Origin of the sequence: Parasphingorhabdus sp. (assembly GCF_039982395.1) — a bacterium.
Taxonomy (GTDB): domain Bacteria; phylum Pseudomonadota; class Alphaproteobacteria; order Sphingomonadales; family Sphingomonadaceae; genus Parasphingorhabdus.
On the sequence record NZ_JBDWYO010000006.1, the window covers coordinates 115,344 to 343,675 of the forward strand.

A 228,332-nucleotide genomic window follows, 5' to 3' on the forward strand; every position below is an offset into this window, starting at 1 on the left:
GGTTCCTTGATCAATTGCAGCGCCTGCTACCGCACCAAGGCCGCCGCCGATCAATGATCCGCCAAGCCGGCTTCCGCGACCAGCAATACGATTGCCGGCCAAAGCACCAATGGCGCCGCCTATGACCGCTCCGCCAATACCACTGCTTTTTTTGCAGCGTTCAAGATAGGCCATATCTTCCGAACGTTGATCACGATATCCACGGTCGCCGGCATGTTGGGTAGGTTGGCTTCCCCAATGTGGGCTCACATTGCCATCGCCGATGAAGGTCCCGGAATATTCACCTTGATAGACCTGGCCATCTGCATTCTGATAGGTGCCCTGCCATTCGCCCTGATAGCTGCCATCTTCTTGATAGGAACCTTGCCAGTCGCCCTGATAGGTCGGCCGGCCATCATTATAGGCAGTCGGAGTTGCGATGACGCGATCGTCTCCAGCAAAAACGCCTGGATCATAAGTGGCCTGTCCCGCACGATAGCCATCGTTATATCCCTGATTGTAACGATCCCAATCTACATTGTAGCGTGTGTCTTGCACAACGCCACGACGATCGGTCAGAACCGCATCATCATAATAGCGTGACCAGCCATAGCCATAGCTTGGCTGGCTGAGGCCGTAGTGACCGAAGTTGCTGATGAAAAAGCTCGGCTGAATAAATGTCTGCGGTAGACGGTAGCCCCGATATGGTCTGTTATAGCCTTGGCCATAGCCTCTTCGGCCTTGACGAACAAAGCTACCAGCCTGGCGATTGCCACGCATGTTCTTCATGTGCCGGCTGCCGCGCATGTTTTTCATCTGGCGATTGCCGCCCATGTTCTTCATGTGCCGGTTGCCACGCATGTTTTTCATCTGGCGCGCGCCACCCATATTCTTCATGTGGCGCATGTTGCCCATATTCTTCATCTGACGGGCATTCCCCATCCGCGACATCGCCTTGGCACCTGCTGCTGGGTTCGCCAGCGCTGTGGAAGACGCAAAGCTGAGGTCAACGGACTGTTCCGCTGAGTCACCCACGGTCGAGTCGATTGCTGCAAACGCCGATCCTGGCGTCATCGTTAAAACACCGGCAAGGCCAGCAAGTAAAAGGGTCTTCATAGTTAACAACTCCCTATTTTCAGACATGCAGCCAGCATGCCCGACCGAAATGTAATTAATGAACAATTAACATTTATCGGGGCCTTTGACCATTACAGGCTTGTAAAATAGAGTAGATTTGCAACCTTGTCTCGAAATGGGGCATTCTGGTTACCAACGGCTTAACCAAGGTTGTTCGCAATTGCCTCCACAAGGGCGATCATTCCAGCCTCATCCGCGGAGCCAAAGCGCTCGGGCAATGGGCTATCCAGATCGAGTACGCCGAGTAGCACAGAGCCTTTGAAAACCGGTATAACCAGTTCGCTGCGGCTTTCTGCATCGCACGCGATATGGCCGGGAAAGGCATGAACATCGGCGACACGCTGCACTTTGCCAGTGGCCGCTGCTGTTCCGCACACTCCGGATCCAATAGCTATTCTAATGCAGGCTGTTTTGCCTTGGAAGGGGCCGAGTACCAGTTCATCGTCGATCACGCGATAGAAGCCGGCCCAGTTAAGCTCTGGCACATATTGCCAGATAAGCGCCGCGATATTTGCCATATTCGCGATCGGATCTGGTTCGCCATCGACCAGGGCCGCAGCACCAGATGTCAGCTCTGCATAGAATTCTGTGATCGGTTGATCTTGATCAATCGCAATGTCGAACATGGTTTTGTCTTTCGGGCTAATCTTCTGACTTAGAGTTGTGGGCCGGATCATATTTTTCAAACCAGCCCATGATGTTGTCCACTTTGGCAATCAGTTGGCTAGGCCTTCTGGCGATGAGATGAGATGCTCCAGGTACGCGCACCAAAACTGTGTCGACGTTCTGGACCTTGAGCGCGGTATAATATTGTTCGGCTTCCCAGGAAGGCGTGCGCCAGTCTGCTTCACCGACCATCACCATTGTCGGGGTTTTGACATTATTGACGATCGAAAGGGGAGAGCGACGCCAATATTCTTCTGGCTGCTCCCAGGGTTGAGCGCGGAACCAGTGGCGACTAACCAGTCGGCCGATATCGCCAGACAAGGCCATGCTTGTCCAGTTGACGACCGGTTTGATGCTGGCGGCAGCTGCAAAGCGGTTCGTTTTCCCTACTGCCCAAGCGGTTAAGACGCCACCGCCGGAGCCGCCGGTAATGAAGAGTCGATCTTTGCTGACATAGTTTTTGGCGAGCAATGCATCGACGACGCTCATCAGATCATCATGATCCTTGCCGGGATAATCCAGATCAATGAGTTGCGCAAAGGCTTCGCCATAGCCCGTCGATCCCCTTGGATTGGCATATACAGTCACATAGCCTTCTGCCGCGTAGCGTTGAATTTCGGCACCAAAATACGGACCGTACATTGCATGCGGTCCCCCGTGAATTTCCAATAGCATGGGAAAAGATCCGTCGGGTTTGAAGTTCGGGGGCAGGGCTATCCAAGCCTCAATCTCTTTGCCATCATGCCTGGAGGCCACTTTTATCTCTTCAATGGACGCCAAATCGAGATGACCGAGTGCATCCTCGTTCAATTGGGTTAGCTGGCGGCTATTTCTGCCGCCGCGAGTCACTGCGACTTCCGCTGGCCGGTCTGTACTTCCTTTTGTGTAGGCCATGACAGGAGTGCTGCCACCGGCCTTGCGGGCAACCGAAAAACTGCCGGCTGCATAGGGACGGCCCAAGGCTGTGCCGCCAATGTCATTGACCAAAGTGCGGACATTGCCTGATAGATCGATGGAAACGAGCGTAAGAATTCCGTCGACTTCGGTCTGCCCAACCAGAGCTTTGCTATCGGGGCGCCATTTGATGGTGTCGATGGAGCGATCAAAATTGGCGGTGAGATTTCTTACAGCGCTGCCGTCCGGTGCCATGATATAGACATTCGTCTTTTGATAGGCTTTCAGCTTATCATCATAGCCCCGATAGGCGATGCGGGAACCATCGGGTGCCACAATGGGGGCAAAGTCCGGACCATCACGCTGAGTCAAAGCTGTTGCAGACTGGTTGGACAAATCGATGCGGTATATTTCGCTTTCTATTGGATCGAGCGCCGCATCCTCGGCTTCATTGCCTGTTGCCACCAGCGAACCGTTCCCGAACCATTGCGGTGTATCAAAGCCATTTTTGCCACGGGTTACCTGGCGCGGCGTGCCGCCGTCTGTGCTCAATGTGAATATCTGGCTCTTGCCTTTTGGCAGATAGCCGACACCGTCAAAACGGAAGACCAGATCATCGATGACCCGAACCGGCTTTGCCCATTCTGCTCCCGCCGGTCTCTTTGGCGGTTTCGCAAATGTTGCGCGTTCGTCTGGTACAAGCATCGAGAAGGCGACAGACTTGCCATCTGGAGACCAGGTCGGCGCGCTGGGAGCATGTTCAAGTTGCGCCAATGAAAAGCTCTCCCCGCTGTCCTGATATCGCAAGCGAAGTTCCGGCATCCCGTTAGTGGAAGTCAGATAGATCAAGCGATCGCCATTGGGGGACCAGCGCACAGACGAGCTGGAGCCTTGTCCGCTGACCAGCGGACGTTGGCTGCCACTGCGTGTATCAATGGTCCAAAGATCGCTGACAACTTTGTCGGCACGCTTGTCCATGGACTTGCGAGCATAGACAATCGTGGACCCATCCGGAGAGATTTGCGGGTCGTCGGCATATTCCAGATCGAATATGCGTTCAGCGGTGAAGCGATTGCTATCCACATCTTCACTGGCAATAGCGGTGGTGGCAAAGCAGGGCAGGCAACAAAATGCGAGCAAGTGGCGCGTGTTCATCAATTTCCCCTTAAGTGGCTCCGTTGCTTATGAGGAAATTGAAGGCTTTGCCAACAGCTAACAAGGCGCCTGTTTGCTGACCCAATTGTTGATTTTGCCAAAAAGACTAGTCGAGGCTTGGCTTCCCGCGCATCTTCTTCACGGAAGACTTCTTCTTCTTCGTATCCACTCTCCGGGCTTTTGCGGCTCTGCTGGGACGTGTCTTGATCCGGTGTGCTTCTCGCCGATGGGCCTGTTCCACCATCTCCGTCACCCGTCTGCGTGCTTCGGCCCGATTGGATTCGCGGGTGCGATATTCCCGTACCGTGAGGATCAACTCGCCGCCACTTGTCATCTTGCGGCCTGCAAGCGCCTTCAATTTGCGGAATGCGTATGGCTCAAGTTTCAAGGCATAGACATTGACCCGCATCTGGACAGCTGTGGCGACCTTATTAACATTCTGGCCACCAGGGCCGCTGGCAGCAAGAAATGTTTCGGTGATCGCGCTTTCGGGTATATCAACCATATGACGTTGATAGCGCGATGCGCCATCGGGCAACAGGACTTGTTAACGATGGTTGCCAAATCCGTAAAAAGTGACCCTACTTGATGCCGATTTACCACGAAATGACATGGATATTGTTCGAAACTTCTCCGTTTCATGCCTGAAGCGCGAAAAAGTTAATTTTTTTTTCGGAGAGTCTGGGAGTCCTGAAACGACTCATTCCTGCGGGTTACAGAGTCATTTGACTCCTCACGACTCGTGCTGAATCCTGCCTTAGGGAAAAATTAACCTTTTACGTTCATTCATCTTATGGTTAATAAATGATCCACCGGGTCGGAACAGTTACCGAACCGGGGGGAGTAATTGAGAAAAAGGGGCTGCCTGATGCGCGTGCTGCTGATTGAAGATGAACCAACGACCGCAAAAGCAATTGAGCTGATGCTGACTACCGAAGGTTTTAATGTTTATACCACCGATCTGGGCGAAGAGGGCCTCGATCTAGGCAAGCTTTATGATTATGACATCATATGTCTCGATCTTAACCTGCCCGATATGCACGGCTACGATGTGCTGAAGAAACTGCGTGTCGCGAAAGTACAGACACCCGTTCTCATTCTATCCGGTATCAGCGAAATGGACAGCAAAGTCCGTTCCTTTGGCTTCGGTGCTGATGACTATGTGACCAAGCCGTTCCACCGTGACGAGCTGGTTGCCCGTATTCATGCGGTCGTGCGCCGATCGAAAGGCCACTCGCAAAGCGTTATCCGGACCGGCAAATTGGCGGTTAATCTGGATGCCAAGACGGTTGAAGTCGATGGCAATCGCGTACATTTGACTGGCAAGGAATATGCCATGCTCGAGCTGCTCTCCCTCAGAAAGGGAACGACGCTCACCAAGGAAATGTTCCTCAACCACCTCTATGGCGGCATGGACGAACCAGAACTCAAAATTATCGATGTTTTCATCTGCAAGCTGCGCAAAAAGCTGGCTTTGGCTTGCGGCGGCGAAAATTATATCGAAACCGTATGGGGTCGTGGTTATGTTCTTCGGGATATGGAAGAAGAAACAGCGCCAACGGCACAGGTTGCTTAAACCGATATAGTTTCACTACCCAAAACGGTCTGCACATCAGGCCAATATATGGCGGGGCCGTTTGGCTCCGCCATATTTTTATGCGCTCGTGTCGAGATACCGGCGTTCGGCACCCTCTAGAACCAGAGCGGTCAACTTTTCGGAATAATAGGCGCCGGTGTCGATGCCGATGCGGTTCCCGGCTTCAACGACGTCCTCATTGATAGTATGGCCATAGACGATGACCTTTTCGTGCGGCTCATCCTCGGCAAGGAAGTCTTCCCTGATCCAGCGGAGGTCTTTCGGGCGTTGCTCGGTGAGCTTAACACCAGGACGGACTCCGGCGTGCACAAACGCATAGTCGCCAATGACGATCTGATCTTCAAATCCGGCTATGAAATCGATGTGACTCTGCGGAAAAATTTCTGGAATACGCTGGGCTAGCTGCACCATGTCGAGTTCCATATATTCTTTCATCGTGATTTCATAACTCAATATGGTCTCGCGACCGCCAATCCGGTTGAAAAACCGTACGGCTTTCTCATCGCCTGTGGCCGCCGAAAGATAGACTTCCTCGTGATTGCCCATCAGGAATCGGATATCTCCAAGCTTGGCTTTGATCTGCATCGCCGTGTCGATAACACCACAGCTATCCGGCCCTCGATCGACAAGATCTCCCAGAAATATGATTTCGCTCTCGGCATCGCCACGCTCGCCATCATCTTTGATGATCTTGTCGAGCAATTGCTGCAAAAGGTCATTGCGGCCATGGACGTCGCCAATCGCGTAGACGCGCCGCCCTTCGGGGATGGTGGCGCTATCAATGGGTCGAGAGATCTCTTTTTTTCGAAAAAGGCGTTTCAGCATGATGCTAACAAGATTGTCCTGAGAAAACGGGTTTCAAGGCTATGAACTGCTCTTAATTTTGATGCGACAATAAGGCAAATTCTGCCGCTTGGTTATTACAGTTTTTCAGCTTTCCACGGCGAAGCTGAGTCCGGCTTTGCTTTCCAGGCGTTTGACCAGCTTTTCGCCCATCAAAGCACCCGGCGTCCAGACACCGCCGCCATGGTCATTGCCATCCCGAGCGATGCACAGCGCCGCTTCGGCTATCATCTTGGACGTTGAGCCATATCCCGGATCCTTGTCTCCTTTGACACAGAGACTGGCGGTGTCGCCATCGGCTGTCTCTCCGAGAAAGATCACATCATAATGGCCATTGTCACGTTGCTCTTTTGTTGGGCCTTCGCCGGGCTTGGGCGCGTCGTCACCACCAAAGGGATTGGCTTTTGCAACCATTTCAGCAGCTTGTTTGCCGATGTCGCCAGGACTTGTGACAAGCATTTCATCATATTTAAAATCTTCACCAAAGGGGAAGTCGAGAAGGAAATTCGTCCGATGCACATTTTTGGTGTTGATCGGTGCCATGATGAACGGTGCGGTCCAACTGTCTATCGTCTTGTCATATTTCGGGATCACCATATTCGGTTGATCCGGTCCGACGAAGCCGGGCGTGAGGCCAAAACTGCTGGCCAGAATTTTGACCAGACCCGGGTTCTTGGCAATTGCCTTCATCGTTTCCGTCAAACTGGCTGCGGTGCCGCCAGAGAACGTGCCTTCCATGGCACGAACGCGTCCTTTGACGCGAGCCGCTGGTTTGCCAAAGCGCTTGTGCATATCCTTTTGCAGCATAAGCACGCCGAGATCGAAGGGAATAGAGTCAAATCCGCAGGAAAAGCAAATCTGCGCACCCGATTTTTCTGCTGCTTCCTGATGTTCATCGATCATTGCGCGCATCCATCCAGGCTCGCCGCATAGATCTACATAATGGGTGCCGTTTTTGACGCAGGCAGCGACGACTTCATCACCGTATAGTTGATAGGGGCCCACTGTGGTCAAAAGGACTGTCGTCCGGCTCGCCATCATATCTATCGACGCGACATCGTCGGAATCGGCTACCACCAACGGGGTATCCTTCGGCGCGCCAACAAGATCGCGGACTTCTTCCAGCTTCTCTAGACTGCGGCCCGCCATCGCCCATTTCGGTGCATCGTCGGATACACCATATTGCTGTGCCATATATTCGGCCACCAGACGGCCTGTATAGCCGGTTGCACCATAGATAATGACATCAAATTCGCGTGTATTGGACATTGTGGGGGCTCCTACGGATCATTTAATCGTTGGGTTAACTTGCCCCATCTATGGCCTAGAGCTTTGCTAGAGTCACACCTTTTTGACGCATATATTTGCCCGAACGATCGGCATAGCTGGTCTCGCAAGGTTCGTTGCCTTTCAGGAACAGAAACTGACAAGCGCCTTCATTGGCATAGATTTTTGCGGGCAGGGGGCTGGTGTTGGAAAATTCGAGAGTCACATGGCCTTCCCATTCGGGTTCCAGCGGCGTTACATTCACGATGATTCCGCACCGGGCATAGGTAGACTTTCCGAGGCATATCACCAGAACGTCGCGCGGTATCCGGAAATATTCGACAGTCCGGGCGAGGGCGAAGCTGTTCGGTGGAATGATGCAGCAGTCGGTCTTGCGGTCAACAAAGCTGTTCTCGGCAAAGTTTTTCGGATCGACAACGGCATTGTCGACATTTGTAAAAATTTTAAACTCGTCTGACACACGCGCGTCATAGCCATAAGAAGACAAGCCATAGCTGATACAGTCTTCGCGTTTCTGGGCTTCAACAAAAGGTTCGATCATTCCGGAATGTTTCGCTTCGTTGCGAATCCAGCGGTCGGATAAAATGCTCATATCGTGTTCCTGTTGATGGTCATGGTCGCACTACGTTCCAGTTTATCGGGCCGTCAACCCCGCTGATCCGACGCATATCGGAGGCGCGCCACATCACCCAAGGTTTGGTGGCATAGTCGGGCGGAAAGAAATTTGCTTCGAGCCAGAATGTCCGGTCGATGCCGCTGCTTATATTATACAATTCCTCGAAGTCCCGAGAGACAGCAATGATGGCGGGCTTTTCGCTATGGGCTTCTATCTGGTTGAGAAAAGTATTGAGTTCGCTGAGCACCAGTGCGCGACCTGGGCGGTCACCACAGCCATTGTCAAAGGCAAGACGGACGGCGGGTGGCAGCATATTCGCGCCGCGGGGAACGGTGGTGACAAATATTGTCGCTTGATCGGCTGCCAGGCGGCAGAGCGAATAATTGTGAAGCGCACCATAGCGAATACCGGATTCCCGGGCACCCTTGATATTGGTCGCGAAATTCGCGTCACGCTTCTCGGCACCGTCTGTGGCTTGAATATAAGCGAAATCGACCCCTGTCGCGCCGGCAACATGCCAAATGACGTCGCCGTGGCTTTCGTCGACGGAGATTCCCTGTACCGGATATTGGTCGCGTGATGGCGCCCAGCCGACCGCAATATTGCGGAGGATGAAGGCGATAATCAGCAATACGACGGCAATCGTCGCAAGGCTTATCATTGTTTTTCTTATGTCTCGAATGGCCACCCTGTTTCCCTGATACGCAGCGGAAGAATCACTTAGTTCTTGATATGCAAAACGCAGATCAATGTGAAGAGACGCCGCGCGGTCTTGAAGTCAACATCGATTTTTCCATCCAACCGTTCGACCAGCAGTTCCGCACCTTGATCGTGCACCCCGCGCCGGGCCATGTCTATGGTTTCAATTTCAGCAGCGCTGGCTTTGCGAATGGCCTGATAATAGCTATCGCAAATGGCGAAATAGTCTCGTATTGGCCGTCGAAAGCGGCCGAGCGCCAAGATCAGCGTTTCCAGCGGATCGCCATTTTCTCTGCCAATGGAGATTACCAGCCGGCCTTCCTGCACGCTAAGCTCGAGCTGATAGGGACCGGCATATCCATCCTCATGCTGTTTCAGCGGCTTGAAATAATTTTCTTCGATCAGATCAAAAATAGCAATCCGTCGTTCTTGTTCGATATCGGCGTTGCGCCACAAAATCGTGGCTTCGTCGAGTTCGACGGATATGATGCGCGTATCGGACATAGCGCCCTGTTGCCGCAGCGCTGGTCTCAGGACAAGGGTTTTTGCAGTGCAGCATGGCGGCAAGGTTTTTTTCCACAGGACTGTCCCCAAGACTTTACGTGAATTTGCCTGCGGCCTCTTGCCCTGAATCGATTCTGCGTCGATGAAGAGCCATGGTCGAATTGATGCGTTTCCAGAATGAAGAGAGTGATGAACAGCGCCTGCCGCGCAATGTTGAGGCAGAGGCGACGTTTCTCGGCGCGCTGCTCATCGACAATCGGGTTGCGGAAGATGTTCAGATACGACTGCGTCCGGAACATTTCTACGAACCGCTGCATGGCCGGATATACGAACAGGCCTTGAAACTGCTCGACAAGAATATGGTGGTCACTCCGGTGACCATGAAGCCCTATTTCGAGTCAGACGAGGCGATGAAGGCTCTGGGCGGGCCTTCCTATCTTGCGAAACTGACCGGCGACGGCGCGGGTTTGATTGGTGCGCGGGATTTTGCCGATCAAATTTATGACCTGGCGCTGCTGCGCGAATTGGTGAGCGTAGGCCGTACTTTGGTCGAGAGCGCGCTCGACACTAGCGAAACGGTCGATCCTAAAGAGCAGATTGAGGAAGCGGAAACAGCCTTATACCGGGTTTCGGAAGGCGAAGCGCAAGAAGGCGGCGTACGGTCGTTCCTGCAAGCATCGACCGAAGCCCTGACGAACGTCGAGCGGGCGTTTAACAGCGGCGGCAAAGTATCTGGCACCACCACCGGTCTAACAGATGTGAACGCCAAAATGGGCGGTTTGCACAAAAGCGATTTGCTCATTCTTGCCGGGCGCCCGGGCATGGGTAAGACATCGCTTGCCACCAATATCGCGTTTAATGCGGCGAACCGCTATCTTCGCGATATGGAAGACGGGATTGCGCCGGAAGATTCTCTCGGGGCCAAAACTGCATTCTTCAGCTTGGAGATGTCAGCGGATCAGCTCGCCACGAGGATTTTATCCGAACAAGCTGAAATCAGTTCAGAGAAATTGCGCATGGGTGCGATCAGTCGGGACGATATGCATCGGCTTGCGCTGGCTTCGCGAGATTTGCAGGATCTGCCGCTGTTTATCGACGATACGCCGGCGTTGACGATCGCGGCGCTGCGGACACGGGCACGGCGTTTGCAAAGACGTCAGGGCATCGGATTGATCGTGGTCGATTATCTTCAGCTGCTGCAGGGGTCTGGCCGGGCGAGTGACAATCGGGTCAATGAGATTTCAGAAATTAGCCGGGGCTTGAAGACGTTGGCGAAAGAACTGCAAGTGCCTGTGATGGCGCTGTCGCAGTTGAGTCGTGCGGTTGAAAGCCGGGATGACAAGCGCCCGCAGCTTTCCGATCTGCGTGAATCCGGTTCGATTGAGCAGGACGCGGATATCGTGATGTTCATTTTCCGCGACGAATATTATCACCTCGCTATCAAGCCCGATGAGCCTGACGGCAATTCGACGCCAGAACAGATTGCCAAATATTCCGCCTGGGAAACCGATCACCAAAGCAAGGTCAACAAAGCGACGGTCATTGTTGCCAAAAACCGCCAAGGTTCGACCGGCAATATCAATCTAAGCTTCATCAGCGAGTTCACGAAATTTGGTGATCTGGCTTATGGTGATGCGCCAGAGGAATATTAGGCCGCGGTTTATCCTGAAATAGCGGTGATTATAGCGGAAGCATTGATCTGCTAGAAAATAGGATCATTCGCACCATTGTCATCAGCATCCGGTACCGGCGTCATATCTTCGTGAATGCCGCATTCGGACTTGTCCCAACCCCGCCAGCGTCCCGCACGAGGGTCTTCACCCGGCAGTACTTTTGACGTGCAAGGCGCGCAGCCAACGGAAAGATAGCCTTCCGCTTCCAGCGGATGGCGTGGCAAATCATGTTCTTCGAAATAGGCTTCCAGATCGTCCTTGATCCAGTCACCCAATGGATTGATTTTCAGGCGTCCGTCATCAATTTCGAAGCGCGGAATATTATTGCGGGTCACTGACTGGAAGGCTTTGCGCCCTGAAATCCAGCTATTGAGTCCAGACTTGGCGCGCGCCAAAGGTTCCACCTTGCGAATTTCGCAACAGCCGTCTGGATCATAAGACCAGCGCAAACCATTTTCGTCCTTTTCAGCCAGAACCGTCAAATCGGGCTCGACGACGTTGCTGTTCTTGAGGCCTAGAGACTGGATCAATATGTCTCGATATTCCAATGTTTCCGGAAACATTTTGAGCGTGTCGACAAAGGTCACGGGAATGGTCGGATCGACTGCTGCGATCAGATGGAGCAGTACCGCGCTCTCGGTTCCGAAAGACGAGACCACTGCAACTTCGCCCAATTGCCGTTCGTCAAACAGGGCCGTGAGCATGTCGGTGGTGCCGACACCTTCAAAGCGTTTGTTAAGGGCATCGGCATCAGCCTGGGTGAAGTCCGGGCGAACATCGATGGTGTCGATTTTGCGCGCTGGATCACCCATGACGGAGTCCCCAAATGGCTGTCCGCCGGTCCGAAGTGCCTTGATAGATATGTTCGTAGCGGTCGAGAGCCTCTTTCATCAGATCTTCGTTGATCGGAGAATCGGGCGCAAAGGCGTCAAAGCCGCAGCGGCGCATATAAGAGAGCTGATCCAGCAGAACATCGCCGCTGGCGCGCAATTCGCCGGCATATCCTGCTTCGCGCAATATTTGCGCAGCCGAATAGCCGCGTCCGTCACCAAATGCCGGGAAGTCGACCTCGATCAATGACAGGCGATCCAGAAAGGGCAGCAATTGCCGGGCATCTTCGCCCGCTTCGATGCGGACGGCGGTGGCGTTAGACTGATCCAGGAACGATTCGAGCGAAACAGCCGGTTCTTCGTGGACTTCGTCATCACGTAGACGGATAGCATCAACCATAAATAGCCTCCTTGAACCGCTCCATGCCGACACGGCGGTAGGTGTCGATGAAGCGTTCACCATCCTCCCGCTGTTCGAGATAGAGATCGGTTACGGTTTCAATCGCGTCGATCACCCCGTCTTCGGAAAAACCGGGGCCTGTAATCTTGGCGAGACTGGTGTCTTCTGCGCCGGAGCCACCGAGCAAAAGCTGATAGTTTTCTGTACCCTTCCGATCGACACCCAAAATACCGATATGTCCGGCGTGGTGGTGACCGCAGGCATTGATGCAGCCCGAGATTTTGAGTTTCAGTTCGCCCAATTCCCTTTGTCGTCCGAGATCAGCAAAGCGATCGCTGATTTTCTGGGCGAGAGGGATGGAGCGGGCGTTAGCAAGGCTGCAATAATCCAGGCCAGGGCAGGCGATGCTATCCGAAATGAGATCGAGATTGGCGGGCGCAAGGCCGGCGTCATCCAGTTTCTGCCACAGGGCATATAGGTCGCTTTTCTTGACATGGGGAAGCACAATATTCTGGCTGTGAGTCACCCGCAACTCGTCAAAACTATATTGCTCTGCCAGATCGGCCATGAGGTCTATCTGTGCCGATGACGCATCGCCGGGGATACCGCCTTGCGGTTTCAGGCTTATGGTCGCAATCACATAGCCGGGCTGTTTGTGCCGGTCGGTGTTCTGATCAACCCAGAGCGCGAAATCGGGATCGGTGAGATCAATGTCGAGCGTCGCATCTTTGTCAAAGGCCGGGTCGGTGAAATATTGGCTAATCCGTTCCAATTCTTCGACCGGAGGGTTGAGCCCCAGTTGCTTCATATGGGCAAATTCTTCTTCGACTTGGCGGGTATATTCTTCTTTGCCAAGTTCGTGAACGAGGATTTTTATCCGCGCCTTATATTTGTTATCGCGCCGCCCGTAGCGATTATAAACGCGCAGGCAGGCTTCGGCATAGCTGATCAGTTCATCGGCAGGTACAAAGTCCCGAATTTCCGGGGCAATCATCGGTGTCCGGCCCATGCCGCCACCGACGAAGAATTTGGCTCCCAGTTCGCCTGCCTCATTGTGCACCAATTGGATGCCGATGTCGTGGAGCCGCATGGCGGCCCGGTCTGTATCACTGGCAATGACCGCAAATTTAAATTTCCGCGGGAGATAGGAAAATTCCGGGTGAAAGCTCGACCATTGTCGCAAGATTTCTGCCCAGGGCCGCGGGTCGGCAATTTCATCTGCCGTGGCGCCGGCAAACTGATCGGACGAAATGTTGCGGATGCAATTGCCGCTGGTCTGGATGGCATGCATTTCTACCGACGCGAGATCGGCGAGAATGTCAGGAGCATCTTCCAGCTTGATCCAGTTATACTGGAGATTCTGGCGCGTTGTAAAATGTCCGTAATCCCGGTCATATTTGCGCGCGATATGGCCCAGCATCCGCATCTGTTTGCTGCTGAGCGTGCCATAAGGGATCGCCACACGAAGCATATAGGCGTGGAGTTGCAGATAGAGACCATTCATCAATCGCAGCGGCTTAAACTGGTCTTCGGTCAAATCTCCGGCGAGACGGCGCTTTACCTGGTCGCGGAATTCTTCAACCCGCGTGTCGACCATTTTCTGGTCATATTGGTCATATTGATACATGTTAAATCACCCATTCGCCGGCATCTGGATCAGCCGGTTTTAATGTCAGGTCAGGACGTACGGTCGGTCCGAGCGCGCGCACCCGATCCTTGATATGGCCCGGACGCGGACCATCTGCCGTTTGTTCGCCCGCAATAATATAGGCAGCGTTGACCCGGCGGGCGGCTTCTTCCCGCTGCAGGATGGCCTCGCCCTGATCTCCGACATCTGCGGCATCTTTTACGAGGCGCGTCCAGTCGAGGCCGGTCCACCAGATAACGTCACCGGTCTTGAGGTCATTTCCGGTCAAAATATTCATGCGATCACTCCCGTCATTTGGGCAAATTCTCGAAACTTGTCTTCGGCATCGCCATATCGAGCGACGTCTCCGACGACGAGCAAGGCTGGGCTTTTGATGTTTTCGCGCTGCACAAGGTCGCCGAGATCGGTCAGCAAGGTTCTCAGCGCGCGAAAATTGTTGCGCGTCCCGTTTTCCAAAACAGCGACCGGCAGGTCTGGAGCAACCCCGTCGGCGATCAATTTCTCAACAATGGCTTCGGCATTGGCAACACCCATATAGATGACCAGCGTTCGGCCTTTTCCTGCCAGCCCAGCCCAATTTTGATCGGACAGTCCTTTGCATTGGCCAGCAACGAACGAAACCGCACTCGATGCATCGCGGTGGGTGAGGGGCATCCTTGCCTGGGCAGCGCATCCCAGTGCGGCGCTTATACCGGGGACAATTTCGACATCGATGTCGGCGGCGATGCAATCATCTGCTTCTTCGCCGCCCCGGCCGAAAATGAAGGGGTCGCCGCCCTTTAGGCGCACAACCAAATGACCTTTGCCGGCTTCTTCTATCAAGATATTGTTGATCTGGCCTTGCGGAACACTGTGCAAGGAGCGCTGCTTTGCGACCGAGAGGCGGCGTGCCGATGGCGACGCCAAATCCAGTATCTCGCGGCTGACCAATCCATCGTGGACAATGACATCGGCCCGCGCAAGCAGCTTGGCGGCCTTTATGGTAAGGAGATCGGGGTCCCCTGGGCCGGCACCCACTAGATAGACTTTTCCTGCCTTTTTTGGCCTGTTTAATTGCTTTTCCATGCAATCGATATGCGCGCATCGATCGCTATGTTCAAAACAGAAGTTTTTGGGGTCGCCTAAGCTAAGCTATTTTGCCGGGTCAGCTTCGGACTGGTCTGCTGCGTCTTCGTCTTTGAGCCCGATACCAATTGACGCTCTGATATTCTCAGACTCCAGTGAAACAACCGGATAGGCACAATAATCGGCAGCATAATAAGCGCTGGGCCGATGGTTGCCGGACAACCCGATTCCACCGAAAGGCGCCTCGGAAGAAGCGCCAACCGTCATTTTGTTCCAGTTCACAATACCAGCGCGGCTGTTCGACCAATATTGTTCATAATGTTGAGCGGTCCCGCCAAGAAGAGCAGAGGACAAGCCATAGCGTGTGTTATTGGCTTCCGTGATAGCTTCTTCGAAGTCGTGAACTTGAATGACCTGGAGGATCGGCCCAAATAATTCGATATCAGGGCGTTCCTTGAGGTCGGTTACATCAATGATTCCGGGGGTGAGGAAGGGGCGTCCTTCTATCGGCCGCGCCATATGTTTGATGGGCTTTCCGCCGTGGCTCATCAAGGCCAGGAAACTCTCGGTCAGGCCATCGGCCGTTTCATTGTCGATCACCGGGCCCATGAACGGAGCAGGCTTGGCAAAGGGGTCGTCAATGATCAAGCGGTCGGATATTCGTTTCACTTCCTGGATGAGGCGATCATAAAGCGTATCTTTGACGATCAGGCGACTTGCGGCCGAGCAACGCTGTCCGGCGCTCAAAAATGCAGACTGCACGATGAGAACGGCGGCGCTGTGGATGTCGTCTGTATCCCAAGCAATGATGGGATTGTTGCCACCCATTTCCAAGGCTAATATTTTGTCCGGGCGGGATGCAAACTGGCGATTAAGGGCAATGCCGGTGCGCGCAGAACCCGTAAACAAAACGCCATCCAGTCCATCATTTGCAGTCAATTGCTTGCCGGTTTCCGGGCCTCCATGTAAAATGTTGACCACGCCAGTGGGCAAGCCGGCCTTGCCAAATGCGTCAATCAAATATTGGCCGACGGCAGGTGTTTTCTCCGAAGGTTTGAACACAATGGTGTTGCCGGCAATCAAGGCTGGAATGATGTGCCCGTTGGGCAGGTGGGCGGGGAAATTATAAGGGCCGAGCACGGCAAGAACACCATGCGGTTTGTGGCGTAAGGCGGCGCGCATGTTGGCTGCGCTTGGCAGTTGTCGTTGGGGCGTCCGATCGGCAAAGGCATTGACCGAAATGTCGATCTTCTTGATGACGGATTCTACCTCTGTACGGGACTCCCACAAAGGCTTTCCGGTCTCGCGGGCAATTAGTTCGGACAGTTCATCGGTGCCGGCACGGATGCGGTTCGCATAGCGGCGCACAGCCTCAATGCGTTTCACCAAGGCCAAAGCCGCCCAACCCGGCCATGCTTCGCGTGCGCTGGCAACTGCAGCGTCGGCGTCTCCGCTAGTTCCTGTCCATAGGATGGCCCCTGTGGCGGGTTCTGTTGAAATCAGGTCGGTCAAACTAGCCTCTGTCTTCTGTCGCTATACTCATGCAACAATGCCATATGGCACAACTGTCATACTTGGTCATGGCCCTTATAGAAGTGCAAATTATATCGCCAATGGTTTAAAGAGGCGAAACCTTCTATCCATTGCGTAAAGCCGCCCCCATCCCACGAATATCATTGATTTTATTTGATAATCTCTCCCAATCATCATTATTTGCGATGGCGGACCAAATCGCTTCGACTTCCTCGATATGCATCGAACAAGGGCTTGGCCCTGTCCAATAATCACTGAGTGGAACCCGCGAAGCTGTGCGCTGGCCTATTAAATCCCTGAACGTGGAAAATTCTGATGAATTGTCTTCTGGATTGACGAAGTTTCCGGATTTTCCCCAGTCAAAGAAAAATTGATCAATTTGGGTCTTTTTTTCGGCCAGTCCTTTTTCCGCAGCGACTATTAAATTGCGGTCTTCTTCAAATCCCTCGGACTTGACGCCTAGCCGCCAGCAGAAATGTTCGGTGAATGCAGTTCCATAGGCCTTGGGAAAGGCCTCCAGCGTCTCAACCAACGGATCGCTCTCCGCTACAAGGCGCAGGGCGCTAGCCAATTGGGCGAGATTCCAGTGCAGCGCTTCTGGCTGTCTGCCGAAACAATATAGGCCCTCGTGATCGAAATAGGCTGCGGTAAAGCCGGGCTCCCAATAAGGCGTGAAGCGCCAAGGCCCATAATCGAAGCTTTCTCCGGTGATGTTGATATTGTCGGTGTTGAGCACGCCATGAACAAATCCGGCGGTCATATAAGCGCCCGCCAATTTGGCGACTTCCCGGGCTATTTTTGCGAATAATTCTGTTGCCGGATAATCGCTTTGAACGCCGCCATAATAATGTTCCAGACAATAGATGACTAGCTTGTGCATCAGCTCTTCATTTTTTTCATAGGCAATGCGTTGGAAGGTGCCGAAGCGGATGTGGCTGTGACTTAACCTGGTCATGACTGCAGACCGCGTGGGCGACGGTTCGTCGCCGCGTTCCAGTTCTTCTCCTGTTTCAACCACGGAGAATGTTTTGGACGTGTTGACGCCGAGCGCTTCGAGCATCTCTGTGGCAAGGATTTCGCGGACTGCGCCCTTCAGGGTCAGCTTTCCATCACCGGACCGGCTCCATGGCGTTGTGCCAGAACCTTTCGTCCCAAGATCCATCAGCCGCTTTTCATGATCCCGCAATTGCGCAAACAGAAAGCCGCGACCATCTCCGATTTCGGGATTATAGTTTCGGAACTGATGGCCATGATAGCGCAATGCCAGCGGCTGAGAAAGATTGTCCGCTAAAGGTTCGAATTGTCCGAAATGGGATAGCCAGTCTTCTTCGTTCAGCCTGTCCAGCCCCACGCTTTTGTCCCACCGATCGTTTCGAAACCTCAGAATGTGATCCGGAAAACTTGCGGGCAGCGCCGGATCGCCAATCTTTTCTCCCAATTGGGTGATCCGGACGTCAGGCTTATAATTGGATCCGGCGGGCTCGGCTTGCGGTTTATATGGCATTTTTGGACTGTGGCGGCTAATCGGTTTCTCAGCAAGTGGGAAGACGGGGACAATTGCAGCATGAGCGAAGAAAAAGCCTATCAGGACCTTTACTGGGAATCCGATGATGGATTGAAATTATACGCCAGAGACTATCCATCGGATAGCGACAAGACGCCTGTGATTTGCGTCCCTGGGTTGACCCGTAATGCCCGTGATTTTGAACATCTGGGTGCGATCCTTCAAGGTGGTCGGCGAATCATCATGCTGGATTTGCGCGGCCGCGGCATGAGTGAATATGCCAAGGACAGCAGCAGTTATAATCCCAAACAATATGTCTCCGATATCATCAAGTTGATGGATGAGCTGACTCTTCCGAAAGCGGTCTTTTTCGGGACGTCGCTGGGCGGCGTCATCACGATGATCATGTCCAAGATGCATCCCGGACGCATCGCCGGTGCGCTGTTAAACGATATCGGACCGGAACTGGATCAAAAAGGCCTCGACCGGATTGCCGCTCACGTAGGCCAAGGGCGTAGCTTTGACACTTGGGCCCACGCCGGCCGTGATATGATTGAAAACAGTGGAGATATTTTCCCGGATTTCACGCTGAAAGAGTGGATTGGATTCGCGAAGAAAATCTACCGCATGAACAGTTCTGGCCGGATCAAACTGGACTATGATATGAAAATATCGGAGCCTTTTGACAGCAAGGGCGGCGGCAGCGGGGCTATGTGGAATGCGTTAGAGTCCATGAAAGTCACACCCACTTTGATTTTGCGAGGCGAGCTATCCGATCTTTTTAGCGATCAAGTTGCTCAACGCATGCTGGAAATTTTGGATCAGGGCGAGTTGATTACGGTTCCGCGCGTCGGCCACGCTCCAACGCTCGAAGAGCCAGCCTCGCTTGACGCGATCAACCAATTGCTTCACCGCATTGACTGAATATTTATCCAACAGCCGAACATGAAAATCGCATGAAGCCAGCAAAGATATTGCACCTCCACAGCACGTTCAATCTGGGCGGCAAGGAGGCGCGCGCCGTAAGGTTGATGAACCATTTCGGTTCCGCCGCCGAACATGTCATTCTGTCAGCGCAGCCCGATGCGCTGTCGGCCCGTGATGCTATTGATCCCAAAATAAAAGTCGCATTTCCGAAAGATGCACCGCCGCTAGCGGGGAAGCCTGCGCTGAAACGATATCGCGAGTTTATAACCTATTTCAGGCAATTTGATCTGATCCTATCCTATAATTGGGGCTCGATGGATGGCGTGATGGCCCGAACCCTTTTCTCCCGAGCTGGCGGGTTGCCGCCATTAATCCATCATGAGGACGGATTTAACGAGGATGAGCAGCTAAAGCTCAACTGGAAAAGAAACTGGTTCCGTAAATTTGCGCTGGGCGCGTCGCATGCACTGGTGGTGCCATCCGAGCAATTGGCGGGTATCGCGAAGAACGTCTGGAAGCAGCCGGAACAGAAGACCCACCGGATTCCCAACGGCATCGATATCAAGCGTTTCGCAAAGAAGCCGCAGCGGGGCGCTATGCCCGGCTTTACGCGGCATGAGGGCGAGGTCGTCGTCGGAACCGTCGCTGGTTTGCGCGCGATCAAAAACCTTCCGCGTTTGGTGCGGGCTTGCGCTGCAGCGGGCGATAATGTCCGCTTGGTCATCGTTGGCGAAGGCCCCGAGCGTGAGGCCATATTGGCCGAGGCTCAGCGCTCTGGGCTGGGTGACCGCTTGCTGATGCCTGGCTTCATGGCTGATCCGGCCCGCTATATAGGTCTGTTTGATGTTTTCGCATTGTCGTCCGATAGCGAGCAATTCCCGATTTCTTTGATTGAAGCTATGGCGGCGGGACTGCCGGTTGCAGCGACCGATGTCGGGGATATTAAGTCCATGGTCTCGCAAGCCAATCAGGGGTTTATCAAATCGCTGGATGATGAAGTCAAATTTGTCGAAGCCATCACAACCTTGAGCCAGCACCAGCAGTTGCGTGAAGATCTGGGGATGCAAAACCTGCAGAAAGCGCAAGCGGAATATAACGAAAGCAAAATGCTGGCACGCTATGGTTTGTTATATGGTCATGCCATGGGACGGGCCGACTTTGGTTCGGTCAAATAGTGAATTTTATGATAGAGTTTTTACGAGCATTTTAGTCTGCCGCCGTCTATATCGGCCTTAGGGGAAAAGAGGAGAATTCATTGTTCAAGGGGTTAAAACCCATCCAGTATAATGGCCAGGAAGTATGGCCATTGATCGAGGGTGGAAAAGGCGTCGCAGCTACCAATCATGCCAGTTCAGGAGCTTGGGCTGCTGCTGGCGGCATTGGTACGGTATCCGCAGTCAATGCAGACAGCTATGACGCGGATGGCAATGTCATCCCGCAGATATATCACGGACGGAAACGCGAAGAGCGGCATCAGGAATTGATCCAATATGCGATTGATGGTGCGGTCGAGCAAGTCACCCGCGCTTATGAGATTTCCAACGGCAAGGGCGCGATCAATATCAACGTCCTTTGGGAAATGGGCGGCGCGCAGCAGGTGCTGGAAGGGGTTTTGGAAAAAACCAAAGGCATGGTTGCCGGTGTCACTTGCGGTGCTGGCATGCCCTATAAATTGTCCGAAATCGCGCAGCAATATGGCGTAAACTATCTCCCGATTATCAGCTCCGCTCGTGCTTTCCGGGCACTGTGGAAGCGGGCCTATAAAAAGGTTCCCGATTTGATGGCTGCGGTGGTCTATGAAGATCCGTGGTTGGCTGGTGGTCACAACGGCTTGTCCAATGCAGAAGACCCTAGAAAACCGGAGGATCCCTATCCCCGAGTCAAGGCGCTGCGCGACACGATGCGCGGGGAAGGCATTGCCGACAGCGTGCCGATCATCATGGCTGGCGGTGTCTGGCATTTGCGCGACTGGGACAATTGGATCGAGAATGAAGAACTGGGGCAGATTGCCTTCCAACTCGGCACGAGGCCCTTGCTGACCAAAGAAAGCCCGATTCCGGAAAGCTGGAAGAGCGAATTGACCAAGATCAAGGAAGGCGACATTCTTCTCCACAAATTCTCGCCCACTGGTTTCTACAGTTCCGCGGTCCGCAACGAATTTCTTCGCAGTCTGGAAGCGCGATCCGAGCGCCAAATTCCCTACGCAACGGAAGAGGGTGGTGAACATACGCACCAACTGGATGTTGGCGTTAAAGGCAAGAATTTCTGGGTAAGCAAAGCTGATCTTTTACGGGCACGCGAATGGGTTGGCTTGGGCCACACCATGGCGTTGAAGACACCCGACAGCACTGTGATATTCGCTGCGCCGGAAGAATCGAAAATGATCCGCAAGGATCAGGCGGACTGCATGGGGTGTCTGTCTCATTGTGGATTTTCTGCATGGAAAGATCATGACAGTTTCAGCACCGGGCGGCTTGCCGATCCGCGCAGTTTTTGTATTCAGAAGAGCCTGCAGGAAATCGTCCACGGGGCTCCGGTCGAAGAGCATCTGATGTTCGCTGGCCATGGTGCTTATAACTTCGGAACCGATCCATTTTATTCCAACGGGTTTGTGCCGACTGTGAAGCAGCTCATGGACCGGATATTGACGGGGGATTGAGTTGGATATCCGGCTAGATGATCTGAGTGGCGAGCAGGTTCAGGCCTTGCTGGCAGCGCATCTGGCCGGAATGCAGGAAAATTCGCCTGCCGACAGTGTATACGCTCTGGATCTAAGCGGATTGCAAACGCCCGACATGTCTGTCTGGACCGCTTGGGATGGTGAACAGCTGATGGGCGTCGGTGCTTTAAAGCAGCTCTCGCCGACGGCGGGAGAAATCAAGTCAATGCGCACCGATTCAAGGCACCTGCGCAAGAATGTCGGCTTGTCAATTCTCGATCACATAATTGCGGAAGCCAAATCGCGGGCTTATCTCCGGTTGAGTTTGGAAACTGGTTCGGGTGAAGAATTTGAGCCGGCGTTGAATATGTATCGCAAACGCGGGTTCGTGAATGGTGACGCGTTTGGCGACTATCTCGCCAGCGACTTCAATCAGTTCATGCATTTGGAATTATAACGGGGGCAGAGATGTTGGAACGAATATGCTGGCTGGTTCTGGCTTTGGCTATTCACCTTCCTCCTTTTGCAGCCTTTTTCGCCCCATCCTTGATCACGAAACTATACGGCGTGGCAACGGACGACGTCGGATTCTCCTTGTTCCATCACCGGGCCATCTTGTTCGGCATTGTCATGATTTCTTGTCTTTGGGCCGCTTATGATCCCAATGTCCGGAAGCTTGCTGTCGTGGTCACGGCGCTGTCGATGGTCAGTTTCCTGGCGATCTATTTCGGCTACGGCCAGCCGCAATCGCTCAAGACAATAGCCTTGGTCGATGGCGCTGGTTTGCCGTTTCTAGCCTTTGTAAGCTGGAAAGCCTTTGCGACTTAATCGAGATCCCACGCCCGTTCGCCATGGTTGGAAATATCCAGACCATCGCGCTCGTCATCTTCGCTGACCCGCATGGGCAGGATGAAGCTTATGCCGAAGCCGAGAATTGCGGTGGCTATCGCTGACCATATGGCCACTGCGCCGACACCGATAAGCTGTGCCACAAACTGGCTGCCAAAAGCCATGCCTTCGGAATAACCGGTTCCGCCAAAGCCTTCGGATATGAACAGGGCCAACAGCAAGCTGCCTAGAATGCCGCCAACACCGTGAACCGCGAAGACATCGAGGCTATCGTCAATTTTGAAGCCGTTCTTGACCAGGGCCACCGCATAGAAACAGACGACAGCAGCCGCCAAGCCGATTAGGATGGAAGCGCCTGGGCCTACAAAGCCTGCCGCAGGAGTGATCGTGGCCAGTCCGGCAATCGCACCGGTTGCGACACCGATGGCAGTCGGCTTGCCGACTTTGAATTTCTCGATGAGAATCCAGACCAGTGCGGCGGTCGAGGCCGCGATATGTGTATTGACGATGGCAGAAGAGGCATCGTCAGTTGCCGTCAACGCGGAGCCGCCGTTAAAACCGAACCAACCGACCCAAAGCATGGCTGCACCGACGACCGTCAGGGCAGGGCTATGCGGAAGCATGAGCGTTTTCGGCCAGCCCATGCGCTTGCCGAGCATGATTGCGACGACCAGTGCGGATACACCAGCGGTCGTGTGCACCACGATGCCGCCGGCAAAATCGAGGACACCCAGATTGCTGAGCCAGCCTCCACCCCAGACCCAATGGGTAACAGGGGCATAGACCACCAGCAGCCAAAGTGCGGAGAAAGCAACGACCCAGCCAAAGCGTGCACGTTCCACCCAGGCACCGATCATCAGGGCAGGGGTGATTACAGCAAAGGTCATTTGGAACATCGCAAATGTTGATTCCGGAATGCTAGTGCCTTCCCGAACGTTGCCGAGATTGTTGAACATCCAGTTGATGCCATTGCCTAAAAACCCGTTGGTTACCTCGCCAAAGGCCAATGTATAGCCAACGACAACCCAAAGAACCGAACAAATGGCAGCAACCGCCATGCACTGGATGAGTACGGACAGGAAGTTTTTGGAACGAACCAGACCGCCGTAAAATAACGCCAGGCCTGGCAAGGTCATCAGTAGCACCAAAGCAGTGGAACTTAATATCCAAGCGGTGTCGCCACTATTTGCAACATCGGCTGCAGTGGCTGGATCAATAGTCTCCTGCGCGTTGAGCGGTGATGTCGCCCAGCTTGCGGCAAGCAGCAAGCCCATTGATTTGATTGGATACTTCATATTGTTCCCCGAACTTGTATTTATGTTGCGCTCGCTTGGCTTGGCGAATCACATTTTTCGATTTTCTAGTCGAGACGACGCAGGGACTCAACGGAAAGCTTAAACCCAACCGTCGAGCACTTGATCGGGCGGGCGATGGCCGTCCGCCCATACGCGAATATTGGTAATGACGCGCTCGCCCGATGCTTCGCGGCCTTCGAAGGTTGCGCTGCCCATATGGGGTAGCAATACGGTGTTTCGAAGCGCGTGAAAACGCGGGTCGATATCCGGTTCATTCTGATAGACATCAAAGCCGGCGCCACCTATTTTTTCATTTTCTAGGGCTGTCAGCAAAGCGTCTTCATCCACCAGATCGCCGCGCGCGGTATTGATCAGATAGGATGATGCTTTCATCTTGCCGATACGTTCCGCGTTGATCATCTCGTGTGTTTGTTCGGTATGGGGGCAATGTAGCGAAATGATGTCGCATTCACTGATTAGTTCATCAAGATCGCTAACAAAGCTAGCCCGCAGAGATTCTTCTACTGCGGGCGGAAGCTGACGGCGGTTGTGATAGAAGATCGACATGCCAAAACCGGACGCACGACGAGCCACAGCCTGACCAATGCGGCCCATGCCTATTATCCCGAGCTTCTTGCCACCGATACAATGGCCCAGCATGCCTGAAGGCTTCCAGCCTTCCCATTGACCGGATCGCATCAATTTCTCGCCTTCGGACAAACGACGCGGCACCGACAGGATTAGCGCCATGGTCATATCTGCCGTGTCTTCTGTGAAGACGCCGGGCGTATTGGTGACCATTATTTTTTTCGCCCGCGCCGCGGCAAGATCTATATGATCAACACCTGCACCAAAGCTCGCGATAAGACGGAGCCTGTCGGGTGCATTCTCGATCATTTCAGCATCGATATGGTCGGTGACTGTGGGTACGAGGACATCGCAGTCGGCCATTGCCGCAATGAGGTCTTCGCGGCTAAACGGAGTGTCTGCGTGATTGGGAACCGCATCAAAAAGCTCGCTCATGCGATCCTGATTGGCGTCCGACAATTCGCGGGTAATGATGACACGGGGATTAGCGGGGCGGGGTGAGTCTGGCATAAGCAAATCGCTATGCCCGAATTTTGGTTCAGGTCAAGCAGGCGGCTCTTGAAGCGGGACCCAATTCTGGGCTATGCTAGCGGCAATCGGGGAAGAAGTAACCAATCACTATGCGTATTTTTCTATCCATATTTATTGGGATGTCGGCTCTGGTCCTGTCATCGCCAGCCGTGGCACAGCAAGAACCGCCTTATTGGGCATCTATTGACGAACCTGAGGCGCGCATGCGTACGGGTCCCAGCACTGAATATCCTACGATGTGGCTTTACAAACGGGAAAAGCTGCCGGTAAAAATCTTGGCCCGCTACAAGTCATGGCGCAAGATTGAGGATCATGAAGGAACGCAAGGCTGGATGCACGCCCGTCTGCTCAGCGCCGGCAGAACAGGACTTGTGCTGGCGACCAGCGGAAAACCGGTCGCCATGCGCGCCATGCCTGATGAGAATGCCAAAATTGTGTGGCTCGCGGAGCCGGGTGTTGTTGGCAGCCTGTCACAATGTGAAAGGACTTGGTGCTTGTTTGATGTCACCGGGCGACAGGGCTATGTTAGCATCACCGATATCTGGGGCGATGAACCTTTGAAATAGTTTAGCCGGTCCGCTGATCAATCGGTCAGTTCCAGAGCAACTGCTGTGGCTTCGCCACCGCCGATACACAAAGCCGCGACACCTTTTTTCAAGCCGCGCTTTTTCAATGCTGCGATCAAAGTCACCATGATCCGGGCACCGCTGGCGCCGATGGGGTGGCCAAGAGCAGTCGCTCCACCATTCACGTTCAGCTTGTCGCGGCTGATGCCAATGTCCTGCATAGCGAACATCGCAACACAGGCGAAGGCCTCGTTCACTTCCCAGAGATCGACGTCGGCGACAGACCAGCCGGCCTTTTCCAAGACCTTTTGGATGGCACTAACTGGTGCCGTCGTGAATTTTGCTGGTGCATGGGCATGGGCGGCATGCGCAACAATCCGAGCAACAGGCGTCAGGCCTTTTTCTTCCGCAACGCTTGCGCGGGAGAGAATCATTGCCGCTGCTCCATCCGAAATAGACGACGCATTAGCAGCCGTAATCGTTCCGTCTTTTGCAAAAGCGGCGCGAAGTTGCGGTATCTTGTCCGGATTGCCTTTGAGCGGCTGCTCATCCTTGTCGACTGTGACGCTGCCTTTGCGGGATTTGACTTCGACGGCGACTACTTCGTCATCAAAAGCATCACCTTCGACTGCCGCTTTTGCACGGGAAAGCGATTCGATCGCGTACTCGTCCTGTGCTTCTCGGGTCAGCTGATATTCGCCGACGGTTTCTTCTGCAAAACTACCCATGGCTTTGCCCGGATCATATGCGTCTTCGAGGCCATCGAGGAACATATGATCTTTTGCTTCGGCATGGCCAAGGCGTGCGCCGCTTCGCATCTTGGGCAGCAAGTAAGGGGCATTGGTCATGCTTTCCATGCCGCCGGTTACGATGATGTCGATCGATCCCGCTGCGAGGGCTTCTGCACCCATGATGGCGGCTTGCATGCCGGATCCGCACATTTTGTTCACCGTGGTTGCTTCCACCGACTGCGGCAGGCCAGCAAAAATTGCAGCTTGGCGGGCAGGGGCCTGGCCTTGTCCCGCGGACAGCACATTGCCCATATAGATGCGTTCCACATCGGCGCCGGCAACGCCAGCCCGTTCGACGGCGGCCTTGACCGCAACAGCACCCAGATCAGGTGCGCTGACTGCTCCGAGTACACCTTGCATGCCACCCATGGGCGTGCGGGCATAAGAAAGAATGACGATCGGATCGGGATTGGACATGGATTGGCCTTTCTGGGTTGGTTGCGATGCTCTCGGCAATCGCGAATCTTGCAAAGGACATAGGCGTGGCCATTTGCTTTTTCAATTGCGGCATTGAATGCCAGATCGGACCGTGCCAATTCGTTCCGGCAATTTTCTCTGGAGTTCCTGTTGCCAGATTTTCTCATACCAACTGCCGGCGTTTTTCTAGGACTGATCATAGGTAGCTTTCTGGCGACTCTGATTCTCAGGTGGCCAGAAGGTCGCTCGGTTGTTTCCGGTCGGTCCTCCTGCGATGATTGCGGGCTTCAACTTCGTATATGGGAGTTGATCCCGGTTGTGAGCTATGTCCTTCAAAGCGGGAAGTGCCGCCAATGCGGTAAGGCGATTGCCCATGATCACATTGCCATCGAACTGGCTGCCGCGTTGATTGGCGGATTGGCTCTCTTCGCTGCGCCGGATCTGAACGGCCTTGCTGGCGCATTTTTCGGTTGGCTGTTGTTGACGCTAGCCGCGCTGGATGTGCGACATCAGTGGCTTCCCGACCGGCTGAATGCGATTCTGGCCATGTCCGGATTGACCGCCTGTTTCGTGATCGCTGTGCCAACGCTAACCGATCGTTTGATTGGAGGATTCGCTGGCTTTGCGTCGCTAGCGCTCGTGGCTGCCGCTTATAGAAGGGTAAGAGGTCGTGAAGGCTTAGGCGGAGGTGACCCCAAGATGCTGGGTGCGATTGGCTGCTGGCTCGGTTGGCAAGCATTGCCGCTCGTTATCCTTGGCGCCAGCCTGGTTGGAATATTAGTGGCGATATCCTGGCGGTTGCGGGGGAAGGCCGTCGCTTCCGACAATATGCTGCCGTTTGGAAGTTTGATGGCGATAACCGCTTTTCCCCTTTGGCTTTATCAGACGGCGAGCAATGGCTTGCTTTATTGATTTGCGGCGACTTGCAATATCATTGGAAAAAGCCGTTGCCAGCGCAAAGGCTAGTCGCTAACAGAGCCTCGATTTCGCTGATTGTCGATTGACGCAGCCTAAGTGCCCCTGTGGTGGAATTGGTAGACGCGCTGCACTCAAAATGCAGTTCCGCAAGGAGTGCCCGTTCGAGTCGGGCCAGGGGCACCATCACCTGAACTAGGATCAATTGTGACTTAGTTGCAACGATATCAGGCTTTCCACAAAAATTGCTCAAAATTTGCGGTGCTCGGGGCATATACACTGGACTATTTTGTCCACTTGCATCAGTGGCCAGCCATTAATTAGCCAATCTGTTAAAACTTATTTCACGCTCACGACAAATTCGGGGCGCAGGAGAAACAAATGAAAATCGCTAAGTTTTTGGCCGCAACTGCACTTGGTGGCGTCGTTGCCGCTGCACCAGCCTATGCACAGGATGCTCAGGGCGAAGAAACATTTGATGACAATGTCATCATCGTTACTGCTACCAAGCGTGCGCAAACTCTTCAAGAAACCGCCGTGTCGGTTTCTGTTACCACCGGAGCCACGCTCGAGACCGCACAAATTCGCGACGTGCTCGACTTGCAGACGGTTACGCCGTCCTTGCGTGTTAGCCAGTTGCAGACATCTTCGGCATCGACCTTCATCATTCGTGGCTTTGGCAACGGCGACAACAACTTCGGCATTGAGCCATCTGTGGGCGTGTTCATTGACGGCGTTTTCCGTTCGCGTTCAGCTGCTGCGCTCTCCGATCTTCCTAATGTTGAGCGTATCGAGGTGCTGAACGGCCCGCAATCGACGCTCTTCGGCAAGAACGCTTCCGCTGGCGTTATTTCGGTCATCACGCGCGAACCACAGTTCGACTTTGGTGGTTCTGTTGAAGCCGTATACGGAAACTTCAACAATGTCGTTCTGAAGGGCGATATTACTGGCCCGCTGTCAGAGAGTATCGCATTTTCGATCGACGGTAGCTACAACAGCCGTGACGGTTACTCCAATATTGTCAATTTGAACGAAGAGCAGAACAACCGGAATCGTTGGGCTGCCCGTGGTCAACTTTTGTTCGAACCGACAGCGGATCTTAAAATTCGTGCGATTGCTGATTATTCGCGGATCAACGAGATTTGCTGTCAGGTCACGACCGTTGTCGCTGGACCAACAGCCGGAGCGATTCAGCTGCTTGGTGGTCAATTCTCGACCGATCGTTTCAGCTATGATGCGTTTCTCAACCAGGTTCCGATTAACAAAGTCGACAATTACGGCGGCTCTGTTCAGGTCGATTATGAAGCAGGTGCACTTTCCTTTACCTCGATTTCATCGTACCGCGAGCTGAAGAACCTGTTCGTTTCGGACATCGATTACAGCAGTCTTGATGTTGCGAACGAAACCCGCAACCAGCGCGTAAAAACGCTAACCCAGGAATTCCGGATTGCCTCTGACTTTGATGGTCCGATCAACTTCCTGCTCGGTGGCTATTATTTCGACGAAAGCATCTCGCAGATCAGTCAAATCGAAAACGGCACGCAAATTCGTGACTTTTTCGAAATATTGGCTGGCGGAAATCCGGCTGATGTAATCGCCGGCAACCCGAGCGTTTTCAACGGCGTTGAAGCGGGCCTTGGCCTTCCTCAGGAATCCATTTTCCTCACGCCGCTGCTCACAGCCGAGCAGTTTTCGATGGACAATACGTCCTATTCGATCTTCGGCACGGTTGATTTCGAGCCGATTGAAGGCCTCGTCTTCACTGGCGGGTTCAACTATACCGACGACAAGAAGGACTTCGCACTCGCCCAACAAAGCTTCGATCCATTGGGTCAGGTCAACTTGGTTGATGCATTCATCGTTGGCGCAAGCGGCGGCACTGTAACCTCGCGGGCTCAATTCCAGGCACTTCCGGCGGCCAATCAGCAAGCTCTGCTTGCTGCTGCAACCTCTGCCGCGAACCCGCTGCTTGGCTTGGCAGCGTTTCAATTCCAGCCGTCCTTCCTGACCATCCCGAATGCGGTTGAAGATGGCCGGACTCGCGATGACAAGTTCACCTATCTGTTGCGCGCAGCCTATGCGATCTCAGATGAGGTCAATGTCTATGGTAGCTATGCAACGGGCTTCAAAGCGAGCTCGGTCAACCTGTCGCGTGATAGCCGTCCTTCGAGTGCCGATTTTGTTGCAGGACCGGGTGGCTCAACGTTCGCTGCTCCGGCATCGCCAATCCTTGATGCCGGTCTAGCGCTTCCAAACCTGAGGAGCGGTTCGCGCTTCGCAGGACCCGAGAATGCCACCGTTTATGAAGTTGGTATCAAAGGTCAGTGGGAAGGCTTCGGCTTCAACCTCGCATTGTTCGACCAAACCATCAAAGGCTTCCAAAGCCTCGCCTTCACCGGCACCGGCTTTGCCTTGCAGAATGCTGGTCAGCAATCGGTCAAAGGTTTCGAATTTGATAGCACCATTAGCCCGACTGAAGGCTTGGTCTTCACATTTGCAATGACCTATCTTGATCCGTTGTTTGATGACTTCCCGGGCAGCGTTCTGGGTGATTTGACTGGCGTAAAACCAGCCGGCATCCCCAGTTTGGCTATTTCAACATCTGCAACCTATTCGCATGAATTTGGCGGCAGCGGGAATATGTTGATCACGCGTATCGATTACAGCCATGAAAGCAACACGCCGATCAACAACGGCTTGCCAACGTTTAATGCTGGATTGGGCAACACCCAGATTTTTGATCGCGAGGTCAATCTGGTCAACGGTTCCATGACGCTGAAACTGGACAATGGTCTGCAAATTGGCGGTTATGTTCGTAACCTGTTCAACGACCAATTCATTACCACTGTGTTTGATGGCGTGGCGCAAGCTGGAACGGTTTCCGGTTATCCAAGCGCTCCGCGCACATATGGTGCAGTGGTTCGCTTCAAGTTCTAATCGGAGCAAATCTTCGCGAAAAAGAGGCCCTACCGGGAAACCGGCAGGGCCTTTTTTGTGCCCAACTTCCGCACAAAACCTGCCGAATGATGCAAAAACAGAATGTCGATATGCAGAAATTGCAATTAGAGTCTGGACTTAACTGCGTGATTAGTTGACTATCCGTCCTGTGGAGAGATGAGCAAAAGCGTCACTATCCACAATTTGAGTTGGGATTTGGGAGAGAGAAATGCGTAAATCGCTACTGTTAGCCGCTACAGCTATATCGACAATGTCTGCACCTGCCTTGGCGCAGGAACAAGAAGATGGTGCGATTGATGACAATGTCATCATTGTTACCGCGCAGAGACAGGCGCAAAGCCTTCAGGAGGTGCCGGTCGCCGTTTCGGCCTTCGATAGCAAGGCATTGGAAGCCCAGCAGATCGAGAATGCTAGTGATTTGCAGCTAACGCTGCCCAATGTCTCGTTCACGAAGAGTAACTTTACAGCATCCAGTTTTACCATCCGTGGTATTGGCGATCTTTGCGTAGGGGTTTCCTGCGATTCTGCGACCGCCATCCATTTGAACGATTCACCACTTTTCGGAACCCGTCTGTTCGAAACAGAATATTTCGATCTGGAACGTGTCGAAGTCCTTCGTGGTCCACAAGGGACTTTGTTCGGACGGAATGCTACATCCGGTGTGGTCAATGTGGTTACGGCCAAGCCTCAGCTAGGAGAGCTGGGAGCATCACTTGAGGGTGAGTATGGCAACTTTAATTCCTATAAAGTCAAAGGGATGGTCAACGTTCCGGTTGGCGACACGCTGGGTTTTCGCGTTGCCGGCTTCTATTTGAAGCGCGATGGCTATACCGAGAATCTTTTCGACAACAGCCGCATCGATGGTCGTGACATGTATGCGGTGCGCGGTTCGATCAAGTGGGAGCCGACACCAGACACAACAATCGACCTGATGGCCTATTACTTCCGCGAAAATGACGACCGTGCGCGTATTCAGAAACAATTGTGTCAACGGGATCCTACAGGCGTTCTGGGTTGTCTGAACAGCCGCCGCGATTTCGACAAGGTCAATACCAATGCAACCTTTACCGGCACGTTGGGATCATCTGAGTTTTTCGCGATTAACGGCCTTCCCGGTGCACTTGGTCTGAACAGCCTCTATGGTCCCGATGGCCACGCGGGATTTGTTGAGCCGAATGATGTCCGGCAGGTCCGCACCGACTTTACGCCGGAATATTTCACCGATGAGCTGCAGTTGCAGGGCCATTTGGAACATAATTTCGGTCCGATCCAGGTTGGCTTGACCGGAACCTATCAGGAAACCAGTGTCGATTCCCGGCAGGATTATAATACATCGGTTCTCAGTCGGACCGACATTGATTCCGCATTGGGAACCTTAGGATTTCTCTCACAACCAGGCTTCCCGCTTGCTGCGTTCGCTCCGGTTCTGGGAGCGGTCACTTCGGGAACGCAACTTTGTACATCGGAAACAGACCCAACGGGTCTCGGCAGCTACGGCGGCAACAGAATCTGTGCAGATACACCGATTTCACTCGATCGTTCCAATCAGGATCAAGAATCTTGGTCGGCTGAAGCGATTATTTCGAGCGACCTGGATGGTCCGTTCAACTTTCTGCTCGGCGGTATCTATGCCGAGAGCAAAGTTACAGAAAACAGCTATTATGTGAACACTTTTGCGATCGACTATATCGCGGGTATTCTCGGCGGTGGCGCTGGCTATTTGGGAACGCCATTTTTCCGGAACAACACGCAATTCTTCAAATTGAAATCCTATGGCCTTTTCGGCGAAGCCTATTTTGATATAACAGATACGCTGAAAATCACCGGTGGTCTCCGTTACAATAATGACAAGAAAACAGTCACGGCTCGCTCCACGTTGGCCAGCTTCCTTGTGCCCTTCGGACAAACGGGCAATGCCTTCGATTCCCCATTTGTCGGTGGGTTTGATGCCGATCCGGGAACAGCCGGGAACCAGTTGGTGCAAACGCGCAGTGTTGCCTTTGATGAGATCACCGGCCGTTTTGTGATCGATTGGCAAATGACGGATGATAATCTGCTCTATGCGTCCTATTCGAGAGGCTATAAATCCGGTGGCATTAACCCACCACTGCAACCGATTTTCCAGGTGTCCGAATCTTTCGGCCCAGAGCAAATCGATGCGTTTGAGATTGGCTCGAAAAACTCCTTTGCAGGAGGCGCGCTCGTTCTTAACGCGACGGCTTTCTACTATAAATATAAGGGGCTGCAGCTTAGCCGCATCATTGCACGGACATCGGTCAACGATACGATTGATGCCGATATCTATGGTGTTGAACTCGAAGCAGTCGTCCGGCCTGACCCTGACTGGATGATCAACCTGGGATTCAGCTATCTGAAAACAAAGGTTGTTGGAGATCAGCTGTTTAGTAACCCACGCGATCCGGGTGGTGGACGGGCTGATTCAGTCATCATCAAAGACATCACAAATGGTTCCAATTGTGCTGTTGTTCCAGGAACTGCTGGCAATGGAGCGGGGGCGAACGCCTTTGTTGCAGCCATAAACGGGGGGCTTGGATTGCAGGCACCGGGGGCATTTCCAACGGATGGCGGCATCGCCTCAACCGGTGCATTCGGGATTTGTGCCGTTCTTACCGGTCAAGCCGCAGCCATCGGAGCCGGCTTTGATCCCGCAGGCATAACCGTCTTGAGCCCCGGTGTTCAAGTCAATCTGCGCGGCAATGCGTTGCCCCAAGCACCGGTCGCGAAGGTTTCAGCTGGTGTGCAATATACCCATAACTTTGACAGCGGTTGGACGCTCGTACCGCGGGTTGACATCGCTTATACCGGCGACCAATTCGGCAGCGTTTTCAATGGAAATGTGAATAAAATCAATGGTTTTGCGCAAGCCAATGCGTCTCTGCAATTGAACGGCAATGATGATAAGTGGTTTGTTCGTGCCTTCATTCAGAATATTTTTGACAGCAACTCGACGACCGGTCTCTATTTGACGGATGCTTCATCGGGTCTGTTCACAAATATATTCACGCTGGATCCCCGGCGTTATGGCATTGGCGCTGGCATCAAATTCTAGACGCTTAAACCGAGTATAATAAAGCCCTGCCGATAAAACGGTGGGGCTTTTTTTCGTCGAGTCAATTCTGCGTGGATATCCAGACCTTGGAGACTCTCGGCAGGCTAGAGCCCGTTAGATTTTTATAATTGGTGAGAAGCTGCCTGATCACCGGACCACGTTTCGAGAGACTTGAAATTGCGGTAGCCGGTAACGCGCAGCAAGCCTTTAGATTGATTAGTTCAGCGCTTGCACTAAACCGACAAGATGTTGATTCTGACATATTTAGAGATGATGTGGCGATTTTCGCGATCCCGGTCGCTATTTTTCGCGTCCCTTCTGTTCCTTTCCAGTATTACTCAGGGAATCGGGATTATCCTCCTGGTTCCGCTTCTGGGCGCGCTGCAGCAGTCCCAAGCCGAAGCTACTGGAATCGTGGAGGTCATCGTTAAAGGCCTGTCATTTGTCGGCATCCCCATCACGCTTGTCGGGCTTTTGAGTGCATTTCTGGCCCTCAATATAGTGCGGGCTTTGATCTCGTATAGCCAAACTATCGTTTCCGAACGCTTCCGACTGGAATTGCTGGACGACCTTCGCACAAGAAGTTTTGATGCGATACTCGAAGCGCGCTGGGAATGGCTGACCGCGCAGAAAAAATCAGACATGTCCAATTTGTTGGTAAATGAGATAAATCGTCTGGGATCTGCTCTGCTGTTTTCCGTTCGCTTCATTATTTCCGCGTTCTCGATCACGGCCTATATCCTCGTCGCTTTCAGCCTCTCCTTTCCGCTGACTTTGGCTGCGCTTGCTTTGGGAGCAGGGCTTTTCTTTGCCATGCGGCGGCAGCATTCCCTTGCCCATGATCAGGGAAAACGGCTGAGTGTAGCAAACCGCAAGGTTCAACAGACGGTTGAGGAAGGCCTGGCTGGGATCAAGCTGATCAAAATCCTGAGAAGTGAAGGGCGTCAAAGCCAGTTGATGATAAAAATTCGTAGTGCGTTGCGACATCGCACATTGCAGTTCGCCCAATTGAACGCGGCAATGACCTTTATTTTTCAAATTTTGGTTAGCCTGTTCATGGTGATGCTTCTCTATATCGGGGTTACATCTTTCGATCTCTCCTTGCCTACACTGCTCATTTTGGTTTTGATATTTTCTCGGCTCTCGCCGCAGATCCGTGAGATGCAAAGCCAAATCAACAATATTCTCCATTCCGACGCAGTTTTGGAAAACTATCATAATTTGATGCGGGCTGCCGGTGGCGAGCGGGAAGAGACGTTATCGCAGAATCTCGGTGACAAAATTAGTTTCAACAAATCGCTTAAATTGTCTGGTGTTTCGTTCAGCTATAAAACCCGCGGGCAGCCGTCGCTTAGTGATATGACAATCGAGATTCCGAGCCGAAAAACCACGGCAATCATGGGAACATCGGGCTCGGGAAAATCAACCTTGGCCGACCTGATCATGGGGTTGTTGACCCCGGATACGGGCACGATTGAAATTGACGGTATTTTGCTCGACGAAACAAACCGGCTGAATTGGCGGAAGTCAGTCGCCTATATGCCGCAGGATGTTTTTTTGTTTCACGACACAATCCGCAGCAATCTGCTTTGGGCCGATGGGAATGCTACGGATGATGAGCTGAAGAGTGCATTGAAATTTGCGTCTGCGGACTTTGTTTTCGACCTGCCCGAAGGGCTGGAAACCATCGTCGGAGATGCCGGCCAGCGCCTGTCTGGAGGTGAAAAGCAACGCATCGCCTTGGCAAGGGCAATGCTTCAGCGGCCTGACCTCATCATATTGGACGAAGCTACCAGTGCGCTTGATCTTGAGAATGAAGCTCGCATTCGCGATACGCTAGACAAGCTGCACGACAACATCACCGTTGTTGTGATTGGTCACCGGCTACCAACGCTGGAACATTCGGACCAGTTGATCATCTTGGAAAAAGGTCAAGTCAAGGCCGCCGGAAAATGGACGGATGTCATGAAATCCAGCTAATAGAAATCGGACAAAGGCGACGTCCATCTGGAGGGCAAAATCGATCGGTGGGAGCGCTTCTACAACTTTCATCGACCGCATGGTGCTTCGAGAGCCGGTAAAACTGGCTTCCGACCAAGCTAGCCTTTGGTGTTGGCGAATCTGTGGAGACCGCAAATGCAGAAGACTGGGTGGTGCCGAATATCCGACTCGAACGGATGACCTACCGCTTACAAGGCGGTTGCTCTACCAGCTGAGCTAATTCGGCATACACTGGATTTGCTGGGCGCTATTAGCGTCAAACCACGCCAAAGGTCCAGCCCTCTTTTTCGGCAATTGATTTGCTCATCGCTGGCGGGTTCCAGAGCGCAGGATTGCGGGCTGCCTGCTTCATCCACGCAGCCGTGATAAGTGCATCTGTGCTATGGTCATCATAATGTACCAATTTTGTCGGCATGGATGCGTTAAGCTGCTCAAGGGCCCTTTTGAGGGCCTTTCGATCCCGCACCTTGCTTCGTCCTTTGGGTTGCCCGGCAGCCAGCGCAGCTATGGTCGTGTATATCTCAACAATGACGGGGCCATGATCGGGAACGGGGTCAAAAGGCCAGACCGGAATCGCGCCCTGAAGATGATGCAACATCCGCATGCCTGTAAGGCTAGATTTTCCAACCTGTGCGGCGCCCACAAGATTGAAGCAACTGGCGCTATTGGCTTGTCCGGTGGCGCGTTGATAGCGCTCAACCTCCCGCAAACGTCCTATGCCGCCAGTGAAGAGATCACCGACATGGTCCCGACTATGACGAAAATGCCGACTCGCTTCATCATGACTTAGCAAGCTGTGGACGGTCAGATGGGGATCGTTACTGCATATCGTGTCCACCTCGCCCCAAAGTGCCTTCGCGTGGTTCGGGCTTCGGCTCCATCCCGGGAAATAGGAATTTTGGTCGAGATAGGGGAAGGACATGGACAGATCAAAACCGATCAACATGTCCTTTTCTTTCTGAGCCAGGTCCAAAAGCCAGGCCACAATATCAGCCCGTGACCAGTGTGGACTTGGAGACAAGAGGGCAGGAGGGCCATCAAGACCTATGATGGCAGTGGCAATACCTTGTGGACGCTCGGTCTTGGCACCGGACCAGTCGACACAGGTAAATTGGGAAAAGCTTCGCACCGGTCTGCTCTAGCGGATCCGCTGGGCAAAAGAAAAGGGCAGGCCCATCGGACCCGCCCTTATTCTATCAATTTGGCCAGAGCCTATTTTTTGGCAGCTGGTTTGGCAGCTGGCTTACGCGCAGCGGGTGCCTTTGGCTTTGAAACGTTGCTGGTCATGTTTTCCAGAACCTTTCCAGCCACATTGCGTCCACCCCAACCAAAGGCGAGGGCTGCTGCTGCAGCTCCACCAATGACCAATGCGGTAAACGCTGTTTGGACGATTTCTTCGCCAACACCCATGAACTGAAGGCCCATGAAGGCAAACAATAGCAAAGCTGCATAACGCACCAGTGTTGCGGCAAGCGCATTGTCACCCATGAGTTTCGCCAGCAGGTTCGCAATGAAGAAGCCAATCACGATCACGACACCACCAAAGATTACGCGTCCACCAAGGTCGAGCACATTATCCAAAATAGAAGTCAGTTCCGGGAAGTTCAGCAATTGCGTTGCTGCGATTGCAGCGAACAACATGATTGCAACCATCACCACTTTGGAAATGATTGAAGATGCAGTGCTACCTTCTGGCAAAATGTCCATTGCATCAATCGAACGATCAACGCCGAGACCCGGGAGCAGTTCCCCGACCAAGCCGCCAACCCAACGGGCGATGAGATAAGCAATGCCGAGGATCAAAGCCGCACCGATAATCAACGGAATGGCGCTCAAAATGGTTTCAAGCAAGGTGACAGCAGGATCGCTGATGGCCGAGATCTGCAAAGCTTGCAGTGCCGCGATGGCAACCGGAACGATGATCAGAACATATACGACCGTGCCGATTGTGCTGCTAATCGTAGAGTTTCCGGTGACTTGCTCTGCACCCGCCTTGTTGGCCCATTTGTCCAAGTTAATGGTCTGCATAGCAGTGGTGACAAGATCACGGACAATCTTGGCAACGATAGAACCAACGAAGAAGATGATCCCGGCGCCAACAATGTTCGGAATGAAGCCCATGACATTATCAAGCAAGGCTTGAAGTGGCGCGGTAACCGCATCCAGTTCGAAAACCGTAAGGATAGCGATCCAACCGAAGAGCCAGACCAGCAAGCTGACAATGCGACTAAGCGATCCACCAACAGAATCTCCGCCACCATTGTCTCTTTGCAAGAAAGCAATGCTGTCGACCAGTTTGGCAAAAGCCCATTTTACGGCTTTGGCAACCATCCAAGTAACAACCCAGATCAATATTGCAGAGACGATTTTCATCCCCCAGTCGCTCGCGATATCCATATCGAGCGCGTAATTTCCGATCCTTAAATCATCCATTTTCATGTTCCCCTTTGTTAGTTTTTCGCAATGACCCATCGCGATTCTTTCAAACGTTAACACTTTCGCGGGGTAAGTTACAGGGCAGAGGCCTTGATTAGACGTCTCAGAATGTAACGAAATGCAAAATCATGACTATGGTGCGATATTTATGACGGCGCGCCCGATCACTTCGCGGTTTTCCAGCGTTTTCAGCGCTGCCGTCACATCCTCCAAGTTGAACCTGTGAGAGATGTGAGGGCGCAGGGCCCCCAGGTCGGCAAGCTTCGACAAAGCAATGTTCTGACGCTTTGCCATGTCTGGATCTCTCCGGGGGCTCTCACCCGCTCGCACGCCTATGATTTCATATGTTTTGATCAGAATATGATTGGCGGGAAAAGATGGAACTGTACCGCTCGCAAAGCCGATGATGAGATATCGTCCGCCGAAGGCGATTGATCGTGTGGCTGCAATGGCCAGGTCGCCGCCCACTGGGTCGTAAACGACATCCGCGCCTTTTCCTTCTGTCAGCTCTTTGACCCGCTTTGCCAAGTCCGGGTCCTTTGGGTCCAATGCAAAGTCAGCGCCGGCATTTAGAATAAGGTTTCTTTTCTCCGGGGTTGAACCAGTACCGATAACCACGGCGCCCTCAAGCTTTGCCAATTTGACTGCAGCCATGCCAACACCGCCACTAGCGCCGAGTATGAAGACAGTCTCTGAAGCTTTAACGCGTCCGCGCTCGATCAACCCATTCCATGCCGTTGCCGCTGCCGTGCGCCAACAGGAGCCATCTTCATAGGAAAGCGCAGCGGGGAGCAGTGAGCATTGCTCCGCCACAGTGACGAGTTGCTCGGCGAAGGTGCCGCCTTTGGATCCCGCCATAACGCGATCTCCGACAGCGACATGGGTGACGTCGGCAGCAACTTCCAATATGTCGCCCGCAGCATCCATACCCGGGACAAAAGGCGGATCGGGCCGAAACTGATATTTACCGTATGTCATCAGCAAATCGGGAAAATTCAGGCCTGCCGATTTAATGCCGACACGAACTTGCCCGGGTTTCAGGGGAGGGGCCTCTCGCTGTTTGATTGCTATGGAGTCCGGTCCGGTCAATGCTGTACAAACGGCCGCACGATAAGCGGTCATGATCGATTTGCTTCTACAATCGCATCGACAAAAGCCTCCAGATCAAAACGGTCCTCTCTTGTATCATAACCGCGGCGGACAACTGCTAAGTCCAGCGAAGGAATGATCACGAGATATTGTCCGCGATTGCCGATGGCCGCGAACGTATCCTTCGGAATGGATTCTGACTTGTTCATCAACCAGAATGTTGCGCCATATCCCAATGCGCGTCCTTCAGGCTGTGGTCCTGAAGCTGTGCTGACGAAATCTCTCCAGTTTTCAGGAAGCAAGCGTTCGCCGTTCCACATGCCGTTGTTGAGATATAGAATACCCATGCGGCCCAAATCCCGTGCTGTCGTCCAGACCTGACTGGAAAGAATATAATTATCATCCCAGTCTGTCTCGGCGTAAGTCCGCGTCATTCCTAGCTTCTGGAAAAAGGAGAAAGGATCAAAGTCATGCTTTTCTGGCATGTAGTTTCCGAGCTTATCTTTCCGATCGAGATGTTCCGCTCGGGCCGCATGTATGGCAAGCAACGTATCGTTATTGGCATAGCGAAAACGTGTTCCCGGTTTGAAAAGCAACGGCCAACCTGTTGCGCGCTCGGTGACGAGTGCGCCCCCCATATAGAGAGCATCGGTCCGATTGCCGGCTGTGTCGCTGACCAGTCCGCTGCTCATTCGCATCAAATCATTTATTGTCATGGCGACCCGGGGTTCTCCAAATCGTTCCCATTCCGGGATCATGACGGGGGCGTGGACGTCGACCATTTTTTGTTGGACGGAATGGCCTATCAAGGTGCCAGCCATGGATTTTGCAACGGACCATGTCCGTTGCGCGGTATGCAGGTTGAGACCCTTCTGATATTGCTCGGTGAGTATTTTACCATTTTTGATGATCAGAACAGCGCTGGTCTTTCCGCCAAAAGCTTTGGGAGCAAAGGCGCGGTTGGCAACAGATTTAAAGGCTGGATGTTCATTTGCCGCCGCATTCTGGTCCCCCATCGGCCACGGGCGATTGTCTTGAAAAACACGCTCTTTGATCGGTGCGCCGATCTTTATACCGCCAAAGCCGATTGGCATGGAAGTGCAGCCGCTCTTGCGGTTCCAAATAGCAATGCGGGGGGGAGCGTCTTCGGCAAAGCGGACGCGAACTTGTCGTTCACTTTCGTCGATTTCTTCAACAAGAGTAGGCACAATGTCCGCGATCCGGTCATAGATTCCCGTCAGTTCGTCGGCTTTGATGGCGGCGAGCGATTTGTTGCCATTCCACAGGCCGGAACAGATGAACTGGGCTTTATAACCAGCCGCCAACGCTCGGTCATAGCGGCTAGGCTCTGTGCTTTGGGCCGCTGCGCCAGAAGAAACTAATGCGCTGACAATAGCAATATTAACCCATTTTTTCAGCACGCAATTTCTCCCAATAGTCCAGTCTCTCTCGGATTTTATGTTCAAAACCTCGATCCACGGGTTGATAATATTGTTCGGCTAGCATTTCGTCCGGCCAATAATTATCGCCGGAGAAACCGTCGTCCGTACCGTGATCATAGCTATAGTCTTTTCCATAGCCGATGTCCTTCATCAACTTGGTCGGAGCATTGAGAATATTTTGCGGTGGCATTAGCGAACCGGTAATTTTAGCTGATTTCCATGCCGCTTTCTGGGCCTTATAGGCGGCGTTGGACTTGGGGGCCGTGGCGCAATAGAGACACGCCTGCACGATCGCCAGTTCGCCTTCCGGGCTTCCTAGAAACTCATAGGCTTGCTTCGCAGCAAGGGCTTGTACGAGGGCCTGTGGATCGGCCATTCCGATATCTTCGCTGGCAAAACGAACGATCCGGCGCAGCAGGAAAAGCGGCTGTTCGCCAGCAACCAACATTCTCGCCAGATAGTAGAGGGAGGCCTGTGGATCAGATCCCCGCATTGCTTTGTGCAGTGCCGAGATCAGATTATAGTGGCCCTCCCGGTCTTTGTCATAAACCGCCATCCGGCGATGGAGAATTTTCGCGAGTTGTGATGGATCGAGCGGGTCCGCTATGTTGAGGGAAAGCAGTGTCTCCGCCTGATTGAGCAGAAACCGTCCATCACCGTCGGCGCTGGCGACCAAGGCTTCTCTGGACTCGGCGGTTAGTGGCAAGGATATTCCTTCGAGCTTTTCCGCTTTTTCCAGCAGTTCGCCAAGCGCCATTGTATCTAGCCGGTTGAGGATGAGAACCTGGGCTCTGCTGAGCAGGGCGGCGTTAAGTTCGAATGATGGGTTCTCGGTCGTGGCGCCGACCAGAACCACTGTGCCCTTCTCGACATAAGGCAGAAAGCTGTCTTGCTGGGAACGGTTAAACCGGTGAATCTCGTCGACAAAGAGCAGGGTTGCCTTACCGGACTGAAACCGCATGTCAGCTTCGGCAAAAACTTTTTTCAGTTCTGCTACGCCTGAAAAAACAGCTGAAATGGCTTTATAGTGGAGGTCTGTCTGGTCGGCCAACAGCCGTGCAAGACTGGTTTTTCCGGTGCCCGGAGGCCCCCATAGGACGATCGAGGAAAGCCTTCCTGCCGCGACCATACGACCTATTGTACCATTTTCACCAACCAGGTGATCCTGCCCGATGACGTCGCTTAATCGGCGGGGCCGGAGCCGGTCGGCCAAAGGCGAATTTGGAGAATTGTCCGAATGTCCATCATGCTGATCTTTTTCGTCAAACAGACCTTGCATGTCTAGCGCACGGTGTTTTGCTTGATGGGGCTATGGCCAGCCTGCCGTTGGCGGACCAGTCGCATATAAGTCTGGGCAACCACATCATTGATCTGATCCCAGCTGAATTCTTCAGCACGCTTTTCACCAGCCAAGCCGTGGGCGTTTCGGATGTCGAGATTTTCGCAATAGAGCTGCAACGCATCGGCAAAGGCACGAATGGCGCCAGGCGTGATCAATTTTCCGGAGTCATTGTCTTTCACCAGGCTTTGACTACCAGTGGCTTTTGCGGCGACGACCGGTAATCCGCAGGCCATTGCTTCAAGTGTTACATTGCCAAAGGTCTCGGTAACGGATGGATTGAACAACATATCCATGCTGGCAACCGCCCGACCAAGATCGCTACCTTGCTGAAAGCCGGCGAAAATGGCACCAGGAATTCTCTCTTCAAACCATTGCTGGGCAGGGCCTTCGCCTATGATGAGCACTTTATGAGCGACCTTGCGCCGTTTCAGTTCGTCTATAGCGTCTGAAAAAACATCGAGACCCTTTTCCATCACCAAGCGTCCCAGGAAACCGATCACCGGAACATCATCTTCAATGCCAAAGGATTGGCGCCACTCCAAATCACGGCGGTTGGAATTGAAGGTTTCCCGGTCTACACCGCGTGACCAAATCCCAACATCATAGTTCATCCGCTGATCGCGCAGCACCTGGGCCATCGATTCAGAAGGCGCAACCAAAGCGTCGCACCGTCGATATAAGCGACGCAATATTGCCTCTATAACCGGTTCCAAAAATGCCAGATTATAGTAGCGCGGATAGGTCTCGAACCGCGTGTGTACAGAAGCCAGAATGGGAATGTCTTGGCGCCGCGCCCAAGATACCATTTTATGTCCAACCCGGTCGGGACTGGATATCTGCATGATGTTCGGTTTGAACTCGGCCAGGTCATTTCGCACATCGCTCGAAATCCGGGTGGGGAAACGATACTCTCCGCGTCCCGGGAATGCGACGGACGGCACGCTGATAAGATCTCCAGTCGGTTCAAACGCCGGTGTATCGGTTGTGGGTGAGTAGACCCGAACAGCTGCGCCCTGACGCAGCAAATAGTCCACCAGACGATTTAGGGCCTGGTTGGCACCATCGCGGACAAAGTTATAATTGCCGCTGTAAAGGGCAATGCGAAGGTCGCTGATTTCCATTCGGGCCTTGAAGCATAATCAAGACGGAATTGCCAATATGAACTTGGTCGGCTAGCTGTCGACAATGATCCAAACCCAGTTGAAACAGCTCCTTATTGGTACGCCCAAACCCTTTGGAGATGATGGTGAATTGAGCGCAATTGCCAAGAATGGAAGCAATGGTTCCGTGATGCTGCGTTTTGAAGGTCTGGACGGTAATAAAGTTGCGGACCCGGTGCACCATGGGGGACGCGATAAGGCTGTTCACCTCTATCCGATTGAACATTATGCTTATTGGAAAAAAAGATATCCCGATGTTGATATTCTTGATCAACCGGGGGCATTCGGAGAAAATTTCAGTTGTACGGGACTGACCGAGGCGCGCTTATGTCTAGGCGATATTTTCCGGGTGGGAGAAGCGCTCGTGGAATGCAGCCACGCGCGTCAACCTTGTTGGAAGCTCAATCACCGGTTCGGAAAAACGGATGTTCTGAAAACCGTGGTGCAAACTGGCAAGTCAGGGAGCTATTTCCGTGTTTTGGAGGAAGGCTTGATAAAGGCAGGAGATGATCTGATCCAAGTGGATCGGCCCTTGCCTGATTGGCCGCTTGATCGGGTCTTTGATTTGATCATTGGTGGAAAGCACAAGGGCAGGGCGGCGGACCTCAATGCTCTGTCGCAGAACCCCGTTCTGGCTCAAAATTGGCGGGATCGGGCAAAGAAACTGGCTGGAAACTAGTCTTCCGAATTGTGGGCTCGGGCAGGTGGATGCAAGCGCAACTTGGTCACGCGGCGATCATCGGCATCCGTAATCTCTAAAATCCAGCCGCTCGGATGCTCCAGTTTTTCGCCGACCGTTGGAATATGTCCGGCGAGTACAAAGCACAATCCGCCGATCGTATCGACATCTTCATCAATTTTCTCGAGCGCCGGATCAATGGCATCGCCAACATCATCCAGTTCAGCCCGCGCATCTGCTTCCCAAATGCCATCGTCCAGCTTGACCAGCATCGGCACCGGTTCATCATCATGTTCGTCTTCAATTTCGCCGGTAATTTCTTCGACAATATCCTCAATCGTAACGAGGCCTTCAGTGCCATTATACTCGTCGAAGATAATGGCCAAATGGGTGCGAGTAGCGCGCATTTCCGCCAGCAGATCCAATACGCCCATAGATTCCGGAACGAAGCGGGGTTGCCGCAAAAATGGGGTGATGTCGTCAGGGAACTTACCGCCTTTGGCGACGATCGCAAAAATATCTTTGATATGTATCATGCCAATAATGTCGTCGAGATTTTCCCGATAGACCGGGATACGGCTGTGGCCATGCTCGGAGAAAATATCCACGAAATCGCTGAACGGAGCACTTGCTTCGATGGCGATCATATCGGCGCGGGGTACGGCAATGTCATCGACTCGATGCTCACTGAAGTGAAGCATGTTGCGCAACATTTCCAATTCTAGAGAGGAAAGATCCGGATTGCCTTTTGGATCGGTCTCGGCGTCGTTTTCGTGATCATCGATGACTTCTTCGATCTGCGCGCGCAGGCTATTGTCGTCTGAATTGCCGAAAAGCAGAGCCTTCAGGCTCCGCCATATTCGCCCGGGCTCGTCATCTTCCTTGGATTGGCCGTTGTTACGGACCGTGCCATTATCATCTTCTGCGTCGTTCATTCTATTTTTTGTTCACTCACTCTGCGTTGTTTCTGCGTAGGGGTTGGCAATCCCCAATGTTGCCAATGCGTTTGTCTCGCATTGTTCCATATGCGCGGCTTCGGCATTATTCTCATGATCATATCCTAGCAAATGCAAGGTCCCGTGCACAATCAAATGTGAGACGTGATCGGAAAAAGGAATGGTCTTCTGGCTCGCTTCGTCATGGCATGTTTCAAAAGCCAGGATAATGTCGCCCAGCAAAGCTTCTCCATCATCTGTATTTGCCAATGTTTCAAGCAAATCTGCCTGTACTTGAGGAAAGGATAAAACGTTGGTTGGCTTGTCCTTGCCGCGATAGGCCTTGTTCAAAGAGTGGACTTCGGCATTGTCGGAAAGCTTCACACTAAGTTCGAGGGAAAAACTTCCGGACAACAGACCAGCATGGGGCGAGGCATTGAATGCGGCCGATGCAGAGCGTGCAGCCAAGTCTGTCCAATCTTCTTGATTTTCCCATTCGGGAGACGCGGTCAGCTCAGTCTGCAGCATCTTTGCCTTCATAGGCTTCAACGATTTTTCCGACCAAAGGATGGCGAACAACATCGCTGGCGCCAAATTTTACGACGCTTACCTTCTCTATGTCCTGCAATTTCGAGACCGCATCAGCGAGGCCGGACGTGGCTTCCCTGGGAAGATCGACCTGTTTCGGGTCTCCGCAAATCACCATTCTGCTGTTCATACCAAAGCGGGTGAGAAACATTTTCATCTGTGCGGCAGTGGTGTTCTGCGCTTCATCGAGGATGACAAAGGCGTCGGATAGCGTCCGCCCGCGCATGAACGCGATGGGGGCGATCTCGATTTCGCCGCTCTCAATGCGCCGTTCCACCTGCTCTGCGGGAAGCGTGTCGTAAAGCGCATCATAAAGAGGGCGCAAAAATGGATCGACTTTTTCCTTCAGATCACCAGGCAAGAAGCCGATTTTTTCGCCGGCTTCAACCGCGGGGCGCGACAATATCAAGCGATCGACAGAGCCGCTTACGAGTTGGGATACAGCCTGTGCCACGGCTACATAGGTTTTCCCGGTGCCTGCTGGTCCCAGCGCGAAAATCATATCGTCGCGGGCGAGAGCTTCCATATAATGGGCCTGCCGGACCGAACGCGGAAAAATAGTTTTTTTGCGCGTTCGGATCATCACCTTAGGCGCATCGGCGACATCGCTTTTTTGATTGCCATCATCTGGTCGGGATTGTTTCGCGACCTTGGCAATACGTGGGTCCACAGCCATGGCAATAATAGCTTCGACCGCTCCAGTATCGATTTCCTGGCCTTGTTCTAGCCGGTTGTATATGCCCGTCAGCACCGCGCTGGCCTGAGATACAGCTTCTTCATGTCCCTCGATTTTCAATTTCGTTCCGCGCGCGGCGATATAAACACCGAGCCGGCTTTCGATCGTGACAATATTTCGATCATATTCACCGAAAAGACTGGCTAGAATTTGGGGGTCTTCGAATTCCAGGTCGAGTTTGGTCAGATTTTCGGTCGTGCCTGTCTTTGTTTTTTGAACCATCAGGCTGCCATTCTTTCCTTGACCTGACCGGTTATGCTGTTGGGCCCGGCTTTGGTAATTTCGACTTCAACCATATCGCCAATTTTTAGATCAGGCGAAATGATATGGGCCGATTGTAGCCATGGCGTCTTGCCGATCAACTGGCCATCAAGCTTACCCTCGCGTTCCAATAGAATATTGGTGGTGCGACCGATGGTGTCTTGATTGAATGCATATTGTTGTTCGTTGAGCAAAGCCTGCAATCTCTGCAACCGTTCGTCCATAACTTCGGGTGCGATCTGCTCGTCCATTCCCGCAGCTGGCGTGCCCGGACGGGGGGAATATTTGAAGGAAAAGGCCATCGCATAATTGGCATCTCTGACAATTTGTAATGTTTCTTCAAAATCCTGATCGGTTTCCCCGGGGAAGCCAACGATGAAATCGCCCGAAAGAGCCACGTCCGGCCGCAATTTGCGCATCTTCTCCAGGATCGTGAGATAGCTTTGTGCGCTATGTGATCGGTTCATTGCTTTGAGAATGCGATCGCTGCCGGATTGCACGGGCAAATGGAGAAAAGGCATAAGCTTTTCAACATCGCCATGTGCTGCAATCAACCCATCGGTCATGTCATTGGGGTGGCTGGTCATGTAGCGGATGCGTTTCAGACCCGAAATCTTGTCCAGCGCTCGGATCAAGCCATCAAGTCCTTGATGCTGTCCTTTCTCGTCATCACCGGTCCATGCGTTGACATTTTGACCGAGCAGCGTGATTTCGCGCGCGCCGCCATCGACAAGAGCCTTGGCTTCATCAACAAGGTCAGACCATGGGCGAGATATTTCTGCGCCGCGCGTGTAGGGCACGACACAATAGGTGCAAAATTTGTCGCAGCCTTCTTGAACCGTCAGAAAAGCGGTTGGGCGCGCCTGTTTCCCGCGGGACGGCAGGACGTCAAACTTCGAAATGGCCGGCATGTCCGTATCGAGTGCTTTTTTGCCAGATTTTGCGGTCTCCATCAGTTCGGGCAGTCGGTGATAGGCCTGTGGTCCCACCACAATATCAACGCTCGGTGCCCGGCGAGAAATTTCTTTGCCTTCAGCCTGGGCAATACAACCGGCGACCGCAATCATAGGGCTTGAGCCGTCTTTTCTGCGCAGGCGGCCAATATCGGAATAGACTTTATCGACAGCCTTCTCCCGAATATGACAGGTGTTCAGCACGACAAGATCGGCTTCGGCGCCATTTCGGGCGGCGCTCATGCCTTGATCGACAAGCAATTCAGACATGCGCTCGCCATCATAGACGTTCATCTGGCAGCCAAAGGATTTGATATGGAATTTTTTGGGATCGACTTTTGTCATAGCGCGCGCCTATACAATGGGTTTTCCTCCCAGGGAAGCTGAAAGCGGTTCGGCGATCAGTCGTCTGGCTTCGGCGGCAATATCTTTTCGGCAGGAATAATGGTCGGGATCAAAAGGCTCGAGAAAATGAACCTCGACCAGAAAACTGCCGGGACGAGTCAGCAGGCGCCAAGCATTGGATTTTGCAGTTTCTTCGCCGGTCCATCCAATTTCATATGCATTTTTCCCGTAGTTCAGAAATATCGGTTGTACCAAAATACCCGGTGGGGGAGGCTCCAACACTTTCAGCAGCGGCGCTTTGAACGGCAAAAGCGTAGATCCGTCAGTCGTGGTGCCTTCTGGAAAAATGGTAATCGCCCAAGTTTCCTCCAAGGCATCTCTCAACTGGTTGATTTGCTGCGCAATGCCCATGCGGTCGGATCGTGACACAAAGACCGTATCGTTAAGCCGGCAGAGCCAGCCAATGATTGGCCAGTTCCCTATTTCTTCCTTGGACACAAATGCCGTTCCACTATGGCCACCCAGAATCGCGATATCGACCCAAGACAGATGATTGGAAATGAAGAAAACATCCCGCTTTATGGGGGTGCCGATGATCTTGACCCGAGCGCCGCAGGCAAAAGCCGCGATCTTGAGGAATGTTCGGGGCCACGGGTTGGACAAACCCAGAATCCGCCAAATATAGTAAAATGGTATGCACGCAACCAGCGCTGTGATCAGCAAAGAAATGCGCAGTGCGAATCTCAAATAACCGATTGGAGTGGCCCCGTTCCAAAGCCGATAAGCCATAGGCTGAGTATCACAAGGCCGCGCATCCGGATCGGGGTTGGGCACGTTAGACTTTTCTGGCGAGAGATACGCCATAAAGCTCCATGCGGTGGTCTACCAGCCGATAGCCCAGCTTTTCTGCAATTTGCTTTTGCAGGGCTTCAAGCTCGGGATCAACAAACTCTATAACTTTTCCGGTTTCGACATCGATCAAATGATCGTGATGCGCTTCAGGAACAGCTTCATATCGTGCTCGACCATCGCCAAAATCGTGACGGTCCAATATTCCAGCTTCTTCAAACAATCTAACCGTGCGGTAAACCGTTGCAATAGATATGCGCGGGTCAACAGCAGAAGACCGTTCATGAAGCGTTTCAACGTCCGGATGATCTTCGGCATCTGAAATTACGCGCGCGATCACTCGACGCTGGTCGGTGATGCGCAGTCCCTTTTCGGCGCATAAGGCTTCAAGATCAATTTTTTGTGGCATAAACCCTTTCCGTCACGCTGGAGCAGACTCTATGCCGAGAGCCGGGTATTGGAAAGAGAAAATTGCGGCCGTGTGACCGCAATTTCCCAAATTCCACATATCAAGTGCCTGTGCTATTTCCTTTTGCCTCTTTTCTTGCCCAGGCCGATGGCCTTGGCAAGCTGACGCCGCTTTTCTGCATAATTGGGCGCGACCATAGGATAGTCGTTGGGCAGGCCCCATTTTGCGCGATAATCTTCCGGCGTCATACCATAGTGAGTCATGAGGTGGCGTTTTAGCATTTTGAGCTTTTTTCCATCCTCTAGACAGACCACATAATCTGGCTTGATTGATGCTTTGATGGGAACGGCGGGATCAGGGCGGGCCTGTTCGGCGGCCTTTCCAGAAAGGCTCGCAAGAGCGCCATGTACACCACTGATAATCAGCGGCAAATCAGATACTGCAACGCTATTGTTGCTAACATGTGCTGCAACTATGTCTGAAGTGAGCGTGATCAACGTCTCATTCAGAGCAATTTCTTCCTCTGTCATATGTTTTACCTTTGTGCGACCATTGTTATGGTATTGCTATTTTTAGCGCTCCGCTAATTACACGAACCAACGCTGGCCGCAACCGTCAAGCTGAGGCTGTTTTTGGTAAAATATCTTCAAGTTAAGATGGTTTTGTAAGTAATGGCATCGAACTTTTCCAAATTCGCACCTGTATAATAGGCTTTTCGTACCCCTATCTGGTGAAATCCGAATTGGGTATAGAGCTTTTCAGCCGGATTATTCGCTCTCATTTCGAGAAAAACAGCAGCAACATCAGCTGCTCTGGCATCTTTCAACATATGTTCTAGCAACAAATACCCAATGCCCCGCCCCTGGAATGTTGAAGAAACGGCGATCATCAAGAGTTCCTCCTCATCCGCGGCCTGTCGGCTGATCACAAATCCGCAAACCGTGTTTGCCTGCAAGGCTATCAAAAGCTTGGCGCTGGGCATACAAAGCATGGATCTGCATTGATGGTGGTTCCATGCTTCCCCGTAAGTTTCGGGAAAGGCGTCTTTCATTACCCGCATCACATCTTTTAAGTCAGCGAGGTCTCCCGACCGTATGTCAATCGGACCGAGCCCAAGACCATCCCAAGGGTTTTGACGACTGGCCATGAATCAACCGGCTTTCGCTGGTTGGGCGTCTGGCTTGCGCCCATAGATTGGTTTGGTTTCCAATTGCTTCATATCATCGCTCAGTAACGAGATATCGGCTGCGTTTGGTAATAATGGTAGGTGGGCAGCGGCATCAACCATGGCTGCCAATGCTGTTGCTGCCGAACCTGCGATAAAATCGGCCTCGACCTGCTTCGCCGCTTGTTCCGGCGTTAGCGTCGCCATGGGATGGAGGGGTTTGCCGCTGGCATCAAAATTCTGGAGAAAATACTCGCCATGACCCGCCAGCATTGCAACGCAGACAGGGCGTTCTGACTCGTAATATTTGCCTGCTTGTGCCGCTACCAAAGCTAGGCAAGAAAAGCCGTGAATTTCTGCATCCCAGGCCAGAGCCAGGGCTTTTGCTGCGGAGATACCAATGCGCACGCCCGTAAAACTACCGGGACCGCAATTTACCAGGATCTTTTTGGCTTTGCCACAATCGGGAAGTCCTGCAATCGCGGGAATCAGTTTTTCCGCGTGTCCACGTCCGATTTCGGCATAGTTGGACGCGATCAGGACACCGTCTTCAAATAGGGCAACCGAACATGCGACTGTGGCCGTATCAATTGCAAGAAGGCGTTCGGCCATCAGCCGTCAAATCAAGCTGTTGAATTTATCAAATTCCGGGCGAGGGCTGCGTTCAAAAATTGTCGCCGGATCGCCATAGCCCAATGTTGAAATGAAGTTGGATTTGATATTGGGTTGATCGCCAAAAAATGCTTGATCGACCGCATCATTGTCAAAACCCGACATAGGGCCGGTATCAAGGCCAAGCGCGCGGGCGGCCAAGATAAAATATCCGCCCTGAAGAGAACTGTTGCGGAGCGCATGGACCTTGCGCGCTTCCGGATCCCCCGCAAACCAGCTTTTTGCGTCGGCGTGAGGGAAGAGCTCCGGAAGATGTTCATGGAATTCCTGATCGGATCCAATGATGACAGCGACCGGCGCCTGGCGGATCTTGTCTTGATTGGCCTCTGCCGTCAGCGCAGCAAGCTTATCCCGGGATTGCTGGCTGTGGCACCAGATGAGTCGGGCGGGCAGCATATTGGCGCTGGTTGGCCCCATTTTCAGCAGGTTCCAGATGGCATGAAGCTGTTCCACGGATACGGGCTTGTCTTGATAGCCGTTATAGGTGCGTGCTTCGACAAAAAGCTGGTCTAGTGCCGCTTGACCCAGGGGAGAATTCATTGATCTGCCTTTATTTGCTTGAGCCTAAGCAGCCCGGACTTCAGTGACCTCTGGAACATAATGTTTCAGCAGCGATTCAATGCCATGTTTCAACGTTGCCGTTGAGGAGGGACATCCTGCACAGGCGCCCTGCATCTTTAGGAATACGATGCCTTCGTTGAAGCCGCGATAGATGATATCGCCACCATCATTGGCAACAGCCGGGCGCACTCTGGTCTCTATCAATTCTTTGATTTGTGAAACGATATCGGCATCTTCCGGGTTGTCATGCACCTCTTCTTCGGGCGGTACGACAATTTCACCGGCGCTGCCGGGTTTGAAAAGGGGCAATCCAGCAGAGAAATGATCGAGCAAAATACTCAGGATCTGGGGTTTCTGGTCTCCCCAGTCGGCGCCCGGGCCGCAGGTTACCGAGATAAAATCAGAACCGAAGAAAACACCGGTGACATCACCGAGCGTGAACAAGGCTTCTGCTAGCGGTGATATTTCTGCATCTTCCGGCGACGCAAAATCGCGGGTGCCGTCGGCCATCACCGTCTGCCCCAACAAAAATTTGAGAGTGGAAGGGTTTGGTGTTTTTTCTGTTTCAATGAGCATGGTTGTTATCTGGCGATTATATGCGGAGCGATCAAGGGCTAAACATACCTCATCAACAATGGGAACAAAGAATGTCGGGAATATTCACTGGCCAGTAAGATTGGGCCTGCTTATATCTCCGACATGAAATTATCATTTTCCCGTTTGTTTCCCCGTTTGGCTCTCTTGCTGCCAGCTTGTCTGTTAGCGATTCCCGGCACGGCCATGGCAGAAGATGCTCAAAGCGATGATCCTTTGCCCTGGCTTTATAAAAACAGCGATGTTCCGGTCGACAAGAGTTGGACATTTGGCGAACTGGACAATGGCATGCGCTATGCAGTCAAACGCAACGGAGTGCCGCCTGGACAGGTGTCGATCCGATTGCGACTGGATGTGGGCTCGCTAATGGAAACCGAGGAAGAGCAAGGCTTCGCTCATTTTATGGAACATCTGACCTTTCGAGGGTCTACCCATGTACCCGATGGAGAAGCGAAGCGGGTCTGGCAGAGATTGGGCGCGACCTTCGGAAGCGACAGCAATGCCGAAACGACACCGACGCAGACGGTATATAAATTGGATCTTCCCAATGCCAGCCGGAGCAGCCTCGACGAGAGTATGAAAATATTGTCCGGCATGGTGAGCTCTCCTGGCTTGAGCACCAAAGCTGTGAATGCGGAACGTCCGGTCGTGCTTGCTGAGTTGCGAGAGCGTGCAGGTCCGCAATCCAAAGTGCAAAATGCGACGCGAGAATTGTTTTTTGCGGGGCAGAGATTGGCCAACCGGGCCCCGATTGGAACGCCAGAAACGTTGAGCGCTGCCACGCCAAAGATGCTGCAATTGTTTCATCAACGCTGGTACCGTCCCGAGCAGGCCGTGATAGTTGTTGCAGGCGATGGTGATCCGGCATTGTTTGAAGAGCTGCTTAAAAAGCATTTCGCTCAATGGCAGGGCAAGGGCGAAGCCGGCAAAATTCCCGACTTTGGCGCACCGGAAGATACCGCTGATATCAGTCGGGTGGTTATCGAGCCAACATTGCCGCAATTCGTTTCTATGGTCATTGCAAGGCCTTGGGAGCAGGTCGAAGATACGATTGCTTATAATCAACAAATATTGATCGACCTTCTGGCGTTACAATTGATCAATCGCCGACTGGAAGCCCGGGCGCGGGCCGGTGGTAGCTATTTGCAGGCCAGCGTAGGGCAGGATGATGTCAGCCGTTCGATAGATGGAACCTTCGTCAGTATTATACCGCTTGGCGACGACTGGGAGGCAGCGCTCAAAGATGTGCGCGGGGTCATCGCAGATGCGACGACTTTAGCGCCGTCTGAAGTCGACATTGCCCGAGAAATTGCCGAATTTGATGCAGCTCTCGCGATTGGTGTCGAAAGCTATCAAACCGAAGCTGCGCGAAAACAGGCTGATGACATTGTTCATGCCGTGGATATCCGTGAGACCGTCGCAACACCTCAGGTAGCGCTCGATGTTTTTCGCGCGATGCGAGGTCTCTACACACCGGAAAGGCTGCTTCAATCCACGCAGAAACAATTTACAGGTGTCTCTACCCGAGCCTTGCTGACCTCTCCGAATGTTATTGCGGATGGGAAAAGCAGACTGGCTAAGGCTCTGCGTAAACAGGTTGTCGCGGCAAATGATGTGCGTGTTGTGCAATCGGATATCGGTTTTGATGCTTTGAAAAAAATTGGTTCGAAAGGAGCCATTAAATCATCCAAGACCATCGAGCGCTTCGACATAGAGCAGCTAGAGCTTGAAAATGGCGTTCGGGTCTTGTTGTTCCCCAACAAAGCAGAGCGTAACAAGATCATGGTCAATGCGCGTTTCGGTTCGGGCTATAGCGGATTGTCACCGACGCGCGAGTCTCTGGCATGGTCCGGTGCTCTCGCCTTAATGGCTAGCGGTGTCGACGATCTCGGACAGGATGATCTCGATAAGATCACGACGGGCAGGCGGATCGGCTTGGGGTTCGGGATCGATAATGATGCTTTCGAAATTACGGCCGACACAAGACCGTCGGATCTTGAAGATCAATTGCATTTGATTGCGGCAAAGCTGGCATTTCCTCGCTGGGATTCGGCTCCCGTGGTCCGCAGCAAGGCCGCTTCCTTAATCAGCTATGATAGTTTTTCGGCATCACCGCAGGCGGTTTTGGAACGAGACCTGGAATGGCTGGTTCGTGGGAAGGACCCAAGATGGAAAACCCCGGACAAGGAAGATTTTGAACAGCTGACGGCGAAGAATTTCAAGAGGTTCTGGAAACCTATTCTCAAAAGTGGGCCGGTTGAACTGATGCTGTTCGGTGACTTTGACCGCGATGAGGCTGTTGAATCCATACTGAAAACTTTTGGTGCATTGAAACAACGCAAAGCGCTGAGCATCCAGCCCGGCGCAACGTCGCCGAATTTCCCAAAACCGCAGGCTGGTCCGGAAGTCCTGGTTCACAAAGGAGATGGTGAACGGGCAGCAGCCATGGTTGCTTGGCCTACTGGTGGCGGGCTTGCCAAAGTTCAAGAAAGTCGACGGTTGGAAGTCCTCGTGTCCATTTTCAACGACCGTCTATTTGAAATCCTCCGCTCCCAGCAGGGCGCAAGCTATAGCCCGCAGGTGGTCAACAGTTGGCCAGTGGAGTTCAATTCTGGTGGTTATATTGGCGCACAAAGCCAGTTAACACCGGACAATATTGACCGGTTTTATAATGTTGTGGAATTGATTGCGAAGGATCTGCGGGACAATCCCGTAAGCGCTGATGAATTGCAGCGGGTGGTTGAGCCCTTGCGCCAGTTGATCTCCCGGGCGAGCAGCGGCAACAGTTTCTGGATGAGCCAAATGGAAGGGGCAAGCTACAATCCGCAGAAGTTTATTGCGCTACGAAGCCTGCTTAGTGACTATACGGTTATCACTCCCGAAGAGGTGCAGGCGCTTGCCGTCAAATATCTCGATGATAGTAAGAAATGGAAGCTGGTGGTCTTGCCGGAATCCAAAAAACTGGCCGCCAATGATAATCAGGCGACGCCCGAAGCCAAGGCAGTTGCTGCATCTAACTAGATAGATTTGGCCAGAGCTAAAATCTGTTCGTTGGTTGGCCGCTTTTTATAGTCTCCCGACACGGATTTGGCGACAACCTTGCCGTCTTTGTCGATCAGGAACACTGAAGCATATGGCACACCAGCGGCGCGGCCTTCGGTATATTGCGGATCGCGGAGATCAAAGGCGTCAATAACCGACGATGGTTGGTCGGACAGCATCTGATATTTTAGCATCTGGTTCTTGGCAAAACGATCCTGCTGTTCCGGGCTATCATAGCTCAGGCCATAGAGATTATAACCAAGACCCTTCAAATCATCGACGATGGCATTGATGGATTTCAATTGGGTCTGACAATAGGGGCACCATTCCACCGAACGAGTAAATACTATCAGGGCAGGGCCATCTTCGAGGATTTGACCGAGCGTTGTTTCGCCAGATTTGGTCAGCAATTTGGCCGTCAAGGGAACCCTCGCTCCTACGGCGAGGCCTTCGTCTATGCTTTCGATTTCTGTGATCGGCGCGACGACCATCTCGGGCGCGCTCTCGGCCGCTTCTGCAACTTCGGATTCTGCCTCAGGCGGTGTCTCGGAACAGGCTGTCAGTGCGATTGCGGCAACGGACGTCAAAAATAGGGATGTTCTGCTCATGAAAGGCTCCATTTAACTGGTTCTGCAGCAGTTCGTGGCCAAACGGCATTCCGTTACAGATCCGAAAAAATTCCACTATGAATCATCGATATTCCGATACTAACATTACAAAACATATTTGGACAGGTCGGTATCTTTTGCAACTTCCGACAGTTGTTGCTCTACATAAGCTTCATCAACGGTAATATTTTCCCCGGCACGATCCTCGGCCTCGAAACTTATGTCTTCAAGCAGTTTTTCCATAACTGTCTGCAATCGACGGGCGCCGATATTCTCGACAGTCTCGTTTACACTGGCAGCAATTTCAGCAAGCTTCTTGATCGCACCTGCTGTAATATCGATCGTGACCTCTTCAGTGCCGAGAAGCGCGACATATTGAACCGGCAAATTTGCTTTGGTTTCCGTCAAAATCCGGACGAAGTCTGCTTCGGTCAAAGCCCGAAGCTCTACTCGGATGGGCAGGCGTCCTTGCAGTTCAGGTAGCATGTCGCTGGGCTTCGATATCGAAAAGGCACCCGATGCAATGAACAGGATATGGTCTGTTTTCATCGGGCCATATTTTGTCGCAACAGTCGTTCCCTCGATCAACGGCAAAAGATCGCGCTGTACGCCTTCGCGGCTGACCGATCCGCCTCGCACATCGCTTACCGCGATTTTGTCGATTTCATCCAGGAAAACAATGCCGTTGGACTCTGCATCGGTGATGGCTGAACGTGAAATGTCATCATCATCCAGACGCTTGTCCGATTCTTCTTCGACGAGCTTGTCCCACGCATCGGCTACGCGCATTTTCCTGCGTTTCAATTGGTTCTGGTTAAAGGCTTTCCCCATCATGTCCGACAAATTGATCATACCCATCTGACCATTCATCCCGGGCACATCCATTGGCATATTGGGCGTGTCTTCGACTTCGATTTCGATTTCGGTGTCATTCATATGATCGTCGACAACCCGCTGGCGAAAGCTCTCCCGGGTGGCTTCACTGGCATTTTCGCCACATAACACATCAAGCAACCGTTTCATGGCAGCTTCAGCTGCTGCGTCATGCACAGCCAACCTCCGGCGCTCACGCTCCAAGCGGACCGCCTCCTCTGCGAGATCACGAGCGATTTGTTCAACGTCGCGGCCGACATATCCAACCTCGGTGAATTTGGTCGCTTCCACTTTGATAAATGGCGCATCTGCAAGCTTGGCCAGGCGTCTGGAAATCTCGGTTTTGCCACACCCGGTGGGGCCAATCATGAGAATATTCTTGGGCGTAACTTCTTCGCGAAGTTCCGCGGGCAATCTCTGTCTGCGCCAGCGGTTTCTTAGGGCGACGGCGACAGCCCGTTTCGCATCTTGCTGACCGATAATATGTTCGTCCAACGCCTTTACAATAGCTTTTGGGGTCAGGTTCGCCTGCATGTTTTTTTCTCTTCATTCATCATTGAGGGGGGTAGGACTGGGATCAAGTTTCGCTGTCGAGTGTTTCAATGGTAACTTGATCATTTGTATAGACGCAGATTTCTGCCGCGATTTCCATTGCCTTTCTCGCCAATTTTTGGGCATTTTTCTCATAGTCCATCAAGGCCCGAGCGGCGGAGAGAGCGAAGTTCCCTCCCGATCCGATCGCAGCAATGCCTTCGTTAGGTTCCAATACATCACCGTTTCCGGTCAGGATCAAAGTGATGTCCTTGTCGGCAACAATCATCAGGGCTTCCAGATTGCGGAGATATTTGTCGGTGCGCCAATCTTTCGCCAATTCGACCGCGGCGCGCATGAGCTGCCCATTGTGGCGCTCCAATTTGGCTTCAAGCCGCTCGAACAAGGTGAACGCGTCGGCAGTTGCGCCGGCAAAGCCGCCTATCACCGAGCCATCATGCAATTGTCTTACTTTTCGGGCGTTCCGTTTCATCACGGTTTGTCCCATCGAAACTTGACCATCGCCGATAACGACGACTTTACCATTTTTGCGCACTGAAAGGATTGTCGTGCCATGCCATTGTGGCAGGCCATGTTGTTGATTTTCTGTCATGAAAAGAGATATGGGTAATCCAGCCCAAATGTGCAACCAAAGGCTTTAAGGCTTAGGCGCCGGTACCGCCATTCTGTCGATATATTTTGGGGTTAGACCTTCGAGCATGCAAAAAAAATGGCGACCAAAAGGCCGCCATTTTTAAAACTTGTTATCTGAATAAATTCAGGGAGATGTTGGCGTGTCGTCGCTGCCGTCGGCTGCGATGATGATGCCAGCAATCACTGCAGCTGCAGCGAGAATAGCAATAATAATGCCAGATCCGCCTTCAAGATCGCTTTCGCTCTCAACAGCGGCACCTGTACGCTCAACCGAAGAAACAGGCTGAACAGCCTGTGCCAAAACGGGTGCGCTTACAAGCGATGCGGCTGCTACTGCAGCCATTCCAATTTTACCGAAACGCATAATTTGCTCCTTCAGGGTTTCGCATTTCACTCAATACGCAATAGGCATTGGCATAACAGCCTTCTGAAATCAACCATGATGTTGTTTAGGATGGTGTTTTTCGGATTTAGTTGCAAAGATCACACAGGTTGAAGCCGCCTAAGAAAGCGAGCACCTCTCATCGCTGACCTCTCACTGACCTCCAACTTCTTAAGATTTGAAGGCATGCCGATCATGAAATTGAGAGATATGGGGGGCTGTACCAATTCAAGACGTTAACTATGGCCCCGAATTTCGCTCTGGAGATCATGGGTAACACAATGTTAACTGTCGGACATGACAAGACATAGATTAAGATCGTTGGCATTGCGGGACGAGGGTATAAGACATCCTTTTCGCCAAAGCCTGCCAATTGGGATCGGAAAGATCGCCAGCGCGCCCAAAGCAACACAGGTTGATGCTGTCTCGAATAGGAAATGGCTCAGCGATGATGCGAACTTGTTCCTGCTGAGCTTTCTAGCATTTTTTACGGCTTTCTATCTCTTCATCTTCTGATGTGTTCTCGAACCGTCTTCAATCGCTAGCGCGGTGAAGTTGTAAGCCAAGCCAGGCGGCGACGAGGCACATAGCGGCAACCAGCAGCAGTTGTTCTGTAGTGGAAACACCCATCATGCTGAGGCCCAGGGCGGCAAGCGCGCCCAACACCATGCAACCGGAATTGACCACATTGTTCGCTGCAATCGTGCGGGCCGTCTGACTGATATCAACGGTTGTGGTCAAAAATGCATATAAAGGCACCACGAACATTCCGCCGAAAATCGAGACGCCACCGAGCGTTCCGAGCAATAGCCATGCGCCATCATGAACTATGAAGGTTTTGAATGTATAGAGTTGGCCATCTGGCAGGCCCTCCCACGCGCGTGCGACAAAATAGAGAACGAGCACAAAGACACCCATGAGGATGACGCTTATAGGGGCAAATTTTGCAGAAACCTGACTTTTCAGCAATCGATTGACCAAGACTGATCCTAGAGCAATCCCGATAGAAAATACGCCGAGGAACAAGCTCGCAACTTGTGGTGTTGCCGTCAGTACGTTTTCGACCAAGGGAGGAAATTGGATGATCAAGACGGATCCGATCGTCCAGAAGAAGCTGATTGCTATGATCGCCAGATATAGTTTTCGAACGTGCAGGGTCGCTGAAACAAGGTGGATCGAAGAGCGCACAAAATTAAAGTCGATCTTCTCGACTTCCTTCTGTGCCGGTGCCGGAGGCATGAACTGGGCGGCTATGCGGCCAATTAGCGCGACAAGAAAAACGGTGATGACCGCAATCTCAACACCATTGCCGTCGCGGTCGATGATGATGCCACCGAGAATCGTGCCTGCCAGAATCGCTATATAGGTTCCGGCTTCCACCAACCCGGTGCCGCCGAGGACTTCATCTTTTTCGAGGTGCTGCGGCAGTACTGCATATTTGATCGGACCAAAAAAAGTAGATTGCAACCCCAGCAGAAACAACGCGGTTAGCATGATCGGGATGGACTGCAGCCAAAGTCCGATTCCACCGATGATGGCAATGAAAATTTCGAGCGTTTTTACGAATCGCGTGATCCGTGTCTTGTCATAATTGTCGGCCAACTGGCCAGCCAGAGACGAGAATAGAAAAAACGGCAAAATGAAGAGGCCGGAGGCGAGGGCGTTGAATGCAAAATCCTCGGATTCGCTATCGTAGATGCCGTAAGTCACCAGGATGACCATCGAGAATTTGAACAGATTGTCGTTAAATGCCCCCAGAAGTTGGGTAAGAAACAGTGGCAAAAACTTTTTTGTCCGCAGCAAATGTGCAGTATTTTGCATCAAATAAAAATCTCTTTTTGCTGGAAATGTTGGTGTCCTTTCATCCTTAACCGATATCGCCATCGCGTCAAACCGAATGACGGGAGGGCAAGACATGATTTCACATGCTAGTTGGCTGAATCGATTTTCATTTTCGAAGAATCTGTTTATGCGAAGGCTGCAATGTTGAATTTTCCAAATATATTGACGCTCTCGCGGATATTCGCCGTGCCCATATTGGTGTTTCTGCTGTGGCCGAATTTTGACCTGCTGGCTTCGCAGCCGTTGCCGATCGATTATTTGCTGGCCTTCGGTCTCTATTGTTTGATGGCCATCACAGATTATTTTGACGGATATCTGGCGCGATCGCAGGGCACCGTCTCAAAGCTAGGTATTTTCCTGGACCCTATTGCTGACAAAATCATGGTCGCGGCGGTGGTGCTGATGCTGATATACACACGGGACATCAACGGATGGCATGTTATTGCTGCCATTGTCATCTTGCTGCGTGAGATAACAGTGTCCGGGTTGCGGGAGTTTCTTGCCGGCCTGCAGGTGAGTGTTCCGGTTTCCCAACTGGCGAAATGGAAGACCGGGTTCCAAATGATTTCACTCGGAGCTTTGATTTTGGCTGGTGGACTACCGCAGTTTCCGATTGTCCAAGTGATAGGCTTGTGGACCCTGTGGGCGGCCGCGATACTGACGCTCATCACGGGATGGGACTATCTGCGTGTTGGCTTGAAGCATATGGATTGATGGATCGCTCGATTAACATAATCTATTTTGCATGGGTCCGAGAGCGGCTTGGAATCGATCAAGAAGCCATTCGTCTGGATGATGGGGTGAAAACCATCGAGGATTTACTGGCATTGCTGACCCAACGCGGCGCGGTTTATGCCGAGATTTTGGCAGATGCCGAAAAACTGCGCTTTGCGCTGGATCAGGATTATGCTGTTCTTGAGACACCAATCGGGTCGGCGCATGAAATCGCGATATTTCCGCCGGTGACCGGCGGATGATCAGGATAGAAGTCGCCTCTGATGATTTTGATTTGGGCAGAGAGACAAGCGGTGTTGCAGCCCAGGGCGGCGGTGCGATTGCGAGTTTTGTTGGCCAGGTCCGTGATGATGGTAATCTAGAAACGCTCGAACTGGAACATTATCCAGCGATGACCAGCAAGGCTCTTCAGGAAATTGCAGAAACGGCGTTGGTCCAATGGTCGCTCCATGCGATCACCATCTATCATCGCGTTGGCAAGCTATCGGTTGGCGAAAATATTGTTTTGGTGGTGACCGGATCAGATCATCGCGAGGCCGCCATGGAATCTTGTGCCTTCATCATGGACAAACTCAAGACTGTGGCGCCCTTCTGGAAGAAGGAAACCCGGGTTGATGGCGCCGAAACGTGGATCGAAGAACGTACGTCGGATCTGCAATCATCGGAAAAATGGGATATTAAGCGAAAAGCCTAATCATGAGCTTTTGAAGCCCAGTTTTGAGCGCCTTTCATAATTTCCGCGAGCAATCTAAATTCGCTCCCTCGCGGACTGTTCTTGCGCCACACAAGAGCGATATCCCGAGTAGCACGATCCGATTTTAGCGGCCTTGCAATGATATTGGTGTGATTCAATATTCCGCTGTCTATCGCCATTTTGGGGAGCAGGGTCAGGCCTAGGCCATTGTCCACCATCTGCACCAGCGTGTGCAGCGACGTGCCCATCATCCGGGCGGATGCCCTCAATTCTGGGCGGTTGCATGCGGCAAGCGCATGGTCTTTGAGGCAATGTCCGTCTTCCAAAAGCAACAGGCGGGTTTCGTCGATGGTCGCGGGATCAACCTGTGGCGGAGGATCTCGGGGATCGTCTTTCGGAAAGGCCACGAAAATCTCGTCGCTAAACAAGATTTCGGATTCAACATCCCCACAAGGAAATGGTTGTGCCAGCAAGACGCAATCTGCGTGACCATGGTGCAAAGAATCGCAGGCCGCCTGGCTGGTCTCTTCTTTCAGATAGAGTTTGAGTTCCGGCCGCTCTTTTCGCAATTGTGGAAGCAAGCGTGGCAATAGAAAGGGCGCGATTGTCGGAATCACGCTCATCCTGACATCGCCAGACAAGGGCTTTCCTGCTGATCGGGCCATTTCGGAAAGCTCTTCAGCCTCACGGAGTATCCGATGGGACTTTTCCACCATTTGATTGCCCAACTCTGTGAATCGAACAACACGGCGTGTGCGCTCCACAAGAACGATATCGAGCAGCGCTTCCAGTTCCTTGATTCCGGCCGATAGTGTGGATTGAGTTACAAAGCAGGATTCTGCAGCTTTGCCGAAATGGCCGTGCTCTTTCAGCGCTACGAGATATTGCAATTGCTTGAGCGTGGGCAGGTAGGTCGACATTATCGAAGCTTTCGATCAACTGAATAACATTGATCTAATATAGTGATGAAGGGTGGTTTGAAAAGCATCATCATCTTTAGGTTTCAAGAAAAGACTGGAAATACTCGACCGCCGCGCCTATTTTACAACCTATCGCAACTTCCGGAGGGATAATATGTTTCGGCAATTGGGCGCTTATCTGGATTCTATAAAAGCGCGGGACCCTGCGCCGCGATCACGCTGGGAAGTCCTGCTCTATCCAGGCGTCTTGGCCATTGGGATGCATCGACTTGCCCACTGGATGTTTAAGGGCGAACTTTATTTCTTTGCCCGTTTGATCAACCATATTGCGCGTTTTTTCACGGCCATCGATATTCACCCGGGTGCCAAAATCGGTGAACATCTCTTTATAGATCATGGCTTTACCGTGATTGGAGAGACTGCTGAAATTGGTGACAATGTAACAATTTATCAATGCGTTACGCTTGGCGGGACCAACCCGACCAATGGTGTGGGCGGCAAGCGGCATCCTACCATTGAAAATGATGTTATTCTCGGGTCTGGGGCCCAGGTGCTCGGTCCGGTTACGGTCGGCCAACGCGCACGTGTTGGTGCCAATGCAGTGGTCACACAAAATGTACCCGAGGGCGCCACTATGGTCGGGGTGCGCGCCCGACCTACATTGGTCGAGGCAACGGAATATCAAAAAGATTTTGTTCCCTATGGAACGCCTTGCAGTGAGATTTTTGACCCTTCAACGCAGAAGCTGGAAATTTTGCAATGTGAGATGGAGCAATTGCAAAAACGCCTAGCGTCCTTTGCCGAAGAACGCAGCAATGGTGATAAAAAGATTAAGACAAAGGGACGCGATCGCGCTTGATGCGGTTTACAGAATCCAACGTCACGGCTTTTCCGCAACGAGGAACTCCTTCTCAGATTGGGTTTGAACGCAAGGAATTGGACCGCATTCTCAATCTATATGGCCGCATGGTCGCCGCTGGCCATTGGAAAGACTATGCGATGGACATGCGCCGTGATGTCGCAATATTCGCCGCATATAGGCGGGCTTCCGAAAGGCCCCAGATAAGGATTGAGAAGCGTCCGGCGGACCGCAATCGCCAAGGCATGTGGTCATTGCATGGCGAGCAGGGGCAAGTGTTAAAACGTGGTCATGATCTTGCAGGCGTTCTGGCGCCGGTCGAGCGAAAGCTTGTCAAACTGGTCGCGGAGTAAGCCTGAACTTCAGCCATTTACGTGAAAAGCGATAGACTTATCTCTCTACAGCGTCGGTATCCAAAGCATAGCCAGCGGATCGGACCGTGCGGATAATGTCAGGTCGATCATTCGCATTAAGTGCCTTTCTGAGTCGTCTGATATGTACATCCACCGTGCGCAATTCGATGTCGCTGTCCTGGCCCCAGACACTGTCGAGTAGTCTCTCACGCGAAAATACCCAATTGGGGTGTTCCAGGAAATGGCGGAGCAATCGAAATTCGGTTGGACCGAGTGGTATTGTATCTCCGGCGCGTTTGACCTTGTGGCCAACGGTGTCCATTTCCAGATCGCCAAAGCTAAGCTTTTCGCCGGCAAGTGCGGGCCGGACCCGGCGCAGAACGGCTTTCACGCGAGCGATCAATTCACGCGGACTGAAAGGTTTGGTGATATAGTCATCCGCCCCGGTTTCGAGACCCCGGATTTTGTCTTCCTCTTCACCGCGCGCCGTCAGCATTATGATAGGAATATTGGCTGTTTCCGAAGATCTACGAAGCCTGCGACAAACTTCGATGCCAGACAAGGTTTCCAGCATCCAGTCGAGCAGAATTACATCCGGACGATGCTCCTGGACAAGCAATAAAGCTTCCTCGCCATCGGAAGTGTGGATGACATCATATTCTTCTTTTTTGAAATTCCAGGACAACAGCTCAGCGAGGGCTGCATCATCCTCGACCAAAAGTAATTTGGCATTTGCCATCAGTCAGCCCCATCACTCAAAGCGTCGTCGAGCGGAGTCGTCGGATTTTCTCCGCGAGTTCGTTCCGGCATGGGCTCGCCTGTGGCTGCAAAATAAACCATTTCGGCTACATTGGTTGCATGGTCGCCAATGCGCTCCAGATTTTTCGCAATGAACAGCAAATGGGCCGCTTCCCCGATATCCTTGGGGTTTTCTATCATATGGGTGATGACGGCTCGGAAGATGCTATTGTAAAAGTCATCGACGATCTGATCACGTCGGTTTACTTCCATGGCCAATTCCGCATCTCGCCGAGCAAAGGCATCGAGCGAGTCCCGGACCAGTTCGCTGGCTATTTTCGACATGGACGGCAAAAGCGATATGGGGGTCAGCCTGTGTGTCTTGGTAATCAGTGGAACCCGTTTTGCGATGTTCTTCGCATAGTCACCAATACGCTCGACCACCCCGGATATTTTGAATGTCGCAATCAATTCACGAAGATCATCGGCCATCGGAGCGCGCAGGGCGATAGTTTGAAAGGTCAGTTCGTCGATCCGCTTTTCCAGCTCGTCGATAAGCTTGTCTTCTCTTACGACTTCGGCCGCCAGTTCGAGATCGCTGTTTTCCAACGCACGCATCGCCTTGGCGATCGCCTGTTCGCTGCGGCCACCAATCTCTGCGACCATGCCTCGCAGTTCATTGATGTCAGAATCGAAGGCTTTGACGGTATGCTCTGTACCACTATTGACCATTGATTGTTCCTAAACTTCTATCTGTCACCCGTAGCGACCGGTAATATAGTCGCGTGTCTTCTCTTCCCGGGGATTGGTGAAAATATCTGTTGTTTCGCCATATTCCACCAGAGTGCCGAGGTGGAAAAATGCCGTTTTCTGGGAAACCCGTGCGGCCTGTTGCATATTGTGCGTCACAATGACGATCGCATATTTTCCGCGCAATTCATGGATGAGCTCTTCGATCTTGGCGGTTGCGATCGGATCCAAAGCGGAGCAGGGCTCGTCCATCAGGATCACTTCAGGGTCAACCGCAATGGCCCGTGCAATGCACAAACGCTGCTGTTGTCCGCCAGACAATGCCGTTCCGCTATCCTGCAAACGATCTTTCACTTCACCCCAGAGACCTGCGCGGTGAAGCGAGGATTCCACGATATGATCAAGTTCTTCCTTGCCGGTCGCGAGGCCATGGATACGGGGGCCATAAGCGATATTGTCGTAAATTGATTTGGGGAAGGGGTTTGGTTTTTGAAACACCATGCCTACCCTTGCGCGCAATTGCACAACGTCCATTTGCGGTGCGTAAATATCGTCGCCTTCAAGGGTTATGTCACCTGTAACTCGCGCGATCGGAATGGTGTCGTTCATGCGGTTCATGCAGCGCAAAAAGGTCGATTTCCCGCAACCGGATGGTCCGATAAACGCCGTCACGCTATCCATGTTTACATCAATTGAAACGTCATTAATGGCTTGTTTGTCGCCATAGAATACGTCGACGTTGCGTGCCGTCATTTTTGGCGGGCCAGTTTCCTCAGCAATGTCTTTCGTAACCGAATCTGTCATATTTGCGCTTTCAATCGATTCTTGCATGTTCTGATCGTCGTTCATTGGGATATCTACCAGCGGGTTTCAAAGCGATTGCGCAGGTAGATGGCCAGTGCGTTCATGGTCAGGAGGAAAAGCAACAGCACGATGATGGCCGCTGATGTTTTCTCAACAAATCCACGATCGACTTCGTCCGACCACAGGAAAATCTGGACCGGCAACACGGTCGCCGGGTCGGTAATACTGCTGGGTGGCGTGGCAATGAAAGCCCGCATGCCGATCATAAGCAAGGGTGCCGTTTCGCCGAGCGCCCGGGCCATGCCGATAATCGTGCCGGTCAGAATGCCGGGCAGAGCCAAGGGCAGGACGTGATGGAATACCACTTGCAGCGGGCTTGCGCCGATTCCCAGAGCGGCTTCGCGAATAGATGGTGGAACCGACTTGACCGCATTGCGCCCGGAAATGACAATGACCGGCATGGTCATCAAGGCCAGTGTCAGGCCACCCACTAGCGCGCCTGATCTGGGCATGCCGAAAAAGTTCAGGAACACCGCTAGGCCAAGCAGACCAAAGATGATCGATGGCACCGCGGCAAGATTGTTGATCGATACTTCGATCAAGTCCGTTAGTCGGTTCTTTGGCGCATATTCTTCAAGATATAGCGCGGCGAGGACACCAACGGGAAAAGCCAGCAACAAGGTCACTATCATGGTTATGAGGGAACCTTTGAAAGCCCCCCAAATACCCACTTGCATGGGATCGGTGGCATCCGAATTGCCCAGAAAATTCCAGTTAAACCCAGTTGAAAGCTGATCACCCAGTTCGGCAACTTTCTTTTCAGATTCGGGATTGCCTTCCCCCTTATAGGCAACGTCCAAATCGGAAACGACCGGCAAATACACGGTGGTTTTTTGCCCGACAATTTCTGGGTTGCTCAGGATCTCGGCGTTGACCGCCGTCCAGCCGCCAGGCGAGAATAGGTCTGTACCCTTCTGGCCATACTGGATTTCAATGCTGCTATCGACGATATCGCGCAATCCCATGACCTGTAAATTGGCGTTGGCGTTGGGACCTTCAAACTGACTCGGAGATGCACCACCGGTGGCTGCTGGAAAATCGATTTCTACGGGCAGTTCGGTTTGCGTAAAACCAAGGAACCCGTTGCCCACCATGACCACCAGCAGAAACGCCAGAAAGCTAACGGACAGCATGATAGCGGCCATGCCCATAGCTTTGAATCGCCGTTCTGCAGCATAGCGGCCCGCGATACGCTTCTGCATTTCGGCGCCTTGCCAATCGGTCGGGCGGCGCTTTGTGTCGGCTAAACTATTCATAAGCTTCCCGGTATTTCTTGACTACGCGCAAGGCGATGAGGTTGAGCAGCAAGGTGACAATGAACAGGACGAGACCCAAGGCAAAGGCCGCTAGGGTTTTGGGACTGTCAAATTCCTGGTCACCCGTCAGCAACTGCACGATCTGAGTGGTGACGGTCGTGACGCTGGAGAACGGATTAGCGGTCATGTTCGCGGCGAGACCGGCGGCCATAACAACGATCATCGTTTCGCCAATCGCTCGGCTAACCGCCAACAACACGCCGCCAACGACGCCGGGAAGGGCTGCTGGAATAAGAACCTTCTTGATGGTTTCGCTGTTTGTCGCACCCATTGCCAAGGAACCGTCACGCATCGCGCTGGGAACGGCCGCAATGCTGTCATCAGCCATCGAAGACACGAACGGAATGATCATGATGCCCATAACGACACCCGCTGCGAGAGCCGATTCAGAAGACGCGCTAGAAATACCAATGGAAACGGCGAAATCACGCAGCGTAGGTGCCACTGTCAATGCCGCGAAATAACCATAGACCACGGTGGGTACGCCGGCGAGGACCTCCAATATGGGCTTCATCCAGGTGCGGAATTTTGCCGGAGCATATTGAGTCAGATAGATAGCGCTCATTAACCCGAGCGGAATTGCGACGATCATGGCAATGATTGCCCCGATGAATACCGTACCCCAGAAAAGCGGGATGGCGCCAAATCCGGTTTCGCCTCGAGGGCCAGCAACTGCTTTCGGGTTCCACTCTGTGCCGAACAGAAAGTCGATCGGCGATACCATGGAAAAGAAGCGGGCCGATTCAAAAACCAGCGACAGAAAAATGCCGACCGTGGTGATGATGGCAATTAGCGATGCGAGCAATAGAACCAGCATTGTCACGCGCTCTATCTTTGTTCGGGCTCTGAGATCCGGTTTAATCTGCAACCAAGCAAAGACGCCGCAGGCAAACACCATGAGAAGGGCCGCGACGGCTCCGATCATCTGAAAATAGGAGATGGCATCGCGATAGGGTTCAACCATAGATTGGGACAACGGGTTAAATGCGTTGACCTGATTGCCATAAGCAATTGCGCGCGCTTCGGATAGAATTGCCGCTCTGGCAAAGCCACCTTGTGGCAATTGCGCCGCGGCGGGACTGGTGAGCGCGGCATCGGTGATCAAGGTGGGACTCGCCATGGTCCAGACAACCATGAAAATGGCCGCCGGCAAAATAGCCCAAAGAGCAACATACCAGCCATGATAGTTGGGCAAGGAATGCAGAGCAGACCGGGAGCTTTTGCTATTGGTCTGCAAGGATGCCGCTTTCAGGCGTCCAAAAAACCATGCGACAAGGCCCAAGCCTAGGACGAGGAATAGAAGCGTTGCACTGGTCACAATATTGGGTTCGATCCCTGCACTAAATTCATCAAAGAAGACTACGCTGCGAAGCGTCTACTTAAGTTCGCCAATCGCGAGGGGTGTCATGTCGCGAACCACTGTGGTCATTTTCTCGCGAATATCATCAGGCGATGCAATCAGGCCGGCTTTGACCAGATAGCCGTCAGGCGTTCCTGCGTTGATGAATTCCATCAAATATTCCTGCAGGCCCGGGATCACGCCGACATGCTGCTTTTTCACGTAAATGTAGAGCGGGCGGGCTCCTGGATATTCACCGGATGCAATGGCGTCATAGGTCGGAGCAACGCCAGAAACTGCGATGCCGCGAACGCTGTCCAGATTTTCTTCCAAAAAGCTATATCCGAAGATGCCGACGCTATTGGGATTGGCTTTGAGTTTCTGGACAATCAGATTGTCATTCTCTCCGGCATCAATATAGCCGCCATCGGCTCTTACTTCATGACAAACAGCGTCAAATTCCGCTTTATCACTATCCTTGAGCGCCTTTGTTGCTGGATCCGTGATGCAGCCGACTTCCATGATCAGCTCCGTCAACGCATCACGCGTGCCTGATGTCGATGGTGGTCCATAAACACTAATCGCGAGATCGGGCAGGGATGGGTCGATGTCTGACCATTTTTCGGTGGTATTTTTTGTACCGAAAGGGCGTTCCGCGATTGCTTTGTAAATCTGGGCCGGCGTCAGGGAGAAGGAGGCGCCATTATTTGCCTGGGCAATGGCGATACCATCGATCCCAATTTGCACTTCAACTACGTCGGTGACGCCGTTGCTTTGGCACAATTCCAATTCGGTCAATTTGATTCGACGCGAGGCATTTGCGATGTCCGGTGTGTCCGCGCCAACGCCAGCGCAGAAGAGGTTCATGCCTCCGCCTGTTCCGGTAGATTCCAATATTGGGGATGAGTTGGCGCCGTTGACGCTGAATTGCTCAGAAACTGCTTTGGCAAAAGGGAATACGGTCGATGATCCGACAATCCGAATTTCGCTTCTGGTGCCGCCCTGGCCGCCGGAAGCCTGATCCTGACAGGCAGATACAGTGAGAGAAGCGATCGCTAGGACAGCAAGTTTTCTTAACATGAAAATATCCCCAATTTGTATGTGCTCGATTTGCGGCGGAAAACGCCAAATCCAAACTCAAACCTGATGAACCGGCCTTTAGTCTGACTGAATGTCTTGATCATTACAGATATGTTACGGTTTTGTGACAACGTGCTGTGACCTTGTTTGGTCCACAGGACAATTCACGCTGATTCCGTCTCCTCGCTTTGACGGTCCTGCGAAACGTCAGCGACGGGAAGAAGAACGGACATGGTAGATCCGACTCCGACTTCGCTTGTGATTTCCATTCGTCCGCCGTGCCGTTCCGAAATATGTTTGACGATAGCAAGCCCCAGTCCAGTGCCTCCAATCGACTTGCTGCGTCCTTTATCGACTCGATAAAATCGTTCCGTCAGGCGAGGGATATGTTCAGGAGCAATGCCTTCTCCCTGATCGCTTATAGCCAGCGAGACCATGGTTCCTGACATATTGGGCGTTAGATTAATCGTTACCGGTGTGCCATTTTTTCCATATTTGAAAGCGTTGCTGAGCAAATTGTTTACGACCTGCGACAGTTGGGCACGATCGCCTTGTACCGAGGGAATGTCGGCAGGAACGTTGACCAGAATGTCCTCCTCCTTTTTGCCGCGGCTATTGATGTAAAAATTGCGCGCCTCTGCTACGAGATCGCCAAGATCAATCTTGTCGGATGGCAGCTCGAATTTCTCGGCTTCGATTCGAGAAAGGGACATCAAGTCTTCGATCAGGCGCTGCATCCGATCTGCTTCGTCAAACATGATTTTCAGAAAACGAGATCGTGTTTCATCATCCTTGCCTGCATCTGGATTCTCGAGCGTTTCCAGAAAGCCCTTTATCGCTGCAAGTGGTGTGCGCAATTCATGGCTGGCGTTGGCGACAAAATCTGTCCGCATTCTCTCAGCGGCATAATGGCTGCTGCGATCCGAAAGCTGGACCAGTTTCAATCCATCTTGCAGAGCATGTATCCGCAGTTCCCATCTTTGTGCGGTGCTGCCAACACCGACCAAGAGAATCGGTTCCCCCGTGTGCCGGGCATTTGGATTGGCTAGCCGATCTGCGGCGGCGGGATGGCGAATGGCAATTCGCACGTCCTCTCCAACAATATGATCGCCGAGGATGGTGCCGGCTGCTGGATTTGCTGCAGCAACTTTTGCATTGCGAATCAAAATGATAGGGTCAGTTATCGGGTCGATAATATCTTGATATGCCTCCCAGCGCCCTTGATATAAAATCTGCTTGCGCTGCCGTTCCAAGGCGCCAGAATCTGGTGTTGCCGGTGCAGGTGGGTTTTGCAAAACCAAGAAAAGGGCCGTCGTTCCCGCCACCGCCATCATAAGAAATTGTTGTCCGGATTGAGGCAGCAAGCTCGCCAAAAAGGCGCCACCCAGAACGAGCATCAAAGCAACAAGCAATCGTAGGGGAGAAACTGACGTCACTGGATCGACTCTATGGTTTTCATATTGGTCATTTAGGCGGTGCAGAGATAGCTCGGCAATGGGAATATTTTGTGACGTCAAAACGGGAAGCGAATTGCATAGAGTATTTTAACAATTTCCTTGTCTATGTCCCGTTTATAGACTGTGGGAGCGAGGACAGACTGTTTACTCGCTTTTCGCCAGAATTTTGCTTAAGGACAGATATCTGAAGCAAGGATTGTCAGGGACAGAAAATCGATGAAAGATAAGCTTCCATCTGAAAACGCAGCCAATGCCGACCAGAACAACGGGATTGTAACCCGCCGTCGCGCCTTGATGATGGGCGCGGTGACCGCTTCCGCTGTTGTAAGTATCAAGCCTGCTTTGGCCCAGACCGCAGGGTCTGTTCTCAACTGTGAGATTCCGGTTCCTGGAAATCATGCTGGCGGAGGGTTTATCGCGCCTGATGGTTCGGTGGTTTCAGCTGACACGCCGGGTGCATTCCCGGCTGCAGGTCGCAATTTTACCGGTGAAGAAGTGCGGCGTGCGATGAATGGCCGGACGCTGCCGGGCACATCTTACGACCAGTCCCAAGCCTATGTAAATTACATCCGTAGGCTGCAATCCGGTCAGAGCGGCTTCACCTGCTATGCTTCTCTGCAAATGCCCCGCTAAAATTCCGGACGAATTTTAACATTTGCCTGCTATCAGACTGGTTTGTCATACCAGAATCGCAGGTAATCCATCATGACCCCAAAATATCGGGCTGCGGCTAAAGATGATCTGATCTGGCACGGGCTGGACAGCATGATGCTGTTGTTTCATCGGCCGTCCGGGATAACGCATATGCTGGCTGATCCTGCGCCGGCGATCCTGGAGGCTATGGAGGACGCCGTCCTTACGGCTCCTGAAATTGCGGACAAGATGCATTCAATGTTCGATATCGAGTCGGATGCTGACTCGGAAAATATCATTCTTGCCCGTTTGGAAGAACTGTCCGCCTTGGGGCTAGTGTCCAGAGTATCGGGCGCATGAGCGGAATGCATCAAATATCCCTGAAAGTCGGGCCTGCAGCTTTCCGTATTGCGTCGTCATGGCGACAGCCATTGGATCAATTGACCAGACTCTACCAAGCCTATCCGACCGCAAATATTGAAAATGCAGATTTTACGGTGCGGTTGGAGCCGGAGAAGCCCTGGCGTAAATTGATCCGCCCGTCGGTTCATATCGGTGGTGATTTCTGGCTTCCTGATGCGGCGCCTTTGCCTCTGGCACAGAGCCTACTGGCTGCCGAAATGGGTATGAACCTCCAGATGGCGTTGGGCTGGCGCCGGCATTTGCTGCTCCATGCCAGCAGCGTAGAAAAGGATGGCAAAGCGCTTTTGATGACCGGTCTTTCCGGTTCAGGCAAATCGACCTTGTCAGCGATGCTGGCAGAGAGAGGATGGCGATTCATGGGGGATGAATTTGCTTTGCTTTGCCTGGAGAGCGGGAATATTACGCCTTTTCCACGTTTGATAAGCCTGAAAAACGAAGCCATCAAAGCAATGCAGGACGTAGTGCCCGCTGATCGTTTCGGGCCAGAAATGAGGGATACGCCCAAGGGAGACATCCGTCACCTTGTGCCCCCGCAGAACGCGATTTCGGGGATGGACGACCCCGCCAAGCCCGCCTTATTGCTATTTCCCCGGTTCGGCTATGCGCCGGAATTGCGCGATATGGGCCAGGCGGAAATCTTCGTGCGACTGACTCAGGCTTCGACCAATTATGTCGCATTGGGCGAGGCCGGTTTTCGGGCGCTGACCAAATTTGTCGATCAGGTTCCGACCCAGGCGATGGATTATCAGTCTACGGATCAAGCGGAAGAGTTGATCGAAAGCCTCTGGAGCAAATTGCTATGATGCGGGATGCTCTTGTCTTGATCCACGCCTTGCGGGAACCGGAAAGTGTTGCGTCTTTTGACGGAGAGCAATGGACACAATTGATCAGCATCGCGCGCGCAGAATCGCTCATCGGTTCGCTTGCCCATCGGTTAAAGGATGTCCGCGTCCCGGATCGGGTCCGCGCGGTGTTGCAAGATGCGATAGAGGCGCATGATCTTGCGCGGCAACAGGCCTTGTGGGAAGCGGACTGTGCCGACAGGGCTTTGGCTGACTATCCGGGCAAAGTCGTCCTGATGAAGGGCACCGCCTATGTCGCTGACAATCTCTCCGCTGGAGTAGGCCGGAGCATCGGCGACCTCGATATCATGGTCGAACGGTCCGATTTGCCCTTTGTCGAAGCCGCGCTGCTTGATGCAGGCTGGGAGTGGGTCAAGCCTGATCCCTATGACGATCAATATTATCGCGATCATATGCATGAATTGCCGCCGCTAATTCACCGAGAGCGTGATCGTATGATCGATGTCCATCACACGACATTGCCTTTAACTGCTGGGCCTGAGCCGGACGCCAATGCAATGCTGGAGAGTGCGGTTCGATTGAATGACGGGCTTTATGTCATGGCGCCTGCCGACATGCTGCTCCATTCGATTGCGCATTTGTTTGCGGACGGTGATCTGGCTGGCGGTTTGCGGAACCTTTGGGATATCAACCTATTGATTAAGGAGTTTTCGGATGCGGATGAAGGCTTTTGGCTAGAGGTCGATCGCCGCGCGAAACTCCATGGGCTAGAAGCCGCATTGGGCAGGGCGACGCGGCTTGCGGCTCGAATATATCGAACATCAATTCCCGATAGCCGGGCAGAGAATCCAAAATTCTCTGACTCTCTCTATATGCGACGGCTTCTCGCGCGTGACGGATATGGCAGGGAAACACGAAAATTTACGCGGTTTGCCTTTTACGTGCGCTCGCACTGGTTGCGTATGCCGCCGATGATGTTGGCTCGGCATCTTTGGACCAAGTGGCGCAAAGGCGGGAACCCAGCAAAATGAGCCCGCTAAAATTCAGACAATCGGGCTGGCTTAACCATGATTTGCATGGCATGAGCCGCTGCAAATGGCCATTTAGAGCCGCCAATATTCCAATTTCTCCGGAGTGACTCAATGACAACTCGCCCTCTTGCCGCCATCATTCTAGCCGCCGGACAAGGCACGAGAATGAAATCGGAAAAGCACAAGGTGTTACACCCGATTGCGGGCAAGCCAATGCTGCACCATTTGCTCGATACCGTGGATTCCATCGGTGTAGAGCGCACGGTCATTGTCGTCGGCGCGCGACGTGAACAAATCGAAGCAAGTGTCGCGGACCGTGATGTCGCTATCGCCGTCCAAGAAGACCAGCTGGGCACCGGCCACGCAGTCGCCCAGGCACATGATGCACTCAAAGGCTTCGCTGGCGACGTGCTGATCCTCTATGGTGATGTGCCGATGGTCAGCGCCCATACGATGCAAGAGATGATCTTTCGTCTGAACAACGGCTCGGAACCGCGCGCTGTTGTGCTGGGTTTTCGTCCTGACAATGCCGGAGCCTATGGCCGGATCATTGCCGATGATCGGGGCGAGATCGAGAAAATGGTCGAGTTTAAGGACGCCAATGAAGCGGAGCGCGCCGTAAATCTTTGCAACAGCGGTCTGATGGCAGCCCGCTCAACCGACTTGTTCATATTGCTCGACCAGATCAGCAACGACAATGCCGCGGGCGAATATTATCTCCCGGATATCGTTATGTTGCCAGGTCAGAAAAGCGCGGTGATTGAAGTGGATGATCCCGCCGAAGTGGCTGGCGTGAACAGCCGTGCGGAACTCGCTGCAGTCGAAGGTGAATGGCAGGCGCGCCGTCGCGACCAAGCAATGGCCGACGGCGTCAGTTTGATCGCTCCGGATACGGTCTGGTTCTCGCATGATACGAAAGTCGCCGCTGATGTCGTCATCGAGCCGAATGTGATTTTTGGACCCGGCGTGTCCATCGCTTCCGGCGCGAACATATATGGCCATAGCCATATTGAGGGCGCGACTATTGGTCCCAAAACGAATGTCGGCCCCTTTGCGCGACTGCGTCCCGGTGCGATAATGGAAGAAAGTTCCAAGGTCGGCAATTTTGTCGAGATGAAGAAAGCCACTTTGGGCAAGGGCGCAAAGGCCAATCATTTGACCTATCTCGGTGATGCGGAAGTCGGAGAGGGTGCCAATATCGGGGCAGGGACCATCACCTGTAATTATGACGGCTATTTCAAATATAAGACAGTGATTGGCAAGGGCGCATTTATCGGATCAAACAGTGCCTTGGTGGCGCCGGTGAATATCGGCGATGGCGCGATAGTTGGGGCAGGGGCTACTCTGACGAAAGATGTTGCCGCCGGTGATTTGGCCCTTGTCCGGGCCGAGCAGACTGCCAAAAATGGTTGGGCTCAGCGGTTTAACGAAGTGAGCGCAAAGAAGAAAGCCGGGAAATAGAGGTTATTTTCACCGGATTGGGAGGTAAAATTATTTAGCGCCTGCTGAGACCGAGTCTCATTTGGAATTGGCTTCCAGCTTTTCTGACTGCCGAGCGCGTCTTGTTTCCGTTTTTGCTGGAGAACGGAGCAAAAAATTCAAGATTGACACTTGATATCATAAAGTGATATCAACTCCTTAATGACCCGAATTCTTGCAGACTTGCCCGAAGAGGATATCAAGTGGCTCGACGCACTCGCTGCCGAGCAGGGCAAGTCGCGAGCCCAGCTTTTGCGCGATGCAGTGGCGGCCTTTCGTCCGAAAGCCGGGGCGGACTGGATCGCAAATGGCGCCGGTTACTGGCAAGGGCGCGATGACATTTCCGACGGCGTTGCATTTCAGAGGGATATTCGTGCCGACCGGAATGGGGCAAGTTGACCGGCAATGTCTGACCCTTTCTTTGATACCAATATTCTCGTCGACTGGCTGAAAAACCGGCCACAGGCGATTGCGGAACTGTCTCGTTACAATCGGCACAGGATCAGCCGCATCGTCTGGACTGAGCTAATGTCTGGAGAAGCGATTGAAACCCGAAGCAAAATGGTGCAATTATTATCGCCGTTTCAAATGGTTGAGCTGGATGAACGAATCGCTGCGGCTGCGGCCAATATCCGCTATCGCAGCAACATGAAGCTTCTTGATGCTTATGTCCTTGCCACGGCGCAGGTAAATGGCGCTATTTTTATTACACGAAATACAAAGGATTTTCCGGCAGAGATGCCGGGTATCCGGATTCCTTATAGCCTTTAGAAGAAAGCCCGAAACAGCATGTGCGGAATTATTGGAATTGTTGGCAAAGAAGCGGTCTCGGATCGTCTCGTTGATGGCCTGAAACGAATGGAGTATCGCGGCTATGATAGCGCGGGTGTCTGCACGGTGCTGGACGGGCAGTTGATCCGCCGCAGGGCAGAGGGAAAGCTTGCCAATCTCGTGTCTGTGCTGAAAAATGATGATGCCGCTGGCAATATTGGTATCGCGCACACGCGTTGGGCGACCCACGGGGCGCCGACCACGAGTAACGCCCATCCCCATGCTACCGGTGAAGTGGCGCTGGTTCACAATGGCATTATCGAGAATTTTAAACCCCTTAGGGAAGAGTTAAGCGCTCGAGGGCGCTCGTTTGAGAGCGAGACCGATACCGAAGTTGTCGCACATCTTGTGAGCGAGCAGGTTGAGCAAGGCAAATCACCGGAAGAAGCAGTGCAGGCTGTGCTTCCTGCGTTGCGCGGGGCGTTCGCATTGGCCATTGCCTTTCGATCGCACCCGGATATGCTGATCGGTGCACGGCTTGGATCGCCTTTGGTGGTCGGCTATGGTGACGGTGAGACGTTCCTCGGCTCTGACGCTTTGGCGCTCGCACCCTTGACCCAGAAGATTGCCTATCTGGAAGAAGGGGATTGGGTTGTCATCACGCGAGAAGGCGCGGCAATTTTTGATGAGAGCAATAATCCTGTCGAGCGGGAAGTTACAACGTCCGGTGTTTCTGCCGCGGCGATTGAAAAAGGCAATTATCGCCATTTCATGCAGAAGGAAATTTTCGAACAACCGACCGTCGTCGCACAAACGCTGCAAAGCTATATCCGTCCATTGGAACAGCAAGTGGCGCTACCGCAGATGGATTTCGACCTGCGCGATATCAAGCGGATCACTATCGTGGCTTGCGGGACGAGCTATTATGCCGGGATGGTCGCCAAATATTGGTTTGAAACCTTCGCACGTGTGCCGGTAGATTTGGATTTTGCATCTGAATTTCGCTATCGTGATCCGGTGCTGGAACCAGGCGGCTTGGCGCTGTTTATCTCGCAATCCGGCGAGACGGCTGACACGCTGGCTGCCTTGCGTCACAGCAAAGATAACGGCCAGAAAATTGCCGTGGTCGTTAATGTTCCGACCAGCAGCATGGCTCGAGAAGCCGACTTGCTTCTGCCCACCCATGCTGGTCCCGAGATAGGCGTGGCTTCCACCAAGGCCTTCTCTTGTCAGCTCGCTGTTCTGGCCGCACTTGCTGCGCATTTGGCGGTGGTGAAGGGGAAAATGACACGAGATGAAGAGCGCGAGGTTGTCGAGCATCTTACCGAAGCGCCCGCAGCCTTGAACTCCGCTTTGGCCCATGATGACGATATAGCCGCTATGGCGCATCTTATCGCTCCGGCCCGTGACGTTCTGTATCTTGGACGTGGCCCGGATTACCCGCTCGCCCTTGAAGGTGCTCTCAAGCTAAAAGAAATTAGCTATATTCATGCTGAAGGCTATGCCTCGGGTGAAATGAAACACGGTCCCATCGCTTTGATAGATGAGGCCGTCCCCGTCATCGTGCTGGCGCCATCCGGTCCGTTGTTTGAAAAAACAGTGTCCAATATGCAAGAGGTCATGGCTCGCGGCGGAAAGGTCGTGTTGATCTCTGATGCAGAGGGTATTGCGGAAGCCGGAGACGGCTGCATGGCGACAATCGAGATGCCGAAAGTCCATCCTTTGATCGCACCGCTTGTCTACGCTGTGCCGGTTCAGTTGCTCTCATATCATGTGGCAGTCGCCAAAGGGACAGATGTCGATCAACCGCGCAATCTCGCGAAGTCGGTGACGGTAGAATAGACAATGCAGCAATTTCTCTCGCATGTTTGTCGACATTGGCGATGCTGAAAATATCGGGTTCTTGCCACTGCGGTGCTGTGCGTTTCCAAGCAGATGTGGAGGCATCTCCAGAGATGCTCGACTGCAACTGCTCAATATGCTCGCGGTCTGGCTATCTGCATCTGTTCGTGAGGCATGAAAATTTCACCCTTTTGGAAGGCGAAGCCGATCTTACGAGCTATAAGTTCGGTAGCGGAGAAGCGGATCATCTTTTTTGCCGGCATTGCGGTGTCAAAAGCTTCTATCAGCCGCGCTCTCACCCCGAGAGTTGGAGTATCAATTATAAATGTCTGGATGAAGGGCATGAGTTGAAGCCTTCGATCCGCAAGTTCGATGGTCAAAATTGGGAAGCATCGAAGCGCGCGTTGTAAGGCTCTGATTTAGGAATTCACTACGATTGACCCTCTTCCTGAAGAGGCATATAAGACGTTCGGAACTTTGGAGGCGGCCAGTCGGGTCGCCTTTTCTATTTTGTTTGTGATTATTTTTGGAAGGAAAGTAAGATGACGATTACCCCACTTATGCCCGTATATCCTCGGTGTGGTTTTCGTCCTGTCCGAGGCGAAGGCGCTTGGCTTATTTCTGAAGATGGCAGTCGTGCGCTTGATTTTGCTAGCGGTATCGCGGTGAATCTTCTGGGCCATGGCCATCCGCATCTTACCAAAGCGATCCAGGATCAGGCCGCGACCCTGATGCATGTGTCCAATCTCTATGGCAGCCCGCAAGGAGAGAAATTTGCACAACGCATGGTCGATACTACGTTCGCTGATACTATATTCTATACCAATAGCGGCGCTGAAGCGGTCGAATGCGCGATCAAGACGGCACGGGCCTATCACCAATCGGCAGGCAGTGACCGGTTCGAGATAATCACGTTCAAAAATGCCTTTCATGGCCGGACAATGGCGACCATCTCCGCATCCAATCAGGAAAAAATGCATCATGGCTTCTCGCCGTTGCTGGCTGGATTCAAATATGTAGAATTTGATGACCTGGAAGCAGCAGAAGCGGCTATTACAGATAAAACCGCAGCCTTTCTTGTCGAACCCATTCAAGGAGAAGGTGGCGTGCGTCCGGCATCGGAAGCCTTTATGCGGGGGCTTCGTGACCTTGCCGACAAGTACGGTTTCTTGCTGGCATTGGACGAAGTGCAGTGCGGCGTTGCGCGCACTGGCGCTCTATATGCGCATGAATTATACGGTATTACCCCAGATATTCTGGCAACGGCCAAAGGAATTGGCGGCGGTTTCCCGTTAGGCGCATGTTTGGCCACAGAAGATGCGGCGCGCGGCATGGTGGTCGGCACCCATGGCTCCACCTATGGTGGCAATCCCTTGGCAATGGCCGCTGGAAACGCGGTTTGGGATGTGGTCGCCAATGATGAATTTCTTGAAAATGTAAGGTTGACCGGCGACAAGCTACGCGCAGCGATTGAGCAATTTATCGGCAATTATCCCAATCTGTTTAAAGGGGTGCGGGGCAAGGGTTTGATGCTCGGCATCATGATGACCCAGGAATCCCGGTCTTTTGTCGCACACCTTCGTGACAACCATGGGCTGCTAACCGTTGCAGCAGGGGACAATACATTGAGAATTCTGCCACCTCTTATTATCGATGACAGCCATATTGCGACCTTCATTGAGAAACTATCTGCCGGTGCAGCCGATTATGCGGCAGCAGCGTCATGAACCGGAATTTTCTGAATCTAGCCGATGCCGGTGGAAACGCCATTGCAGCCATGATTGCGGAGGCAATTGATCGCAAAGCTGCGCGGGAAAGCTGGCCGAAAGGCAGGCCGGATGCCGACAAGCCGCTGGCAGATCATGTCCTGGCGATGATTTTTGAAAAGAGCAGTACGCGGACTCGCGTATCATTTGACATCGCCATTCGCCAACTTGGCGGGACCAGTATCGTGATGGATAGCGGATCCATGCAATTGGGGCGCGGTGAGACGGTAGCGGACACTGCCAAGGTCCTGTCCCGTATGTGTGACGCCATCATGATCCGGACGGACGATCATGCGAAGATCGAGGAATTGGCGGCCAATGCCACCGTGCCGGTGATCAACGGACTGACCGATCTGTCTCATCCCTGCCAGATTGTCGCTGACCTGCTGACGCTGGTTGAGCATGGCAAAGCCTTGCCCGGACTTGAAGTCGCTTGGCTGGGCGATGGCAATAATGTTCTCAACAGTATCGTTGAAGCGGCAGGCCTGATGAAGTTCAATGTCCGTATCGGTTGTCCTGAAGGCTATGATCCTGATCCCCGGTTCATTGAGGCAGCACAAGCTAGTGGCGCCAATATTACGATCCACCGGGACGAAAATAGCGCGGTAGCCGGAGCAGATGTAGTCGTGACTGATACCTGGGTGTCGATGGGTCAAGATCATGCAGACGATAAGCTTGCGGCGATGATGCCCTATCAGGTCAATGACGTGATGATGGAGCAGGCCAAGCCGGATGCGCTGTTCCTCCACTGCCTTCCTGCTCACCGGGGAGAGGAAGTCATGCCTTCGGTCATAGATGGCCCGCAGTCAGTTGTTTGGGACGAAGCGGAAAACCGTATCCACGCGCAAAAATCCGTTCTGCGCTGGTGCTTTGGCCAAATTTGATGATCGAGATTGAAGCAACGGACAGTATATTGTCATTCGCGATACCGGCTAAAAATTGTCGTGGGCGTGTCGTTCGACTTAGTTCGACGATCGACGGTATATTATCAGCACATGATTACCCGCCGGTCATTCGAGACATTTTGGCAGAAGCTGTTTGTTTGACCGCGATGCTAGGCGCGCTGTTGAAAGATGAGCAATCTCAATTGACCCTGCAGGCGCAAACCGAAGCGGGCGTCATCAATCTTCTGGCCTGTGATTATAAAGACGGTGCTTTGCGCGGTTATGTCGACTTTGACAGGGAGCGCTTTGCACAACAGCCGATCGATCCCAGCCTGATGGCCTTGTTTGGAAAGGGTTATCTTGCGATCACCTTCGACCAGCCCGGACCGGGAGGACGAAATCAGGGTATCGTTCCGCTTGAAGGTGCGAGCCTAGCCGAAGCGGTGCAGAATTATTTTTTCCAATCGGAACAAATCCCCACGCTCATTCGTGTTGCCATGCAAGAAACCAATGGTGACGTCACCGTTGGCGGACTTCTGGTGCAGCATCTTCCTGAAGGGGAAGAAGATCGCGAACGCCTTCATGTACAAATGGATCATCCCGAATGGGGGCATGTCCATATCATGGGCAACAGCATCCAGCCGGAAGAGCTGACCAATGTGGCTCTTACTCTGGAAGATATTCTCTGGCGCCTTTTTAGCGAGAGCGATGAAGTGAGGCTTTTGAGCGGTAAACCGTGCGTTAAGGGATGCCGCTGTAATGAAGACCATATCAGAGACGTGATAGCTCGTTTCCCGAAAGAAGATAAGGAGGATATGGTTGATGAAGAGGGGAATATCGCAATTGACTGCGCCTTTTGTAGCAGGATCTTCACCATTACGGGCGCCAGCTTGAACAATTGATCGTCACCGGAATTGTGGCATTTCTACAGAATTGTCCAAATCTTCCTATCGATTGCCGTATTTTGTGACAATATTCGCCGCAATTGAGCGCTAGTTTGGTAAAAATCGGGTCCGCAAACACAAGTTTAGAGAAAGGGAGTCTATCGATGCATCGCTTGAAACTGATCAAAATCATCAGCGCGACCGCCGTCGTTCTCTCGGGATTTGCGATTGCCGCGCCTGCTCAAACCCCTGGAATGGCGGTGCTTGACGGTCTTTCGCAGGGCGAATGGACCCTGACGGGACGTGGATCGAGCGATACTGGTCAAAAACTATGCTTGGGCAATCCTGAGCTGCTATTGCAGGTTCAACACGGCAATGCAGCCTGCACCCGCTACGTGATTGAAAATAGCCCAAAGAAACTTCGCGTCCGCTACAAGTGCGGAAATGCAGGCTATGGTGTGACTGAAATCAAACGTGAATCCAGCAGCTTGGTGCAAATTCACTCCCAAGGTTTCGTCGACAATTCGCCATTCTCTTTTAGCGTTGAAGGCCGTCGCACCGGCAGTTGTTAAGCGCAAACTACGCGCAAAACTTGCACCACGCAGTCAAGGTCTTTAGCGGGGCGCATCATGACTTCCGAATCAAAAACAGCAATCATATTATTGTCCGGCGGACTGGACTCGATGGTGTCGGCCGCGCTTGCTGCTGAGCAAGGCTATCGACTCATTGCTCTCACCATTGACTATAATCAGCGCCACAAAATAGAGCTGCAATCGGCGCAGCAAATTGGATCCAATCTGGCGGTGACGGAGCATATCACGTTGCCGCTGGATCTGGGCCGTTTTGGTGGATCGGCGCTTACTGCCAATATTGATGTTCCGAAGACAGGTGTGACCGACGATATTCCGGTGACATATGTCCCCGCACGCAATTTGATCTTTCTATCGCTAACCCTGGGGTTGGCAGAGGCGAGGGATGCTCGGGATATTTTTATCGGGGTCAATGCCTTGGACTATTCCGGTTATCCTGACTGTCGTCCGGAATTTATCGAAGGGTTTGAGAGATTGGCTGATCTCGCGACCAAGGCCGGCGATCAGGGTAGCGGGTTTCAAATTCACGCGCCGCTTCAACATATGACCAAGGCGGATATCGCGAAGGAAGCCTTGCGATTGAACGTCGATCCGGCATGGAGTTGGTCTTGCTATGATCCAGCGCCTGGCGATTTGCATTGTGGACTGTGCGATAGCTGCCGCTTGCGCCAGAAAGGCTTTGAAGACGCCGGAATATCCGATCCGACGCGATACGCGGCTTTATGAGCTACGCAGTCAAAGAATTGTTCCTCACCCTGCAGGGAGAGGGCGTCCAGGCGGGGCGACGGGCAGTTTTTGTGCGTTTCACAGGATGTAATCTTTGGTCCGGACTAGAAAAGGATCGTGCCGAAGCAATTTGCCAGTTTTGCGATACAGACTTTATCGGGATGGACGGAGAAGGGGGCGGGCGCTTTAACAGCGCAGAAGCCCTCGTCGAGGCAATTGCCGATCGCTGGGGCAGTGAAAAGGATTCTCGGTTTGTGGTTCTGACCGGTGGCGAACCGATGCTGCAAGTGGATTCGCACCTGATCGATGCCCTGCATGCAGAAGGCTTCTTCATCGCCATTGAATCGAACGGAACTTTGGCAGTACCGCGGACGATTGACTGGATTTGTATCAGCCCCAAGGCGCAAAGCGAAACCGTCCAACGCACCGGCGATGAACTGAAACTGGTCTGGCCTCAAGATGGCAGCGACTGGCAGGATATGGAAAGCTGGGGCTTCCCGAATCTCCTGCTACAGCCAAAGGATGCAATTGAGGATAGCGGAGCGAGCAAGGACCATCTTGAACAGGCAATTGCGTTTGTGCAGGCCCATCCAAAATGGCGTCTGTCCTTACAGAATCACAAGATTCTCGGCCTCGCTTAACGGATTATTCTTCGGATTCTTCCGCGGTATCTGCCGCATCTTCGCCGGATTCTGTTTCTTCCGAACTTGCTGCGTCCAATTCCTCAATCGCATCCACATCGACCATTTCGTCGCTGATCGTGCCATCAATGACATCAATATCATCCATCTCGGTTTCGGTGACTTCGGCGGCCTCAGGCGCTTCTTTCTCGGAACAGGCGGAGATTGCCAATGCGACCGCTGCGAGTGCGGCAATTTTTGTAAATTTGATCATGATCTTATCCTATAAGTTTTTATGGATGGATGTTTCCAGCATAGGCCTGCTTCAGGCCTGATCAATTGCTTTCAGAAAGCCGCCGACCGTTTTTTGCAACGCTTCGTCAAACTCCCGAAGCTTTATCGCGATACCCAGTTGGGCAAGGCTGGTCACAGGATATTCACTGATTCCGCATGGCACGATGCCGCCGAAGTGACTGAGGTCGGGATCAACATTGACCGAAAAGCCGTGCATCGTCACCCATTTGCGGATTCGAATGCCGATTGCGCCTATCTTGGCCTCTTGTCCATCTGGTGTATCGCACCAGATTCCCACCCGGCCTTCGACGGCCCGCGCAGAGACGCCAAACTCGGCGAGAGCGGCGATTACCCAGTCTTCCAATGCGTGAACAAACCCACGAACATCGGAATTGCGCTTCTTGAGGTTTAAAACAACATAGCCGACACGCTGGCCCGGCCCGTGGTACGTATGTCTGCCGCCGCGACCCGTTTCAAAAACCGGAAATTCCTGACTGAGCAATTCTGTCGGATCCGAACTTGTGCCGGCTGTATAAAGCGGAGGATGTTCAATAAGCCAGATAAGCTCTTGGGAATCACCCGCTTGAACCGCAGCGTTGCGTTGTTCCATTTCGGCAAGAGCGTCTGGATATAGAATCTGGTCAGTCGAAACCCGCCATTCAATATCATCAAGATCATTCATAAAATTTTCGTGCACTTTTGATGGCCGGGTGGCAAGGGCGGGAATGAGAGAAATCTATCCGAGGGCAAAAATATGAAGCTGGACTATATGCAATGCTGGACTGGCGCGATGGCTCTTCTTGGCGCGCATAAAGAAGCAATCCTTGCGATTGCAGGCGTATTTCTATTTCTGCCAACATTATTATTCGCTCAATTTGTCGCCCAACCCGTGTTAAACGGGGACGAAGACTTGAATGGACTAATCGCCATTTATTCCGACTATTTCAACGAAAATGCCTTGTCGATCATGGCATCGAATCTTGTGCTCAGTTTCGGCGGACTCGCGATCTATTTCGCTATTGCTCCCTCGCGCAATAACACCGTCGCCGAAGACTTGCTGGCGGCTTTGAAAATTTTCATAATCTATCTGATAGCAAATTTGCTCACCGGCCTCATCACATTGCCCGGGTTCTTTCTGTTCATCCTGCCCGGCTTTTATCTTACCTGCCGGTTGATATTGGTGCCTGCAGTGATTTCCGATGAAGGCGAACGCAACCCTATCGAATTGCTCAAACGAAGCTGGGCGTTGACCGAGAATAATGGTTTCTCGATCATGTTTTTCATTTTGATCATCGCCGTTGTCGGAACGATCACCATTGGTGCGTTGCAAGCTATTACCGGCGTCGTAACAGGCCTTGTTTCTGGAGGCGCAGGCTTGCCGCTTGCTGAAAATCTTGTCGCTGCGCTGACAGGAACGGCGTTCCAGCTTGTGCTTAGCGTTGCGATAGTTTCAATCTATATCCAATTGACGGGCAAGACAGCCATCAAAGACGACGTTTTTACCTGAAGATAGGGACATGTGGTGCGGCTGTTCTCGGCAAATGGCCGGATAGCCGTGGATCGGCCATGCTGTCGAACTGCTGCGCAAATATTTTGAACCCGGAATATTGATAGAAGGGCAGGGCACGGGGAGAATCCTGGGTACATGTGTGGAGCCAGACCCTTCCAATATTGTCTCGCCAGGCTTGGTCTAACGCCTGTTGCATCAGCCAGCGGCCGTGGCCTTTCCCATTATAGTCGGGCACCAGACCAAAAAATGCGATCTCACATTGACCAGCCTGCCGGAAATCCAATTCGATAAATCCAACAGGCTTCCCGTCATCCTGGATGATTGAAATTTCGATCGCCGGATCGTGCAGGATTTTTTGGAGTTCTATCTGGTCCATCAAAAGCCTTGAGGTCCAGAGCCATGGCTCTCCGACCTTGCGAAACAGATCGATATATTCGTCCGTGGTTGGATCATGCCAACGCGCCAAATTGAGGCTAGAATCAGTTGCTACGAGAGCGGGTTTCTCGAGTATCTCCAAATGGCTGATGATCGTCGCGACATGGCCCTTGGGAACGTCTTGAATTGCCATTGCTTAGTTTTTTACGTCCATTTGGCTACGGGTGGAAGACTCATCAAAATGGCGTCCACATTGCCACCGGTCTTCAGCCCAAAGGTGGTGCCCCGGTCATAGACCAGATTGAATTCTGCATAGCGGCCACGCCATTCCAAAAGCTGCTGTTTGTCTTCTGCGTCCCATTTCATATCCATGCGTTTGCGCACCAGCTTGGGGAATATGTCCAGAAAGGCTTTGCCTACGTCCTGGGTAAAGGCAAAATGGCGATCAAAGTCGGCATCTTTTTCAAATTCGATATGATCGTAGAATATCCCGCCAACGCCGCGATGTACGTTGCGATGGGGAATGTAAAAATAATCATCTGCCCATTTCTTAAAGCGGGGATAATATTCCGGATTGTGGGCCGCGCAGGCCGACCGGAGTCGTGCGTGGAATTCTTCGGTGTCTTCGCCGTAAACGATTGCCGGGTTCAGGTCCGCACCGCCGCCGAACCAGCGTTTCGTGGTGCAAAGGAAGCGGGTGTTCATGTGAACGGCAGGGACGTGGGGGTTTGTCATATGGGCAACCAGACTGATCCCGGTCGCGAAGAATCGGGGATCTTCGCCAGCACCGTTGATCTGACTGGCAAATTCCTCGCTAAACGTGCCATCGACGGTCGAGATGCTCACACCGACTTTTTCAAAAATCTTGCCGTTCATTTTGCCTTGCGTCCCGCCACCGCCCGGACTCCCGTCAGGGTTTTTGCGGTCCCAGGGGATATATTCAAACTTGGCATCGCTGCCAGCTTCTGATTCTATCTTCTCGAATTCGGCGCATATCTGGTCACGCAATTGCTTGAACCAAGTCTGGGCGGCGAGCTGTTGATGGTCCAATTGTGTCGTCATTCTGGATATTGTCCTGTTTGCCTGAGAGCCTCACCCAGAGCCATGCCAGTGGAAACGGCAAGGTTCAAGCTGCGCATACCGGGTTTCATGGGGATTGTGATTCGACCATCAGATTGCTCATGTACAGTTAGGGGAACCCCTGATCCCTCGGATCCAAACAACAAAATATCGTCTTTCCGATATGCGAATCCGTAATGCGGTGCATCTGCCTTGCTGGAAAGCAGGATAATCCTAGCGTTGCGGGAATCGACTGTTTTCCGGAATGTCTCCCAGTCTGCGTGGCGGGTATAATCAACATGCTCGAAATAATCCATTCCGGCACGTTTTAAACTGCGATCACTAAACGGAAATCCACAAGGTTCAATAATATCAACTGCGACGTTCAAGCAGGCGCAAGTCCTTAATATTGTTCCTAAATTCCCCGCGATCTCGGGTTGATACAAAGCTATCCTCATCAGGAGATCACCTTGAGCGGGAAGTGAATGTTTGGTCAATCTAAAATTCCCTGTTGGCAAACCCTATCCTTCGCGGCTATCAGGCGCGCAATTCACTGCCTGTTCAACCTGTTGCTAAAACAGGGTCGAACGTTCGGGCGGTCAGGGGTATAACCATTCTATAGGGCTTGTTTGCATGGCAACGGTTGAAACAGCTGAAACGGCAGTCGCAGAAGAAGACGGCGTTCGTCGTCGGGACTTTATCAATATCGCAGCAGTGAGCTTCGCTGGTGCCGGAGCGGTGGCAACCGTCTTCCCGCTGGTTAATCAGATGAATCCGAGCGCAGACGTTCTTGCTCTCGCGTCGATTGAAGTCGATATATCGGCAATTGAAGTGGGCCAGTCCATCAAGACAAGCTGGCGCAAGCAACCTATCTTCATTCGTAATTTGACCGCTGCAGAAATTGCTGATGCAAATGCAGTGAATTTGGGCGACCTTCGGGATCCCCAGTCTCTGGCAGACCGGACAACGGCGGGCAAAGAAAACTGGTTGATCACTCTTGGCGTTTGTACGCACCTCGGCTGCGTGCCGTTGGGGGCCGCTCAGGGCGAAGTCAAAGGCGAATATGGCGGCTATTTCTGCCCGTGCCATGGTTCGCACTATGATACTGCAGCGCGCATAAGAAAAGGTCCGGCACCGACCAATTTAGAAGTGCCAGAGCATGAATTCCTATCAGACACCGTCGTGAAAATCGGCTAAAGGACAGATAAAAATGAGCTTTCCTTGGGCAAATGAATATAAACCAGCGACCGAATTCGGTCAGTGGATGGATGATAGACTTCCGGTTCCACGGATGATCTACAATAGCCTCGGTGCTGGATATCCAACGCCGCGCAATTTGAACTATATGTGGAACTTCGGTTCGCTTGCGGGCGTCTTTCTGGTTGTCCAGATTGTAACCGGTATCATCTTGGCGATGCATTATGCAGCCAATGCCGGGATCGCCTTTGATTCCGTCGAACATATCATGCGCGATGTGAACAGCGGCTGGATGATTCGCTATGCCCATGCAAATGGTGCAAGTTTCTTCTTCGTTGCAATCTATCTCCATATTGGCCGCGGCCTCTTCTATGGCTCTTATAAAGCGCCTCGGGAAATGATCTGGTTGCTTGGCGTGGTTATCTATTTGCTCGCAATGGCGACCGCTTTCATGGGCTATGTGCTTCCTTGGGGACAGATGAGTTTCTGGGGCGCCAAGGTGATTACCGGCCTGTTTGAAGCCATTCCACTCGTGGGCAAGCCTATCCAGGAATTGCTGCTTGGCGGCTTTGCGCCTGACAACGCAGCTCTGAACCGTTTCTTCTCGCTTCACTATCTGCTGCCGTTTGTGATTGCAGGCGTGATCATCATGCATATTTGGGCTCTCCACATACCGGGTTCAAACAACCCCACCGGCGTAGATGTGAAGGGGCCTCAGGATACTGTGCCCTTCCACCCATATTATACAGCAAAAGATGGTTGGACGCTCGGTGTGGCTTTGATTTTCTTCACCGCCATGATGTTCTTCCTGCCCAACGCTTTGGGTCATGCGGACAATTATATTCCCGCGAACCCGCTTTCCACTCCGGCCCATATTGTTCCGGAATGGTATTTCTGGCCTTGGTATGCAATTTTGCGGGCCTTTACTTTTGACTTCCTCTTCATTCCGGCGAAATTGTTGGGCGTGCTGGCGATGTTCTCTGCCATTCTGGTCTGGTTCTTCCTGCCTTGGCTGGACAAATCCCCGGTCCGTTCCGGTAAGTTCCGTCCGAAGTTCAAAATCTTCTTCGGCATTCTGATCGTTGATATTTTGATTTTGGGATATTGCGGTGGCGCACCGGCTGAAGAGCCTTTCGTGATGATCAGCCAATTGGCATCTGCCTATTATTTCGCATATTTCCTGATCATCCTGCCGCTTTTGTCGCGGTTGGAAAAACCTGAGCCATTGCCGAACAGTATTACGGAATCGGTAACCGGCAAACCACTCAACACTGCCAGCTAAGAATTAGGGACCTGTCGTAATGGTTAGAATTATCGGAATCTTGATTGGCCTGTTCTTTTCAGGTTGGCTGTTGGTCTCCTTTGGCTTGGGCTTGAAGGAATATGTCACGAACCCGCCGGTGAAACCGGTTGAATATGCGTTTCACGAAGAAGCAAAGGATGTTTCCTTTTCGACTGACGGACCGCTCGGGAAATTTGATCGCCAGCAACTGCAACGCGGCTTCCAGGTCTATAAAGAAGTCTGTGCTGCCTGCCATTCTCTCCGTCTGGTCGCTTTCCGGAATCTCGAAGATCTCGGTTATAACGAAGATGAAGTGAAAGCGATTGCTGCCAACTGGGCAATTGAGACGCCAGACATTGACCCGGCAACCGGCGAAATGTCCACACGTCCATCGCTTGCGGCTGATAAATTCCCTAAACCATTTGCGAATGATGTGGCTGCTGGTGCAGCGAACAACAACGCAATCCCGCCAGACCTGTCCTTGATTACGAAGGCACGTGGCGGTGGCGCACCGTATATCTACTCATTGCTTACGGGTTATCAGGATCCGCCAGCAGATCTCCCGGACGCTAGCAAGCCGGGACCGGGACTTCATTATAACCCGTATTTTGCGAACCTGAATCTTGCGATGGCGCCGCCAATTACAATGGACGATCAGGTCAGCTATTCTGATGGCACCAAAGCAAGCGTTGATCAGATGGCGAAAGATGTCTCGGCATTTTTGATCTGGACCGCAGAACCGAAGCTAGAAGAGCGGCATCAAGCCGGTTGGGCAGTTCTCGCATTCTTGCTCATTGCGACCATTCTGGCTTATTTGTCTTATCGGACGATCTGGGCGGATGTGAAAGCCGAGAAGAAAAAGAAAACAGCTGACGCTTAACGGCAAGCGCAACTGATATTTAGAAAAGCCCGCTTTATGCGGGCTTTTTTGTGGCTAGTTGTTGAGAACCGTTGCGATAGCTTCTTTCCACCCCGCCAATCTCTGGGCTCTGGTGTAGCGGTCTATATCGGGCCTATGCACGTCCAGTCCCGAAATCATAACCGACGCCTCTTCGAGCGAGCGGTATATCCCGCACCCAACCGCTGCGAGCATGGCGGCTCCAAGGGCTGTGGTCTCGAAAAAACCAGGACGCTCTACCGAGATATTCAGAATGTCGGCCAGATCTTGTACCATCCAGTCATTGGCAACCATGCCGCCATCGATCCTAAGCCGGTTCCAATCAACGCCATCGGCTGAAAATGCCGTTTTCAGATCGTGGCATTGATAGGCCATAGACTCCAGCGCAGCCCTCGCAATATGCGCCTTTTTCGAGGAGAAGCTGAGGCCGGAGATAGTGGCTGTGGCATCGGCTCGCCAATAAGGGGCGCCAATGCCAGAGAGCGCAGGGACAAGATAAACACCGCCGCTATCGTCTACCGAGCGCGCGAGTTCTTCGCTTTCTCCCGCGAATTTAAGGAGGCCTAGATCGTCGCGAAGCCACTGCATAAGGCTACCAGCCACGAAAACGGAGCCCTCGAGCGCATAGGTTCGCTTGCCATCATGTTGATAGAGGACGGTGGACAGCAGGCGGTTTTCCGAACGGGGCGGCGTATCCCCGCTGTTGGTTAGAATGAACGCGCCAGTGCCAAAAGTCGCTTTCGTCTGACCGACCTCAAGACAACCCTGACCGATGGTTGCGGCCTGCTGGTCACCCGCGGAGCCGCAAATCGGTATAGGCGATCCAAATATTGCCGCTGCAGTGGATCCAAGATCGCCGGCACAATCTACAATTTCCGGAAGCGCCGTTTTCGGAATATCGAAGAGCGCAAGCAGTTCATCGTCCCAATCCTGCCCGTCTAGCGCCATCAGCATCGTTCTGCTGGCGTTGCTGGCATCGGTGACATGTTGGCCACCTGTCAAACGGTAGATCAAATAGGATTCGATCGTTCCGAAAGCCAGATTGTCTCCCGCGCCTGGCACGTCTGGCCAATTCTTCAACATCCAGCCTATTTTGCTGCCTGAAAAATAAGGGTCGAGCAGCAGGCCCGTCTTGGCCTGTATCATGGGCTCCAGCCCTTGTGCTTTCAATCTATCACATTCGGCCGCGGTGCGGCGATCTTGCCAGACAATCGCTCGCCCCAGCGGTTCCCCAGTTCGTTTGTCCCAGGCAACCACGGTCTCGCGTTGATTGGTAATGGCAATAGCCGCAATCTTGTCCGCACCACCGGCTTGCTCAACCATTTTTTGGCAGCAAAGGAGGGTTTTATCCCATATTTCCTTTGCGTCATGTTCAACAAGGCCAGGTTCGGGATAATATTGTCGCAAGGCTTCTTGTTGCGAACCGTGCAACTTGCCATCGACGCCAAAGAGCATCGCCCGGGTCGATGTTGTTCCTTCGTCGATGACCAATATCTGTTGTGCCGTCATCTTCCGCTCCTTGTTTCGATCTCACGCTATAAGCTAGCTTAAAAAAGGCAAGTTAAGATCGACAATATTGCGATGCAACATTGCACGAATCTCAGGATTCTCTATGACTGCCGCGATGTATGATCTTGCCATCATTGGCGGCGGTATAAATGGCGTCGGAATTGCGCGCGATGCAGCGGGCAGGGGACTGAAGGTCCTGTTGGTTGAACGCGATGATCTTGCCTCGCACACGTCATCGGCGAGCACCAAACTGGTGCACGGTGGATTGCGCTATCTAGAGCATTATGAGTTTAATCTTGTTCGCAAGGCTTTGAAAGAACGGGAAGTTCTGCTCCGCGCAGCCCCGCATATCATTTGGCCGATGCGTTTCGTTTTGCCGGTCGACGAAGGGATGCGTCCCGCCTGGTTGCTCAGATTGGGCTTGTTTCTATACGATAATCTTGGCGGACGTGATATTTTACCGCGTACGAAGAATGTCAATCTTCACAAGGACCAACGCGGCGATTCTCTTCAAAAACGTCTCAAAAAGGGTTTTGCCTACTCAGATTGTTGGGTGGAGGACGCGCGGCTCGTGGCACTTACCGCCAGAGATGCAGCAAATCGAGGCGCTGATATCTGGACTCGCGCAGAATGTGTGGGGCTAGACCGAGGCCCGGATCACTGGAATCTACAGATTGAGCATCATGGTAAGATAAAGGCAGAACAAGCCAAGATATTGGTGAACGCTGCAGGTCCATGGGTTGATCCGGTAACTGCAATGTATGATCAGAGCAGCAATGCCGCGAAACTGCGGTTGGTGAAAGGCAGTCACATTGTTGTGAAACGCAAGTTTGAAGGCGATCACAGCTATATTTTCCAAAATCGTGATGGCCGTATAATTTTTGCCATTCCTTATGAAGGCGATCACACGCTTATCGGTACGACCGATCAACCCTGGAGCTATGATGAGGGCCCCGCGAAGATTAGCGACAGCGAAATTGACTATCTTTGTGAAGCGGCCAGTGAATATTTTGAAGAGTCGGTGAATCGCGACGACATTGAATGGACCTATTCCGGCGTCCGTCCACTTTTCGATGACCACAGCCGAACAGCAGCCACGGTAACAAGAGACTTTGTGTTTGATTTTGATGATGAGAACGGTGCGCCAGTGCTGTCCATCTTCGGAGGAAAGATCACGACCTATCGAGTTCTAGCTTTGCAGGCGATCCGAACTCTATCAGACGCACTTGATATCGACGGCGTAGACTGGACCAAAGAAGCAAGCTTACCGGGTGGTGATTTTCCTGCGGACGGATTTGATGCTCTGGTGGATCAATATGCCAAGCGATGGGATTTTCTCGATAAATTTGTAGTTCAAAGACTCGTCCGCGCTTACGGAACTGATACCGCTGCAATGCTAGATAACGTTCGAAAAACGGCAGATTTGGGCCAAAAATTTGGTGCTGGATTATATGAAATAGAGTTGCGTTGGCTTGTCGATCATGAATTTGCTTCCACCGCAGAAGACACGCTCTGGCGGCGATCGAAACTTGGCTTGCACATGACCGAAGCAGAGCAACAAGCCGTCGCGCGTTGGTTTGAAGGACAGGTTCCACACGCAAAGAGCAATCTCAAGCATTCCTGATTGACGGGCCGCCAAAGCGGTGGCAATAGCGGCCCATCCGGTTGATCCGGGCATGCGGGTGTAGCTCAATGGTAGAGCAGAAGCCTTCCAAGCTTACGACGAGGGTTCGATTCCCTTCACCCGCTCCAATAATCGGCCATTGTGGCACACGCATTCCCCACATTATCGATTCCAGGTGAAGTTGATCCCATCATATTGTGGTGATGCCTCGAATGATCACAGCAGCAATCTACTGCAAGAACTAACAACAACCTTCTTGTTCTACACAGGCTTGTTTTGCGATGAAGAAGCGCTGTTTCGGATATTCTCTGAATATTCCCATGTTTTCGTGCCGTAATAAACGCTCGTTCAATCTGAATGGGGCGGTCAGAAGTGGCTTTTAACAAGAAGATTACATTTAGCTCATGTCGGACATGGCGCTTTGGCCTCTAAATTGGTCGGTAGCCAGACTTTACTGCTTGAATATCATATCGACAGGACAATTTCTGCCGCTGCGGATCGCATTTTGCCCCTGAATTCAGGGATTTTCGGGAGGGTTTCGGATTAGGAGCTGCCTTTTGGAGAAGAAAAGACATATCTTGTTATTGCGCCGGTTCAGGGCATCATATGGACAAAGATCACCATAGTATTTGTGCCGCTCGCATCGGAATTGCGATTGTTTGACGGGTTATTCCAGAATGGCTCCTGACTATGTTGAGGGAAAGATAAGCTTATTGTTTCGCGCCAAAGTTGCAGCGGTATGAACAGCGTCTGCAACTTGATACAATTTGCGACAATTTTATCCCGTTCTGACAAAGTTCAGCGACAAGTAGCCACTAGAACAACATTCATGGCGGACACAGAATGCCGCTCCCCCTGAACTAGAATATGAGGAATATGAAAATGAAAAAGACAATTTTGATCTCGAGTGCGGCCACAATGTTAATGGTTGGCGGCATCGCAATTGCCGCTCCCGGTGACCGTGGCATGCGGGCCGATACCGACGGCGATGGCGCTGTCAGCCGGACCGAATTGAGCCAGTCCCTTGAAGCCCGTTTTACCAAAATGGATGTGAACAAGGATGGCATGCTTTCGAAGGAAGATCGCGAAGCCCGTCGCACAGCACGGTTTGCCAAAGCCGACACAAATGGCGATGGCGAACTTTCTCAAGCAGAAATGACTGCGGCCCGGGCAGCCCGAAAAGCCGCGCGCTTTGCAAGGGCTGATGTCGATGGCAATGGGACGCTGAGCCAGGAAGAAGCGCAATCCATGCGCGGAAAACGCGGCAAGAAGGGCAAAGGCATGCGCGGCAATCGCGGTGGCCGAGGCATGGGAATGATGCGCGGCGCTGACACCAATGGTGATAAGAAAATCAGCAAGGCCGAGTTCACCGCAGCTGCTCTAGTCCGCTTTGACAAAGCCGACACCAACAATGACGGCAAGCTTACCAAAGATGAGCGGCGCGCTGCCCGTCAGGCCAAAAAAGGCCAACGGAACAAAAGAGGCGGTTAATCCCTGAACCACTCTTTTCGCGAACGGATCGTCAGCCATCTCCCTCTCCCCTAAATTGGCTGGCGGTCCGTTCCATTTTGTTCATCTTGTGATAAGGCGATTCAATGGCGCACAAAACACATATATTGCTAGTCGATGATGAAGCGACATTACGAGAGCCTTTGGCGGAATATTTGATCAAACAGGGCTATAAAGTACAGCAAGCCAGCGATGCCAGTATCGCTCGATCTTTGCTCAATGCCTATGATTTTGATATCATATTACTCGACATTATGATGCCGGGAGAAGACGGCCTCAGCCTTTGCCGCTTTGTCACCGACAAGACCGATATTCCCGTGATTTTTATAAGCGCAAAAACAGAAGAGACGGAGCGGATTATCGGCCTGGAACTGGGTGCTGACGACTATATGACCAAGCCGTTTAGCCCACGGGAACTGGTTGCCCGCATCAAGGTTATATTGCGCCGCGCGGAGAAGAGCGGAGCCAAGCAAGCTGGCACCTCAGCCGGTGGCGTCTATCTGTTTTCCAACTGGACCCTGAAATGTGACAAACGCAGTCTGATTGATGCAGAAGGCGTGAATGTGTCGCTGTCTTCAGGCGAATATCAAATGTTGCTGGCCCTTGTTTCGCGTGCCGGGCAAGTGCTGAACCGCGATCAATTGCTCGACATTACCCAAGGCCGGGAGGCGCATGCCTTTGACCGGGCCGTTGACAACCAAATCAGTCGACTGCGACGCAAAATTGAAGCTGATCCCAAAAACCCGGAGATTATTAAGACGGTATGGGGCGGCGGATATGTGCTGGCCGGGGGCGTGCAGTCATTGTGAAGAAACTGTGGCCCAATAGTCTGGTTGGACAGCTTTTGCTCGTGGTCGCGGCTATGCTTTTGCTGGCGCAGGCTATTAACAGCTTCCTGCTATTTCGTGGTGCACAAAACCAGAATTTGATCGAGGCATCCACCGTTGCGGTCTCGCGTATCGCATATGGTCTAGAACGCCAAGCCCAGGATCGTCCAGCATTTCGGGAGGGCTCGATGCGGGCCCGTCGATGGGGCCGACTGAAATATAGCGGGCATAGTGTGGTGACGGATGACATGGATCGCCTGCCCGAGCTTGAAATGAGGGCAGGCCAGGCTTTCTCCAATATGGGTGCGGGATTTTCAGATATTCGTGCAGCCTATCTGACCGAATTGATGCCCGATATGACGGGTTATCTGGTGGGAAGCAATCGCGGGACACGGCGAAATGGCCCTATTAACAGATCTTTGGGTGGGCGACCTTCACCCCGAGAAACGCGCGGTTTCATAGTTATATCGGCGCAGCAAGCAGATGGTCAATGGGTCAGCCTCGCGTCTGCTGTCCAGGGGCGCACTCCTCTGTTGGTCCGATCATTGCTGTTACAGACGATAACCATCTATCTTTTGATGTTGATCCCGTTGATTCTTCTTGGTCGCTATATCTCCCGGCCGCTCAAATCGCTGACCGCTAAAGCCAATACTTTCCAGCCTGGGGAAACCGAGGCACTCGCGGAGCAGGGGCCTCCGGACACCAGGGAATTGATCCGGGCGTTTAACGATATGAGCGGGCGCGTGACCAATATGATCGGTGAAAAAGATGTCATGTTAGGCGCCATTGGCCATGATTTGCGGACCCCGTTGGCGGCTTTGCGAGTGCGTGTTGAATCCGTTGAAGATGATTTTGAGCGGGAACGTATGATCGCCGGTATCGAAGATATTGATCATATGCTGGATGACATATTGTCGCTGGCGCGGGTCGGCCGTTCGAAGGAACAATCCGATACTGTTGACGTGCGCTCTTTGATCGAGACGATCGTCGACGAGTTTACCGATCTGGGCCACGATGTTCGCTATCAACGTGGTGAAAAACAAACCGCTTCTATCCGGGAAACACTGGTTCGCCGAGCGTTGCGCAACCTGGTTGGCAACGCAATTCTCTATGGGAAATCTGCAGACATCGCTTTGCAAAAATCCGGAGACAGATTGTTGATATCTGTCGACGACGACGGGCCCGGGATACCGAATGACGAAATGGAGACGATGTTCGAACCGTTTTTGCGCGGAGAATCATCACGCAATCGCGCCACTGGCGGATCCGGATTGGGCTTGACGCTTGCGCGCGCCATTGCCCGTGATCACGGCGGAGACATCATCTTGAAAAATAGAGAGAGCGGCGGTTTGCGGGCAATATTGAGCTTGCCGATTGATTGAGCGGAGCGTGGCGTTCGAACATTCTTAGACCGACCTTACTGCTCGCCTACAACCTCCGCTGGAGCGCCAAGTCCATCAGCAGCAAGCTCGGCGTCAATATCCTCTTCCAGCACTAGATAGGCTTCCTCGGCCGCTTCTTCGAGCGTTTGAGCTTCCTCCTCTATCTGTTTTTCCAACGCGGCAATGGCGGCGTCGCCCTGTTCGTCGATCGGGGTTTCGGAGCAGGCCGTCGCTATCAGAACCACCGGCAGTATGCATTTGCGCATGATCATTGCTTTGCCGGCATAGTGAAGTCGGCATCGCTATTGGCGATGATCGATAGCACTGTTGTCCAAGCAGCAACATTCTGTCGCAACTGCTTGGGATCGATCTTGTCGAGTGTATCGTCCGGCGTGTGGTGAAGATCGAAATAACGGGAGCCATCTTGCTGAAGGTCAATGATGGCAAGATTGTTGCTCGCGATAATATCACGAATATCCGCTCCGCCGGTTGCGGTCGGCCCATTGATGCTAATCCCTAGGGGCAACAACGCTTGCGAAATTTCGGTGCGAACGGCTTTGGCGCCTTCCGGGAGATTATATTCAACCCGCCAGATATGGTCCGCGCCGAAGTCGGATTCCATTGCTATCGCATGATTTTGGCCTTTGTTTTGCTCGGCATATGCCTTGCCGCCCCAAAGACCGACCTCTTCTGCGCCAGCCCATAAAACCCGTATCGTCCGCAGCGGTTTGCCATGATCCATGATATTTTTTGCCGCCGCCGCGACAATTCCGCAGCCTGCTGCATCATCAAAGGCACCGGTTGCGAGATCCCAGCTATCGAGATGGCAGGCAACCAGTATCATGCCCTTTGACGGGTCTTTGCCTGTGACTTCGGCTATCACATTGCCGGATTCCTGCTGACCAATATTTTGCGGGGTCATCATCACTTTCATCCGGATCGGCGTGCCGGTCTTTTTTGCCAGTTTGACCATGCGCTCCAGATTGTCAGCATCGGGTACGGACAGGGCGCCTGCCGGAATCGGGGTCACGCCGTCGCGGAAACCGGTATTCCCCGTGTGCGGGTTCCGGTGGTTGTCCGTGCCGATGGATTTGATCACATAAGCAGCCGCGCCTTTTTCAGCGGCGATATTTGGTCCAATAAAGCGAACCGGGCCGTAGGTGCCGTAGCTGGAGCCATCCTGAGTGGGGTGCATGTCATGCGTTACGAAGGCAATCTTCCCCGACAGGCTGCCGTTTGGAGCAGCCTGCATAGCGGCGAGAGAGTCAAAATAGACCACTTCCGCCTCGATTCCCGATGTTCCGGTGCTGGCGCTATTGCCCAGCGCGGTGATGTGCATTTTCTGGGGGTAAGGCGATACGACTTCCGCCGTTTCTGCGCCACGCACCCAGGTTGGCATCATGAACGGTTCGTTGCGGACATTTTGAAAGCCAAGGGATTTGAGTTTCTTGATCGACCAGCTGCGCGCCCTTGCTTCGGCCTCGGTGCCCGCTTGCCGCGGCCCGACCTCGGTCGTTAGCCCTTCTACGATATCATAAGCGACATCATCTTGCAGAGCCTTGGCCTGCAGGCTCATCGTCCTGTGATTGTCGGCCAGAGCGGCGGTGGACAGAAATAGCGCGGAAGCGCCAGTGAGCAGGGTGGATATGTTTCTCATGATATGCTGCCTAACCCGCCGCATCCGCTTTGCCAATGCTCTCTTGCGAGTCAGTCACCATTTCGCTAGGCGGATCGCAAATCTTACTACATTCGAAGCAAGGAAATCCGCCAGATGGCCGTTCAATATAGCTATGTCATGAAAGGTCTGACCAAGACCTTCCCCGGAGCGCCGAAGCCGGTTCTCGATAATATTCATTTGCAGTTTCTTCCAGGCACGAAAATCGCCATCATTGGTAAGAACGGTGCCGGTAAATCGACGTTGATGAAAATCATGGCCGGGCAGGATGATGAATATCAGGGAGAGGCTTGGGCAGGCGAGGGGATCCGTGTTGGCTATCTGGCGCAGGAACCACAGCTCGACGAAACCAAGACGGTCAAGGAAAATGTCATGGACGGCGTTCGCGAAGTCGCTGACCTTGTCGCCCGCTTCAACGAAATCTCGACGATCATGGGCGATCCGCCGGAAGATGTGGATTTTGACGCGTTGATGGAAGAAATGGGCACGCTGCAGGAAAAGATAGATTCTGTTGATGGCTGGACGCTCGACAACCAACTTGAAATTGCCATGGAAGCGTTGCGTTGCCCTCCCGGTGACAGCCCGGTAACCGATCTTTCCGGTGGTGAGAAACGCCGTGTGGCACTCTGCCGCCTGTTGCTCGACAAGCCGGAAATCCTGATGCTCGATGAGCCTACCAACCATCTTGATGCTGAAAGCGTCGCGTGGCTGGAGCAGCATTTGATTGAATATGCCGGCAATGTCATTCTGGTGACCCATGACCGCTACTTCCTCGACAATGTCGTGAACTGGGTCTTGGAAATCGACCGCGGCAGGGGCATCCCGTTCGAAGGCAATTATTCCAACTGGCTCGAAGCGAAATCCAAGCGGATGGCGCAGGAAGAGCGGGAAGACAAAAGCCGTCAGAAAGCCATCGACAACGAGTTGCAATGGATGCGGCAGAGCCCCAAGGCGCGGCAAACCAAATCCAAAGCGCGTATCAAATCCTTTGATGATCTGGTGGCGGCGCAAGAAACGCGACAGATGGGCAAGGCCCAAATTTTGATCCAAACCCCGGAACGCCTGGGTTCCAAGGTGATCGAGGCGCGCGGTCTCACCAAGGCTTATGGCGATAAATTGCTGTTTGAAGATTTGGAATTTTCACTGCCGCCGGGCGGCATTGTCGGCATTATCGGAGCCAATGGCGCGGGTAAGACAACCTTGTTCCGGATCATCACCGGACAGGAAACACCGGATAGCGGAACGCTGGAACTCGGCGATACTGTGCAGCTGGGCTATGTGGACCAAAGCCGTGACTCACTGGACCCTGCAAAAAACATCTGGGAAGAAATTTCCGATGGTCATGATTTTTTCACCTTTGGCAAGAATGAAGTCCAGACCCGGGCCTATGTTGGTGCGTTTAACTTCAAGGGCGTCGATCAGCAGAAGAAAGTCGGTCAACTATCCGGCGGTGAACGTAACCGCGTCCATCTCGCGAAAATGTTGAAAGAAGGCGGCAACGTGCTGCTGCTCGATGAACCGACCAACGATCTCGACGTCGAAACCCTCCGCGCTCTGGAAGATGCCTTGGAAACCTTCGCCGGTTGCGCCGTGGTTATCTCGCATGACCGCTTCTTCCTCGATCGGCTAGCGACCCATATTCTGGCGTTTGAAGGTGACAGCCATGTTGAGTGGTTTGAAGGAAACTTTGAAGCCTATGAAGAAGACAAGCGGCGTCGTTTGGGCGATGCAGCGGATCGACCTACGCGGGTGGCTTATAAGAAATTGACGCGTTGATGTGAGACCCTTCTCCCGGAAGGGAGAAGGAATTCACAATAGTATCTCTGAATAATGTAGGTCAGTATCAAGCCGTGACTGTTGGCTTCTCAGTCACCAAACTCACCGCGACAATAGCGATTAACGCCGCCACAAACCCGGGAATAATCTCGTAAACCCCGGGCCCGCCCATAAATGCGCTGTTCCAGCCCAACGATATCCAGCCAATCACCACCGCGGCGCCGGTCACCAATCCGGCAACAGCGCCAGCGCTGGTCATTCGCTTCCAGGTAAGCGACAGTAATATCAACGGCCCGAACGCCGAGCCAAAGCCGGCCCATGCATTGCTTACCAGTCCCAGCACCTTGCTGTCGGGGTCGCGGGCGATATAGATGGCGGCCAAGGCCACCAGTGCGACGAATAGCCGTCCGATATTGACCGCTTCCTTTTCGCTGGCCTGTTTCCGCAGGAACAGGCGATAGAAGTCCTCGGTTAGCGAGCTTGAGGCCACGAGCAGTTGCGAGCTGATCGTGCTCATGATCGCAGCCAGCAAGGCGGCGAGCAGAAATCCGGTAATCAGTGGATGGAACAAGGTGTTGGCCAGCAGGATGAAGATGGTCTCCGGATCTTCTAAGGTCAGCCCATTCATTTCCACATAGGCCCGTCCCGTGATGCCGACCCCGACGGCGCCAAGCAATGCGACGCCCATCCAGCTCATCCCGATATTGCGGGCGGTCGGCACTTCCTCGACAGAACGGATGGCCATGAACCGGACAATGATATGCGGTTGCCCGAAATAGCCTAATCCCCAGGTGATGGCGGAGAGGAAGCCGACAAAAGTCAATCCGGCGGTCAGGCTCAGAAAATCGGGGCTTATTGTCTGCAATTCAGATGAGACCGCGCTTATGCCGCCTCCGCTGGTCAGCACCACGACCGGCATAAGGACCAAAGCCACAACCATTATACAACCTTGGACAAAATCGGTCAGGCTTACGGCAAGAAAACCACCGACCATCGTATAGGCCAGAACGACAATAGCGGTTAGCCAGATGCCCAGCATATAGTCACTCAGGCCCGCCAACAGGGGGATATCTGCAAAAATTCCGGCGAAGCTGGTCTCGAACAATTTACCACCGCCGACCAGTCCCGCCGCGGTATAGACGGAGAAGAACAAGACGATGATGATCGCCGAAGCAATGCGCAACGCCAGTGCCTTGTCTGGAAAACGGTTGGCCAGAAACTCGGGAATGGTGAGGGCATTGCCCAGTTTTTCCGTCTGTTCGCGTAACCGCGGCGCGACAACGATCCAATTGATCAGCGCCCCAACGAAAAGCCCGATCCCGATCCAAATCTTGACCAGGCCAGCAGCATATAATGCTCCCGGAAGCCCGAGCAAAAGCCAACCCGACATGTCGGATGCACCAGCGGATAATGCTGCAACCGCCGGGCTAAGCCGCCGTCCGCCGAGTAAATAAGCTTCGCTACTATCAGTGGATTTGCGCCACGCATAAAAGCCTATGGCCAGCATACCGATGAAATAAAGGGCGAGGGTGATCAAGGTTCCGCTTTGCATAGGGCCTGCATAGCGATTTTGATCGGGGAGTCACCTTATCGCTTGAATTGGGGAGGCCAACTACCGCAATCGCTTGACGAACAATTGCCCATTATCATCCCGCTTGGTTTGGAAGCTAGGAACGGCATCAAACATTTCCGACAGTCTGGTGAAGCCATAATTGCGGACATCAAAGCTGGACCGATTGCCGGCAATCTTGCCGACTTCACTCAAACTTGCATAGCCTTCCCCATCGCGCTTTGTGGCAAGATAGGCGTCGACCAAGAGGTTGATCAGCTCCTCATCGACCTTGCCTCCGCTTTCGTTAGAGCTGGTCGTGGTGTCGGATTTGGATGATGTCTTGGCGTCGATCTTCCCGCTTGGGACGTGGTTGCGTTTGTCGGCCTTGATCAGCGCATCGACATCGATAAACCGGCTGCAGGCCTGTTTGAACGCTTCGGGGGTCTTTGCGCTACCAAAGCCGTAAACCGGCAGGCCTTCCTGTCGTATTCGCATTGCCAACGGCATGAAGTCACTGTCGCTGCTCATGATCCCGAAACCGGTCACATTGCCGCGAAACAATAGGTCCATGGCGTCGATGGTCATCTTCATGTCCGTGGCATTCTTGCCTTTGGTCATGTCAAATTGCTGCTGCGGCTCGATGCCATATTTGTGGAGAATTTCGACCCAGCCCTTCAGAGACTGTTTGCGCCAATTGCCATAAGCGCGTCTTATATTGACCGTCCCCAGTTCGGCGAGCGCGGTTAGCACCGGATCGATGCCATTGTGACTTGCATTGTCGGAGTCAATCAGAAGAGCGATATTGTCTTGATGGTTTCTCATGCAACATTGATGGACCTCCCGAGGATAGCCTTCAAGGGAAAAACTGCTGTCCTACACGGATCGTCTTGGCATAATATAGTCGCAGCTCTTTGAAATGTCCGATCCTAAAACGTGCGGTCGCGTGCCGCGCGCTGAGTGAATAATGTCAAAAAAGCGAGGCGGGAATCTTTTCTTAGACACTGTAAACTTTGTAAAGTTCGTCTTCCGTGCTGGCTTCGCGACGCTAGCCTTTAGTCCACGACTCCAAATTGATCGCTTTGTTCATCCAGAACATGCAATTTCCCTTCGGAAATGGCGAACCAGGCCCCGATCAGGCGAATGGACCCATTTGCTTCTTTTTCCTGAATGCAGGGGAAGGTCCGCAAATTGGCGAGGCTGGTTCTGACGCCTTCATGTTCCATGGCAAGTTGTGCCGGACCGCTGCCCAGATCAGCATGGTCATGGGCAACTTTGACCCGCGCGTCATCGAGCAAGGTAATCCAGTCGGCGATAAATCCGCCTTGCCCATGCGGCATATCTTTCATCTGTTCGGAAAGCGCCGCAGCGCAGCCACCGCAACTGCCATGACCCATTACTACCACTTCTTCGACCTTGAGAAATTGCACGGCAAATTCGAGCGCGGCGGACACGCCATGTTGACCAGGCGTGGTTTCAAAAGGCGGCACGAGCGCCGCAACATTGCGGACAATGAATGTTTCGCCGGGGTTGGTATCGAATATTTGGGTCGGGTCGACGCGGCTGTCGCTGCAGGCAATGATCATTACCTTCGGGCTTTGCCCTTCTTTCAGTTCGTTCCAACGTTCCCGCTGGACTTGCCAATGATCGGAACGGAAGCGGCGATAGCCATCAAGCAGGTCGGTAAATTTTGTCATGAATATGCTATTATCACCGACTAAAGGGGTGGCAAGACTGGTTTTCTTTCCCTATTTGATAGAAATGAACGAAATCACCAAAATCAGCCCGCAGGAACCCAGTCCCAAGCGTTTGCGCAAGCCGGACTGGATCCGAGTCAAAGCACCGATGGGCGCTGAATTTGAAAAAACCCGGGCTTTGATGCGGGAGCATAAGCTCAATACGGTCTGCGAAGAAGCTGCCTGTCCGAATATTGGCGAATGCTGGACCAAAAAACATGCGACCGTCATGATCCTGGGCGATGTGTGCACCCGGGCTTGCGCCTTTTGTAACGTCAAGACAGGCATGCCGATGCCCCTGGATGCGCTAGAACCCCAGCACACAGCGGATGCGGCTGCCAAGCTCGGGTTGGAACATATTGTGGTCACCTCGGTTGACCGCGATGATCTTGCCGATGGCGGAGCGAGCCAGTTTGTGAAGGTGATCGAGGCTTTGCGCCGGACGACACCGAAAACGACTATTGAAATATTGACGCCGGACTTCCGCAACAAAGCCGAGGCAGCAGTCGAAGCGATTGTCGCTGCTCGGCCCGATGTCTATAATCATAATCTGGAGACGGTGCCGCGGCTCTATCCAACAATCCGGCCTGGCGCGCGCTATTATGCCTCGTTGCGTCTGCTTGAACAGGTCAAGCGACTCGATCCTTCCATCTTCACCAAGTCGGGCATCATGCTGGGGCTGAGCGAAGAGCGTTTGGAGGTCCATCAGGTAATGGACGACATGCGCAGCGCCGGCGTCGATTTCCTGACGATGGGGCAATATCTTCAGCCCACGACCAAACATGTGAAAGTTAGCGAATTTGTTAAGCCACAGGCTTTTGATGCCTATGCTTCGGTCGCACGCGCCAAAGGCTTCTTGCTGGTCGCTTCTAGCCCGCTCACCCGATCGAGCTATCATGCTGGCGATGATTTTGCCAAGATGCGGCAGGCGCGAGAAGAAAAGCTTGCACGTTCTGGTGCACTGAATGCCCGCGCATAGGGAAACCCGCGACTTGCCGTATAGTGCGGCTCAAATGTACGCTCTGGTGGCCGATGTGGGGCGTTATCCCGAATTTCTGCCCTGGGTGGTGGGCACACGGATACGGTCTGACAGTGATACAGAAATGCTGGCGGATGTTCTGGTGGGCTTCAAAGGGCTTCGTGAGCAATTTTCCTCGCGTGTCATAAAGTCCCACAATCAGTCGATCGATGTCGACTATCTGGACGGGCCGCTGAAACAGCTGCACAATGAATGGCGATTTCGGTCCCGTGATGGCGGTGGCTGTCACGTTGATTTTTACGTCGAATTCACGTTCAAAAACCGCATGTTTGAAAAACTGGCCGGTCAGATGTTCGCGAAAGCGTTAAACAAAATGACCAGTGCTTTTGTAGACCGGGCCGGTACGATCTACGGTGACAGCTACTCGCTATCTTCCGGCAGCAACAGCTCTAGCGCGACCAGTACCGCCTGAAACCGGATATCCGCACGGCTTTTGTCATCGCCAAAATTTTTCCGGTCGGCAACGACATCGTCGACAGCTTTGCCTTTCTCGGCCTTGGCGAAAACAACGGTGCCTACCGGTTTCTTCTCGGTACCGCCGCCTGGACCGGCGACTCCGGTAATGGCCACAGCCACATCACAGCCCGATTTCTCCAAGGCGCCTTGTGCCATTTCCCAAGCCACCGCGATCGAAACCGCGCCGAATGTTTCCAGCAGATCTCTGCTAACGCCAAGCATGTTCTGCTTGGCGTTGTTGGAATAAGTGTTGAATCCGCAGTCAAAAACATCGCTGCTACCCACGACTTCCGTGAGAGCTGCGGCTACCAAGCCTCCGGTGCAACTCTCTGCAACCGAGACTCTTCGGCCCAAGGCGCGGTTTTCTTCAACGACCTTGGTAGCCAGCGCGATGATCGCAGGAGGTAGGAGGTTTTCCATAGAGCCGCGCCGTTAGACCATCATACCGGTGCTTTGCAAATGGGAATATCCTGCTTCTTATCATTCTTGGTTGCAGATTGGACGATGGTGATCGCCAGACTGGCAAGATTTGCAGAGGGCATAGGCTCTAAATCACTGTATATTTTGTCGATTATTCCGCAATCCTTGGGTTTGATCTCCTCTCCAATAAGCTGTCCGAACATTGCATCGGCGATGGGGCGAAGCAGAGAGTCATCCATATCTGCTGGAATCTTGTCTCCAGCGATCACGGCTACGGCACCCTTTGCCAAGGGCCATGCACTTTCCGATGCAGCCACATATTTGGCTAGCTGTTCCGAGTTTTTTGCTAGTAAAGGGGCAGTGGCGGGTAGGGTTCCGGTACATTTGCTGCGACTGGCCTTTACCGCTGCGGGCAGTATGTAGGTAACCAGTGCTTCGGCTTGCGCTACGCTCAGGCACTGTTTGACTTCGGTGGCTTGCACTGTCGCTGCATGTGCCAAGCCGAAAATTGCCAAGCCAACTGTCATCTTCTTGTTCATCAACTTTCCTCCATTGAAATTGTAGCGATTGCCTGGGCGGCAATTCCTTCTCTGCGACCGGCAAAGCCCAAACCTTCAGTTGTTGTGGCCTTAAGGCTTACTTGGTCCATCGCAAGCGACAGCATTTTTGCGATATTTCGCCTGATGTCCTCTCGATACGGTTTGATCTTTGGCGCTTCGCAGATGATCGTCATATCGACATTATGAATGACGCCACCTTTCTGGGAGATGAGCGAAGCGGCATGTTCGACAAAAAGCGACGAGGCTGCACCGCGCCATTGTGGGGCCGATGGCGGGAAATGATCTCCGATGTCGCCAGCGGCAATTGTTCCGAGCAAGGCATCAGTCAAAGCATGCAAGAGAACATCTGCATCACTGTGCCCGGCAAGCCCTTTATCATGCTTTATCGCTACACCGCCCAGCCAAAGCTCTTCATCGGCGGCCAACCGATGCACATCATAGCCCATACCCGTGCGTATCTGGCGCATGTCCGAACTTCCTTTTTCCTTGAAATCACCGGGCAGCGTGTATTTTTTTAAGGCTTCATCGCCTTCAATCGTCACTACCGCGTGTCCGGCTGCTCTGAAAACCTGTGCATCATCGCTTGCATTCCGGTCACTTGCAAAGTCGGCATGGGCGGCCATAAGTTTCTTAAAGTCAAAGGCCTGAGGGGTCTGCACCCGCCAAAGACTGTTCCTGTCTACGGTTGGCCCCAGCTGCTCATTGTTCAACCGAACCATAGTGTCGACACAGGGCAAAACCGGGACTGCCGCCGATTCCGTCTCCAAACGGGTCAGCAAGCGGTTAATCACCATATGCGAAATGAAGGGCCGTGCAGCATCGTGGACAAGAATATTGGTAGTACCACCGTGACTTTCGATCGCTTGCAAGCCGTTGCTCACCGACTGTTGCCGCGTTGCGCCGCCTATAACGAGTTTGTAGGCAGATAAAGGAGACAGCGCTTTGTTTGCTTCATCCTCTTGGCCCTCCGCGACCACGATCCAAATACGGTCTATGGCATCGTGGGATTGAAAACGCTCGACACTGTGGCGGATCATAGATTTGCCGCCAACGGGCTCGAATTGTTTGGGAATGTCTAATCCTGCACGCGAACCAATCCCGGCCGCGACGATCAAAACGTCAGTCTTTTTGCAAGGATAGCGGGTTTCAACCATGAACCGCGATCTACCCTTAGATTTGAGAGGAAGCAATTCTTGCCTCCAAATTGATTTATCGATAAGGGGTGCTTAAATTTTAGGCAGTATTTATGAAGCTCAAACCCATTTCCATCGGTGACATCGAAATCGAAAGCCCGGTCTTGTTGGCGCCGATGACCGGCGTCACTGATTTACCTTTCCGGAAACTGGTTCGCCGTTTCGGGTCTGGGCTCAACGTCACCGAAATGATCGCCAGCCAGGCAATGATCCGGGAAACCCGTCAATCTTTGCAAAAATGCGCTTGGGATCCGAGTGAGGAACCGGTGTCAATGCAGCTTGCGGGTTGTGATCCTGCCGTGATGGCCGACGCCGCTCGGCTCAACGAGGATCGTGGCGCACAGATAATCGATATCAACATGGGTTGCCCGGTGAAGAAGGTCGTCAATGGCGATGCGGGCTCGGCGCTTATGCGAGACCTTCCCTTGGCGGCCGCACTGATCAAGGCCACGGTAGAGGCAGTCAATGTACCGGTAACCGTGAAAATGCGCATGGGCTGGGACCACCAAAGTCTTAACGCCCCGGAACTGGCGCATATCGCGGAAGACTTGGGCGCGAAAATGATCGTGGTGCACGGTCGGACCCGCTGCCAAATGTACAGGGATAGCGCGGATTGGACTTTTGTCAGCAAAGTGAAGCAGGCCGTTGATCTGCCGGTAATCGTCAATGGGGATATTTGCACGATTGAAGACGGCAAGACAGCGCTAGAACAGAGTGGGGCTGACGGCGTAATGATCGGACGTGGGGCTTATGGCAAGCCATGGTTGCTGGGTCAGTTCATGCATTGGTTCAGGACGGGAGAAACGCTACCGGACCCGGATATTCAAGCACAATATGCGATCTTGGATGAGCATTATCGTGAGATGCTCAAATTATACGGCGAAGATATCGGAGTCAAAGTCGCGCGAAAGCACATCGGTTGGTATACAAAAGGTTTGCCGGGTTCGGCAGAGTTCCGGAATCAGGCCAACAAGGAAGCAGATCCGCACATAGTTCTAAAAATGCTCGAGGAATTCTACACTCCTTGGCTGAACAAAGCGGCGGCTTGATGAACGATCTGCCGTCGGGAGAGCATATTCTTGCCGGATTGAACCATGCTATCATGGTGGTGGATTCTGATCATATTGTCTCCCGCGTTAATCCCGCTGGCGAAGCTCTCTTCGGAACCAGCGCAAAACATTTGTTGGGCCGAAAAATTGATCATGTTCTTCAGTTTTCAGATCCAAGGCTCGATGCAGCACTTGTAGAGCAAGAAATAAGCCTGACCGCACGCGGTGTTATGGCATCGAGCGATGACCGAAAATTGGGTGTCGTTGATTTTGACATTCATCCACTCGCTTCGGATTCCACATGGAGATTGATCTCCTTGTCAATAATGCCGCAAGACGGCCCTATACTGGAAAATGAAAATAGCGATCCCTCCAGTCTGGCGATCCGGGCTCCAGACATACTCAGTCACGAGATTAAAAACCCGCTAGCCGCGATAAGGGGAGCGGCGCAATTGCTGGATCGAGAGCTCGATGAAACGCAAAAGCCCCTGACTCAGATGATTACGGCCGAGGTAGAGCGCGTGGTAAACTTGCTCAACCGGATGCAAACTTTATCATCCAATCAGCCGGCACAAACTCAGGCCGTCAATATACACACTTTGATAGATCGGGCGCGGCGGTCCATTGAAACTGCCACTGGTCAAGTAGTCAAAATACACGACAAGTTCGACCCATCCTTGCCCGATGCTCTGATTGATCCGGATGCCATGATGCAGGTTTTGACGAACCTGTTTGCCAACGCCGTCGATGCGACCAAGCATCTCGCTGAACCGGAAATCCAGATAGTAACACGTTATAGCTTCGGAGCCTCTTTGTCGGCTCAAGGTGAAACATCGGCCATTAGGCTGCCCATTCAGATCATGATATGCGATAACGGACCTGGTGTTCCCGCTGAGTTGGAACGAGAAATTTTCTCGGCTTTTGTGTCCACCAAAAAAGAAGGGCAGGGACTTGGGCTCGCCCTCGTGAAAAAGCTCATGCGCGACATGAATGGGCGCATTCGTTACGATCGTGAAACACTGGACGAAATGAGCCGTTTCACTCTCTTTCTACCGGTCGCCCAGAAAAACTGACGTCAGGATTTAATTATGGCCAAAGAAAAAATCATATTGGTTGAGGACGATTTGTCGGTCAGTCACGTCATCATTACGGCTCTGCGCGCCGAAGGTTATGAGGTTGAAAACTGCAAATCTATCACGGAGCGCGATGCGCTTATGGGCAGCAGTACATATGATTTGCTGCTTACCGATGTTGGGTTGGGCGAGGGGGATGGGATATCTTCTTTGGATAGTGTGAAAGCCACTCATCCCAACATACCTATCATCATAATTTCCGCGCAAAATACTCTCAACACAGCCGTTAGAGCCTCCGAGACGGGGGCGTTTGAATATCTGCCGAAGCCATTTGATCTTGATGAATTGGTGGAAGTCGTCGGGCAGGCGCTGAAGCCGAAGAATCTGGAGCCGATGGAACAGTCGATGGACGAAGAAAGTCTTCCGTTGGTTGGCCGGAGTCCGGCGATGCAGGAAGTGTATCGCATGATCGCACGGCTCTTGAAAAATGACTTATCAGTTCTCGTGCTTGGTGAATCAGGTACCGGTAAAGAACTGGTGGCAGAAGCGATTCATGGATTGGGTCACAGAAAATCCGGTCCGTTTATCGCGGTGAACATGGCCGCTATTCCATCGGAATTGATCGAAGCAGAATTGTTTGGACATGAGAAGGGTGCGTTTACGGGGGCTGTTGCCAATGCTTCTGGAAAATTTGAACAGGCACAAGGCGGTACGTTGTTTCTCGATGAGATTGGCGACATGCCAATGCACGCTCAAACCCGCCTTTTGCGAGCGCTGCAGTCGGGTGAAATCAATCGGGTTGGTGGGAAAGGGTTGGTAAAGCTGGATGTTCGTATCATTGCAGCGACCAACCATAATTTTCTTGAGCTTATCGAACAGGGCAAGTTCAGGGAAGACTTATACTATCGGATCAATGTTGTGCCGATTGAATTGCCTCCCCTCCGGGAGCGCTCCAGTGATGTGCCCGCCTTGGCGACGCATTTCCTTAAGCTCGCTATGACCGAGGGACTCCCTCACAAGCAAATTTCCCAAGAAGGTATGAACCTGCTTTGCCATCACTATTGGAGGGGAAACGTTAGAGAGCTTAAAAATGTTATTTACAGGCTGGTGGTAACGGGAAGAGAGGATACGCTTTCTGAAGATTCCATCCGTCAAATTCTCGCTTCAGAGCGCGGTGAGGATCATGTTGAATCGGCAAATATTGAGTTTGAGGGCCATATCAAGTCGATCGTTCTGGGCTTGATGGCCGGTGCCGAGAAGGAAAACCTATATGCCCTCGCATTGGAGAAGTTTGAGAAACCTCTGCTCATTGAGATGATGCACCATGCGCATGGCAACCAGATTAAAGCTGCCAAAATTCTTGGAATAAATAGAAACACGCTACGTAAGAAGCTAAACGAATATCAAATAGATCCATCCGGTTCCAAATAACGGGACACGATGAGTTGACGGTCTAATTCGCTGAACCGTGATATTTTTGCAATATAAGTGCTTTTCCTGCAACGAATCTGTTGTATTGAAAGCACAATGACGGTGTCCAACCACGATCCAGAACAACGCGTTCCCAATTGGCTTCGGCGGCTGTCCCTGATGGCAGGACAAGAAGCCGTGATGAAACGGGTGGAATGGATCGTATTGCTCCTGTTCGGTGCGATCATGATCGGCACCTATTTCCTGTTAAACACACAATCTGATCAAACAGACTTTATCTCTCCTCCTTTAACAGCTGCTTTGTTGGTGGGAAATCTGATCCCAGCAATGACGCTATTGGTTCTTTTTGGTCGGAGGATCGCACAAGAGCGGGCTGCGAAATCTTCAATCGGCAGCAAAGGTCGGCTGCATGTTAGACTTGTTGCCTTATTCTCATTGGTAGCCAGTATCCCGATGCTGCTTGTGGTTATTTTTGCTTCTCTGCTTTTTCAATATGGCGTCGAGTTTTGGTTTTCGGATCGTGCGCGTGGAATGTTGGAAAATGCGAACGACCTGGCTCGTGGTTATTATGAACAAAATCAGCGCGAAGTCGGTGAAGAAACGATCACCATGGCGAATGATTTGCGAAACTATTTGCGGCAAGCCAATTTAGAAAGCCCAGAGTTTGCCGAAGGATATGTGTTTCAAGTTCTTTCAAGGAAATTGAATGAATCGGCAATTATTGAATATGGCGCCGATGGGGTTGCCAGGACGGCAGCGGCCGTTGATCCTGACGATGGAGATGAGCAGCCCAAAATAACCGAAGCCGTTCTGAAGCAATTGGAAGACGGAAAAAATTACGTGGTGACGGCTAGGCCCAGCAAGATTGAAGCTGTGACGGCACTAGATTTAAAATCGCGCATTTTTCTATATGCGGCCCGCGATTCCGACATGCTTGCATTGAGCCAATGGGAGAGGGCGCAATCGGTTCTTGCCGATTATGAAGAACTTTTTTCGCGATCAAGAAGCCTGCAGCTGCAATTTAATATAGCCTTGTTCGTCATTTCTTTGCTGATCGTCGGGCTGGTCTTGTGGATTGCGTTGCTCGTCGCGGATAGAATGGTGAAACCGGTCAGTGATCTGGTTCACGCCGCGAAACGTGTCACCGAAGGTGATCTTGCTACCCGTGTGCCTCCAACGTTTGAAAATGACGAAATTGGCACACTCGGCCGCGCCTTCAACCGCATGACCGAGCGATTGGAAACACAAACAACGGCCTTGATCACGGCCAATGATCAATTGGGCAATCGACGGGCCTTTATTGAGGCCGTGCTGGAGTCAGTTACCGCCGGAATTATCAGTTTGGATGAGAATGGAGATATTAAACTCGTCAATTCTCAGGCTCAGTCTTTGCTTTCAAAGTCGGCCAATGCGCTGCTCGATGTCGATATAAAAATTGCCGCCCCGCAATTTGCAGAGCTCATTAACGAGGGTGTTGAAGATAGCATCATAGAATTTTCTTCCGAGTCAGACATGCGTACGTTGGCGGTGAAAATCGTCGGTGGACCCACCGGCTATGTCATTACTTTTGAGGATATTACCCAGCAATTGCTCGATCAACGGCGGGCCGCTTGGTCTGATGTCGCCAGGCGAATTGCCCATGAAATCAAAAACCCTTTGACGCCCATCCAATTGGCGGCGGAACGCCTGCAACGCAGGTTTGGATCGCGCATGACCGACGATTCAACTGTGTTTGAAAATCTCACCAATACTATTGTTCGACAGGTTGGTGACTTGAGAAATATCGTCGATGAATTTTCTTCCTTTGCGAGAATGCCCAAACCGGTCTTCCGCGAAGAAAATCTGGATGATATTTTGAAGCAAGCGCTGTTTATGCAGGGTGTTGCATGGCCATCCGTTAATTTTAACTTTGTTTCAGATGATCAACCGATAGTGCTTGTCTGTGATCGCAGGCAATTGGGACAGGCGCTAACCAATATCATAAAGAATGGCGCAGAAGCCATTCAGCAAAAGGCGGAAGCTGGCGAAGATTTCAAAGTCGCAGACGGCGCTATTCAATTGACGGTCAAAATGGAAAATCAGATCGTCATCGTCGAATTGACAGACAATGGTATCGGCCTGCCGATCGAGCGAGATCGGATCGTTGAGCCTTACATGACGACCCGCGCAAGCGGCACTGGCTTGGGCTTGGCTATTGTGAAGAAGATCGTCGAAGAGCATTTTGGGGAAATGAAATTCAGCGATGCAACGGGTGGAGGCACCAAAGTGACTATCCGCTTCAGTCCATCGAAATTGGCTAAACTATCTCATGGACCAGAAGATGTCCTTGAGGAGGCAAGTGCGGGTTCTGAAGCAGTTTCTGCGCAAATTACAAAGATCGATAAATGATGAATAGAGGCTCAACATGGCGTTAGATATTTTGGTTGTCGACGACGAACCGGATATTCGTGATCTAATATCAGGCGTCTTGGAAGACGAAGGCTACAGCACGCGGGTCGCTGCTGATAGCGATGCGGCGCTGGCCGCTGTCAACGAGCGACGCCCATCGCTGGTCTTGCTGGATGTTTGGCTTCGCGGCTCTCGACTGGATGGCTTGGAGTTGTTGACCGAATTGAAACAGCTTGATGCAAAGATGCCGATCATTGTGATCTCTGGTCATGGCAATATCGACACGGCCGTTGCCGCTATATCGCAAGGTGCTGTCGATTTTATAGAGAAGCCTTTTGAGGCGGAGCATCTGCTCCATCTTGTCGCCAGGGCAACCGAAACGGAACAATTGCGTCGTGAAAACGAGATCCTCAAAGCGCGGGTTGGATATGCTGACGAACTTACTGGCAATTCCGCGGCGGTAAACAATGTGCGCGCCACACTGAAGCGAGTTGCCGGCACAGGCAGTCGCTTACTCATTTCTGGCCCCGCTGGGGTTGGAAAGGAAGTTGCTGCGCGATTGATGCACAATTGGAGCTCCCGTTCTGATGCGGCCTTCGTGACTATTAGCGCAGCGCGGCTTTCACCAGAAAGCGTAGAAGAGGAGCTGTTCGGCACCGAGCTCAACGGAAAAGTCGAAAAAACCGGACTGATGGAGGAGGCGCATGGAGGCACCTTGTTTATCGATGAAGTTGCGGACATGCCGCTGGATACACAGGGTAAAATATTAAGAGTCCTGACCGAGCAGAGCTTTAATAGACTTGGTGGTTCTCAAAAGGTCAATGTTGATGTGCGTGTGGTCTCGGCCACATCGCGTGACCTGGAAGTTGAAATACGCGAGAAAAGGTTTCGAGAAGATCTTTTTTACCGGCTAAATGTAGTCCCGGTAATCTTGCCACCTCTGAATCAGCGGCGTGAAGATATTCCGGTACTTGTTGATCACTATGCGGCTCGTTTCTCTGCCGAACAGCGATTGCTTCCTCCAGAGATATCCGATGAAGCAATGGCTGCTCTCCAGGCTTGTGATTGGCCGGGTAATGTTCGACAGTTACGCAATGTCATCGAACGTACGATCATCTTGGCGCCCAAAGACAAGTTTACGAAAATCGAAGTAGAAATGTTGCCACCGGAGATTTTGGGCAATGATGACGATCTGGATCAGGGCGTGGCTTCCTTGATGGGGTCACCGCTTAGAGAAGCCAGAGAGAGCTTTGAGCGCGAATATTTGAAAGTTCAAATCCGCAGATTTTCGGGAAATATCTCCAAAACAGCCAACTTTATTGGTATGGAGCGATCTGCGCTGCATCGTAAGCTGAAGATATTGGGTCTAGCGTCCCGCAAGAAAACGGACGCTGAAGATCAAGGCTAGTTAAGCAGTTGTCGTCAAGGAATGAATGCCATATATGAGGGGAGGCGGTCCCCATAAAGTTCAAAACCGCCGCAGAAATTATAAAATGCTATCAAAAAGATGGCCAATAACTGGAGTCAAAAATGACCGATAAATCAAATAATTTACAGGACTTGTTCCTGAACTCCCTCCGGAAATCTAAAACACCCGTAACCATGTTTCTGGTGAAAGGGGTCAAGCTTCAAGGTATTGTAACGTGGTTTGACAATTTCTCAGTGCTGCTTCGTCGTGATGGCCAATCCCAATTGGTCTACAAACATGCAATTTCAACAATCATGCCATCGGAAGCTCTGGACACTCAGCCATTCACCGATCTGATGGAGAATGCGAAGTCTAGGGCAGGGGTATTGCAAGAGGTGTTTCTTGCGGCCGTACGGGACAGCAATGACCCGGTGACTATGTTTTTGGTCAACGGGGTCATGCTGCAGGGCGCGGTTTCAGCCTTTGATCTATTTTGCATTTTGCTGGAGCGGGAAGGTCTGTCGCAGTTGGTCTACAAACATGCAATTTCAACGGTACAGCCCGGTGGTCCGTTAAATCTCGCAGATTATAACCAATCCGATGATGATGCGCATTGATACCTTTTGAGAAGGAAAGTCTCGATAGTAAGAGCCGTCGGGCCCTTATTGTACATCCTGACATGGTGTCGCTGAGCCAATCGGCATTGGAGCATCGTCTTAATGAGGCTGTTGGGCTTGGACTGGCCATTGGTTTGGTCGCGACGGATTCCCACTATTTTTCTGTGCGGATGCCAAAGCCCGCGACATTGTTTGGATCAGGACAAGTCGATCAAATCCGCGTCATGATGACAGAGCAGGAAGCCTCCATATTGATTGTGGATGGCAGTCTAAGTGCAATCCAGCAGCGTAATTTGGAGGAGAAGCTCGACGTAAAAGTCATCGACCGCACCGGCCTGATACTTGAAATTTTCGGTGCGAGAGCGGCTACGGCCGAGGGTAGATTACAGGTTGAATTGGCCCATTTGGATTATCAGGCAGGTCGGCTCGTGCGCAGTTGGACCCACCTTGAACGGCAGCGCGGTGGTTTTGGGTTCCTGGGTGGACCAGGCGAGACTCAAATTGAGTCTGATCGGCGAATGATTCGGGATCGCATGGCTAAATTGCGGAAAGATCTCAATCATTTGCGTAAAACGCGTGCCCTTCACCGAGACCGGCGACAGCGTGCTCCTTGGCCCGTTATCGCTCTGGTGGGCTATACAAACGCTGGTAAATCGACATTGTTCAACCGAATGACCGGAGCGGATGTCTTTGCCGAGAATTTGCTTTTTGCAACTCTAGATCCAACTATGCGGGAATTCTCATTGCCGGGATATGACAAGGCAATATTGTCGGACACCGTTGGTTTCGTGTCTGATCTTCCGACGCAATTGGTCGCAGCCTTTAGGGCTACGCTTGAAGAGGTGAGTGCGGCTGATGTCGTTGTCCACGTTCGCGATATCTCGCACGAGGCAAGTGATGCTCAGGCTCATGATGTTAGGCAGATATTGGCTGATCTTGGAGTGTCCGCGGAAACAGGAGAGGGGCCTCCCATCTTGGAAGCGTGGAACAAAATCGACAAAATCTCGAAAGATGATCATCAATTTGAGCGTATTTCGTCACCATTGCCAGACAATGTCTGCACTATCTCGGCTGAAACAGGGACGGGTGTCCAAGAGCTGATCGAAATGATCGCAACAATCTTGTCAGACGGCTATATATCGGAACAGGTCACCGTTGCTGTTTCCGATGGCAAGCGTGTGGCCTGGTTACATGAGAATGGCAGGGTGCTGAGCAGTGAACAGGATTCTGATAACCTCCTCCTAGCGGTAGAAATGTCACCACGAAACTGGGGACGATATTATGCATTGCATTAAATTGTCAGGATTTCCTAAGTTTTGCTTTCGCTTTCTGCCATTCCAACTCTAGTTCTTCTAGACTCATATCTTCCATGTCTCTGGTCAAACCTGACTCTACTTCATTGAATCGACAGGTAAATTTCTCAGTAGCATCCACCAGTGCGCGTTCGGCATCGACTTTATAGTGTCGGGCAAGGTTAACCGCTGAGAAGAGCAAGTCTCCGATTTCTTCATGAACTTGCTCCGCTGTTTTTGCGGATTCTACTTCTTCAAGTTCTTCCAGTAATTTGGCTTTAACCGGCGCGATGTCTGGCCAATCAAATCCAACCCGCGCCGCACGCTTTTGTATTTTTTGCGCTCTTAATAGAGCGGGTAGCGCAAGCGCCACACCATCGAGAGAACTTGATTGTCCGGATTTTTCGCGTTCAACTGCTTTTATCTGCTCCCAACCTGGGTTTTCGTCAATGTCTCCAAAAATATGAGGATGACGGCGGGTCATTTTGTTGCAGATCGAGTCCACAACGTCTTTGAATTCGAACTGATTGGCATCGGTGGCAATCTGGCTGTGGAATACAACTTGGAGCAAAAGGTCTCCAAGCTCATCCTTAAGCGCGTCCATATCATCGCGGCTGATTGCGTCCGCAACTTCATAGGCTTCCTCAATAGTATATGGTGCGATCGTTTTGAAAGTTTGGACTTTGTCCCAATCGCAACCGTCAGAGGGATCGCGGAGACGGCGCATGATTTCGAGTAGGGGGTCAATCAATTGGATGTCCTATTCTCTATATCATTTAGATTGATAATATATATTATGTTAAATAATTTACTATTCCATTGAAGAAATATTTGGTGGCTCGAGAACCATTTCTGTCCCTTCAACCCGCCAACTTTTAAGTTTTGACAAAAAATTCATTCCAATAACGTTAGAATCTCCAAACTCTTCTGCCACAACAACCGGTAGATCCCGGATCATCATCGGTCCGACACTTAACAATTGAATGGTACCGCGTTGCGCTTCCACCGAACCATTGGCTGTTGTCAAAACAATCGGAAACGGACTCTTACTAATGTCAATGCCGGCACTTTGAGCTGTCTTCATTGTCATCGCAGTCGTTGTCGCTCCGCTATCAATCAAGAACCTGACTGGAACTTTGTTCACTTTGGCATCAACCCAGAAATGTCCGTCTCTTGACTGCTGAACACGCAACAAATTTCCTAAAACTTGCTGCTCGTTTGCACCGGTAACCTCTCCAGAGACTTTGTTCCAAATCGCGATAACCTCGGTGCGATAAGAAAAGCCAACGATGAAAATGGCAAAGATGGCTACCCAGGCCAAGATTGTGCGAACAATTTCGCCAAAACCTATTCTTCTGGAAAAAAGCGCGCTTGCAACCAGCACGAGTGCACCGATAGCGAAGACTAGATTGATATTCTGATTTTCCGTCATCGATCAAACTTCTCTTACACAACCATCATAAGCGGGTTCCACATCATCCGGTAATATGGCGACGAGACGATTATAGTCCATAGATTTATCCATATGCGTGAGCAGGCTGTGATCGGGTTGTGCCTCGTCTATTAACGCCAACGTCATATCTAGGTGGGCATGTGTCGGATGTGGCTTGTCACGTAAGGCATCGACAACCAGCAGATTACAACCTTGATACAAGCTCTGCATATCCGCCGTGACTTCTCCAAAATCCGTTGCATAGCACACAGATTTATCGCCATATTCGAAGCGAAAGCCTGCAGATGTTATGCGGCCGTGAGGTTGGTCGACATACCGGACGTCTATATCACCTATTTGAACATTCTCTTCGAGTGCAATGGCCTCGCAGATGGGAGGATAATATTTATGTCCTTCAAACGCATAAGCAAACCGGCTTTCCAGGCTTCCGATAGTGAACGGCCGCGCGTAGCTTGGTATGGGCTTTTGCAACTTTTGAAAAACAGAACGCAAATCATCAATGCCGTGACAATGATCCGCATGATCATGGGTCCACAAGACAGCATCGATTTGATCAATATCATTGTCGAGAAACTGGCTCCGCAAGTCTGGAGATGTATCCACCAATATCCGGGTGGTTGGACTCTCCACCAGGATAGAAACTCTGCTCCTCCGGTTTTTTGGTTCTTCAGGGTCGCAATCACCCCAATCATTGCCGATACGAGGAACGCCCGTTGAAGTGCCGCAGCCCAATATTGTAAGTTTCAAAGCCACATTCAGGGCCGCGCCTTGGAAAACAGACGATAGAAATTCAAAGCTGTGGTTTCGCAAAGTTGTTCATATTCTTCACCGCGCAATTCTGCGAGAAACCGCGCGGTATCCGCAACAAAGGCCGGCTCCCCGGTTTTTCCGCGATGCGGAACAGGTGCAAGGAAAGGAGAATCAGTTTCAACCAATAGTCGATCTAAGGGTAATTTCTGGGCAGTTTCCTGCAGATCTTTGGCATTTTTGAAAGTTACAATGCCGGAAATCGAAATATAGAGACCGAGCGCCAGTGCCTTTTGAGCGAAATCCTCACTGGCCGTAAAACAGTGAATCACTCCGGTGTAAGAGCCCTGCTCCATTTCCTCGGCCATTAATTCCGCTGTGTCGGTTTCGGCATCACGGGTATGGACAATGATCGGCAACCCGGTTTCGCGCGCCGCATGAATATGGGTACGAAAACTCTGCCGTTGGCGGTCCCGATCGCTATGATCGTAATAATAGTCGAGTCCGGTTTCACCTATTGCGACGACGCGCGGATGGGCTGCTTCTTTAACCAGTTTAGCAAGGTCTACATCAGGATGCGCATCCGCTTCATGAGGATGAATTCCGATGCTGGCCCAGACGTCGGTCTCCTGTTCGGCCGTCTGTACGATATCACGCCATTCACTCTCCCGCGTGGAGATGTTGAGCATGGCGGTTACGCCGCTTTCTCGTGCTCGATCGAGCACAGCCCCCTGCTCTTCCACCAAGCCTTTATAGTTGAGATGGCAATGACTATCGATCAGCATTTAAGATTCCGCCTCTGCTTCGTTTTCCAGCATTTCAAGACGCGGAAAAACGCCTTTTGGGGTCGGCAAAGCTATGCCGGATTCTATGGGCGTGGAAAGATGCTGAAATTCTCTTGCGTGCGCAGGTTGGGCAAGCATATCCAGCATTTTGTCGCAGCTTTCGGGTATCGCCCAGCGCAACATGATGGCCAGTCTTCTGATCGCTTCTGCCGTATAATAGAGCACAGTATCTGCTCTGCCAGGATCCGTTTTTCTAAGCGCCCATGGGGCCTGATCGGCGAAATATGTGTTGGTGGCGCTTAACCGTTCCCGGATAGTATCAATTGCGCTATCAATCTTGAACAAGCCGCCCGTAAGCGCTGCTTCAATATCCTCGAAACAAACATCCAATTCGTTGATAAGCTGAAGTTCCGCTTCGGCCGCCTCACCGGCAGCCGGTATCTGGCCATCACAATTTTTGGCAATCATCGACAAGCTGCGCTGCGCCAGATTTCCAAAATTATTGGCAAGGTCTGAATTGGTCTTCGTAACAATGGCATTGGCCGAATAGGTCCCGTCCTTACCGAAGACCACGTCAGACAGAAGGAAGTAGCGCAGTTGATCGACGCCAAAGCGATCAGCCAATTCCATCGGATCGACGACATTGCCAACCGATTTGGACATTTTCTCGCCCCGATTGAGCAGGAAGCCATGGCCGAATATCTGCTTTGGCAACGGGATGCCCGCGCTCATCAAAAACGCCGGCCAATACACCGCATGAAAACGGACAATATCTTTACCGATCAGGTGCAAGTCCGCCGGCCAATATTTGTCAAACATGCCACCTGTGTCAGGATAGCCTACGCCAGTCATATAGGTTGTTAGCGCATCGACCCAGACATACATCACGTGACCAGGTGAGCCCGGGACGGGGACACCCCAATCAAAACTGGTTCTCGAAACGCTCAAATCCCTCAGTCCACCTTCTACAAATCGCATGACTTCGTTACGACGGCTTTCGGGTTGTATAAATTCGGGATGTTCGTTGTACAAATTGAGCAGCTTGTCCTGATATTTGGACAGCTTGAAAAACCATGTTTCCTCGGCAGTCCATTCAACAGGCGTACCTTGGGGAGAGAGTTTTTCATCCCCCTCGCCTGTTTCCAGTTCATCTTCCGCATAGAAAGCTTCGTCGCGAACCGAGTACCAGCCTTCATAGCGATCCAGGTAGAGGTCACCATTGGCTTCCATGGCTTTCCACAAGGCCTTGCTAGCTTCATGATGGGCAGGTTCACTGGTCCGACGGAATCCGTCGTGGCTTATATTAAGATTTTCGCACATCTCTATGAAATATGAAGACATTTCATCAGCGAGCTGTAGCGTCTCTATACCCGCATCTCGCGCAGTTTGGACCATTTTCAGGCCATGTTCGTCAGTCCCGGTGATCAAACGGACATCGCGGCCATTAAGCCGATGGAATCGTGCAATGGCATCTGCGGCGATCGCCTCATAGGCATGGCCTATGTGCGGACGACCATTGGGATAGCTGATTGCAGTGGTAATATAGAAGGGTTCAGACATAACCATCTCTCTTGATGGATTGGCGCCGCTTGTAAACAGCCAAAATCTCTATTTCCCTTGGCCAGTCATATTAAGGTCGCCCATCAAGCTACCCAACCTGAATATTACAGCCTGATTGTCCAAAGCTTTGGGCAGTGCCGCAGTCGCCAATTCACTGGCTTCCTTCCATTTTTCAATGGCTACGATCGAGCAGGCCACGCGAGAACTTCTGATATGTTCAGCCATTAGGCTTGGCGCCCGTTCCAGAAAAGCGCGATAGCGCGGCGTGGCCGCTTTCAATGCCAATTTCCGCGACAAGTCGCTTTTTAAACTATTGTCCCGGTCACCTGTTTTAATAATTTCGCGTGCAATAGCTTCCAACTCAGCCAAGCCCACTTCGATATATTGAAGGGCCCGACCCGGCGAGCCTTCTCCCGCGAGAATGAGGGTAGCGAGTTCCGCATCGCTCAAATTCGGTGCAGCATTTTTCAGCACAATGCGCATCTCATCAGCGGACAACGGATCAAATCGTAACATTTGACATCGCGAGCGGATAGTCGGCAACAGCCGATCCGGCATATGGCTCACTAGGAAAAATATCGTGTTTTGCGGTGGTTCTTCAAGATTCTTCAAAATGGCGTTGGCGCCGGCTCGTTCCAGATCATCCGCAGCATCAATTACCACAACCCGATAGTCCGAAATCGAGGCCTGGTTTTGGAACAGCGGTTGCAAGGCACGAACTTGATCGACTTTGATAGCGCGGGCCAATTCATGTTCATCCAAGGAATCAAGACCATTGTCCCGAGCCTTCTTCACTTCTTTATCACCCTTGCCGCCACGCCGAAGCAATCTGAAGTCTGGATGAGAACCAGCGGCAAGCAGGTGTCCGGCCTCATCATCCTGAACGCTAGTGAAAGTTGAAGGTTGATTGCGTGAATTGAGAAGAAAATGTGCCGCTTGTTGAGCAAACGCGCTTTTTCCTAGGCCTTTGTCTCCTGCCAATATCCAGGCATGGTGCAGCTTGTCCTTGGCAAGGGACTGACAGAATATCTGCTGAGGTTTTTTGTGACCAACATATTCGGTCATGACATCATTTCATCAAGTCTTGTAAGTTTTGCACCAACGCATCGGTTATTAAATTCGGAGCCTGGTCCCCTTGGATCAATCTGATACGATCAGGTTCTTCCTCCGCAAATTTGTGGAAATTTGCCATTACCGACCGATGATAGTCTCTGTTCCGTCGACCTATCCGATCACTGCCGCCGCGGTCTCTTGCTGCGGCCCGTTTAGCAGACACTTCCTCGGGTAGATCGAGTATGAACGTCCTGTCCGGCATCAGATCTCCGCTTCCTATGCGATGGAGATCAAGTATATCCTGGTCAACGAGTTCACCATTCACAATCTGGTACGCCCTGTTGCTGTCGATGAACCGATCGCTAATCACCCAATCGCCGCGCTCTAACGCGGGGCGGATCAATTTTGCGCAATGTTCAGCGCGTGATGCTGCAAACAACAGCGCTTCTGTGCGGGTATTCCATTTTTCTTCCGTACCGCTCAAAAGCAATTCGCGGATAATTTCTCCGCTCGAGGTTCCACCTGGTTCCCGCGTCAAAACCACAGAATAACCCTTTGCTTCCAAAGCAGAAGCAAGCGCTTTAGCCTGAGTGGACTTGCCAGCGCCCTCCCCGCCTTCAAGGCTAATAAAACGACCCTTGTCCGAGCTCATCTCTACAATATTCCCAGCAGTGATTTAAAGCCCGCCCAGGCACGATCAAGAAAACCTGCGGCGCCGATTTCTTCGCCAGCGACGAGGGGAATTGATTGTTGTCCCGCGTCGGCTGTGGTGACGATCAAAGTTGCGATCTTCTGTCCTTTTGCGATCGGAGCTTTGATTGGACCATTATAACTGACTTTCATGGTCAATTTGCCATCAGAGCCTTTGGGAATGCTTGCAAAAAGATCTTTGGCCGCGACGAGGCTGACAGTGGAGCTGTCGCCCAATTGCACTTCTGCATTCTGTACCTTCGTGCCTTTGTCGAACAGCTTTTTCGGTTCCCATGCATTGAAACCCCAGTTCATGAATTTCACGGATTCTTCAATGCGGCCGCCATAGCTATTGAGACCGGCCAGTACAGATACCAAGCGCCGCCCTTTTTGCACCGCTGAACCGGTAAAGCCAAAACCAGCTTCTTCGGTATGACCTGTTTTCATCCCGTCAGATCCGTCCACTTTCCCGATCAGCGGATTTCGATTGGGTTGTTTGATGCCATTCCATTCAAACTCATCTTGACCGTAAAATTCTTCATATAATTCGGGAAAATTATTCACCGTTGATGAGCCTAGTTTTGCCAGATCCCTAGCCGTTACCATTGTCCGGCCTTCATCGGGCCATCCGTTGCTATTTCCGAACTGGCTATCTGACATTCCGAGTGCCTTGGCGCTTTTGTTCATCAGACCAACAAAGGCTTCTTCACTTCCTGCTATGCCGTCAGCGAGCACTACGCACGCGTCATTTCCAGACAAGGTCACGATACCGTGTAGCAAATCGCCAACACTGACCTCGTCACCCAGTCCCAGGAACATTGTGGAACCTTGATTATTCCATCTATTCCAAGTTGCTTCGTTGACCCGGAACTTATCGTCAAGCTTGAGCTTACCATTCTTAATCAAATCAAACGCGACATAGACCGTCATCATCTTAGCCATAGATGCTGGCGGTATCTTTTTATCCGCATTTTTCTGATATAAGACCGCTCCCGAGGACAAGTCAGTCATATATGCTATCGGCGCCTCAGTCTCGAAACTGGGCGCCGCAAAAACCACGGAAGACAGGGCGATAAGGGGCAGCGGTGCCAGAAGGAATTTTTTCATTTAGGCTAGTATTTCCAATCAATATTTGGTCGTAAAAGAGCTATTTGTCTGCTCGCAAAATTCGGGCGCCGCTATAGCCTCGCTTCTGTGCTTGAGCCAGACCGGCTTGCGCATCTTTTTGACTTGCGTAAGGGCCATATCTTACCCGCCACACGGACCGACTTCCGTTGCCCATTACTTTGGCACCGATTTTTCTAGCAAGCGTATCTGCTCGTGACTTGCTTCCGAATGCAGCGACTTGCACAACATAAGATCCAGGCACGCCGCCGACATAATTGTTACCGACGCTATTCGTCACCGACGTCGGCCTTCCCGCGCCTTCGACTATAAAGCGACCGTTGCGTACTCCAGAACTCTGTGTGGTCTGAGAAGCCCGGGTCGTAGGAGTTTGGAAACTAGGAGCCGCGGCCCGTTTCACTTGTCCTGCTGGTCTGGGCAATTTTGCAAGATTTTTGCGGAGGATGGAAAGCAAAGAATCTGGTGTCGCTATGCGCTCTGTAGCAGGTGCCCCCGTCCTGAGCCGAGCACGCTCTTGCTCGTTGGGATTAACCTTGCGGACGCGAACACCAGCGATACCATTCTGATCAATCCCGAGTTGTTTGGCGGCGCCATGAGACAGGTCGATGATACGATCATTGGCGAAAGGTCCCCGATCATTGACCCGGACCAAAATTGTGCGCCCGGTATCCAGCGCTGTTACCTCGACATAAGATGGCAGGGGAAGCGTCTTGTGCGCTGCTGAAATCCCTTGAGGATTGAACCGCTCTCCGTTTGCTGTTTGGTTGCCCGCCAACTCTTCGCCGTACCAGCTCGCATAGCCCACTTCATCATAGCTTGGCACATCTTCAGGCGTATAGGTCTTTCCAGCAACTTTATAGGGCTCACCGATTTTCTGAGGATAATCAGAAACCGAAGCAACTCCGCTTGGTTGCACAGTCCCCGAAGGTGCCGGCATACCATCTGGAAATTGGCCAAAATCGCGTGATCCGCTGCATCCTGCCAAAGTCAAAACTGCGGTTGAAAATAATCCAAGCTTAACTGCGTATTTCATCTGCCAATAACCCCACTGCTAGCCCGTAAAAATTCGAACAATTATAATCCAGAATGACCCGATAATTTCCGGTCAGCAAATAGGCTCTTCTCCCGGCCCCATCAGGTTCCAGAAGTGTTGCCATTGTGTTTCCATCCAGTGTCTTGCCGGTTGCTGGTGCGACGCCAAGTGCGCGCCATTCGGTCATGCTTTTCCATTGGCTATGCCGGCCAAAAACGCGCGGGCAACGTGTGGGTACTATCTTGCTCGCCACCGCTGACCGATTGAGAGAAGAGGGAACGTTTACTGGAATGCCCCAAGGCTCCCCTCTCCGCCATCCCGAGTTTACGAAATAGTTCGCGATCGACGCAACAGCATCATATTCGCTATTCCAAATATCGGCATATCCATCGCCGCTACCGTCTTTTGCGAGACGTAAATATACGGAGGGAAGGAATTGAGGTTTGCCCATGGCCCCGGCCCAGCTACCCTTTAGAGCAGATTGTGGAACCCCCGAGTCAATCAGCTTTAACACGGCAAGCAATTCACCTTCGAACAAGGAACGGCGCCGGCCCTCATATGCCAATGTGGCAAGCGACCGGGGAATATCAAAATCGCCCATATAGGAACCGTAATTTGTTTCTTTGCCATAGATCGACATGATGATCGGTCCGGGCACGCCGGTTTCGCGCTCTACATCAATCAATTTGCTCATCAGGCGCTGGTAGGCACGCTTACCATTTTTGATGCGCTGTGCCGTGATGTGGCGCTTTTGATAAGGCGCAAAAGGAGGTATAGCGCTATTGGGACTTCCGCCAGGCTGTGATTGGTCCAACCGGATAACTTTCGGATTGTAGGAAAGTCCCGGAAGAACTCTGTCCAGCGTTTGGGCGCGGACACCTTCCTTCAGGGCCTTGCCCCTGACTTGCTGCATATAGGAGGCAAAGCTAGTGGCACTCTGTGCACTGGCAGATTGCATCGGGGTTGCGGTGCTGATGCTCGTAAGAGCAATGGCGCTGCAGGCGATGGCGGTCATTATACGCATGAAAACTTCCTTTTCGTGATCTCGTTGTCGCACAAAGCTGGTCTCAGGGGAATCCCTAAATAACCCACAGAAGCAACCGCTCGCCCTATAAGCAGGAATGAAGGCCCAGCATATCTCTGCATTTTCAGCATGTGTAAAATTTTCTTCGAGTTTTCAGTGACAACATTGTCAGGAAAAATCGGGCTCCGCTTTAAGTTCCCCTATTCTTGGAAAGCTTGAAGCGAACAGACTAGCGCCTACCCAACTCTGTTGTGATAGTTCGCAAAAGCCTTAAAGTGCGACTTCATAAGCATAAAATTGGGGTGAGATATGAAGAAAGTTGGAATTGCGGCGATATGGATCGCTATGGCGAGTATTGTCATGCCGGCCCAGGCAGAAGTTTTAAAAATTTCAGCGCTTTATCCCGCAGAGGATTCTGCAGCCAATCTTACTGCATCTCTTGCCGTAGAACCGTTCCGCGGTTCTGGGGGTGACGATTTGAGCTATGCGATCGAAAGGGAACTGGAGCGCGTGGTCATAAGGCAGCAGCCCTATTTTGAGATGCTGTCCTATCGCGGACGAAGAGAGCCTGATGGCCTCATAACCGGGTCCGCAGACATCGATGTCTATGAATCGGACACCACTGGTACGAAAAATATCTGTGTCGAATATGACGCAACCAAAGTGCTGGCAGGCAAAGAAAAAGAAGCCAAATGCGTGAAGTATAAAAATGTTCAGGTTCCATGCCTCAAAAGGACGATAAGTCTGGAAGCGACCGTCCGCCTTAGTTCGGGATATAGCAGACGCAGTAGCTTCTTGGAGGATTATAGCCGCCTGAATGAACAGACGTCCTGCCCCAATATGGATGATGGTTTTACGAGCGAACGGACTGAAATCAAAAATTTGATAAGCGAGTTGGCCCTCGAAGTTCGCAATGCTCTTGCTCCCAATGAGCGGCAGCAATCGATCCGGGTTTTGGAACGTCGCAAAGGGATGGAAAAAACGCAATCCAAAGCGTTTAAGGCCGCCGTAAAAATGACCAAAAGAGACGGTCCGGAAGCCTGTCGCATGTGGCTTGAATTGTCGAACAATAGCCCCGAGCATTTGTCGTTGATGTTCAATTTGGGATTATGTGCTGAACAAGCTGGCAAGCTGCCTCTTGCGCTAGAAATCTATCGGGATGCGGAAACGCGATTTGGCAGCAAAAGAGAATTGAGTGAAGGAAGAGCGCGCGTTGCCGAGCGCCTTCGCGCTGAAGATGCATGGCAGGAACGCCAAGCCGCCTTGGCTTCAAATAGTGAATATTAAATGATGGTTGATGGGTTTCTGGGCATTGCACTCAGCCCAGCCAAGCTCATCGTTTAAGCAAGAAACCGCTTTCATTTTATAGTGGAGGTGCGGGAGGGATTCGAACCCTCGGGACCATTGCTGGCCCGCCAGTTTTCAAGACTGGAGCAATCGACCACTCTGCCACCGCACCTCACTGCGCGAGGCATTACATAGAGCGGCCTTGTGACGCAAGAGGCAATCAAACAAGTCTCCGCCGGTATCGACGTATAACCACTGGGTGCGTTGCTATCCGGCCATATTCATCATGCTGAAAGCCGTGCTTCTTCAATCCCGCGGTCCAGCCAGGCCGCGATAAAAAAGTCCGAAGTGACCGGTTTGGAAATATGCCAGCCCTGCCCGATGTCACATCCATATTTGGTGAGCAGGTCCAGGCAAGCTTGATCCTCTATGCCTTCAGCAACAACCTTGAATCCGAGATTTTGGGCCATTTTTATTGTAGATTGCACCATGACCTGATTGGTCTTGTCCGTGACCAGTGTTTTGATGAAACTTTGATCCAGCTTGATCTCACTCACGGGCAGACGTTGCAAATAGCTCATGGTCGACTGGCCGGTTCCATAGTCATCAATAGAAACTCTTATCCCGGTGCTTTGTATCCGCTGCAGCGCCAATGCGGACTGTTCTGGATCTACCATAGTAGCAGTTTCTGTGACCTCAAAAACCAACTGTGCGTTCCAGACACTCGACCGTTCAACGATGGCGATCGCCTTTTCTACAAAGTCACTGTCGCTCAAAAGTTGGGCAGAAATATTGACCGCGCAGGTTAAGCCGGGGCGTTGTTCCTGCCAACTGGCCAAGTCCTTCAGGGCTTGTTTGAGCACATGATAAGTAAGCTGATCAATCCGACCGGCTTGTTCCAGCATCGGAATGAATATTTCCGGACTGATCATCCCTTGAACAGGGTGACTCCAACGCACTAACGCCTCGGCACCGCCTAGACGATTAGATGATAGATCCCATTTTGGTTGATAGACAACATCCAGATTGCCAACCTCAATCGCTTGATCAAGTTCAATCAGCAGATCATGTTTTTCGCCGATAGCTTGATCAACGTCTGCATCATGCCATGCCCATTTTTTGCCCGCCACAAATGCTTGTTCGGATGCGAGCTTGGCTTCATCCAAAGAACTGGCGCTGATGCCGAAGGTCGCATTGATTTTGATCTTCGTGTCTGCGGTCATGATCGGGGACTGTAACAACGCAACAGCAGTATCGAAATGCCCCGATATGTCATCGATATATTCGCGCTTCACTGTCCAGGCGACCATGTCCGTGTCGACCTGGTAAATGCGCTCACCGCGGGCGAGAAAATTTAAGCGATTGGCGAGATTCTGAAAAAGATCTCTGCGGGAGGTCTTGTTTGTAATTGCGCGTAGCTCCCGAAAATCTGATAGCCGGGCCGTCGCAATATAGACTAGCTCCTTGCCGGTTAACGTTTGTAGTAACGCGGCATCATTGGGCAGCTTGCTCACTGTATTTATAAACTGGCTGGTTTTCAGGGCGTTGCTTGTCGACATGAATTTCTGCATCGCCATAAAAACCCCGAGCAGGCAAAAAGCCGGAAAATTCGAGAAGGTGAACCAGTGCAGATATTCAGATAGAAACAATGCGCCCATCAGAATTATTGCATTTGCAAAGGCGATTCCGATCAGCCCCTCAGATGAAAATTTCCTGCTGGCGATACAAATGGCCAACAAGATCGCCGAAAATATAAGCGCCGGAAACTTTCCGAGATTTTGCAGATTTGTACCCTGTATCAAAGTCTCGCTCGCCATCCCTTGAATGACCACTCCCGGAACCACCCCAAAACGGCTTATCGGATATCGATCGCCCAATTCAATCGCTGTCGCCCCGATCAAGACCTTCTTGCCTAGTAAATCGAGCGAGCGTCCTTCATTGGCTATTAGATCTACAAAACTGAGACGGGGAATAGATGCGGGATCGATGGCCTGGTCAATGGCAAAGCTTTTGTCGATGCTGCCTGAAGATTCCGCGATCATGCTCGCCAAAGACGGCCTCGCGATTCCGTTGGTGGTAGTTCCAAAACTATATTGGTTCAATTGACCGCGATGGTCGGGATGAACATTGACCGACGCCAAAAACGCGTTTGCTCGCAATTTTTCGATGGGCAGGCTTTCTATAAATTTGGATTGTGTCCCAGAAGCGCGTTGACGCATCGTCGGTAGAACGACAGTGGCCTGCGATCTAGCAATAGCATCCGCAAAAATCTGATCCTGCGCAGGAACCGACCGAGATGAGAAGTCGACGTCAAAAGCAATTTGTGAGACGCCCGCGTCGTTCAAACTGTCGATTGCTTGCGCGTAATATTTCCGCGGCCATGGCCAGCGGTCCAATGCTTGCAAGGACTTTGCGTCAATTTCAACAATAACGAGTTCACCGGATGCCGGCTTTTCCAACATATTGGCCCGCATATTGCCAAGTTGCTGTTCTACATCATTGCCAACACCCCCCCAAATCAAGGTGAGGCTCGCGAATAGCGCAAACATCCAAGACGTAAAGTGATGACGAAAAATCGTCGCGTTTAAAAAGGCGTAAGCGGTCTTCAATTTGCTCTCCGAGGGTCACCCGTCGATCAGATTAGAGAAAATCACTCTATATTGCGTTAATGCAACAATTCCTTGCGGATTAAGCTCCCTCGGAAAATGAAGGTGCGAGCTCAAAATGCTGTTACTTCTTGTTGCCGCCGCCGTTGCCGTTTCCAGCTCCGCCGTCTCCATTGCCGCCGCCATTGCCGTTGCCGGTTCCAGCTCCGCCGTCTCCATTGCCGCCGCCATTACCAACGCCATTCCCAACGCCATTCCCAACGCCATTCCCATTGCCCGAGTTTCCGCTTCCTAGGCCGCCGTCAGGATTGCCATTTCCAATGCCTATTGCACCTGGATTGCTATTGCCGTTGCCCGAAAAGCCAGGAAGCGCGGTATCATTGAAAGCGATTTGGGTGGTTGGAAGGGTTGGCACACCGCCTTTAACCAAACCACCTGTCAATTTGGCCAAAGACACAGGTGTTTCAGACACTGCCACATTGATGACGCCGTCAAAATTTCCTTTGGCAATCTCGGAAGCGGTCGCCTCGTTCGTTTTGAGTTTGCTTTGACTCGCTGTTTCATCGCCGGCGCTTTTGGCAGGCGCATTTGGGGAAATGACCGTCTTTGTCTCCGCACCTGTTATCGAAAGCCGGAATTGCTGATCGTTGGTCACCATGCCGATCATCCCGGGCGACAGCAATTGGCTCGCTCCGCCATCCAGCGTTGAGACTTGGACGGCACCTTCCGTCACCTGAACCGCTGTGCCGGTCTCCGAAACAGTCACGCTAAAGGTTGTGCCTTTGACCACAGCAGCAAGATATGGTGTTTTGACACCGAAGTGGGGCGTTGATTTCTTATCAATGCGGAAGATGACATTGCCGATTTCTTCAAAAAACTGAATGAGCCCACCGGTTTTTTGCGGCGCGGTGATGCGAAGCCGACTGCTTGGCGATATCACGACATATTCCTGACCGCGTACCAAAACCGCCCGGCTTTTTTTGCCTGTTGCAATCACATCTCCAACCCGAAGGTCCCGACCGCTGATCGCAATTTTCGACACGCCGGCACGGAGCACATTAACGGTTCCGCTACTCTCGGAAAGTTTCCACTTGGGGGTCTCGGCAGAAGCCGCACTTCCAGAGGCCAGCGCCGCAATAGCGAGCAGTTTAGCGATTTTAGTCATAGTCCATACCCTGTTAGAAATCGGCTTATCACCGAATAATGACCGTCCAATAGGGCAGGAAACCAACCACAGCGTTTAGAAGCAGGCTAAATTTTCCGTTAAGATCTGGCGGTGCTAAGCATTTCCTAAGGATTTGAAGCTAAACAAAACGTCACATATTCGATTCCGGAGTTTTTAGTGCGTCATTGCATTCGCCTCATTCTGTTGAGTGGCATATGCTGTTCTGCTGCGCCAGCGATGGCGCAACAGGCTGTGAATCCATTTGAGTCAATCCGCGAAGCCGGCGCCGATGGCCATGACCGTCAGCAAAGTAACAATGTTGCAGTTTCGGTGAACGGCCAACAAATGGTCAATGGTCAAGATGCCGCGGCCCATATTACCGTCGGAGCGGTCAGCATCAATTCCAATGGACAAATTCCACCGGAACCGCTGGCAAGCAGTTACGAGCCATTCATCGGACTCAATGCCGACGGAGAAACATTGCAACAATTGGCAAGCGCCATTTCCGACGCGGCACGAGATCAAGGCTATATTTTCGCCAGCGCCCAAGTGCCGCCGCAATCGGTCAAAATCGGGGTGGTCCAAGTCCAACTGGATCCAGGTGCGATTGATGAAATCCGGATAATCGGTTCGAAAAACCGGCGGTTGCGTAGAATATTGAACAAACTAAAATGCAACGCAGCACGCGCAGAAACGGTTGAAAGACAAATATTGTTGGCGGGAGATCTGCCTAGTATAAGGGTGAACAACACCAGCTATCTCAGGGAGAATGGCAGAGGTGTTCTGGTCGTAAAGGTCACGGAAAAAAAATCCCGAGGATATGCGGCTCTCGACAATCATGGCCCCAATACACTGGGCCCCATCCGAGCTAGACTGAAGCTCGATCTCGCCGGTCTGTTAACAGATGGCGATGTGCTCACGACAAACGTGATAAGCACCGTCGCGCAGCCCAAAGAACTGTCTTATGTCAGTCTGCGATATGCTACGGTTCTTGGTGATGGCGATGTGGTGGTCGGTTTCTCGGCATCTGCTGGCAGAACACAATCCGGCGGCAATCTTAGAGCGCGGGATTTCTCCGGACGGAGCAGATATGCGTCCGCATTTGGTAGTCTGGCAATCAAGCGAAGCAATGATTTGAACTTATGGCTGAATGCAGAGCTTGCCTATCTTCAGGTTCAACAGTCCGAAAACAACTTTCTGTTCCAAAAGGACGAGATCGTTACAGCCAATCTGAATTTTTCCGGAAACTATAATATTGGCTTTGGCCGTATTTATGGCGGCATCGGGGTGACCCAAGGCCTCGGAATCCTCGGCGCGAACCGGAATGGAGATCCACTTAACTCCCGTTTCAACGGTAGCGGTGAGTTTACCAAAGCCAATATTTGGGTGAACGCCATTTTGAATATGGGTGATGGTTTTGGGATGCGCCTTGCTGGAAACGGACAGATTGCTTCACGACCACTTCTGGCAGCCAACGAGATTGCCATTGGCGGCCCATATTTTGGCCGAGGATATGATTTCAGCGAGAGGTTCGGGGATGAAGGCGTCTTGGGTCTTGCTGAACTTCGCAAAGAATTTAAAGACATGACCAATTGGCTAGACTGGTTCCAACTCTATGGATTTGTTGACGGCGGTTATGTTTTCAATATCGGTACCGGGTTCGGAGATGGTACATTGGCATCCGCAGGCGGCGGCATCCGTGCCCAGCTTGGAAAAATCGATTTCGGGATCGAAGCCGCCACTCCGCTGACAGACGATCGCTTCGAAAGCGGAGATAAATCTCCAAAAATCAACGCACAAGTTGGGATACGGTTCTAGCGCAAGCTTTTTGGAAGCATCCGCCCCGCTTATTCTTCTTGGACCGGCCGCGTGTTGGAACTTGCATATCCGGCATAGCTGTCGGTGTAAGCAAAGAGCACGCCATCAGCTTCTTCAGCGGCATAGCTCGACGCCTCTGCCTCTGAACTCCCAAATTCCATCTCATCCTTCTTGATCGAAGCAATCATCGCGTCACGCTCCGCCGTGCAAGTTGATTGCGCAGCTTTTCGGAACGCACTTGTGCCCGTCTTCTGGTCCAGTTGGGCTATTGTGAAATCGACCAAACAGTTGGAATAGGAAACACGTGAGGTTTCAGCATCTGCGATTGACGCCAGTGATGCCGCGCTAAACAGGGCAATACTTAGAAATCCGATCATGACTATCATTCCTCCAATGAAGGTTTCTCATAGCATCATTATCTGAGTCTAGAGAAGCAGATTCCACATTGCTTAAGTGTATATTATCGCATGTTTCCGGCCCACGGAGAGATATTCCCAATTTTTTGGGAAAGGATGGGGCAGCAGTCGCTGTAAGTTTCTAGAGACTCGCGGCCAATGGATATTGGGGGTTGCAACCCAATCCATTTTCGACGAATGGAAGCCCAGATATCGGGTTTCTCTTAGTCGAGAATTCAAAGGGAAATCGGTGAGAAATGGGATTTATCCATTCAAGTCCGATACTGCCCCCGCAACTGTAAGCGGCTAGCCGATATGCCAAATGCCACTGGGTTTTAGGATCTGGGAAGGCGGCATATCAGCAGCGATCCGCAAGTCAGGAGACCTGCCTGCTATCGTCGTTCTTCAGCCGGACGGGGTGTGTCGGGTGAACGGGGATTTCCCCTGCGTAACGGCAATGTAAGTCGTTAACAAAAGGGAATATCAATGTATAAATATCGATTAATGGCCACGCTTTTGGCGTCATCTTCCTATGCCTTCGTTGCTCCGGCTCATGCTGCAGACGATAGCGAAATCATCGTCACAGCCACTGGCATATCCCAGAATATCGAGGAAACCGGAACGTCTATTTCCGTGGTTTCCGAAGAAGATATATTGGACCAACAGTCCATTTCACTAGCCGAAATTCTGCAAGAATTGCCCGGCGTCAACGTCACCAGGAGTGGCGGACTGGGAGCCCAAGCCTCGGTTCGGATCCGGGGCGCGGAGAGCGACCAGACATTGGTGCTGATCAATGGAATTCGGGTGAATGATCCTTCCACTCCCGACGGCAGTTTTGATTTTGGCAATCTTGTCGCGGGTAATATTGAACGAGTGGAAGTTTTGCGCGGCGCAAATGGCGTTTCCTGGGGCAGCCAAGCGGTTGGCGGCGTCGTCAACGTTATCACCAAGCGTCCAACCGATGACCTCCGGCTATTTGCTCAGGGAGAATATGGGGCCCGCGATACTATACGCTTGGTCAGCAATGCTTCTGGCAAGCTAGGTCCGGTAGGCCTGAGTATCGGCGGTGGTTATGTACGCACTGATGGGATCAGCGCCTTTTCAGGTGGTACCGAACGCGATGGCTATCGCCAATATTCCGCTTCGGGACAATTGCAGGTCGATCTTACCGATACAATCCGCTTTGAAGCCAGCGGCTTTTATGCCGATAGCCGCGTTGACAATGACGCAGTCTTTCCTCCGTTCAGTTCTGACAGCAGCCAGTTCTCGCTGTCCAAAGAATTTTATGGCAATGCCGCGATCCAGGCTGAGGCTTTTGACGGACGGTTTCAAAATCGCTTTGCTTATAGTCTTTCCGATATCAATCGTGACATCATCAGTCCTTTCTTCACCTCTCTGCCGAGAGGACGGTCGGAGCGGTTTGAATATCGTGGCGATTTTGCCGTGGTGGATCAATTGCGTCTGATATTCGGAACAGAATTGGAGAATAGCCGATATGAAAATGCCGGGGTAACCGACTCTACCGGCATAGACTCTCTCTTTTTCCAGGCGATTTTCCAACCCGTCGAAGGGCTGACGATGACAGGCGGCGTCCGGCATGATGAGCATGATGACTTTGGCGGTAACACTAGCCTCGCCGGAAATATTGCCTATCGGATCGGTGAGAATGGCCCAACGATTCGTGCGAGCTATGCCGAAGGCTTCAGGGCCCCTTCCCTAATCGATCTTGATGATCGGCCTTTTGGCTTCGGAACACCGGACTTGCTTCCGGAAACGGCCAAAACCTATGAAATTGCTATTGATCAGCCATTGATCGACAATGCTGTACAAATTTCTCTAGCCCTTTTCCAACGAGACACGCGCAACCAGATAGCCTTTGCTGCTTGCCCCGTTGCGCCGGATCCCGCGCCTGCGGTTTGCAGTAACGGCGGTCGCCCCTTTGGCACGACGCTGAATATCGAGCGCAACCGCACCACCGGTGTTGAGGCAATATTGTCAATCACGCCGGTTGAGCAATTCCGGATCGATGCCAACTATACCTTGCTCGACACGCAAAACCGTTCGACCGGCGCCAATTTCGGCAATGAACTGGCACGACGACCAGCGAGCAGCCTCTATATCAACGCCAGTTACCAGACAGGATTTGGTCTGAATCTGAGCGCTGATATGCAGATGGTCGGCGACAGTTTTGACGATCTTGCCAACAACCGCCGGCTCGATGGTTATATTCTATCGGGCCTGCGTGCCGATATGCCGCTGACTGACAATTTTGAGCTGTTTGGGCGTATCGACAATCTGTTTGATGTCACCTATGAAACCGCCAGTGATTTTGGTTCTCCGGGCCGTTCGGCATATGTTGGCGCGCGGGCTCGTTTCTAAAATCCAATAGCAAAAGGGAATATGACGACATGCAACTCCTTCAACCTTCATCACAGGTCCAGAATGTCTGGGCCGGCGTATTGGCGACTTCTTCGGTTCTTGGCAGCCTTGCATTGGCCTGCATGTTTCCTTTTGCTGCGATCGCTACTTTGCTTGCGGCGACCTTATCCTTTCGCAAAGCGGCTGCTTGGATGGGCGGCGTCTGGTTTGCCAATCAATTGGTTGGTTATCTTATTCTCGGTTACCCGCAGACTGCCAATAGCTTTGGTCACGGACTGGCCATTGGGGCGACGGCCATGGCCACCTTGTTCGTGGCAAAGACGGTCTTGAACATGCGTTCCGACCGTGGCTTGCTAACGCTGCTTCTCACATTTGCTGCAGCATTTGTCGCCTATGAGGCGCTTCTGCTAGGCGCGGCCTTTGTCCTTGGTGGCGTTGAGAATTTCGCGCCAGCCATCGTCTGGTTGGTCGCCCAGAATGACATATTGTGGTTCGCCGGCCTTGGTATTCTCTACATGGTTTTGGACGGCACATTGTTCAGCCGCATTGCAAATCAAACGCCCCTGCAAGGCTGATCAGCCTATAATCTGATCCGCAATTCGGAGAGTTTCAAATAGGCATCGCGGCATTGATCCGCGATGCTTTTTTGTTGCTCGTTTAGCGGAGCAATCGGGCTTTCCGACCCACCAAAGCCGGTTGTCTCGATGACACGGCCATACCAGTGCGAGGCCCAGATGCCATCGGTTTCCCGTGTTCCGATATCCCACTTCAGCATTCCAGAATCCCAAGGGATATCTAACGCGATACACAAGGCCCGCAAATGGGCTTCCGGATCGCGTAATATATCGGCGCTGTCCAGAACAGCCGGCGTTTCACCGGTCTTTTGGGCGACCCAGTCCACATATTCCAGCTGCCGCACATAGCCGAGGTCCTCGGCCGCGACTTCCACTCGTTTGGCGGCATAGCTCGCCACCACCCGATCCGGGTCGCGAATCAGGAAAGCATGACGATGGTCGGGAAAATCGGCGATTGAGACATCTGCCACCATATGATGCGGCATATGTTTCTGATACCAGATAGATTGCCCATCCGGGATCGTGTCGGTCATTGCACAGGACACGGATTGCCAGTCGCAGTCCATTGCCGCGATAATTTCGTCGGCCATGGGCTGGCGCTGGCCAGTGGCTTGCAAATAAGCGCCGTAGAAAGGTTCGTCACTAACCGCACAATCGCTGCGCCCGCCAAAGCTGCGCATCATAGCAGTCGAGATATTGCGTGGCCCCGACCACATGGCGATGCGGATCGGTTCAGACGACATCACGTTCAATCATAGCCTTATACAGCCCCTGCAGCCGTTCCACCATCGGGCCCCTGCCCTTCGTCAATATCCGGCCATCGACCTCCGTAGCCGGCACGACTCCGGCAAAGGTACCGGTAACAAAGGCTTCGTCAGCACCATAGACGTCGGTCAGGGAGAAATTCTTCTCATAGACGGGAATTTCATTCTCCCGGCAAATCCGGATGATATTGGCCCGGGTAATGCCGCCCAGACAATAATCGCCGCTGGAGGTCCAGACCTCGCCTTTGCGGACGATGAAGAAGTGGGTACTGTTGCAGGTCGCGACAAAGCCTTGGGGGTCGAGCATCAGTGCTTCATCGGCGCCGGCCTGCGTAGCCTGTATACAGGCGGTGATGCAGTTGAGCTTACTGTGCGAATTCAGCTTCTGATCCTGGACAGCAGGATCTCCACGACGGACATGAACCGTGAAAAGCCGGATGCCGTTCTCGACCGTAGTCGGTAACGCGTCTTTATATTCCGGAATGATAACAATGGTTGCCGGAGAAATGACCACGCGCGGGTCCTGATAAGGCGTTGAACGAATACCACGGGTCACCATCAAACGGATATGCACGCCGTCCTGATCGGCCATTCCATTGCCATTGATCGACTCATAAAGCCGCTCGACCAGCGTTTCCCGGGATATGCCAATATCCATTGCAATGGCTTTCGAGCCTTCAAACAAGCGATCCAGATGAGCGTCAAGAAAGGCTATTTTGCCCTTATGTACCCGCAATCCTTCCCAGACCCCGTCACCCAGCATGAACCCGCTATCAAAAACCGAAACAGTCGCTTCGGCGCGCGGTGTCATCACGCCGTTGACGTTGATCAAAATCATTTCGTTGCGGGGATCTGCAGTGAAGTCATGCGTGCCCTTAGCCATAGAATCTAACCTTTTGATTTATCATGAAAAATAGAGACGAATTTTACAAACTTTACAGGGTCAAAAGAAACGAAATATGATCCCGTTCCGATCACTCGAAAATGCGCCGTAAATGACCCTGGAATGTTGCTATTCATAAGCTACAAACTAACCGAATTCAGACTGGGTAGGAAAGCTAAATTATCGACGCAGAATTGGATATTCTCCGCCTAATGGAAAAGCGGTTCACATATGCAAAACACGACCATAAGCATCCAGAACACTTTCATGCATCATCTCGCTAAGTGTTGGATGAGGGAAGACAGTGTTCATCAGGTCTTCTTCCGTGGTTTCCAGACTTTTGCCGATGGTATAGCCCTGAATCAGTTCGGTTACTTCTGCGCCAATCATATGTGCGCCCAGTAATTCTCCCGTCTTGGCGTCAAACACGGTCTTGATGAACCCCTCTGTCTCGCCCAGTGCAATCGCCTTGCCATTGCCGATAAACGGGAATTTACCGACCTTGACGTCATGGCCCGCTTCTTTCGCTTTGGCTTCGGTCAGGCCGACACTGGCGATCTGCGGATGGCAATAGGTACAGCCCGGGATATTGTTCACATCCATCGTGTGAGGATGGCCGCCGGCGATGGTTTCCGCCGCGATGACGCCTTCGTGGCTGGCTTTATGGGCGAGCCATGGGCCAGCGGTGCAGTCTCCAATCGCATAAATCCCTTCAATATTGGTCCGGCAATATTCGTCCGTTTTAATATGATATCGGTCATCGGGTTGCACACCGAGCTGGTCTAGACCAATGGTCTCGATATTAGGCTGGATGCCAACGGCGACGATCACATGGCTGAAATCAAGGGTTTCCTTGTTGCCTTTGCTGTCTTCAATCTCTGCTTTGACGCCTTTGTCCCCTGCATCAATCGCCTTGATGCCAGCCTTGGTCATGATCGTCATGCCCTGCTTCTTCAGCGACTTTTCAAGGAATTTCGAGATTTCCTCGTCTTCCACCGGCACGATCCGGTCGAGCATTTCGACGACCGTTACATCGGCGCCCATGTCATTGTAAAAGCTGGCAAACTCAATGCCGATCGCTCCGGATCCGATGACCAGCAATTTGGTCGGCATTTCCGGAGGTGTCATGGCGGTGCGATAGGTCCAGATGCGTTTGCCGTCGGCCTTGGCAAAAGGAAGATCGCGGGCACGCGCACCGGTGGCAATGATGATGTCTTTTGCTTCCAGCTCTTCATCACCCTTTTCGGTTTTTACCGCAATTTTGCCCGGCGCGGTAATCGTGCCGTCACCCATGATGACGTCAATCTTGTTCTTCTTCATCAGGCCGGTGACGCCCTGATTAAGCTGTTTCGCTACGCCGCGCGAACGTTTGACCACCGCATCAATATCCGCGGTAATATTCTCTGCGGCCAGACCATAGTCGGCTGCATTTTTCATATTGTGAAAAACCTCTGCCGAGCGCAGCAAAGCCTTGGTCGGGATACAACCCCAGTTGAGGCAGATGCCGCCCAGATTCTCGCGTTCCACAATCGCGGTTTTTAACCCCAGTTGCGAGGCGCGGATGGCCGCAACATAGCCGCCGGGGCCGGAACCGAGAACGATGAGGTCATATGATTTAGACATTGTAATCCTTTGTTTTTCATCCTCTCACCGTGGAAGAGAGGTCGCAGAGGGAAATAGTCGAAAGCCTTCGGTTATCTTAAGCCAGCATCCCCAGCGGGTTCTCGCAAAGCTCTTTAAATACCTTCATCAATTGTGCGCCGTCGGCTCCGTCAATCGCACGGTGATCGAAGCTACCGGTTGCGCTCATGATCGTGGCGATTTGCAGGCTGTCATCGATGACATGCGGGCGTTTCTGCCCTGCGCCAATGGCCATGATCATGGCTTGCGGCGGGTTGATCACTGCATCGAAATTCTTGATCCCGAACATGCCCATGTTGGAAATGCTGGCGGTGCCACCCTGATATTCGTGCATCTTGAGCTTGCCGGCCTTGGCGCGCTCGGCAAGGTCTTTCATCTCGGTCGAGATAGCACTCAGCGCTTTCGTGTCTGCTCCAGTGACAATCGGAGTGATCAAACCGCCCTCGATGCTGACAGCCACCGAGATATCGGCGCGTTCAAACGTCTTCAACTGGTCGCCTTCGATCGAGACATTGCACTTTGGCACTTGCATCAAGGAGACGGCGAGCGCTTTGATCAGCAGATCATTGACCGACAGCTTGATTCCGCGCGGTTCCAGCGTCTTGTTGAGCTCGCCCCGCAGCTTGAGCAGCTTGTCGAGCTGGATATCCACGGTGAGATAGATATGCGGAATTGTCTGCTTGGCTTCGGTCAGGCGGCGCGCAATGGTCTTGCGCATGCCCGAGAGTTTTTCCGTGCTGTGCGGGATGTCGAAATCGCCGGATGCAGGTTTTGCCGCTGGGGCTGCTGTTGGCGCTGCGACGGGGGCCGGGGCAGCTGCTTCGCTTTTTACCGGTGCAGTTCCGCCTTCCGCTCCATCAATATCCGCTTTTACAATCCGTCCGCCAGGGCCCGAACCGGCAACCGTGGCCAGATCAACGCCCTTTTGCTCCGCCAGACGCCGCGCAAGCGGACTGGCTTTCAAGCGGCCATCGTTAGACGCCGGGTTGCTTTTAGGTGCCGAGGGCGCTTTTGGCGCTGGCGTCTCAGCTACCGGCTCTTTCGGGGCGATCGGTTCCGCTGCTTGTTTTGCCTTGGGGGTAGGAGCGGCTCCAGCATCGCCTACATCTTCGCCTTCTTCGGCGATAATTGCGATGACGTCACCGACCTTCACATTGTCAGTGCCCTCGGCAACAACGATTTTGGCAATGATGCCTTCGTCAATCGCTTCGAATTCCATTGTGGCCTTGTCGGTTTCAATCTCTGCCAACAAATCGCCAGAGGATACGCTGTCACCCTCCTTCACCAGCCATTTAGAAAGCGTCCCTTCCTCCATCGTGGGGGAGAGCGCTGGCATTTGAAGGTTGATGGGCATAGCCGGTGATCTTTCCTGATATAGTCCTATTATCTGCTCAAGCTGTCCAACATTGCGACAATATCGTCAAGGGCAGTTGCTTGCCTTGTAGGCAATTTTATCGCAACAAGCATCTATAACGGGGCTAGGAGGGTTCATGCGCACGTATCTGGTGGTGATTGACGAGACGGATGAGGCGAGCGTAGCATTGCGCTTTGCTTCCCGACGAGCGATGAAAACAAACAGCGCTCTGCACATTCTGGCGCTGGTGGAAAGCGAAGGATTCGTTGCTTGGGGCGGCGTTCAGGCCACGCTTGAAGAAGAATCGAAAAACCGTGCTGAAGCTTTGGTGTCCAGTGCCGCGGGAACTTTGTTCGACGAAACCGGCATCCGCCCATCCATTACCGTCAGGCAGGGCAAAGGAAATAAAGTTGTCCGGAAGGTGATGGATGAAGTGGACGGACTAGCCGCCCTTGTGCTTGGCGCAGCAGCGAGCGGCGCGCCCGGCCCGATGGTCAGTCACTTTGCTGCAACCGAAGCCGGCACTCTGCCCTGCCCGGTAATGGTGGTCCCGGGATCCTTGTCCAAAGAAGAAATTGATCGGTTAAGCTAAGGATCAGTCGGCACATTATCGGATATTACTTCCGGCGGACTTTAGTCTTGCCCTTGTTTTTGCTTTTGCCACCGCGAATATTTGGTGGACGACCGTCTTTGCCTTTGCGATGGGGTTTGCCCTTGCCGCGGCGATAGGGCGCGGGACGGCTTCCCATATGATTGGCGCCTTCGGCCAATTCAAAGAGCAGGCTTCCGGTTGCGGCATTGGCCTCGACAAGACGCAGTTCGATCTTCTGGCCGATATTGTAGCTGGTGCCGCTGTCCATGCCGGTCAGCTGCTGCTTTGACTCATCATAGTCAAAACGTTCCGCGCCCAATGTCCGCACCGGCACAAGGCCGTCGCCACCCAGTTCCTCGACCGTTGCGAAGAAACCAAAATTCTGGACACCGGTGATCCGGCATTTGACAACTTCGCCGATACGGTCCGCCAAATGGGCAGAAATATAGCGGTCAACGGTTTCCCATTCCGCTTTCATCGCGCGGCGTTCCAGCTTGGAAATTTTTTCCGAGATCAGTTCCAGCCGGGCGCCCTCCTCTTTGCTCAAACCGGAAAGCTCGGGTATCTCGCTATTATCCGGAGCCGGCTGCTCCAGCTTGCAGGCGCTTACCAGAGCACGGTGCACGATCAGATCGGCATAGCGCCGTATCGGACTGGTGAAATGGGCATAGCTGCCCAGCGACAGACCGAAATGACCCAAATTGGTGTGACCATAATAGGCCTGTGTCTGGCTTCGCAAAATTTGTTCCATGACCAGCGGCAACATCAATTCATCATCGATCTGGGCGATCAGATTGTTGAACACCGAAGGCTTTATCACCTGCCCCATGGCAAAACTGATATCGAAGGTTTTGAGATAGTCTTTCAGCGCGATCAATTTTTCGCGTGATGGCATTTCATGGGTGCGATAAATTACCGGTGATTTCTTGGATTCCAGCATTTTTGCCGCAGCGACATTGGCGCAAATCATAAAATCTTCGACGACCCGATGTGCATCCAGTCGTTCGCGAATGGCAATTTCTTTGATACGGCCCTGGTCGTCTAGAACGACGCGTTTTTCGGGAAGGTCAAGATTGAGCGGTTCCCGCTGGTCACGTGCTTTCGCGAGCAACTTCCAGCAAGCCCAGAGCGGCTCCAGAACCGACGCCTTCAACGGATGATCAAGCTTGCCATCAATTGCCGCCTGTGCGTCTTCATAGGCAATGTTGCCGGCCAATTTTACGATGGCGCGGGTGAACCGGGTCTTGGTCACTTGCCCCTTGGCATCGATTGTCAGGTGACAGGCCAAGGCTGCGCGTTCCACATCCTGCTTAAGCGAGCAGACATCGGTCGACAGCGCTTCCGGAAGCATCGGAACAACCCTGTCCGGGAAATAGACGCTGTTGCCGCGTTTATAGGCTTCTTTGTCGAGCTTGCTGCCCGGACGGACGTAGAAGGACACGTCAGCTATGGCGACAATCGCCTTGAAACCGCCCTTGTTGTCAGGATTGTCGTCTGGCTCGGCCCAGATTGCATCATCATGATCACGCGCATCGGCCGGATCAATAGCGACGATGGGAACCTGGCGCAGATCTTCACGCTGTTCTTTTGACAATGGCAGCTTGGTAGCCCGCTCGGCTTCACTGGTGACAGCATCCGGGAAGTGCAGCGGTATTTCAAACTTGTGGATAGCGATCAGGCTGAATGATTTGGGGGCAAACGGGTCGCCCAATATATCCTTCACCCGCGCTTTTATCTCGGACCCACGTTTGACCGGCTCGGCGAGCACAAGATTGCCTGGCTCGGCTTCACCCAAATCAATGATGGCGGTGCTGCGGCGGATTTTGCGATCGACGGGTTTCAACCAATAGCGGTCGCGTTCGTCTTTCTCCACCACGCCCATCAGCATTTCGCTGCTCTGGGCGAGCTTCTTCATCAGAAAGGCAATATAGCCCTGCCCGCGTTCTTCGGTGCGCGCCAGAATACGGTCGCCGATCGCCAAAGCGGCACGCCGGCCTTTTTCCTTTATTCTGATCTTTGGAGCAGGAGCGCTTTCGGCTTCCCAGCGTTCGGGTATGCCAATTGCTTCATTGCCGTCAATTTCAACAATTTTGAGCACGGTCACTTTCGGAACGCCACCCATTTTATGGAAAGCGCGCCCCGGTGTGCTATCGATCAAACCTTCATCCGCCATGTCCTTGAGCAACGCTTTGAGCGCAATTTTGTCAGACCCTCGCAATCCGAAAGCCTTGGCTATCTCTCGCTTGCCGACTTGTTGATCGGACCGCTCAATGAGATCCATGATCTGTTTGCGAGTCGGAACCTGCTTTGGTTTGTGAGGCTTTCTGCGGCCTGCCATCAATAAGCTTTGCCGATGATGATCCGCTCCTCCGCTGGCTTGCCGGTGAAGATGCACACGCCAACCACAGCGGTTGCGTTAACAGGCACATTTCGGAAGGTCAGTTTGAGCTTCTTGAGACGCTCTTCAATGGCTTCGAGTTCATCACCCGTCGCCTTGCACCATTGCACTTCCAGCCATCCCGGATATTTCTTATTCTCTTTGTAGAAACGCTCAACGTCCGACCATTCTGTAAAACCACGTGTGATATTGGCCTGCAGGCGCGTATCGGCCTCGGCGTGCAGTTTTGTCTGGATATCGGCCAGCAATCCCGGAATTTCCGGAATAAACTCGTCTTTGGTCAGAAATTTGGTGTTGAGCTTTCCATTCTCCTGGTAGAGATCATCCCGGCGGACCATGGCAACTTTGCCTTCGGCCATATCCCGTGGACCAATTTCAAGCACGATCGGCGCGCCCTTCTTGATCCATGACCAGCGCTTCACCTGTGTCTTGGCGCCGCTAATATCAAGCTTCACGCGCACCGGTTCGTCAAAGGCTCTGAGCTTCGCGACATCCTTCGCCAGAGCCTTGCAATAGTCCAGGACAGCTTCGTCTTCCGGTTTGTCGCGCAACATCGGCACAATCACCACCTGATAGGGTGCGATCAGCGGGGGAACGCGCATACCGTCATCATCACCATGGGTCATGATGATTCCGCCGATCATCCGGGTCGATGTGCCCCAGCTGGTCGTATAGGCAAATTGAAATTCGCCATCCTTGTCCTGATAGCGGATATTCTGGGCTTTGCTGAACGTTTGGCCGAGGAAGTGGCTGGTGCCAGCTTGTAGCGCCTTGCCATCCTGCATCATCGCTTCGATCGAATAGGTCGCATCCGCACCCGGAAAGCGTTCATTCTCCGGCTTCTCGCCAGCGACAACCGGCATTGCGAGAACATCTTCCGAAAAACTGCGATAGAGTTCGAGAATGTCGAGCGTCTCTTCCATCGCTTCTGCCTTTGTGGCGTGGGCGGTGTGCCCTTCCTGCCAAAGAAACTCGGTGGTCCGCAGGAACATTCTGGTCCGCATTTCCCAGCGCACCACATTGGCCCACTGGTTGATCATCACCGGAAGATCGCGCCAGCTTTGTACCCAGCGGGCAAAGGCTGTGCCGATCACGGTCTCGGACGTCGGCCGCACGACAAGCGGCTCTTCAAGTTTTGCATCGGGATCTACGACCAGTCCGCCATCGGGACCTTTTTTCAACCGGTGATGCGTGACAACCGCCATTTCTTTGGCAAAGCCGTCCACATGTTCCGCTTCTTTCTCAAAATAGCTGAGGGGAATGAACAACGGGAAATAGCAATTTTCATGGCCGGCAGCCTTGATTCGCTGATCCATCAAAAATTGCACACGTTCCCAAATTCCATAGCCCCATGGCCGCATGATCATGCTGCCCCGGACTCCGGATTCCTCGGCCATATCAGCTTCCGTGACAACTTGCTGATACCATCCCGAGAAATCATCTTCACGGGTGATTGAAAGTGCATTTTTCTTCACTGGTTTTTCCTGCGGATTATGATGTTCCGGCTATCAATCGTCGAGCCGGTCAATTTTGGATTGAATATCGGCCAATTGCTTTTTCAGCTCCATGATCTCGACATCTTTTTCGGATAGTTCTTCTTCGTCCTCATCAGCGTCATCAGCCTCATTCTGATCATTTTGGCCAAGGCTCAAAGCCTTTTCAAATACACCAGCAAGCGGGCTCGCCTTCAAAGCATTCTCGACAGTTTCCTGAAACTGTTTTTGATTTTTGACCGCCATCTGGCCCAACGGATTCTTGTTCAGTGCGCCTTCAACAGCTTCTTGAAACTGTTTCTGGTTTTTCCGAAAATTATCCATCGATGCTTCCAGATAGGAAGGCATCAAGGACTGCATGCTGTTGCCATACATCGAGATCAGCTGTCGTAAGAAATTCACCGGCAGCATATGTTTGCCGTTGCTTTCCTCGTCGACGATGATCTGAGTCAAAACATTGTGCGTTATGTCGTCACCCGACTTCGCATCGACAACGATAAAATCCTCGTCATTGCGGGTCATCTCGGCCAGAAAATCAAGCGTGATATAGCTGGATGTCTGGGTATTATAAAGACGCCGATTGGCATATTTTTTTATGACAATCGGACCATCTTGAATCTTCTTTTTCGACTTGGCCATATTTGCTCCCAATATGCTAGATATGCAGATGGTCGTCAAAAGCCCCTGTCCATCACATATCCAAATGTTGCACTAGCACTAAACCTATTTGTGCATTGCCGCAACTTCTCTCGTAATGCAGCATTTTTGTGCAGCATTTTTATTTTGTGCAAGTGCGTCAAATGGGATATTTAATGCGGAATTATGTCCATTCACGGGGGAGCCGATTGCCCAGGCCGGTGATCAATTCATATTGCGAAAGAGAGGATTGTGCAGATGCCGTCTGAAGATCATATTCGCAATCCACCCAGTCCTCCTCTTTCAGCGCGGGTGCATGCGAAAGATCAATCGCGATCAAGTCCATCGAAACGCGACCTAGCACGGGCAGCCGGGCACCTTGATATGTAAAGACGCCGCTGTTGGAAAAGCCGCGCAAATAACCGTCTGCATAGCCCATAGCCAAGGTGGCTATGTCATGCGCATGGTCTGCAACATATTGCGCATTATATCCGACCTTGTCTCCGGGTTGCAGAGAGCGGACTTGAAGAATTTCCGCCTGTGGTATGGCGACCTGTTGTATCAGCGCTTTCAGTTCTGGACGTTGAACACCGCCATAAAGCGACAGGCCGGGTCGGGTAACGTCGAAATGATATGCACTGCCAAGCGCGATGCCTGCACTGTTCGCCAGACTGTTGCGCTGACTGGGCACGGTTTCCAGCGCTGCTTTGTAGCAAGCCAATTGATCTTCGTTCTGGACCACATCTTCATCGGCTGAGGCAAGATGACTCATTGCCAGGTCAATTGACATGCCAGTGAACAATTCGGCATCCAGATCGTCGCGATTAATCCCCAGCCGGTTCATACCGCTGTTGATCATGACATCACAGGTCTTGCCAGATGGCTTCCAGCGCCCAAGCTGCTCCAGGCTATTGATCACGGGCTTTGCCGCAGACTGGAGTGCAAAGAGCATGTCTTGCTCGCGAACGCCGTTGAGCACCGACACAGCCGCTACACCAGCGGTCAAATCTTCAATTTCTAAGGCTTCTTGCCAGTTGGCGACAAAAAAGTCTCTGCATCCAGCAACAACCAGTTTTTGGACCACGTCTCTAACGCCTAGTCCATAGGCATTGGCTTTGACCGCAGCTCCGGCTTGCGCATTACCGGACAAGCGATCCAGGTTGCGCCAATTGGCAACCAACGCATTTGCATCGAGTTTTACCTTCGCCGTCGCGGGTATAATCTGATTTCTGTCATCCATGGACAGATCGATAGAATTTTTACGACTGTTCGTCGAGAGCCGCTTCTGGATCGCTGGGAATGCCCCACCACGCCACGATAACCCCAAAGGCAACGACAACCCAAGTATACCAGAGACCAGCGTAAATATCGCCGGATCGCGCAACAATATATCCCGCTATCAAAGGCAAGAAACCGCCCAGATAACCCGCCCCGATATGATAAGGTATCGACATTGAACTGTAGCGGATTTTGGCCGGGAACATCTCCGACAAAAGCGCTGCAACCGAACCATAGGTCAAGGCGCTCAACCCGCCGAGAACCAGCAAAATCGCAACGATACCCAATAGGCTAATCATGCTCGGCTGCTGTTTGGCAAAATCAAAACCATATTCTGCCAACGACGATTTAATACCGCTACTGCGGGCCGCGCCATCTCTGAACCATTCGGGATTTATGGTGATCGCATTGCCACCCGCGCTGAGGCTTAATGCACTGGCATCCGTCAGCGTGTATTCAACACCCGCCGAGGTCAAAGTTTCCAGAATTTTACCGCAATCGCTCTGCTCGCGACTAAACAATTCGGCAAAGGGATCCGTGCTGCAGGCACTGCCCTCTACCCGCACAGGGTTTGCCTTGGCTGCTTCCGTCAAGCCGGGATTGGCGAGTTGTCCCAATCCCCAAAAGGCCGGAAACAACAAGAGCAAGGTAAGCAGCGCGCCTACGATGATGGGTTTCTTGCGCCCGACTCTATCCGACCATTTTCCGACCATGAGATAGAATGCCATCGCTATCAAACCGGACACAAATAATATGATGTCCACGGTTCCCGCTTCCATGTTCATCGGCCCGCGGAGGAAGGACATTCCCGAGAAAAAGGCAGTGTACCAGATGGTCGTCAACACGCCGGTAATCCCGAACAGAGCTACAAAGATACGCTTCTTGTTACCCGGATAGGTAAAGCTCTCGACAAAGGGATTGCCGGCGGTTTCGCCCGCGGCTTTCATTGCTTGAAAGACAGGGCTTTCATTGAGTTTCAACCGCATCCAAAGCGAGATAGCTAGAAGGATGATGGACAGCAGGAAGGGTATCCGCCAGCCCCAATCGTTAAACGCCTGTTCCGGAATCAGGAAACGGCAGGCCAATATAACCCCGATCGACAGGACAAATCCGCCGGCAACGCTCGCCTGGATGTAGCTGGTATAATATCCGCGCTTCTCGGTGGGAGCATGTTCCGCGACATATATGGCTGCGCCGCCATATTCGCCGCCGAGGGCTAGGCCCTGCAATATTCGAAGGAATATAACAATCAGGGGCGCTGCCAATCCAATCGTTTCGGCGCTCGGAATAAAACCGACGCCCGCTGTGGCAATGCCCATCAAGGTCACAGTGACAAGAAATGTATATTTCCGGCCCAGCTTGTCGCCCAGAAAACCAAAGAGAATGGCGCCAACAGGTCGAAAACCGAACCCGATGGCGAAGGTTGCCCATACCATCAAAATTTCAAGTGTTGGATTTCCGCTTGGGAAAAACGTTGGCCCGATGATGTAGAAGAGGGTCCCGTAAATGAAGAAATCATACCATTCGAAGATGGTGCCAGCCGACGACGCCCCTATGACCAGACGGATTTCCTTCTGCGTCGGTTCCCGTTGTCCTGCAATTGCGGCTTCACTGGCCATAATATGCCCTCCCCAAGGCGATCTTCTATTCTAGTTCGAGAATTACTGCATCGACAGCAAGGCTATCGCCTTGCGCAGCCTCGACCGATTTCACCACACCATTTTTCTCGGCGCGGAGAATATTTTCCATTTTCATGGCCTCCACAACCGCCAGCGGTTGTCCTTCAACAACTGTGTCCCCTTCGCCTACGTGCAGAGCGACCAACAGGCCAGGCATAGGGCAAAGTAGATATTTGGATAGATCGGGTGGAATCTTCTCGATCATATGAACGGCATGTTCCGCGACATGAGCCGGCAATATGCGGGCTTTGTGAGTGGCGCCATGGCTGTTCAACGCGAACCCGTCCGCGGTTTTTTCAATTTTGACCGATAGCGGCTTGCCAGCCACTTCAGCCAGGATCAGACTGTCGCCCGGCGTATATTCAGCAGACAAATCGACCTGAGCGCCATCGACCGTAATTTCCTCTTCGGATACAGATACGGCCATGATTTTGTCACCAATTTTGACCTGCCATTCCGATGGCGGATCCAGTCGTTTTCCGAGTTGGTTGTCGACGCGACGTGCCCGGTCTGCGTGGGCAGTCGCGGCGAACGCACCAACGGCCGCGAAATTGCTGAGCAATGCGTCAGCAGCCGGAGCGCCCTGAAATCCGTCCGGATATTCTTCGGCGATAAAGTTGGTGGTTATATTGCCTTCGCGAAACCGTTCGTGCTGCATCAGAGCGGAAAGGAAGTCGATATTATGTCCGGGGCCTTGCAGTTCAAAGCGATTGAGTGCGTCAATCTGACGGTCAATGGCTTCGATGCGGGTTTCGCCATAGGTGATCAGCTTGGCAATCATCGGATCGTAGAAGATAGAAACTTCGCCGCCCTCGGCGACGCCATCGTCCACGCGGATGCCCTCTTCGGCTTCTGGTGGCCGGTATTTTACCAAACGCCCCGTCGACGGCAGAAAACCGCGATAAGGGTCTTCCGCGTAAACCCGGTTTTCCACCGCCCAGCCCGTGAGAGTCACTTCATCCTGCGTGAGGGGAAGTTTCTCGCCATAAGCAACGCGGATCATCTGTTCTACAAGATCGAGGCCGGTGATATATTCGGTGACCGGATGTTCAACCTGCAGACGGGTGTTCATTTCTAGGAAATAGAAGCTTTTGTCCGCTCCGACGATCAGTTCGACCGTACCGGCGCTGTGATAGTCCACTGCCTGAGACAGAGCGACCGCTTGCTCGCCCATCTTCTTGCGCATTTCTGGGTCGACAAAAGGCGATGGTGCTTCTTCGACAACCTTCTGGTGGCGCCGTTGGATCGAACATTCGCGTTCGCCCAGATAGATTACATTACCATGCTTGTCGCCAAGCACCTGAATCTCGATATGGCGCGGCTGTTCGATGAATTTCTCGATAAACACGCGGTCATCGCCAAAGCTGGCAAGGCCTTCGCGCTTGGTCGCTTCAAAGCCTTCGCGGACATCATTTTCATTCCAGGCAAGCCGCATACCCTTGCCGCCGCCGCCGGCGCTGGCCTTCATCATCACCGGATAACCGATCTCGCCGGAAATCTTTACCGCATGTTCGGTGTCGTCAATTTCGCCGATATGGCCCGGAACCACGCTGACTCCTGCCTTTTCGGCAAGTTTCTTGGACTCGATCTTGTCGCCCATCGCCGCAATCGCGTTTGGCGGTGGTCCGATGAAGGCGACGCCATGCTCTGCCAGTTGCTCTGGAAAGCTGGTTCGCTCCGAGAGGAAGCCATAGCCCGGATGGACCGCTTCAGCGCCGGTTTCTTTGCACGCCGCGATGATCTTGTCCGCGATTAGATAGGATTCCGCCGCCGGTGAAGGACCGATGTGCACCGCTTCATCCGCCATTTTGACATGGGGGCTGCGCGCATCAGCATCGGAATAGACAGCAACCGTCTTGATACCCATTTTCTGGGCGGTGCGGATGACCCGACAAGCGATTTCGCCACGGTTGGCGATGAGGATTTTTTTGAACATTAATTTGGCTCAATCATTTTCTGAAGTTGATCGGTTCTTTGTTTCGTAAGGTTCGTTCTGCAATCATTGTAAATTAGGGGGCGAATAGAACCGCCGCGATATGCGTCGGCTACGGCGTCGCAATGTCTGTCTTTAAAGGCAATCCAGGCCCGTTGTGATTTCAACAGGATTTCGAAATAGCCGCCTTTGACTCCGTTTTTCAGAGCGGATTCATCGTTAGATTTTTTATGGGCCGCAACTTTGCTCCATTGTTCGTTCAGAGCTTTGTCGGCCACTTCAAATTCCTGCCTAGAACAGATGTTCATGTCCAATTGCGTCACTGGATCTTCGCAATCCAATTGTGGTTGCATCATCAACAATATTGGCAGCAAAATCACTCAGCGGCCTCCAACACATCATCCCGCTGCTCGGCTTCCATCGGGACAAGCCCTAGCTTTGCAAACATCTCCTCATCGGCATCATCACCCGCATTCCCGGTGGTCAGCAATTTGTCGCCGGTGAAAATGCTGTTGGCGCCAGCGAGGAAACACAAAGCCTGCGTGCTTTCGCTCATGCTCTCGCGGCCAGCGGATAGCCGGACCATCGATGCGGGCATGGTGATCCGTGCCACCGCGATCGTGCGAACAAATTCGATATCGTCGATCTTCGCCAATGGTGTGTCGGCGAGCATGTCTCCGAGCACCGTGCCCTTGACCGGGACAAGTGCATTGACCGGTACGCTTTCCGGATGTTTCGGCAAGGTCGCCAAGGCATGGACAAAGCCGACCCGGTCTTCCCGGGTCTCGCCCATACCGACAATGCCGCCGGAGCAGACATTGATGCCGCTGTTGCGGACATTTTCCAAGGTTTCCAGCCGGTCTTCGAAGGTGCGGGTCGTGATGACCTTCTCATAATGTTCCGGCGAGGTGTCGATATTGTGGTTATAATAGTCCAGACCCGCATCGGCGAGCATTTTGGACTGTTTCTCGGACAACATGCCCAAGGTCATGCAGGTTTCCATGCCCATTTGCCGGACGCCCTGGACCATTTCGATAATCGCCGGCATGTCCCGGTCTTTGGGGTTGCGCCATGCTGCGCCCATGCAAAAGCGTGATGAACCGCGATCTTTGGCTTGTGCGGCCGTCTGCAACACGGTGCGGACGTCAAGCAACTTCTCCGCCTTCAAGCCCGACTTCGCGCCGGCAGACTGGTTGCAATAGCCGCAATCTTCCGGGCAGCCACCGGTTTTGATGGAGAGCAGGGTCGAAAGCTGCACCTCGCCAGCTTTATGGTTGGCGCGGTGGACTGTAGCGGCCTGAAACACCAGATCGTCAAACGGCAAATCGAACAGCGCCGCGATTTCTTCGCGGGTCCAGTCTTGTCTTACTTCAGTCATTTCACTTGGCAATTCAACGTTCATTCGGCGGCTTCCTCTTCGGGCGGCATATTATGCCCCAGCAATCTCAATATGTCGGCGGCACATTCCACAATATTGCTGCCCGGTCCATAGATTCCGACAACACCGCTTTTGCGCAGGAATTCATAATCCTTCGCCGGGATAACGCCGCCGGCAAAAATCTTGATATCGCCCCGGCCAGCCTCTTTCAAAAGGTCGATCAATTCAGGAATTAATGTCTTATGTCCTGCAGCCAGGCTAGAGGCGCCAACTGCATCGACATTTTCCGACAGAGCCAGATCACGGGTTTCAGCCGGAGTCTGGAACAACGGCCCGGATATCACATCAAAACCCATATCGGTAAAGGCGCTGGACACGACATTGGCGCCGCGGTCATGACCGTCCTGCCCCATTTTTGCGACGAGGATCTTGGGCTTGCGACCAAGACGCTGCGACACTGCATCCACACCGTCAACGACAAGAGCATATTTCGGATCACCGGCATAGGCCGCGCCGTAAATGCCCTTTACCGGGGTTGGACGGGTCTCATAACGTCCGAAAACTTTCTCCATGGCGTCTGAAATCTCGCCAAGCGACGCCCGTTCGCGCGCCGCATCAACCGCCAAGGCCAGCACATTGCCGCCTGATTTCGCACCCTCGGTAAGCGCCGCAAGCGCCCTCTGACAGGCTGCTTCGTCACGATCTGCACGCATCTTCTCGAGCCGCCGGATCTGACCGTCACGCACCATCGCATTGTCGATATCCAGTGTTTCCATCGCCGCTTCTTCTTCAAGACGATATTTGTTCACACCGACAATGACCGCATCGCCCTTGTCCACTGCGGCCTGACGACCGGCGGCGGCTTCTTCGATCATCGCTTTGGGCCAGCCATCGGCAACCGCTTTCGCCATGCCGCCTTCGGAACCAACCCGTTCGATTATCTCCCATGCTTTCTCGACCAGTTCATCGGTCAGCGCTTCGACATAATAGCTACCACCTAGGGGATCGACGACCTTGGTTATGCCAGCCTCTTCCTGCAGCACGATCTGTGTGTTCCGCGCGATACGGGCGGAAAAGTCGGTTGGCAGTGCAATGGCTTCGTCTAGCGCATTGGTGTGCAGCGATTGTGTGCCGCCCAAAGTGGCGGCCATGGCTTCAATCGTGGTCCGGATCACATTATTGTAGGGATCCTGCTCTGTCAGCGACACGCCAGACGTCTGGCAATGGGTGCGCAGCATTTTGGAACGTTCGGATTGCGCGCCGAGGTCGGTCATCACCCGGTGCCACAACGTCCGAGCAGCCCGCAACTTGGCAACTTCCATGAAGAAGTTCATACCTATTCCGAAGAAAAAGCTCAAACGTCCTGCAAAAGCGTCAATATCCAGGCCAGTTTCCATGGCTTGCTTGGCATATTCCCTGCCATCGGCAATGGTGAAGGCCAGTTCCTGCACGGCCGTCGCGCCGGCTTCGTGCATATGATAGCCGGAGATCGAGATGCTGTTGAACTTCGGCATATGCTCGGAAGTATAGCCGATAATATCGGAAATGATCCGCATGGAAGGCGCTGGCGGATAGATATAGGTGTTCCGGACCATGAACTCCTTCAAAATGTCATTCTGAATGGTTCCAGCAAGCTTTTCCTGAGCAACGCCCTGCTCTTCCGCCGCAACGATATAAAAGGCCAGACACGGGATCACTGCGCCGTTCATCGTCATCGACACCGACATTTCGTCGAGCGGGATCTGGTCAAACAGGATTTTCATATCCTCGACGCTGTCGATCGCCACGCCAGCCTTGCCGACATCGCCAACCACTCGGGGGTGATCGCTGTCATAGCCGCGGTGCGTCGCCAGATCGAAGGCTACCGAAAGGCCTTTTTGCCCCGCCGCGAGATTTCGACGATAAAAAGCATTGGATTCTTCAGCAGTAGAGAAACCCGCATATTGTCGGATCGTCCAGGGCCGACCGGCATACATAGACGCCTTGACGCCACGGGTGAACGGACCAAAGCCGGGCAGCCCCGGATCGCCTGCGTCATCAGCAGTATATAGCGGTTTTACGGCAATGCCTTCGGGCGTTTCCCATGTCAGGTCACGGCCTTTGACTTCCTTATTGGCCAGCTCTTGCCAATCATTTACTGTCGGTTTCTCAGTCATATCAGTCCCAAAATTCGTCGTGTCAAAGCGCTTTTGACAGCGATAGCCGTTTCTCTGGTGCGCGAAACGCCATCCAGAATAATTTCCGGATGGCGATCACAATGGCTTATTCGCCTCTAAATTCGGCTTTCCGCTTCTGCAGAAACGAAATAGCTCCTTCGCGGGCATCTTTGCTGTCGCCGGCAATCCGTTGGCCTTCGGCTTCACGGACCAGAGCAGATGCATAATCGCTTTCCAGAGCCGCTGCCAAATTCTGGCGCATAACGCCAAGTGCAACCGTAGGGCCGCCCGCCAGACGCTTGGCCAGCGCTTTCGCTTCATCCATCAAAACATCATCTTCGACACATTTGTAGATCAGCCCCCAGTCAGCCGCCTTTTCGCCGAAAATTTTCTCGCCCAGCAACATCATTTCGGTTGCCCGTGCCTTGCCGACCAGGCGGGTGAGCATCCAGGATGCGCCGCCGTCTGGTACGAGGCCGATATTGACGAACGCTTGCAGGAAATAGGCGGATTTTCCGGCAATCGCAAAGTCGCTGGCAAGGGCGATCGAGCAACCGACACCAGCTGCCGGGCCATTAACCGCTGTAATTGTAGGAATGTTGAGCTTGGCAAGCTTCAGCATCAGCGGGTTATAATGTTGGTTCAATGCAGCATAGCTGCCCTGCCCGCCCGTTGTAGCGCTATCGCTTTTCGCCTGAAGATCGGCACCCGCGCAAAAGGCGCGGCCTTCACCTGTCATCACCAAGGCACGGGCATCACCCAAAACGTCTAGCGCCGTGAATATATCATCCGCCATCGGCAGCGAGCAGGCGTTGAGACGCTCTGGCTTGTTGAGAGTGATGGTGGCCACCTGATCGGTGATATCCAGCTTGATGTTCTCGAATTCCATATTTTGTCCTTTTGAATAGTTCATCATTCTGAACCAGGTTCAGGATGATGGCAGCGGCATTAATGCGCTATAGGCGTTTCCATAATCTCGGTTAGCATCCCGCCCATGTCCTTGGGATGCACAAAAAAGATAAGTGTTCCGTGCGCGCCGATGCGCGGTTCGCCCAAAACGCGCTTGCCCATGGCTTCAAATTCGGCCTTGGCGGCGTGAATTTCAGGCACTTCGAAACAGATATGATGCTGCCCGCCCAACGGGTTTTTGCCCAAAAAACCATGGATTGGACTATCTTCGCCCAAAGGTTCTATCAATTCAATCTGCGTGCCGTTGGTGGGGCCTTCGGCCGGCGTATCCACGAAACAGACCTTCACGCCCTGAGCGGGCAGATCAAACGGCTCGCAAATCGATGTAGCTCCCATGACATCACGCCAGTGGGCGATGCTGTCGGTGATCGATGGCGTCACGACGCCAATGTGATTCAGACGACCTAATTTCATCAGACAATCTCATATATTAGGGTTGAAATTAGCAAGATAGCAAAAATGCCTGTGATGGCGACGTCCCATCGATACCATCTTTGCAGCTTCTCGGGGTCGGTCTCACGATCAATCTCGAAAAATGCGCTCGCATAGTATCTATATGTTGGAACCTTTCGCAAATATGCTGAATGGTTGACAAGCACAAAAAAACCGAAGGCAAATTGCCAGTTTTCCCTGAAAAGATGCCAGACGTCTGTCATTCGTTCGCCTCGGCTCCGTGCGGAAAAAATCTATGGACCAGCGGTGCGATACCCGCGCCCACAAGTACGCCCAATATCCCAGACAAAAGGGCAAACGCGATGCCACCAACTGTCATCTCCGCCGACTCTGGGAATAGCCCGAGCAGCGGATGGGAAATTATCTCGATAAGATGCTCTGGCCCATGCCAACCGACCGCCGCGATATTATGTACCAGCAAGCCGCCTCCAACCCAGGCCATGGCCAAGGTCCCGACTATCGATAATGTGGTCAGCAATTTCGGCATGAAGGCCACCAATCCGCGACCGAAGGCTGCCACAACGCCTTCATTCTCTGTGGCGAGATGCAAGCCGACATCATCCATCTTAACAATAAGAGCGACTGCGCCATAAACGCCGACGGTTATAACGATACCGATAACCGCCAAGATGATCCCCTGCTGCCACCAGACCTCATCGGTGATTTCAGACAAGGCGATCGCCATAATCTCTGCAGACAGGATCAAATCGGTGCGGATGGCACCGGAAACCATTTCCTCCTCGCGGCCATGTCCTTCGACAATGGCAGGCTCGTCATGTTTGGTGGTCTCGTCTACATGCAGCCATTCGAGCACCTTTTCTGCTGCTTCATAACAGAGAAAAAGCCCGCCCAATATCAGGATGATCGGGATTAAAAATGGTGCGAACTGGCCGAGTAAGACCGCTGCGGGCAGCAGGAAGATCAACTTGTTCTTGAATGACCCCTTTGCGATTTTCCAGATCATCGGCAGTTCGCGCGATGGATGGAAACCGGTCACATATTGCGGGGTGACCGCGGCATCGTCGATAACCACGCCAGCCGATTTTGTACCGGCACGCGCAGCGGCGACACCGATATCGTCAAGCGATGCGGCTGCGACTTTCGCAATGGCTGCAACGTCGTCGAGGAGAGCTACTAATCCTGTTGGCATGATGGCTCCGTGTCAAATGGACTAATGCTGGCTGGCGTCCGCATGCGGTATTGTTTCGATGGTAAATGCTTCACAACGGTATATTATCATGCTTCTTCCAGGGGTTTTCCAACTGCTTGTTCCGCAGCTTCCGTAACCCCAAAGCCACGCGCCGACGCGTCGAATGCGGCATGATCACTTCATCCACAAAGCCCTTTTGCGCTGCAATGAACGGATTGGCGAAACGCGCTTCATATTCCGCTGTATGTTCGGCAATTTCTTCCGGTGTTTTGCCGCGGAAGATGATTTCAACCGCGCCTTTTGCACCCATGACCGCGATTTCTGCGGTGGGCCAGGCATAGTTTAGATCGCCGCGCAGATGCTTGGACGCCATGACGTCATAGGCACCTCCATAAGCTTTGCGGGTAATGATCGTGATTTTCGGCACGGTCGCTTCGGCATAAGCAAAGAGCAATTTTGCACCATGTTTGATGATACCATCATGCTCCTGACTGGTGCCGGGCAGGAAGCCGGGAACATCGACCAAGGTCACAATCGGGATGTTGAACGCATCGCAATAGCGGACGAAGCGTGCGGCTTTCTTGGATGCATTGATATCGAGACAACCCGCGAGCACCATTGGCTGGTTGGCAACCACGCCCACGGTAGAGCCTTCCATCCGGCCGAAGCCGCAGATGATATTGCCGGCATGGGTCGGCTGGACTTCAAAGAAATCGCCTTCGTCGACCATCTTGCGGATGACTTCGTGCATATCATAAGGCTGATTGGCATTGTCCGGAATCAACGTGTCGAGGCTTTCCTCTAGCCGGTCCCATGGATCAGCGGTCGGACGTTCCGGTACTTCTTCGCGGTTGGACAATGGCATGAAGTCAATGAAATCGCGCGCTGCGAGCAAGGCTTCAATATCATTGTCATAAGCGACATCGGCAACGCTGGTCTTGGTGGTGTGTGTCACCGCACCGCCCAGTTCTTCCTGTGTCACAATCTCGTTGGTCACCGTCTTGACCACATCGGGGCCGGTCACGAACATATAGCTGCTGTCCTTCACCATGAAGATGAAGTCGGTCATGGCTGGCGAATAGACGGCGCCACCGGCACAAGGCCCCATGATCAGGCTGAGCTGCGGCACAACACCGCTGGCCAGGACATTGCGCTGAAAAACATCGGCATAGCCGCCCAGAGACGCCACGCCTTCCTGAATGCGCGCGCCGCCGCTGTCGTTGATACCAATGACCGGAGCGCCGACTTTCATGGCATTTTCCAGAACCTTGCAGATTTTCTCCGCATGACGTTCCGACAGAGAGCCACCGAAAACCGTGAAATCTTGTGAGAAAACAAAAACAAGGCGTCCGTTGATCGTTCCAGAACCGGTGACCACGCCATCGCCGGCAATCTTGGTTTCCTCCATGCCGAAATCGACGCAATTATGTTCGACATACATATCAATTTCTTCAAACGATTCTTCGTCGAGCAGAATATCAATGCGTTCGCGGGCGGTCAGCTTGCCCTTGGCGTGCTGGCTATCAATGCGCTTCTGTCCGCCGCCAAGCATGGCTTCTGCGCGCTTGGCTTCCAATTGTGCGATAATGTCTGACATTCAACCCCCGGCTGTGAATCACTAGATGCAATAGCCCTAGTCAATGCACAGCCGGTTAGGCAATCGTCAATAGTAATCAATCGCACAGTTAAAGCGCAGCTTTAATGGCAGGAACCGTAACGTAAGCCTATTTGAACAAGACCAGCTCTTCTGCCATGCTCGGGTGAATCGCGACGACATCATCCAACACTTTCTTCGGCATCTTCCCGACCACAGCAACGGCGGCACCCTGAAGGATTTCGGAGCTTTCGGGTCCGATCATGTGAATGCCTATGACGATTTCTTCGGGGCCTTGCGTAATCATCTTGTACAAAGCGCGTTCATCCCGCCCTGAAACCACGTTTTTCATGGGATTAAAGTCGCTGCGATAGACTTTGATATGCTCGCCATATTTCGCGCGGGCTTCATCTTCGGTCAAGCCAACGGATGCTATCGGCGGGCTGGAGAAGACCGCCGAGGGGATGTTGTCATAGGATATTGTGCGCGGATTGCCTCCAAAGACGCTGTCGGCAAAGGCATGGCCTTCCCGAATGGCGACCGGCGTCAGCTGCACCCGGTTGGTGACATCACCAACCGCATAGATGCTATCTACACTGGATTTATTATCATCGCCCACGGTGATGGCGCCGGACTTGTCCAGATCGACACCCAGTGCTTCCAGACCGAGATTCCCGCTGTTGGGCACCCTGCCCGTCGCGACCATGATCACGTCAGCTGTCTGTGACGGGCCACCATCCTTGAAGTGAACAGTGACCGTACCATCAACATTTTTTTCAATTTTCTCGAGCGGCGCGTTCAGTCGATAGGTAATGCCTTTGGCGACGCTGATATCCAGCAAACGGCCCACAATCTCTTGGTCATAAGGGCGCAAAATTTTGTCAGAACGGTTCGCAATTGTCACGTTACTGCCAAAAGCGTGGAAGATTCCGGCAAATTCATTCGCAATATAGCCACCGCCGACGATGACGATATTTTCCGGCTTTTTCTCGAGGTGGAATATCTCGTTCGACGTCAGCGCATGCTCTTCGCCTGGGCATCCAGCCTGCGCCGGCCAGCCTCCGGTGGCTACCAATATATATTTCGCGCTGACCTTGGTGCCATCCGCCAACTGGACTTCATTGGGCCCGGTAAGCACCGCCCTCTGCTCAATAATCTCAACGCCAACATTGCCCAGATTTACTGCATAAAGTCCCTCCAGCCGGTCAACATCGGTCTGCACAATATCGCGCAATCTGGGCCAATCAAATTTCGCACCTTCTATATCCCAGCCAAACCGATAGGCTTCATGCAAATCCTCAGCAAAATGAGAACCATAAACCAGCATCTTCTTTGGCACACAGCCGCGGATCACGCACGTCCCACCCATGCGATATTCTTCGGCGATGGCCACTTTTGCACCATGTGTAGCCGATATTCGCGCCGCTCTCACACCGCCGGAGCCGCCACCGATAACGAACAGATCATAGTCAAATTCAGCCATTATATTTCCTTGCTATTCAGCGCCAAAAGCCCGCTTTTTAAGTTCTTCGGTCGAAGCATCCAATTGGTTACCATCCTCGGCAGCTAGCTTGTTGGCCATCTGTTTGCCCAACTCTACGCCAAATTGATCAAACGGATTGATGTTCAGCAAAGCCGCATTCACAAAGGTCCGGTGCTCATAAAAAGCAAGCAGCGCACCCAGTGAACGTGCTTCCAACTCTTCCAATAATATGGTGACCGACGGCCTGTCACCCGGATAGTTTCGATGACTGTCATCGGATTTTTTGCCCGCCATCAATGCCGCACCCTGTGCGAAACAGTTCAGCACCAGGCCATTGTGATGGGCTGGATTCAGAGAATCCCCAGGTTCAATAACGGCAAGAAACTCGACCGGGATCAAATGACTGCCCTGATGAAGCAATTGAAAAACCGCATGCTGGGCATCTGTTCCGACACCCCCCCAGACTATCGGGCTGGAACGGAGTTCCAGAGGATCACCTTCCATTGTCACCGACTTGCCATTGCTTTCCATTTCAAGCTGTTGGAGATAATCCGGTAACAAGCTCAATCGTTCATCATAGGCAAAAACGGCTCGAGTTTCGCACTTGCGAACCTGTGTGTAATATTGATCCGCAAAGGCTGCCAGCACCGGAATATTCTGATCCCATGGGGCATCTTGAAAATGCTGATCCATCGCCGCCGCTCCGGCCAAAAGGTCTTCAAAAACATCATAGCCCAACGCCAATGCAACGCTGAAGCCAATGGAGGACCAAAGAGAATAGCGTCCACCAACCGTCTCCGAGAACGGGAGGATACGGGTTTCGTCAATGCCCCATTGCACTGCTTGCTCCGGATCGGCGGTTAGCGCCACGACTTGCCCCAAGGCATCAACGACGCCTTCTTCTTGCATCCATTCCAGTACCGATTGTGCATTCAGCAGCGTTTCTGCCGTGGTAAAAGTTTTAGAGGCAATAACCAGCAATGTCTTGCTTGCATCAAACCGTTCGAGAACAGGCTCAAGCGCTACGCCGTCAATATTGGAAACAACCGCCAAATCATATTTCTCATCACCGAGCTTCAAAGCATCATGTAGCATTTTTGGGCCTAGCGCAGACCCGCCAATGCCGAGATGGATTATCTGGGTGAATTCTCCCATCACTCCTGAGTCAATGACCTCGATCAAGCTCTTCATGCGCCCTCGCAAGGCCCGTGCATTGTCAACGCTAGTTTCGTTTCCCGTGCCGCGTTCAGCCAAATGCTCTGCCGCGCGCCCTTCGCTGATATTGATCGTTTCACCGGACAACAGCGCCTCGATCTTCGCAGACAGTCCGACATCATCTGCCAACTTTTCAAACGCTTTGACATAGCCTGAATCCAGATGGGTTTTTGAAAAGTCAAAATAGAGACCGGCCTGTTCCAATCCGAGCGTATTGACCCGGTTATCATCTTCCTCGAAAAGCTTGCTTAGCGTTTTATGTGGCAACGACCTGATGGTTTGCCATTGGTCTGAAGTCATTCGATCATCCAATCTATCGATATTAATTTGCGCCGGCGGAGCGCTTGTCTAGCCCTATCCGCCGGACAGGTGTGCCTCAAGTTGAAAATCGAAACGGGATCGAGATGGCAAGAAATCTTGACGTCACTGCCATTGTCGGCGAAGGGGCGCCATGGCGCGAGAGAAAGCAGAAAGATCAGAAACGTGGGACTTTGTCACGTTCCTTGTAAAACTGGCTCTATTCATTCTGATATTGCGCAGCTTTTTCGTTTCTCCATTCAACATTCCATCAGAATCGATGCAACCGCGTCTCGTGGTTGGCGATTACCTGCTAGTGGCAAAATGGCCCTACGGATTTTCCAAATATAGCTTACCATTCAATATATCCTTGTTTCCAGGCCGTATGCTCCCCAATTCCCCGGAACCCGGGGATGTGGTGGTGTTCAAGGCCCCTCCCAGCGCACGCGATGATTATATCAAAAGGGTGATCGCGCTCTCAGGCGATATTGTGCAAGTTTCCGACGGTGTTGTGTCAATCAATGGCGAAGCTGTGGAACGTCAGCGAATATTGGATTTCGAACATCCGGTTACCCCCAACAGTCCCTGCTACCGGGACGAGTTCCAATCCACTTCGAAAAACGGGGGTTCTGTCTGCCGTTATCCACAATTTCAGGAAACATTGCCCAACGGTGTATCATATCGCATTCTTGATATTTTTGAGAATTCTGAAGGTGACGACACTCAGGCTTTTGTCGTTCCAGACGGCTATATGTTTTTAATGGGCGATAATCGAGATCGGAGCGCCGACAGTCGGTTCCCCGCCGAAGAAGGTCAGGCCATTGGCATGGTTCCTCAAGAAAATCTCGTCGGAAGAGCGCTTGTTTCCGTATTCTCGACCGATGGTTCTGCAGATTGGTACAAGCCGTGGACTTGGTTTACTGCGTCTCGCTGGGAACGCATTGGAGATGGGTTTTGAGCCGTCTAAACTTTCTCGACTGGATTGCTGAGGTAACCGACCAAAAGCCGGTAACCCCGGACCTCTACATCAGAGCAACAACCCATGGTAGTCACGGCGATAACGACTACCAGCGCCTTGAATTTTTGGGTGATCGTGTTTTAGGACTCGTGATCGCGGATCATCTCTATCAGCGATATCCTGAGGAACCGGAAGGGCAATTGTCGCAGCGTCTCAATGGACTGGTTTCCGGCTCGGTTTGCGGTGCCGTCGCCAAACATATTGGGGTTGGTGAGTATATCCTCATGGGTAAACAGGCACGGGACGATGGAGCCCGGCACAGCATAAAAGTATTGGGCGATGTTATGGAATCCCTGATTGGCGCCGTCTATCTTGATCACGGGATGGACGCGGCTCAAAGCTTTATTCTTTGCCATTGGGAAAGCCGTGTGTCGGCAAAGGTTGGAGATGTAAGACATCCAAAATCTGCACTGCAAGAATGGGCTGCATCCAACAGACGCAAGACTCCGGAATATGATCTAGTCGAGAAAACCGGACCTCACCATGATCTAAAATTTACTGTCAGCGTTCGAATTAGCAATATAGGCGAAGCAAAGGCGACCGCTTCCTCGATACAGGCTGCCGAGACTGAAGCGGCAAAGAAATTTCTGGAAAAATTCACATGACACAAAGATGCGGCGTAGTGGCTTTAATTGGTGCCCCCAATGCTGGTAAATCAACACTGATCAATGCGCTGGTTGGACAGAAAGTTGCTATCACCAGCTCCAAACCCCAGACCACTCGCACCCGTCTTCTGGGCATTGCGATCGAGGATGATACACAGCTTCTGTTGGTCGATACTCCGGGCATATTCGAACCGCATCGGCGCCTTGACAGGGCAATGGTGTCAGCCGCTTGGGATGGGGCAGAAGATGCCGATATCATCATACTGCTTGTCGATGCCCGCGCAGGACTCGGGACAAAGGTTACCTCAATTGTCGAACGGATAAAGCATCGATCAGAAAAGATCATTTTGGTCATGAACAAGGTGGATATTGCCGCAAAAGACAAAATGCTTGGTCACGTTGTCAAACTGCATGCGTTGGCTGATTTCGAAGAGACCTTTTTTGTCAGCGCGAAGACTGGCGACGGCTTGGAAGAACTGAGATCTTATCTGGTTACAGGGATGCCGGAAGGTCCATGGCATTTCCCGGCAGATCAGGTTTCAGATGCCAGCGAACGCATTCTTGCCGCCGAAATTACACGTGAGCAAGTTTTCCGCCAATTGCATGCGGAATTGCCCTATGCCACCGCCGTTGCAATGGAGCAGTATAAGGAACGACCTGACGGTTCGCTTGAAATCCATCAACAAATTCTGGTTGAGAAAGCGAGCCAGAAGGCCATCATCCTAGGAAAAGGCGGTCACCAGATCAAAGACATTGGCGCAAAAGCCCGTGCAGAATTGTCTGGAATATTGGGACGGCCTGTCCATCTTTATCTTCATGTCAAAGTCAGTGCAAACTGGGACGAAGACAGGAGCCTCTATCAAGATATGGGACTGGACTGGGTAAAATAACAGATATTGCGATAGAATCGATCCTGAACCTTGGAAGGCCGGGAAAGAAGATCAATCCTTAGACTCCAAATTACGCCGCAGATGCCTGTCCCTTCTTCGACGTCAGGATAAAGTCGACCAGTTCGACCGGCGCCATCGGCGGAGCAAAAAAGTTACCCTGAAAAACATCGCATCCTGCATCCAAGGCTATATTCTGTTGCTCTAGGTTTTCGATCCCTTCGGCCACGACGCGCAAATTAATTGCATGGCCCAAAGCAATAGTGGCACTGAGGATCGCGATACTCTTTCCATATTTTGCTGACTGAATGAATGACCGATCAAGTTTAACAGTATCCACTTGAAATTCATGCAAATAGCTAAGCGATGAATATCCAGTGCCAAAGTCGTCCAAAGCTATCCCAAATCCGGCTCCGCGCAATTGACCCAGCGTTCTTCCGCAAATTTGACTATGTTCCAAAAGTAGGGATTCCGTAATCTCAAGCTCTATTTGACTACAACGAATGCCATTCCCTCTGACTTGCTTTTCAAGCCGCAAAGCCAGGTTCTCATCGTGAAATTGGGACGCGGAAAGATTGATTGAAATCTGCAGGTCCGGAAAATGCACAGCCGTAATGCAGGCCTGATCGACAACAAGTGCGGTGAGCTTTCCGATTAATCCGCAATCCTCGGCAATGGGAATGGATTCTGCTGGGGAAATGGGTCCAAGTTCAGGATCTGTCCAACGCAACAAGCCTTCTACGCCGACAATTTCCTGTCCTCTGTTCATCAACGGTTGGAAATGGACCTGCAATGCTTGGCAATCCTTATTCTCTAACGCTTGCCGCATTTTCTTTTCAATGATCGTCCGCCGCTGAACTTCGGCGTCCATGCCCTTTGTAAATATCTTGAAACAGCCCCGGCCATCAGCTTTAGCGTCGTACATGGCTATATCAGCCTTGCGCAAAAGATCCGAAACCAAATCAGTGCCGGTGGCTTGAACTGCACCAATGCTGACTCCCACATAGATTTCCTGATCGGCGAGCGAGCAAACTTCTGAGACATCTTCCAGAATGGCCTGACAGACCGTTTTTATTCCGGATAGATGTGGCACGTTGGACAACCAGATGGCGAACTCATCGCCACCAATTCGGGCGACCGTATCCACATCTCTCAATCGCCAAAGCAACCGTCTGGCGATTTCTTTGATCAGTTGATCTCCGACATTATGGCCAAAGGCGTCGTTCACCTGCTTGAATCCGTCCAGATCCAGCATCAACAAAGCGCCGGCACCACCATCTCGTTTCATATGGCGCAAGGATTGTTCTATCCGGTCGGCAAGCAACGTTCGGTTTCCCAAACCCGTTAAGACATCATGCAGCGCTGCATGTTTAGCATTGCGCTCGCTCTCCGTCAGGACCTCCAAAATTTCGGACAAGGAATGGTAGAGCGTCGACATGATCAAAATGACCGCTACTGACGAGATCAGTAAAATTGGCCAGATCGATCCAAATAGTTGGTATGCTGACAAGCGGTCATTTTGGACGCCAAAAATTATCGCCATCGCAGTTAGTACGATCATCGCCAGAGATGCCGATATGATCGGCGAAGCAAGTTTCCGGGAGAAGTTTACGAGAAGTTCCTAACTGATTTGGTCGTGCCATTATCAGTTCCGGGTTAATTTATAATTTACATAGATTTACAAAGATCAGAATCTTTGTAAATGGCCAGAAAGCAGCTATTTGGGAACATTGACGCAGTTCAACCTCAGCTAGCAAAATGCTCGCGATTCCAAGAATGCGTTCACGCAATACAACATGCTGAGTTTCTGCTCCATCATTCTAGGTATATTCCCTGATACCGCCAATCAAAGCCGGCCCATATTCCGTCCCTAAAGCTAGCAGAAAGATATTGAACAACGATCAATTTCTGCAGATTCAAAATGCCCAGCAGAGCAAAGGGAACCAGATGACGCATATATTACACGATCTACACGCTGAGTTCCCGGATGACGGTGACACTCTCCACCAACTGAAAATTTCCGATCGACATTTTCAGAAAATCTCCGGTCAATATCATGACATCAACAAAGAAATTCATCGCATTGAAATCGAAGTAGAACCGGCTTCTGACGAGCGTAGCGAGGCGTTGAAAAAGCAGCGACTGCTCTTGCTCGACGAGGTTTCAGCGATGATTTGCAAAGCCAATAGAGGCTAGGCAATCTCTATTCGGATTTGGCTTTTGCAGGCGCTTTCTTGACTGCCGGCTTCTTTTTTGCGGCAGGCTTTTTCTTCGTAGCTGGTTTCTTTTTCGGAGCCGCCTTTTTCTTACGCTTCTTGGCGGGTCCCTTCGCGGCACGATCATCGATAAGCTGGGCAGCCTCTTCCAATGTGAGCTGGTCTTTATCGACGGACTTTGGCAGCGACGCATTGGTTGTGCCGTCAGTGACATAGGGCCCATAACGACCGTCCATCAGTTTGATTTCTTCTTCGGTGCGCGGATGCTTGCCCATGATTTTGAGCGGTTCCATCTTTCCACGACCACGACCACCGCCATTTTTCGCTGCATCAGCCAGTTTCGCAACAGCGGCATTCATCCCAATTTCAAAAACTTCGACAGTATTTTCTAGTCTGGCCGATTTGCCATTGTGGCTTAAATAGGGTCCATAGCGACCAATTTGAGCGGTGACGGGCTCGCTGGTTTCCGGATGGACTCCGACTTCACGGGGCAAGGAAAGAAGTTTAACCGCCCATTCCAGACCAAAATCTTCGGCCGGGATATCCTTTGGAATGGAAGATCGTTTGGCTTCTTTACCCTCCCCTTTTTCAACATAAGGGCCAAAGCGTCCGACTTTCTTCGTAATCTTTTCGTCAGTATCAGGGTCAACACCCAATTCTTGCGGGCCTTCGTCTTCGTCTGAATTGGCTCCGCCACCCTGCGCAAAACGGCGAGTGAACTTGCATTCGGGATAGTTGGAACAGGCAACAAATGCACCAAAACGCCCGCCGCGCAAGGCAAGCTTGCCTTCATTGCAGCGCGGACATAAGCGCGGATCGGTGCCGTCTTCCTTTTCTGGGAAAAGATAGGATCCAAGGAATGTATCCAGTTCTGCCGTGACCTCAGACGGCAGCTTGTCCATCACTTCAACGGTCTTTGGCTTGAAGTCATGCCAGAAAGCCTCGAGGATCGCTTGCCATTGTGCACGACCACCACTGACTTCATCCAACTCGTCTTCAAGTCCGGCGGTATAGTCATAGGCTACATAACGATCGAAAAACCGTTCAAGAAACCCTGTCAGCAGTCGCCCACTTTCTTCTGCAAAAAAGCGGTTTTTTTCAATCCGAACATAGGTTCTGTCTTTTAGCGTTTTAATGATCGAGGCGTAGGTTGACGGGCGACCAATTCCCAATTCTTCCATTTTCTTAACCAGGCTGGCTTCGCTATACCGTGGCGGCGGTTGCGTAAAATGCTGGGTTGCATCCACTGATTTTTTAGCAGGACTGTCCCCTTTCGACATGGCAGGCAACAAGCCCCCATCTTCGCCCTTTTCATCATCGCGACCTTCTTCGTAAAGCGCGAGAAATCCCGGAAACTTAACAACTTGTCCGTTGGCCCTCAGCCCAGTTTTACCGGTACCATCCAGCATCTCTACGGTGGTTCGTTCCATTCGGGCAGAGGCCATCTGACTAGCCATCGCCCGCTTCAATATGAGATCATATAATTTCGCGTGATCACCGCTGCCGACGGTCCGTGTTGTAAAACTGGTTGGCCGAATGGCTTCATGTGCTTCCTGCGCATTTTTTGCTTTGCTTTTATAAATCCGCGGGCTGTCGGGTACGTAGCTTGCGTCATATCGATCGGCGATTGCCTTGCGCGCAGCGGAAATGGCGCTCCCATCCATTTGGACACCATCGGTACGCATATAAGTTATTGCACCATCTTCATATAGCTGTTGGGCAATGCGCATCGTGTGGCTTGCCGAATAGCCCAATTTGCGGGCAGCTTCCTGCTGCAAAGTCGAGGTGGTGAACGGAGGTGGTGGATTGCGCGTAAGCGGTTTGGTTTCTATCGATTCTATGGTGAACAGACCGTTTTCAACGGCCGCCTTGGCGAGCGACGCTTGATCTTCTGTCGCCAGATCCATTTTACCCAGTTTTTTGCCATCATGTACGGTGAGCCGGGCTTCAAACGCTTGACCACCCTGCTCCATTTGCGCGGTAACCGACCAATATTCCTGCGGAATAAACGCCTCTATTTCCCGCTCGCGCTCGACAATGAGTTTTAGAGAAACGGATTGCACCCGGCCTGCAGATTTTGCTCCTGGCAATTTGCGCCACAATACGGGAGACAAGGTGAAGCCAACGAGATAATCGAGAGCCCGGCGCGCCCGATAAGCATCAATCAAATCTTCATCCAGCTCTCGGGGCTGAGCCATAGCTTCCGTCACTGCCGCTTTAGTAATTGCGTTGAATGTTACCCGATCGACCTTGTCAGGCAGGGCCTTTTTGTTCCGCAATACTTCCTGAACATGCCAACTGATCGCCTCTCCTTCGCGGTCGGGATCGGTTGCGAGAATCAGGCGCGTGGCCTTTTTAGATTCATCGGTAATCGCTTTTAGTTGTTTGGTCTTGTCCGTGTAGTTCTGCCAAGTCATAGCAAAGCCGTCATCCGGATCGACCGACCCGTCTTTCGGGGGAAGATCTCTGATATGGCCGTAGGAAGCCAATACCTTAAAGTCCTTGCCCAGATATTTTTCTATGGTTTTGGCTTTGGCGGGTGACTCGACGATGACTAGCTGCATATGTTCCGATTTTCTATAGTTCTCACGTATACGCGCGAGGCTGTGACATGAATTGCCTGCAGGTCAAGGCCCTGAATGAAATCTTTTGTCAATGCTGATTGAAAATTAAGCAATCGGCAGATACCTAATTTTTCAAACTGACCCGGGCACCGGCATGACGAGCTAGCCTTCCGGCAAGTTCTAGCTCGAGAAGCGTCAATTGCACCGCAGCAACAGGAAATTTTGATTGTCGTGCGAGTTCATCCACCGTTACCGGCGTTGCGCTAAGCAAGTCGATTACAGGTTCACGATCCATATCCTCAAATTCTGTCTGATCTGGTTCACCAATATCGGAGTCATCGTTGATTGTTTCCGCATTTGGATGTCGATTCGCCTGTTCCGCTCTCTCGTCGAAGTGCTCGATGAGCTCCAGAACATCATCGGCGGACTGCACTAGCGTTGCGCCTTCCCGGATCAATATGTTGCAACCTTTTGATCGCGGATCGATCGGTGAGCCCGGTACAGCCATCACCTGTCGCCCTGCTTCTGCTGCCAACCTAGCGGTAATAAGGGACCCAGAGCGAGGCGCAGCTTCAACAACAACCGTCCCTCGGGCTAGTCCGGCGATTATCCTATTCCGATACGGAAAATGCCGCGCACGCGGTTCCGTTCCTAGCGGCTGTTCCGCCAACAGCAGACCCCGCCGCGCTATTTCGGTTTGCATTCTCTCATTTTCAGGGGGATAAAATACATCGAGGCCGCCCGCTATCACTGCTATTGTTGCTTTTTTTAGCGAACCTTGATGGGCGGCCGTGTCCACACCTTTTGCCAGCCCAGAAACTATTGAAACGCCGGATTCAACAAGGTTATTCGCCAACCCTTGGGCAAAACGGCACGCGGCGGCAGATGCGTTTCTGGCCCCCACAATGGCCACAATTGGTTTTTCCAAAAGATTTAGCCGACCTTTCCAGAGCAATGCTGGCGGTGCATTGCTAAGCTCCGCAAGCAAAGAAGGATAAGTGGGATCGTTAAGGAAGGTCAAACTGGCACCGAGATGGTGCATAGCTTGAAGTTCAAGATCAATCTTCTTGGTTTCCGCCAACCGAAAAGATCTTCTGCCTCCCCGCGCCGCCATACTGGGGATGGCTTCTAAAGCCCTCGCCGCAGATCCATATCTTTTTATCAATTGTCGGTAGGAGACAGGTCCGATGTTGCCCGAACGGATAAGCCGAAGCCGATCGAAGGCTTCCTGACTTATCTCAAGCACTTCAAGCCCTTTTCGAGGCTCCGACCTTCGGCTCTTCACCTGCAATCAACCGCTCGATATTCGGGCGGTGTTTCCACAGAACAAGCAGGGTAAGGCCGATGAACATGGGCATCATGGCATATTCTCCCAAGACGAAGGCCGCGATCGGAACCGATATGGCGGCGAGCATTCCTCCTACCGAGGAATAGCGCCAAAGGGCAAGCGATCCGAGCCATGTGACCGCAAATATCAACCCGGCCATCGGGATCAGTGCAACAACCACGCCGAGCAAAGTAGCGACGCCCTTGCCTCCTTTAAACCTAAGCCAGACAGGGTATAGATGGCCAAGAAAGGCGCCCAACCCGGCCAAAACACCAAGGCCGCCAGATATCTGTAGTGCAATGTAAACTGCAGCGTAACCTTTCGCCATATCCAGCAACAATGTAAGGGCGGCCAGCGGCTTGTTACCGCTTCTCAAAACATTGGTTGCGCCAATGTTTCCGGACCCGGTTTCGCGCAGGTCTCCTCCACCAGACAGGCGGGTTAAAACCAGGCCAAATGGAATCGAGCCCAGCAAATAGCCAAACAACAATACCAATATTGGTTCCATCCACATCGACTGCACTGAAAAATCCCCCTGCGACTTCTGCGCTATATTCAGGATTGCCTATGAGCAAGTAATAGCTGGTAAAAAGCAGCCAAGGCCAAACCCTTGTCAGACGAACCGAAGCGGTTGCCGTTGTTGTGAAATTTTGGCTATGGGCAAATGATGAACGATACAAAGATCGGCGAATGCCCACCCTTGTTGTTTTTCGATACCGGCGTCGGGGGACTTTCGGTGTTGAGTGAAACAAAAAAATTACTGCCCAACGCGCCAATTGTCTACGCAGCAGACTATGCTGGCATGCCCTATGGTATGAAGTCCGAAGAGGAATTGGCATCGCGTATCCCGGTGCTGCTCGGGAGATTGGTTGAGCGATACAAGCCAGCATTGGTAACCATTGCTTGCAATACAGCGTCCACGATTGCGCTTGATCACGTGCGCTCCGTCTTAAATATTCCAGTGGTCGGGACCGTTCCTGCGATTAAATCGGCCAGCGAGTTGACCAAAACCGGCGTGATAGGCCTTCTAGGTACGCAGGCAACCGTCAGACAACCCTATGTCGACAAGCTTGCTTCCGACTTTGCCGCTGACAAAATACTGCTGCGCCATGCTGCCCCTGAGCTCGTTTATGCGGCTGAAGCGAAACTTCGCGGTGAAATACCGGATATGAATATTGTAAAGAGCGCAATGTCTGGATTGACGGATCAAGTTCACGGCGATCGGTTAGACACCGTGATCCTGGCCTGCACCCATTTTCCTCTCGTAAGGCATGAACTCGCCCAAGCGGCCGGATGGCCGATTGAATTGATTGATGGTGCCAAAGGAATAGCGCATCGCATTGCTCATCTGACCAAAGAAATGTCATGGCCGACAGAAACCCGGGAGAATATATTTGTCACCACCGGCGAGCTTCAACCTATCACAGCCTATCACCCTAGCTTCGCGGAATTTGGGATCAGACGGTTTGAAGCGCTGGATTAGATTGGCGAATATCGTCTTATTGCGAGTGGTTAGCGCTGGAATTTCTAGAAAAATGCCGCTAGGGGCCAGTTCTCAAGGTCGCAAAACAGATTTGACGCAGGATTTGGTGCATAGTGGACTACGATAAAATTTTTTCTCAGGCGATTGACCGACTTCATGCCGAAGGGCGCTATCGGGTATTCATCGACATTTTGCGAAACAAGGGGGCGTTCCCCAACGCTCGTTGCTTCGCACATCACAACGGGCCACAGCCCGTTACGGTCTGGTGCTCCAACGACTATCTTGCGATGGGTCAACATCCGGATGTCATCGCCGCAATGGAAGAGGCGCTGCATGATGTAGGCGCGGGATCCGGCGGAACGCGCAATATCGGCGGCAACACCCATTATCATATCCAACTTGAGCGGGAACTGGCAGACTGGCATGGAAAATCTGGGGCGCTGCTGTTTACATCCGGCTATGTCTCCAATGAAGCTACGCTCTCAACGCTGACCAAGATCTTACCAGGCTGCATAATTTTCTCTGATGAACTCAATCACGCTTCCATGATTGCTGGCATCAAAAACAGCGGCTGCGAAAAACGGGTGTTCCGCCATAATGATCTGGAACATCTTGAAGAGCTTCTGGCTGCTGAAGACCCTGAAGTTCCTAAGCTAATTGCCTTTGAAAGCATCTATTCAATGGATGGCGATATCGCTCCATTGCACGCAATTTGCGATTTGGCAGACGAATATAACGCACTCACTTACTGTGATGAAGTCCACGCCGTTGGCATGTATGGAAAAAACGGTGGCGGAATTTCCGAGCGCGATGAAGCAGCGCATAGATTGACCATCGTGGAAGGCACGTTGGCCAAAGCCGTGGGTGTCATGGGCGGTTATATTTCAGCTGACCAGAAAATCATCGACGTCATTCGGTCTTATGCTCCGGGGTTTATCTTCACGACCAGCCTGTCACCGGTTCTCGTTGCCGGAGCGCTGGCCAGCATTCGCCATCTTAAACAGTCTAGTGCGGAACGGGATGGCCAACAAGCGGCCGCTCAAACGCTCAAAGACCTGTTTGCCGATGCTGGACTACCAGTGATGGATTCGACAACCCATATCGTTCCACTGCTCGTGGGTGATCCGGTCAAGGCTAAGAAAATCAGCGATATATTGCTCGCCGAATATGGCGTCTATGTGCAACCGATCAACTATCCAACAGTGCCTCGCGGCAGTGAACGCCTGCGTTTTACTCCCGGTCCTGCCCATACGGAAGCGATGATGAAGGACCTCACCAAGGCGTTGGTCGAAATCTGGAGTCGCATGGACCTTGAACTGGCAATCGCAGCTTAGCTACCCGCAATAACCCGAGCGAACAGGTCATTGTCAACATTGCCGCCAGACAAAGTGATGGCGGTGTTGTTCGTAACCGATATTTTGCCAGCCAATGCAGCCGCCAAGGCGACCGCGCCACCGGGTTCGACAACCAGTTGCAACTGCTCAAACGCGACGCGCATAGCGTTGTGGACTTCAGCAATAGACACCGCGACACCTTCCACTTTGCGTTCGCGCAATATATCAAATGTGATCGGCGAAACCAAGAGGGTCTGAAGCGCATCACAATCGGTTTCTGGAGGATCATTTTTCACCGGGACAATTTTCCCGCCAGCAAGCGAGCGCTTCATATCATCCCAACCTTCGGGCTCGACCACAACGATCTTGGCTTCGGGATTGGCTAGTGCTGAACCACTAGCCAATCCGCCGCCGCCGCAACAAGCGATGATTTGATCAGGTTCCGATCCAATTTGAGCCATCATTTGTTCCCGTATTTCCAACCCACAACTGCCCTGCCCTTCGACAATCCATGGGTCATCAAAGCTCGGAACCACCACGGCTCCGGTTTCTCTGGAAATATCGGCAGCCAATTGTTCCCGTGCACCGCTCATCCGGTCATAAGTTATGACCTTGGCCCCCAAAGCCTTTGTGTTCGCTAATTTGGCTTTAGGAGCATCCTCAGGCATGATGATGGTTGCTGGCACATCCAACCGCCGCGCGGCCCAAGCCACGCCCTGGGCATGATTTCCGCTAGAAAACGCAACGACACCATTTTTACGCTGCTCTACGTTTAAATCGGTCAAGCGATGCCAGCCACCACGGATTTTGAATGCGCCTATGGGCTGCAAACATTCTGCCTTGCACCAGACGGTTTTGCCTTCGATTGCTAACGGTAGCAGCGGGGTAGAAGGCAAAATAGCGGCGACTTTCTGCGCTGCGCGTTCAACGCCTGCCAAAGTCGGTTGCCGGGCGGGGTCCAAGAGGTATTGCTCTGTCATGTGGTCTTCCTATATGCGCGACTCTAATTTCTCCAGCATTTAGAGTGAAAAATATGAGCAAAATATTGGTGATCGGTGCCGGCGGCGTAAGCTCGGTTGCAGTGCACAAGATGGCGCAGCAGATTGCGGCGGGTAGCGGGCCTTTTTCAGAGATTATACTGGCTAGTCGGACCCTGTCAAAATGTGAGGCCATTGCCACCTCTGTCAAGCAACGTACCGGAATAGACGTCACTACATCTCAAATCGATGCTGATAATGTGCCGGCGTTGACTGCATTACTCGAGCGGGAAAGACCTGATTTGCTGGTCAATCTCGCATTGCCCTATCAGGACTTGCCGATCATGGATGCCTGCCTTGCAACGAAGACCAACTATCTCGACACAGCAAATTATGAACCACGCGACGAAGCCAAGTTCGAGTATAAATGGCAGTGGGACTATCAGGAGCGCTTCAAGAATGCCGGTATTATGGCGCTCCTTGGCTCGGGCTTCGATCCCGGCGTGACCAGCATTTTTACCAGCTGGCTGAAAAAACACCATTTCGACCGGATCGATACTGTTGATATTCTTGATTGTAACGGCGGCGATCATGGCCAGCATTTTGCGACCAATTTCAATCCCGAGATTAACATCCGGGAAGTCACTGCTGTGGCACGCCATTGGGAGAATGGGGACTGGGTAGAAACTCCTGCGCTTTCCCATAAACAGGCTTTTGATTTTGAGGCGGTGGGTGAGAAGAATATGTATCTCATGTATCATGAAGAAATTGAATCACTCAAAACCCACATCCCGGAAATCCAGCGCATTCGCTTCTGGATGACCTTTGGCGACGCCTATCTAACCCATCTTGAAGTCCTTCAGAACGTCGGCATGACCCGGATTGATCCGGTGATGTATGAAGGCCGTGAAATTATCCCGCTACAATTCCTCAAAGCGGTATTGCCAGAACCCGCTAGTCTAGGAGAAACCACCAAAGGCAACACCAATATCGGTGTCATTGCAACCGGCGTCAAAGATGGCCTCCAGAAAACGCTCTACGTCAAGAACATCTGCAGTCATGAAGCCGCCTTCGAGGAAACCGGTAATCAGGGCGTTAGCTATACGACCGGGGTTCCGGCGATGATCGGGGCGGCTTTGATGCTATCCGGAACGTGGAAGGGCGAAGGCGTGTTCAACATGGAGCAATTCGACCCCGATCCGTTCATGGAGATGCTCAACGAGCATGGCCTATCCTGGAAAATGGAAGAATTGGAAGCACCTTTGGCCTTTTGACATGGAGACCAAGGCAGGAGATCCCGGCGCTTTTGCGCATTTTGATTTAACCAGAGTTCCTTCGCCTGCTTTTGTCGTGGATGAAGCGGCCGTGCGTCGGAATCTTGCGGTACTGAGGGATATTAAGGAACGCTCCGGGGCCAAAATGTTACTGGCTCTCAAGGCCTTTTCCATGTGGTCCCTTGGGCCTTTGATCGACAAATATCTCGATGGCTATTGTGCCTCGGGCCTATGGGAAGCGCGGCTTGCCAAGGCCCATTATAACGGGCCAATCAGTACCTATTCACCGGCCTATAAGGCGGACGATCTAGCAGAATTGTGCGATCTTTCCCAACATATTACCTTCAACAATCCTGCACAAATCGAAAAATGGAAAAGCGATTCCAATCAGAGTCTTAAGTTAGAGAGTTCCGAATTGGGTTTAAGGGTAAACCCTGAAATTGCGCTCGGTGAGACAGCAAAATACGATCCCAGCCAGCCTCATAGCAGATTGGGCTTTCCGGTCAGTCAATTGAAATCGGCGCATTTTCAGCATTTGTCGGGCATTCACTTTCACAATCTTTGTGAGCAAGGATTTGATGCGCTCCAACAGACTTGGGATAAGCTGGAACCTCTGATTTCTCCGCATTTTGGTTCTCTCAAATGGATAAATCTTGGTGGTGGTCACCATATCACGCGGAATGATTATGACCGCGAGGCCCTGATTACTTTTCTCAAAAATCTAAAAGCCAAGTCCGGGTGCTGTATCTATCTTGAGCCGGGAGAGGCCGTCGCACTGGATGCAGGCATATTGGTAGGAGAGGTCCTCGATGTTTTCGACAATGGCATGCCAATTGGAATCACTGATATATCAGCCACTTGCCATATGCCCGACGTTATTGAAGCGCCTTACCGACCAGCAATGCTCGGGGAGCAAGGCGAAGGCATGCCAATCAGGCTAGGCGGCCCCAGTTGCCTCGCCGGCGATATAATCGGCGATTATATCCTGCCTGATGAACCCCATATAGGACAAAGGATCGCCTTTCTCGATCAAGCGCATTATTCGATGGTCAAGACCAACACATTCAACGGCGTGCCCCTGCCCTCGATCTGGCTTTGGAACAGCGCAAATGATGACCTAAAATGCCTGAAAAGTTTCGATTGGACTACGTTTCGCAACCGTTTGAGCTAAAAATTGACCTAATCTGCGATTTTCTCTATCGGCGGGTCTTTACAGATCCGAAAACCGGCCATATAGCCGCGCTTCGCTGCCCCATGGTCGCTTGCAAAACCGCAAGGCAGCTCAATAGATCTTGGCCGATAGGGGGTCCCTTGAGTTGCGCAATTACCATGATGCTGAGGAACTGACGAAGGCCCTTAGTCCCGATATTCCCGTCCTACTGAACCGGCCGCACGCGGCACGGCGCGCGGCGCGTTATTTCGTCGAACAATTTCCGGGAAAATCCCTCTATGCGGTGAAAGCCAATCCCTCACCCACGCTGCTCCAGATTCTATGGGAAGAAGGCATAACCCATTATGACGTGGCTTCGATCGACGAGGTACGGCTTGTCCGTGCCGCATTACCCGAGGCAACCCTCTGTTACATGAATCCGATCAAGCAACTCGCATCGATACGCGAAGCCTATCGTAACCACGGCGTGCGGATATTTTCTCTGGATAGTCTTGAAGAGCTTGAGAAGATTGAATTGGGAACCGACGGTGCCGATGATCTGACCCTCTGTGTCAGAATAAAGGTCGCTTCGGAATTTGCAGAAATCAGCTTGGCCTCTAAATTTGGCGTGGATGTAGATGATTCCATAGAATTGCTGCAACGGGCCCGACAAATGGCAGATAGCCTAGGGATTTGCTTCCATGTCGGCAGTCAGGCGATGACGCCGCTTGCATTTGTTCATGCTCTGGAGCGTGTCCGGACGGCTATCGTCAGCGCTTCGGTCACCGTCGATATTGTCAACGTGGGTGGTGGTTTTCCTTCGATTTACCCCGATCTGGAACCCGTTTCCCTCAATCATTATTTTACCGCTATCGACCGGACATTCGAAGATTTGCCGATCAGCTATTCCGCCGAGCTTTGGTGCGAGCCGGGCCGGGCATTGTCAGCAGAATATAGCTCGTTGATTGTCAAGGTGGAACGCCGCCGCGGCAACGAGCTCTATATCAATGATGGTGCCTATGGCACCTTGTTCGATGCGGCCCATATAGGCTGGCGTTTTCCGGTGCGTCAGATCGGCGGAGATGCCGCCAATGAGGCGATAACCGGCTTTAGCTTCTATGGCCCTACTTGTGATGACATGGATTTCATGGCCGGCCCCTTTAACTTGCCCGACGGAATCAGAGCCGGCGACTATATAGAGATCGGCATGCTCGGCGCTTATGGTTCAGCAATGCGGACACGTTTCAACGGCTATGGCAGCAGCGAAGAATATGATGTCACGGATGAGCCAATGGCGAGTCTATATGTTGGTGACAATCTGGATCGATCAGATCGCGAAAATGTAGTGTCTTTTCCCAGCGTTTGAGCCACAAATTAAGTTGCAATTGACAATCGTTTACAGTTGAAGCAGTTTCTCCACAATATGAGGAGAACTTCAAAATGAACACTGCAATTTTGGCTCCAGCGGCTGTTCTGGTCCTATGGTCACTCATCATTCTGTTCTGGATGGCCGGTACAAGATTTCCAGCCTTAGCAAAAACCGGAGCCAATCTTTCCGATGCCAAGCCCGGCGGCCGAGGAAGCGATCTGGAGGGAGTGATACCCGATAAGGTGAATTGGAAATCCCATAATTTCACCCATTTGATGGAACAACCGACGCTATTCTATGCAACCGTGATCATCCTTGCTATTTCCGATGCAGCTTATGGTGCCAATTTATATCTGGCATGGGCCTATGTGATCATCCGGATCATCCACAGCATCTGGCAAGTCACCGTCAATTTGGTGAAAGTAAGGCTTGTTCTCTTTGTGGCGTCGACAATCTGCTTGGTCATTCTGGCGATCAATGCGGTTTGGGCGACACTTTTCTGACTTAACAAACCTAGACACTCACAACAATAATATCGGGGAGATATGAACATGGAAAATAGTGCCTTGCTGCAGCCAATGGTTGCTCTCATCTTGTGGACAATGCTGATCTGGCTTTGGATGTATGTCACGCGGATCCCAGCCATGGGCAAAGCCAAGATCGACACGGCCAATCTGGTTGGCGGGAAAGGTGGGGATCTTGATGAACTGCTTCCGCCGGAAGTTCAGTGGAAGGCCCATAATTACAATCACCTGCTTACCGAACCCACATTATTTTACGCGGTTTGTGTTGTTTTGATCCTCGCGGGTCAGGGCCATGGTCTTAATCTTACCATTGCATGGATCTATGTCGGCCTTCGAGTGGTACACAGCCTTATCCAGGTCACCAGTAATCGGGTGCTATTCCGCTTTGCGGTTTTTGCACTATCCAGCCTGTGTATTATCGCTTTGGCAATCCACGCGGCTTTGGCTGTCTTCTAAAAAATTACGATTGTCCGGCGCCATAGGTTTGGCGCCGGACAACTCTTTATCGGGTGAAACTCGATACAATCTCGACATGGGTTGACCATAGAAACTGCCCGACCGGCCACACTTGCCGAAGCTTATAGCCTGCATCACATAACTGCTTTGCGTCTCGGGCAAAACTGGCTGGATTGCAGCTGATATAGCAGATTTTTTCCACTTCAGATTGAGCCAATTGCATGATCTGGTCTCTGGCACCGGCCCGCGGTGGGTCAAGAATAACGGCATTGAAGCGGTTAAGCTCTTCCGCGCTGAGCGGACGCCTGAAGAGATCTCGATGCTCGCAGAATATCTGGCGGGTAGAATGATTGGCTGCCATTTTAAGCGCGCCGATCGCATCGCGTGCGCCTTCTGCGGCATAAACTTTCTGATCCTCCGCCAAAGCCAAGGTGAATGTTCCCAGACCCGCGAAAAGATCGGCGACAAGACGCGCCTCGCCGACCGTCTCCAACATAGCCGACACCAGTGTTTTCTGGCCATCGCGGGTGGGTTGCAGGAAGCAGCTGTGCGGAAAACTGATCGCTGTTCCGCCTAGCGTCACCGTTACGGGCTCTGGTTCCCACTGTGTTTCCGGGCCATAGCCGCCGTCCACAGACAAGCGAGCCAGTCCATTGCTTTGCGCAAAGTCTGACAAAGCTTCACGTTGTTCGAGTCCATCTGGTTCGTAATTCCCGATCAAAAGGTCGACGCCCTGATCGACCAAAGTCATCTCGATATTCATATCATGTTTGCGCCGAGCCGCTTTTTTCAAGAAATTCCGCAAAGGCGCCATCAGGGCGAACATTTCAGGTGCCATGATTTCGCATTGCTTGAGGTCGATAATTCGGTGGCTTCCGGCGCCGCTAAAGCCAAGCTTGAATTGATCACCCAGTTTGGCCGCGCGCAAACTTGCACGGATGCGGGTCTTCGGTTGTGATATTTGTGGTGGATGCAGCAGCTCTGCCTTCAATCCCTGCCCTTCAAGCGCATAGGCAACGCGATCGATCAGAAACTGGCTATAGCTCTCGTCATCCAGATGTTGAAGGTTGCAACCGCCGCAAGACTGGAAATGCTGACAGGGAGGATCAACATGATGCGGTCCTTTGATCAGTCCACCCTCTTCATTGAGACGGTCGAGCGGCGCTGAAAAAGCAATATGGCGGCCGTCTGAAGTGACGCCATCGCCCTTGGCGGCAACGCGAAGAATCAAATCGGGATCGGAAGTCGCGGTCATAAACATTCCTGCACAGTAGCGGGGAGTTGGTCGATCAACATTTCTGGCGTGAAAGCGGGGCCGGCCAAACGTGCCGCACGGCTATGCAGCCATTGGCCTTCGCAAGCCGCCATATAGCCACTCAGGCCTCTTGCCAACCGGCTTGCAACAATCCCGGCCAGCACGTCGCCTGTGCCCGCCGTGGAGAGCCATGGGCATGACATAGACGATATCGCTGCCTGGCCATCAGGATCGGCTATGACGGTATCGGATCCTTTGAGCAGAACAGTAGCGTCGGCTTCCATGGCCAGTTTGCGACTATCAACCAGCTTTTGTCCGTTACCGCCCGGAAATATGTGAGCAAATTCACCGTGATGGGGCGTTGCGACCGTCTGCGCTGAGCGTGCCTGCAGCATAGCTGCCAAATTTGATCCGGCGACCGTTAATGCATCGGCATCAATGACGAGCGAAGTTTCCACTGCAAGAGCGGGGGCTAGCAAGGATAGCGCTCGCGCATCCCTGCCCATGCCGGGACCGAGAACAAGGGCTGCAATCCGGCTATCCGATAGCTTTTGCTGAAGCTCGCCATTATCACTAAATGTTTCAACCACGATACTGGGCTGGGGCGTTTGAAAGCCTGTTGGCGCATATATTTTGACATAGCCGGCACCCGACTTCTGAGCCGCCATTGCGGCAAGTTGCGCGGCTCCTGCCATCTCGCCGGCAACCACAGCAACCAGACCACGGCTATATTTGTGATCCCGAGACGATGGCGCGTGCAGTTTCGGCTTCTGCACAAACGCGCACTTGCTTTCGGCATCAATCCCGATGTCCACTCCCACCAAATTCCCCATAAGCGATCGTGCCGGTTCCAACAGATGCGACGGTTTGAAAGCGCCCAGAGCGATCGTGGTATCAAAGGCGGGAACAGCATTCAGCAATATACCATGGTCCGATTCAATCCCGCTCGGAAGATCGATCGCCAAGCGTTTTTTGGCACCTGCAAACAGTCTTAGAAAAGGGTCGAAGCACTCATCACCAATCTCGCGCGTCAATCCGGTACCAAAAAGACAATCGACAAATTGTTGCGCGGGCTGGGCTTCATTCCAATCAAGCGTTTCTCCTCGCCACAAGGATTTGGCCTGTTTCGCCGCCTCTGTTTTCGGTTCGACCGGCGCGGCAACCCTGACCTCTACGCCTTTTTCGAGCAGCCATTGGGCGATGACATAGCCATCACCACCGTTGTTTCCCGGACCACAAAGAACCAGCGTTGGCATGTCATTCGATAGTCGCCAGATCATCTGCGCGGCGCCCTGCCCGGCCTTGCGCATCAACTCCTGAACGGAGGTCCCTTGGTCAATCAAGGTCTGTTCCGCCAGCTGCATCTCAGCGGCGGTCAAGATATTCGCGTGATTGAGCAAGCGTGCCTCTAGTTTCCGGCTTGTGCCGGAGCTTCACCTGAACTGGGCTTCGCCTCTGCAGCAACTTCATTGGCATCTGCGGCTTTAGCGGGTGCTGGTTCCGCTTTTATCTGCGCTGGCAATAGATATCTATCCGGTCCGACGGCCACCTGGATTTTGCCATCTTTCACAATCGATATTTTCGCTTTGTCGAATCCGTCAGCGGCTTCCAATCCATGCCCATCGGTCAGGACATTGAACCGACGAAAGCCGCCATCCGCATGACGAATGATCATTGTCACGCCGCCTTCTCCGCTGAGGCGCTCGGTGAAGCAATCCCGGGTAAACTCGTTGCTTCCGTTGATCGCACATTCGATTTTACCGTCATTGCTGGCGCTTGCCGCTGCGCGTTGCTCCGCGTCAGCAAGAACCTCATTATCGGGTCGGTTGTCACAGGCCGTAATCAAAACGGTCAAAGCAACTATTCTAGATATCCGCATAGACATGTTTTTCTGCCTTGGCTCCTGGATGGGTAACCGCGCCTTGATAGGCCGGTCCAACATTCTGCGCATAGCGCCACAAAGCTCCTGAACCATAATCGGTTTCCCGTCGTGTAAATTGTTTCCGGCGCTCTTCCAATATGGCCTCATCGACCTCCAGATCAATAATCCCTTTTTCGGCATCAATATTGATCAAATCGCCGTCTTCGATAAGCCCGATAGGCCCGCCATCGGCGGCTTCCGGACCAACATGACCGATGCAGAAGCCTCGCGTTGCACCCGAGAAACGACCATCGGTGATGAGCGCGACTTTCTCGCCCATGCCCTGACCATAGAGCGCCGCTGTTGTGGCCAGCATCTCGCGCATACCGGGACCGCCTTTGGGCCCTTCGTTGCGGATGACCACGACAGCACCTTCTTTGATCTGCCGCTGTTCGACAGAAGCGAAAGCGTCTTCCTCGCATTCGAAGACCTGAGCCGGTCCGCGAAATTGCAGACGGTCCATACCGGCCACTTTCACAATCGCACCTTCTGGTGCCAAAGATCCTCTAAGGCCTACGACACCTCCCGTTGCGGTTATCGCATTCTGGACGTCATAAATGACCTTCTGATCCGGGTTCCATGTAATTTCATCGATATTCTCGCCCAGCGTCTTGCCGGTGACAGTGATGCAGTCGCCCTTGATCAGGCCATTGTCCATCATCGTCTTCATCAGCATGTAAACACCACCGGCATCGTGCATGTCCTTGGCGACATATTTTCCGCCCGGTTTCAAGTCTGCCAAATAAGGAGTGGTTTTGAAAATTTCAGCGACATCGAACAGGTCGAAGTCGATGCCAGCTTCGTTGGCCATGGCCGGAAGGTGCAGAGCTGCGTTGGTCGAACCGCCGGTGGCAGCGACCACGCGGGCGGCGTTGATGAACGCGTCTTTCGTACAAATATCTCGCGGTCTCAAATTCAGTTCGATCAAGTTCATGATCTGGCGACCGGCCGCCTTGGCCATATCGTCGCGCGTTTCATAGGGCGCCGGAGCCATATTGCTGTTTGGCAGCGAAAGGCCAATAGCCTCCGCCACGCAAGCCATAGTGTTGGCCGTAAACTGGCCTCCGCAGGCACCATGTCCGGGACAGGCTACTTTTTCGAGTTCGATCAGTTCTTGCAACGGGCAATTGCCGGCGCTATGCTGGCCCACCGCCTCGAACACATCCACAACGGTTACATCCTGGTCGTGGAACCGCCCGGGAAGGATCGAACCGCCGTATACAAAAATCGAAGGCACGTTGAGGCGCAGCATCGACATCATCATACCGGGAAGGCTTTTGTCGCAACCGGCATAGCCGATGACCGCATCATAGCAGTGGCCACGGACGCTCAGCTCGACGCTATCAGCAATGACTTCCCGCGATACGAGAGAGGATTTCATGCCCTGATGGCCCATGGCGATGCCGTCGGTGACGGTGATCGTGTTAAAGCGCCGGGGCGTGCCTCCGGCTTCGATGACACCTTCGCGGGCCATATCGGCTTGTCCGTCGAGCAAGGTGTTGCAAGGGGCGCTGTCATTGCCCGCAGAGGCGATTCCGACGAAGGGCTTTGCGATGTCCTCTTCCGTCATGCCCATGGCATAATAATAGCTTCGTTGTGGCGCGCGTTCCGGTCCAACACTGACGTGGCGGCTCGGCAAACGGGACTTATCGAATCTTTGACTCATTCTGGGTTCCAATATCGCAATTTCCGGATCGTCCTTCCAAAAGTCGGGCAGTTAAGCAAGGGCCGTTCTGATTTTATCGCATGTGCGTAGCAAAATATCGGCAAAGCGGCGCTGCCCTGCCTTTTCCATGATCAAATCCTGACGGATTTCTGTTCCGAAATAGGGCTGGCCTACGGCTTCGCAATGGCGATCCATAGTCGCGTTCAGCTGTTTGCCGGAATAAGGCAGCTGATCCCCGACATTCAACACGCCTTCTGCTTCGAGAAACTGAATCGCAAAGCGGGATGCGGCCTCATATTCATTATACAAAACCCCGATATCCCAGGGGCGCTGGAGTTGCGGATTGGAGCGAAGCGTGGGCGAAAAGCTGTGCAGCGACAACACCAGAGATGGTTTAAGGTCTGAAACAAGTTCACGAATTCTGTCGTGATAAGGCGTAAAATAGCGATCCAACCGCGCCTGTCTCTCTTCAGCTGTGACCAGGTTTCCTGGAATCTCCACACCATCGCTTCGCTCCGGTATGATGGACTCTTCGCCAGGATTTCTATTCAGGTCGACGACCAGGCGCGAATTGGCACTGAGAATGGCTAGATATCCGCTATTTTCCGCCATCATGCGCGCGATGGCGGCAGTGCCGGGGTCATAGGCGATGTGATCATCCAAAAAGTCCAATGGAATACTCAGTTCAATCTCATCGGGAAGATGATTGGATGCGTGATCTGCCACAATGAGGACGCCACCCTCGGAGGGTACGCCGGATATTTCAAAAGCCTCGGTCATCGGAACATCCCCTTCATCGTCCAAACGCCTTCCATCCCTTGCTGGCAATGACTTTCTGCCGTTTCTGCAGCGGCATAGCTATCAAACAAGGCAAAGCATGTCGCACCGGAACCTGACATACGTGCCAAAACAGGTTGGCATTCCATCAACAATCCTAAAACATCGGTCAATATCGGCACCAATGATATAGCCGGCTTTTGTAAATCATTTCGGCCACTCTGGGCGATCGATAGAATAGCATCCCCGATCAGCGGACCGCGATCCACACCATCCCAGGAAGCGAAAATATCTGCGGTTGAGACCGGAACCAACGGATTGACCAGCAGTGCACAAAGTCCAGCAAGATCATTCCCTGCCATGATATCCAGATCCTGCCCAATGCCAGTGCCGCGACAGGTCTGACTCAACAGGCAGGCCGGGACATCGGCGCCCAGCGGCGCGGCAATCTCTGCCAGAGTGTCGCCATCATAGCCCAGTCCCCAGAAACGGTTCAACAATCGCAGTGTGGCCGCAGCATCGGCTGATCCTCCGCCAATTCCGGAAGCGACCGGCAGGTTTTTCTCTAGATGAAGCCGCGCCCCTTGTTGTCCATTCGAATGTTCCGCAAGTAGATGCGCCGCTTTGACCACCAGATTGTCGGTCTTGCTCAAGCCATCAGCAAAGGGACCGCTGATCTCAAGGTCAACGCCTTCTCCCGGTTGCACGGACACCACGTCACCTTGATCAAGAAATGCAAAAAGCGTCTCTAGTTCATGATATCCATTGTCCAAGCGCTTGCGAACATGAAGCGCAAGATTAAGCTTCGCATAAGCCGTTTCACGGTCCCTATCGCCCAAACGCAATTGTGGCATCAGGGCGATATGAGATCGGGTTGCAGGCCTAGGTCTATTTTGCCGGCTAGCCGCTGCAAATCCTCGCCCTCCGCAAATAGTTTCGCTGATTTCCAAGCGTAGCGAGCCTCATAGAGCCGCCCAACCGTCCAATAGGCGTCGCCAAGATGCTCATTAATTGTCGGATCTTGGGGCTGTCCTGCCAAAGCCGTTTCCAAATAGGTTACCGCGCGCTCATGCTCCCCGATGATGAAATAAGCCCAACCCAGAGAGTCAGTGATTGCCGGCGAACTGGAGCGCAACTCATGCGCCTGCTTAATCGCCTCGACAGCTTCCGCCTTATTTTCTCGTCGCTCAAGCTGAGCATAGCCTAGATAATTCAATATTGTCGGAGAGCCGGGCAGCAGTTCATTGGCCTTTTTGAGAGAGTCCAAGCCGGCTGGCCAGATTCCAGCCTGTTCCTGGGCACCCCCCAATGCTAGCCAATAGCTCGCCATCAACGCATCGGAACGCCCGAGTTTTTCGCCCAAAGCAATAGCCGATTGAAAAGCGGCTGCCGCTTCCTTGTCCTTGCCCTGCCCCTGCAAAGTCTGTCCCATTAGAATGAACAGTTCAGGTGTGTCTGGGTTGGATTTTACCGCACTATCCAAACGCTCCAAGGCTCGATCATAATGTTTGTCCGCCACCAGGCTGGCGGTTTCCATACTCATTCCGACCAAAAAATACGGTCCATTTTGTTTAATCTGCTTGAATTGAACAACCGCCAAATCGTGACTGTCTGCTTCCGCAAAAGTCCGACCGAGTGTGAGACGGGCATAGTCCGATTTGCGAGTAACCTGAAAGCTTGCCTGCGCCATGACTTGCGAGAGAAACCCGGCCCTCTGCGCTGCTAGATCGTTTGAAAGTCTTTGAAAAAGAAAGGCGAGTCCAATGGAAGGCGTAACTTTCTGCGAAACACCTCTTTTTAGCCCGGCCTCTATCTGCTGGTGCAACCTCTGCTCAGCGCCGGTTTGTCTCAGCTTCAATATTTCTTTCGCGCTGACCGGATCATCCTTTGCCCAGAAATGCTGCGCGGCAATGATACGCAACGGAGCCATACGCCGATCATTGCTTTTAACGACGTCGGCAAGCAAGCCAATCACATCTTCGTCTTGCTGGGTAGCCAGCTTGTGCAATATCCGTTGCTCTTCGAGATAAAATCTGGCGGTCGCATTGCCTTCTGCCCGACGCAGGGACGGCGACCCGTTTTTTCCTTCTGCTGTCTCCAGCCAAGCAGCGAGAAAAGGTTCCATGAAGGCGAAATTCTTCAGCGTTTCCAACTCAACAATTGCGAGATTGGCGCCCTTCCAGTCTTGCTGAGCGAATGCTTCTGCAAAAGGCAGTAACGGCATTTCAGGAGCGGCCTTACCGCGCAACTGCAACGTTTTAACCGCTTTCGTTGCTAGAGCAAAATCCCCAACTTCAATGGCGCTGACATAGGCCTTGCCGGCCAACAATTCGTTGTCCGGTTGCTCTTTCAGGCTGTCGGCGTAAATCGCTGTAGCCGATTGCATTGCATTGAAGGATTCAGCAAAGCGCGCTTCGACAAAACGGTTGAGGGCTGCCCTGCTATCCTCGCGATTGGCCAGCGCCGGCGAACCGGCCTGCCCCGCAAGGAGCAACGCGCATAGACCAAGGCTACATATTCGGATAATTTGGACCTCCGCCACCTTCCGGTACCACCCAATTGATATTCTGCGACGGGTCTTTGATATCACAGGTTTTGCAGTGAACGCAATTTTGTGCGTTTATCTGGAACTTCGGTTTACCAGCTTCGTCTTCGACAAATTCATATACGCCCGCGGGACAATAGCGGGCTGAAGGTCCGGCAAATACAGGAAGATTGACATCCACAGGGATGGATGGATCTTTCAATTGCAAATGCACGGGCTGGTCTTCCTCGTGATTGGTGTTCGACAAGAACACCGAGGACAGGCGATCAAAGCTGATCACCCCGTCCGGTTTGGGATAGACAATCGGATGACAATGTTCGGCTCTTTTCAAGCGCGACCAGTCTGGGTGCAATTTCATGGTGAACGGCATTTTTATTTTCAAATGCTCTGCCCACATATTGATTCCCGAGATTATCGTTCCCAAAAAATCACCATATTTTTCGACAGCCGGCAACACGTTGCGAACCACCCGCAATTCTTCCCGAACCCAGCTATTCTCATAAGCCGTTCCGTAAGCGGTCAGTTCATCGCTTTCGCGCTCTGCGACGATCGCTTCATAGGCAGCTTCTGCGGCCATCATGCCGGTCTTCATAGCGGTATGCGTACCCTTGATCCGCGGAACATTTACAAAGCCTGCAGAACAACCAATTAACGCACCGCCGGGGAAATACAATTTGGGTACGGCCTGGAAACCGCCGTCGTTAATCGCCCGAGCGCCATAGGAAACGCGTTTTCCGCCTTCCAATATCTTGCGGATTTCAGGATGCTGCTTCCATCGCTGCATTTCTTCAAACGGAGACAGGTTCGGATTTTCGTAGTTGAGCCAGGTCACAAAGCCGAGAGCGACTTGATTATCTGCCTGATGATAGAGAAAACCGCCCCCATTGGCCCCTTCACTCAACGGCCAACCCTGGGTGTGAATGACACGACCCGCTGAATGTTTTTCAGGTTCAATATCCCAAAGTTCTTTTATGCCAAGGCCATAGATTTGCGGCTGGCTGTCTGCATCAAGCGCGAACTGGTTCTTCAGAATCTTGGTAAGATGACCGCGTGCGCCCTCAGCAAAAAATGTATATTTTGCATGGAGCTCCAAGCCTGGTTCGTAATCCGGTTTGTGGCTTCCGTCGCGGGCCACGCCCATGTCGCCAGTGGCAACGCCTTTGACAGACCCATCCTCGTTGTACAAAATTTCTGCAGCGGCAAAACCCGGAAAAATCTCGATACCCATATTCTCAGCACGCTCGCCGAGCCAACGGCATAGGTTACCAAGAGAACCGGTATAGGTCCCTTTATTGTGCATGAATGATGGGGTCATGATATGTGGCAGCGAGAATTTCTTCTTCTTCGTCAACACCCAGTGATGGTTCTCGGTCACTGGCGTCTTTGCGATCGGACAGTCTTCATCACGCCAAGATGGAAAAAGCTCATCCAGCCCTTTTGGATCGATGACCGCGCCAGAAAGGATATGCGCGCCGATTTCGGAACCTTTTTCCAGAATACAAACCGAGAGGTCTTTGCCTGCCTCGTCCGCCATTTGTTTGAACCTGATAGCGGCGCTGAGGCCCGCAGGACCACCCCCGACTATCACCAGGTCATAAGGCATTGACTCTCGTTCACTCATGTCGCTTTTCCTACCGTTCGTACTTATATTCGCAATTTCATTTCGGTCTGTCGCAAACCGCAACCCATTGGGCAGAAACCTGCTTTCCCGCCAATTGACCTATTCGTCAACTCATGACTCTATGCATAAATGAATTTAGTCACACCACCAACGAAAAATCCAACCGCTGAAGCGATGGTCAGCAGCCTCCAAAACTGGTGGTCACTTGCTGGCGTCGAATGGGATTATGCCGAGGAACCCTCATCCCTTTTGTCACGTGAGGTCGCATCACCGTCCCAAAAACCCGAGCCGCAGATTGCCGTTACGGAACCGGCACCGGAGATAAAGAAACCCGCTATTCAAAATGAGAAGCTGCCCGGCGAATATCCAGAATTTGTCGCTTGGCTTGCGGATAGTGCTAGCCTTATCGAAGCGAGTTGGTCGAAAAACAGAGTCATGCCACAGGGCGCTCTGCAACCAGAAGTCATGGTGATATCGGCGCTTCCTGAAAAAAGCCGTCATGGTGACACCCAATTGTTTAATTCTGACAATCAGAAGCTTTTGAACAAGATGTTGGCCGCGATCGGATGCGATTCGGAACAATCCTATTTGTCTTCCATTGCGGTATCAGCTTCCGTTGACGGAAGAATCGACGAGCAACATTGGCCCACTCTGAAAACGCGCCTTATCCACCATATCGGACTGGTTCGTCCCAGGCGTATCATCTGCTTCGGCGACCTCGCCGCAAAGATTATATTTGGCGAGGATTTATTGTCCGCTCGCAAAAATATACAATTTATTAACCATAGTTCATCAAAAACAGAGGCTATCGTAACGTTCCATCCGCGGATCCTGATAGAACGGCCTTTATTCAAAGCCGAAGCCTGGAAAGATTTGCAAATGCTGACAAGGATTTCTGCCCTGTGAAATTGAAACTTGCACTCACGGCTTCCGTATTCGCTCTTCTTGCAACGCCGGCCCTCGCTGATGACGGCGCGGTGCTATACAATAGCGCTACCGTCGCGAAAGATGTGCCTTCACAACTGAAGCGCAAGCAGTCCGACCACTATCGGGCTCTTTTTTCCGCGATGGATGCCAACAGCTGGAGCACAGCAAAAAGCCTAATGGACTCCGCGCCTACAGGCCCGCTCAAATCTATCGCACAGGCAGAATATTTTCTGGATGCCAATTCGCCCCGCGCAGAGCTCGGCCCGTTGCTGACTTTGGTCAATGAAGCACCGCAAATACCGCAAGCGGCTCAACTGAGCCGTCTGGCGGAGAAGCGCGGTGCGCAATTGCTCCCCAGTCTGCCGCAGAGACAGAACCTGTCCTGGGTCCCCGGCTCTCCCATTCGGTCAAAGCCCAAAAATATAAAGTCGGACAGCACCACCAACAGCGTGCGCGGTCAGATCATCAGCTATATCAAAAATGACAATCCGCGGGATGCAGAGAAACTTCTCAACAGCAATGCAGGTTCGATGTCGTCGGAAGGTCGCACGGAACTTCAGCAGCGCGTGGCTTGGTCTTACTATATCGAAAATGACAATGACGCGGCATTTCGTCTGGCCCGCAAAGCCCAAAATGGTTCGGGTGAGTGGGTAAGCCATGCAAATTGGGTTGCCGGGCTGTCCGCATGGCGGTTGAATGACTGCCGTTCGGCAAGCGCCGCTTTCGAAAAAGTGGGTCGCTCGGCGTCCAATGTCGACCTGAAAGCCGCTGGACTCTATTGGAGCGCCCGCTCCGATCTCAAATGTGGTCAACCGGAAAAGGTTCAGGGCAAGTTGCAGACTGCAGCGCGATATAGTGACAGTTTTTACGGAATGCTCGCGGCGCAAACGCTCGGCATGGAACCAGACAGGTCCGAAAAAGCCGAATCCTTCAAGAAATCGGACTGGCGTTCTCTCGAACGGCACGAAAATGTTCGTTCCGCCATCGCATTGGTTGAAATTGGACAAGAACAGCTGGCGGACGAAGCGTTGCGGCACCAGGCCGCGATCGGCGCCGACAAAGACCATTCTGCCCTGATCAAACTTGCCCGGGAATTGAATTTGCCGCGCACTCAGCTTTGGCTAGCGCATCATGCGCCACGCGGTACAAAACCTGATGTACAGGCCCGTTTCCCGGCGCCAAAATGGAAACCAGACGGCGGTTGGCGTGTCGATCCTGCGCTGATCTATGCCCATACTTTACAAGAATCCGCATTTCGCAGTCAGGTCGTGAGTCCGGCCAACGCCATTGGCCTGATGCAAGTACGTCCGGGAACCGCTGGCGACATTGCCAAGGCCAATGGCCTCAGTTTCAAGAAATCGGACCTGCTGCGACCTTCCACCAATTTGGAATATGGCCAGTCTTATCTCGAATATCTCGGAAAATCTTCGATCACGGGCGGCAAGCTACCCAAGATCGCTGCGGCCTATAATGCTGGCCCAGGCGCTGTTCAGCGCTGGAATAGCGAAGTCCTGGACAATGACGACCCGCTCTTGTTCATGGAGAGCATTCCTTATGTCGAGACCCGCGGATATGTATCCATCATCCTGCGCAACTACTGGATGTATGAGAAACAGGCCGGCATATCGTCGAACAGCGCTCAGGCGCTATCGCAAAATCAGTGGCCGCAGTTTCCCGGCAAGCCGAGCAAACGCAAAACCCAATTCACTTCCCGTTGAATTAAAAAAAACCGGGCAATGCTCAGCGCATTGCCCGGTTTTTGATATCTGAGACACTATCGGCTTAGTAGCGATAGTGATCCGGCTTGAATGGGCCTTCGGTTGAGACACCGATATAATCAGCCTGTTCGTTGCTAAGCTTGGTGAGTTTCACACCCAATTTGGCCAAATGCAATTCCGCGACTTTCTCATCGAGATGCTTCGGAAGAACATAGACATCGTTCTTATATTGCTCAGGACGCAACCAAAGTTCGATCTGCGCCAACACCTGGTTGGTGAAACTTGCAGACATAACGAAACTCGGGTGGCCCGTTGCACAGCCAAGATTGACCAAGCGGCCTTGAGCCAGAACGATCAGCTTCTTCCCGTCGGCAAATTCAACTTCATCAACCTGTGGCTTGATTTCGGTCCATTTCATATTCTTCAGCGCACCGATCTGGATCTCGCTGTCGAAGTGACCGATGTTACAAACAATCGCTCGGTCTTTCATGGCCCGCATGTGGTCCACGGTGATCACGTCCTTGTTGCCGGTTGTTGTCACGAAGATGTCTGCCCGCTCTGTGGCTTCTTCCATCGTTACAACTTCAAAGCCTTCCATGGCCGCTTGAAGCGCGCAAATCGGATCAATTTCCGTTACGAGGACGCGAGCGCCGCCGTTGCGAAGCGATTGAGCAGAGCCTTTGCCAACGTCACCGAAACCAGCGACAGCGGCGACCTTGCCAGCCAGCATGACGTCTGTTGCGCGCCGGATCGCATCAACCAACGACTCTTTGCAGCCATAGAGGTTATCAAACTTAGACTTGGTCACACTATCGTTGACGTTGATCGCTGGGAAAGGAAGCTTACCGATTTTGGCAAGCTCATATAGACGGTGAACGCCGGTGGTGGTTTCTTCCGAAACGCCTTTGATGTTCTCAACAGTCTTGGTCAGATATCCTGGACGCTCGGCCAGGAAGCGGGTCAATGTTGCAACGAAGACTTCTTCTTCTTCATTTTCTGGCTTGAACAATCCTTCACCAGCCTCAACCCGTGCGCCCCATAGCGCGAACATGGTTGCATCGCCGCCATCGTCGAGGATCAGGTTGCAGGTTTGATCCGTGCCCCAGTCAAAAATACGCTCAACATAGGCCCAATATTCTTCCAGCGTTTCGCCCTTGATTGCGAAAACCGGTGTTCCGCCAGCAGCGATAGCAGCGGCTGCATGATCTTGGGTCGAAAAGATATTGCAAGAAGCCCAACGCACTTCGGCGCCAAGGTCCAGCAATGTTTCAATCAACACGGCCGTTTGAATGGTCATATGTAGCGAACCTGTGATCCGCGCGCCCTTCAAAGGCTTGTCTGCACCGAACTCTTCGCGCAGAGCCATAAGGCCCGGCATTTCGGTTTCAGCAATTTCAATTTCCTTGCGTCCGAAATCGGCGAGGGAAATGTCCTTAATGACATAATCTTCAGCTGCACTGGCCACTTATATTCTCCTTAAAAAGCGAAACACCGCACAGATAATGCTGAGCGGCAAATTGAGGGCTGAATAACGCCAACCTCTGGAAGATGCAAATATAAAGATATCTTTATATTTGATTTTTTATGACGCTTGGGAGAGCGTTGTCACAATATTCGGAAAGCGCGTTTTTCAAATAGAGAGGTCTGATCAAGCGCTACCAAACTCCCCGGAAAGCTTAGTCGGATCAATCCCCTGAGCCTTCCAGGCCATGGTCCACTTGTCCAGACTATCCTGGTCATACAGCCAGTCTGGCGACCCTTTGGCCACTGACCAACCATTTTGAGTCAACTCGCTTTCCAATTGGCCTTCGCCCCATCCGGAATAGCCCAATGCAATAATCCATTTTTTCGGACCACGGCCCTGAGCAATGGCGTTCAGCATATCAATGGAACTGCTAAGGCCCCAAAGGTCCCCAACCTGGATGGTATCCGATAAATTTATATCGAGGCTATGGATGATAAACCCACGTTGTTTTTCCATAGGGCCGCCCAAAAAAACCGAACAATTTGGAGCGTCAACCGTATCAATGTCGAACTGTTCAAGGATATCATGAAAGCTAATTCCCTCGACGGTTTCTCCAATATTGATGCCCAAAGTTCCATTTTCGTCATGGGAACATATTGCAACGACCGAACGCGCAAACCTGGGGTCCGCCATACCCGGTGTGGCTAGAAGAAATTGACCTGAGAAAAAAATGGGTTCCTGCATCATGTCTCCATAGCGATTGCGATATTAACTGCCCATGGCAAAATGCACAGGGGATTTGTTTGGCTGGTTTCCTTGCAATTTCCCGCTTGTGTCACCACTATCTTTTACCGAGGCAAAATGTTTGAAGCCCAATCTTATTAAGGAGCATATGATGATCAACAAAGGCGATACCATTCCCGAAGTTAATTTGGTCAAAGCGACCGCTGAAGGCCCACAGAAGGTCAGCTCGAGCGAATATTTCGCTGGCAAGAAAGTAGCACTTTTCTCTGTCCCCGGCGCGTATACACCGACCTGCTCCGCAAAACATCTTCCCGGCTTTGTTGAAAAAGCCGCGGATCTAAAATCGAAGGGCGTAGACGAAATTGCCTGCACCGCAGTCAATGATGCTTTCGTACTGGGCGCATGGAACGGCGACGCTGGTTCTGATGACATCACCATGCTTGCCGATGGCAATGGGGACTTTGCCAAAGCCGTAGGCCTTGAAATGGATGGCTCAGGCTTCGGCTTGGGGACTCGCGGCCAGCGTTTCTCGATGATCGTCAACGATGGTGTTGTGGAAGAGCTGAATGTCGAAGCACCTGGCGATTTCAAAGTCAGCACAGCAGAATATATGCTCGATCAGCTTTAAGCGAAATCAAACTGATAACAAACCGGCGGAAGTCTAAACTTCCGCCGGTTTTTTAATGTCTACCAACCGCAGGACTTGCCTTTATTCTCTTCCTTCAGCCAATCCATCAGCGGCGCGAAATAGCTGATCATCGCTGACCCATCCATTTCCCGCGTGCCGGTAAAGGCTTCCAGTGCATCCGGCCAAGGCTTTGATGCCCCCATTTCCAACATCGCGTTCAACTTCGCTCCGACTTGTTTGTTGCCATAGAAAGAACAGCGATGGAGCGGACCTTTCCATCCAGCTTCATCACAAGCGGCTTTGTAGAATTGGAATTGCAAAATCCGCGCGAGGAAATAGCGGGAATAAGGCGTGTTGCCGGGGATATGATATTTAGCGCCCGGGTCGAAAGAATCAGCGGGCCGCTCAACGGGCGGTGTAATGCCTTGATATTGCAGCTTCAGATCATGCCACGCGCTGGTATAGTCGGCCGGTGCAATATCGCCCTTGAACACGCCCCAACGCCATTTGTCGACCAGCAGGCCGAATGGCAGAAAGGCGACCTTGTCCATCGCTTGACGCAAGAGCAATCCAGTATCCTTATCGGCGCTGGGCACCTTATCCGCATCGAGCAAACCGACCTGAACCAGATATTCCGGCGTGATCGAAAGCGCAATCATATCACCAATGGCTTCATGAAAACCGTCATTGGCACCATCGAGATGGAGATAGCTCTGTTTATTATAGGCCCGTTGGTAGTAGTTATGACCTAGCTCGTGATGGATGGTGGTAAAATCATCGCCATTCACCTTGATGCACATTTTGATCCGGATATCGTCAACATTATCGATATCCCAAGCGCTGGCGTGGCATACGACTTCTCGATCTGCCGGTTTGATAAATTGCGAACGTTGCCAGAAAGTCTCGGGCAGAGGGGCGAAGCCGAGAGACGAGAAAAACCCCTCACCTGCTTTGACCATCTTGATGGCATCATAACCTTTGCTGGTTAGAAGCTCGGTGGTATCAAAGCCTATATCTCCAGCGCCTTCAGGGGCCACAATATCATAAATATTGCCCCATTCCTGTGCCCACATATTTCCAAGCAGATCGGCGCGGATTGGCCCTGTTTCAGATTGCACTTTATCGCCATATTCTTCGTTCAATTTGTCGCGGGTATAGCAATGCAATTCATCGTAAAGCGGTTTAACTTGAGACCATAGCTTGTCGGTAAGCTTGGCAAAATCATCTGCTGGCATATCATAGCCCGAACGCCACATCGCACCAACATCCGCAAAGCCAAGGTCTTGTGCGCCTTCATTGGCGATTTCCACCATCCTAGCATAGTCATCCTTCATCGGAGTTCCCACCTGACTGTGCCAGCTTTCCCACATTTCCGAGAGTTCATCTGGATTGCGGTTTGTTCCCATGGCTGCTTCTATGTCGGAGCCATTAATGGGCTCACCTTTGAGCGTACCCTTGCCCTTGCCATAAGCGGAATTCAGCTTTGTTGCGATTTCATTCAGCACAGTCGCTGCGCCCGGAACCGCAGGAGCCGGAAGAACAATTCCGCCTCGCAATTTATCGAGTTTGCGCTTCGTTACGGGATCGATTCCCGGCACATCGTTAAATTGAGCGGCGTCCATCGCAGCTTCAACTGACATAACGGTACCTTCTGCACCCACTTTGGCGGCCAACGCATCGGTATCATCCGTGATGTAAGTTGAGTTGATCCAGTAAATTCTTCCTGCATCAATGGAATGGTTGAACATTTCATATTCAGTATCGGCTACGAAGTTAACCGCATCGTCAGCAGTCGGGTTTTCATATTCCCTTTGCTTTTCCTTGTCAGTTGGCATGGCGAGAGCCGGGCTAGCGAGAGCCATGGTGGCCATTGCCCATATTGACGTCGCGGTTTTCATATTGTCTTCCTTGCCTGATTTAAATTTGGTTAAAACTGAAACTTTATCGCCTGTCAGTCAAGTCCGGGTTTCCGTCCATCGCCAAGCCAGGGCAACAAGAATAGCAATCGTTCCAATGATCCAGCTTGCCACCTTGATTGGCTTCGCGAATGCTGCTGTCGCGGCTAAAATATCACTACCTTGCTCGCGCACAAGTTGGATCAGTTGAGAGATTGTTTCAATATAATCTGTGATGCCAAAGATGAAATAGGACAAGACGCAGAGCAGGCCGAGCTTTTTCAGGGATGGTGATTTTGCAAGCTGCCAGATGAGCCGGCCACCGATTATGCCACCGGACATATAGAGGGTGATAAACACCAGATCGCCGATCATGCCCCAGCGGGCCATGCCCAACAATCCAGCAGCAGCCCAACTTTCTTGGATGGCATCGACCCGCGCGCCGGTCGCAGCGCTCTGGTGATCGAGAATACCATTGGGAGCCACAACAGTTTCAAGAACCCCGCCCGATATGACGAGATAGATAAACAGCGCCATACCGCTGCCCCAGAATAGCCAGAAATTCCGCCAGTTATATAGTCCCATCATAGTTCCCCTCTACCGGCTAAGAAAACGGACCATTTCGACGCCCAGTTCCTTCTTGGTAACACAGCTCATATGGGTCCCGGGGATCGCAACATGCTGACCGTTACCCAATCGTTCCGTCAGCGCTACCGGATCTCCATTATCGCGATCTTCCGATCCACAAAGCACCATGACCGGCATATCAATAGTCGTTAAGCGCTCTGCGTCCAAATCAGAGAATGTCCGGAGCAAATGAGCCGCAGCCACGGCATCCACCTTCTGACTCTTCATAAACTGTATAGCCATCCAATGCGGATCGCCGCGTTTCGCAGTATCTTTCAGCCGAATGGCCTCTTGGAAAAAATTCTGACGGCGGTCCCAACCGGAAAGCCCTTCCAGCCCCATACCAGCCAATATCGCTTTTCTTGGTTTTGCATCCGAGACCAGCAGCTTGGCCGTGGTCCGCGCTCCCAAGGAGAAACCTCCCAGATCATAATCATCCAGTTCCAGATATACGATCAACGCCTGCACATCCTTGACCAGAACATCCTCAGGATAGGCTTCCGGATCATGCGGTGCAGCGCTTGCACCATGAGCTCGCAAATCGGGCATTATAACTCTAAAACCATCATCGACCAGCGCTTGCGCGTGACCAAATTTGATCCAGTTGGTGTCGGCGTTGGAAAACAGACCGTGCAACAAGATGACCGGACGCCCCTCTCCCATCTCGTGAATTTTGAGCTCAGTCCTGTCAAATGATAAGAAATCCCAAGCTTTCACGGTCACTTTTTACTCCCTAAATTTGCTCTCCAGTGGAGCAGGTCTGCTGGCTGAGTAGACTGTTGGTCACTCGCGGGATCAACATCAATGCCTTTTTGTTTCTTAGACACCCATAGATGTCCGAGCGGCTCAATACCGGCGGAATTATCAAGCGTCCCCACTTTTAGGGTAATTCCCTCGGGCGGATTATCAGAAGAATGCCACAAACGCGTGCCACATTTTCCACAGAAGTAATTATACTTGGTTATCCCGCTGTAGGCCGTGCTCTCATATAGAGAGGTTTCTCCGGTTACGGAAAGCGTAGAATAATCCATCGGGATCGACATGGAAAAAGCGCTAGCGCTTTGTTTCTTGCACTCGCCGCAATGACAAGCATAAGCCGGCGGAACAGGACCTGCAAACCGGTATCTGATCGCGCCACACTGACAGCCACCAGTGACTATCTCGTTCATCGAGACAGAAGTCCGTTCTTTTTCATGCGCCAGACGGCGACATCAATGCGATCCTGCCCAAAAAAGGGTTCGCCTTCAAACACCAAGGTTGGCACACCCCAATGACCGGCGGCTTCCAACGCTTTTTGATTGCCGGATATTTCTGTGTCGAGCTCGTCTACCTGCGCTGCGGCCTCCGCTCTGAGTTCGGCGAGTTTAACACCTGCCCGTTTTGCGGCCTTTTCCAAATGTTCGCCTTCGTTCCATCCTGCGGTCCCGCCCCAAATCAACTGCGAAACTTCATTGGCAAATTCGAGCCCCTTACCACGGCGGGACGCCGCCTGCCCCATCCGGGTCAGATCATAAATATAGGGCTGTTCGTCGGCGATCTTTCTGGTCGCCATATCCTGCACGATCGGATCGGGATTGGGCATCGCCAAGGGTATCCCCATAAATTGACCGACCCGCACCATATCCTTGAACGTATAGCCCAACCAGTTGGGATGGTTCTTCTCAAAAAAATTCGGTTCCCGTATCGCCAGTGGATAGACAAACCGCTGGTTGATTTGAAGGTCATATTCCTCAGTCAGCGCCACATAACGGCGCGTCGCCAGATAGCTATAAGGCGAGCGAAAGGACCAATATACGTCTGCTTGCAATGTCATTTGATTGCTATGACACAAAGATTGAAGGCCATCCATAATTTTCAAACCTAAACATTGCATATAATAAAATATGTTATTAAATATTGCGCATGAGCGACAATATCGGATTCTTGATTGGTGACATTTCCCGCTTGATCCGGCGCACTTTCGACAAACGGGCCAAGGCCATTGGCGTAACACGCCCACAATGGCGCGTTCTGACCTGGTTAAAGCGGCATGAAGGCATCAATCAGAGTGCCCTTGCCGACATGCTGGAACTCGATGCCATGACATTGTGCAGGATGGTGGACCGGCTGCAGGCTGCTGAAATGGTCGAACGTCGTCCCGATCCCAAAGATCGCCGTGCGTGGCAGTTGTTTTTGACAGCCAATGGCACCGCCTTGACGGAGCAATTGCAACCAATTGGCGAGCGATTGTTACAGGAGTCCTTGAATGACGTCGGTCTAAAGGATCAAGAGAAACTGCAACATTTGCTAATTCTCCTCCGTGCCAATCTGCAGTTGATCGATGACGAAGATTCTCAGCACAAGCAGGCTGCCAATGGCTGATAGTCAGAATATTGATACGGGGAGCATATTGAGCCAAGAGGCTGCAGAATCGCAAGTCGCTCGCGAAACGTCCCTCGGTAAAAGCATAAGCCGTTGGATCATTATGCTATCACTCCCACTGGCACTCGCAGCCTTCGGAATCTATTATTGGATTGCCAGCGATCGTTTTGCGTCCACGGACAATGCATATGTGCAGCAGGATATCGTGTCCATTTCCCCGGAAATCGGCGGAAAAATTATCGAAATCGCGGTTCAGGAAAATCAGGAAGTTTCGGCCGGAGACCTTTTGTTCACGATAGATCCGGCTCCCTTTGAACTGGCGGTCTCCCAGAGCAATGCAAGGATTGCCGCCGCCAAAGTGCAGGTTCAAAATCTTCAAACCGATTATCAGGTCAGCGGAGTCGACATAGAAGTGGCGCGGCAGGATATTGCATTCGCACAGTCCAACTACCAGCGGCAAGCGGCGCTGATGGAGAAAGGCTTTACCACCCGCGCGCGATTGGATGCGGCGCAGCACCAAGTGGACCTTGCCCGCGCCAAGTTGAAGTCGGCGCAAGCAGATGTGGCCGCAGCAAAAGCGCGCCTATCGACCGGCTCCACTGTTTCCGCCGAAAACCCCGGGGTCGCAGATGCGCGCGTTGCAAGAGATCAAGCCATGTTAAACCTAGAACGGACTCGGGTGACCGCGCCGATCGCCGGACGCATCTCCCAGTCAACCCGTCTGCAACTCGGCCAAATGATGGTGTCCGGTTTGCCAGCTGTTTCGATTGTGAACGACCAAAGCAGCTGGATTGAAGCCAATTTCAAAGAGACCGATCTGGCCAGAATGAAAGTTGGACAGAAAGCCAAAGTCACATTTGATGCCTATCCCGAGTTGGAGCTAAACGGCTTGGTCGATAGCATCGGAGCCGGCACCGGATCAGAATTTTCGGTATTGCCGGCACAAAATGCCAATGGCAATTGGGTCAAAGTTACCCAGCGGGTGCCTGTGCGCATCAAATTATTGGATAAATCACCAAGACAGTTGATCGCCGGGATATCAGCAGAAGTGACCGTTGATCTCCGCAATGGTAAAGAGTGATTTCCAGCAATCCCAATGAAGCCGCGCTGCCGGTCAACAATCGGCTCCTGCTCACCATTGCCGTCATGCTCGGCAATATCATGCAGATATTGGACTCGACCATCGCCAATGTCGCCTTGCCGCATATGCAATCCGGCCTCGGAGCAACGCTGGATACAGTAACCTGGGTATTGACCAGCTATATCCTGGCTTCGGCTGTCGCGATTCCGATTACCGGCTGGGTCGCCGACCGCATTGGCTCCCGCAGCCTGTTTCTATGGTCAATCGCGGGTTTTACCCTGTCGTCCTTGCTCTGCGCAACGGCGACCAGCCTAGAAATGCTGGTCTTTTACCGGATCATGCAGGGCATGTCCGGGGCATTTGTAATGCCACTTTCACAAACCGTGATGCTTGATATCAATGCACCGAAAGACCATCCCAAGGCGATGGCGCTGTGGGGCATGGGCATAATGATTGCACCGATCATGGGGCCGATCGTCGGCGGCTATCTAACCGAAAATTTCAGCTGGGAATGGATTTTCCTGATCAACGTTCCGCTGGGCATCATTACCTTTGTCCTGCTCTGGACCTTGTTGCCCTCGCGGCCGATCACCCGGCGCAAGTTCGATCTCTTTGGGTTCACCCTATTCGCTATTTTTATCGCCACTTTCCAACTCATGCTGGATCGCGGCAATGGCGAAGACTGGTTCGATAGCTGGGAAATCATTATTGAATTCGGGCTATCTGCCGCCGCATTGTGGATGTTCGCAATTCACATGGCGACAGCCAAAAATCCTTTCCTTTCCAGAGACCTGTTCAAAAACCGCAATCTGATCACCGCAATGCTGCTGATGATTGTTGCGGGCATCACGATGTTCTCCACCATGGCACTGCTACCGCCGATGCTACAGAATATCTACCGTTACACACCAATTGACGCCGGGATCATATTGGCTCCGCGCGGTGTTGGCGTCTTTCTCGGAATGGCGGTGGGCAGCCGGTTAGCGACACTTGTGGACCCACGTTTCGTTGTCGCCGCAGGCATGGCCTTTGCATCACTCTCGGCGTGGATGATGACGGGCTGGAGTCTTGAAATGGATCGCTGGCCGGTCATCACAAGCGGCATGATTCAAGGCTTCGGAATGGGCGCCCTGTTCGTCACCATGAATATATTGGCATTCACGACGCTGCCGCCTTCCCTGCGGACCGACGCGGCCAGTCTGCTCAATCTTGCCCGGACGATCGGCGCTTCCGTTGGCATTGCCGTATTTGTTGGCCTGCTGGGCCGCAACTGGCAAGCCAGCCACGCTGATCTAGCCGGCAATGTAACCGAAGCCCAACTGTCACCTCTCAGCCCGACCAGCATCCGTCGATTGGGCCAATATGGCGAACAGGCCATGATGATGATCGACGCGGAAGTGAACCGCCAAGCGCTGATGATCGCCTATATCGGCGATTTCTGGCTAATGGCTGTCGTTACCGCACTTTGTGTCCCGCTCGTATTCTTGATGAAGAAACCCGAGCAGACAAGTTTAAACGCGATGGAGAGCGCCGGCTCCGCCCACTAGCCTTTCTTCAGATATTTGATTAGGTTCCGACACGCTGGAGTTACTCCTTGGTCGGCCGAGCATACCAGTGAGGAAGTATAGTGCTATCATGGCAGTGAGAATGCCATTTTTCGTCCTTTTTCAAGGCTATTCTAGAAATCCAAAAGCGTTGAACGGAGCGGAATTTCTGATGTGACCAAGCCTCGCAAATTTCGTTTTTGGCAATCCAGAATTCATCGAGAGGAAGTTTTCCTTCAATTTTGGTAAATCTATTTTCTTTTTTTCGATGATCACACCAGTCTCTAGGTTGAACGAAACGAAGTTGGCTTCATCTTCCTCAGGCCATATGATAACTGCCATGCTATCACCACCCATGACTTTCGGAAGGTAAGCATACTTAACATTCTTTCCTAGCGTATGTTGCTTTACATTTGGGAATGCCGAAACCAGCAAATCGGCGCGACCTTGATCATATTGCTCTTTTGTCGCGGCCCAGGCTACGTATCCGACATAGACAATTGGGTTTTCTCCATCTTTACTGATCAACTCCCAGTTTATAACGGCGCGTGGATCATCGTCGGCCAGAACCTTATAAGAATTTCCATTGCTCAGGTTCACGATCGAGATATTTTGCCCTTTATCCCATTCGTAACTGCCTGCATCTTCCGCTAAATAATAGATAACCAAGTCTCCGCCCGGCGTTCTAATTTCCTGTCCACTCATAGGAATTGCAGGCGCGGCCGCTGAACCAAAGCTTTCGCTTGATGTTCCGTCACCCAACCGACCTTCATTTGTATAGGTCCAATGCTGGAATCGGTCGTAAATGAACAAGACAATCAATGCGGTCAGAATGACCGAAAGCGCAACCGTATTAAATCGTGTCATCCAATGATAAATTTTGGAAGCCCATGCCATAGAACAGGGACTAACACAGCGTTTTCACGTTCCAAACAGAAAAATCACCCCTTCTTAAGATGCTTTCGACCAAGCAACTCGGCAATCTGCACTGCGTTCAACGCCGCACCTTTGCGCAGATTATCACTAACGCACCAAATATTCAGGCCGTTTTCAAGCGTCGGGTCTTCCCGGACGCGGCTTATGAAGGTTGCTCCATCACCGACGCATTCGACCGGGGTGACATAGCCTTCATCCTCGCGCTTATCGACCAGCATGATGCCGGGCGAATCCCGCAAGATTTTTTGCGCGTCCTTGGCGGACAGTTCTTTTTCCAGCTCGACATTGATCGATTCACTATGTCCCACAAAAACCGGCACGCGCACGCAGGTCGCCGTCAGTTTAATCTTGGGATCGAGGATTTTCTTGGTTTCAACCACCATTTTCCATTCTTCCTTGGTAGAACCATCGTCAAGGAAGACATCGATATGCGGGATTACATTGAAAGCAATTTGCTTGGTGAAAACATTATTGTCTTTGGGATCGCCGACAAAAATCGCGCGTGACTGTTCAAACAGCTCATCCATGCCGCCTTTGCCAGCGCCGGATACGGACTGATAGGTGGAAACGACAACACGCTTGATCGTCGCGGCATCATGAAGGGGTTTCAAGGCCACGACCATCTGTGCAGTGGAGCAATTGGGGTTGGCGATGATATTCCGCTTTGTATAACCGCTGATCGCTTCAGGGTTCACTTCGGGAACGATCAAAGGCACGTCCGGATCCATACGATAGAGCGAACTATTGTCGATCACGACACAACCGGCGGCCGCCGCCTTTGGCGCATATTCACTCGTTGGACCGGAACCGGCAGCAAAAAGGGCCATGTCCCATCCGGCAAAGTCAAAATGCTCGATATTCTGGACTTTGAGCATCTTACCCGTGTCGCCAATTTCAATTTCACTGCCTTGAGAACGCGATGAAGCGACGGCGGCTAGCTCGTCATATGGAAATTCGCGCTCGACCAAGACGTTGAGCATTTCACGCCCGACATTGCCCGTAGCACCGACAACTGCAATTTTGTAACCCATGAAACTTTTCCTGTTCCTGATATTAAAACAGCCGGCTATCCTTTGATGGAGAACCGGCTGTTTGAAACTTGTATGAAGCTTTGATTATTTAGCTTCTGTGCCTTTCGCTGGCTGGTTCAAACGGCGCTCCGCAATACGGGCCCGTTTACCAGTCCGCCCACGAAGATAGTAAAGCTTCGCACGACGCACGATCCCGCGGCGAACCACGGTGATGCTCTCAATATTAGGGGAGTAAAGCGGAAACACACGCTCAACGCCTTCGCCGAACGACATTTTGCGTACGGTGAAATTGGAGCCCATGCCGCGATTGGTCCGTGCGATGCACACACCTTCGAAATTCTGGGTACGAACGCGCTCGCCTTCAACGACGCGAACACCGATGCGCAGCGTATCACCTGCACGAAATTCGGGTACTTCTTTGGAAGCAACAAATGCGTCTACTGCTTCTTTTTCTAGTGTTTGAATCAGGTTCATGACCTATTCCTTATCTTTATCTTTTTCCTGCGCACCAGAGGGCGACTGATCCGGACCGTCCCTGTGACGCTCCCATAAATCCGGCCGCCTTAGCCGTGTATCTTCCTCTGCCCTTTGTTTCCGCCAAGCAGCTATTTTCGCATGATCCCCCGATCGCAAGACTTCAGGGATAATACGCCCTTCCCATTTCTGAGGCCGGGTATACTGCGGATATTCGAGTATTCCGTGTTCGAAACTCTCGTCATCTCCGCTAGAAGTCGCGCCCATTACCCCGGGAAGCAGGCGAATGCAAGCGTCTAAAAGCACCAATGCGCCCATTTCTCCGCCGGATAGAACATAATCGCCGATGGAGACTTGTTCGATTTCGCGGGCATCGAACAAACGTTCGTCAAATCCTTCGAAGCGGCCGCAGATTATGGTAGCGCCGGGACCGGATGCAATTTCGCGGACTCGAGCCTGTGTCAGCGGTTTTCCGCGAGGTGTCATTGCGAGAATTGGCGCGGCTGGTGCACTGACAGCCATTCGTTCCAGAGCATGATCGACCGCCGCCGCCATGACGTCAGCCCGCAAAACCATACCTGCCCCGCCGCCCGCAGGCGTGTCGTCGACGCTGCGGTGCTTGTCGGTCGCAAATTCCCGAGGGTTGATAGTGTCGCATGCCCATTTCCCTTCCGCCAGCGCCCTGCCCGCTAGCGATGTGCCGAGCGGTCCGGGGAACATCTCCGGATAAAGGGTCAGGATTTGCGCATGGAAGGTCATTTACGCTTCCGCGTTTTCCTAATCTCCAGAATAGCAAAGGTCATAATAGAGATCACAAGTGCCATCCCGGCATAAACTAGTACGGTTTTTACCGGATTTTCGTCCATCGCCCGGCTATCAGAAAAGGCGATCAGCACCATACCCGGCGTCAGGATCATCTGTCCCAACAATATTGTGCAGAGCATCCGGATATGCTGATCATATTTCTGGCTCAGCGACCAACCGGCAAAAGCCGGAAGCGCAACCAACAACACAATCAACGCGATAAAGAATATCGGAGCGATCATTCTTCTACAAACTCCGCTTCCACAATGGCAGGGTCATTGCGCATGTCGATCGCGATGACCGGCACCATGAACTTCTTGCCGCTGGCACGCTCAATCTCGATCACGTCGCCCGCGCCAAATTCGTAGATCGCAAATATCTTGCCCAGTTCTTCGCCTGCATCGGAGACACAGCGAAGACCAATGATATCAATATGGTAGAATTCGTCTGAATCCAGCTCCGGCAAGGCGGACCGGGGAATAGTGAGTTCGGTGCCGCGGGCGGCTTCAGCGCCATTGCGGTCGGTGATTTCCGGTATCCGCGCAATCGCACCCATTTTATGGGGCTTCACGGATTTCAGCGTCAAGGCGCCACCGTTGAATGACTTATGTCGCTTGAGGCTATCGAGCCCCTCGCAGAACAGCTTGAGCCGGACTTCCCCGGTCACCCCATGCGCGCCAATAATGACGGCAAGGGGGACGGGCTTGTCCGGATCAACCGTGTCCAAGGATTAACCCTCTGACTTTTCTTCAGCAGGCGCTTCGTCCGCTTTGGCTTCTTCGGCTGGAGCCGCTTCGGCTTCAGGTGCTTCTGCAGCCGCTTCAGGAGCAGCTTCCTCAGCAGCCGGTGCTTCTTCCGCTGGTGTTTCAGCCGGAGCTTCTTCAGCCGGAGCCGCAGCAGCTTCCTTAGCGGCTTCTTCGGCAGCAGCCGCTTTTTCAGCTTTCTCTTCCAAACGCTCGGTGGCTTTCTCGCCTGGCTTGGCTTTGTTCGGATTGTTGCGCGCTTCACGCTTCACCAAACCAGCGGCGTCAAGGAAACGGGCTACACGATCAGAAGGCTGAGCGCCCATATCGAGCCAATGTTTCGCACGCTCGGTATCAAGCACAACACGCTTTTCGTCATCTTTTGCGAGAAGCGGGTTGTAGCTGCCGATCCTTTCGATGAACTTACCGTCGCGAGGCGCACGAACGTCAGCGATAACGATTCTGTAATAAGGGCGTTTCTTGGATCCGCCCCGGGACATTCTAATTGCTACTGCCATTGTAATAAACCTTTCTAAAAATTCTAAAAATTCAATTTGTTACGATTATTTCTTCTTGTTCAATAAATTTGCGAGATCAGGTGGAAGACCGCCAGGAGACATGTCGGGAAGACCGGGCATGCCAGACATGCCGCCATCTTGACCGCCCATGCCAGCTCCTGCGGCTCCACCACCGCCGCCAAACATAGACATAAGTCCTTTGATTCCACCCATCTTCTTGATGCGCTTCATCGCTTTGGCCATTTCCTGATGCATTTTGAGCAGCTTGTTGACGTCCTGCACGGTCGTACCGGAACCAATGGCAACCCGCCGTTTGCGTTTGGCATTGAGGAGGCCAGGCCGTCCGCGTTCTTCTTTGGTCATGGAGCCAATGATCGCATCCATACGAAGCAGCACTTTGTCGTCCATCGCTCCGCCAGCCATTGCTGCCTTGGCCTTTTTCATACCCGGCATCATCGACGCCAGTGCACCGAGGCCGCCCATCTGGGTCATTTGCCGCAATTGCGACCGCAGATCGTTAAGATCAAACTGCCCCTTGAGCATTTTCTCGGCGAGGGCTTCGGATTCTTCCTTGTCGACGACCTGTGAGGCTTTTTCGACCAGACTGACGACATCGCCCATGCCCAATATTCGGCCAGCAACCCGTTCCGGATGGAATTCTTCCAGCGCATCGATCTTTTCGCCGACGCCGACAAATTTTATCGGCTTGCCGGTAACTGCACGCATTGACAAGGCCGCACCACCGCGGGCGTCACCATCCATACGGGTAAGCACGACGCCGCTAAGATCTACCTGATCGGAGAAATTCTGAGCGACATTGACGGCATCCTGACCAGTCAACGCATCGACAACCAAAAGGATTTCCTGGGGTTTTGAGATATCGGCAACAGCCTTCATCTCATCCATCAACTGCTGATCGACGTGGAGCCGTCCGGCGGTATCCAGCATCAACACGTCAAAACCCTGCAATTTTGCAGCTTGTAACGCACGTTTGGCGATTTCGACCGGCTGCTGCCCTTCTACAATAGGCAAGCTGGCGGCATCAATCTGTTCGCCCAATACGGCCAATTGCTCTTGCGCTGCCGGACGGTTGACGTCGAGCGAGGCCATCATGACCTTCTTATTATCTCTGTCTTTCAGCCGCTTGGCGATCTTGGCAGTCGTGGTTGTTTTACCAGAGCCTTGAAGACCAACCATCATGATGATGGCAGGGGGCGCAACTGACAATTCAAGCCCGCTAACCTCAGAGCCGAGCATTTCGGCAATACCGTCGTTGACGATTTTCACGACTTGCTGACCAGGCGTCACAGATTTCAGAACCGATTGACCAACGGCCTTTTCAGTTACTTTCTCAACAAAATCTTTGACGACGGGTAGCGCCACATCGGCTTCGAGCAATGCAATCCGCACTTCCCGCATCGCACCACGAACATCTTCTTCTCTTAACGCGCCGCGGCCGCGTAGCTTGTCAAAAACTCCGCCAAGGCGGTCGCTTAACTTATCAAACATGTTTCCGCCTTCCCTTCAAAACAGCCAGTTTTCCAGCCAACGCAAAAAACGCCGGTGGGCGAAACCTCGCTGACCGACGTGTGAGTTTTTCGAACTCTTAACTGAATTGGCAATGCAATCATTGCCGTTGTTGGCGGCCTAATAGTTGAGTTTGCCAGATATCGCAAGCCCAGACTTCATCATAAATAAATTCATGTTAACCAGAAATTGAGGAGTGCTGAGGCAAAAGGCTGCGCTAAACAACGGGATAACAATCATGGCTCGACCAGCAGCCGATAAACACCTCAAGTCAATGAAGAGCGGATATAAGCTATCTGCCGGGCGTGACGCCATTACCGGTATCATTGTCATTTTGGCAATTCTAATGTTTGTCGGCACCGGCAGCACCGTCGTCACCGATGCGATTGCTGTTCTGTCCGGCAAGGCCGGTGGCAGTGACAATATGCTGGTTTCAGCATTTTTGTTGAACATTGCACTGATCTTGTTTGGCTGGCGACGTTATAAAGACCTCTCTAAGGAAGTTGAAGAACGGGCGATCGCAGAGGAACTGGCCCATTCATTAGCTGCAACCGATCCCCTCACCGGTTTTCTCAATCGCCGCACCATTGGTGAAAAAACCGCTGATATGATCAGCAATGCCCAACGGAAGCAAAAGAGCATCGCGTTCCTGATGCTGGATCTCGACAATTTCAAAAATGTCAACGATATGCACGGTCACAGCGCCGGTGACATTGTCTTGAAACAAGTCGCCGAACGGATTTCTAAACTTGTACCGCCCAATAGCCTGCTAGCGCGACTTGGTGGTGACGAGTTTGCCTGCGCCTTTATTTTCGATCCGGAACAACCGGAAATGGTTGACCGGATCGCTGATGATCTCATTGATTCAATAGCATCACCGATTGTCGAAAATGGCACGCAGCTTGTTGTTACCACCTCGATTGGCATGTCACGCTATGATTTTGAATCCGAGGGCGTCGACGTCCTTATGCGTCGGGCTGACATTGCAATGTACAGCTCTAAGAAACAGGGCCGCAATCGCCATTGCTGGTTTGATGCCAATATGGAGCAGGAACTGCAAACCCGCAGCTTGCTTGAAACCGGCATGCGCGCTGGCATTCCGAAGGGCGAATTCGTTCCTTATTATGAGCAACAGGTCGATCTAGCGACCGGCAAACTCACGGGCTTTGAAATGCTCGCCCGTTGGGAATCTCCCTCGCAGGGCCTTATTTCTCCTGAAGTATTCATTCCCATTGCCGAAGAAACCGGCATGATTGGCGACCTTTCCATCAGCATCATGCGGCAGGCCTTTGATGATGCCAAAAATTGGGACAGCAGCCTGACTATATCGGTGAACATTTCTCCGATCCAGCTGTTGGACCCTTGGCTTGCTCAAAAGATCGTCAAATTGCTTGTAGAGACCGGTTTTCCACCCAATCGTCTCGAAATCGAAATTACCGAGAGTTCATTGTTTGAAAATCTAAGTCTTGCGCAATCTATTGTTGGCAGCTTGAAAAATCAGGGCATCAAGATCGCGCTCGATGATTTCGGCACAGGCTATAGTTCTCTTGCGCATCTGCGCGCCCTGCCCTTTGATCGAATCAAGATCGACCGTAGCTTCGTGACATCCATTCTTCAGAATCCGGAGAGCAAAGCTATTGTGAAAGCCATTACAGGACTGGGTGAAAGCCTCGACATGCCGATCACGGCGGAAGGCATTGAAGACAAAGATACAGAGACCGAGTTGCGCAACCTTGGCTGCGCCAAAGGTCAGGGCTGGCATTATGGCAGGCCGCTTTCCGTCGTTCAGACACGAAAGACTTTGCTAGAACGCAATTTGCTTCCTTCCGCGGACACAGAGGAAGACGTTCCATCCACGGCGGACGAAATTCCCGCACAGAAAACGGCTTAGTTCCAGCAACAACCGGCAATCGTTAGCCGAATTGCTGGACTCCCGCCAACGGCATCCCTAAATCGCCAGACATGACGACGGGACGCTTTCATAAAATGCACGGATTGGGCAATGATTTTGTCATAATCGACGCGCGCGTGCATGGGTTGGAACTGACCAGTGCAAAGGCGGCAGCCATTGCAAATAGGAACAACGGGATTGGCTGCGACCAACTCATCATCCTGAGACCTTCCGACATCGCCGACGTCAGGATGCAAATATTCAATGCGGACGGAAGTGAAGTCGAATCCTGTGGCAATGCGAGCAGATGCGTCGCCAAGCTCATTGGCGATGAAACCCGGATCGAGACCGACGGCGGTATTATTATTGGCAATGCAACTGCCGATGGCGCCATCGTCGACATGGGAATTCCCCAGTTCGATTGGCAATCCATTCCCCTGGCTTATGCCATGGATACGCTCACCATGCCGTTGGGCTGGGAAGATTTGCAAAACCCCTCTGCCGTTAATGTCGGTAACCCACATGTTGTTTTCTTCGTGGAGAATAGCGCGAGTGTGCCGTTAGACCGGCTTGGCCCGATGATCGAAGTGGACCCTTTGTTTCCGGAAAAAGTGAATGTGAATGTCGCACATATTGAAGATGGTGCCATCCAATTGCGCGTCTGGGAGCGCGGTGTCGGCTTGACCAGAGCCTGCGGTACCGGTGCCTGCGCCACTGCCGTTGCGGCCATCAAGCGCGGCCTGGTCAACAGTCCCGTTCAGGTGAGCTTGCCTGGTGGTTCGCTGACTATTTCCTGGCACGAAGACCAAGCCATTCAAATGCAAGGCCCGACGACCTATGTATTTGCCGGCGAAGCCGATTGGGATCAATTCGGATGAGCGCACCGAAGATGATCAGCATGGGATGCCGGCTCAACATTGCCGAAAGCGAAACCCTGCAACAAAATCTAGTCGCCAACAATATTGATGGCGATAATCTCATCATCGTCAACAGTTGTGCCGTGACCAACGAAGCGGTCCGGCAAACCCGCCAGGCCATTCGTCGGGCCAAGAAAGACAATCCCGAAAAGAAAATCATCGTAACCGGTTGTGCTGCGCAGGTTGAGCCCGAGATGTTTTCAACCATGCCCGAAACCAGCGCGGTGGTTGGCAATTTCGACAAATATGACGCTGCCAATTTTAAGCTTGGTTTGCAAAGCAATCGGCCAGACATCCGCGTTTCCGATATCATGCGGGTCACCGAAACTGCGCCTCATATGATCAGTGCTTTTGCGGATCGGTCACGGGCCTTTGTCGAGATTCAAAACGGCTGTGATCATCGCTGTACATTTTGCATCATCCCTTTTGGCCGCGGCAACAGCAGGTCTGTTCCGGCTGGCATCGTCGTCGATCAGGTTCAGGCTTTGGTCGACAAAGGCTTTCAAGAGGTTGTTTTGACTGGCGTGGATGTCACCAGCTATGGCCCTGATCTGCCCGGAGAGCCCACGCTAGGGATGCTGGTGGAGCGTATTATAAAACATGTCCCTAAACTGCCGCGGCTAAGGCTTTCTTCGCTGGACGGAATCGAAATTGATGATCGTTTGTTTGAACTACTGACAGGAGAGGCCCGGATCATGCCGCATGTCCACCTGTCACTTCAGTCTGGCGACGATATGATTTTGAAACGCATGAAGCGGCGTCACAGCCGTGACCAGGCGATTTCTCTCGTAGAAAGGCTGAAAGCAAAACGACCCGAAATAGCCGTTGGTGCCGATATCATAGCAGGGTTTCCGACGGAAACAGATGAGATGTTTGCCAATAGCCAGTCGATAATCGCAAAATGCGATGTTGTTCATGGGCATATATTTCCATATTCGCCGAAACAAGGCACACCGGCGGCTAAAATGCCGCAAGTTGACGGACAAGTGATAAGACAAAGAGCCAAATCCTTGCGCGAGACTGTTGCGCAACGGGCAATGGAATGGCGTCAATCTCTCGTGGGATCCCGACAAGAAGTGCTCGCTGAAATTTCGGGCGATGCAGGATATTCTCCAAATTTTGCACGGGTTCTTTTGGACAATTCTGCAAGCAAAGGTCAGATTGTTCCGGTGGAAATAATGGGCGTACAAGACAAGCAATTGATTGGCAGGGTGGCAGCGTGACCGAAAAAAACAGTTGGAAGGATCGTCTGTTTGGCGGCTTCAGCAAGACATCTTCGCGACTAACTGAAAATCTTGCGGGCCTAGTAACCAAGGCGAAGCTGGATGAAGCCACGCTGGATGACATCGAAGATGCGCTCATCATGTCAGACCTTGGTCCGGCAGCCGCCGCCGCTATTCGAGAAAAACTGGCAGTTGAACGTTTTGAAAAAGGCCTGAGCGAGCTTGCCGTTAAAGAGATTATCCAACGCGAAATCACCGAGATTTTAGAGCCTGTTGCCATTCCATTAGAAATCGACGCCTTTCCGCGCCCACAAGTCATTTTGGTCATCGGCGTCAACGGTTCAGGCAAAACCACAACGATTGCTAAGCTTGCGCATCTCTTTCAAGAACAAGATTATGGCGTGATGCTTGCAGCAGGCGACACATTTCGGGCAGCGGCTATCGGCCAGCTCAAAATCTGGGCTGAAAGACTCGGCGTTCCGATCATCAGCGGCCCACAAGGTGGAGACAGCGCCAGCATAGTATATGAGGGCGTAAAGCAAGGCACGGCGACGGGTATTGACGTCTTGATCGTGGATACCGCCGGACGTCTGCAAAACCGCTCCGAGTTGATGGACGAGCTGGATAAAATCCGCAGGGTATTGGGGCGGCTAAATCCGGAAGCTCCGCATAATGTGGTTCTGGTTCTCGATGCGACAACCGGGCAAAATGCGCTATCTCAGATAGAGGTTTTTCAGGAAGTCGCAAAGGTCACCGGCATTATCATGACGAAACTTGATGGCACGGCTCGTGGTGGCGTCCTGGTGGCTGCTGCGAAGCAATTTGGTTTGCCAATCCATGCTATTGGTATCGGAGAAACCATCGAAGACTTAAAGCCGTTCAAGGCCGAAGATTTGGCAGCCGCCATAGCCGGGATAGAGAAATGACTGAGAATATAGCAATCGAAGAAGACCCAAAGGAACCGCGCGGCCTGAGCTTTGCTCTTGATTTCGGACCGCTGCTGATATTCTTCCTCGTCTATAAATTTGGGGCGCCAGAAGGCAATCCGATCACCGCGGCCATCTATGGCACCGGCGCTTTCATGGTTGCGATTGTCATCGCCATGATCATTTCAAAATGGAAGCTTGGCAAAATTTCACCGATGATGTGGATGTCCGCTATTTTGATTTTGGGCTTTGGCGCCCTCACCATCTATTTTAATGATCCCCGTTTCATCCAGCATAAACCGACAATCATCTACACCGGATTTGCGCTCATATTATTCGGCGGCCTTTTGCGTGGCAAGGCTATGTTAAAGAGCCTTTTGCAGGCCGCATTCGAGGGTTTGAGCGATGAAGGTTGGTTGAAGCTGTCACGCAATTGGGGGATATTTTTCTTGTCCATGGCTGCATTGAACGAATTAATGGTTGCGACACTGAGTTTCGATTGGTGGCTCACCATCAAAGTTTGGGGAATGACCGTGATATCGTTTCTCTTTGCGATCGCCAATATACCGATGCTGATGAAACATGGATTTGCAGTCGAAGAAGAGCCGCGCCCTGAAGACCAGGACGCGGCATAATTATAGGACTATTCTAGCCTTGGTCGGCACGACTGATGCCCTTACCATCCAGGTTCAGCGCGACAAATTCCCAGTCGATTGCATTGTCCAGCAAAGCCGAGACATAGTCGGGACGGGCATTCTGATAATCCAGATAATATGCATGTTCCCAAACATCGAGCGTCAGCAATGGCTTCACGCCGTGCGCCACCGGTGAATCGGCATCATGATATGATGTGATTTTTAGATCATCGCCGTCCATAACCAGCCATGCCCAACCGCTGGCAAAGTGACCGGTAGCCTCGGCTTTAAACTGGGTCTTGAACTCATCGATGGAACCAAAGGCCGCTTCGAGACGGCTTTTCAACTCAGCCGGCATATCTTTTCTCTCGGGCGAGAGACACAGCCAATAGAAGCTGTGATTCCAAACCTGGGCAGCATTGTTAAACAGTCCGCCATCGGCTTCGACAATGATTTCCGACAGCGTTTTCTTCTCATGATCCGTGCCGGCAATCGCGGCATTGGTCTTGCTAACATAGGCATTGTGATGCTTGCCATGATGATAGTTGAATGTTTCTTCAGAGATCAGATCTCCAAAAGACGATTTTGCGTAGGGGAGAGGGGGAAGTTCAAAAGCCATATTATTCATTTTCCATTTTTTCGAGATAGTGGCGCGCAGATACGCCGATAGTTTGGAACATATAGGGATGATTGCCCCATTGCCGATGCTTCCTTGCCAAAAAAGTCCATTTTTTCGTGACATCCTGAAAGCGTCGACATAATGTTAAGCTGTAATAACAAATATGATTGTTGGGGGAAGAATAATGGCGAAGTTTTTTGGAAATCTAAATGCGGTGATGATTGTCAGCTTGCTGCTGACCGTTGCCGTGATGCTCGGACTGCATCCCGGCGAAGTGACAGCCAATTCTGTAATGCGTTGGGCTCATTTGTTCTTCGGCGTTTTGTGGATTGGCCTGCTCTATTATTTCAACTTTGTTCAGGTTCCGCAAATGCCTAACATTCCGGACGAAGCAAAACCGGCAGTTTCCAAGCATATCGCTCCGGCAGCACTCTTCTATTTCCGTTGGGCAGCATTGTTTACGGTCATCACCGGCCTGCTCGTTGCCTATCTTTCCGGCTATGTTCACCAGGCGATGGTTCTGCAAGGACCTTACCGGATGATCGGTGTCGGCATGTGGATTGCAATCATCATGGCGGCCAACGTATGGTTCATCATTTGGCCAAACCAGAAGAAGGTTCTAGGCATTGTTGAAGCTGATGCGGATGCAAAGGCTGCAGCAGGGAAAATGGCGATGATGGCATCGCGGACGAACACCCTGCTCTCTCTGCCAATGTTCTACACAATGATCAGTTTCAACGGTGGCTAAGCCCCGATGTCCATGAATAGAAAAAGGGGCCTCAGGGCCCCTTTTTTATGACCCTAAGAGATCATGTCGCTTGAGAGAATGGCGCAGCTGATCATAAGTTAGGTTCAGTGCTTTGGCGGTCTGTCGCTGATTGTAACGCGATTTGGCCAACGCAGATTCCAAAATCCGCTTCTCATAGGCTTCTACCGCTTCTTTCATATCGTCAACATCGTTGAATAGCGGCTCCGTCGCAGCCACTTCATTTTGCGCCGTAGGAGCGTCTGAGACAGGATTGACCTCTGCTTCCGGCGCAGACGTGTCCTTCGCCTCTTTTGGTTTCCACGGGGAAGCAAAAGGATCGAAAACAACATGATCTACCGGCATCGAATGGTCATTCCACTGATAGACGGCGCGTTCTATGACATTGCGCAACTCACGGACGTTGCCTGGCCAGTCATGGCGGTTCAGCGCCTCTGATGCTAAGCGACCAAAGCCGGGCCAGGCTGGCCATTCCAGTTCGGCAGCCATTCGTCTGCCGAAATAGTCGGTCAGCACCGGGATATCGCCTTCCCGAACTCGCAATGGTGGTAATGTAACAACTTCAAATGACAATCGATCGAGCAAATCAGCACGAAACTTATTTTCATCAGCCATTTTGGGCAGATCTGCATTGGTCGCAGCAACGATACGCACATCCACACGCTGGGGTCGGGATGAACCAATTCTAGTAATTTCCCCATATTCGACGGCGCGCAACAGGCGCTCTTGGGCGCCCGTTGATAGCGTTCCCAATTCATCGAGGAACAAAGTTCCTCCATCCGCCTCTTCAAACCGCCCTACCCGCGCCTTTGTTGCGCCCGTAAAGGCGCCTGCTTCGTGACCGAATAGCTCCGCCTCGATCAGCGTTTCCGGCATGGCAGCACAATTAAGGGTGATGAACGGCCCGTCCCAGCGCAAACTTAGGCGGTGAAGCCGTTCTGCGATCAGCTCCTTACCGGTACCGCGTTCGCCAACAACAAGGACGGGACGGTCCAGCGGTGCCGCGCGACTGGCCTTTTCCACTGCGTCTAGAAAAGCCCCCGACTCCCCAACAAATTGACCTTCGCGTTCCATGCCCAACATATAGTGGTAATTCCCACTAAATAGCAAATAATACCATACCTCTCTTCGAAGAAAAAGCACATTTCCTATTAATATCAATGCTTTATATAAGTTGGCACGGCTTCTGCAACGTAGGTTTCATATACGAAACACATCATCATCTGGAGGACAATATGCCCGCATTGAACAAAATGAGCCGTACCGATATTTCAGCGGTTATCTCAGTTCTGCTCTTTAGCATGACGATTTTGATCAGCGCAGTCGGCCCCGCACAGGCTGAAGGCACAATGGCCAATAGCCAGAACGCTTCCCCTTCTGTTGTCTTCGGTAACTCAGGTTATCGGGCATGACAGACAAATTGGCCGGGACCACTTCTTTCCCCCTTGCCGAAGTTAAGTCCCGGCCACCTTTTGAAATTCAACAAGATGATGTAGAACAAGACTGGAGCACAGGCTCTAACAAGTTCAAACCCAATCAAAGACGAAACCGGAGTATGTACATGGCAGGTATTTTTTCAAGAACGCGAGACATCATCGCCGCCAACGTCACGGACATGCTGGACAAAGCCGAAGACCCATCAAAAATGATCCGCATGATCATTTTGGAAATGGAAGAAACGCTTGTCGAGGTACGCGCTTCCGCCGCCCGGACCATCGCCGATCAAAAGGAAATGCGCCGTCACATCGACAAGCTCGACCATTTGACCGAAGACTGGAGCGAGAAAGCCCAACTCGCCCTCTCCAAGGATCGCGAAGATCTTGCAAAAGCCGCATTGGTCGAGCGTCGGAAAGCCGCTGATATGTCGAATGAATTGAAAGCAGAGATTCAGGTCCTCGATGACGCGCTCCGCGCTTCAGAAGGCGACATCGCCAAATTGCAGAAGAAACTGCAGGAAGCCCGCTCGCGTCAGAGCAGCCTGGTCAATCGCCTTGAGAGCGCTGAAAACCGCGTAAAACTGCGTGAAATGTACAATGGCGAGAAGGTCCATGACGCCTTTTCCCGCTTTGAATATCTTGAACGCCAGGTCGATTTTGCTGAAGGCCGTGCTGACTCACTAGGAATGGGCGGAGAACCGCAAAGTCTGGAAAGTCAGATCGCCGCGCTGGAATCCAGTGAAAAGGTTGATGAAGAATTGGAAGCCATGAAGGCAGCTATGAAAAAAGGTGACGCATAATGCAGGAAGAACTCATCATCATTCCCATCGTCATGGGAACATTGTTCATCGGTCTCCCCTGGTTGATTTTCCACTATGTGACTAAATGGAAAACCGCAGCGACAATCACCAACGAAGACGAAAATCTGTTGGAAGAATTGCACCACATGGCGCGCCGTCTTGACGACAGAATGGACACCATTGAGCGGATAATGGCTGCAGACAATCCTGATTGGCGGCAATCCGCCCTTCCGGCACCAACCGCGACCCCCGCCCCGACGCTCGAAAATTTTGACGAGCTTCTGAAAAAGGAAAGGACAACTTCATGACCTCTTCTCGCACCAAATTCTATCTCGACAAGAAACGCGCAAAATGGAGCGGTGTCTGTGCCGGGATCGCTGACTATACTGGGATTAATGTCGCTTGGGTTCGCCTCGCTGCGATCGTAGCGACAGTCACCTTCGCCTTCCCTTGGACCCTTGTGGCTTACTGGGTGGCTGCGAAGATATCCGACCCAAAACCCGTGGGCCTGTATCTCAGCGATCCGGAAGACGCGAAATTCTGGCAAGGTGTCCGCCAATCGCCGCGCCGCACGAGCCGCGATATCAAATCCCGCTTTCGGGAAATCGATCGCAAGCTGGCCGATATGGAACTTTACTACACCAGCAAGAACACAACGCTGTCGAACGAGATTGAAAATCTGCGCTGAGCGCTTGAAGAGGGAGACTGAATATGGATTGGGGAAGCCCTGAAGTTGTCATCGCCATCATCGCTATCAGCACCGGAGGATGGATCATCAACAACTGGATCAGAGCCAAACACGGCTACGAACTGGAGAATGAATGGGGCGGTACAACACCAAAAAACAGTCCGGACGAGCAACGTAAGATCGAACTGCTATCCAACGAGAATGAAGAGTTGGTGGGCAAGATAGACCGCTTACAGGAACGCCTGCAAGTGCTCGAACGGATTGCCACAGACCCCGCGAAACGAACCGCGGACGAAATTGAAGCCTTAAGGGAGAAAAATTGATGAGCCCGGATAAAGTATCCATCCTTGTTGAACTTGTTCCGTTTTTAGCGGTCGGATGTGTCGCAATCACTGTCGGTTGGGTTCTCACCACCTGGTTGCGGATCAAAAACGGCTACCCGCTAGAAAACCAATGGGGAAAGTCCGTCTATCCCAAGACCGATCAGGAAGCCGTCGAAAGAGTCAAATTGCTGACCAATGAAAATGCAGAACTGCGTGCCGAAATTGGATCGATGAAGGACCGTCTGGGCAATGTTGAACGGATTGTCACTGATGACAGCCATCGCTTGACCCAGGAAATCGAACAGCTTCGCGACAAGCGCACCAACTGAAGGAACGCGCAATGGGACCGAATGAGATCATAACGTTCTTCCTGATTGTTGTCGGACTGCCAGTGACGCTTGGCGTTGCAAGCCATATCTACAAAGAGCGACTGAAGTTTAAAACCAAGCAGCTTGAAGCCGTGAGCCACGAAACGGCTGAAAAAGCAGCGCAATATGTAGCGCATAGCGAAAAACTGGAACAGCGCGTTCGGGTTTTGGAACGGATCATAACCGACAAGGGCTTTGATGTTTCCATGCAAATTGAAGATTTACGCGGCGCCTCAGAAACGAAGGAATTGAATTGATGGAAGGTATTATCGCCCTACTCATACCATTTGGAGCATTTGCCGTTGCTGGCTTTGCCATCTGGACCGGTCACCAACGCAAAATGGTCAAGATGCGGGGGGAGCTGCCCACAACCCACGATGCCGATACCGAACGTATGCGTGAAGAGATGAAATATCTCAAAGACCGTGTCGCCGTGCTGGAACAGATTACGACCGACGGGCACAGCACCAAGCAACTCGAGAATGAAATTGAGCAGCTGCGAGACCGCTAAACAAACGCCAAAAGGTTTGAAGGGAGTGATTGAATGAATCCGTTTGAAATGGTTGTTGCCATCATCATCGTAATAACAATCGGGAAAGTACTGAGCACGAGATTCCGGGCGCAAAATGGCATTGCCGAAGACAAGGATGGAAATGCCATGATTACGAGCGATCCAGATTCTGGGCGCCTCAAAGAAGAAGTGACCTATCTGAAAGAGCGCGTCGCCGTGCTGGAGAAGATTGCCACTGATGGTCGCGGTGCGCGCGAACTCGAAGATGAGATTGAAAAATTGCGAGACCGGTAACACGGTCCGGAAAGTATAAGGACAAGCAAGATGCAAGAACCTGCTTTTTATATGATCACCGCGGCCTTTTCGCTCATTGGCCTTACCGTTTTGTCACTGGTCGCCTTGCGCGGATGGCGTGACTGGATCGCGTTAAAATCTCGTGAACTCGAGCAACTGCGCGAGAATAATCCGCCTACAGCGACGTCGCGGATTGAAGTTGCGGATCTTAAAGAACGCATCCGCAATCTGGAAGCAATCGCCGCGGGCGTAGAGCTTTAAAACCAATCTCCATTTCAAAAGGGGATGACGTCTATCCCCTGCCCTGCTAGCGCGCTTCGCATGAGCAAAATTGACGATCTAATCGAAGAATATGAATTCCTGGAGCCCGATGATCGCTATCGGCTGCTTATCGATCTCGGCAAAGAGCTTGATGCGATGCCCGATGCGCTCAAAACCGATGCGACGCTGGTTCGTGGTTGCTCTGCTTCTGTCTGGGTTTATCCCACCAAATTGGATGACGGTCGGCTGCATTTTCTAGCCGATAGCAATGCGGCAATCACCAAAGGCATTATCGCGCTTGTGCTGGAAACCGTTCAGGATCAGACGGCAGACCATATCAAAGCAACGGACATCACCGCCGTATTGGAGCCTTTTGATCTAAAAAATCAACTCAGCTCCAATCGCACCCAGGGCATTCCCAACATGATCTCACTGATACGGCAGACAGCCGAGAGATTCTAGGAATGAGAACCGGCATCGCTATTGGCCTTGGCTTGAGCATTTTGTCGCTAGCTTCCTGCCAATCAACATCGACTTTGGACATGGAACAAAAACAAGTTCACTCTGGCCTCTCAATCAATGATATCTCATTCTCTACTGATGATTTGATAAAAGCATATCCCGGATCGGAAAAATATAACCCCGGACGTTATTTCATCGCTTTGATATTCTCAGAATCCGGTGAAATGAAATTTCAAAAGCTGCAACGCGATATGGTTGGAAAACCACTGACAATTAAGTTTGATGCAAAAATCATTTCTTCGCCAATATTGGTCGAGATTATACCTGACAATGAAGTGCAGATATCAGGTGGTTTCACAGAAGAAGAAGCCCAGAGAATAGCCGGCAGGCTTTCACCGACAAAAAACTAAACGGGTTTCCAGACACGCCGTTCTTCGGCGATGCGAAGCACATCAAAGGCAGCCTGTGCAGCCTGGAATTTCTTGGCCGCATCTTCATCACCCGGATTGACGTCAGGATGATATTCTTTGGCCATCGAACGCCACGCTTTTTTCACCGCATCAAAATCAACATCGGGCGTCAGATCAAAAATCTCCAACGCCGTCATTTCATCACGCGAACGACTGCCATCACCAGAGCCCATCCAGCTATAATGAGCGGCCTCTTGATAAGCATCAGCATCACGCTGTTCATCGGCTTCACGCTTTTTGCGCTCTTCCTTGTCGAGCCCTTCGAAATAGTCCCACCCGCGATTATATTCGGCCGCGTGCGTTTGGCAAAAATGCCAGCGTTCCGGACTGTTGGGAGATTTTGGAGCTGGGCAGCTTCCCGCTTCGTCGCAACCATGACGGTCACAGATTTTGACCTGCTGCGCTTCACGCGAGCTTTCGTAGCTTCCCCAACGTGGGAAGCCCCAATTGTCTGATCGTTTTGCTTTGGGCATGATAATGCCTCTATCAAATACTGCCGCTAACTACCAGCCTCTTCGACGCGCTAATTGCGGGACAAAATATTTGTGTTGGCACGTTCGAGATCCGGACGTTGCTCAAGCTCGGGTTGACTGTTTGCAAGTGTGGCCCAATATCGCGCCGAACTTGGCGACTTGGGAACGCCCTGTCCGCGATCATGAAGCTGCGCCCAGATCGCCCTTGCACCGGCATATCCGCCCCTCGCAGCAAGCGAACAATCCTTGGCCACCTTGTCCGCCTGTCCGCGTTGATATTGCAGTTCACATATCCAGTTATTGCCTTCAACATTTCCGTCATCAGCCAATAGCCGAAGCTTTTCCATGGATTGTTTGAACTGCTTTCCATAGATGCCCAGAGCATAAGTTGCATAGGGATGCCCCCGATCGGACGCGGCATCAAAAAGCTCGATCGCCCGCTTTTTATCGGTGATACCAAACTTTCCTTCCCAAAGAGCAAAGCCCAGGTGGGATTGCGCTTTGGCATATCCTTGAGCCGCCGCGAGCAAATAGAGTTCCAATGTGCGGCTTGCTTTATCCGGTTCGTTTTCTTGAAAATACCAGGCGAGTTCAGTCTGTCCAGCAGGGTGGCCTTGCGCCGCTGACTTTTCAAGCCAGCCCAATGAAATCTTTAGGTCTTTGCGGACACCGACCCCGAGATGATACATATATCCTAGGAACGATTGCGCCAGAGGATCGCCTTTGGTCGCAAGTTGAGTCAAATCGGCGACACCCATAGTATCGAGAATTTCCCCTACCAATATGGTCTCGTCCTCAATGGCCAACCGGTCCATAGGAATGTCGATTGGTGATGCGACTGGAACAGAAGATGCCCGATCCGGATCATCAGACATATCTATTGGCTCGTTGAGATAGAAATCCTCAAACCAGCTACCATAGTGGAACGGTTGCTGCGGACCCAGATCAAGCTTCCTGGTATTGGTATAAACTTCTCTCGATACGACCTTGAAATAATCGGATAGCTCCAGACCGGGAATGGCAAGCTTGCTCGCGATTGCTTTGGCAAAGGGGCTGGTTTTGGAATCCACTGGGGCTGCATCCAAAGCGGGCTTTCCTTTAGCGGTCGAATAGAACACGGCACCTTGAGTCATCTCGAGCAATCCCATTGGCGAAATGCCGCCATCCGGATCGTCGCTACTTTCATCTTTGAGCCGCACGATTGGGTCTGACGTCCGACAAGCATCCATAAAAAAAAGGTTGAAATTTTTGGCCTTTGATGCCGCCTCCAGCATCTTTTCAAGCGGCAGAAACTCGGTATCCAGTTCATCTTTGGACGCAAAAGCCGGCGCGTCTACCGGTACCATAAAATTGCGGCCATTATATTCGAAACCATGTCCGGCATAATAGACCACAGCGCTATCGGCCTTTGCTGCTTTGGCGGCAAAAACCTGGGTCGCACTATTCAACTCTGCAATGTTCGCATCGCGTACGTCAATAATCTCAAAACCCGCTTTTACAAAGGCCGTACAGACATGATCAATATCATTGACCGCATTCGCCAAAGCAGGCCAGTTAAGGTCATCATAAGCGCTAATACCGATGAGCAGCGCAACGCCCCGTTCCCCTTGTGCGGAAGCGCATTTCGCGTCGGCGGGATGATCAAACCCGAACAGGCAGACAAGAACTAGGCAGCTGAGCCAAAAATTTTTCATGCGACAGCCTATCACTGATAGCCCAATGTTCAATGATCAATTCGAAAATACCAGAGGGTCTGTAAGCCGGGTTCTGTCCATCCGTCGAAACGGAATAGCCAGCCATTCATCTGGGCCATGTATTGCTACGTGGCTCAAGCAACCAACCCGGGCAGCAAGCCGAAAAAGCCATAAGCCGCCCCTATTTGGTTTTGCTCCAGGTGGGGTTTACCATGCCAGGCCTGTTGCCAGTCCCGCGGTGCGCTTTTACCGCACCCTTTCATTGTCACGTGATCGAAATCGTCGCGACCTTCTTTCTGTTGCACTTTCCCTAGGGTTACCCCCGCCGGACGTTATCCGGCACCTTCTAATCGTGGAGCCCGGACTTTCCTCGACATAAATGCCGCGGCTGGCCGACCCTCTGGTGCGCTCTATTTAGTGATTCCGCGCTCTCTGTCCAACATTAAAGACAAAAGCAGCGAACGGCACTCGGCATCAATCTCGCCATCGACTGTTTTTTGCCGAAACCGCCGTTGAAAAGCGATAACGGCAGCTTTTTGGTTCACAATGTCATAACCATAGCGTTCCAAAGCTCGCATGAAACCAAGGTCCGACCAAGGCGGGTCTCCCTGTTTCTCCGTCGGTTTTTTCAGTGCGATACCGTGATCGGCCAATCGTTCCCAATCGAACAATTCGCCGGGGTCCTGCTTTCGTGCCGGAGCCAAATCACTATGGCCAATGACGTTGGCTGGCAGAATATTGTGCCGCTGCACTATTTCATGAGCGAGCTGGGTTACCGATACCATTTGTTCTTCCGGGAACGGCACATAGCCCCATTCATGACCAGGGTTGACGATTTCGATTCCTACGCTCGCACTATTCACATCGGTAATACCGCGCCAGGACCCGCGCCCTGCGTGCCATGCGCGCTTTTCTTCGTCGACCATTTGGACGATTTGGCCATCTTCGGTTACCACATAATGGGCCGACACCTTGGCCTCCGGGTTAGCCAACCAGTTTATGGCCGAAGCAGCATCCTTCATCCCGGTATAGTGCATCACAAGTATGCTGACCGGCAGACTACGCTCGTCATAATTGGGGGACGGCGTCAAAATCACGTCCATAGAAAAATCCTTTGCCTGCTCAGGCGGTGACAATAGCACCCAAAAGCAACTCTGTCCCAGATGGCGGAGAAATCCTTAGATCCCCACCATTTTTTAACGCCAGTTCACGGGTCATCCACGCCGCTGCCGTGCGTGCGCTCAGATCAATTTGGTCAATTGTACCATCCAAAGCAGTCCTTATGCCATCATCGAGCGCGATTTTAGCGCCTTCTGCCCGGACGACAACTTCAATGCCCTGGTCGCCCTGCTCTGCACCGACTTCGAGGCTGCCACCTCTGACGAGCGCTTCTTTAGCAATGAGCGCCAGATTGAGGAGGATTTTAATCGCCTTTTTTGGCAGTGCTTCGCCCTGCAATGCCCAACCCAGTGTGATTTTCCCGGAATCCCCGATCAAAGACTCAATCAGTTGTCGCGCTTCGGCTGGATCGACATTGTCTCCAAATCCACCCGCAGCGCCAAATGCCAGTCGAAAATATTTTAACTTATCCGCAGAAACTCTTGCGCTGTCTGCCAATAGATCCATGCAACGGTCGCGCATCACCGGATCAGTCTCGTCTTCCAACAATTCCAGCCCGTTGTTGATTGCTCCCACCGGACTCAGCAAATCGTGGCATATCTTCGAACAAAGCAAGGCCGCCAGATCAACTTCATTATTCGACATATAGATGCGCCTTCAAACTGTGATTTCTATTCCGCTGCTATCTGGCCTTTTGCATCAAAGCAATCAAGCTCGATTGCGTCAAACCGGCCATAATTCTTTCCCTCATCGACAGCCCGCCATGCTGCTGCATCCTGACCATTCACAATCAACCAGATCCGTCCATCCGGTGCGGCGCTCTGCGCATCCGTTTTAGAAGGGTGCACGGTGCCGGTAGGATGGGAATGATAATAGCCCAGTATATTCACGCCACCGCTACGCTGCTTCTTCTCTGCGGCGATCAAGCTTGCCGGGTCGATCTCGAAATGACGACGTGGGTCCCGCGCAACATTTTGCGTCGCTCGATAGGAACTCACCCTTCCATTCAGGCCGAATAAAATGCCGCAAATTTCCTGCGCCGCATCTGCCAGAGCCAACCGCTGGATTTCCGCTAACATGGCGCTTGATATAAAGACTTGCATGGCCCACATCTACGCGATGAATGCGGAGCAATCTACAATATCCGGAATTTTACCGGTTTCAGAAAAAAAACAACGCCTGGATGCTGCTCTGACCGAAGCAGTGGATGGCCTTTCGCGCGAACGGGTGAAGGCACTTATTTCGGGAGGGCACCTGATTATTGATGGCGCTCCCTTCACCGACCCGTCAGCCAAAAAACTCGCAGGCAAGACGTTTGAGCTCACCATACCGGAACCGATTGAAGGACCAGCGCTGGCCCAAGATATTCCTCTGGAAGTGATTTTTGAAGATACCCATCTGATCATTATCAATAAACCGCCCGGTATGGTCGTCCATCCCGCCGCCGGGCATCCGGATGGCACGCTGGTAAACGCCCTGCTTCACCATTGCAGCGGAGAATTGTCCGGTATCGGCGGTGTGACCCGCCCCGGTATTGTCCACCGGATCGACAAAGACACATCCGGATTGATGGTGGCCGCCAAGACCGATGCCGCGCACCAAGGTCTTAGCGCACTGTTCGCAGAGCATGACATAGAGCGTCGCTATCTGGCTATCGTCAACGGCCGTCCCAATCCGCCTTCTGCTACGATCGAGGGCAATATCGGACGCAGCAACGTCAATCGCAAGAAAATGGCCGTTGTAGGCGACGACAAAGGCAAGACAGCCATGACCCATTATACGGTCAAAGAAACCCTCGATGGGTCTGCTTTGGTCGAATGTACGCTGGAAACGGGTCGCACCCATCAGGTGCGTGTCCACATGACTCATATCGGTCATAGCTTGATCGGCGACCCGCTCTATGGCGCTCGTCGAAAATCATTGCTTTCCCGGCGAAAAGATATTCAATTTGGACGCCAAGCGCTCCATGCTGGTAGTCTTGGATTTGTTCACCCCATATCGGGCGAAAAAGTGATGTTTTCTATTGGTTTTCCGGACGATATGCAGGAACTATTCATGAAGTTGCGTATATAAGGAACACATCTTATATATGCTTTTGACCAAAGGGTGCTTGATGAGGCCCGGCGGCACAACCTTAGAAGGAACTAATATGGCTAATGGTAGCAACGTTCCGGCAAAAATCCCTGCTTTAGGGGGGGACGCAAGCCTGAACCGGTATCTCTCGGAAGTTCGCAAATTTCCGCTTTTGAAACCCGAACAAGAATATATGCTGGCGAAACGCTATTCTGAACATAAAGATCAGGAAGCTGCAGCCCAGCTGGTCACGTCGCATCTGCGACTCGTCGCGAAAATCGCGATGGGCTTTCGCGGTTATGGCCTGCCGGTCTCGGATTTGATTTCCGAAGGCAATGTCGGCCTGATGCAAGGCGTCAAAAAATTTGAACCCGATAGGGGATTCCGCCTCGCGACCTACGCAATGTGGTGGATCCGCGCGTCAATTCAGGAATATGTGCTGCGAAGCTGGAGCCTCGTAAAAATGGGGACCACCGCCGCACAGAAGAAGCTTTTCTTCAACCTGCGCCGGATGAAAAACAATCTCGATGCCTTCGAAGATGGTGATTTATCGCCGGAAGACGTTCAGAAAATCTCTACCGACCTCGGTGTCGCCGAACATGAAGTGGTCAATATGAACCGCCGCATGTCAATGGGCGGCGATGCGTCGCTAAACGTCACACTTTCTTCGGAAGATGGTGATGGTGGCCAATGGCAGGATATTTTGGAGGATGATGGCCCGCTGCACGATGAATCCATCGCTGCAGCACAGGAAGCCGATTTTCGTCACGAAATGCTGACAGAAGCCATGGGCTCGCTCAACGAGCGTGAACAGCACATCCTGGCTGAGCGCCGCTTGTCTGAGGATCCAAAAACTCTCGAAGATCTCAGCAAGGTCTATGAAGTGAGCCGCGAACGCATTCGTCAAATCGAGGTGCGCGCATTTGAAAAACTGCAAAAAGCAATGCTTCGCATCGCCGGTGAAAAACAGCTTCTTACAACGAGTTGATTCTCAAAGCTCACGCTAAATCTATTTGATAAAACGCCCCGAAACATGATTTGTTTTCGGGGCGTTTTGCATTTAGATTGCCATGATGCGGGCCATCAAATTTCTCTTCAAATTTGGAATATATTTCATATTGATCACCGTGGCGTGGGTCGGGCTTTATGCCATCGTTCCTCCCCCCATTACTGCGACCATGATCATGGACGAGAATAGCATCACCAAAGACTGGACGAGTTTCGACGCTATATCTCCCAATATGGCGCGGGCCGTCATAGCAGCCGAGGATAGCAAATTTTGTAACCATAATGGGTTCGATACTGAGGCTATTCAGAAGGCATTCGAAAAAAATGCCAAAGGCGGCCGGATAAGAGGTGGCTCGACCATCTCTCAGCAGGTCTCCAAAAATGCGTTCCTCTGGCAAGGCGGGGGCTTCTTTCGCAAAGGACTAGAAGCCTATTTCACATTCCTGGTCGAAACCATCTGGAGCAAGAAACGGATCATGGAAGTCTATCTCAATATCGCCGAGACGGGCATTGGCACTTATGGTGTTCAGGCAGGTGCACAGCGTTATTTCAAAAAAGATGCGCAAGATCTAACCAGAATAGAAGCCGCGCGCATCGCGGCGGCCCTGCCCCTGCCCAAGAAACGAGCTGTAATCGGCGCCAGCGGCTTTACCCGCCGCTATGGCAACACGATTGCTGCCCGGATCAATGTGGTCAAGCGGGATAAGCTGGACAGCTGTATCTATAAATGACGTCTGGACTGGCCGTCCGCACTAACCAAAGCGCTATTAGGCGGCGTCTTCCTTCTTGGCCTTGCTACTCTTGGCGATGACCTGAACAGGGTCTTTGGTGCCTGCAACAACATCCTTGTCGATAACAATTTCATCGACGCCGACAAAATCAGGCAGATCAAACATCGTATCGAGCAAAATATTCTCGACAATCGACCGCAATCCACGCGCCCCAGTCTTCCGTTCAATCGCTTTTTTGGCAACCGCAATCAGGGCATCATCGGTGAAGGTCAGTCCAACATCTTCGATTTCGAATAGCTTACGATATTGCTTTACCAGCGCGTTTTTCGGTTCCTGAAGAATGGTAACGAGCGCGTCGATATCTAGATCTTCTAGCGTCGCTATGACCGGCAAACGGCCAACAAATTCAGGAATTAGGCCAAATTTGAGCAGATCTTCCGGTTCACCCTGAGCCAGCAACTCACCGACTTTACGCTCTTCAGGCGCAGCAACATGCGCTCCAAAGCCAATAGATTTGGCTTCCAAACGATCACCAATGATCTTCTCAAGACCAGCAAAAGCACCGCCGCAGATAAAGAGAATATTGGTGGTGTCTACCTGCAGGAATTCCTGCTGAGGATGTTTGCGCCCGCCTTGCGGTGGAACGCTGGCGGTTGTGCCTTCCATAAGCTTCAACAAAGCTTGTTGGACGCCTTCACCGGAAACATCCCGGGTGATCGATGGATTCTCGGCCTTGCGGCTAATTTTGTCGATTTCGTCAATATAGACAATGCCGCGCTGGGCTTTCTCGACATTATAATCCGAAGCCTGCAGCAATTTGAGGATGATATTTTCAACATCTTCGCCGACATAGCCGGCTTCGGTCAGGGTCGTCGCATCTGCCATCGTGAATGGGACATCGAATGTCTTCGCCAAAGTTTGTGCCAGCAATGTCTTACCGCAACCGGTGGGGCCTACGAGCAAGATATTAGACTTGGCCAGTTCGATATCACCAGATTTTGCCGCGTGATTGAGCCGTTTATAGTGATTGTGAACAGCAACCGACAATACCCGCTTCGCACGATTTTGACCAATCACATAGTCGTTCAACACATCGCAAATTTCTTGCGGTGTCGGGACTTCACCATCTTTACGGCCGGTGACCGCACCTTTGGTTTCTTCACGGATAATGTCATTGCAAA

General features: G+C 52.2%; 227 protein-coding genes, 4 tRNA genes, 1 other RNA gene and 1 riboswitch (2 of these 233 cut by a window edge). Of the genes, 98 read left to right on the top strand and 134 right to left on the bottom strand.

Translation table 11 applies throughout. From position 1 onward, the window contains the following. From ABJV08_RS10670 to arfB, 4 genes are all read right to left on the bottom strand, one after another. Nucleotides 1-1,095 carry the 5' portion of an RcnB family protein gene (locus tag ABJV08_RS10670; protein WP_348039471.1) on the bottom strand. 396 nt of this gene lie to the left of the window's left edge, so only the first 1,095 of its 1,491 coding nucleotides appear in the window; its start codon is at nt 1,093-1,095; the stop codon falls past the left edge of the window. A gap of 161 nt (nt 1,096-1,256) precedes the next feature. Continuing rightward, nucleotides 1,257-1,742: a GAF domain-containing protein gene (locus ABJV08_RS10675; RefSeq protein WP_348039597.1), complete on the bottom strand. Its 486-nt coding sequence runs from the start codon at nt 1,740-1,742 to the stop codon at nt 1,257-1,259. A 16-nt stretch (nt 1,743-1,758) separates the two neighbouring features. Then, nucleotides 1,759-3,831 carry a S9 family peptidase gene (locus tag ABJV08_RS10680; RefSeq protein ID WP_348039472.1) on the bottom strand — a complete coding sequence of 691 codons (2,073 nt, stop codon included), beginning with the start codon at nt 3,829-3,831 and terminating at the stop codon, nt 1,759-1,761. A 106-nt stretch (nt 3,832-3,937) separates the two neighbouring features. After that, nucleotides 3,938-4,336, bottom strand: coding sequence for an alternative ribosome rescue aminoacyl-tRNA hydrolase ArfB (arfB, locus tag ABJV08_RS10685; protein WP_348039473.1), 399 nt, complete (start codon nt 4,334-4,336; stop codon nt 3,938-3,940). 363 nt (nt 4,337-4,699) lie between these two features. Between arfB and ABJV08_RS10690 the strand changes: the two genes are divergently transcribed. Next, the gene (locus ABJV08_RS10690; protein ID WP_348039474.1) at nt 4,700-5,407 is read left to right on the top strand and encodes a response regulator transcription factor; all 708 of its coding nucleotides are present in this window, start codon (nt 4,700-4,702) and stop codon (nt 5,405-5,407) included. A gap of 78 nt (nt 5,408-5,485) precedes the next feature. On the opposite strand, the gene ABJV08_RS10695 is transcribed toward ABJV08_RS10690, so the two are convergent. The 5 genes from ABJV08_RS10695 to ABJV08_RS10715 all read right to left on the bottom strand — a co-directional run bounded on the left by ABJV08_RS10695 (nt 5,486) and on the right by ABJV08_RS10715 (nt 9,377). Next, nucleotides 5,486-6,253 carry a metallophosphoesterase family protein gene (locus tag ABJV08_RS10695; protein WP_348039475.1) on the bottom strand — a complete coding sequence of 256 codons (768 nt, stop codon included), beginning with the start codon at nt 6,251-6,253 and terminating at the stop codon, nt 5,486-5,488. A gap of 105 nt (nt 6,254-6,358) precedes the next feature. Beyond that, complete coding sequence (locus ABJV08_RS10700; RefSeq protein WP_348039476.1) at nt 6,359-7,540, bottom strand: saccharopine dehydrogenase NADP-binding domain-containing protein; 1,182 nt, start codon at nt 7,538-7,540, stop codon at nt 6,359-6,361. A 55-nt stretch (nt 7,541-7,595) separates the two neighbouring features. Beyond that, complete coding sequence (gene dcd, locus ABJV08_RS10705) at nt 7,596-8,150, bottom strand: dCTP deaminase (RefSeq protein WP_348039477.1); 555 nt, start codon at nt 8,148-8,150, stop codon at nt 7,596-7,598. 19 nt (nt 8,151-8,169) lie between these two features. Continuing rightward, nucleotides 8,170-8,835, bottom strand: a complete 666-nt coding sequence (locus ABJV08_RS10710; protein WP_348039478.1) for a GH25 family lysozyme — start codon at nt 8,833-8,835, stop codon at nt 8,170-8,172. Between the two features lie 59 nt (nt 8,836-8,894). Further along, a complete protein-coding gene (locus tag ABJV08_RS10715) occupies nt 8,895-9,377 on the bottom strand; it encodes a UPF0262 family protein (RefSeq protein WP_348039479.1) in 483 nt (160 codons plus the stop codon). Between the two features lie 152 nt (nt 9,378-9,529). Between ABJV08_RS10715 and ABJV08_RS10720 the strand changes: the two genes are divergently transcribed. Further along, nucleotides 9,530-11,029 carry a replicative DNA helicase gene (locus ABJV08_RS10720; RefSeq protein WP_348039480.1) on the top strand — a complete coding sequence of 500 codons (1,500 nt, stop codon included), beginning with the start codon at nt 9,530-9,532 and terminating at the stop codon, nt 11,027-11,029. Between the two features lie 50 nt (nt 11,030-11,079). Here the strand turns inward: ABJV08_RS10720 and ABJV08_RS10725 are convergent, their stop codons facing one another. The 7 genes from ABJV08_RS10725 to ABJV08_RS10755 form a co-directional block, all read right to left on the bottom strand. Beyond that, on the bottom strand, nt 11,080-11,862 hold the full coding sequence (locus ABJV08_RS10725; RefSeq protein WP_348039481.1) for a phosphoadenylyl-sulfate reductase: 783 nt from the start codon (nt 11,860-11,862) through the stop codon (nt 11,080-11,082). After that, entirely contained in the window at nt 11,855-12,280 is a 426-nt protein-coding gene (locus ABJV08_RS10730) for a DUF934 domain-containing protein (RefSeq protein WP_348039482.1), read from the bottom strand. Before ABJV08_RS10730 ends, ABJV08_RS10725 begins: the two co-directional genes overlap by 8 nt. Further along, entirely contained in the window at nt 12,273-13,907 is a 1,635-nt protein-coding gene (locus ABJV08_RS10735) for a nitrite/sulfite reductase (RefSeq protein ID WP_348039483.1), read from the bottom strand. Before ABJV08_RS10735 ends, ABJV08_RS10730 begins: the two co-directional genes overlap by 8 nt. Before the next feature lies 1 nt (nt 13,908). Next, entirely contained in the window at nt 13,909-14,205 is a 297-nt protein-coding gene (locus ABJV08_RS10740; RefSeq protein WP_348039484.1) for a DUF2849 domain-containing protein, read from the bottom strand. Continuing rightward, the gene (cobA, locus tag ABJV08_RS10745; RefSeq protein ID WP_348039485.1) at nt 14,202-14,993 is read right to left on the bottom strand and encodes a uroporphyrinogen-III C-methyltransferase; all 792 of its coding nucleotides are present in this window, start codon (nt 14,991-14,993) and stop codon (nt 14,202-14,204) included. Before cobA ends, ABJV08_RS10740 begins: the two co-directional genes overlap by 4 nt. A 66-nt stretch (nt 14,994-15,059) precedes the next feature. Next, nucleotides 15,060-16,505: a succinylglutamate-semialdehyde dehydrogenase gene (gene astD, locus ABJV08_RS10750; protein ID WP_348039486.1), complete on the bottom strand. Its 1,446-nt coding sequence runs from the start codon at nt 16,503-16,505 to the stop codon at nt 15,060-15,062. Nucleotides 16,506-16,629: 124 nt separating this feature from the next. Then, nucleotides 16,630-18,030, bottom strand: a complete 1,401-nt coding sequence (locus ABJV08_RS10755) for a protein adenylyltransferase SelO family protein (RefSeq protein WP_348039487.1) — start codon at nt 18,028-18,030, stop codon at nt 16,630-16,632. 60 nt (nt 18,031-18,090) lie between these two features. On the opposite strand from ABJV08_RS10755, the gene ABJV08_RS10760 reads away from it, so the two are divergent. The 5 genes from ABJV08_RS10760 to ABJV08_RS10780 all read left to right on the top strand — a co-directional run bounded on the left by ABJV08_RS10760 (nt 18,091) and on the right by ABJV08_RS10780 (nt 22,444). Continuing rightward, on the top strand, nt 18,091-18,954 hold the full coding sequence (locus tag ABJV08_RS10760; protein ID WP_348039488.1) for an alpha/beta hydrolase: 864 nt from the start codon (nt 18,091-18,093) through the stop codon (nt 18,952-18,954). 32 nt (nt 18,955-18,986) lie between these two features. Then, a complete protein-coding gene (locus ABJV08_RS10765; RefSeq protein ID WP_348039489.1) occupies nt 18,987-20,132 on the top strand; it encodes a glycosyltransferase in 1,146 nt (381 codons plus the stop codon). 80 nt (nt 20,133-20,212) lie between these two features. Continuing rightward, nucleotides 20,213-21,616: a nitronate monooxygenase gene (locus ABJV08_RS10770; RefSeq protein ID WP_348039490.1), complete on the top strand. Its 1,404-nt coding sequence runs from the start codon at nt 20,213-20,215 to the stop codon at nt 21,614-21,616. Between the two features lies 1 nt (nt 21,617). Next, nucleotides 21,618-22,073: a GNAT family N-acetyltransferase gene (locus ABJV08_RS10775; protein WP_348039491.1), complete on the top strand. Its 456-nt coding sequence runs from the start codon at nt 21,618-21,620 to the stop codon at nt 22,071-22,073. Between the two features lie 11 nt (nt 22,074-22,084). Beyond that, nucleotides 22,085-22,444: a hypothetical protein gene (locus tag ABJV08_RS10780; RefSeq protein WP_348039492.1), complete on the top strand. Its 360-nt coding sequence runs from the start codon at nt 22,085-22,087 to the stop codon at nt 22,442-22,444. Here the strand turns inward: ABJV08_RS10780 and ABJV08_RS10785 are convergent. After that, the gene (locus ABJV08_RS10785) at nt 22,441-23,760 is read right to left on the bottom strand and encodes an ammonium transporter (protein ID WP_348039493.1); all 1,320 of its coding nucleotides are present in this window, start codon (nt 23,758-23,760) and stop codon (nt 22,441-22,443) included. The two genes, ABJV08_RS10780 and ABJV08_RS10785, sit on opposite strands and share 4 nt — an antisense overlap. A 99-nt stretch (nt 23,761-23,859) precedes the next feature. After that, nucleotides 23,860-24,858, bottom strand: a complete 999-nt coding sequence (locus ABJV08_RS10790) for a D-glycerate dehydrogenase (protein ID WP_348039494.1) — start codon at nt 24,856-24,858, stop codon at nt 23,860-23,862. 110 nt (nt 24,859-24,968) lie between these two features. On the opposite strand from ABJV08_RS10790, the gene ABJV08_RS10795 reads away from it, so the two are divergent. Next, nucleotides 24,969-25,445 carry an SH3 domain-containing protein gene (locus ABJV08_RS10795; RefSeq protein WP_348039495.1) on the top strand — a complete coding sequence of 159 codons (477 nt, stop codon included), beginning with the start codon at nt 24,969-24,971 and terminating at the stop codon, nt 25,443-25,445. A 17-nt stretch (nt 25,446-25,462) separates the two neighbouring features. On the opposite strand, the gene ABJV08_RS10800 is transcribed toward ABJV08_RS10795, so the two are convergent. Further along, nucleotides 25,463-26,653, bottom strand: coding sequence for an acetyl-CoA C-acyltransferase (locus tag ABJV08_RS10800; RefSeq protein ID WP_348039496.1), 1,191 nt, complete (start codon nt 26,651-26,653; stop codon nt 25,463-25,465). Nucleotides 26,654-26,803: 150 nt separating this feature from the next. Here ABJV08_RS10800 and ABJV08_RS10805 point away from each other — a divergent pair, with 150 nt between their 5' ends. From ABJV08_RS10805 to ABJV08_RS10825, 5 genes are all read left to right on the top strand, one after another. Continuing rightward, a complete protein-coding gene (locus ABJV08_RS10805) occupies nt 26,804-27,565 on the top strand; it encodes an A24 family peptidase (RefSeq protein ID WP_348039497.1) in 762 nt (253 codons plus the stop codon). A gap of 104 nt (nt 27,566-27,669) precedes the next feature. After that, nucleotides 27,670-27,754 (top strand) — tRNA-Leu (locus ABJV08_RS10810). 195 nt (nt 27,755-27,949) lie between these two features. Next, nucleotides 27,950-30,505 carry a TonB-dependent receptor gene (locus tag ABJV08_RS10815; protein WP_348039498.1) on the top strand — a complete coding sequence of 852 codons (2,556 nt, stop codon included), beginning with the start codon at nt 27,950-27,952 and terminating at the stop codon, nt 30,503-30,505. A gap of 229 nt (nt 30,506-30,734) precedes the next feature. Further along, the gene (locus ABJV08_RS10820; RefSeq protein WP_348039499.1) at nt 30,735-33,596 is read left to right on the top strand and encodes a TonB-dependent receptor; all 2,862 of its coding nucleotides are present in this window, start codon (nt 30,735-30,737) and stop codon (nt 33,594-33,596) included. Between the two features lie 246 nt (nt 33,597-33,842). Next, a complete protein-coding gene (locus ABJV08_RS10825) occupies nt 33,843-35,576 on the top strand; it encodes an ABC transporter ATP-binding protein (protein ID WP_348039500.1) in 1,734 nt (577 codons plus the stop codon). Nucleotides 35,577-35,747: 171 nt separating this feature from the next. Here the strand turns inward: ABJV08_RS10825 and ABJV08_RS10830 are convergent. The 7 genes from ABJV08_RS10830 to ABJV08_RS10860 all read right to left on the bottom strand — a co-directional run bounded on the left by ABJV08_RS10830 (nt 35,748) and on the right by ABJV08_RS10860 (nt 43,027). Next, nucleotides 35,748-35,823, bottom strand: a tRNA-Thr gene (locus ABJV08_RS10830). 30 nt (nt 35,824-35,853) lie between these two features. Continuing rightward, entirely contained in the window at nt 35,854-36,726 is an 873-nt protein-coding gene (locus ABJV08_RS10835) for a hypothetical protein (RefSeq protein WP_348039501.1), read from the bottom strand. Between the two features lie 83 nt (nt 36,727-36,809). Continuing rightward, a complete protein-coding gene (locus ABJV08_RS10840) occupies nt 36,810-38,030 on the bottom strand; it encodes a mechanosensitive ion channel (protein WP_348039502.1) in 1,221 nt (406 codons plus the stop codon). A gap of 135 nt (nt 38,031-38,165) precedes the next feature. Continuing rightward, nucleotides 38,166-39,155, bottom strand: a complete 990-nt coding sequence (locus tag ABJV08_RS10845; RefSeq protein ID WP_348039503.1) for an NADPH:quinone oxidoreductase family protein — start codon at nt 39,153-39,155, stop codon at nt 38,166-38,168. After that, on the bottom strand, nt 39,152-40,543 hold the full coding sequence (locus tag ABJV08_RS10850) for a serine hydrolase (protein WP_348039504.1): 1,392 nt from the start codon (nt 40,541-40,543) through the stop codon (nt 39,152-39,154). The genes ABJV08_RS10845 and ABJV08_RS10850 overlap by 4 nt, the downstream gene beginning before the upstream one ends. Then, a complete protein-coding gene (locus tag ABJV08_RS10855) occupies nt 40,524-41,843 on the bottom strand; it encodes a replication-associated recombination protein A (protein ID WP_348039505.1) in 1,320 nt (439 codons plus the stop codon). Before ABJV08_RS10855 ends, ABJV08_RS10850 begins: the two co-directional genes overlap by 20 nt. 2 nt (nt 41,844-41,845) lie before the next feature. Then, the gene (locus tag ABJV08_RS10860) at nt 41,846-43,027 is read right to left on the bottom strand and encodes a glycosyltransferase family 1 protein (RefSeq protein ID WP_348039506.1); all 1,182 of its coding nucleotides are present in this window, start codon (nt 43,025-43,027) and stop codon (nt 41,846-41,848) included. 64 nt (nt 43,028-43,091) lie between these two features. Here ABJV08_RS10860 and ABJV08_RS10865 point away from each other — a divergent pair, with 64 nt between their 5' ends. Then, nucleotides 43,092-43,745, top strand: a complete 654-nt coding sequence (locus tag ABJV08_RS10865; RefSeq protein ID WP_348039507.1) for an MOSC domain-containing protein — start codon at nt 43,092-43,094, stop codon at nt 43,743-43,745. Here ABJV08_RS10865 and ABJV08_RS10870 read toward each other — a convergent pair. From ABJV08_RS10870 to ABJV08_RS10920, 11 genes are all read right to left on the bottom strand, one after another. Next, a complete protein-coding gene (locus tag ABJV08_RS10870) occupies nt 43,742-44,680 on the bottom strand; it encodes a hemolysin family protein (protein ID WP_348039508.1) in 939 nt (312 codons plus the stop codon). The genes ABJV08_RS10865 and ABJV08_RS10870 overlap by 4 nt on opposite strands. Nucleotides 44,681-44,692: 12 nt before the next feature. Next, nucleotides 44,693-45,208, bottom strand: a complete 516-nt coding sequence (gene ybeY, locus ABJV08_RS10875; protein WP_348039598.1) for an rRNA maturation RNase YbeY — start codon at nt 45,206-45,208, stop codon at nt 44,693-44,695. Beyond that, nucleotides 45,195-46,226: a PhoH family protein gene (locus ABJV08_RS10880; protein WP_348039509.1), complete on the bottom strand. Its 1,032-nt coding sequence runs from the start codon at nt 46,224-46,226 to the stop codon at nt 45,195-45,197. Before ABJV08_RS10880 ends, ybeY begins: the two co-directional genes overlap by 14 nt. Further along, nucleotides 46,226-47,563, bottom strand: coding sequence for a tRNA (N6-isopentenyl adenosine(37)-C2)-methylthiotransferase MiaB (miaB, locus tag ABJV08_RS10885; RefSeq protein WP_348039510.1), 1,338 nt, complete (start codon nt 47,561-47,563; stop codon nt 46,226-46,228). The genes ABJV08_RS10880 and miaB overlap by 1 nt, the downstream gene beginning before the upstream one ends. A 9-nt stretch (nt 47,564-47,572) precedes the next feature. After that, the gene (locus tag ABJV08_RS10890) at nt 47,573-48,427 is read right to left on the bottom strand and encodes a lysophospholipid acyltransferase family protein (RefSeq protein ID WP_348039511.1); all 855 of its coding nucleotides are present in this window, start codon (nt 48,425-48,427) and stop codon (nt 47,573-47,575) included. After that, complete coding sequence (locus tag ABJV08_RS10895) at nt 48,399-48,821, bottom strand: Fur family transcriptional regulator (protein ID WP_348039512.1); 423 nt, start codon at nt 48,819-48,821, stop codon at nt 48,399-48,401. The genes ABJV08_RS10890 and ABJV08_RS10895 overlap by 29 nt, the downstream gene beginning before the upstream one ends. Before the next feature lie 113 nt (nt 48,822-48,934). Then, complete coding sequence (locus ABJV08_RS10900) at nt 48,935-49,351, bottom strand: MucR family transcriptional regulator (protein WP_348039513.1); 417 nt, start codon at nt 49,349-49,351, stop codon at nt 48,935-48,937. 116 nt (nt 49,352-49,467) lie between these two features. Further along, a complete protein-coding gene (gene rimI / locus ABJV08_RS10905; protein ID WP_348039514.1) occupies nt 49,468-49,968 on the bottom strand; it encodes a ribosomal protein S18-alanine N-acetyltransferase in 501 nt (166 codons plus the stop codon). 3 nt (nt 49,969-49,971) lie between these two features. After that, a complete protein-coding gene (gene tsaB / locus ABJV08_RS10910) occupies nt 49,972-50,598 on the bottom strand; it encodes a tRNA (adenosine(37)-N6)-threonylcarbamoyltransferase complex dimerization subunit type 1 TsaB (protein WP_348039515.1) in 627 nt (208 codons plus the stop codon). 6 nt (nt 50,599-50,604) lie between these two features. Continuing rightward, nucleotides 50,605-51,198: a malonic semialdehyde reductase gene (locus ABJV08_RS10915; RefSeq protein ID WP_348039516.1), complete on the bottom strand. Its 594-nt coding sequence runs from the start codon at nt 51,196-51,198 to the stop codon at nt 50,605-50,607. A gap of 24 nt (nt 51,199-51,222) precedes the next feature. After that, nucleotides 51,223-51,795: a NifU family protein gene (locus ABJV08_RS10920; protein ID WP_348039517.1), complete on the bottom strand. Its 573-nt coding sequence runs from the start codon at nt 51,793-51,795 to the stop codon at nt 51,223-51,225. Between the two features lie 123 nt (nt 51,796-51,918). Here ABJV08_RS10920 and ABJV08_RS10925 point away from each other — a divergent pair, with 123 nt between their 5' ends. After that, nucleotides 51,919-54,834 (top strand): insulinase family protein, encoded by a 2,916-nt coding sequence (locus tag ABJV08_RS10925; protein WP_348039518.1) that lies wholly within the window; start codon nt 51,919-51,921, stop codon nt 54,832-54,834. Here ABJV08_RS10925 and ABJV08_RS10930 read toward each other — a convergent pair. The 5 genes from ABJV08_RS10930 to ABJV08_RS10950 all read right to left on the bottom strand — a co-directional run bounded on the left by ABJV08_RS10930 (nt 54,831) and on the right by ABJV08_RS10950 (nt 59,724). Then, the gene (locus ABJV08_RS10930; RefSeq protein WP_348039519.1) at nt 54,831-55,463 is read right to left on the bottom strand and encodes a peroxiredoxin family protein; all 633 of its coding nucleotides are present in this window, start codon (nt 55,461-55,463) and stop codon (nt 54,831-54,833) included. The two genes, ABJV08_RS10925 and ABJV08_RS10930, sit on opposite strands and share 4 nt — an antisense overlap. Nucleotides 55,464-55,568: 105 nt before the next feature. Next, nucleotides 55,569-56,870, bottom strand: coding sequence for an ATP-dependent protease ATPase subunit HslU (gene hslU / locus ABJV08_RS10935; protein ID WP_348039520.1), 1,302 nt, complete (start codon nt 56,868-56,870; stop codon nt 55,569-55,571). A gap of 43 nt (nt 56,871-56,913) precedes the next feature. Then, entirely contained in the window at nt 56,914-57,480 is a 567-nt protein-coding gene (gene hslV, locus ABJV08_RS10940; protein WP_348039521.1) for an ATP-dependent protease subunit HslV, read from the bottom strand. A gap of 165 nt (nt 57,481-57,645) precedes the next feature. Then, the gene (locus ABJV08_RS10945) at nt 57,646-57,885 is read right to left on the bottom strand and encodes a hypothetical protein (protein WP_348039522.1); all 240 of its coding nucleotides are present in this window, start codon (nt 57,883-57,885) and stop codon (nt 57,646-57,648) included. A 552-nt stretch (nt 57,886-58,437) separates the two neighbouring features. Next, entirely contained in the window at nt 58,438-59,724 is a 1,287-nt protein-coding gene (locus tag ABJV08_RS10950) for an MFS transporter (RefSeq protein ID WP_348039523.1), read from the bottom strand. 162 nt (nt 59,725-59,886) lie between these two features. Between ABJV08_RS10950 and pgsA the strand changes: the two genes are divergently transcribed. The 3 genes from pgsA to ABJV08_RS10965 are packed head-to-tail and all read left to right on the top strand — an operon-like array spanning nt 59,887 to nt 61,174. Further along, on the top strand, nt 59,887-60,459 hold the full coding sequence (gene pgsA / locus ABJV08_RS10955) for a CDP-diacylglycerol--glycerol-3-phosphate 3-phosphatidyltransferase (protein WP_348039524.1): 573 nt from the start codon (nt 59,887-59,889) through the stop codon (nt 60,457-60,459). Next, a complete protein-coding gene (gene moaD / locus ABJV08_RS10960; RefSeq protein ID WP_348039525.1) occupies nt 60,459-60,722 on the top strand; it encodes a molybdopterin converting factor subunit 1 in 264 nt (87 codons plus the stop codon). The genes pgsA and moaD overlap by 1 nt, the downstream gene beginning before the upstream one ends. Beyond that, the gene (locus tag ABJV08_RS10965) at nt 60,719-61,174 is read left to right on the top strand and encodes a molybdenum cofactor biosynthesis protein MoaE (RefSeq protein WP_348039526.1); all 456 of its coding nucleotides are present in this window, start codon (nt 60,719-60,721) and stop codon (nt 61,172-61,174) included. Before moaD ends, ABJV08_RS10965 begins: the two co-directional genes overlap by 4 nt. On the opposite strand, the gene ABJV08_RS10970 is transcribed toward ABJV08_RS10965, so the two are convergent. Continuing rightward, nucleotides 61,171-62,094 carry a hydrogen peroxide-inducible genes activator gene (locus ABJV08_RS10970; RefSeq protein WP_348039527.1) on the bottom strand — a complete coding sequence of 308 codons (924 nt, stop codon included), beginning with the start codon at nt 62,092-62,094 and terminating at the stop codon, nt 61,171-61,173. The genes ABJV08_RS10965 and ABJV08_RS10970 overlap by 4 nt on opposite strands. A 154-nt stretch (nt 62,095-62,248) precedes the next feature. On the opposite strand from ABJV08_RS10970, the gene epsC reads away from it, so the two are divergent. Both epsC and ABJV08_RS10980 read left to right on the top strand, forming a co-directional pair. Next, nucleotides 62,249-62,953 carry a serine O-acetyltransferase EpsC gene (gene epsC / locus ABJV08_RS10975; RefSeq protein WP_348039528.1) on the top strand — a complete coding sequence of 235 codons (705 nt, stop codon included), beginning with the start codon at nt 62,249-62,251 and terminating at the stop codon, nt 62,951-62,953. After that, nucleotides 62,953-63,306: a DUF2794 domain-containing protein gene (locus tag ABJV08_RS10980; protein ID WP_348039529.1), complete on the top strand. Its 354-nt coding sequence runs from the start codon at nt 62,953-62,955 to the stop codon at nt 63,304-63,306. The genes epsC and ABJV08_RS10980 overlap by 1 nt, the downstream gene beginning before the upstream one ends. 37 nt (nt 63,307-63,343) lie before the next feature. Here the strand turns inward: ABJV08_RS10980 and phoB are convergent, their stop codons facing one another. The 7 genes from phoB to ABJV08_RS11015 form a co-directional block, all read right to left on the bottom strand. Next, complete coding sequence (gene phoB / locus ABJV08_RS10985) at nt 63,344-64,045, bottom strand: phosphate regulon transcriptional regulator PhoB (protein ID WP_348039530.1); 702 nt, start codon at nt 64,043-64,045, stop codon at nt 63,344-63,346. Continuing rightward, nucleotides 64,045-64,776 (bottom strand): phosphate signaling complex protein PhoU, encoded by a 732-nt coding sequence (phoU, locus tag ABJV08_RS10990; protein ID WP_348039531.1) that lies wholly within the window; start codon nt 64,774-64,776, stop codon nt 64,045-64,047. The genes phoB and phoU overlap by 1 nt, the downstream gene beginning before the upstream one ends. Before the next feature lie 24 nt (nt 64,777-64,800). Then, nucleotides 64,801-65,598: a phosphate ABC transporter ATP-binding protein PstB gene (gene pstB / locus ABJV08_RS10995; protein ID WP_348039532.1), complete on the bottom strand. Its 798-nt coding sequence runs from the start codon at nt 65,596-65,598 to the stop codon at nt 64,801-64,803. A 53-nt stretch (nt 65,599-65,651) separates the two neighbouring features. Beyond that, nucleotides 65,652-66,914, bottom strand: coding sequence for a phosphate ABC transporter permease PstA (gene pstA / locus ABJV08_RS11000; protein WP_348039533.1), 1,263 nt, complete (start codon nt 66,912-66,914; stop codon nt 65,652-65,654). Then, complete coding sequence (gene pstC / locus ABJV08_RS11005; protein WP_348039534.1) at nt 66,907-68,292, bottom strand: phosphate ABC transporter permease subunit PstC; 1,386 nt, start codon at nt 68,290-68,292, stop codon at nt 66,907-66,909. The genes pstA and pstC overlap by 8 nt, the downstream gene beginning before the upstream one ends. A 57-nt stretch (nt 68,293-68,349) precedes the next feature. Further along, nucleotides 68,350-69,393, bottom strand: a complete 1,044-nt coding sequence (locus tag ABJV08_RS11010; RefSeq protein WP_348039535.1) for a substrate-binding domain-containing protein — start codon at nt 69,391-69,393, stop codon at nt 68,350-68,352. 164 nt (nt 69,394-69,557) lie between these two features. After that, nucleotides 69,558-70,790, bottom strand: a complete 1,233-nt coding sequence (locus tag ABJV08_RS11015) for an ATP-binding protein (protein ID WP_348039536.1) — start codon at nt 70,788-70,790, stop codon at nt 69,558-69,560. 276 nt (nt 70,791-71,066) lie between these two features. On the opposite strand from ABJV08_RS11015, the gene ABJV08_RS11020 reads away from it, so the two are divergent. From ABJV08_RS11020 to queE, 15 genes are all read left to right on the top strand, one after another. Continuing rightward, nucleotides 71,067-71,483 carry a hypothetical protein gene (locus ABJV08_RS11020; RefSeq protein ID WP_348039537.1) on the top strand — a complete coding sequence of 139 codons (417 nt, stop codon included), beginning with the start codon at nt 71,067-71,069 and terminating at the stop codon, nt 71,481-71,483. A 72-nt stretch (nt 71,484-71,555) separates the two neighbouring features. Beyond that, nucleotides 71,556-71,843 (top strand): HPr-rel-A system PqqD family peptide chaperone, encoded by a 288-nt coding sequence (locus ABJV08_RS11025; protein ID WP_348039538.1) that lies wholly within the window; start codon nt 71,556-71,558, stop codon nt 71,841-71,843. 5 nt (nt 71,844-71,848) lie between these two features. Continuing rightward, the gene (locus ABJV08_RS11030; protein WP_348039539.1) at nt 71,849-72,709 is read left to right on the top strand and encodes an HprK-related kinase A; all 861 of its coding nucleotides are present in this window, start codon (nt 71,849-71,851) and stop codon (nt 72,707-72,709) included. Next, nucleotides 72,709-73,740, top strand: a complete 1,032-nt coding sequence (locus tag ABJV08_RS11035; protein WP_348039599.1) for a nucleotidyltransferase family protein — start codon at nt 72,709-72,711, stop codon at nt 73,738-73,740. The genes ABJV08_RS11030 and ABJV08_RS11035 overlap by 1 nt, the downstream gene beginning before the upstream one ends. Before the next feature lie 111 nt (nt 73,741-73,851). Then, on the top strand, nt 73,852-75,201 hold the full coding sequence (glmU, locus tag ABJV08_RS11040) for a bifunctional UDP-N-acetylglucosamine diphosphorylase/glucosamine-1-phosphate N-acetyltransferase GlmU (RefSeq protein ID WP_348039540.1): 1,350 nt from the start codon (nt 73,852-73,854) through the stop codon (nt 75,199-75,201). Nucleotides 75,202-75,381: 180 nt separating this feature from the next. Further along, on the top strand, nt 75,382-75,618 hold the full coding sequence (locus ABJV08_RS11045) for a ribbon-helix-helix protein, CopG family (RefSeq protein WP_348039541.1): 237 nt from the start codon (nt 75,382-75,384) through the stop codon (nt 75,616-75,618). A 6-nt stretch (nt 75,619-75,624) separates the two neighbouring features. Next, nucleotides 75,625-75,990 (top strand): type II toxin-antitoxin system VapC family toxin, encoded by a 366-nt coding sequence (locus ABJV08_RS11050; protein WP_348039542.1) that lies wholly within the window; start codon nt 75,625-75,627, stop codon nt 75,988-75,990. A gap of 18 nt (nt 75,991-76,008) precedes the next feature. Then, the gene (gene glmS, locus ABJV08_RS11055; RefSeq protein WP_348039543.1) at nt 76,009-77,832 is read left to right on the top strand and encodes a glutamine--fructose-6-phosphate transaminase (isomerizing); all 1,824 of its coding nucleotides are present in this window, start codon (nt 76,009-76,011) and stop codon (nt 77,830-77,832) included. A 77-nt stretch (nt 77,833-77,909) separates the two neighbouring features. Further along, a complete protein-coding gene (locus ABJV08_RS11060) occupies nt 77,910-78,242 on the top strand; it encodes a GFA family protein (RefSeq protein WP_348039544.1) in 333 nt (110 codons plus the stop codon). A 132-nt stretch (nt 78,243-78,374) separates the two neighbouring features. Beyond that, a complete protein-coding gene (locus tag ABJV08_RS11065; RefSeq protein ID WP_348039545.1) occupies nt 78,375-79,559 on the top strand; it encodes an aspartate aminotransferase family protein in 1,185 nt (394 codons plus the stop codon). Continuing rightward, nucleotides 79,556-80,482, top strand: a complete 927-nt coding sequence (gene argF, locus ABJV08_RS11070; RefSeq protein ID WP_348039546.1) for an ornithine carbamoyltransferase — start codon at nt 79,556-79,558, stop codon at nt 80,480-80,482. The genes ABJV08_RS11065 and argF overlap by 4 nt, the downstream gene beginning before the upstream one ends. Further along, nucleotides 80,482-81,384: an Hsp33 family molecular chaperone HslO gene (locus ABJV08_RS11075; RefSeq protein WP_348039547.1), complete on the top strand. Its 903-nt coding sequence runs from the start codon at nt 80,482-80,484 to the stop codon at nt 81,382-81,384. The genes argF and ABJV08_RS11075 overlap by 1 nt, the downstream gene beginning before the upstream one ends. 146 nt (nt 81,385-81,530) lie before the next feature. Continuing rightward, entirely contained in the window at nt 81,531-81,938 is a 408-nt protein-coding gene (locus tag ABJV08_RS11080) for a hypothetical protein (RefSeq protein WP_348039548.1), read from the top strand. A 57-nt stretch (nt 81,939-81,995) separates the two neighbouring features. Next, the gene (queC, locus tag ABJV08_RS11085) at nt 81,996-82,682 is read left to right on the top strand and encodes a 7-cyano-7-deazaguanine synthase QueC (protein WP_348039549.1); all 687 of its coding nucleotides are present in this window, start codon (nt 81,996-81,998) and stop codon (nt 82,680-82,682) included. Then, nucleotides 82,679-83,323 (top strand): 7-carboxy-7-deazaguanine synthase, encoded by a 645-nt coding sequence (gene queE / locus ABJV08_RS11090; protein ID WP_348039550.1) that lies wholly within the window; start codon nt 82,679-82,681, stop codon nt 83,321-83,323. Before queC ends, queE begins: the two co-directional genes overlap by 4 nt. Before the next feature lie 4 nt (nt 83,324-83,327). Here the strand turns inward: queE and ABJV08_RS11095 are convergent, their stop codons facing one another. Together ABJV08_RS11095 and lipB are read right to left on the bottom strand one after the other, a co-directional pair. Beyond that, nucleotides 83,328-83,576: a hypothetical protein gene (locus ABJV08_RS11095; protein ID WP_348039551.1), complete on the bottom strand. Its 249-nt coding sequence runs from the start codon at nt 83,574-83,576 to the stop codon at nt 83,328-83,330. Nucleotides 83,577-83,627: 51 nt separating this feature from the next. Beyond that, the gene (lipB, locus tag ABJV08_RS11100) at nt 83,628-84,278 is read right to left on the bottom strand and encodes a lipoyl(octanoyl) transferase LipB (RefSeq protein ID WP_348039552.1); all 651 of its coding nucleotides are present in this window, start codon (nt 84,276-84,278) and stop codon (nt 83,628-83,630) included. 72 nt (nt 84,279-84,350) lie between these two features. Between lipB and ABJV08_RS11105 the strand changes: the two genes are divergently transcribed. Continuing rightward, complete coding sequence (locus ABJV08_RS11105; RefSeq protein ID WP_348039553.1) at nt 84,351-85,103, top strand: hypothetical protein; 753 nt, start codon at nt 84,351-84,353, stop codon at nt 85,101-85,103. Here ABJV08_RS11105 and ABJV08_RS11110 read toward each other — a convergent pair. From ABJV08_RS11110 to ABJV08_RS11120, 3 genes are read right to left on the bottom strand one after another with little or no spacing between them, the layout of a single operon-like run. After that, entirely contained in the window at nt 85,096-85,674 is a 579-nt protein-coding gene (locus tag ABJV08_RS11110) for a GNAT family N-acetyltransferase (RefSeq protein ID WP_348039554.1), read from the bottom strand. The genes ABJV08_RS11105 and ABJV08_RS11110 overlap by 8 nt on opposite strands. Before the next feature lie 11 nt (nt 85,675-85,685). Then, nucleotides 85,686-86,543, bottom strand: a complete 858-nt coding sequence (hemF, locus tag ABJV08_RS11115) for an oxygen-dependent coproporphyrinogen oxidase (RefSeq protein WP_348039555.1) — start codon at nt 86,541-86,543, stop codon at nt 85,686-85,688. Then, nucleotides 86,540-86,998, bottom strand: coding sequence for a tRNA (cytidine(34)-2'-O)-methyltransferase (locus ABJV08_RS11120; protein WP_348039600.1), 459 nt, complete (start codon nt 86,996-86,998; stop codon nt 86,540-86,542). Before ABJV08_RS11120 ends, hemF begins: the two co-directional genes overlap by 4 nt. A 175-nt stretch (nt 86,999-87,173) precedes the next feature. Here ABJV08_RS11120 and petA point away from each other — a divergent pair, with 175 nt between their 5' ends. Genes petA through ABJV08_RS11135 form a run of 3 tightly spaced genes read left to right on the top strand, consistent with a single transcriptional unit; the run spans nt 87,174 to nt 89,899 of the window. Further along, entirely contained in the window at nt 87,174-87,737 is a 564-nt protein-coding gene (gene petA, locus ABJV08_RS11125) for a ubiquinol-cytochrome c reductase iron-sulfur subunit (protein ID WP_348039556.1), read from the top strand. Between the two features lie 13 nt (nt 87,738-87,750). Next, on the top strand, nt 87,751-89,019 hold the full coding sequence (locus ABJV08_RS11130; RefSeq protein ID WP_348039557.1) for a cytochrome b/b6: 1,269 nt from the start codon (nt 87,751-87,753) through the stop codon (nt 89,017-89,019). A gap of 19 nt (nt 89,020-89,038) precedes the next feature. Then, nucleotides 89,039-89,899, top strand: coding sequence for a cytochrome c1 (locus tag ABJV08_RS11135; protein ID WP_348039558.1), 861 nt, complete (start codon nt 89,039-89,041; stop codon nt 89,897-89,899). Nucleotides 89,900-89,953: 54 nt separating this feature from the next. On the opposite strand, the gene ABJV08_RS11140 is transcribed toward ABJV08_RS11135, so the two are convergent. Beyond that, nucleotides 89,954-91,426: a glycerol kinase gene (locus ABJV08_RS11140; protein WP_348039559.1), complete on the bottom strand. Its 1,473-nt coding sequence runs from the start codon at nt 91,424-91,426 to the stop codon at nt 89,954-89,956. 103 nt (nt 91,427-91,529) lie between these two features. Here ABJV08_RS11140 and glpD point away from each other — a divergent pair, with 103 nt between their 5' ends. From glpD to ABJV08_RS11165, 5 genes are all read left to right on the top strand, one after another. Continuing rightward, nucleotides 91,530-93,050: a glycerol-3-phosphate dehydrogenase gene (glpD, locus tag ABJV08_RS11145; RefSeq protein ID WP_348039560.1), complete on the top strand. Its 1,521-nt coding sequence runs from the start codon at nt 91,530-91,532 to the stop codon at nt 93,048-93,050. A gap of 54 nt (nt 93,051-93,104) precedes the next feature. Beyond that, nucleotides 93,105-93,178: transfer RNA gene (locus ABJV08_RS11150), tRNA-Gly, on the top strand. Nucleotides 93,179-93,932: 754 nt separating this feature from the next. Continuing rightward, entirely contained in the window at nt 93,933-94,541 is a 609-nt protein-coding gene (locus ABJV08_RS11155) for a hypothetical protein (RefSeq protein WP_348039561.1), read from the top strand. 104 nt (nt 94,542-94,645) lie between these two features. Continuing rightward, nucleotides 94,646-95,368, top strand: a complete 723-nt coding sequence (locus ABJV08_RS11160) for a response regulator (RefSeq protein WP_348039562.1) — start codon at nt 94,646-94,648, stop codon at nt 95,366-95,368. Beyond that, the gene (locus tag ABJV08_RS11165; RefSeq protein WP_348039563.1) at nt 95,365-96,768 is read left to right on the top strand and encodes an ATP-binding protein; all 1,404 of its coding nucleotides are present in this window, start codon (nt 95,365-95,367) and stop codon (nt 96,766-96,768) included. Before ABJV08_RS11160 ends, ABJV08_RS11165 begins: the two co-directional genes overlap by 4 nt. A gap of 35 nt (nt 96,769-96,803) precedes the next feature. Here the strand turns inward: ABJV08_RS11165 and ABJV08_RS11170 are convergent, their stop codons facing one another. Both ABJV08_RS11170 and ABJV08_RS11175 read right to left on the bottom strand, forming a co-directional pair. Then, nucleotides 96,804-97,034 carry a hypothetical protein gene (locus ABJV08_RS11170; RefSeq protein WP_348039564.1) on the bottom strand — a complete coding sequence of 77 codons (231 nt, stop codon included), beginning with the start codon at nt 97,032-97,034 and terminating at the stop codon, nt 96,804-96,806. Nucleotides 97,035-97,036: 2 nt separating this feature from the next. Further along, entirely contained in the window at nt 97,037-98,425 is a 1,389-nt protein-coding gene (locus ABJV08_RS11175) for a M28 family peptidase (RefSeq protein ID WP_348039565.1), read from the bottom strand. Between the two features lie 114 nt (nt 98,426-98,539). On the opposite strand from ABJV08_RS11175, the gene ettA reads away from it, so the two are divergent. Next, nucleotides 98,540-100,219 (top strand): energy-dependent translational throttle protein EttA, encoded by a 1,680-nt coding sequence (gene ettA, locus ABJV08_RS11180; protein ID WP_348039566.1) that lies wholly within the window; start codon nt 98,540-98,542, stop codon nt 100,217-100,219. Nucleotides 100,220-100,286: 67 nt separating this feature from the next. Here ettA and putP read toward each other — a convergent pair whose 3' ends face one another. From putP to ABJV08_RS11195, 3 genes are all read right to left on the bottom strand, one after another. Next, a complete protein-coding gene (gene putP, locus ABJV08_RS11185; RefSeq protein WP_348039567.1) occupies nt 100,287-101,771 on the bottom strand; it encodes a sodium/proline symporter PutP in 1,485 nt (494 codons plus the stop codon). Between the two features lie 60 nt (nt 101,772-101,831). Then, on the bottom strand, nt 101,832-102,593 hold the full coding sequence (locus ABJV08_RS11190) for an NYN domain-containing protein (protein ID WP_348039568.1): 762 nt from the start codon (nt 102,591-102,593) through the stop codon (nt 101,832-101,834). Nucleotides 102,594-102,823: 230 nt separating this feature from the next. Continuing rightward, entirely contained in the window at nt 102,824-103,465 is a 642-nt protein-coding gene (locus ABJV08_RS11195) for a carbonic anhydrase (protein WP_348039569.1), read from the bottom strand. Nucleotides 103,466-103,529: 64 nt separating this feature from the next. On the opposite strand from ABJV08_RS11195, the gene lipA reads away from it, so the two are divergent. Both lipA and ABJV08_RS11205 read left to right on the top strand, forming a co-directional pair. Further along, the gene (gene lipA, locus ABJV08_RS11200) at nt 103,530-104,483 is read left to right on the top strand and encodes a lipoyl synthase (RefSeq protein WP_348039570.1); all 954 of its coding nucleotides are present in this window, start codon (nt 103,530-103,532) and stop codon (nt 104,481-104,483) included. Beyond that, nucleotides 104,470-104,955 carry a type II toxin-antitoxin system RatA family toxin gene (locus ABJV08_RS11205; RefSeq protein WP_348039571.1) on the top strand — a complete coding sequence of 162 codons (486 nt, stop codon included), beginning with the start codon at nt 104,470-104,472 and terminating at the stop codon, nt 104,953-104,955. Before lipA ends, ABJV08_RS11205 begins: the two co-directional genes overlap by 14 nt. Here the strand turns inward: ABJV08_RS11205 and ABJV08_RS11210 are convergent. From ABJV08_RS11210 to ABJV08_RS11220, 3 genes are read right to left on the bottom strand one after another with little or no spacing between them, the layout of a single operon-like run. Further along, entirely contained in the window at nt 104,904-105,419 is a 516-nt protein-coding gene (locus tag ABJV08_RS11210; protein ID WP_348039572.1) for a CinA family protein, read from the bottom strand. The two genes, ABJV08_RS11205 and ABJV08_RS11210, sit on opposite strands and share 52 nt — an antisense overlap. A 20-nt stretch (nt 105,420-105,439) precedes the next feature. Beyond that, nucleotides 105,440-105,958, bottom strand: a complete 519-nt coding sequence (locus tag ABJV08_RS11215; RefSeq protein WP_348039573.1) for a hypothetical protein — start codon at nt 105,956-105,958, stop codon at nt 105,440-105,442. Beyond that, nucleotides 105,958-107,133: a bifunctional 2-C-methyl-D-erythritol 4-phosphate cytidylyltransferase/2-C-methyl-D-erythritol 2,4-cyclodiphosphate synthase gene (locus ABJV08_RS11220; protein WP_348039574.1), complete on the bottom strand. Its 1,176-nt coding sequence runs from the start codon at nt 107,131-107,133 to the stop codon at nt 105,958-105,960. Before ABJV08_RS11220 ends, ABJV08_RS11215 begins: the two co-directional genes overlap by 1 nt. Nucleotides 107,134-107,225: 92 nt before the next feature. Here ABJV08_RS11220 and dusB point away from each other — a divergent pair, with 92 nt between their 5' ends. From dusB to hflX, 7 genes are all read left to right on the top strand, one after another. Continuing rightward, nucleotides 107,226-108,221, top strand: coding sequence for a tRNA dihydrouridine synthase DusB (dusB, locus tag ABJV08_RS11225; RefSeq protein ID WP_348039575.1), 996 nt, complete (start codon nt 107,226-107,228; stop codon nt 108,219-108,221). Continuing rightward, a complete protein-coding gene (locus tag ABJV08_RS11230; protein ID WP_348039576.1) occupies nt 108,197-109,294 on the top strand; it encodes an ATP-binding protein in 1,098 nt (365 codons plus the stop codon). The genes dusB and ABJV08_RS11230 overlap by 25 nt, the downstream gene beginning before the upstream one ends. Before the next feature lie 15 nt (nt 109,295-109,309). Next, on the top strand, nt 109,310-110,725 hold the full coding sequence (locus tag ABJV08_RS11235; RefSeq protein ID WP_348039577.1) for a sigma 54-interacting transcriptional regulator: 1,416 nt from the start codon (nt 109,310-109,312) through the stop codon (nt 110,723-110,725). Nucleotides 110,726-110,821: 96 nt separating this feature from the next. Continuing rightward, the gene (locus ABJV08_RS11240) at nt 110,822-113,113 is read left to right on the top strand and encodes an ATP-binding protein (RefSeq protein WP_348039578.1); all 2,292 of its coding nucleotides are present in this window, start codon (nt 110,822-110,824) and stop codon (nt 113,111-113,113) included. A 16-nt stretch (nt 113,114-113,129) separates the two neighbouring features. Beyond that, nucleotides 113,130-114,521 (top strand): sigma-54 dependent transcriptional regulator, encoded by a 1,392-nt coding sequence (locus tag ABJV08_RS11245; RefSeq protein WP_348039579.1) that lies wholly within the window; start codon nt 113,130-113,132, stop codon nt 114,519-114,521. A gap of 122 nt (nt 114,522-114,643) precedes the next feature. Continuing rightward, on the top strand, nt 114,644-115,138 hold the full coding sequence (gene hfq, locus ABJV08_RS11250) for an RNA chaperone Hfq (protein WP_348039580.1): 495 nt from the start codon (nt 114,644-114,646) through the stop codon (nt 115,136-115,138). Then, nucleotides 115,135-116,433, top strand: a complete 1,299-nt coding sequence (gene hflX / locus ABJV08_RS11255; protein ID WP_348039581.1) for a GTPase HflX — start codon at nt 115,135-115,137, stop codon at nt 116,431-116,433. The genes hfq and hflX overlap by 4 nt, the downstream gene beginning before the upstream one ends. Nucleotides 116,434-116,437: 4 nt before the next feature. Here the strand turns inward: hflX and mazG are convergent, their stop codons facing one another. The 10 genes from mazG to ABJV08_RS11305 form a co-directional block, all read right to left on the bottom strand. Then, entirely contained in the window at nt 116,438-117,181 is a 744-nt protein-coding gene (mazG, locus tag ABJV08_RS11260; protein WP_348039582.1) for a nucleoside triphosphate pyrophosphohydrolase, read from the bottom strand. Nucleotides 117,182-117,241: 60 nt separating this feature from the next. Then, a complete protein-coding gene (locus ABJV08_RS11265) occupies nt 117,242-117,862 on the bottom strand; it encodes a TIGR02281 family clan AA aspartic protease (protein WP_348039583.1) in 621 nt (206 codons plus the stop codon). Between the two features lie 3 nt (nt 117,863-117,865). Then, on the bottom strand, nt 117,866-118,636 hold the full coding sequence (locus ABJV08_RS11270; RefSeq protein ID WP_348039584.1) for an MBL fold metallo-hydrolase: 771 nt from the start codon (nt 118,634-118,636) through the stop codon (nt 117,866-117,868). Nucleotides 118,637-118,638: 2 nt separating this feature from the next. Continuing rightward, nucleotides 118,639-119,415, bottom strand: coding sequence for a TatD family hydrolase (locus ABJV08_RS11275; protein WP_348039585.1), 777 nt, complete (start codon nt 119,413-119,415; stop codon nt 118,639-118,641). Then, on the bottom strand, nt 119,416-120,975 hold the full coding sequence (gene metG, locus ABJV08_RS11280) for a methionine--tRNA ligase (protein WP_348039586.1): 1,560 nt from the start codon (nt 120,973-120,975) through the stop codon (nt 119,416-119,418). Between the two features lie 48 nt (nt 120,976-121,023). Next, nucleotides 121,024-122,040, bottom strand: coding sequence for a DNA polymerase III subunit delta' (locus tag ABJV08_RS11285; protein WP_348039587.1), 1,017 nt, complete (start codon nt 122,038-122,040; stop codon nt 121,024-121,026). Between the two features lie 4 nt (nt 122,041-122,044). Continuing rightward, complete coding sequence (gene tmk / locus ABJV08_RS11290; protein WP_348039588.1) at nt 122,045-122,680, bottom strand: dTMP kinase; 636 nt, start codon at nt 122,678-122,680, stop codon at nt 122,045-122,047. Between the two features lie 2 nt (nt 122,681-122,682). Next, the gene (locus ABJV08_RS11295) at nt 122,683-123,825 is read right to left on the bottom strand and encodes a D-alanyl-D-alanine carboxypeptidase family protein (protein WP_348039589.1); all 1,143 of its coding nucleotides are present in this window, start codon (nt 123,823-123,825) and stop codon (nt 122,683-122,685) included. A gap of 40 nt (nt 123,826-123,865) precedes the next feature. Next, entirely contained in the window at nt 123,866-124,780 is a 915-nt protein-coding gene (locus tag ABJV08_RS11300; protein ID WP_348039590.1) for a septal ring lytic transglycosylase RlpA family protein, read from the bottom strand. 79 nt (nt 124,781-124,859) lie between these two features. Further along, a complete protein-coding gene (locus ABJV08_RS11305; RefSeq protein ID WP_348039601.1) occupies nt 124,860-125,834 on the bottom strand; it encodes a lytic murein transglycosylase in 975 nt (324 codons plus the stop codon). Between the two features lie 375 nt (nt 125,835-126,209). Between ABJV08_RS11305 and ABJV08_RS11310 the strand changes: the two genes are divergently transcribed. Beyond that, nucleotides 126,210-127,187 (top strand): hypothetical protein, encoded by a 978-nt coding sequence (locus ABJV08_RS11310; protein ID WP_348039591.1) that lies wholly within the window; start codon nt 126,210-126,212, stop codon nt 127,185-127,187. An 82-nt stretch (nt 127,188-127,269) separates the two neighbouring features. On the opposite strand, the gene ABJV08_RS11315 is transcribed toward ABJV08_RS11310, so the two are convergent. The 3 genes from ABJV08_RS11315 to ABJV08_RS11325 all read right to left on the bottom strand — a co-directional run bounded on the left by ABJV08_RS11315 (nt 127,270) and on the right by ABJV08_RS11325 (nt 130,958). Further along, a tRNA-Ser gene (locus ABJV08_RS11315) sits at nt 127,270-127,359 on the bottom strand. Nucleotides 127,360-127,471: 112 nt separating this feature from the next. Further along, complete coding sequence (locus ABJV08_RS11320; protein ID WP_348039592.1) at nt 127,472-129,796, bottom strand: EAL domain-containing protein; 2,325 nt, start codon at nt 129,794-129,796, stop codon at nt 127,472-127,474. 121 nt (nt 129,797-129,917) lie between these two features. Beyond that, entirely contained in the window at nt 129,918-130,958 is a 1,041-nt protein-coding gene (locus ABJV08_RS11325) for a FecR family protein (RefSeq protein WP_348422306.1), read from the bottom strand. A 252-nt stretch (nt 130,959-131,210) separates the two neighbouring features. Between ABJV08_RS11325 and ABJV08_RS11330 the strand changes: the two genes are divergently transcribed. Further along, nucleotides 131,211-132,776 (top strand): ShlB/FhaC/HecB family hemolysin secretion/activation protein, encoded by a 1,566-nt coding sequence (locus ABJV08_RS11330; RefSeq protein ID WP_348036826.1) that lies wholly within the window; start codon nt 131,211-131,213, stop codon nt 132,774-132,776. 29 nt (nt 132,777-132,805) lie between these two features. Here the strand turns inward: ABJV08_RS11330 and ABJV08_RS11335 are convergent, their stop codons facing one another. Beyond that, on the bottom strand, nt 132,806-133,153 hold the full coding sequence (locus ABJV08_RS11335; RefSeq protein ID WP_348036825.1) for a hypothetical protein: 348 nt from the start codon (nt 133,151-133,153) through the stop codon (nt 132,806-132,808). Between the two features lie 216 nt (nt 133,154-133,369). Beyond that, a riboswitch (cobalamin riboswitch) is annotated at nt 133,370-133,579 on the top strand. Between the two features lie 78 nt (nt 133,580-133,657). On the opposite strand from ABJV08_RS11335, the gene ABJV08_RS11340 reads away from it, so the two are divergent. Continuing rightward, nucleotides 133,658-135,550, top strand: a complete 1,893-nt coding sequence (locus tag ABJV08_RS11340) for a TonB-dependent receptor (RefSeq protein WP_348036824.1) — start codon at nt 133,658-133,660, stop codon at nt 135,548-135,550. 29 nt (nt 135,551-135,579) lie between these two features. Then, nucleotides 135,580-136,125, top strand: coding sequence for a hypothetical protein (locus ABJV08_RS11345; RefSeq protein ID WP_348036822.1), 546 nt, complete (start codon nt 135,580-135,582; stop codon nt 136,123-136,125). A 5-nt stretch (nt 136,126-136,130) separates the two neighbouring features. Here ABJV08_RS11345 and ABJV08_RS11350 read toward each other — a convergent pair whose 3' ends face one another. The 4 genes from ABJV08_RS11350 to ABJV08_RS11365 form a co-directional block, all read right to left on the bottom strand. Then, a complete protein-coding gene (locus ABJV08_RS11350) occupies nt 136,131-136,868 on the bottom strand; it encodes a sulfotransferase (RefSeq protein ID WP_348036820.1) in 738 nt (245 codons plus the stop codon). Continuing rightward, on the bottom strand, nt 136,858-137,772 hold the full coding sequence (locus ABJV08_RS11355; protein WP_348036818.1) for an aminotransferase class IV: 915 nt from the start codon (nt 137,770-137,772) through the stop codon (nt 136,858-136,860). Before ABJV08_RS11355 ends, ABJV08_RS11350 begins: the two co-directional genes overlap by 11 nt. A 225-nt stretch (nt 137,773-137,997) precedes the next feature. Beyond that, nucleotides 137,998-139,395, bottom strand: a complete 1,398-nt coding sequence (lpdA, locus tag ABJV08_RS11360) for a dihydrolipoyl dehydrogenase (RefSeq protein ID WP_348036816.1) — start codon at nt 139,393-139,395, stop codon at nt 137,998-138,000. Between the two features lie 76 nt (nt 139,396-139,471). Further along, the gene (locus tag ABJV08_RS11365) at nt 139,472-140,767 is read right to left on the bottom strand and encodes a pyruvate dehydrogenase complex dihydrolipoamide acetyltransferase (RefSeq protein ID WP_348036813.1); all 1,296 of its coding nucleotides are present in this window, start codon (nt 140,765-140,767) and stop codon (nt 139,472-139,474) included. Nucleotides 140,768-140,903: 136 nt separating this feature from the next. On the opposite strand from ABJV08_RS11365, the gene ABJV08_RS11370 reads away from it, so the two are divergent. Continuing rightward, a complete protein-coding gene (locus ABJV08_RS11370; protein WP_348036811.1) occupies nt 140,904-141,359 on the top strand; it encodes a universal stress protein in 456 nt (151 codons plus the stop codon). A 25-nt stretch (nt 141,360-141,384) separates the two neighbouring features. Here ABJV08_RS11370 and rnr read toward each other — a convergent pair whose 3' ends face one another. The 15 genes from rnr to pgi all read right to left on the bottom strand — a co-directional run bounded on the left by rnr (nt 141,385) and on the right by pgi (nt 161,474). Then, nucleotides 141,385-143,697 (bottom strand): ribonuclease R, encoded by a 2,313-nt coding sequence (gene rnr / locus ABJV08_RS11375; protein WP_348036809.1) that lies wholly within the window; start codon nt 143,695-143,697, stop codon nt 141,385-141,387. After that, nucleotides 143,697-145,232 (bottom strand): proline--tRNA ligase, encoded by a 1,536-nt coding sequence (gene proS / locus ABJV08_RS11380; protein WP_348036807.1) that lies wholly within the window; start codon nt 145,230-145,232, stop codon nt 143,697-143,699. The genes rnr and proS overlap by 1 nt, the downstream gene beginning before the upstream one ends. A 33-nt stretch (nt 145,233-145,265) precedes the next feature. Continuing rightward, nucleotides 145,266-145,889 (bottom strand): polyhydroxyalkanoate synthesis repressor PhaR, encoded by a 624-nt coding sequence (gene phaR / locus ABJV08_RS11385; protein WP_348036805.1) that lies wholly within the window; start codon nt 145,887-145,889, stop codon nt 145,266-145,268. Between the two features lie 181 nt (nt 145,890-146,070). Next, nucleotides 146,071-147,126: an alanine racemase gene (alr, locus tag ABJV08_RS11390; protein ID WP_348036803.1), complete on the bottom strand. Its 1,056-nt coding sequence runs from the start codon at nt 147,124-147,126 to the stop codon at nt 146,071-146,073. Between the two features lie 19 nt (nt 147,127-147,145). After that, a complete protein-coding gene (locus tag ABJV08_RS11395) occupies nt 147,146-148,783 on the bottom strand; it encodes an MFS transporter (RefSeq protein ID WP_348036801.1) in 1,638 nt (545 codons plus the stop codon). 25 nt (nt 148,784-148,808) lie between these two features. After that, entirely contained in the window at nt 148,809-150,779 is a 1,971-nt protein-coding gene (locus ABJV08_RS11400) for an acetyl/propionyl/methylcrotonyl-CoA carboxylase subunit alpha (RefSeq protein ID WP_348036799.1), read from the bottom strand. Further along, nucleotides 150,779-151,132 carry a lysozyme inhibitor LprI family protein gene (locus tag ABJV08_RS11405; protein WP_348036797.1) on the bottom strand — a complete coding sequence of 118 codons (354 nt, stop codon included), beginning with the start codon at nt 151,130-151,132 and terminating at the stop codon, nt 150,779-150,781. Before ABJV08_RS11405 ends, ABJV08_RS11400 begins: the two co-directional genes overlap by 1 nt. Nucleotides 151,133-151,152: 20 nt before the next feature. After that, entirely contained in the window at nt 151,153-152,178 is a 1,026-nt protein-coding gene (bioB, locus tag ABJV08_RS11410; RefSeq protein WP_348036795.1) for a biotin synthase BioB, read from the bottom strand. Further along, nucleotides 152,175-154,310, bottom strand: a complete 2,136-nt coding sequence (gene scpA / locus ABJV08_RS11415) for a methylmalonyl-CoA mutase (protein WP_348036793.1) — start codon at nt 154,308-154,310, stop codon at nt 152,175-152,177. The genes bioB and scpA overlap by 4 nt, the downstream gene beginning before the upstream one ends. Nucleotides 154,311-154,416: 106 nt before the next feature. Then, entirely contained in the window at nt 154,417-155,199 is a 783-nt protein-coding gene (locus ABJV08_RS11420; protein WP_348036791.1) for an enoyl-CoA hydratase-related protein, read from the bottom strand. Between the two features lie 59 nt (nt 155,200-155,258). Continuing rightward, nucleotides 155,259-155,693, bottom strand: a complete 435-nt coding sequence (gene mce, locus ABJV08_RS11425) for a methylmalonyl-CoA epimerase (protein WP_348036789.1) — start codon at nt 155,691-155,693, stop codon at nt 155,259-155,261. Nucleotides 155,694-155,931: 238 nt separating this feature from the next. Next, nucleotides 155,932-156,882, bottom strand: coding sequence for a DUF808 domain-containing protein (locus tag ABJV08_RS11430; RefSeq protein WP_348036787.1), 951 nt, complete (start codon nt 156,880-156,882; stop codon nt 155,932-155,934). 70 nt (nt 156,883-156,952) lie between these two features. Then, nucleotides 156,953-158,479, bottom strand: coding sequence for an acyl-CoA carboxylase subunit beta (locus ABJV08_RS11435; RefSeq protein ID WP_348036785.1), 1,527 nt, complete (start codon nt 158,477-158,479; stop codon nt 156,953-156,955). Nucleotides 158,480-158,606: 127 nt separating this feature from the next. Then, on the bottom strand, nt 158,607-159,959 hold the full coding sequence (gene gorA, locus ABJV08_RS11440; protein WP_348036783.1) for a glutathione-disulfide reductase: 1,353 nt from the start codon (nt 159,957-159,959) through the stop codon (nt 158,607-158,609). Nucleotides 159,960-159,971: 12 nt separating this feature from the next. Next, entirely contained in the window at nt 159,972-161,474 is a 1,503-nt protein-coding gene (gene pgi, locus ABJV08_RS11445) for a glucose-6-phosphate isomerase (protein ID WP_348036781.1), read from the bottom strand. Between the two features lie 151 nt (nt 161,475-161,625). Between pgi and lepB the strand changes: the two genes are divergently transcribed. Genes lepB through era form a run of 3 tightly spaced genes read left to right on the top strand, consistent with a single transcriptional unit; the run spans nt 161,626 to nt 163,984 of the window. Next, nucleotides 161,626-162,429 carry a signal peptidase I gene (gene lepB / locus ABJV08_RS11450; RefSeq protein WP_348036779.1) on the top strand — a complete coding sequence of 268 codons (804 nt, stop codon included), beginning with the start codon at nt 161,626-161,628 and terminating at the stop codon, nt 162,427-162,429. Continuing rightward, nucleotides 162,426-163,094, top strand: a complete 669-nt coding sequence (gene rnc, locus ABJV08_RS11455) for a ribonuclease III (protein ID WP_348036777.1) — start codon at nt 162,426-162,428, stop codon at nt 163,092-163,094. The genes lepB and rnc overlap by 4 nt, the downstream gene beginning before the upstream one ends. Next, the gene (era, locus tag ABJV08_RS11460) at nt 163,091-163,984 is read left to right on the top strand and encodes a GTPase Era (RefSeq protein ID WP_348036775.1); all 894 of its coding nucleotides are present in this window, start codon (nt 163,091-163,093) and stop codon (nt 163,982-163,984) included. The genes rnc and era overlap by 4 nt, the downstream gene beginning before the upstream one ends. A gap of 70 nt (nt 163,985-164,054) precedes the next feature. On the opposite strand, the gene ABJV08_RS11465 is transcribed toward era, so the two are convergent. After that, the gene (locus ABJV08_RS11465; RefSeq protein ID WP_348036773.1) at nt 164,055-165,419 is read right to left on the bottom strand and encodes an EAL domain-containing protein; all 1,365 of its coding nucleotides are present in this window, start codon (nt 165,417-165,419) and stop codon (nt 164,055-164,057) included. Between the two features lie 7 nt (nt 165,420-165,426). On the opposite strand from ABJV08_RS11465, the gene ABJV08_RS11470 reads away from it, so the two are divergent. Together ABJV08_RS11470 and ABJV08_RS11475 are read left to right on the top strand one after the other, a co-directional pair. After that, entirely contained in the window at nt 165,427-165,606 is a 180-nt protein-coding gene (locus ABJV08_RS11470) for a hypothetical protein (protein WP_348036771.1), read from the top strand. A gap of 322 nt (nt 165,607-165,928) precedes the next feature. Then, nucleotides 165,929-166,177: a DUF465 domain-containing protein gene (locus ABJV08_RS11475; RefSeq protein WP_348036769.1), complete on the top strand. Its 249-nt coding sequence runs from the start codon at nt 165,929-165,931 to the stop codon at nt 166,175-166,177. A gap of 7 nt (nt 166,178-166,184) precedes the next feature. On the opposite strand, the gene topA is transcribed toward ABJV08_RS11475, so the two are convergent. The 3 genes from topA to plsY all read right to left on the bottom strand — a co-directional run bounded on the left by topA (nt 166,185) and on the right by plsY (nt 170,584). Then, nucleotides 166,185-168,761 (bottom strand): type I DNA topoisomerase, encoded by a 2,577-nt coding sequence (gene topA, locus ABJV08_RS11480; RefSeq protein ID WP_348036767.1) that lies wholly within the window; start codon nt 168,759-168,761, stop codon nt 166,185-166,187. 124 nt (nt 168,762-168,885) lie between these two features. Continuing rightward, nucleotides 168,886-170,007: a DNA-processing protein DprA gene (gene dprA, locus ABJV08_RS11485; protein WP_348036765.1), complete on the bottom strand. Its 1,122-nt coding sequence runs from the start codon at nt 170,005-170,007 to the stop codon at nt 168,886-168,888. 1 nt (nt 170,008) lies between these two features. Continuing rightward, nucleotides 170,009-170,584: a glycerol-3-phosphate 1-O-acyltransferase PlsY gene (gene plsY / locus ABJV08_RS11490; protein WP_348036763.1), complete on the bottom strand. Its 576-nt coding sequence runs from the start codon at nt 170,582-170,584 to the stop codon at nt 170,009-170,011. A gap of 171 nt (nt 170,585-170,755) precedes the next feature. On the opposite strand from plsY, the gene murI reads away from it, so the two are divergent. After that, the gene (gene murI, locus ABJV08_RS11495; protein ID WP_348422307.1) at nt 170,756-171,571 is read left to right on the top strand and encodes a glutamate racemase; all 816 of its coding nucleotides are present in this window, start codon (nt 170,756-170,758) and stop codon (nt 171,569-171,571) included. Between the two features lie 113 nt (nt 171,572-171,684). Beyond that, a complete protein-coding gene (gene hemA, locus ABJV08_RS11500; RefSeq protein ID WP_348036759.1) occupies nt 171,685-172,905 on the top strand; it encodes a 5-aminolevulinate synthase in 1,221 nt (406 codons plus the stop codon). On the opposite strand, the gene ABJV08_RS11505 is transcribed toward hemA, so the two are convergent. Beyond that, entirely contained in the window at nt 172,902-173,885 is a 984-nt protein-coding gene (locus tag ABJV08_RS11505; RefSeq protein WP_348036757.1) for a pyridoxal-phosphate dependent enzyme, read from the bottom strand. The genes hemA and ABJV08_RS11505 overlap by 4 nt on opposite strands. Before the next feature lie 53 nt (nt 173,886-173,938). Between ABJV08_RS11505 and ABJV08_RS11510 the strand changes: the two genes are divergently transcribed. From ABJV08_RS11510 to ABJV08_RS11530, 5 genes are all read left to right on the top strand, one after another. Beyond that, on the top strand, nt 173,939-175,156 hold the full coding sequence (locus tag ABJV08_RS11510; protein WP_348036755.1) for a saccharopine dehydrogenase family protein: 1,218 nt from the start codon (nt 173,939-173,941) through the stop codon (nt 175,154-175,156). A gap of 1 nt (nt 175,157) precedes the next feature. After that, nucleotides 175,158-176,327 (top strand): carboxynorspermidine decarboxylase, encoded by a 1,170-nt coding sequence (locus ABJV08_RS11515; protein WP_348036831.1) that lies wholly within the window; start codon nt 175,158-175,160, stop codon nt 176,325-176,327. A 145-nt stretch (nt 176,328-176,472) separates the two neighbouring features. Next, nucleotides 176,473-177,672, top strand: coding sequence for a type III PLP-dependent enzyme (locus ABJV08_RS11520; protein WP_348036829.1), 1,200 nt, complete (start codon nt 176,473-176,475; stop codon nt 177,670-177,672). A gap of 74 nt (nt 177,673-177,746) precedes the next feature. After that, on the top strand, nt 177,747-178,178 hold the full coding sequence (locus tag ABJV08_RS11525) for an MAPEG family protein (RefSeq protein WP_348036753.1): 432 nt from the start codon (nt 177,747-177,749) through the stop codon (nt 178,176-178,178). A 48-nt stretch (nt 178,179-178,226) separates the two neighbouring features. Further along, nucleotides 178,227-178,655, top strand: coding sequence for an MAPEG family protein (locus tag ABJV08_RS11530; protein WP_348036751.1), 429 nt, complete (start codon nt 178,227-178,229; stop codon nt 178,653-178,655). 46 nt (nt 178,656-178,701) lie between these two features. On the opposite strand, the gene ABJV08_RS11535 is transcribed toward ABJV08_RS11530, so the two are convergent. From ABJV08_RS11535 to ABJV08_RS11570, 8 genes are read right to left on the bottom strand one after another with little or no spacing between them, the layout of a single operon-like run. Continuing rightward, complete coding sequence (locus ABJV08_RS11535; RefSeq protein ID WP_348036749.1) at nt 178,702-179,910, bottom strand: class I SAM-dependent RNA methyltransferase; 1,209 nt, start codon at nt 179,908-179,910, stop codon at nt 178,702-178,704. Further along, nucleotides 179,907-181,289, bottom strand: a complete 1,383-nt coding sequence (locus ABJV08_RS11540) for an NAD(P)H-hydrate dehydratase (RefSeq protein WP_348052794.1) — start codon at nt 181,287-181,289, stop codon at nt 179,907-179,909. The genes ABJV08_RS11535 and ABJV08_RS11540 overlap by 4 nt, the downstream gene beginning before the upstream one ends. Before the next feature lie 29 nt (nt 181,290-181,318). Next, a complete protein-coding gene (locus ABJV08_RS11545) occupies nt 181,319-181,765 on the bottom strand; it encodes a hypothetical protein (RefSeq protein WP_348038204.1) in 447 nt (148 codons plus the stop codon). A gap of 10 nt (nt 181,766-181,775) precedes the next feature. Beyond that, nucleotides 181,776-183,497 carry a dihydroxy-acid dehydratase gene (gene ilvD, locus ABJV08_RS11550; protein WP_348038202.1) on the bottom strand — a complete coding sequence of 574 codons (1,722 nt, stop codon included), beginning with the start codon at nt 183,495-183,497 and terminating at the stop codon, nt 181,776-181,778. Nucleotides 183,498-183,548: 51 nt separating this feature from the next. Next, nucleotides 183,549-184,277 carry an N-formylglutamate amidohydrolase gene (locus ABJV08_RS11555; RefSeq protein ID WP_348038200.1) on the bottom strand — a complete coding sequence of 243 codons (729 nt, stop codon included), beginning with the start codon at nt 184,275-184,277 and terminating at the stop codon, nt 183,549-183,551. Continuing rightward, nucleotides 184,274-185,128, bottom strand: coding sequence for a 4-(cytidine 5'-diphospho)-2-C-methyl-D-erythritol kinase (locus ABJV08_RS11560; RefSeq protein WP_348038198.1), 855 nt, complete (start codon nt 185,126-185,128; stop codon nt 184,274-184,276). The genes ABJV08_RS11555 and ABJV08_RS11560 overlap by 4 nt, the downstream gene beginning before the upstream one ends. Then, entirely contained in the window at nt 185,128-186,768 is a 1,641-nt protein-coding gene (locus ABJV08_RS11565) for a tetratricopeptide repeat protein (protein ID WP_348038196.1), read from the bottom strand. The genes ABJV08_RS11560 and ABJV08_RS11565 overlap by 1 nt, the downstream gene beginning before the upstream one ends. 16 nt (nt 186,769-186,784) lie before the next feature. Further along, nucleotides 186,785-188,440, bottom strand: coding sequence for an electron transfer flavoprotein-ubiquinone oxidoreductase (locus ABJV08_RS11570; protein WP_348038194.1), 1,656 nt, complete (start codon nt 188,438-188,440; stop codon nt 186,785-186,787). Nucleotides 188,441-188,569: 129 nt separating this feature from the next. Here ABJV08_RS11570 and ABJV08_RS11575 point away from each other — a divergent pair, with 129 nt between their 5' ends. Both ABJV08_RS11575 and ABJV08_RS11580 read left to right on the top strand, forming a co-directional pair. Continuing rightward, nucleotides 188,570-189,346 carry a uracil-DNA glycosylase family protein gene (locus ABJV08_RS11575; RefSeq protein ID WP_348038192.1) on the top strand — a complete coding sequence of 259 codons (777 nt, stop codon included), beginning with the start codon at nt 188,570-188,572 and terminating at the stop codon, nt 189,344-189,346. Nucleotides 189,347-189,348: 2 nt separating this feature from the next. Continuing rightward, on the top strand, nt 189,349-191,085 hold the full coding sequence (locus ABJV08_RS11580) for a lytic transglycosylase domain-containing protein (RefSeq protein WP_348038190.1): 1,737 nt from the start codon (nt 189,349-189,351) through the stop codon (nt 191,083-191,085). Between the two features lie 64 nt (nt 191,086-191,149). On the opposite strand, the gene ahcY is transcribed toward ABJV08_RS11580, so the two are convergent. Both ahcY and ABJV08_RS11590 read right to left on the bottom strand, forming a co-directional pair. Further along, a complete protein-coding gene (ahcY, locus tag ABJV08_RS11585; RefSeq protein ID WP_348038188.1) occupies nt 191,150-192,550 on the bottom strand; it encodes an adenosylhomocysteinase in 1,401 nt (466 codons plus the stop codon). A gap of 183 nt (nt 192,551-192,733) precedes the next feature. Further along, entirely contained in the window at nt 192,734-193,297 is a 564-nt protein-coding gene (locus ABJV08_RS11590) for a YqgE/AlgH family protein (protein ID WP_348115234.1), read from the bottom strand. Between the two features lie 145 nt (nt 193,298-193,442). Between ABJV08_RS11590 and ABJV08_RS11595 the strand changes: the two genes are divergently transcribed. Then, nucleotides 193,443-193,922 (top strand): peroxiredoxin, encoded by a 480-nt coding sequence (locus ABJV08_RS11595; RefSeq protein WP_348038186.1) that lies wholly within the window; start codon nt 193,443-193,445, stop codon nt 193,920-193,922. Between the two features lie 59 nt (nt 193,923-193,981). On the opposite strand, the gene ABJV08_RS11600 is transcribed toward ABJV08_RS11595, so the two are convergent. The 5 genes from ABJV08_RS11600 to ABJV08_RS11620 are packed head-to-tail and all read right to left on the bottom strand — an operon-like array spanning nt 193,982 to nt 198,257. Beyond that, the gene (locus ABJV08_RS11600; protein WP_348038184.1) at nt 193,982-195,820 is read right to left on the bottom strand and encodes a M2 family metallopeptidase; all 1,839 of its coding nucleotides are present in this window, start codon (nt 195,818-195,820) and stop codon (nt 193,982-193,984) included. A 57-nt stretch (nt 195,821-195,877) separates the two neighbouring features. Next, nucleotides 195,878-196,405 carry a hypothetical protein gene (locus tag ABJV08_RS11605; RefSeq protein WP_348038183.1) on the bottom strand — a complete coding sequence of 176 codons (528 nt, stop codon included), beginning with the start codon at nt 196,403-196,405 and terminating at the stop codon, nt 195,878-195,880. Between the two features lie 9 nt (nt 196,406-196,414). Next, complete coding sequence (locus tag ABJV08_RS11610; RefSeq protein ID WP_348038182.1) at nt 196,415-197,167, bottom strand: alpha/beta fold hydrolase; 753 nt, start codon at nt 197,165-197,167, stop codon at nt 196,415-196,417. Then, entirely contained in the window at nt 197,164-197,613 is a 450-nt protein-coding gene (locus ABJV08_RS11615) for a GFA family protein (protein WP_348038180.1), read from the bottom strand. Before ABJV08_RS11615 ends, ABJV08_RS11610 begins: the two co-directional genes overlap by 4 nt. Continuing rightward, nucleotides 197,610-198,257, bottom strand: a complete 648-nt coding sequence (locus tag ABJV08_RS11620; protein WP_348038178.1) for a DsbA family protein — start codon at nt 198,255-198,257, stop codon at nt 197,610-197,612. Before ABJV08_RS11620 ends, ABJV08_RS11615 begins: the two co-directional genes overlap by 4 nt. 89 nt (nt 198,258-198,346) lie before the next feature. Between ABJV08_RS11620 and ABJV08_RS11625 the strand changes: the two genes are divergently transcribed. From ABJV08_RS11625 to ABJV08_RS11635, 3 genes are read left to right on the top strand one after another with little or no spacing between them, the layout of a single operon-like run. Next, nucleotides 198,347-198,805, top strand: a complete 459-nt coding sequence (locus ABJV08_RS11625; RefSeq protein WP_348038176.1) for a MarR family transcriptional regulator — start codon at nt 198,347-198,349, stop codon at nt 198,803-198,805. After that, nucleotides 198,798-199,886: an HlyD family secretion protein gene (locus tag ABJV08_RS11630; RefSeq protein WP_348038174.1), complete on the top strand. Its 1,089-nt coding sequence runs from the start codon at nt 198,798-198,800 to the stop codon at nt 199,884-199,886. Before ABJV08_RS11625 ends, ABJV08_RS11630 begins: the two co-directional genes overlap by 8 nt. Continuing rightward, nucleotides 199,883-201,433: a DHA2 family efflux MFS transporter permease subunit gene (locus ABJV08_RS11635; RefSeq protein WP_348038172.1), complete on the top strand. Its 1,551-nt coding sequence runs from the start codon at nt 199,883-199,885 to the stop codon at nt 201,431-201,433. Before ABJV08_RS11630 ends, ABJV08_RS11635 begins: the two co-directional genes overlap by 4 nt. A gap of 126 nt (nt 201,434-201,559) precedes the next feature. On the opposite strand, the gene ABJV08_RS11640 is transcribed toward ABJV08_RS11635, so the two are convergent. The 8 genes from ABJV08_RS11640 to ffh all read right to left on the bottom strand — a co-directional run bounded on the left by ABJV08_RS11640 (nt 201,560) and on the right by ffh (nt 207,445). Continuing rightward, complete coding sequence (locus ABJV08_RS11640) at nt 201,560-202,327, bottom strand: hypothetical protein (protein ID WP_348038170.1); 768 nt, start codon at nt 202,325-202,327, stop codon at nt 201,560-201,562. Nucleotides 202,328-202,371: 44 nt separating this feature from the next. Then, entirely contained in the window at nt 202,372-203,397 is a 1,026-nt protein-coding gene (locus ABJV08_RS11645; protein ID WP_348038168.1) for an aspartate-semialdehyde dehydrogenase, read from the bottom strand. A gap of 84 nt (nt 203,398-203,481) precedes the next feature. Next, entirely contained in the window at nt 203,482-203,871 is a 390-nt protein-coding gene (rplS, locus tag ABJV08_RS11650; RefSeq protein ID WP_348038166.1) for a 50S ribosomal protein L19, read from the bottom strand. Between the two features lie 3 nt (nt 203,872-203,874). After that, nucleotides 203,875-204,630: a tRNA (guanosine(37)-N1)-methyltransferase TrmD gene (gene trmD, locus ABJV08_RS11655; RefSeq protein ID WP_348038165.1), complete on the bottom strand. Its 756-nt coding sequence runs from the start codon at nt 204,628-204,630 to the stop codon at nt 203,875-203,877. Beyond that, nucleotides 204,627-204,917: a hypothetical protein gene (locus tag ABJV08_RS11660; RefSeq protein ID WP_348038164.1), complete on the bottom strand. Its 291-nt coding sequence runs from the start codon at nt 204,915-204,917 to the stop codon at nt 204,627-204,629. Before ABJV08_RS11660 ends, trmD begins: the two co-directional genes overlap by 4 nt. Continuing rightward, a complete protein-coding gene (gene rimM, locus ABJV08_RS11665; protein WP_348038163.1) occupies nt 204,914-205,402 on the bottom strand; it encodes a ribosome maturation factor RimM in 489 nt (162 codons plus the stop codon). Before rimM ends, ABJV08_RS11660 begins: the two co-directional genes overlap by 4 nt. A gap of 3 nt (nt 205,403-205,405) precedes the next feature. After that, the gene (gene rpsP, locus ABJV08_RS11670; RefSeq protein WP_348038161.1) at nt 205,406-205,936 is read right to left on the bottom strand and encodes a 30S ribosomal protein S16; all 531 of its coding nucleotides are present in this window, start codon (nt 205,934-205,936) and stop codon (nt 205,406-205,408) included. 45 nt (nt 205,937-205,981) lie between these two features. After that, nucleotides 205,982-207,445: a signal recognition particle protein gene (gene ffh / locus ABJV08_RS11675; protein WP_348038159.1), complete on the bottom strand. Its 1,464-nt coding sequence runs from the start codon at nt 207,443-207,445 to the stop codon at nt 205,982-205,984. 292 nt (nt 207,446-207,737) lie between these two features. Here ffh and ABJV08_RS11680 point away from each other — a divergent pair, with 292 nt between their 5' ends. The 5 genes from ABJV08_RS11680 (at nt 207,738) to ABJV08_RS11700 (ending at nt 213,055) form a co-directional block, all read left to right on the top strand. Then, nucleotides 207,738-209,354 (top strand): EAL domain-containing protein, encoded by a 1,617-nt coding sequence (locus tag ABJV08_RS11680; RefSeq protein WP_348038157.1) that lies wholly within the window; start codon nt 207,738-207,740, stop codon nt 209,352-209,354. A gap of 71 nt (nt 209,355-209,425) precedes the next feature. After that, nucleotides 209,426-210,232, top strand: a complete 807-nt coding sequence (dapF, locus tag ABJV08_RS11685) for a diaminopimelate epimerase (protein ID WP_348038155.1) — start codon at nt 209,426-209,428, stop codon at nt 210,230-210,232. Next, nucleotides 210,229-211,494, top strand: a complete 1,266-nt coding sequence (gene mtaB, locus ABJV08_RS11690) for a tRNA (N(6)-L-threonylcarbamoyladenosine(37)-C(2))-methylthiotransferase MtaB (protein ID WP_348038154.1) — start codon at nt 210,229-210,231, stop codon at nt 211,492-211,494. Before dapF ends, mtaB begins: the two co-directional genes overlap by 4 nt. Then, a complete protein-coding gene (gene ftsY, locus ABJV08_RS11695; protein ID WP_348038152.1) occupies nt 211,491-212,420 on the top strand; it encodes a signal recognition particle-docking protein FtsY in 930 nt (309 codons plus the stop codon). Before mtaB ends, ftsY begins: the two co-directional genes overlap by 4 nt. Further along, nucleotides 212,417-213,055 carry an inner membrane-spanning protein YciB gene (locus ABJV08_RS11700; protein ID WP_348038150.1) on the top strand — a complete coding sequence of 213 codons (639 nt, stop codon included), beginning with the start codon at nt 212,417-212,419 and terminating at the stop codon, nt 213,053-213,055. The genes ftsY and ABJV08_RS11700 overlap by 4 nt, the downstream gene beginning before the upstream one ends. A 13-nt stretch (nt 213,056-213,068) precedes the next feature. Here the strand turns inward: ABJV08_RS11700 and ABJV08_RS11705 are convergent, their stop codons facing one another. Further along, nucleotides 213,069-213,674: a superoxide dismutase gene (locus ABJV08_RS11705; protein WP_348038148.1), complete on the bottom strand. Its 606-nt coding sequence runs from the start codon at nt 213,672-213,674 to the stop codon at nt 213,069-213,071. A gap of 184 nt (nt 213,675-213,858) precedes the next feature. Between ABJV08_RS11705 and ABJV08_RS11710 the strand changes: the two genes are divergently transcribed. Next, the gene (locus ABJV08_RS11710; RefSeq protein WP_348038146.1) at nt 213,859-214,422 is read left to right on the top strand and encodes a urate hydroxylase PuuD; all 564 of its coding nucleotides are present in this window, start codon (nt 213,859-213,861) and stop codon (nt 214,420-214,422) included. Nucleotides 214,423-214,467: 45 nt separating this feature from the next. On the opposite strand, the gene pspF is transcribed toward ABJV08_RS11710, so the two are convergent. After that, nucleotides 214,468-215,514, bottom strand: coding sequence for a phage shock protein operon transcriptional activator (gene pspF, locus ABJV08_RS11715; protein WP_348038144.1), 1,047 nt, complete (start codon nt 215,512-215,514; stop codon nt 214,468-214,470). A gap of 161 nt (nt 215,515-215,675) precedes the next feature. Here pspF and ABJV08_RS11720 point away from each other — a divergent pair, with 161 nt between their 5' ends. The 12 genes from ABJV08_RS11720 to ABJV08_RS11775 all read left to right on the top strand — a co-directional run bounded on the left by ABJV08_RS11720 (nt 215,676) and on the right by ABJV08_RS11775 (nt 219,993). Further along, nucleotides 215,676-215,852, top strand: a complete 177-nt coding sequence (locus ABJV08_RS11720; protein WP_348038142.1) for a hypothetical protein — start codon at nt 215,676-215,678, stop codon at nt 215,850-215,852. A gap of 149 nt (nt 215,853-216,001) precedes the next feature. Further along, nucleotides 216,002-216,676 (top strand): phage shock protein PspA, encoded by a 675-nt coding sequence (gene pspA, locus ABJV08_RS11725; RefSeq protein ID WP_348038226.1) that lies wholly within the window; start codon nt 216,002-216,004, stop codon nt 216,674-216,676. Then, on the top strand, nt 216,676-216,984 hold the full coding sequence (gene pspB, locus ABJV08_RS11730) for an envelope stress response membrane protein PspB (protein ID WP_348038140.1): 309 nt from the start codon (nt 216,676-216,678) through the stop codon (nt 216,982-216,984). The genes pspA and pspB overlap by 1 nt, the downstream gene beginning before the upstream one ends. Beyond that, nucleotides 216,981-217,364 (top strand): envelope stress response membrane protein PspC, encoded by a 384-nt coding sequence (gene pspC, locus ABJV08_RS11735; RefSeq protein ID WP_348038138.1) that lies wholly within the window; start codon nt 216,981-216,983, stop codon nt 217,362-217,364. Before pspB ends, pspC begins: the two co-directional genes overlap by 4 nt. A 23-nt stretch (nt 217,365-217,387) precedes the next feature. Further along, nucleotides 217,388-217,687 (top strand): hypothetical protein, encoded by a 300-nt coding sequence (locus ABJV08_RS11740; RefSeq protein WP_348038136.1) that lies wholly within the window; start codon nt 217,388-217,390, stop codon nt 217,685-217,687. Further along, entirely contained in the window at nt 217,687-218,016 is a 330-nt protein-coding gene (locus tag ABJV08_RS11745; RefSeq protein WP_348038134.1) for a hypothetical protein, read from the top strand. Before ABJV08_RS11740 ends, ABJV08_RS11745 begins: the two co-directional genes overlap by 1 nt. Nucleotides 218,017-218,027: 11 nt before the next feature. Then, entirely contained in the window at nt 218,028-218,312 is a 285-nt protein-coding gene (locus ABJV08_RS11750; protein ID WP_348038132.1) for a hypothetical protein, read from the top strand. Next, nucleotides 218,312-218,566, top strand: a complete 255-nt coding sequence (locus ABJV08_RS11755; RefSeq protein WP_348038130.1) for a hypothetical protein — start codon at nt 218,312-218,314, stop codon at nt 218,564-218,566. The genes ABJV08_RS11750 and ABJV08_RS11755 overlap by 1 nt, the downstream gene beginning before the upstream one ends. Nucleotides 218,567-218,599: 33 nt before the next feature. Beyond that, nucleotides 218,600-218,860, top strand: coding sequence for a hypothetical protein (locus ABJV08_RS11760; protein ID WP_348038128.1), 261 nt, complete (start codon nt 218,600-218,602; stop codon nt 218,858-218,860). Nucleotides 218,861-218,890: 30 nt separating this feature from the next. Beyond that, nucleotides 218,891-219,121 carry a hypothetical protein gene (locus tag ABJV08_RS11765; protein ID WP_348038126.1) on the top strand — a complete coding sequence of 77 codons (231 nt, stop codon included), beginning with the start codon at nt 218,891-218,893 and terminating at the stop codon, nt 219,119-219,121. A 60-nt stretch (nt 219,122-219,181) separates the two neighbouring features. Next, the gene (locus ABJV08_RS11770) at nt 219,182-219,583 is read left to right on the top strand and encodes a SufE family protein (protein ID WP_348038124.1); all 402 of its coding nucleotides are present in this window, start codon (nt 219,182-219,184) and stop codon (nt 219,581-219,583) included. A 2-nt stretch (nt 219,584-219,585) separates the two neighbouring features. Further along, nucleotides 219,586-219,993 carry a hypothetical protein gene (locus tag ABJV08_RS11775; protein ID WP_348038122.1) on the top strand — a complete coding sequence of 136 codons (408 nt, stop codon included), beginning with the start codon at nt 219,586-219,588 and terminating at the stop codon, nt 219,991-219,993. On the opposite strand, the gene ABJV08_RS11780 is transcribed toward ABJV08_RS11775, so the two are convergent. From ABJV08_RS11780 to ABJV08_RS11805, 6 genes are all read right to left on the bottom strand, one after another. Further along, nucleotides 219,990-220,526 (bottom strand): DnaJ domain-containing protein, encoded by a 537-nt coding sequence (locus ABJV08_RS11780; protein ID WP_348038120.1) that lies wholly within the window; start codon nt 220,524-220,526, stop codon nt 219,990-219,992. The two genes, ABJV08_RS11775 and ABJV08_RS11780, sit on opposite strands and share 4 nt — an antisense overlap. Before the next feature lie 50 nt (nt 220,527-220,576). After that, on the bottom strand, nt 220,577-222,220 hold the full coding sequence (locus tag ABJV08_RS11785; RefSeq protein ID WP_348038118.1) for a caspase family protein: 1,644 nt from the start codon (nt 222,218-222,220) through the stop codon (nt 220,577-220,579). 46 nt (nt 222,221-222,266) lie between these two features. After that, nucleotides 222,267-222,624: RNase P RNA component class A (gene rnpB, locus ABJV08_RS11790), an RNA gene on the bottom strand. A 6-nt stretch (nt 222,625-222,630) separates the two neighbouring features. Continuing rightward, nucleotides 222,631-223,323, bottom strand: a complete 693-nt coding sequence (locus ABJV08_RS11795) for an N-acetylmuramoyl-L-alanine amidase (RefSeq protein ID WP_348038116.1) — start codon at nt 223,321-223,323, stop codon at nt 222,631-222,633. A gap of 19 nt (nt 223,324-223,342) precedes the next feature. Continuing rightward, nucleotides 223,343-223,984 carry a histidine phosphotransferase family protein gene (locus ABJV08_RS11800; protein WP_348038114.1) on the bottom strand — a complete coding sequence of 214 codons (642 nt, stop codon included), beginning with the start codon at nt 223,982-223,984 and terminating at the stop codon, nt 223,343-223,345. Nucleotides 223,985-224,010: 26 nt separating this feature from the next. Continuing rightward, the gene (locus tag ABJV08_RS11805; protein WP_348115249.1) at nt 224,011-224,451 is read right to left on the bottom strand and encodes a M67 family metallopeptidase; all 441 of its coding nucleotides are present in this window, start codon (nt 224,449-224,451) and stop codon (nt 224,011-224,013) included. Nucleotides 224,452-224,458: 7 nt separating this feature from the next. Between ABJV08_RS11805 and ABJV08_RS11810 the strand changes: the two genes are divergently transcribed. The 3 genes from ABJV08_RS11810 to mtgA all read left to right on the top strand — a co-directional run bounded on the left by ABJV08_RS11810 (nt 224,459) and on the right by mtgA (nt 227,151). Further along, on the top strand, nt 224,459-225,412 hold the full coding sequence (locus tag ABJV08_RS11810) for an RluA family pseudouridine synthase (RefSeq protein ID WP_348038224.1): 954 nt from the start codon (nt 224,459-224,461) through the stop codon (nt 225,410-225,412). Nucleotides 225,413-225,488: 76 nt separating this feature from the next. Beyond that, the gene (gene rpoH / locus ABJV08_RS11815; protein ID WP_348038110.1) at nt 225,489-226,400 is read left to right on the top strand and encodes an RNA polymerase sigma factor RpoH; all 912 of its coding nucleotides are present in this window, start codon (nt 225,489-225,491) and stop codon (nt 226,398-226,400) included. Between the two features lie 82 nt (nt 226,401-226,482). Then, complete coding sequence (gene mtgA / locus ABJV08_RS11820; RefSeq protein WP_348038108.1) at nt 226,483-227,151, top strand: monofunctional biosynthetic peptidoglycan transglycosylase; 669 nt, start codon at nt 226,483-226,485, stop codon at nt 227,149-227,151. A gap of 36 nt (nt 227,152-227,187) precedes the next feature. On the opposite strand, the gene clpX is transcribed toward mtgA, so the two are convergent. Beyond that, nucleotides 227,188-228,332, bottom strand: the 3' portion of a protein-coding gene (gene clpX / locus ABJV08_RS11825; RefSeq protein WP_348038106.1) for an ATP-dependent Clp protease ATP-binding subunit ClpX. Its footprint extends 127 nt past the window's final position; only the last 1,145 of its 1,272 coding nucleotides appear in the window; the start codon falls outside the window, past its right edge; the stop codon is at nt 227,188-227,190.

Bases quoted from the DNA above. Each gene is read 5' to 3' on its own strand.
- ABJV08_RS10675 (WP_348039597.1), bottom strand. From the start codon at position 1,742: ATGTTCGACATTGCGATTGATCAAGATCAACCGATCACAGAATTCTAT.
- ABJV08_RS10680 (WP_348039472.1), bottom strand. From the start codon at position 3,831: ATGAACACGCGCCACTTGCTCGCATTTTGTTGCCTGCCCTGCTTTGCC.
- arfB (WP_348039473.1), bottom strand. From the start codon at position 4,336: ATGGTTGATATACCCGAAAGCGCGATCACCGAAACATTTCTTGCTGCC.
- ABJV08_RS10690 (WP_348039474.1), top strand. From the start codon at position 4,700: ATGCGCGTGCTGCTGATTGAAGATGAACCAACGACCGCAAAAGCAATT.
- ABJV08_RS10695 (WP_348039475.1), bottom strand. From the start codon at position 6,253: ATGCTGAAACGCCTTTTTCGAAAAAAAGAGATCTCTCGACCCATTGAT.
- ABJV08_RS10700 (WP_348039476.1), bottom strand. From the start codon at position 7,540: ATGTCCAATACACGCGAATTTGATGTCATTATCTATGGTGCAACCGGC.
- dcd (WP_348039477.1), bottom strand. From the start codon at position 8,150: ATGAGCATTTTATCCGACCGCTGGATTCGCAACGAAGCGAAACATTCC.
- ABJV08_RS10710 (WP_348039478.1), bottom strand. From the start codon at position 8,835: ATGATAAGCCTTGCGACGATTGCCGTCGTATTGCTGATTATCGCCTTC.
- ABJV08_RS10715 (WP_348039479.1), bottom strand. From the start codon at position 9,377: ATGTCCGATACGCGCATCATATCCGTCGAACTCGACGAAGCCACGATT.
- ABJV08_RS10720 (WP_348039480.1), top strand. From the start codon at position 9,530: ATGGTCGAATTGATGCGTTTCCAGAATGAAGAGAGTGATGAACAGCGC.
- ABJV08_RS10725 (WP_348039481.1), bottom strand. From the start codon at position 11,862: ATGGGTGATCCAGCGCGCAAAATCGACACCATCGATGTTCGCCCGGAC.
- ABJV08_RS10730 (WP_348039482.1), bottom strand. From the start codon at position 12,280: ATGGTTGATGCTATCCGTCTACGTGATGACGAAGTCCACGAAGAACCG.
- ABJV08_RS10735 (WP_348039483.1), bottom strand. From the start codon at position 13,907: ATGTATCAATATGACCAATATGACCAGAAAATGGTCGACACGCGGGTT.
- ABJV08_RS10740 (WP_348039484.1), bottom strand. From the start codon at position 14,205: ATGAATATTTTGACCGGAAATGACCTCAAGACCGGTGACGTTATCTGG.
- cobA (WP_348039485.1), bottom strand. From the start codon at position 14,993: ATGGAAAAGCAATTAAACAGGCCAAAAAAGGCAGGAAAAGTCTATCTA.
- ABJV08_RS10755 (WP_348039487.1), bottom strand. From the start codon at position 18,030: ATGCCATATAAACCGCAAGCCGAGCCCGCCGGATCCAATTATAAGCCT.
- ABJV08_RS10760 (WP_348039488.1), top strand. From the start codon at position 18,091: ATGAGCGAAGAAAAAGCCTATCAGGACCTTTACTGGGAATCCGATGAT.
- ABJV08_RS10765 (WP_348039489.1), top strand. From the start codon at position 18,987: ATGAAGCCAGCAAAGATATTGCACCTCCACAGCACGTTCAATCTGGGC.
- ABJV08_RS10780 (WP_348039492.1), top strand. From the start codon at position 22,085: ATGTTGGAACGAATATGCTGGCTGGTTCTGGCTTTGGCTATTCACCTT.
- ABJV08_RS10785 (WP_348039493.1), bottom strand. From the start codon at position 23,760: ATGAAGTATCCAATCAAATCAATGGGCTTGCTGCTTGCCGCAAGCTGG.
- ABJV08_RS10790 (WP_348039494.1), bottom strand. From the start codon at position 24,858: ATGCCAGACTCACCCCGCCCCGCTAATCCCCGTGTCATCATTACCCGC.
- ABJV08_RS10795 (WP_348039495.1), top strand. From the start codon at position 24,969: ATGCGTATTTTTCTATCCATATTTATTGGGATGTCGGCTCTGGTCCTG.
- ABJV08_RS10800 (WP_348039496.1), bottom strand. From the start codon at position 26,653: ATGTCCAATCCCGATCCGATCGTCATTCTTTCTTATGCCCGCACGCCC.
- ABJV08_RS10815 (WP_348039498.1), top strand. From the start codon at position 27,950: ATGAAAATCGCTAAGTTTTTGGCCGCAACTGCACTTGGTGGCGTCGTT.
- ABJV08_RS10820 (WP_348039499.1), top strand. From the start codon at position 30,735: ATGCGTAAATCGCTACTGTTAGCCGCTACAGCTATATCGACAATGTCT.
- ABJV08_RS10825 (WP_348039500.1), top strand. From the start codon at position 33,843: ATGTTGATTCTGACATATTTAGAGATGATGTGGCGATTTTCGCGATCC.
- ABJV08_RS10840 (WP_348039502.1), bottom strand. From the start codon at position 38,030: ATGGATGATTTAAGGATCGGAAATTACGCGCTCGATATGGATATCGCG.
- ABJV08_RS10845 (WP_348039503.1), bottom strand. From the start codon at position 39,155: ATGACCGCTTATCGTGCGGCCGTTTGTACAGCATTGACCGGACCGGAC.
- ABJV08_RS10855 (WP_348039505.1), bottom strand. From the start codon at position 41,843: ATGCAAGGTCTGTTTGACGAAAAAGATCAGCATGATGGACATTCGGAC.
- ABJV08_RS10860 (WP_348039506.1), bottom strand. From the start codon at position 43,027: ATGGAAATCAGCGACCTTCGCATTGCCCTTTACAGCGGCAATTATAAC.
- ABJV08_RS10865 (WP_348039507.1), top strand. From the start codon at position 43,092: ATGATCCAAACCCAGTTGAAACAGCTCCTTATTGGTACGCCCAAACCC.
- ABJV08_RS10870 (WP_348039508.1), bottom strand. From the start codon at position 44,680: ATGAACGACGCAGAAGATGATAATGGCACGGTCCGTAACAACGGCCAA.
- ybeY (WP_348039598.1), bottom strand. From the start codon at position 45,208: ATGCTGCAGACTGAGCTGACCGCGTCTCCCGAATGGGAAAATCAAGAA.
- ABJV08_RS10880 (WP_348039509.1), bottom strand. From the start codon at position 46,226: ATGGTTCAAAAAACAAAGACAGGCACGACCGAAAATCTGACCAAACTC.
- miaB (WP_348039510.1), bottom strand. From the start codon at position 47,563: ATGACAAAAGTCGATCCCAAAAAATTCCATATCAAATCCTTTGGCTGC.
- ABJV08_RS10890 (WP_348039511.1), bottom strand. From the start codon at position 48,427: ATGGCGTATCTCTCGCCAGAAAAGTCTAACGTGCCCAACCCCGATCCG.
- ABJV08_RS10895 (WP_348039512.1), bottom strand. From the start codon at position 48,821: ATGCCACAAAAAATTGATCTTGAAGCCTTATGCGCCGAAAAGGGACTG.
- ABJV08_RS10900 (WP_348039513.1), bottom strand. From the start codon at position 49,351: ATGACAGAGGAAGAAATTGCTCTGAATGAGACGTTGATCACGCTCACT.
- rimI (WP_348039514.1), bottom strand. From the start codon at position 49,968: ATGGCCAGTCGTCAAAACCCTTGGGATGGTCTTGGGCTCGGTCCGATT.
- tsaB (WP_348039515.1), bottom strand. From the start codon at position 50,598: ATGGCCGAACGCCTTCTTGCAATTGATACGGCCACAGTCGCATGTTCG.
- ABJV08_RS10915 (WP_348039516.1), bottom strand. From the start codon at position 51,198: ATGAATTCTCCCCTGGGTCAAGCGGCACTAGACCAGCTTTTTGTCGAA.
- ABJV08_RS10920 (WP_348039517.1), bottom strand. From the start codon at position 51,795: ATGCTCATTGAAACAGAAAAAACACCAAACCCTTCCACTCTCAAATTT.
- ABJV08_RS10925 (WP_348039518.1), top strand. From the start codon at position 51,919: ATGAAATTATCATTTTCCCGTTTGTTTCCCCGTTTGGCTCTCTTGCTG.
- ABJV08_RS10930 (WP_348039519.1), bottom strand. From the start codon at position 55,463: ATGAGCAGAACATCCCTATTTTTGACGTCCGTTGCCGCAATCGCACTG.
- hslU (WP_348039520.1), bottom strand. From the start codon at position 56,870: ATGCAGGCGAACCTGACCCCAAAAGCTATTGTAAAGGCGTTGGACGAA.
- hslV (WP_348039521.1), bottom strand. From the start codon at position 57,480: ATGACAGAAAATCAACAACATGGCCTGCCACAATGGCATGGCACGACA.
- ABJV08_RS10945 (WP_348039522.1), bottom strand. From the start codon at position 57,885: ATGCGTTTCGGTAAAATTGGAATGGCTGCAGTAGCAGCCGCATCGCTT.
- ABJV08_RS10950 (WP_348039523.1), bottom strand. From the start codon at position 59,724: ATGCAAAATACTGCACATTTGCTGCGGACAAAAAAGTTTTTGCCACTG.
- pgsA (WP_348039524.1), top strand. From the start codon at position 59,887: ATGTTGAATTTTCCAAATATATTGACGCTCTCGCGGATATTCGCCGTG.
- moaD (WP_348039525.1), top strand. From the start codon at position 60,459: ATGGATCGCTCGATTAACATAATCTATTTTGCATGGGTCCGAGAGCGG.
- ABJV08_RS10965 (WP_348039526.1), top strand. From the start codon at position 60,719: ATGATCAGGATAGAAGTCGCCTCTGATGATTTTGATTTGGGCAGAGAG.
- ABJV08_RS10970 (WP_348039527.1), bottom strand. From the start codon at position 62,094: ATGTCGACCTACCTGCCCACGCTCAAGCAATTGCAATATCTCGTAGCG.
- epsC (WP_348039528.1), top strand. From the start codon at position 62,249: ATGTTTCGGCAATTGGGCGCTTATCTGGATTCTATAAAAGCGCGGGAC.
- ABJV08_RS10980 (WP_348039529.1), top strand. From the start codon at position 62,953: ATGCGGTTTACAGAATCCAACGTCACGGCTTTTCCGCAACGAGGAACT.
- phoB (WP_348039530.1), bottom strand. From the start codon at position 64,045: ATGGCAAATGCCAAATTACTTTTGGTCGAGGATGATGCAGCCCTCGCT.
- phoU (WP_348039531.1), bottom strand. From the start codon at position 64,776: ATGGTCAATAGTGGTACAGAGCATACCGTCAAAGCCTTCGATTCTGAC.
- pstB (WP_348039532.1), bottom strand. From the start codon at position 65,598: ATGACAGATTCGGTTACGAAAGACATTGCTGAGGAAACTGGCCCGCCA.
- pstA (WP_348039533.1), bottom strand. From the start codon at position 66,914: ATGAATAGTTTAGCCGACACAAAGCGCCGCCCGACCGATTGGCAAGGC.
- ABJV08_RS11010 (WP_348039535.1), bottom strand. From the start codon at position 69,393: ATGTTAAGAAAACTTGCTGTCCTAGCGATCGCTTCTCTCACTGTATCT.
- ABJV08_RS11015 (WP_348039536.1), bottom strand. From the start codon at position 70,790: ATGCTCGTTCTGGGTGGCGCCTTTTTGGCGAGCTTGCTGCCTCAATCC.
- ABJV08_RS11020 (WP_348039537.1), top strand. From the start codon at position 71,067: ATGAAAGATAAGCTTCCATCTGAAAACGCAGCCAATGCCGACCAGAAC.
- ABJV08_RS11025 (WP_348039538.1), top strand. From the start codon at position 71,556: ATGACCCCAAAATATCGGGCTGCGGCTAAAGATGATCTGATCTGGCAC.
- ABJV08_RS11030 (WP_348039539.1), top strand. From the start codon at position 71,849: ATGCATCAAATATCCCTGAAAGTCGGGCCTGCAGCTTTCCGTATTGCG.
- ABJV08_RS11035 (WP_348039599.1), top strand. From the start codon at position 72,709: ATGCGGGATGCTCTTGTCTTGATCCACGCCTTGCGGGAACCGGAAAGT.
- glmU (WP_348039540.1), top strand. From the start codon at position 73,852: ATGACAACTCGCCCTCTTGCCGCCATCATTCTAGCCGCCGGACAAGGC.
- ABJV08_RS11045 (WP_348039541.1), top strand. From the start codon at position 75,382: ATGACCCGAATTCTTGCAGACTTGCCCGAAGAGGATATCAAGTGGCTC.
- ABJV08_RS11050 (WP_348039542.1), top strand. From the start codon at position 75,625: ATGTCTGACCCTTTCTTTGATACCAATATTCTCGTCGACTGGCTGAAA.
- glmS (WP_348039543.1), top strand. From the start codon at position 76,009: ATGTGCGGAATTATTGGAATTGTTGGCAAAGAAGCGGTCTCGGATCGT.
- ABJV08_RS11065 (WP_348039545.1), top strand. From the start codon at position 78,375: ATGACGATTACCCCACTTATGCCCGTATATCCTCGGTGTGGTTTTCGT.
- argF (WP_348039546.1), top strand. From the start codon at position 79,556: ATGAACCGGAATTTTCTGAATCTAGCCGATGCCGGTGGAAACGCCATT.
- ABJV08_RS11075 (WP_348039547.1), top strand. From the start codon at position 80,482: ATGATCGAGATTGAAGCAACGGACAGTATATTGTCATTCGCGATACCG.
- ABJV08_RS11080 (WP_348039548.1), top strand. From the start codon at position 81,531: ATGCATCGCTTGAAACTGATCAAAATCATCAGCGCGACCGCCGTCGTT.
- queC (WP_348039549.1), top strand. From the start codon at position 81,996: ATGACTTCCGAATCAAAAACAGCAATCATATTATTGTCCGGCGGACTG.
- queE (WP_348039550.1), top strand. From the start codon at position 82,679: ATGAGCTACGCAGTCAAAGAATTGTTCCTCACCCTGCAGGGAGAGGGC.
- ABJV08_RS11095 (WP_348039551.1), bottom strand. From the start codon at position 83,576: ATGATCAAATTTACAAAAATTGCCGCACTCGCAGCGGTCGCATTGGCA.
- lipB (WP_348039552.1), bottom strand. From the start codon at position 84,278: ATGAATGATCTTGATGATATTGAATGGCGGGTTTCGACTGACCAGATT.
- ABJV08_RS11105 (WP_348039553.1), top strand. From the start codon at position 84,351: ATGAAGCTGGACTATATGCAATGCTGGACTGGCGCGATGGCTCTTCTT.
- ABJV08_RS11110 (WP_348039554.1), bottom strand. From the start codon at position 85,674: ATGGCAATTCAAGACGTTCCCAAGGGCCATGTCGCGACGATCATCAGC.
- hemF (WP_348039555.1), bottom strand. From the start codon at position 86,543: ATGACGACACAATTGGACCATCAACAGCTCGCCGCCCAGACTTGGTTC.
- ABJV08_RS11120 (WP_348039600.1), bottom strand. From the start codon at position 86,998: ATGAGGATAGCTTTGTATCAACCCGAGATCGCGGGGAATTTAGGAACA.
- petA (WP_348039556.1), top strand. From the start codon at position 87,174: ATGGCAACGGTTGAAACAGCTGAAACGGCAGTCGCAGAAGAAGACGGC.
- ABJV08_RS11130 (WP_348039557.1), top strand. From the start codon at position 87,751: ATGAGCTTTCCTTGGGCAAATGAATATAAACCAGCGACCGAATTCGGT.
- ABJV08_RS11135 (WP_348039558.1), top strand. From the start codon at position 89,039: ATGGTTAGAATTATCGGAATCTTGATTGGCCTGTTCTTTTCAGGTTGG.
- ABJV08_RS11140 (WP_348039559.1), bottom strand. From the start codon at position 91,426: ATGACGGCACAACAGATATTGGTCATCGACGAAGGAACAACATCGACC.
- glpD (WP_348039560.1), top strand. From the start codon at position 91,530: ATGACTGCCGCGATGTATGATCTTGCCATCATTGGCGGCGGTATAAAT.
- ABJV08_RS11155 (WP_348039561.1), top strand. From the start codon at position 93,933: ATGAAAAAGACAATTTTGATCTCGAGTGCGGCCACAATGTTAATGGTT.
- ABJV08_RS11160 (WP_348039562.1), top strand. From the start codon at position 94,646: ATGGCGCACAAAACACATATATTGCTAGTCGATGATGAAGCGACATTA.
- ABJV08_RS11170 (WP_348039564.1), bottom strand. From the start codon at position 97,034: ATGCGCAAATGCATACTGCCGGTGGTTCTGATAGCGACGGCCTGCTCC.
- ABJV08_RS11175 (WP_348039565.1), bottom strand. From the start codon at position 98,425: ATGAGAAACATATCCACCCTGCTCACTGGCGCTTCCGCGCTATTTCTG.
- ettA (WP_348039566.1), top strand. From the start codon at position 98,540: ATGGCCGTTCAATATAGCTATGTCATGAAAGGTCTGACCAAGACCTTC.
- putP (WP_348039567.1), bottom strand. From the start codon at position 101,771: ATGCAAAGCGGAACCTTGATCACCCTCGCCCTTTATTTCATCGGTATG.
- ABJV08_RS11190 (WP_348039568.1), bottom strand. From the start codon at position 102,593: ATGAGAAACCATCAAGACAATATCGCTCTTCTGATTGACTCCGACAAT.
- ABJV08_RS11195 (WP_348039569.1), bottom strand. From the start codon at position 103,465: ATGACAAAATTTACCGACCTGCTTGATGGCTATCGCCGCTTCCGTTCC.
- lipA (WP_348039570.1), top strand. From the start codon at position 103,530: ATGAACGAAATCACCAAAATCAGCCCGCAGGAACCCAGTCCCAAGCGT.
- ABJV08_RS11205 (WP_348039571.1), top strand. From the start codon at position 104,470: ATGCCCGCGCATAGGGAAACCCGCGACTTGCCGTATAGTGCGGCTCAA.
- ABJV08_RS11210 (WP_348039572.1), bottom strand. From the start codon at position 105,419: ATGGAAAACCTCCTACCTCCTGCGATCATCGCGCTGGCTACCAAGGTC.
- ABJV08_RS11215 (WP_348039573.1), bottom strand. From the start codon at position 105,958: ATGAACAAGAAGATGACAGTTGGCTTGGCAATTTTCGGCTTGGCACAT.
- ABJV08_RS11220 (WP_348039574.1), bottom strand. From the start codon at position 107,133: ATGGTTGAAACCCGCTATCCTTGCAAAAAGACTGACGTTTTGATCGTC.
- dusB (WP_348039575.1), top strand. From the start codon at position 107,226: ATGAAGCTCAAACCCATTTCCATCGGTGACATCGAAATCGAAAGCCCG.
- ABJV08_RS11235 (WP_348039577.1), top strand. From the start codon at position 109,310: ATGGCCAAAGAAAAAATCATATTGGTTGAGGACGATTTGTCGGTCAGT.
- ABJV08_RS11240 (WP_348039578.1), top strand. From the start codon at position 110,822: ATGACGGTGTCCAACCACGATCCAGAACAACGCGTTCCCAATTGGCTT.
- ABJV08_RS11245 (WP_348039579.1), top strand. From the start codon at position 113,130: ATGGCGTTAGATATTTTGGTTGTCGACGACGAACCGGATATTCGTGAT.
- hfq (WP_348039580.1), top strand. From the start codon at position 114,644: ATGACCGATAAATCAAATAATTTACAGGACTTGTTCCTGAACTCCCTC.
- ABJV08_RS11265 (WP_348039583.1), bottom strand. From the start codon at position 117,862: ATGACGGAAAATCAGAATATCAATCTAGTCTTCGCTATCGGTGCACTC.
- ABJV08_RS11275 (WP_348039585.1), bottom strand. From the start codon at position 119,415: ATGCTGATCGATAGTCATTGCCATCTCAACTATAAAGGCTTGGTGGAA.
- metG (WP_348039586.1), bottom strand. From the start codon at position 120,975: ATGTCTGAACCCTTCTATATTACCACTGCAATCAGCTATCCCAATGGT.
- ABJV08_RS11285 (WP_348039587.1), bottom strand. From the start codon at position 122,040: ATGACCGAATATGTTGGTCACAAAAAACCTCAGCAGATATTCTGTCAG.
- tmk (WP_348039588.1), bottom strand. From the start codon at position 122,680: ATGAGCTCGGACAAGGGTCGTTTTATTAGCCTTGAAGGCGGGGAGGGC.
- ABJV08_RS11295 (WP_348039589.1), bottom strand. From the start codon at position 123,825: ATGAAAAAATTCCTTCTGGCACCGCTGCCCCTTATCGCCCTGTCTTCC.
- ABJV08_RS11300 (WP_348039590.1), bottom strand. From the start codon at position 124,780: ATGCCGGCACCTTCGGGGACTGTGCAACCAAGCGGAGTTGCTTCGGTT.
- ABJV08_RS11305 (WP_348039601.1), bottom strand. From the start codon at position 125,834: ATGCAATCTGCCAGTGCACAGAGTGCCACTAGCTTTGCCTCCTATATG.
- ABJV08_RS11310 (WP_348039591.1), top strand. From the start codon at position 126,210: ATGAAGAAAGTTGGAATTGCGGCGATATGGATCGCTATGGCGAGTATT.
- ABJV08_RS11325 (WP_348422306.1), bottom strand. From the start codon at position 130,958: ATGACTAAAATCGCTAAACTGCTCGCTATTGCGGCGCTGGCCTCTGGA.
- ABJV08_RS11335 (WP_348036825.1), bottom strand. From the start codon at position 133,153: ATGATCGGATTTCTAAGTATTGCCCTGTTTAGCGCGGCATCACTGGCG.
- ABJV08_RS11340 (WP_348036824.1), top strand. From the start codon at position 133,658: ATGTATAAATATCGATTAATGGCCACGCTTTTGGCGTCATCTTCCTAT.
- ABJV08_RS11345 (WP_348036822.1), top strand. From the start codon at position 135,580: ATGCAACTCCTTCAACCTTCATCACAGGTCCAGAATGTCTGGGCCGGC.
- ABJV08_RS11350 (WP_348036820.1), bottom strand. From the start codon at position 136,868: ATGTCGTCTGAACCGATCCGCATCGCCATGTGGTCGGGGCCACGCAAT.
- ABJV08_RS11355 (WP_348036818.1), bottom strand. From the start codon at position 137,772: ATGGCTAAGGGCACGCATGACTTCACTGCAGATCCCCGCAACGAAATG.
- lpdA (WP_348036816.1), bottom strand. From the start codon at position 139,395: ATGTCTAAATCATATGACCTCATCGTTCTCGGTTCCGGCCCCGGCGGC.
- ABJV08_RS11365 (WP_348036813.1), bottom strand. From the start codon at position 140,767: ATGCCCATCAACCTTCAAATGCCAGCGCTCTCCCCCACGATGGAGGAA.
- ABJV08_RS11370 (WP_348036811.1), top strand. From the start codon at position 140,904: ATGCGCACGTATCTGGTGGTGATTGACGAGACGGATGAGGCGAGCGTA.
- rnr (WP_348036809.1), bottom strand. From the start codon at position 143,697: ATGGCAGGCCGCAGAAAGCCTCACAAACCAAAGCAGGTTCCGACTCGC.
- phaR (WP_348036805.1), bottom strand. From the start codon at position 145,889: ATGGCCAAGTCGAAAAAGAAGATTCAAGATGGTCCGATTGTCATAAAA.
- alr (WP_348036803.1), bottom strand. From the start codon at position 147,126: ATGGATGACAGAAATCAGATTATACCCGCGACGGCGAAGGTAAAACTC.
- ABJV08_RS11395 (WP_348036801.1), bottom strand. From the start codon at position 148,783: ATGGCCAGTGAAGCCGCAATTGCAGGACAACGGGAACCGACGCAGAAG.
- ABJV08_RS11400 (WP_348036799.1), bottom strand. From the start codon at position 150,779: ATGTTCAAAAAAATCCTCATCGCCAACCGTGGCGAAATCGCTTGTCGG.
- ABJV08_RS11405 (WP_348036797.1), bottom strand. From the start codon at position 151,132: ATGATGCAACCACAATTGGATTGCGAAGATCCAGTGACGCAATTGGAC.
- bioB (WP_348036795.1), bottom strand. From the start codon at position 152,178: ATGAACGTTGAATTGCCAAGTGAAATGACTGAAGTAAGACAAGACTGG.
- scpA (WP_348036793.1), bottom strand. From the start codon at position 154,310: ATGACTGAGAAACCGACAGTAAATGATTGGCAAGAGCTGGCCAATAAG.
- ABJV08_RS11420 (WP_348036791.1), bottom strand. From the start codon at position 155,199: ATGGAATTCGAGAACATCAAGCTGGATATCACCGATCAGGTGGCCACC.
- mce (WP_348036789.1), bottom strand. From the start codon at position 155,693: ATGAAATTAGGTCGTCTGAATCACATTGGCGTCGTGACGCCATCGATC.
- ABJV08_RS11430 (WP_348036787.1), bottom strand. From the start codon at position 156,882: ATGCCAACAGGATTAGTAGCTCTCCTCGACGACGTTGCAGCCATTGCG.
- ABJV08_RS11435 (WP_348036785.1), bottom strand. From the start codon at position 158,479: ATGTCAGACATTATCGCACAATTGGAAGCCAAGCGCGCAGAAGCCATG.
- gorA (WP_348036783.1), bottom strand. From the start codon at position 159,959: ATGGCTGAATTTGACTATGATCTGTTCGTTATCGGTGGCGGCTCCGGC.
- pgi (WP_348036781.1), bottom strand. From the start codon at position 161,474: ATGACTTCAGACCAATGGCAAACCATCAGGTCGTTGCCACATAAAACG.
- lepB (WP_348036779.1), top strand. From the start codon at position 161,626: ATGGCGCGAGAGAAAGCAGAAAGATCAGAAACGTGGGACTTTGTCACG.
- era (WP_348036775.1), top strand. From the start codon at position 163,091: ATGACACAAAGATGCGGCGTAGTGGCTTTAATTGGTGCCCCCAATGCT.
- ABJV08_RS11465 (WP_348036773.1), bottom strand. From the start codon at position 165,419: ATGTCGACGCTCTACCATTCCTTGTCCGAAATTTTGGAGGTCCTGACG.
- ABJV08_RS11470 (WP_348036771.1), top strand. From the start codon at position 165,427: ATGACCGCTACTGACGAGATCAGTAAAATTGGCCAGATCGATCCAAAT.
- ABJV08_RS11475 (WP_348036769.1), top strand. From the start codon at position 165,929: ATGACGCATATATTACACGATCTACACGCTGAGTTCCCGGATGACGGT.
- topA (WP_348036767.1), bottom strand. From the start codon at position 168,761: ATGCAGCTAGTCATCGTCGAGTCACCCGCCAAAGCCAAAACCATAGAA.
- murI (WP_348422307.1), top strand. From the start codon at position 170,756: ATGAACGATACAAAGATCGGCGAATGCCCACCCTTGTTGTTTTTCGAT.
- ABJV08_RS11505 (WP_348036757.1), bottom strand. From the start codon at position 173,885: ATGACAGAGCAATACCTCTTGGACCCCGCCCGGCAACCGACTTTGGCA.
- ABJV08_RS11510 (WP_348036755.1), top strand. From the start codon at position 173,939: ATGAGCAAAATATTGGTGATCGGTGCCGGCGGCGTAAGCTCGGTTGCA.
- ABJV08_RS11515 (WP_348036831.1), top strand. From the start codon at position 175,158: ATGGAGACCAAGGCAGGAGATCCCGGCGCTTTTGCGCATTTTGATTTA.
- ABJV08_RS11525 (WP_348036753.1), top strand. From the start codon at position 177,747: ATGAACACTGCAATTTTGGCTCCAGCGGCTGTTCTGGTCCTATGGTCA.
- ABJV08_RS11530 (WP_348036751.1), top strand. From the start codon at position 178,227: ATGGAAAATAGTGCCTTGCTGCAGCCAATGGTTGCTCTCATCTTGTGG.
- ABJV08_RS11535 (WP_348036749.1), bottom strand. From the start codon at position 179,910: ATGACCGCGACTTCCGATCCCGATTTGATTCTTCGCGTTGCCGCCAAG.
- ilvD (WP_348038202.1), bottom strand. From the start codon at position 183,497: ATGAGTCAAAGATTCGATAAGTCCCGTTTGCCGAGCCGCCACGTCAGT.
- ABJV08_RS11555 (WP_348038200.1), bottom strand. From the start codon at position 184,277: ATGACCGAGGCTTTTGAAATATCCGGCGTACCCTCCGAGGGTGGCGTC.
- ABJV08_RS11560 (WP_348038198.1), bottom strand. From the start codon at position 185,128: ATGCCACAATTGCGTTTGGGCGATAGGGACCGTGAAACGGCTTATGCG.
- ABJV08_RS11570 (WP_348038194.1), bottom strand. From the start codon at position 188,440: ATGAGTGAACGAGAGTCAATGCCTTATGACCTGGTGATAGTCGGGGGT.
- ABJV08_RS11575 (WP_348038192.1), top strand. From the start codon at position 188,570: ATGAATTTAGTCACACCACCAACGAAAAATCCAACCGCTGAAGCGATG.
- ABJV08_RS11590 (WP_348115234.1), bottom strand. From the start codon at position 193,297: ATGATGCAGGAACCCATTTTTTTCTCAGGTCAATTTCTTCTAGCCACA.
- ABJV08_RS11595 (WP_348038186.1), top strand. From the start codon at position 193,443: ATGATGATCAACAAAGGCGATACCATTCCCGAAGTTAATTTGGTCAAA.
- ABJV08_RS11600 (WP_348038184.1), bottom strand. From the start codon at position 195,820: ATGAAAACCGCGACGTCAATATGGGCAATGGCCACCATGGCTCTCGCT.
- ABJV08_RS11605 (WP_348038183.1), bottom strand. From the start codon at position 196,405: ATGATGGGACTATATAACTGGCGGAATTTCTGGCTATTCTGGGGCAGC.
- ABJV08_RS11615 (WP_348038180.1), bottom strand. From the start codon at position 197,613: ATGAACGAGATAGTCACTGGTGGCTGTCAGTGTGGCGCGATCAGATAC.
- ABJV08_RS11620 (WP_348038178.1), bottom strand. From the start codon at position 198,257: ATGACATTGCAAGCAGACGTATATTGGTCCTTTCGCTCGCCTTATAGC.
- ABJV08_RS11625 (WP_348038176.1), top strand. From the start codon at position 198,347: ATGAGCGACAATATCGGATTCTTGATTGGTGACATTTCCCGCTTGATC.
- ABJV08_RS11630 (WP_348038174.1), top strand. From the start codon at position 198,798: ATGGCTGATAGTCAGAATATTGATACGGGGAGCATATTGAGCCAAGAG.
- ABJV08_RS11640 (WP_348038170.1), bottom strand. From the start codon at position 202,327: ATGGCATGGGCTTCCAAAATTTATCATTGGATGACACGATTTAATACG.
- ABJV08_RS11645 (WP_348038168.1), bottom strand. From the start codon at position 203,397: ATGGGTTACAAAATTGCAGTTGTCGGTGCTACGGGCAATGTCGGGCGT.
- rplS (WP_348038166.1), bottom strand. From the start codon at position 203,871: ATGAACCTGATTCAAACACTAGAAAAAGAAGCAGTAGACGCATTTGTT.
- trmD (WP_348038165.1), bottom strand. From the start codon at position 204,630: ATGACCTTCCATGCGCAAATCCTGACCCTTTATCCGGAGATGTTCCCC.
- ABJV08_RS11660 (WP_348038164.1), bottom strand. From the start codon at position 204,917: ATGATCGCTCCGATATTCTTTATCGCGTTGATTGTGTTGTTGGTTGCG.
- rpsP (WP_348038161.1), bottom strand. From the start codon at position 205,936: ATGGCAGTAGCAATTAGAATGTCCCGGGGCGGATCCAAGAAACGCCCT.
- ffh (WP_348038159.1), bottom strand. From the start codon at position 207,445: ATGTTTGATAAGTTAAGCGACCGCCTTGGCGGAGTTTTTGACAAGCTA.
- ABJV08_RS11680 (WP_348038157.1), top strand. From the start codon at position 207,738: ATGAAGAGCGGATATAAGCTATCTGCCGGGCGTGACGCCATTACCGGT.
- dapF (WP_348038155.1), top strand. From the start codon at position 209,426: ATGACGACGGGACGCTTTCATAAAATGCACGGATTGGGCAATGATTTT.
- mtaB (WP_348038154.1), top strand. From the start codon at position 210,229: ATGAGCGCACCGAAGATGATCAGCATGGGATGCCGGCTCAACATTGCC.
- ABJV08_RS11700 (WP_348038150.1), top strand. From the start codon at position 212,417: ATGACTGAGAATATAGCAATCGAAGAAGACCCAAAGGAACCGCGCGGC.
- ABJV08_RS11705 (WP_348038148.1), bottom strand. From the start codon at position 213,674: ATGGCTTTTGAACTTCCCCCTCTCCCCTACGCAAAATCGTCTTTTGGA.
- ABJV08_RS11710 (WP_348038146.1), top strand. From the start codon at position 213,859: ATGGCGAAGTTTTTTGGAAATCTAAATGCGGTGATGATTGTCAGCTTG.
- pspF (WP_348038144.1), bottom strand. From the start codon at position 215,514: ATGGAACGCGAAGGTCAATTTGTTGGGGAGTCGGGGGCTTTTCTAGAC.
- ABJV08_RS11720 (WP_348038142.1), top strand. From the start codon at position 215,676: ATGCCCGCATTGAACAAAATGAGCCGTACCGATATTTCAGCGGTTATC.
- pspA (WP_348038226.1), top strand. From the start codon at position 216,002: ATGGCAGGTATTTTTTCAAGAACGCGAGACATCATCGCCGCCAACGTC.
- pspB (WP_348038140.1), top strand. From the start codon at position 216,676: ATGCAGGAAGAACTCATCATCATTCCCATCGTCATGGGAACATTGTTC.
- pspC (WP_348038138.1), top strand. From the start codon at position 216,981: ATGACCTCTTCTCGCACCAAATTCTATCTCGACAAGAAACGCGCAAAA.
- ABJV08_RS11740 (WP_348038136.1), top strand. From the start codon at position 217,388: ATGGATTGGGGAAGCCCTGAAGTTGTCATCGCCATCATCGCTATCAGC.
- ABJV08_RS11745 (WP_348038134.1), top strand. From the start codon at position 217,687: ATGAGCCCGGATAAAGTATCCATCCTTGTTGAACTTGTTCCGTTTTTA.
- ABJV08_RS11750 (WP_348038132.1), top strand. From the start codon at position 218,028: ATGGGACCGAATGAGATCATAACGTTCTTCCTGATTGTTGTCGGACTG.
- ABJV08_RS11755 (WP_348038130.1), top strand. From the start codon at position 218,312: ATGGAAGGTATTATCGCCCTACTCATACCATTTGGAGCATTTGCCGTT.
- ABJV08_RS11760 (WP_348038128.1), top strand. From the start codon at position 218,600: ATGAATCCGTTTGAAATGGTTGTTGCCATCATCATCGTAATAACAATC.
- ABJV08_RS11765 (WP_348038126.1), top strand. From the start codon at position 218,891: ATGCAAGAACCTGCTTTTTATATGATCACCGCGGCCTTTTCGCTCATT.
- ABJV08_RS11770 (WP_348038124.1), top strand. From the start codon at position 219,182: ATGAGCAAAATTGACGATCTAATCGAAGAATATGAATTCCTGGAGCCC.
- ABJV08_RS11775 (WP_348038122.1), top strand. From the start codon at position 219,586: ATGAGAACCGGCATCGCTATTGGCCTTGGCTTGAGCATTTTGTCGCTA.
- ABJV08_RS11780 (WP_348038120.1), bottom strand. From the start codon at position 220,526: ATGCCCAAAGCAAAACGATCAGACAATTGGGGCTTCCCACGTTGGGGA.
- ABJV08_RS11785 (WP_348038118.1), bottom strand. From the start codon at position 222,220: ATGAAAAATTTTTGGCTCAGCTGCCTAGTTCTTGTCTGCCTGTTCGGG.
- ABJV08_RS11795 (WP_348038116.1), bottom strand. From the start codon at position 223,323: ATGGACGTGATTTTGACGCCGTCCCCCAATTATGACGAGCGTAGTCTG.
- ABJV08_RS11800 (WP_348038114.1), bottom strand. From the start codon at position 223,984: ATGTCGAATAATGAAGTTGATCTGGCGGCCTTGCTTTGTTCGAAGATA.
- ABJV08_RS11805 (WP_348115249.1), bottom strand. From the start codon at position 224,451: ATGTGGGCCATGCAAGTCTTTATATCAAGCGCCATGTTAGCGGAAATC.
- ABJV08_RS11810 (WP_348038224.1), top strand. From the start codon at position 224,459: ATGAATGCGGAGCAATCTACAATATCCGGAATTTTACCGGTTTCAGAA.
- rpoH (WP_348038110.1), top strand. From the start codon at position 225,489: ATGGCTAATGGTAGCAACGTTCCGGCAAAAATCCCTGCTTTAGGGGGG.
- mtgA (WP_348038108.1), top strand. From the start codon at position 226,483: ATGATGCGGGCCATCAAATTTCTCTTCAAATTTGGAATATATTTCATA.